The 228,997-nt window shown below is 70.4% G+C and carries 201 protein-coding genes, 4 tRNA genes and 2 pseudogenes (2 of these 207 only partly in view); 136 read left to right on the top strand and 71 right to left on the bottom strand.

Features of this window, described 5'->3' with window-relative positions:
- From ilvC to ACFQRD_RS05820, 9 genes are all read left to right on the top strand, one after another.
- Nucleotides 1-497, top strand: partial view of a ketol-acid reductoisomerase gene (gene ilvC, locus ACFQRD_RS05860; protein WP_377017254.1) — the end only. 550 nt of this gene lie to the left of the window's left edge; the window shows 497 of its 1,047 coding nt (coding positions 551-1,047); its start codon lies beyond the left edge, outside the window; its stop codon occupies nt 495-497.
- A gap of 161 nt (nt 498-658) precedes the next feature.
- Nucleotides 659-2,266 carry a phosphoglycerate dehydrogenase gene (gene serA, locus ACFQRD_RS05855; RefSeq protein ID WP_377016402.1) on the top strand — a complete coding sequence of 536 codons (1,608 nt, stop codon included), beginning with the start codon at nt 659-661 and terminating at the stop codon, nt 2,264-2,266.
- An 88-nt stretch (nt 2,267-2,354) separates the two neighbouring features.
- Nucleotides 2,355-3,425: a 3-isopropylmalate dehydrogenase gene (locus ACFQRD_RS05850; RefSeq protein ID WP_377016404.1), complete on the top strand. Its 1,071-nt coding sequence runs from the start codon at nt 2,355-2,357 to the stop codon at nt 3,423-3,425.
- A 54-nt stretch (nt 3,426-3,479) separates the two neighbouring features.
- The gene (locus tag ACFQRD_RS05845) at nt 3,480-4,571 is read left to right on the top strand and encodes a branched-chain amino acid aminotransferase (protein ID WP_377016406.1); all 1,092 of its coding nucleotides are present in this window, start codon (nt 3,480-3,482) and stop codon (nt 4,569-4,571) included.
- 5 nt (nt 4,572-4,576) lie between these two features.
- Nucleotides 4,577-6,202 carry a citramalate synthase gene (cimA, locus tag ACFQRD_RS05840; RefSeq protein WP_377016408.1) on the top strand — a complete coding sequence of 542 codons (1,626 nt, stop codon included), beginning with the start codon at nt 4,577-4,579 and terminating at the stop codon, nt 6,200-6,202.
- A gap of 277 nt (nt 6,203-6,479) precedes the next feature.
- A complete protein-coding gene (locus ACFQRD_RS05835; RefSeq protein ID WP_377016410.1) occupies nt 6,480-7,772 on the top strand; it encodes a nitrate/nitrite transporter in 1,293 nt (430 codons plus the stop codon).
- Nucleotides 7,773-7,835: 63 nt separating this feature from the next.
- The gene (locus ACFQRD_RS05830) at nt 7,836-8,381 is read left to right on the top strand and encodes a glycine cleavage system protein R (RefSeq protein ID WP_377016412.1); all 546 of its coding nucleotides are present in this window, start codon (nt 7,836-7,838) and stop codon (nt 8,379-8,381) included.
- Between the two features lie 87 nt (nt 8,382-8,468).
- Nucleotides 8,469-8,636 carry a hypothetical protein gene (locus ACFQRD_RS05825; protein WP_377016414.1) on the top strand — a complete coding sequence of 56 codons (168 nt, stop codon included), beginning with the start codon at nt 8,469-8,471 and terminating at the stop codon, nt 8,634-8,636.
- Between the two features lie 120 nt (nt 8,637-8,756).
- Nucleotides 8,757-9,824, top strand: coding sequence for a trypsin-like serine peptidase (locus ACFQRD_RS05820; RefSeq protein WP_377016416.1), 1,068 nt, complete (start codon nt 8,757-8,759; stop codon nt 9,822-9,824).
- 105 nt (nt 9,825-9,929) lie between these two features.
- On the opposite strand, the gene ACFQRD_RS05815 is transcribed toward ACFQRD_RS05820, so the two are convergent.
- From ACFQRD_RS05815 to ACFQRD_RS05805, 3 genes are read right to left on the bottom strand one after another with little or no spacing between them, the layout of a single operon-like run.
- Nucleotides 9,930-12,488, bottom strand: a complete 2,559-nt coding sequence (locus tag ACFQRD_RS05815) for a DEAD/DEAH box helicase (protein ID WP_377016418.1) — start codon at nt 12,486-12,488, stop codon at nt 9,930-9,932.
- A 48-nt stretch (nt 12,489-12,536) separates the two neighbouring features.
- Nucleotides 12,537-13,073 carry a PH domain-containing protein gene (locus ACFQRD_RS05810; RefSeq protein ID WP_377016420.1) on the bottom strand — a complete coding sequence of 179 codons (537 nt, stop codon included), beginning with the start codon at nt 13,071-13,073 and terminating at the stop codon, nt 12,537-12,539.
- Nucleotides 13,074-13,117: 44 nt separating this feature from the next.
- Nucleotides 13,118-14,110 (bottom strand): 3-methyladenine DNA glycosylase, encoded by a 993-nt coding sequence (locus ACFQRD_RS05805; protein ID WP_377016422.1) that lies wholly within the window; start codon nt 14,108-14,110, stop codon nt 13,118-13,120.
- 120 nt (nt 14,111-14,230) lie between these two features.
- Here ACFQRD_RS05805 and ACFQRD_RS05800 point away from each other — a divergent pair, with 120 nt between their 5' ends.
- From ACFQRD_RS05800 to ACFQRD_RS05775, 6 genes are all read left to right on the top strand, one after another.
- Nucleotides 14,231-15,007 carry a fumarylacetoacetate hydrolase family protein gene (locus ACFQRD_RS05800; RefSeq protein ID WP_377016425.1) on the top strand — a complete coding sequence of 259 codons (777 nt, stop codon included), beginning with the start codon at nt 14,231-14,233 and terminating at the stop codon, nt 15,005-15,007.
- Nucleotides 15,008-15,074: 67 nt separating this feature from the next.
- Complete coding sequence (gene gltX / locus ACFQRD_RS05795) at nt 15,075-16,598, top strand: glutamate--tRNA ligase (protein WP_377016427.1); 1,524 nt, start codon at nt 15,075-15,077, stop codon at nt 16,596-16,598.
- A gap of 199 nt (nt 16,599-16,797) precedes the next feature.
- A tRNA-Gln gene (locus ACFQRD_RS05790) sits at nt 16,798-16,869 on the top strand.
- 33 nt (nt 16,870-16,902) lie between these two features.
- Nucleotides 16,903-16,975 (top strand) — tRNA-Glu (locus tag ACFQRD_RS05785).
- A gap of 52 nt (nt 16,976-17,027) precedes the next feature.
- Nucleotides 17,028-17,100, top strand: a tRNA-Glu gene (locus ACFQRD_RS05780).
- Nucleotides 17,101-17,216: 116 nt separating this feature from the next.
- Nucleotides 17,217-18,035, top strand: coding sequence for a universal stress protein (locus ACFQRD_RS05775; protein ID WP_377016429.1), 819 nt, complete (start codon nt 17,217-17,219; stop codon nt 18,033-18,035).
- A 97-nt stretch (nt 18,036-18,132) separates the two neighbouring features.
- Here ACFQRD_RS05775 and ACFQRD_RS05770 read toward each other — a convergent pair whose 3' ends face one another.
- Entirely contained in the window at nt 18,133-18,867 is a 735-nt protein-coding gene (locus tag ACFQRD_RS05770) for an IclR family transcriptional regulator (protein ID WP_377016432.1), read from the bottom strand.
- Nucleotides 18,868-19,011: 144 nt separating this feature from the next.
- Here ACFQRD_RS05770 and leuC point away from each other — a divergent pair, with 144 nt between their 5' ends.
- From leuC to ACFQRD_RS05735, 7 genes are all read left to right on the top strand, one after another.
- A complete protein-coding gene (gene leuC / locus ACFQRD_RS05765) occupies nt 19,012-20,451 on the top strand; it encodes a 3-isopropylmalate dehydratase large subunit (RefSeq protein ID WP_377016434.1) in 1,440 nt (479 codons plus the stop codon).
- Between the two features lie 11 nt (nt 20,452-20,462).
- On the top strand, nt 20,463-21,077 hold the full coding sequence (gene leuD / locus ACFQRD_RS05760; RefSeq protein WP_377016436.1) for a 3-isopropylmalate dehydratase small subunit: 615 nt from the start codon (nt 20,463-20,465) through the stop codon (nt 21,075-21,077).
- Between the two features lie 238 nt (nt 21,078-21,315).
- Nucleotides 21,316-22,677 carry a UDP-N-acetylglucosamine 1-carboxyvinyltransferase gene (gene murA / locus ACFQRD_RS05755; protein ID WP_377803568.1) on the top strand — a complete coding sequence of 454 codons (1,362 nt, stop codon included), beginning with the start codon at nt 21,316-21,318 and terminating at the stop codon, nt 22,675-22,677.
- Between the two features lie 79 nt (nt 22,678-22,756).
- A complete protein-coding gene (locus ACFQRD_RS05750; protein ID WP_377016440.1) occupies nt 22,757-23,479 on the top strand; it encodes a hypothetical protein in 723 nt (240 codons plus the stop codon).
- On the top strand, nt 23,479-24,330 hold the full coding sequence (locus ACFQRD_RS05745) for a lysophospholipid acyltransferase family protein (RefSeq protein ID WP_377016442.1): 852 nt from the start codon (nt 23,479-23,481) through the stop codon (nt 24,328-24,330). Before ACFQRD_RS05750 ends, ACFQRD_RS05745 begins: the two co-directional genes overlap by 1 nt.
- A 58-nt stretch (nt 24,331-24,388) precedes the next feature.
- A complete protein-coding gene (locus tag ACFQRD_RS05740; protein ID WP_377016444.1) occupies nt 24,389-25,399 on the top strand; it encodes an NAD(P)H-dependent glycerol-3-phosphate dehydrogenase in 1,011 nt (336 codons plus the stop codon).
- A gap of 13 nt (nt 25,400-25,412) precedes the next feature.
- Complete coding sequence (locus ACFQRD_RS05735) at nt 25,413-26,528, top strand: D-alanine--D-alanine ligase family protein (protein WP_377016446.1); 1,116 nt, start codon at nt 25,413-25,415, stop codon at nt 26,526-26,528.
- A gap of 84 nt (nt 26,529-26,612) precedes the next feature.
- Here the strand turns inward: ACFQRD_RS05735 and ACFQRD_RS05730 are convergent, their stop codons facing one another.
- Complete coding sequence (locus ACFQRD_RS05730; protein ID WP_377016448.1) at nt 26,613-27,104, bottom strand: DUF3515 family protein; 492 nt, start codon at nt 27,102-27,104, stop codon at nt 26,613-26,615.
- Between the two features lie 89 nt (nt 27,105-27,193).
- Here ACFQRD_RS05730 and ACFQRD_RS05725 point away from each other — a divergent pair, with 89 nt between their 5' ends.
- Together ACFQRD_RS05725 and ACFQRD_RS05720 are read left to right on the top strand one after the other, a co-directional pair.
- Nucleotides 27,194-28,360: a thiamine-monophosphate kinase gene (locus ACFQRD_RS05725; protein WP_377016450.1), complete on the top strand. Its 1,167-nt coding sequence runs from the start codon at nt 27,194-27,196 to the stop codon at nt 28,358-28,360.
- A gap of 101 nt (nt 28,361-28,461) precedes the next feature.
- Entirely contained in the window at nt 28,462-29,544 is a 1,083-nt protein-coding gene (locus ACFQRD_RS05720) for an NAD(P)-dependent alcohol dehydrogenase (RefSeq protein WP_377016452.1), read from the top strand.
- A 181-nt stretch (nt 29,545-29,725) separates the two neighbouring features.
- On the opposite strand, the gene ACFQRD_RS05715 is transcribed toward ACFQRD_RS05720, so the two are convergent.
- Nucleotides 29,726-31,507: a DUF222 domain-containing protein gene (locus ACFQRD_RS05715; protein ID WP_377794109.1), complete on the bottom strand. Its 1,782-nt coding sequence runs from the start codon at nt 31,505-31,507 to the stop codon at nt 29,726-29,728.
- A 513-nt stretch (nt 31,508-32,020) separates the two neighbouring features.
- Nucleotides 32,021-32,215 carry a 50S ribosomal protein L28 gene (rpmB, locus tag ACFQRD_RS05710; protein WP_377016456.1) on the bottom strand — a complete coding sequence of 65 codons (195 nt, stop codon included), beginning with the start codon at nt 32,213-32,215 and terminating at the stop codon, nt 32,021-32,023.
- Nucleotides 32,216-32,567: 352 nt separating this feature from the next.
- Between rpmB and ACFQRD_RS05705 the strand changes: the two genes are divergently transcribed.
- A complete protein-coding gene (locus ACFQRD_RS05705) occupies nt 32,568-34,775 on the top strand; it encodes an ATP-dependent DNA helicase RecG (RefSeq protein WP_377803567.1) in 2,208 nt (735 codons plus the stop codon).
- 1 nt (nt 34,776) lies between these two features.
- Nucleotides 34,777-35,358, top strand: coding sequence for a 16S rRNA (guanine(966)-N(2))-methyltransferase RsmD (gene rsmD / locus ACFQRD_RS05700; RefSeq protein ID WP_377803566.1), 582 nt, complete (start codon nt 34,777-34,779; stop codon nt 35,356-35,358).
- Here the strand turns inward: rsmD and ACFQRD_RS05695 are convergent.
- Nucleotides 35,298-36,182, bottom strand: coding sequence for a helix-turn-helix transcriptional regulator (locus ACFQRD_RS05695; protein WP_377803571.1), 885 nt, complete (start codon nt 36,180-36,182; stop codon nt 35,298-35,300). The genes rsmD and ACFQRD_RS05695 overlap by 61 nt on opposite strands.
- 162 nt (nt 36,183-36,344) lie before the next feature.
- Here ACFQRD_RS05695 and ACFQRD_RS05690 point away from each other — a divergent pair.
- Nucleotides 36,345-37,108: pseudogene (locus tag ACFQRD_RS05690) on the top strand (SDR family oxidoreductase).
- A gap of 78 nt (nt 37,109-37,186) precedes the next feature.
- Nucleotides 37,187-37,780: a GNAT family N-acetyltransferase gene (locus ACFQRD_RS05685; RefSeq protein ID WP_377016491.1), complete on the top strand. Its 594-nt coding sequence runs from the start codon at nt 37,187-37,189 to the stop codon at nt 37,778-37,780.
- On the opposite strand, the gene ACFQRD_RS05680 is transcribed toward ACFQRD_RS05685, so the two are convergent.
- Complete coding sequence (locus ACFQRD_RS05680) at nt 37,755-38,153, bottom strand: VOC family protein (protein ID WP_377016494.1); 399 nt, start codon at nt 38,151-38,153, stop codon at nt 37,755-37,757. The genes ACFQRD_RS05685 and ACFQRD_RS05680 overlap by 26 nt on opposite strands.
- A gap of 18 nt (nt 38,154-38,171) precedes the next feature.
- Here ACFQRD_RS05680 and ACFQRD_RS05675 point away from each other — a divergent pair, with 18 nt between their 5' ends.
- From ACFQRD_RS05675 to ACFQRD_RS05645, 7 genes are all read left to right on the top strand, one after another.
- Entirely contained in the window at nt 38,172-39,014 is an 843-nt protein-coding gene (locus ACFQRD_RS05675) for a DUF6597 domain-containing transcriptional factor (RefSeq protein WP_377803565.1), read from the top strand.
- 32 nt (nt 39,015-39,046) lie between these two features.
- Nucleotides 39,047-39,427 (top strand): DUF3224 domain-containing protein, encoded by a 381-nt coding sequence (locus tag ACFQRD_RS05670; RefSeq protein WP_377016496.1) that lies wholly within the window; start codon nt 39,047-39,049, stop codon nt 39,425-39,427.
- Between the two features lie 82 nt (nt 39,428-39,509).
- On the top strand, nt 39,510-40,001 hold the full coding sequence (coaD, locus tag ACFQRD_RS05665) for a pantetheine-phosphate adenylyltransferase (RefSeq protein ID WP_377803564.1): 492 nt from the start codon (nt 39,510-39,512) through the stop codon (nt 39,999-40,001).
- A gap of 53 nt (nt 40,002-40,054) precedes the next feature.
- Nucleotides 40,055-40,729 carry a YceD family protein gene (locus ACFQRD_RS05660; protein ID WP_377803563.1) on the top strand — a complete coding sequence of 225 codons (675 nt, stop codon included), beginning with the start codon at nt 40,055-40,057 and terminating at the stop codon, nt 40,727-40,729.
- The gene (gene rnc, locus ACFQRD_RS05655) at nt 40,729-41,481 is read left to right on the top strand and encodes a ribonuclease III (protein ID WP_377803562.1); all 753 of its coding nucleotides are present in this window, start codon (nt 40,729-40,731) and stop codon (nt 41,479-41,481) included. The genes ACFQRD_RS05660 and rnc overlap by 1 nt, the downstream gene beginning before the upstream one ends.
- A gap of 51 nt (nt 41,482-41,532) precedes the next feature.
- Nucleotides 41,533-42,498, top strand: coding sequence for a bifunctional DNA-formamidopyrimidine glycosylase/DNA-(apurinic or apyrimidinic site) lyase (gene mutM, locus ACFQRD_RS05650; protein ID WP_377803561.1), 966 nt, complete (start codon nt 41,533-41,535; stop codon nt 42,496-42,498).
- Nucleotides 42,499-42,566: 68 nt separating this feature from the next.
- Complete coding sequence (locus ACFQRD_RS05645; protein WP_377017260.1) at nt 42,567-43,157, top strand: response regulator; 591 nt, start codon at nt 42,567-42,569, stop codon at nt 43,155-43,157.
- Nucleotides 43,158-43,275: 118 nt separating this feature from the next.
- On the opposite strand, the gene ACFQRD_RS05640 is transcribed toward ACFQRD_RS05645, so the two are convergent.
- The 6 genes from ACFQRD_RS05640 to ACFQRD_RS05615 all read right to left on the bottom strand — a co-directional run bounded on the left by ACFQRD_RS05640 (nt 43,276) and on the right by ACFQRD_RS05615 (nt 51,425).
- Nucleotides 43,276-44,430 (bottom strand): sensor histidine kinase, encoded by a 1,155-nt coding sequence (locus tag ACFQRD_RS05640; protein ID WP_377803560.1) that lies wholly within the window; start codon nt 44,428-44,430, stop codon nt 43,276-43,278.
- Nucleotides 44,427-46,271, bottom strand: a complete 1,845-nt coding sequence (locus ACFQRD_RS05635; RefSeq protein ID WP_377803559.1) for an amino acid ABC transporter ATP-binding/permease protein — start codon at nt 46,269-46,271, stop codon at nt 44,427-44,429. Before ACFQRD_RS05635 ends, ACFQRD_RS05640 begins: the two co-directional genes overlap by 4 nt.
- Nucleotides 46,268-48,049, bottom strand: a complete 1,782-nt coding sequence (gene cydD, locus ACFQRD_RS05630; RefSeq protein ID WP_377803558.1) for a thiol reductant ABC exporter subunit CydD — start codon at nt 48,047-48,049, stop codon at nt 46,268-46,270. Before cydD ends, ACFQRD_RS05635 begins: the two co-directional genes overlap by 4 nt.
- A 16-nt stretch (nt 48,050-48,065) precedes the next feature.
- Nucleotides 48,066-49,154 (bottom strand): cytochrome d ubiquinol oxidase subunit II, encoded by a 1,089-nt coding sequence (gene cydB / locus ACFQRD_RS05625; RefSeq protein ID WP_377803556.1) that lies wholly within the window; start codon nt 49,152-49,154, stop codon nt 48,066-48,068.
- An 18-nt stretch (nt 49,155-49,172) separates the two neighbouring features.
- Nucleotides 49,173-50,729 carry a cytochrome ubiquinol oxidase subunit I gene (locus tag ACFQRD_RS05620; protein WP_377016516.1) on the bottom strand — a complete coding sequence of 519 codons (1,557 nt, stop codon included), beginning with the start codon at nt 50,727-50,729 and terminating at the stop codon, nt 49,173-49,175.
- Nucleotides 50,730-50,846: 117 nt separating this feature from the next.
- Entirely contained in the window at nt 50,847-51,425 is a 579-nt protein-coding gene (locus ACFQRD_RS05615; protein ID WP_377016518.1) for a TetR/AcrR family transcriptional regulator, read from the bottom strand.
- Nucleotides 51,426-51,583: 158 nt separating this feature from the next.
- On the opposite strand from ACFQRD_RS05615, the gene ACFQRD_RS05610 reads away from it, so the two are divergent.
- The 6 genes from ACFQRD_RS05610 to proB all read left to right on the top strand — a co-directional run bounded on the left by ACFQRD_RS05610 (nt 51,584) and on the right by proB (nt 60,276).
- A complete protein-coding gene (locus ACFQRD_RS05610; RefSeq protein ID WP_377016520.1) occupies nt 51,584-52,870 on the top strand; it encodes an MFS transporter in 1,287 nt (428 codons plus the stop codon).
- Nucleotides 52,871-53,111: 241 nt separating this feature from the next.
- Nucleotides 53,112-56,450: an Rne/Rng family ribonuclease gene (locus ACFQRD_RS05605; RefSeq protein ID WP_377016522.1), complete on the top strand. Its 3,339-nt coding sequence runs from the start codon at nt 53,112-53,114 to the stop codon at nt 56,448-56,450.
- A gap of 285 nt (nt 56,451-56,735) precedes the next feature.
- Nucleotides 56,736-57,044 (top strand): 50S ribosomal protein L21, encoded by a 309-nt coding sequence (gene rplU, locus ACFQRD_RS05600; protein ID WP_377016524.1) that lies wholly within the window; start codon nt 56,736-56,738, stop codon nt 57,042-57,044.
- A 37-nt stretch (nt 57,045-57,081) separates the two neighbouring features.
- The gene (gene rpmA, locus ACFQRD_RS05595; RefSeq protein WP_377016526.1) at nt 57,082-57,336 is read left to right on the top strand and encodes a 50S ribosomal protein L27; all 255 of its coding nucleotides are present in this window, start codon (nt 57,082-57,084) and stop codon (nt 57,334-57,336) included.
- 202 nt (nt 57,337-57,538) lie between these two features.
- On the top strand, nt 57,539-59,110 hold the full coding sequence (obgE, locus tag ACFQRD_RS05590) for a GTPase ObgE (RefSeq protein ID WP_377016528.1): 1,572 nt from the start codon (nt 57,539-57,541) through the stop codon (nt 59,108-59,110).
- Between the two features lie 2 nt (nt 59,111-59,112).
- Entirely contained in the window at nt 59,113-60,276 is a 1,164-nt protein-coding gene (gene proB / locus ACFQRD_RS05585; RefSeq protein ID WP_377016530.1) for a glutamate 5-kinase, read from the top strand.
- Nucleotides 60,277-60,324: 48 nt separating this feature from the next.
- Here the strand turns inward: proB and ACFQRD_RS05580 are convergent, their stop codons facing one another.
- On the bottom strand, nt 60,325-61,104 hold the full coding sequence (locus tag ACFQRD_RS05580) for a DedA family protein (protein WP_377016532.1): 780 nt from the start codon (nt 61,102-61,104) through the stop codon (nt 60,325-60,327).
- Between the two features lie 205 nt (nt 61,105-61,309).
- Here ACFQRD_RS05580 and ACFQRD_RS05575 point away from each other — a divergent pair, with 205 nt between their 5' ends.
- The 7 genes from ACFQRD_RS05575 to ACFQRD_RS05545 all read left to right on the top strand — a co-directional run bounded on the left by ACFQRD_RS05575 (nt 61,310) and on the right by ACFQRD_RS05545 (nt 65,568).
- Nucleotides 61,310-62,605: a glutamate-5-semialdehyde dehydrogenase gene (locus ACFQRD_RS05575; RefSeq protein ID WP_377016534.1), complete on the top strand. Its 1,296-nt coding sequence runs from the start codon at nt 61,310-61,312 to the stop codon at nt 62,603-62,605.
- An 88-nt stretch (nt 62,606-62,693) separates the two neighbouring features.
- Nucleotides 62,694-62,873 carry a hypothetical protein gene (locus ACFQRD_RS05570; RefSeq protein ID WP_377016536.1) on the top strand — a complete coding sequence of 60 codons (180 nt, stop codon included), beginning with the start codon at nt 62,694-62,696 and terminating at the stop codon, nt 62,871-62,873.
- Nucleotides 62,874-62,878: 5 nt separating this feature from the next.
- A complete protein-coding gene (gene nadD, locus ACFQRD_RS05565) occupies nt 62,879-63,487 on the top strand; it encodes a nicotinate-nucleotide adenylyltransferase (protein WP_377016538.1) in 609 nt (202 codons plus the stop codon).
- Nucleotides 63,480-64,418, top strand: a complete 939-nt coding sequence (locus ACFQRD_RS05560; protein ID WP_377016540.1) for a hypothetical protein — start codon at nt 63,480-63,482, stop codon at nt 64,416-64,418. Before nadD ends, ACFQRD_RS05560 begins: the two co-directional genes overlap by 8 nt.
- Nucleotides 64,415-64,792, top strand: coding sequence for a ribosome silencing factor (gene rsfS, locus ACFQRD_RS05555; RefSeq protein ID WP_377016542.1), 378 nt, complete (start codon nt 64,415-64,417; stop codon nt 64,790-64,792). The genes ACFQRD_RS05560 and rsfS overlap by 4 nt, the downstream gene beginning before the upstream one ends.
- Nucleotides 64,789-65,442, top strand: a complete 654-nt coding sequence (locus ACFQRD_RS05550; protein WP_377016544.1) for a histidine phosphatase family protein — start codon at nt 64,789-64,791, stop codon at nt 65,440-65,442. The genes rsfS and ACFQRD_RS05550 overlap by 4 nt, the downstream gene beginning before the upstream one ends.
- Nucleotides 65,443-65,495: 53 nt before the next feature.
- Nucleotides 65,496-65,568, top strand: a tRNA-Ala gene (locus ACFQRD_RS05545).
- Nucleotides 65,569-65,838: 270 nt separating this feature from the next.
- Here ACFQRD_RS05545 and ACFQRD_RS05540 read toward each other — a convergent pair.
- The 3 genes from ACFQRD_RS05540 to ACFQRD_RS05530 are packed head-to-tail and all read right to left on the bottom strand — an operon-like array spanning nt 65,839 to nt 67,803.
- Entirely contained in the window at nt 65,839-66,552 is a 714-nt protein-coding gene (locus ACFQRD_RS05540; RefSeq protein WP_377016546.1) for an ABC transporter permease, read from the bottom strand.
- The gene (locus ACFQRD_RS05535; RefSeq protein ID WP_377016548.1) at nt 66,549-67,262 is read right to left on the bottom strand and encodes an ABC transporter ATP-binding protein; all 714 of its coding nucleotides are present in this window, start codon (nt 67,260-67,262) and stop codon (nt 66,549-66,551) included. Before ACFQRD_RS05535 ends, ACFQRD_RS05540 begins: the two co-directional genes overlap by 4 nt.
- Nucleotides 67,255-67,803, bottom strand: a complete 549-nt coding sequence (locus tag ACFQRD_RS05530) for a helix-turn-helix domain-containing protein (RefSeq protein ID WP_377016550.1) — start codon at nt 67,801-67,803, stop codon at nt 67,255-67,257. Before ACFQRD_RS05530 ends, ACFQRD_RS05535 begins: the two co-directional genes overlap by 8 nt.
- A gap of 193 nt (nt 67,804-67,996) precedes the next feature.
- On the opposite strand from ACFQRD_RS05530, the gene ACFQRD_RS05525 reads away from it, so the two are divergent.
- Entirely contained in the window at nt 67,997-68,713 is a 717-nt protein-coding gene (locus ACFQRD_RS05525) for an ABC transporter ATP-binding protein (RefSeq protein ID WP_377016552.1), read from the top strand.
- Entirely contained in the window at nt 68,710-70,320 is a 1,611-nt protein-coding gene (locus ACFQRD_RS05520) for a hypothetical protein (RefSeq protein ID WP_377016554.1), read from the top strand. Before ACFQRD_RS05525 ends, ACFQRD_RS05520 begins: the two co-directional genes overlap by 4 nt.
- Nucleotides 70,321-70,326: 6 nt before the next feature.
- On the opposite strand, the gene ACFQRD_RS05515 is transcribed toward ACFQRD_RS05520, so the two are convergent.
- Both ACFQRD_RS05515 and ACFQRD_RS05510 read right to left on the bottom strand, forming a co-directional pair.
- Nucleotides 70,327-70,524 (bottom strand): hypothetical protein, encoded by a 198-nt coding sequence (locus ACFQRD_RS05515; protein ID WP_377016556.1) that lies wholly within the window; start codon nt 70,522-70,524, stop codon nt 70,327-70,329.
- A gap of 94 nt (nt 70,525-70,618) precedes the next feature.
- The gene (locus ACFQRD_RS05510; RefSeq protein WP_377803555.1) at nt 70,619-70,858 is read right to left on the bottom strand and encodes a hypothetical protein; all 240 of its coding nucleotides are present in this window, start codon (nt 70,856-70,858) and stop codon (nt 70,619-70,621) included.
- Between the two features lie 307 nt (nt 70,859-71,165).
- Here ACFQRD_RS05510 and ACFQRD_RS05505 point away from each other — a divergent pair, with 307 nt between their 5' ends.
- Nucleotides 71,166-72,062 (top strand): alpha/beta fold hydrolase, encoded by an 897-nt coding sequence (locus ACFQRD_RS05505; protein WP_377016560.1) that lies wholly within the window; start codon nt 71,166-71,168, stop codon nt 72,060-72,062.
- On the opposite strand, the gene map is transcribed toward ACFQRD_RS05505, so the two are convergent.
- Entirely contained in the window at nt 72,010-72,816 is an 807-nt protein-coding gene (map, locus tag ACFQRD_RS05500; protein ID WP_377016562.1) for a type I methionyl aminopeptidase, read from the bottom strand. The two genes, ACFQRD_RS05505 and map, sit on opposite strands and share 53 nt — an antisense overlap.
- A 61-nt stretch (nt 72,817-72,877) precedes the next feature.
- Here map and ACFQRD_RS05495 point away from each other — a divergent pair, with 61 nt between their 5' ends.
- Nucleotides 72,878-73,183: a helix-turn-helix domain-containing protein gene (locus tag ACFQRD_RS05495; protein WP_377016565.1), complete on the top strand. Its 306-nt coding sequence runs from the start codon at nt 72,878-72,880 to the stop codon at nt 73,181-73,183.
- On the opposite strand, the gene ACFQRD_RS05490 is transcribed toward ACFQRD_RS05495, so the two are convergent.
- From ACFQRD_RS05490 to ACFQRD_RS05460, 7 genes are read right to left on the bottom strand one after another with little or no spacing between them, the layout of a single operon-like run.
- Nucleotides 73,180-73,851, bottom strand: a complete 672-nt coding sequence (locus ACFQRD_RS05490) for an endonuclease III domain-containing protein (protein WP_377016567.1) — start codon at nt 73,849-73,851, stop codon at nt 73,180-73,182. The genes ACFQRD_RS05495 and ACFQRD_RS05490 overlap by 4 nt on opposite strands.
- A complete protein-coding gene (locus ACFQRD_RS05485) occupies nt 73,848-74,993 on the bottom strand; it encodes a cation diffusion facilitator family transporter (protein WP_377016569.1) in 1,146 nt (381 codons plus the stop codon). Before ACFQRD_RS05485 ends, ACFQRD_RS05490 begins: the two co-directional genes overlap by 4 nt.
- On the bottom strand, nt 74,990-76,060 hold the full coding sequence (locus ACFQRD_RS05480) for a sulfate/molybdate ABC transporter ATP-binding protein (RefSeq protein WP_377016571.1): 1,071 nt from the start codon (nt 76,058-76,060) through the stop codon (nt 74,990-74,992). The genes ACFQRD_RS05485 and ACFQRD_RS05480 overlap by 4 nt, the downstream gene beginning before the upstream one ends.
- Nucleotides 76,057-76,890, bottom strand: coding sequence for an ABC transporter permease (locus ACFQRD_RS05475; protein WP_377794080.1), 834 nt, complete (start codon nt 76,888-76,890; stop codon nt 76,057-76,059). Before ACFQRD_RS05475 ends, ACFQRD_RS05480 begins: the two co-directional genes overlap by 4 nt.
- 6 nt (nt 76,891-76,896) lie before the next feature.
- Nucleotides 76,897-77,661 carry a molybdate ABC transporter substrate-binding protein gene (gene modA, locus ACFQRD_RS05470; RefSeq protein WP_377803554.1) on the bottom strand — a complete coding sequence of 255 codons (765 nt, stop codon included), beginning with the start codon at nt 77,659-77,661 and terminating at the stop codon, nt 76,897-76,899.
- Nucleotides 77,658-78,068: a molybdopterin-binding protein gene (locus ACFQRD_RS05465; RefSeq protein ID WP_377016577.1), complete on the bottom strand. Its 411-nt coding sequence runs from the start codon at nt 78,066-78,068 to the stop codon at nt 77,658-77,660. The genes modA and ACFQRD_RS05465 overlap by 4 nt, the downstream gene beginning before the upstream one ends.
- Nucleotides 78,069-78,123: 55 nt before the next feature.
- A complete protein-coding gene (locus ACFQRD_RS05460; RefSeq protein WP_377016579.1) occupies nt 78,124-79,221 on the bottom strand; it encodes a YeiH family protein in 1,098 nt (365 codons plus the stop codon).
- A gap of 70 nt (nt 79,222-79,291) precedes the next feature.
- On the opposite strand from ACFQRD_RS05460, the gene ACFQRD_RS05455 reads away from it, so the two are divergent.
- On the top strand, nt 79,292-80,230 hold the full coding sequence (locus ACFQRD_RS05455) for a LysR substrate-binding domain-containing protein (protein WP_377016581.1): 939 nt from the start codon (nt 79,292-79,294) through the stop codon (nt 80,228-80,230).
- Nucleotides 80,227-80,703, top strand: coding sequence for a GNAT family N-acetyltransferase (locus ACFQRD_RS05450; protein WP_377016583.1), 477 nt, complete (start codon nt 80,227-80,229; stop codon nt 80,701-80,703). The genes ACFQRD_RS05455 and ACFQRD_RS05450 overlap by 4 nt, the downstream gene beginning before the upstream one ends.
- Here the strand turns inward: ACFQRD_RS05450 and ACFQRD_RS05445 are convergent.
- Nucleotides 80,700-81,767 (bottom strand): glycoside hydrolase family 76 protein, encoded by a 1,068-nt coding sequence (locus ACFQRD_RS05445; protein ID WP_377016585.1) that lies wholly within the window; start codon nt 81,765-81,767, stop codon nt 80,700-80,702. The genes ACFQRD_RS05450 and ACFQRD_RS05445 overlap by 4 nt on opposite strands.
- A 161-nt stretch (nt 81,768-81,928) precedes the next feature.
- Here ACFQRD_RS05445 and ACFQRD_RS05440 point away from each other — a divergent pair, with 161 nt between their 5' ends.
- Entirely contained in the window at nt 81,929-82,351 is a 423-nt protein-coding gene (locus ACFQRD_RS05440) for a VOC family protein (RefSeq protein WP_377803553.1), read from the top strand.
- 6 nt (nt 82,352-82,357) lie between these two features.
- Here the strand turns inward: ACFQRD_RS05440 and ACFQRD_RS05435 are convergent, their stop codons facing one another.
- From ACFQRD_RS05435 to ACFQRD_RS05425, 3 genes are all read right to left on the bottom strand, one after another.
- The gene (locus tag ACFQRD_RS05435; protein ID WP_377016589.1) at nt 82,358-82,693 is read right to left on the bottom strand and encodes a hypothetical protein; all 336 of its coding nucleotides are present in this window, start codon (nt 82,691-82,693) and stop codon (nt 82,358-82,360) included.
- 60 nt (nt 82,694-82,753) lie between these two features.
- Nucleotides 82,754-83,224: a hemerythrin domain-containing protein gene (locus ACFQRD_RS05430; protein ID WP_377016591.1), complete on the bottom strand. Its 471-nt coding sequence runs from the start codon at nt 83,222-83,224 to the stop codon at nt 82,754-82,756.
- 185 nt (nt 83,225-83,409) lie between these two features.
- Nucleotides 83,410-83,814, bottom strand: coding sequence for a RidA family protein (locus ACFQRD_RS05425; protein WP_377016593.1), 405 nt, complete (start codon nt 83,812-83,814; stop codon nt 83,410-83,412).
- A gap of 208 nt (nt 83,815-84,022) precedes the next feature.
- On the opposite strand from ACFQRD_RS05425, the gene ACFQRD_RS05420 reads away from it, so the two are divergent.
- From ACFQRD_RS05420 to ACFQRD_RS05380, 9 genes are all read left to right on the top strand, one after another.
- Nucleotides 84,023-85,315, top strand: coding sequence for an alanine racemase (locus ACFQRD_RS05420; RefSeq protein ID WP_377016595.1), 1,293 nt, complete (start codon nt 84,023-84,025; stop codon nt 85,313-85,315).
- Nucleotides 85,312-86,952, top strand: a complete 1,641-nt coding sequence (locus ACFQRD_RS05415) for an amidohydrolase family protein (RefSeq protein WP_377803552.1) — start codon at nt 85,312-85,314, stop codon at nt 86,950-86,952. The genes ACFQRD_RS05420 and ACFQRD_RS05415 overlap by 4 nt, the downstream gene beginning before the upstream one ends.
- A 49-nt stretch (nt 86,953-87,001) precedes the next feature.
- On the top strand, nt 87,002-88,003 hold the full coding sequence (locus ACFQRD_RS05410; RefSeq protein ID WP_377016599.1) for an NYN domain-containing protein: 1,002 nt from the start codon (nt 87,002-87,004) through the stop codon (nt 88,001-88,003).
- 247 nt (nt 88,004-88,250) lie between these two features.
- A complete protein-coding gene (locus ACFQRD_RS05405) occupies nt 88,251-89,126 on the top strand; it encodes a formate/nitrite transporter family protein (protein ID WP_377016601.1) in 876 nt (291 codons plus the stop codon).
- The gene (gene nirB, locus ACFQRD_RS05400; RefSeq protein ID WP_377016603.1) at nt 89,123-91,684 is read left to right on the top strand and encodes a nitrite reductase large subunit NirB; all 2,562 of its coding nucleotides are present in this window, start codon (nt 89,123-89,125) and stop codon (nt 91,682-91,684) included. The genes ACFQRD_RS05405 and nirB overlap by 4 nt, the downstream gene beginning before the upstream one ends.
- A complete protein-coding gene (gene nirD / locus ACFQRD_RS05395; RefSeq protein ID WP_377794068.1) occupies nt 91,681-92,148 on the top strand; it encodes a nitrite reductase small subunit NirD in 468 nt (155 codons plus the stop codon). The genes nirB and nirD overlap by 4 nt, the downstream gene beginning before the upstream one ends.
- Nucleotides 92,145-92,930, top strand: coding sequence for a uroporphyrinogen-III C-methyltransferase (cobA, locus tag ACFQRD_RS05390; protein ID WP_377794067.1), 786 nt, complete (start codon nt 92,145-92,147; stop codon nt 92,928-92,930). The genes nirD and cobA overlap by 4 nt, the downstream gene beginning before the upstream one ends.
- Nucleotides 92,927-93,787 carry a uroporphyrinogen-III synthase gene (locus ACFQRD_RS05385; protein WP_377794066.1) on the top strand — a complete coding sequence of 287 codons (861 nt, stop codon included), beginning with the start codon at nt 92,927-92,929 and terminating at the stop codon, nt 93,785-93,787. The genes cobA and ACFQRD_RS05385 overlap by 4 nt, the downstream gene beginning before the upstream one ends.
- Entirely contained in the window at nt 93,784-94,515 is a 732-nt protein-coding gene (locus ACFQRD_RS05380; protein ID WP_377803551.1) for a sirohydrochlorin chelatase, read from the top strand. The genes ACFQRD_RS05385 and ACFQRD_RS05380 overlap by 4 nt, the downstream gene beginning before the upstream one ends.
- Nucleotides 94,516-94,651: 136 nt before the next feature.
- Here ACFQRD_RS05380 and ACFQRD_RS05375 read toward each other — a convergent pair whose 3' ends face one another.
- Complete coding sequence (locus ACFQRD_RS05375; protein ID WP_377016613.1) at nt 94,652-95,491, bottom strand: aldo/keto reductase; 840 nt, start codon at nt 95,489-95,491, stop codon at nt 94,652-94,654.
- A 75-nt stretch (nt 95,492-95,566) separates the two neighbouring features.
- Between ACFQRD_RS05375 and ACFQRD_RS05370 the strand changes: the two genes are divergently transcribed.
- From ACFQRD_RS05370 to ACFQRD_RS05355, 4 genes are all read left to right on the top strand, one after another.
- On the top strand, nt 95,567-96,550 hold the full coding sequence (locus ACFQRD_RS05370) for a LysR family transcriptional regulator (RefSeq protein WP_377016615.1): 984 nt from the start codon (nt 95,567-95,569) through the stop codon (nt 96,548-96,550).
- Nucleotides 96,551-96,654: 104 nt separating this feature from the next.
- The gene (locus ACFQRD_RS05365; RefSeq protein WP_377016617.1) at nt 96,655-97,029 is read left to right on the top strand and encodes a DoxX family protein; all 375 of its coding nucleotides are present in this window, start codon (nt 96,655-96,657) and stop codon (nt 97,027-97,029) included.
- Nucleotides 97,030-97,215: 186 nt separating this feature from the next.
- The gene (locus ACFQRD_RS05360) at nt 97,216-97,791 is read left to right on the top strand and encodes a DUF664 domain-containing protein (RefSeq protein ID WP_377016619.1); all 576 of its coding nucleotides are present in this window, start codon (nt 97,216-97,218) and stop codon (nt 97,789-97,791) included.
- Between the two features lie 79 nt (nt 97,792-97,870).
- Nucleotides 97,871-98,830: a squalene cyclase gene (locus ACFQRD_RS05355; protein ID WP_377016621.1), complete on the top strand. Its 960-nt coding sequence runs from the start codon at nt 97,871-97,873 to the stop codon at nt 98,828-98,830.
- Here the strand turns inward: ACFQRD_RS05355 and ACFQRD_RS05350 are convergent.
- Nucleotides 98,808-99,779, bottom strand: a complete 972-nt coding sequence (locus tag ACFQRD_RS05350; protein WP_377016623.1) for an SMP-30/gluconolactonase/LRE family protein — start codon at nt 99,777-99,779, stop codon at nt 98,808-98,810. The two genes, ACFQRD_RS05355 and ACFQRD_RS05350, sit on opposite strands and share 23 nt — an antisense overlap.
- Nucleotides 99,780-100,161: 382 nt before the next feature.
- Between ACFQRD_RS05350 and ACFQRD_RS05345 the strand changes: the two genes are divergently transcribed.
- From ACFQRD_RS05345 to ACFQRD_RS05310, 8 genes are all read left to right on the top strand, one after another.
- Nucleotides 100,162-101,799 (top strand): ABC transporter substrate-binding protein, encoded by a 1,638-nt coding sequence (locus ACFQRD_RS05345; protein ID WP_377016625.1) that lies wholly within the window; start codon nt 100,162-100,164, stop codon nt 101,797-101,799.
- Between the two features lie 92 nt (nt 101,800-101,891).
- Nucleotides 101,892-102,905: an ABC transporter permease gene (locus ACFQRD_RS05340; protein WP_377017262.1), complete on the top strand. Its 1,014-nt coding sequence runs from the start codon at nt 101,892-101,894 to the stop codon at nt 102,903-102,905.
- 1 nt (nt 102,906) lies between these two features.
- Nucleotides 102,907-103,959 (top strand): ABC transporter permease, encoded by a 1,053-nt coding sequence (locus ACFQRD_RS05335; protein WP_377016627.1) that lies wholly within the window; start codon nt 102,907-102,909, stop codon nt 103,957-103,959.
- The gene (locus ACFQRD_RS05330) at nt 103,956-105,674 is read left to right on the top strand and encodes an ABC transporter ATP-binding protein (protein ID WP_377016629.1); all 1,719 of its coding nucleotides are present in this window, start codon (nt 103,956-103,958) and stop codon (nt 105,672-105,674) included. The genes ACFQRD_RS05335 and ACFQRD_RS05330 overlap by 4 nt, the downstream gene beginning before the upstream one ends.
- 196 nt (nt 105,675-105,870) lie before the next feature.
- A complete protein-coding gene (locus ACFQRD_RS05325; RefSeq protein ID WP_377016631.1) occupies nt 105,871-107,118 on the top strand; it encodes a metallophosphoesterase family protein in 1,248 nt (415 codons plus the stop codon).
- A gap of 241 nt (nt 107,119-107,359) precedes the next feature.
- A complete protein-coding gene (locus ACFQRD_RS05320) occupies nt 107,360-108,313 on the top strand; it encodes a TIGR03557 family F420-dependent LLM class oxidoreductase (protein WP_377016633.1) in 954 nt (317 codons plus the stop codon).
- On the top strand, nt 108,310-109,956 hold the full coding sequence (locus ACFQRD_RS05315; protein ID WP_377016635.1) for an alpha-amylase family glycosyl hydrolase: 1,647 nt from the start codon (nt 108,310-108,312) through the stop codon (nt 109,954-109,956). Before ACFQRD_RS05320 ends, ACFQRD_RS05315 begins: the two co-directional genes overlap by 4 nt.
- 81 nt (nt 109,957-110,037) lie before the next feature.
- Nucleotides 110,038-111,315 carry a hypothetical protein gene (locus ACFQRD_RS05310; protein ID WP_377016637.1) on the top strand — a complete coding sequence of 426 codons (1,278 nt, stop codon included), beginning with the start codon at nt 110,038-110,040 and terminating at the stop codon, nt 111,313-111,315.
- Nucleotides 111,316-111,347: 32 nt separating this feature from the next.
- On the opposite strand, the gene recQ is transcribed toward ACFQRD_RS05310, so the two are convergent.
- Nucleotides 111,348-113,276, bottom strand: coding sequence for a DNA helicase RecQ (gene recQ / locus ACFQRD_RS05305; protein ID WP_377016639.1), 1,929 nt, complete (start codon nt 113,274-113,276; stop codon nt 111,348-111,350).
- A 55-nt stretch (nt 113,277-113,331) separates the two neighbouring features.
- On the bottom strand, nt 113,332-113,727 hold the full coding sequence (locus tag ACFQRD_RS05300; protein ID WP_377016641.1) for a hypothetical protein: 396 nt from the start codon (nt 113,725-113,727) through the stop codon (nt 113,332-113,334).
- A 6-nt stretch (nt 113,728-113,733) separates the two neighbouring features.
- Between ACFQRD_RS05300 and ACFQRD_RS05295 the strand changes: the two genes are divergently transcribed.
- Complete coding sequence (locus tag ACFQRD_RS05295; RefSeq protein ID WP_377016643.1) at nt 113,734-114,450, top strand: DUF998 domain-containing protein; 717 nt, start codon at nt 113,734-113,736, stop codon at nt 114,448-114,450.
- Between the two features lie 81 nt (nt 114,451-114,531).
- Here ACFQRD_RS05295 and ACFQRD_RS05290 read toward each other — a convergent pair whose 3' ends face one another.
- On the bottom strand, nt 114,532-114,918 hold the full coding sequence (locus tag ACFQRD_RS05290) for a hypothetical protein (protein ID WP_377016645.1): 387 nt from the start codon (nt 114,916-114,918) through the stop codon (nt 114,532-114,534).
- A 119-nt stretch (nt 114,919-115,037) separates the two neighbouring features.
- Nucleotides 115,038-115,547, bottom strand: coding sequence for a dipeptidase (locus ACFQRD_RS05285; RefSeq protein WP_377016647.1), 510 nt, complete (start codon nt 115,545-115,547; stop codon nt 115,038-115,040).
- Nucleotides 115,548-116,026: 479 nt separating this feature from the next.
- Between ACFQRD_RS05285 and ACFQRD_RS05280 the strand changes: the two genes are divergently transcribed.
- From ACFQRD_RS05280 to ACFQRD_RS05245, 8 genes are all read left to right on the top strand, one after another.
- Nucleotides 116,027-116,785, top strand: a complete 759-nt coding sequence (locus ACFQRD_RS05280) for an Ltp family lipoprotein (protein ID WP_377016649.1) — start codon at nt 116,027-116,029, stop codon at nt 116,783-116,785.
- 724 nt (nt 116,786-117,509) lie between these two features.
- On the top strand, nt 117,510-118,925 hold the full coding sequence (gene purB, locus ACFQRD_RS05275; RefSeq protein WP_377016651.1) for an adenylosuccinate lyase: 1,416 nt from the start codon (nt 117,510-117,512) through the stop codon (nt 118,923-118,925).
- A complete protein-coding gene (locus ACFQRD_RS05270; protein ID WP_377016653.1) occupies nt 118,922-119,515 on the top strand; it encodes a GNAT family N-acetyltransferase in 594 nt (197 codons plus the stop codon). The genes purB and ACFQRD_RS05270 overlap by 4 nt, the downstream gene beginning before the upstream one ends.
- On the top strand, nt 119,512-120,294 hold the full coding sequence (locus ACFQRD_RS05265) for a transporter substrate-binding domain-containing protein (protein WP_377016655.1): 783 nt from the start codon (nt 119,512-119,514) through the stop codon (nt 120,292-120,294). The genes ACFQRD_RS05270 and ACFQRD_RS05265 overlap by 4 nt, the downstream gene beginning before the upstream one ends.
- A 3-nt stretch (nt 120,295-120,297) precedes the next feature.
- On the top strand, nt 120,298-120,969 hold the full coding sequence (locus ACFQRD_RS05260; protein ID WP_377016657.1) for an amino acid ABC transporter permease: 672 nt from the start codon (nt 120,298-120,300) through the stop codon (nt 120,967-120,969).
- Nucleotides 120,970-120,976: 7 nt separating this feature from the next.
- Complete coding sequence (locus tag ACFQRD_RS05255) at nt 120,977-121,825, top strand: amino acid ABC transporter ATP-binding protein (RefSeq protein ID WP_377803550.1); 849 nt, start codon at nt 120,977-120,979, stop codon at nt 121,823-121,825.
- Nucleotides 121,822-123,504, top strand: a complete 1,683-nt coding sequence (locus ACFQRD_RS05250) for an MmgE/PrpD family protein (protein ID WP_377016661.1) — start codon at nt 121,822-121,824, stop codon at nt 123,502-123,504. The genes ACFQRD_RS05255 and ACFQRD_RS05250 overlap by 4 nt, the downstream gene beginning before the upstream one ends.
- On the top strand, nt 123,479-124,837 hold the full coding sequence (locus tag ACFQRD_RS05245) for a M20/M25/M40 family metallo-hydrolase (RefSeq protein ID WP_377016663.1): 1,359 nt from the start codon (nt 123,479-123,481) through the stop codon (nt 124,835-124,837). The genes ACFQRD_RS05250 and ACFQRD_RS05245 overlap by 26 nt, the downstream gene beginning before the upstream one ends.
- A gap of 104 nt (nt 124,838-124,941) precedes the next feature.
- Here ACFQRD_RS05245 and ACFQRD_RS05240 read toward each other — a convergent pair whose 3' ends face one another.
- The 8 genes from ACFQRD_RS05240 to ACFQRD_RS05205 all read right to left on the bottom strand — a co-directional run bounded on the left by ACFQRD_RS05240 (nt 124,942) and on the right by ACFQRD_RS05205 (nt 132,700).
- A complete protein-coding gene (locus ACFQRD_RS05240) occupies nt 124,942-125,184 on the bottom strand; it encodes a hypothetical protein (RefSeq protein ID WP_377016665.1) in 243 nt (80 codons plus the stop codon).
- A gap of 79 nt (nt 125,185-125,263) precedes the next feature.
- Nucleotides 125,264-126,148 (bottom strand): SDR family oxidoreductase, encoded by an 885-nt coding sequence (locus ACFQRD_RS05235; RefSeq protein ID WP_377016667.1) that lies wholly within the window; start codon nt 126,146-126,148, stop codon nt 125,264-125,266.
- 258 nt (nt 126,149-126,406) lie between these two features.
- Nucleotides 126,407-127,276 carry an aldo/keto reductase gene (locus ACFQRD_RS05230; RefSeq protein ID WP_377016669.1) on the bottom strand — a complete coding sequence of 290 codons (870 nt, stop codon included), beginning with the start codon at nt 127,274-127,276 and terminating at the stop codon, nt 126,407-126,409.
- 95 nt (nt 127,277-127,371) lie between these two features.
- Complete coding sequence (locus ACFQRD_RS05225) at nt 127,372-128,133, bottom strand: VOC family protein (RefSeq protein ID WP_377016671.1); 762 nt, start codon at nt 128,131-128,133, stop codon at nt 127,372-127,374.
- Between the two features lie 32 nt (nt 128,134-128,165).
- On the bottom strand, nt 128,166-129,059 hold the full coding sequence (locus ACFQRD_RS05220) for a carbohydrate ABC transporter permease (RefSeq protein WP_377016673.1): 894 nt from the start codon (nt 129,057-129,059) through the stop codon (nt 128,166-128,168).
- Entirely contained in the window at nt 129,056-130,027 is a 972-nt protein-coding gene (locus ACFQRD_RS05215; RefSeq protein ID WP_377016675.1) for a carbohydrate ABC transporter permease, read from the bottom strand. The genes ACFQRD_RS05220 and ACFQRD_RS05215 overlap by 4 nt, the downstream gene beginning before the upstream one ends.
- Nucleotides 130,024-131,190 carry an ABC transporter substrate-binding protein gene (locus ACFQRD_RS05210; protein ID WP_377803549.1) on the bottom strand — a complete coding sequence of 389 codons (1,167 nt, stop codon included), beginning with the start codon at nt 131,188-131,190 and terminating at the stop codon, nt 130,024-130,026. The genes ACFQRD_RS05215 and ACFQRD_RS05210 overlap by 4 nt, the downstream gene beginning before the upstream one ends.
- Before the next feature lie 313 nt (nt 131,191-131,503).
- Entirely contained in the window at nt 131,504-132,700 is a 1,197-nt protein-coding gene (locus ACFQRD_RS05205; RefSeq protein ID WP_377016680.1) for an ROK family protein, read from the bottom strand.
- Between the two features lie 115 nt (nt 132,701-132,815).
- Between ACFQRD_RS05205 and ACFQRD_RS05200 the strand changes: the two genes are divergently transcribed.
- The 12 genes from ACFQRD_RS05200 to ACFQRD_RS05145 all read left to right on the top strand — a co-directional run bounded on the left by ACFQRD_RS05200 (nt 132,816) and on the right by ACFQRD_RS05145 (nt 146,927).
- On the top strand, nt 132,816-133,613 hold the full coding sequence (locus tag ACFQRD_RS05200) for a sugar phosphate isomerase/epimerase family protein (protein ID WP_377016682.1): 798 nt from the start codon (nt 132,816-132,818) through the stop codon (nt 133,611-133,613).
- Nucleotides 133,614-133,767: 154 nt separating this feature from the next.
- On the top strand, nt 133,768-134,727 hold the full coding sequence (locus ACFQRD_RS05195; protein ID WP_377016684.1) for an endonuclease/exonuclease/phosphatase family protein: 960 nt from the start codon (nt 133,768-133,770) through the stop codon (nt 134,725-134,727).
- 411 nt (nt 134,728-135,138) lie between these two features.
- Nucleotides 135,139-136,446, top strand: a complete 1,308-nt coding sequence (locus ACFQRD_RS05190; RefSeq protein ID WP_377016686.1) for an extracellular solute-binding protein — start codon at nt 135,139-135,141, stop codon at nt 136,444-136,446.
- Between the two features lie 8 nt (nt 136,447-136,454).
- Nucleotides 136,455-137,423, top strand: a complete 969-nt coding sequence (locus tag ACFQRD_RS05185) for a carbohydrate ABC transporter permease (protein ID WP_377016688.1) — start codon at nt 136,455-136,457, stop codon at nt 137,421-137,423.
- 5 nt (nt 137,424-137,428) lie between these two features.
- A complete protein-coding gene (locus ACFQRD_RS05180) occupies nt 137,429-138,310 on the top strand; it encodes a carbohydrate ABC transporter permease (protein WP_377016690.1) in 882 nt (293 codons plus the stop codon).
- Between the two features lie 39 nt (nt 138,311-138,349).
- Nucleotides 138,350-139,177 carry a ThuA domain-containing protein gene (locus ACFQRD_RS05175; RefSeq protein ID WP_377016692.1) on the top strand — a complete coding sequence of 276 codons (828 nt, stop codon included), beginning with the start codon at nt 138,350-138,352 and terminating at the stop codon, nt 139,175-139,177.
- The gene (locus ACFQRD_RS05170) at nt 139,174-140,358 is read left to right on the top strand and encodes a Gfo/Idh/MocA family protein (protein ID WP_377016694.1); all 1,185 of its coding nucleotides are present in this window, start codon (nt 139,174-139,176) and stop codon (nt 140,356-140,358) included. The genes ACFQRD_RS05175 and ACFQRD_RS05170 overlap by 4 nt, the downstream gene beginning before the upstream one ends.
- Before the next feature lie 44 nt (nt 140,359-140,402).
- On the top strand, nt 140,403-141,383 hold the full coding sequence (locus tag ACFQRD_RS05165) for a LacI family DNA-binding transcriptional regulator (RefSeq protein ID WP_377016696.1): 981 nt from the start codon (nt 140,403-140,405) through the stop codon (nt 141,381-141,383).
- Nucleotides 141,384-141,468: 85 nt separating this feature from the next.
- Entirely contained in the window at nt 141,469-142,359 is an 891-nt protein-coding gene (locus tag ACFQRD_RS05160; RefSeq protein WP_377016698.1) for a protein NO VEIN domain-containing protein, read from the top strand.
- A gap of 104 nt (nt 142,360-142,463) precedes the next feature.
- Nucleotides 142,464-143,030, top strand: coding sequence for a hypothetical protein (locus tag ACFQRD_RS05155; protein WP_377016700.1), 567 nt, complete (start codon nt 142,464-142,466; stop codon nt 143,028-143,030).
- A 43-nt stretch (nt 143,031-143,073) separates the two neighbouring features.
- Nucleotides 143,074-143,553, top strand: a complete 480-nt coding sequence (locus ACFQRD_RS05150) for an NUDIX domain-containing protein (RefSeq protein WP_377016702.1) — start codon at nt 143,074-143,076, stop codon at nt 143,551-143,553.
- Nucleotides 143,554-143,726: 173 nt separating this feature from the next.
- The gene (locus tag ACFQRD_RS05145; RefSeq protein WP_377016704.1) at nt 143,727-146,927 is read left to right on the top strand and encodes a DEAD/DEAH box helicase; all 3,201 of its coding nucleotides are present in this window, start codon (nt 143,727-143,729) and stop codon (nt 146,925-146,927) included.
- Between the two features lie 118 nt (nt 146,928-147,045).
- On the opposite strand, the gene ACFQRD_RS05140 is transcribed toward ACFQRD_RS05145, so the two are convergent.
- Nucleotides 147,046-148,581 (bottom strand): UDP-N-acetylglucosamine 1-carboxyvinyltransferase, encoded by a 1,536-nt coding sequence (locus ACFQRD_RS05140; RefSeq protein ID WP_377016706.1) that lies wholly within the window; start codon nt 148,579-148,581, stop codon nt 147,046-147,048.
- A gap of 151 nt (nt 148,582-148,732) precedes the next feature.
- On the opposite strand from ACFQRD_RS05140, the gene ACFQRD_RS05135 reads away from it, so the two are divergent.
- Complete coding sequence (locus ACFQRD_RS05135; protein WP_377016708.1) at nt 148,733-149,023, top strand: YrhK family protein; 291 nt, start codon at nt 148,733-148,735, stop codon at nt 149,021-149,023.
- A gap of 27 nt (nt 149,024-149,050) precedes the next feature.
- Here the strand turns inward: ACFQRD_RS05135 and ACFQRD_RS05130 are convergent, their stop codons facing one another.
- Nucleotides 149,051-149,581 carry an HNH endonuclease gene (locus ACFQRD_RS05130; RefSeq protein ID WP_377016710.1) on the bottom strand — a complete coding sequence of 177 codons (531 nt, stop codon included), beginning with the start codon at nt 149,579-149,581 and terminating at the stop codon, nt 149,051-149,053.
- A 383-nt stretch (nt 149,582-149,964) separates the two neighbouring features.
- On the opposite strand from ACFQRD_RS05130, the gene ACFQRD_RS05125 reads away from it, so the two are divergent.
- Together ACFQRD_RS05125 and nagE are read left to right on the top strand one after the other, a co-directional pair.
- Nucleotides 149,965-151,668 (top strand): cation:proton antiporter, encoded by a 1,704-nt coding sequence (locus tag ACFQRD_RS05125; protein WP_377016712.1) that lies wholly within the window; start codon nt 149,965-149,967, stop codon nt 151,666-151,668.
- A 183-nt stretch (nt 151,669-151,851) separates the two neighbouring features.
- A complete protein-coding gene (nagE, locus tag ACFQRD_RS05120) occupies nt 151,852-153,819 on the top strand; it encodes an N-acetylglucosamine-specific PTS transporter subunit IIBC (RefSeq protein WP_377016714.1) in 1,968 nt (655 codons plus the stop codon).
- A 127-nt stretch (nt 153,820-153,946) separates the two neighbouring features.
- Here the strand turns inward: nagE and ACFQRD_RS05115 are convergent, their stop codons facing one another.
- Nucleotides 153,947-157,594 carry a phosphodiester glycosidase family protein gene (locus tag ACFQRD_RS05115; protein ID WP_377016716.1) on the bottom strand — a complete coding sequence of 1,216 codons (3,648 nt, stop codon included), beginning with the start codon at nt 157,592-157,594 and terminating at the stop codon, nt 153,947-153,949.
- 149 nt (nt 157,595-157,743) lie between these two features.
- Between ACFQRD_RS05115 and ACFQRD_RS05110 the strand changes: the two genes are divergently transcribed.
- The gene (locus ACFQRD_RS05110) at nt 157,744-159,141 is read left to right on the top strand and encodes a hypothetical protein (RefSeq protein ID WP_377016718.1); all 1,398 of its coding nucleotides are present in this window, start codon (nt 157,744-157,746) and stop codon (nt 159,139-159,141) included.
- 17 nt (nt 159,142-159,158) lie between these two features.
- On the opposite strand, the gene ACFQRD_RS05105 is transcribed toward ACFQRD_RS05110, so the two are convergent.
- The 7 genes and pseudogenes from ACFQRD_RS05105 to ACFQRD_RS05075 all read right to left on the bottom strand — a co-directional run bounded on the left by ACFQRD_RS05105 (nt 159,159) and on the right by ACFQRD_RS05075 (nt 167,446).
- Nucleotides 159,159-160,880: an aryl-sulfate sulfotransferase gene (locus ACFQRD_RS05105; protein WP_377016720.1), complete on the bottom strand. Its 1,722-nt coding sequence runs from the start codon at nt 160,878-160,880 to the stop codon at nt 159,159-159,161.
- Nucleotides 160,881-160,912: 32 nt separating this feature from the next.
- Nucleotides 160,913-161,530: a response regulator gene (locus ACFQRD_RS05100; protein ID WP_377016722.1), complete on the bottom strand. Its 618-nt coding sequence runs from the start codon at nt 161,528-161,530 to the stop codon at nt 160,913-160,915.
- The gene (locus tag ACFQRD_RS05095) at nt 161,527-162,747 is read right to left on the bottom strand and encodes a sensor histidine kinase (RefSeq protein ID WP_377803548.1); all 1,221 of its coding nucleotides are present in this window, start codon (nt 162,745-162,747) and stop codon (nt 161,527-161,529) included. Before ACFQRD_RS05095 ends, ACFQRD_RS05100 begins: the two co-directional genes overlap by 4 nt.
- Before the next feature lie 199 nt (nt 162,748-162,946).
- Nucleotides 162,947-163,366 (bottom strand): annotated as a pseudogene (locus ACFQRD_RS05090) (DUF6069 family protein); the annotation flags it as partial.
- 183 nt (nt 163,367-163,549) lie between these two features.
- Entirely contained in the window at nt 163,550-165,103 is a 1,554-nt protein-coding gene (locus ACFQRD_RS05085; protein WP_377016726.1) for a peptide MFS transporter, read from the bottom strand.
- Between the two features lie 186 nt (nt 165,104-165,289).
- A complete protein-coding gene (locus ACFQRD_RS05080; RefSeq protein WP_377016728.1) occupies nt 165,290-165,757 on the bottom strand; it encodes a DoxX family protein in 468 nt (155 codons plus the stop codon).
- A gap of 177 nt (nt 165,758-165,934) precedes the next feature.
- Nucleotides 165,935-167,446, bottom strand: coding sequence for a phytoene desaturase family protein (locus tag ACFQRD_RS05075; protein ID WP_377016730.1), 1,512 nt, complete (start codon nt 167,444-167,446; stop codon nt 165,935-165,937).
- Between the two features lie 183 nt (nt 167,447-167,629).
- Here ACFQRD_RS05075 and ACFQRD_RS05070 point away from each other — a divergent pair, with 183 nt between their 5' ends.
- The 4 genes from ACFQRD_RS05070 to ACFQRD_RS05055 all read left to right on the top strand — a co-directional run bounded on the left by ACFQRD_RS05070 (nt 167,630) and on the right by ACFQRD_RS05055 (nt 172,010).
- The gene (locus ACFQRD_RS05070) at nt 167,630-168,487 is read left to right on the top strand and encodes a siderophore-interacting protein (protein WP_377016732.1); all 858 of its coding nucleotides are present in this window, start codon (nt 167,630-167,632) and stop codon (nt 168,485-168,487) included.
- Nucleotides 168,480-169,181: a DNA-3-methyladenine glycosylase I gene (locus tag ACFQRD_RS05065; RefSeq protein WP_377016734.1), complete on the top strand. Its 702-nt coding sequence runs from the start codon at nt 168,480-168,482 to the stop codon at nt 169,179-169,181. The genes ACFQRD_RS05070 and ACFQRD_RS05065 overlap by 8 nt, the downstream gene beginning before the upstream one ends.
- A 145-nt stretch (nt 169,182-169,326) precedes the next feature.
- Nucleotides 169,327-170,760 carry an O-acetylhomoserine aminocarboxypropyltransferase/cysteine synthase family protein gene (locus ACFQRD_RS05060; protein WP_377016736.1) on the top strand — a complete coding sequence of 478 codons (1,434 nt, stop codon included), beginning with the start codon at nt 169,327-169,329 and terminating at the stop codon, nt 170,758-170,760.
- Nucleotides 170,761-170,822: 62 nt separating this feature from the next.
- Nucleotides 170,823-172,010, top strand: coding sequence for an FAD-dependent oxidoreductase (locus ACFQRD_RS05055; RefSeq protein ID WP_377016738.1), 1,188 nt, complete (start codon nt 170,823-170,825; stop codon nt 172,008-172,010).
- 19 nt (nt 172,011-172,029) lie between these two features.
- Here the strand turns inward: ACFQRD_RS05055 and ACFQRD_RS05050 are convergent, their stop codons facing one another.
- Nucleotides 172,030-173,007 (bottom strand): SDR family oxidoreductase, encoded by a 978-nt coding sequence (locus ACFQRD_RS05050; RefSeq protein ID WP_377016740.1) that lies wholly within the window; start codon nt 173,005-173,007, stop codon nt 172,030-172,032.
- An 88-nt stretch (nt 173,008-173,095) separates the two neighbouring features.
- On the opposite strand from ACFQRD_RS05050, the gene ACFQRD_RS05045 reads away from it, so the two are divergent.
- Entirely contained in the window at nt 173,096-173,881 is a 786-nt protein-coding gene (locus ACFQRD_RS05045; RefSeq protein ID WP_377016742.1) for a PIG-L deacetylase family protein, read from the top strand.
- 141 nt (nt 173,882-174,022) lie between these two features.
- Nucleotides 174,023-175,891 carry a transketolase gene (locus ACFQRD_RS05040; protein WP_377016744.1) on the top strand — a complete coding sequence of 623 codons (1,869 nt, stop codon included), beginning with the start codon at nt 174,023-174,025 and terminating at the stop codon, nt 175,889-175,891.
- Nucleotides 175,892-176,052: 161 nt separating this feature from the next.
- On the opposite strand, the gene ACFQRD_RS05035 is transcribed toward ACFQRD_RS05040, so the two are convergent.
- Nucleotides 176,053-177,525 (bottom strand): sugar porter family MFS transporter, encoded by a 1,473-nt coding sequence (locus ACFQRD_RS05035; protein WP_377016746.1) that lies wholly within the window; start codon nt 177,523-177,525, stop codon nt 176,053-176,055.
- Between the two features lie 353 nt (nt 177,526-177,878).
- On the opposite strand from ACFQRD_RS05035, the gene ACFQRD_RS05030 reads away from it, so the two are divergent.
- On the top strand, nt 177,879-179,378 hold the full coding sequence (locus tag ACFQRD_RS05030) for an MDR family MFS transporter (protein ID WP_377016748.1): 1,500 nt from the start codon (nt 177,879-177,881) through the stop codon (nt 179,376-179,378).
- Between the two features lie 55 nt (nt 179,379-179,433).
- On the opposite strand, the gene ACFQRD_RS05025 is transcribed toward ACFQRD_RS05030, so the two are convergent.
- Complete coding sequence (locus ACFQRD_RS05025) at nt 179,434-180,711, bottom strand: Fic family protein (RefSeq protein ID WP_377016750.1); 1,278 nt, start codon at nt 180,709-180,711, stop codon at nt 179,434-179,436.
- A gap of 86 nt (nt 180,712-180,797) precedes the next feature.
- Nucleotides 180,798-182,597 carry a methionine--tRNA ligase gene (gene metG, locus ACFQRD_RS05020; protein ID WP_377016752.1) on the bottom strand — a complete coding sequence of 600 codons (1,800 nt, stop codon included), beginning with the start codon at nt 182,595-182,597 and terminating at the stop codon, nt 180,798-180,800.
- Nucleotides 182,598-182,778: 181 nt separating this feature from the next.
- Between metG and ACFQRD_RS05015 the strand changes: the two genes are divergently transcribed.
- Entirely contained in the window at nt 182,779-183,270 is a 492-nt protein-coding gene (locus ACFQRD_RS05015; RefSeq protein WP_377016754.1) for a hypothetical protein, read from the top strand.
- A 97-nt stretch (nt 183,271-183,367) separates the two neighbouring features.
- Complete coding sequence (locus ACFQRD_RS05010) at nt 183,368-184,756, top strand: UTP--glucose-1-phosphate uridylyltransferase (protein WP_377016756.1); 1,389 nt, start codon at nt 183,368-183,370, stop codon at nt 184,754-184,756.
- Between the two features lie 69 nt (nt 184,757-184,825).
- On the opposite strand, the gene ACFQRD_RS05005 is transcribed toward ACFQRD_RS05010, so the two are convergent.
- Complete coding sequence (locus ACFQRD_RS05005) at nt 184,826-186,160, bottom strand: glycoside hydrolase family 76 protein (protein ID WP_377016758.1); 1,335 nt, start codon at nt 186,158-186,160, stop codon at nt 184,826-184,828.
- A 141-nt stretch (nt 186,161-186,301) separates the two neighbouring features.
- Complete coding sequence (locus tag ACFQRD_RS05000) at nt 186,302-189,775, bottom strand: bifunctional proline dehydrogenase/L-glutamate gamma-semialdehyde dehydrogenase (protein WP_377016761.1); 3,474 nt, start codon at nt 189,773-189,775, stop codon at nt 186,302-186,304.
- Between the two features lie 275 nt (nt 189,776-190,050).
- On the opposite strand from ACFQRD_RS05000, the gene ACFQRD_RS04995 reads away from it, so the two are divergent.
- Nucleotides 190,051-190,479 carry a hypothetical protein gene (locus ACFQRD_RS04995; RefSeq protein ID WP_377016763.1) on the top strand — a complete coding sequence of 143 codons (429 nt, stop codon included), beginning with the start codon at nt 190,051-190,053 and terminating at the stop codon, nt 190,477-190,479.
- A gap of 87 nt (nt 190,480-190,566) precedes the next feature.
- Here ACFQRD_RS04995 and ACFQRD_RS04990 read toward each other — a convergent pair whose 3' ends face one another.
- Both ACFQRD_RS04990 and eis read right to left on the bottom strand, forming a co-directional pair.
- Complete coding sequence (locus tag ACFQRD_RS04990; protein ID WP_377016765.1) at nt 190,567-191,187, bottom strand: thymidine kinase; 621 nt, start codon at nt 191,185-191,187, stop codon at nt 190,567-190,569.
- Between the two features lie 174 nt (nt 191,188-191,361).
- Entirely contained in the window at nt 191,362-192,615 is a 1,254-nt protein-coding gene (gene eis / locus ACFQRD_RS04985; RefSeq protein ID WP_377016767.1) for an enhanced intracellular survival protein Eis, read from the bottom strand.
- A gap of 71 nt (nt 192,616-192,686) precedes the next feature.
- On the opposite strand from eis, the gene ACFQRD_RS04980 reads away from it, so the two are divergent.
- The 9 genes from ACFQRD_RS04980 (at nt 192,687) to ACFQRD_RS04940 (ending at nt 204,523) form a co-directional block, all read left to right on the top strand.
- A complete protein-coding gene (locus tag ACFQRD_RS04980) occupies nt 192,687-193,682 on the top strand; it encodes a sugar phosphate isomerase/epimerase family protein (RefSeq protein WP_377016769.1) in 996 nt (331 codons plus the stop codon).
- 150 nt (nt 193,683-193,832) lie between these two features.
- Nucleotides 193,833-194,864 carry a 3-oxoacyl-ACP synthase III gene (locus ACFQRD_RS04975; RefSeq protein ID WP_377016771.1) on the top strand — a complete coding sequence of 344 codons (1,032 nt, stop codon included), beginning with the start codon at nt 193,833-193,835 and terminating at the stop codon, nt 194,862-194,864.
- Nucleotides 194,861-197,563: an alpha/beta fold hydrolase gene (locus ACFQRD_RS04970; RefSeq protein ID WP_377016773.1), complete on the top strand. Its 2,703-nt coding sequence runs from the start codon at nt 194,861-194,863 to the stop codon at nt 197,561-197,563. Before ACFQRD_RS04975 ends, ACFQRD_RS04970 begins: the two co-directional genes overlap by 4 nt.
- Nucleotides 197,560-198,555 carry an NAD-dependent epimerase/dehydratase family protein gene (locus ACFQRD_RS04965; protein WP_377016775.1) on the top strand — a complete coding sequence of 332 codons (996 nt, stop codon included), beginning with the start codon at nt 197,560-197,562 and terminating at the stop codon, nt 198,553-198,555. Before ACFQRD_RS04970 ends, ACFQRD_RS04965 begins: the two co-directional genes overlap by 4 nt.
- A 35-nt stretch (nt 198,556-198,590) precedes the next feature.
- Complete coding sequence (locus tag ACFQRD_RS04960) at nt 198,591-199,301, top strand: vitamin K epoxide reductase family protein (protein WP_377803547.1); 711 nt, start codon at nt 198,591-198,593, stop codon at nt 199,299-199,301.
- 81 nt (nt 199,302-199,382) lie between these two features.
- A complete protein-coding gene (locus ACFQRD_RS04955) occupies nt 199,383-200,333 on the top strand; it encodes a helix-hairpin-helix domain-containing protein (RefSeq protein WP_377016779.1) in 951 nt (316 codons plus the stop codon).
- 30 nt (nt 200,334-200,363) lie between these two features.
- Nucleotides 200,364-202,724 carry a ComEC/Rec2 family competence protein gene (locus ACFQRD_RS04950; RefSeq protein ID WP_377803546.1) on the top strand — a complete coding sequence of 787 codons (2,361 nt, stop codon included), beginning with the start codon at nt 200,364-200,366 and terminating at the stop codon, nt 202,722-202,724.
- A 34-nt stretch (nt 202,725-202,758) separates the two neighbouring features.
- Nucleotides 202,759-203,745, top strand: a complete 987-nt coding sequence (gene holA / locus ACFQRD_RS04945; protein WP_377016783.1) for a DNA polymerase III subunit delta — start codon at nt 202,759-202,761, stop codon at nt 203,743-203,745.
- On the top strand, nt 203,726-204,523 hold the full coding sequence (locus ACFQRD_RS04940) for a GNAT family N-acetyltransferase (RefSeq protein WP_377016785.1): 798 nt from the start codon (nt 203,726-203,728) through the stop codon (nt 204,521-204,523). Before holA ends, ACFQRD_RS04940 begins: the two co-directional genes overlap by 20 nt.
- Nucleotides 204,524-204,611: 88 nt before the next feature.
- Here the strand turns inward: ACFQRD_RS04940 and rpsT are convergent, their stop codons facing one another.
- Both rpsT and ACFQRD_RS04930 read right to left on the bottom strand, forming a co-directional pair.
- On the bottom strand, nt 204,612-204,878 hold the full coding sequence (gene rpsT / locus ACFQRD_RS04935; protein ID WP_377016787.1) for a 30S ribosomal protein S20: 267 nt from the start codon (nt 204,876-204,878) through the stop codon (nt 204,612-204,614).
- Nucleotides 204,879-205,256: 378 nt separating this feature from the next.
- Nucleotides 205,257-205,910 (bottom strand): type II toxin-antitoxin system PemK/MazF family toxin, encoded by a 654-nt coding sequence (locus ACFQRD_RS04930; protein WP_377016789.1) that lies wholly within the window; start codon nt 205,908-205,910, stop codon nt 205,257-205,259.
- Nucleotides 205,911-205,973: 63 nt separating this feature from the next.
- Here ACFQRD_RS04930 and ACFQRD_RS04925 point away from each other — a divergent pair, with 63 nt between their 5' ends.
- From ACFQRD_RS04925 to hemW, 6 genes are all read left to right on the top strand, one after another.
- On the top strand, nt 205,974-207,842 hold the full coding sequence (locus tag ACFQRD_RS04925; protein WP_377803545.1) for a circularly permuted type 2 ATP-grasp protein: 1,869 nt from the start codon (nt 205,974-205,976) through the stop codon (nt 207,840-207,842).
- Entirely contained in the window at nt 207,823-208,737 is a 915-nt protein-coding gene (locus ACFQRD_RS04920) for an alpha-E domain-containing protein (RefSeq protein WP_377016793.1), read from the top strand. The genes ACFQRD_RS04925 and ACFQRD_RS04920 overlap by 20 nt, the downstream gene beginning before the upstream one ends.
- A gap of 10 nt (nt 208,738-208,747) precedes the next feature.
- Nucleotides 208,748-209,398, top strand: coding sequence for a M23 family metallopeptidase (locus ACFQRD_RS04915; protein WP_377016795.1), 651 nt, complete (start codon nt 208,748-208,750; stop codon nt 209,396-209,398).
- Between the two features lie 142 nt (nt 209,399-209,540).
- Complete coding sequence (gene lepA / locus ACFQRD_RS04910) at nt 209,541-211,427, top strand: translation elongation factor 4 (protein ID WP_377016797.1); 1,887 nt, start codon at nt 209,541-209,543, stop codon at nt 211,425-211,427.
- Entirely contained in the window at nt 211,424-212,149 is a 726-nt protein-coding gene (locus tag ACFQRD_RS04905; RefSeq protein WP_377016799.1) for an MOSC domain-containing protein, read from the top strand. The genes lepA and ACFQRD_RS04905 overlap by 4 nt, the downstream gene beginning before the upstream one ends.
- A complete protein-coding gene (gene hemW, locus ACFQRD_RS04900) occupies nt 212,146-213,375 on the top strand; it encodes a radical SAM family heme chaperone HemW (protein WP_377016801.1) in 1,230 nt (409 codons plus the stop codon). Before ACFQRD_RS04905 ends, hemW begins: the two co-directional genes overlap by 4 nt.
- A 237-nt stretch (nt 213,376-213,612) precedes the next feature.
- Here the strand turns inward: hemW and ACFQRD_RS04895 are convergent, their stop codons facing one another.
- Nucleotides 213,613-214,686, bottom strand: a complete 1,074-nt coding sequence (locus ACFQRD_RS04895; RefSeq protein WP_377016803.1) for a DUF4870 domain-containing protein — start codon at nt 214,684-214,686, stop codon at nt 213,613-213,615.
- A gap of 128 nt (nt 214,687-214,814) precedes the next feature.
- Nucleotides 214,815-215,711 carry a DUF3097 domain-containing protein gene (locus ACFQRD_RS04890; RefSeq protein ID WP_377016805.1) on the bottom strand — a complete coding sequence of 299 codons (897 nt, stop codon included), beginning with the start codon at nt 215,709-215,711 and terminating at the stop codon, nt 214,815-214,817.
- Nucleotides 215,712-215,900: 189 nt separating this feature from the next.
- Here ACFQRD_RS04890 and hrcA point away from each other — a divergent pair, with 189 nt between their 5' ends.
- From hrcA to ACFQRD_RS04875, 3 genes are all read left to right on the top strand, one after another.
- Nucleotides 215,901-216,911 carry a heat-inducible transcriptional repressor HrcA gene (gene hrcA / locus ACFQRD_RS04885; RefSeq protein ID WP_377016807.1) on the top strand — a complete coding sequence of 337 codons (1,011 nt, stop codon included), beginning with the start codon at nt 215,901-215,903 and terminating at the stop codon, nt 216,909-216,911.
- 120 nt (nt 216,912-217,031) lie between these two features.
- Nucleotides 217,032-218,156, top strand: coding sequence for a molecular chaperone DnaJ (gene dnaJ, locus ACFQRD_RS04880; protein WP_377016809.1), 1,125 nt, complete (start codon nt 217,032-217,034; stop codon nt 218,154-218,156).
- Between the two features lie 29 nt (nt 218,157-218,185).
- Nucleotides 218,186-218,974, top strand: a complete 789-nt coding sequence (locus ACFQRD_RS04875; protein WP_377016811.1) for a 16S rRNA (uracil(1498)-N(3))-methyltransferase — start codon at nt 218,186-218,188, stop codon at nt 218,972-218,974.
- Between the two features lie 57 nt (nt 218,975-219,031).
- Here the strand turns inward: ACFQRD_RS04875 and ACFQRD_RS04870 are convergent, their stop codons facing one another.
- Nucleotides 219,032-219,574 carry an NADPH-dependent FMN reductase gene (locus tag ACFQRD_RS04870; protein ID WP_377016813.1) on the bottom strand — a complete coding sequence of 181 codons (543 nt, stop codon included), beginning with the start codon at nt 219,572-219,574 and terminating at the stop codon, nt 219,032-219,034.
- A 104-nt stretch (nt 219,575-219,678) separates the two neighbouring features.
- Here ACFQRD_RS04870 and ACFQRD_RS04865 point away from each other — a divergent pair, with 104 nt between their 5' ends.
- The 6 genes from ACFQRD_RS04865 to leuA all read left to right on the top strand — a co-directional run bounded on the left by ACFQRD_RS04865 (nt 219,679) and on the right by leuA (nt 225,945).
- The gene (locus ACFQRD_RS04865) at nt 219,679-220,041 is read left to right on the top strand and encodes a histidine triad nucleotide-binding protein (RefSeq protein WP_377016815.1); all 363 of its coding nucleotides are present in this window, start codon (nt 219,679-219,681) and stop codon (nt 220,039-220,041) included.
- Nucleotides 220,042-220,047: 6 nt separating this feature from the next.
- On the top strand, nt 220,048-221,100 hold the full coding sequence (locus tag ACFQRD_RS04860) for a PhoH family protein (protein ID WP_377016817.1): 1,053 nt from the start codon (nt 220,048-220,050) through the stop codon (nt 221,098-221,100).
- Nucleotides 221,097-221,558 carry an rRNA maturation RNase YbeY gene (ybeY, locus tag ACFQRD_RS04855; RefSeq protein ID WP_377016820.1) on the top strand — a complete coding sequence of 154 codons (462 nt, stop codon included), beginning with the start codon at nt 221,097-221,099 and terminating at the stop codon, nt 221,556-221,558. Before ACFQRD_RS04860 ends, ybeY begins: the two co-directional genes overlap by 4 nt.
- Before the next feature lie 46 nt (nt 221,559-221,604).
- Nucleotides 221,605-222,939 carry a hemolysin family protein gene (locus ACFQRD_RS04850; protein WP_377016822.1) on the top strand — a complete coding sequence of 445 codons (1,335 nt, stop codon included), beginning with the start codon at nt 221,605-221,607 and terminating at the stop codon, nt 222,937-222,939.
- 34 nt (nt 222,940-222,973) lie between these two features.
- Complete coding sequence (era, locus tag ACFQRD_RS04845) at nt 222,974-223,927, top strand: GTPase Era (protein ID WP_377017264.1); 954 nt, start codon at nt 222,974-222,976, stop codon at nt 223,925-223,927.
- Between the two features lie 308 nt (nt 223,928-224,235).
- A complete protein-coding gene (gene leuA / locus ACFQRD_RS04840) occupies nt 224,236-225,945 on the top strand; it encodes a 2-isopropylmalate synthase (RefSeq protein ID WP_377803570.1) in 1,710 nt (569 codons plus the stop codon).
- A 31-nt stretch (nt 225,946-225,976) separates the two neighbouring features.
- Here the strand turns inward: leuA and ACFQRD_RS04835 are convergent, their stop codons facing one another.
- Nucleotides 225,977-227,182, bottom strand: a complete 1,206-nt coding sequence (locus ACFQRD_RS04835) for a DMT family transporter (RefSeq protein ID WP_377803544.1) — start codon at nt 227,180-227,182, stop codon at nt 225,977-225,979.
- Between the two features lie 111 nt (nt 227,183-227,293).
- Here ACFQRD_RS04835 and ACFQRD_RS04830 point away from each other — a divergent pair, with 111 nt between their 5' ends.
- Nucleotides 227,294-228,997 carry the 5' portion of a M28 family peptidase gene (locus ACFQRD_RS04830; protein WP_377803543.1) on the top strand. The gene runs 648 nt beyond the window's last position, so only the first 1,704 of its 2,352 coding nucleotides appear in the window; the start codon lies at nt 227,294-227,296; its stop codon lies beyond the right edge, outside the window.

Genomic DNA, 228,997 nt, shown 5'->3' with positions numbered 1-228,997 from the left:
GCGTCATCAAGACCACCTTCACCGAGGAGACCGAGACCGACCTGTTCGGTGAGCAGGCCGTGCTGTGCGGCGGCGTGAGCCACCTGATCCAGGCCGGGTTCGAGACCCTCACCGAGGCCGGGTACCAGCCGCAGATCGCCTACTTCGAGGTCCTCCACGAGCTGAAGCTGATCGTCGACCTCATCAACGAGGGCGGCATCACCAAGCAGCGCTGGTCCTGCTCGGACACCGCGGAGTTCGGCGACTACGTCTCCGGCCCGCGCCTGGTGACCGACGAGACCAAGGCCACCATGAAGGACATCCTCTCCGACATCCAGGACGGCTCCTTCGCCCAGCGCTTCATCGATGATCAGGACGCCGGCGCCCCGGAGTTCACCAAGCTCCGCGAGCAGGAGGCGGCTCACCCGATCGAGGCGGTCGGCAAGGATCTGCGCAAGATGTTCTCGTGGAACAAGGAGAGCGTGGACGGATACACCGAGGGCAGCGCCGCGCGCTGATCACCGCCCGCTGAGAGCGGCGGGCGCGCCCTCACGGTGCGCCCGCCGCCGGCATCTCGCATGATGACTTGCGTGATCGCATGGCGGACACCGACGTATTCTTTTCCTGGCCCCGGAGACGGCATCCCCGGGTGCTGCCACCCGACCCGGAGGTACATCCCGTGACGCGTCCCGTCGTGCTCCTCGCCGAAGAACTCTCGCCCGCCACCATCGAGGTCTTCGGCAACGACGCCGATGTCCGCCACGTCGACGGCACCGACCGTCCCGCCCTGCTCGAGGCCGTCGCCGAGGCCGACGCCCTGCTCGTGCGCTCGGCCACCGCCGTGGACGCCGAACTGTTCGCCGCCGCCCCCGGCCTGAAGGTCGTCGCCCGCGCGGGCGTGGGCCTGGACAACGTCGACGTCAAGGCCGCCACCACCGCAGGCGTCATGGTCATCAACGCCCCCACCTCCAACATCGTCTCCGCCGCGGAGCTCGCGGTCTCCCTCGTGCTCGCGTCGCTGCGCAACCTCGCTCGCGCCGACGCGTCGGTCAAGGCGGGACGCTGGGAGCGCAAGCAGCTCAGCGGCGTCGAGCTTCTCGGCAAGACGGTCGGCATCGTCGGCTTCGGCCGCATCGGTCAGCTGGTCGCCGAGCGGCTGACGCCCTTCGGCGTGGACCTGCTCGCCTATGACCCCTACGTCAACCACACCCGCGCCGCCGAGCTCGGCGCCCGCGTGGTCGAGCTGGACGAGCTGATGAGCGCCGCGGACATCGTCACGGTGCACATGCCCAAGACGCCCGAGACCACGGGCCTGATCGGTGCCGAGCAGTTCGCCCTGGCGAAGCCGAACCTGCACATCGTCAACGCCGCCCGCGGCGGGCTGATCGACGAGGAGGCCCTCTACGAGGCGCTGTCGGCCGGGCGGATCGCCGGTGCGGCACTGGACGTGTACACCTCCGAGCCCCCGTCCACCTCCGAGACCGCGGCGCGGCTGCTCGAGCTCGACAGCGTCACGCTCACTCCGCACCTGGGCGCCTCCACCGCCGAGGCGCAGGAGAAGGCCGGCGTGGCCGTCGCCAAGTCCGTGCGGCTGGCACTTGCCGGTGAGCTGGTGCCCGACGCGGTCAACGTCGCCGGCGGTGCCCTGGATGACGAGGTGCGCCCCGGTGTGGCCCTCGCCGACCGCCTCGGCCAGCTGTTCACGGCTCTGGCCGCCGAGGCGCCGGACCTGCTGGACATCGAGGTCCACGGCGAGATCGCCTCGCGCGACGTCACCGCCCTGAAGCTCTCCGCGCTGCGCGGCATCTTCCGCAGCGTGGTCACCGAGCAGGTCAGCTACGTCAACGCCCCGGTGATGGCGGAGGAGCGCGGCATCACGGTCCAGCTCGTGACCGACGAGACCTCGGAGCGGTTCCGCAACGTCATCACCATCCGCGGCACGCTCCGTGACGGCCAGGTGGTCTCGGTCTCGGGCACCCTCAGCGGCGTCGAGCAGGCCCACAAGCTAATCGAGGTCGGCGGCCACGAGCTCGACGTGCCGCTGAGCGATCATCTGCTGATGATCCGCTACGACGACGGCCCCGGCCTGATCGGCCAGTACGGCGCCCATCTGGGCGAAGCAGGCGTGAACATCGCCGGCATGCAGGTCTCCCGCGCCGGGAACGGCCCCGGCGCCGAGGCCCTGGTGGTCCTCGACCTGGACGTCTCCGTGGATCGCGAGCTCGCCGAATCGATCGGCGCGTCGATCGGCGCCCATTCCATCCACGCCGTCGACCTCGTCTACTGACCCCGTTCCCTGACCGATCCGGTCACCTGACCGAGCCGGCCCCTGACTGATCCCACCTCCTGACGCATCCCGCAGAACCGGAGTCCCCATGAGCACCGCCAGCCCGAGCAGCACCCTCCGCCTCGCCGTCATCGAGGGGGACGGCATCGGCCACGAGGTCGTCCCGCAGGGTGTGCGGGCCCTTCGGGCGGCCCTCGAACCGGCCGGGGTCAGCGTCGAGACCACGGACTTCGACCTCGGCGCGGGGCGCTGGCACCGCACGGGCGAGACCCTGACCGATGAGGACATGGCGCGCCTGGCCGAGCACGACGCGATCCTGCTCGGCGCCGTCGGCGACCCCGACGTCCCCTCGGGCGTCCTCGAGCGCGGGCTGCTGCTGACGCTCCGCTTCGGCTTCGACCAGTACGTGAATCTGCGTCCGACACGGCTGTTCCCCGGCGTGGACTCGCCCCTGGCAGATCCCAGCGAGGTGGACTTCCTGGTGGTGCGTGAGGGCACCGAGGGGCCGTACGTCGGCAACGGCGGCTCGATGCGCACCGGGACGCCGCTCGAGGTCGCCACCGAGGTCTCCCTCAATACCGCCGTCGGCGTCGAGCGCGTGGTGCGCTACGCGTTCGAGCAGGCCGAGAAGCGCCGGGGGAAGCTGACCCTGGTGCACAAGCACAACGTGCTGGTCCACGCCGGTCACCTGTGGCGCCGCATCGTCGAGGAGGTCGGCGCGGAGCACCCGGGCGTCGAGGTCGACTACGCCCACGTCGACGCCACCATGATCTACCTGGTCACCGACCCCTCCCGCTTCGACGTGATCGTCACCGACAACCTCTTCGGCGACATCGTCACCGACCTCGCCGCGGCCGTCGGCGGCGGCATCGGCCTGGCCGCGAGCGCCAACATCAACCCCACCGGCGCCTTCCCCTCCATGTTCGAACCGGTCCACGGCTCCGCCCCCGACATCGCCGGGAAGGGCCTCGCCGACCCCACCGCGACGGTGCTCTCGGTCGCCCTGCTGCTGGACCACCTCGGTCACGGCGGACCGGCCGCCACGGTCCGCGCCGCCGTCGAGCAGGACCTCTCCGCCCGCGCCCAGCCCAGTGGTCCGGGCGACCGCGGGACCACCGCGATCGGGGACGCCCTGGTCGCCGCGATCTCCGGACGCTGACCCGCGACCCTGCAAGACTTGTGCCCTGACCGCCACCGACCCGAGGAGACTCCCGTGAGCGCGCTCGCCTTCCCCCACACCGAACAGGCCCGTCGCATCGGCGACGACGAGCGCGCCCGCATCCTCGCCGACCCGGGCTTCGGCACCTACTTCACCGACTTCATGGCCCATGCGACGTGGACCGCCGACGCCGGCTGGGACGAGGGCGAGGTGGTCCCGTACGGCCCGATCCAGCTCTCGCCCGCCTCCGCCGTGCTGCACTACGCCCAGGAGATCTTCGAGGGGCTGAAGGCGTTCCGCCATGCCGATGGGTCCGTGTGGACCTTCCGCCCCGAGCGCAATGCCGAGCGGATGCAGGCCTCCGCCCGCCGGCTCGCCCTGCCGGAGCTGGCGACCGACGCCTTCCTCACCTCCCTCACGGCGCTCGTCGCTGCCGACGAGCCCTGGGTGCCCGCACCCACCACCGAGGAGTCGCTGTACCTGCGCCCCTTCATGTTCGCCAGCGAGGAGTTCCTCGGGGTCCGGGCCTCCCGCCGCGTGGAGTACTACGTCATCGCCTCCCCGGCCGGCGCCTATTTCCCCCGGGGCGTGCAGCCGCTGGTGGTGTGGATCAGCGACGAGTACTCCCGCGCGGGCGCCGGCGGCACCGGCGCCGCCAAGTGCGGCGGCAACTACGCCTCCTCCCTGCTGGGCAAGGCCGAGGCCCTCGAGCACGGGGCCGACGAGGTGCTGTTCCTGGATTCCGAGACGCGCACGAACATCGACGAGCTCTCCGGGATGAACGTCTTCGCGATCACCGCCGACGGCCGTCTGCTCACCCCGAGCATCACCGGATCGATCCTCGAGGGCATCACCCGCGAATCCGTGCTGGCCCTGGCCGCTGACCGCGGGCTCGAGCGCGTCGAGCAGCGCCTGGCGATGAGCGACGTGCTCGAGCAGGTCAGCTCCGGCGAGATCACCGAGATGTTCGCCTGCGGCACCGCCGCGGTCATCAACCCGATCGGCGAGTTCCGCGCGCTCGGTGGGTCCTGGACCGTCGGCGACGGGGGCTCGGGGAAGACGACTCTGGCCCTGCGCCAGGAGATCACCGACATCCAGTACGGCCGGATCCCCGACCGGCACGGCTGGATGACGAGGCTGGTGTGAGTGCCATGACCCCCGTCGCACCGATCCCCGGCTTCCATCTCTACGACACCACTCTGCGTGACGGCTCGCAGCAGGAGGGGCTGAGCCTGTCGGTCGCCGACAAGCTCGCCGTCGCCCGCCACCTCGACGAGCTCGGGGTGACCTACATCGAGGGCGGGTGGCCCGGGGCCGTGCCCCGGGACACGGAGTTCTTCGCCCGCGCCGCCGGCGAGCTGGAGCTGCACACCGCCCGGCTCGCCGCATTCGGCTCCACCCGCAAGGCCGGCGTGGACGTCGCCGAGGACGCCCAGGTCCGGGCGCTGGTCGACTCCGCCGCTCCCACCATCACCCTGGTCGCGAAATCCGACCTGCGCCACGTCACCGGGGCGCTGCGGACCAGCGGCGAGGAGAACCTCGCGATGGTGCGCGAGACCGTGGCGCACCTGGTGGGCCTCGGCCGCGAGGTCTTCGTCGACGCCGAGCACTTCTTCGACGGCTTCGTCGACGATCCCGCCTACACCACCTCGGTGGTCCTCGCCGCCGTCGAGGCGGGCGCCGGGGTGGTCGTCCTGTGCGACACCAACGGCGGAATGCTCCCGCACCAGGTCGCCGAGATCATCGCGGATCTGCGCTCGCGTCTGGGGGCGGCGGGCTCGCCGCAGGCGCGCCTGGGGATCCACACCCACAACGACTCCGGCTGCGCGGTCGCCAACGCCCTCACCGCGGTGCGAGCCGGCATCGACCACATCCAGGGCTGTGTCAACGGCTACGGCGAGCGCACCGGCAACGCGGACCTCGTCACCATGCTCGCGGACCTGCAGCTGAAGATGGGCCTGGAGCTGGTGCCCGAGGAGACGCTGGCCGAGACCACCCGGGTCGCCCACGCCATCGGCGAGATCGTGAACATGCCGGTGACCACCCGGGCGCCGTACGTCGGGGCCAGCGCTTTCGCGCACAAGGCCGGGCTCCACGCCAGTGCGATCCGCGTGGACCCCGACCTCTATCAGCACACCGATCCGCGTGCCGTCGGCAACGACATGCGCATGATCATCTCCGACATGGCCGGGCGCGCATCGATCGAGCTCAAGGGCCGCGAGCTCGGCTTCGATCTGACCGACGAGCCCGATCTCCTGACCCGTCTGGCCACCACGGTCAAACAGCGCGAGGCGACCGGCTACTCCTACGAGGCCGCTGACGCGTCCTTCGAGCTGCTGCTCCTGGACGAGATGGGCCGGGTGCCGCGCTTCTTCGAGGTGGAGTCCTGGCGGGCGACCTCGTACCAGGCGCGCGACGGCTCCCTGGAATCCGAGGCGACCGTGAAGCTCGGGGACGACGGCCGCGGCACCCGCGTCGTCGAGATCGCCGAGGGCAACGGGCCCGTCAATGCCCTGGACACCGCACTGCGACAGGCCCTGCGCTCGCGGTTCCCGCTGATCGAGCGGCTCGAGCTGCAGGACTTCAAGGTGCGCATCCTCGATGCCCACCACGGCACGGACGCCACCACCCGCGTGCTGGTGAGCACCGCCGGGGCAGGACTGGAGTTCCAGACCGTCGGCGTCGGCGCGAACATCATCGAGGCCTCCTGGGAGGCGATCGTGGACGCGTACACGTACGGGCTGCACAAGTCGGGACTGCACACCTCGGGCGTGTAACTCTCGCTGCGGACCTGCGGACCTGCGGACCTGCGGGCCTGCGGACCTGCGTGTCTGCGGAGTCGTCGGGCCGCCGTGCATAGCGTCCGCGCCGGCGCAGGACCCGCCCCGCGCGGGCGCGTGACCGGATCGTTACCCGAGGTCTTGCCGACGGCGGCTCACCACAGGCCCCCGGGGCCTCCGCGTGCATGCTGACCGGGACCACATCGCATCGTGCTGCGCGCGGGCCCCTGCAGGTCCCGATCGTGCCGGCGCACTCCTCGGAGCGGAGCGTCCCATGTCCGCAGAACCTCTCGTCGCCCGTCCCCATCCCGGCCCCGCATCCCCGTCCGACTCCGGCAACGACCCGCGATCGGCCCGGAACCCCGGGAGCACGGTCCCACCCGGCGCGACCCGGGCGCTGGTGCTGGCGACCTTGGGCTTCGCCCTCGCCTGCTGGGCCTGGACGCTGCTGAGCCCGCTCGGGCCGATCTATGTCGAGCGCGGGCTGGCCCCGGAGGCCTCGCTGCTGGTGGCCATTCCCGTTCTGGTCGGGTCCCTGGGCAGGATCCCCGTCGGCGCCCTCACCGACCGCTTCGGCGGGCGGGTCATGTTCCCGGCCATCACGCTGGCCACCGTGGTCCCCGTGCTCTTCATCGGCTTCATCGGCCAATACACCTATCCCGCCCTCCTGGTGGGCGGGTTCTTCCTGGGCATCGCCGGCACCGCGTTCGCGATCGGCATCCCGTACGTGAACTCCTGGTTCCCGGCGGGCAAGCGAGGCCTGGCCACGGGCCTCTTCGGCGCCAGCATGGGAGGCACCTCCCTCAGCGCCTTCACCACCGTGCCTCTGCTCAGCGCGAGCGGGGACAAGGCACCGTTCGTGGTCACTGCCGTGGTGCTGATGGCCTACTCGCTGCTGGCCTGGCGGTTCATGCCCACCTCGCCCACCTGGTCCCCGTCCCGTCGCAACATCATCACGCAGACGGCCTCGGTGCTCCGTCTGCGGATCACCTGGCAGGCCTGCTACCTCTACGCGCTGTCCTTCGGCGGCTATGTCGCCTTCACGGTCTTCCTCCCGACCCTGCTGAGCACCTGGTACGGGCTCTCCAGTGCGGTCGCCGCCTACGGCATGGCCGGCTTCGTCGTGGCCGCTGTGCTCCTGCGGCCCCTCGGCGGGGTGCTGTCGGACCGGATCGGCGCGGGCCGAACGCTCCTGCTGTCCTATCTCGCCGTGCTCCTCGGGGCGCTCGTGGTGGCAGCGCATCCGCCGCTGATGCCGGTGGGCTCGTTCGCCTTCCTCGTCGTCGCGGCCGGTCTCGGGCTGGGCACCGGAGCCGTGTTCGCCCTCGTCGCCCAGGTGACCGAACCCTCCGTGGTCGGCTCGGTGACCGGCGTGGTCGGTGCGGCCGGCGGCCTGGGAGGCTTCTTCCCGCCCCTGGTGATGGCGGCGGTGCTGGCGCGGACGGGAACCTACTCACCGGCCATCCTGCTGCTGGCGGTGGCCACGCTGGGGGCGCTCGCGGTCACGTGGTCCATCGCCCGGGCCGGCGGGCGCTCCGAGCCGGAACCGGCGCCGGCACGCGCCTGACCGGGGCGTCCACCCCTGGTGCACGGTGCGGTGCGTCCGCGGGCAGGGCGCTAGTGTGGGCGTATGACGACGCCGACGCAGACGACGACCTATGTGCTCACCGCCATCGGCGATGACCGCCCCGGTCTGGTGGCCGCTCTCGCGGCCGCCGTCGATGAGCACGGAGGGAACTGGGTCGACAGCCAGCTGGCCCTGCTCGCCGGGAAGTTCGCCGGCATCGTGCAGGTCGAGCTCCCCGACCGCAGCGTCGAGGCCTTCCTCGCCCAGCTGCCGGCACTGGCCGCCGAGGTCGGCCTGGAGGTGGAGGCGACCGCCGCCGTCCCGGGGGCGAGCGGAGCTGCGACCGGGGACGTGCTGCGCCTGCATCTGCTGGGGCAGGATCGCACCGGCATGGTCCGTGAGGTCACCACGGCCCTCCACTCCCAAGGGGCCACGATCGACGGGCTGCGCAGCTGGACCCGGGAGGCACCGCAGGGCGGGGGACTGCTCTTCGAGGCCGAGGCCGAGGTGCGTCTGGCCGCCGGCACCGACGAGTCGCACATCCGCGAGGCGCTCGAGCAGATCGCCGCGGAGCTGATGGTCGATCTCGACCTCGACGCGGCCGGCTGATACGTCCGGGAGCGCACCATGACCGCCCGGCGATCCGAGGATCCTCGGCGTCGATCCCTGTCACGAGCAGGGGACGCCGAGAGGGGCATGGAGGGCGAGCACGCTGCGGAGTACTGGACGCCGCAGCGCCGGCGAGATGCGCGCCCCTTCCCGCTCGACCGGGAGCTGCCGCTGACGGACCAGGACGAGGATCGTGACGACCAGACCACTCAGGGCGGCGATGCGGGCGACGCAGCGGGGGAGCCGGAGCGCTGAGCATCGTCATCTGTCCGCGTGTCACGCTGCGGACATGGTTGGTGCGATGGGTCACACGACGTAGCGTGTCGGGGCGGCGCCCTCACGCCGCTCCCGATCCCCTGCGAAAGGACCCCTCCTGTGACTGTCGACCCCACGCAGCACTGGACCAGCACATCTGCCGAGCCGTTCCCTCCTCAGCGGGGACGACGTCTCCGAGCGGCCAGGGTGGTGGTCCTCGCCGCGGCCCTGACCCTCGGCGGCGCCGGCCTCGCCACGGCCGAGCCATCCGGCGACGAGCCCGAGACCACCACGCTGAGCGAGAGCGCGCAGGACAGCGCCCAGGAGTACTGGAGCGCCGAGCGCATGGAAGCCGCGACCCCCGCCGGAGAACTGGTGGAGGACCTTGCCGCGACGGCGACGGAGGTGGTCGAGACCGCGGCCCCGGTGGAGGTGCCCTCGGTCGCCGGAGGGACCCAGCCGCAGACGGGCACCTCGCCCCAGGAGGCGAGCGAGGCCGCCCAGCCCCAGGCCGCGCCCGGTGATGCGGCCCCGGCCGCGGTCGCCTCGAACACGGACCACATCGGCAAGGTGTTCTTCACCCAGGGCGGCGTCGACTACGTCTGCTCCGGCAACGCCGTGGCCTCCGGGAACCAGGCGACCGTCGCCACCGCCGGGCACTGCGTCCACGAGGCAGGCAGCTGGGCCACCAACTGGGTCTTCGCGCCCGGCTACCACGAGGGCGAGACCCCGTACGGCCTGTGGAGCGGTGCGGAACTGTTCTCCACCGATCAGTGGGTCAGCTCGGAGGACATCAACTACGACGTCGCCTTCGCCGTGGTCGAGCCCGAGAGCGGGGACGCCACCCTGTCCGAGACCGTCGGCGCCTCCGGCATCGCCTTCAACCAGGAGCGCGGCGGCCTGTACACCTCGTACGGATACCCGGCGGCCGCACCGTTCGATGGCCAGACGCTGGAATCCTGCCAGGGGTACGGCATGGACGACACCCTGGGCGGCACCGACGACCAGGGCATCGAGTGTGACATGACCGGCGGATCCTCCGGCGGGCCCTGGTTCTCCGGGGACGGACCGGACGGATACCAGACGTCGGTCAACAGCTTCGGCTACAGCGCCCAGCCGGGCGTGATGTACGGGCCCTACTTCGGGGACGCGGCCCAGGAGGTCTATGCGGAGGCCGGGGCCTCCTGAGGGCCTGACCGCTGGAACCCCCGGCACGGGGCCGGTGCCCGCACGGGCATCGGCCCCTTCCGCTGCGTGCTGTCGTGTGCAGGCTGCAGCCTGTTTCCTGAACCGTCAGCGGTCGGCGATGTCGCCGACGTGAGTGATCTCCAGGACCGGCTCCCCGGCCTCGTCGGTCGCCTCCAGGTCGAGCTCGGCCTCGATGCCCCAGTCGTGGTTGTGGTCGGGATCGTCGAGCACCTGGCGGATCCGCCACACCTTTGACTCCTCGGTGATCTGCAGCAGCTGTGGGGAGCGGGCCGGCCCGTCGATGCCGACGTGGTCGTAGGTGTCGTAGTACTCGTCCATGGCCTCCGCCCACCGCGGGCGATCCCAGCCCGAGGCGCCGTCCAGCTCACCGAGCCGCTGCTCGCGCTCGAAGGCGAAGTGCTCGACGCGCTGCCACATCGCGGCGCGCACCATGGTGCGCAGCACCTTGGTCTGGGCGGAGAGTCCGCGCGGCGTGGTGGGGCGGATCTCGGTCGCGCCGTCGGGGTCGGCGTCCTCCGGATGGGACAGGGCCTCCCATTCGTCCAGCAGCGAGGAGTCGATGCCGCGCACCAGCACCCCGAGCCACTCGATGAGGTCCTCGAGCTCCTCGGTGCGCAGGTCTTGCGGGAGGGTGCGGCGCATCGCCTGGTAGGCGTCCGAGAGGTAGCGCAGCACGATGCCCTCAGAGCGCTGCAGGCCGTAGCGCTGGACGAACTCGCTGAAGGTCTGCCCGGTTTCGTACATCTCGCGCACGATCGACTTGGGGGAGAGATCCTCGACGCGCACCCATGGCCGGGTCTTCGCGTAGATCTCCAGGGCGGATTCGAGGTCCTCCTCCAGCGGCTTGGGCCACGTGACCTCGTCCAGCCTCGCCATGCGCTCGGTGTACTCGACGCCCTCGGCCTTGAGCTCGGCGAGCAGCTCGCCCTTGGCGGCGTTCTGCTGGGCCATCAGGATCTGGCGAGGATCCTCGAGGATCGCCTCGATGATCGAGACGGTGTCCAGGGTGAGGGTCTCGGACTCCTCGTCGAGGGAGTCGATCATGGCGATCGCGAACGGTGCCAGCGGCTGGTTCATCGTGAAGTCCAGCTGCAGGTCCTCGACCAGGACGATGCGCCGGCCCAGGTGGTCCGGTTCGTCGAGCACCTCGATGATCTCCGCCTCCTTGAGGTTGCGGAAGATCTCGACGGCCTCGCGCACCAGCTTCAGTTTCTGGATCCGGGTCTGGTGGCTGGTCATGATCAGGTGACGACCGGCGGCGATCGCGTCACCGGGCCGGGAGATCAGGGCCAGGACCATGCCCGGGGTGATGCGCAGGTGCGGGCGCAGCGGCTCGGGCCCGTTCTCGACCAGTTTGGTCATGTTCTGCTCGGACCAGGAGACGGCGCCCTCGGGGATCCGGGGCTTGGGCTCCTTCTTGCGCTTCTTCGCGTTGTTGGGCGCGTTGCCGGCCTCCTCCCGAGCCCGCTGCTTGGCTCGCTCGCGCTCGAAGTCGATCGTCCACTGCGGCGCCTGCACCACGACGTGCCCGACGGTGTCGTATCCGGCGCGGCCTGCGCGCCCGGCGATCTGGTGGAACTCGCGGGCGTTGAGCAGACGCATCCGCTTGCCGTCGAACTTCGCCAGTCCTGTCAGCAGCACGGTGCGGATCGGGACGTTGATGCCCACGCCCAGGGTGTCGGTGCCGCAGATGACCTTGAGCAGCCCGGACTGGGCCAGCTTCTCCACGAGCCGGCGGTACTTGGGGAGCATGCCGGCGTGATGGACGCCGATGCCCTCGCGCACCAGCTTCGACAGCGACTGGCCGAAGCCCCTGGAGAACCGGAAGTCGCCGATGATCTCGCGGATCCGCTCCTTCTCGTCGGCCGCGAGGATCTTCTGGTTCAGCAGCGCCTGCGCCTGCTCGAGGGCGTCCTTCTGGGTGAAGTGGACGATGTAGACCGGGGCGTCCCGGTCCTGGAGGATCGTCGCGATCGTGTCCGGCAGCGGCTCCAGGGACCAGCGGAAGTCCAGCGGCACCGGGCGCGGCGCGTCGTCGATGGTGGTCACGTCGCGGCCGGTGCGCTCTTCGAGGTCATCCTCGAAGCTCGACACGTCGCCGAGGGTGGCGCTCATCAGCACGAACTGGCAGTCGGGGAGCTCGATCAGCGGCACCTGCCAGGCCCAGCCGCGCTGCGGATCGCCGTAGAAGTGGAACTCGTCCATCACCGCGAGGCCGACGTCGCTGCCGGGGCCGTCGCGCAGGGCGTGGTTGGCGAAGATCTCCGCGGTGCACACGATGATCGGGGCGTCGTGATTCACGGCGGAGTCCCCGGTCATCATCCCGACGTTCTCGGCGCCGAACTGTGCGACGAGGTCGAAGAACTTCTCGCTGACCAGCGCCTTGATGGGGGCGGTGTAGTAGGAGCGCTGCCCGCGGGCCATGGCGGCGAAGATCGCGGCGTAGGCGATCGTGGTCTTGCCGGAGCCGGTGGGCGTGGCCGCGATGACATGGTCACCCGCGGCGACCGCCAGCAGCGCCTCCTCCTGATGCGGGTACAGGACCCGGCCGACGGATTCCTGGGCCGCGACGAACCCGTCGACGATGCCGTCCTGACCGGCGGAGGATGAGCTCTCGGGCAGGAACGGCGTCAGGATCGGCATGGGTCCAGTCTGCCAGGCGGTGCCGGCCGCCACTGCCGCGGAGACTGCTCAGGGCGACGGCGCGAACTCGCCCCGCAACCAGCGTCGGTGCGCCGCGGCGGCCTGCCGTGTGGGCACCATGGGGACGTGCCGGTCGCGAGCGGCCCGGTCCCACGGCTCGCCGCGCAGCCTGAGGCTGAGGTAGTTCGTGACCAGCGGGGCGATGCGGGTGCCGTCGGTGAGGACGATGCAGGTCAAGCGGCGGTGATACCAGTGCGGCGCCTCGTCGATGAGGTGCACCTGCTCCCAGGGGACCCGGCGGGTGCGCAGCAGCTCGCGGACGGTGATTCCCTCGGTGGTCACGATCATGGCCAGCCGCGCCACGCGGAACACATAGACGATCAGTGCAGACCAGGGAACGAGCACTGCTGCCGCCACAGCGATGGCAACGGGGCGCTGGCCACCCTCGAAGGCGAGCACCGAGAGGACCGCGACGGCCGCCGCGGCGCCGGCGGCCAACACGGTCAGCACGGCGAATCCCACCCACTGCATGATTCGCCAGGCCGGCGCCAGCTGCGCAACATACAGCGTGTTCCCGCTGTCCACGGGGCCACTCCCTGTTGATGCTGTGGAGCGGGGCATGGGCGTTCTCACAGCGTCCTGAGGCTGTCGAGTCCCTCGAGCCCGGCAAGAATCCGACCCCGCAGCTCATCCGCGCGCTCGGCGAGGGCCCGCTGCCGCCGCACGTACTCGGCCTTGCCCTGCGAGGTCTCGATCGGCACCACGCCGTAGCCCAGCGGCCGCACGTCGTAGGGGCTCGCCTCCATGTCCAGCACCCTCGTCTCCCGGGCGTGCTCGAAGCAGTCCAGCACCACGTCCGAGGGCACCAGCGGGGTGAGCTTCATGGCCCACTTGTACAGGTCCATCCCCACGTGCAGGCAGGCGGGATTGTCGAGGTCGCCCTGGGTGGCACGGGTGGGCTCGAGCTCATTGCGCGGGGCGGCCGACGGGGTGAAGAACCGGAAGGCATCGATGTGGGAGCACACCAGGTTCTCGCGTTCGACGACCGCGTCGGTCTCGTCCTGGGTCAGCCGCAGAGGCAGGTCCTCGTGACGCTGCTGACCCGGCCGCAGCCGGTGGACCATCGCCCATTCGTGCAGTCCGAAGCAGCCGAACTGCGGGCGCCGGGCGGCCAGTGACGACGAGGACAGCAGCCTGGTCATGAAGGCGAGGGCGTCGGCGCGCTCGCAGAGGTAGCGGGCCACGTCGGCACGACGCCACGACGTTCCCGCGGGAACGTCGCCCGGCCCGTCACCTGCTCGACCGTCGGCGTCGACGTCGACGTACCAGGAGCGATGTCCCGCGTCGTCGACGTCGGGGATCAGGGTCTTCCCGTGCTCGTCGCGATCGGCGGCGGCGTCGTAGGAGACCTCCCACCCCGGATGCCACCGGCGCAGCCGGGCGGGGGAGAAGGGGTAATAGGTGAACAGGAAGTCCTCGACGGGGTGCTTCTCGCCCCGCCGTCTGCGCTCGCGGTGGCCTGCAGTGAGCGCATCGGCGCGCGCTTCGTGGGTGCGGCGCGCGGCAACGGCGTCCTCGGTGCTCAGAAGCCGGGTAGGGGCGGGGACGGTGGGCGCGGTCACCTGGTGCTCCTTCCACGGCGGGTTCCTCGGGCCGGCCCATCGTACGAGCCCGGGCCGGTACGAGCCTCGACGCCGAGGAGCGGCGGTCCGTCGGTGCGGTGACGGCCTAGACTGGCGCCCATGCGTATCGCCCGATTCACCACCGGCGAAGATCCCATGTACGGCATCGTCCAGGAGAAGGACGGCCAGGACATGGTCTACGGGATCACCGGTGACCCCCTGTACACCGAGATCCGACCCACCGGCACCATCGTGCCGCTCGAGGACGTCCGGCTGCTCGCGCCGGTCATCCCGCGCTCCAAGGTGGTGTGCGTCGGCCGCAACTATGCCGCGCACGCCGCGGAGTTCGGCGAGGAGGTCCCCGAGCAGGCCCTGTTCTTCCTCAAGCCCAACACGGCCGTCGTCGGCCCCGGGGATCCCGTGACGATCCCCGAGTACAGCCAGGAGCTCAGTCTGGAGGCCGAGCTCGCCGTGGTCATGAAGCGCATGACCCGGAACGTCGCCCCCGCGGACGTGACCGATTCGATCCTCGGCTACACCTGCGCCAATGACCTCACCGCGCGCGACACCCAGCGCGAGGAGCAGCAGTGGTTCCGTGCCAAGGCCTTCGACACCTCCTGCCCGATCGGCCCCTGGGTGGAGACCGATCTCGATCCGTCGGCGCTCGCCATCGGTTCCCGCGTGGACGGGGAGAGGGCTCAGGACGGCACCACCGCCGACATGGTCCGCTCCGTCGCCGACCTGATCGCCGAGATCTCCACCGTGGTCACGCTCCTGCCCGGCGATGTGATCCTCACGGGGACCCCGGCCGGGGTGCGCACCGTCGAGGCCGGCTCGAGCATCGACATCACGATCCAGGGCATCGGCACGCTGACCAACCCCGTCGTCCGCCGCTGACCCGAGCCGCCCGCCGCGTCCCCTCCGGCCCACCATTCCTCATCGCCCGACCCCAGGAGCATCTCGCGTGACCACGTCCCCGGACCAGACCCCCGCCTCGACCACCGACGAGGTCAGGGTGCGCTTCTGTCCCAGCCCGACCGGTACGCCGCATGTGGGACTGGTGCGCACCGCGTTGTTCAACTGGGCCCACGCCCGTCATCACGGCGGCAAGCTCATCTTCCGGATCGAGGACACCGACGCCGCCCGTGACAGCGAGGAGTCCTACCAGCAGCTGCTGGAGGCGATGCGCTGGCTGGGGATCGACTGGGACGAGGGCGTCGAGGTGGGCGGGCCACACGGCCCCTACCGCCAGTCCGAGCGCGGTGAGATCTACCAGGACGTGATCGCCAGGCTCAAGGACGCCGGGCACATCTACGAGGCCTACTCGACCGCCGAGGAGATCGTCGAGCGCCACCGCGCCGCCGGCCGGGATCCGCAGCTGGGCTACGACGGGTACGACCGCGACCTCACCGAGGAGCAGAAGGCGGCCTACCGCGCCGAGGGTCGCGAGCCCACCTGGCGCCTGCGCATGCCCGAGGAGGACCTGTCCTTCACCGACCTGGTCCGCGGAGAGATCACCTTCAAGGCCGGCTCCACGCCGGACTTCGTCGTGGTCCGCGCCAACGGCAAGCCGCTGTACACGCTGGTCAACCCGATCGACGACGCGCTGATGCGCATCACCCACGTGCTGCGCGGGGAGGACATCCTCTCCTCGACGCCTCGCCAGATCGCGCTGTACCGCGCACTGGTGGACATCGGCGTCGCCGAGCGTGTGCCCGAGTTCGGCCACCTGCCCTACGTGATGGGGGAGGGGAACAAGAAGCTCTCCAAGCGTGACCCGCAGTCGAACCTGTTCCTCTACCGCGACCAGGGCTTCCTGCCCGAGGGCATGGTCAACTACCTCGCCCTGCTCGGATGGGGCTACAGCGCCGACGAGGACATCTTCGGCCGCGAGCAGCTCATCGAGCGCTTCACGGTTGAGAACGTCAATCCCAATCCCGCGCGCGTGGACCTCAAGAAGGCCACCGCCATCAACGCCGACCACATCCGCCTGCTGCCCGAGGCGGAGCTGACCGAGCGGATGATCCCCTACCTCCAGGCCGCCGGCGTGCTGGGGGAGATCATCACGGCCGAGCAGCGCGCCCTGCTGGTCGCGGCAACGCCGCTGGTCCAGACCCGTATGAACCTGCTCACCGAGGCCCCCGACCTGCTGCGCTTCCTGTTCGTGGCCGACGAGGACCTCGTGATCGAGGACGACGCGCTGAAGAAGCTGGGCGAGGATCCCGTCGGCGTGCTCGAGCGGGCCATCACCGAGGTGGAGGCGGTGCCCGGGGACTCCTTCACCGCCGCGCTGCTGGAGGCAGCCCTGCGCGAGGCCATCGTCGAGGAGATGGGCATCAAGCCGCGACTGGCGTTCGGACCCCTGCGCAGCGCCCTCTCCGGCCGCCGCATCTCGCCGCCGCTGTTCGAGTCGATGGAGCTGCTCGGCAAGCCCTCGACCCTGGTCCGTCTGCGGGCGCTGCGCGATCGGCTCGCCGAGGGCCAATGAGGGCGCACGGCCGCGCCTGAGAACGCGCGCCGGGGAGCGGGTGCTCAGCCTCACAGCCTGAAGAGGCCTTCTGGCTTTGTCTTGTCCGCGCCGACCCGCTAGAGTTTTACTCCGGCACGCCACGGCGGCTCGGCCCGGAAAGCCCTCGGAATCCACCGGGGATCTTCGCCGGGAAGAGCGCAAAAACGTGTTCTCACCATGGGGTATGGTGTAATTGGCAACACAGCGGTTTCTGGTACCGTCGTTCTAGGTTCGAGTCCTGGTACCCCAGCGCTACACGGCTTCATGAAGTCGTGCAGTCCGCGCCCCGTTCGTCTAGCGGCCTAGGACGTCGCCCTCTCACGGCGGTAACACCGGTTCAAATCCGGTACGGGGTACGACGCGAGATCCACGGATCACGCGGTTCCGGGTTCCTCGGATCCCGGGCAGGCCCCGTTCGTCTAGCGGCCTAGGACGTCGCCCTCTCACGGCGGTAACACCGGTTCAAATCCGGTACGGGGTACGGACAGGAGTCGATGCCAGCAGGCATCGGCTCCTTCGTCGTTCGCGGGCCGGCCCTGCCTCGGGCCCGGCACGCCCGCTCTGGGCTTCGGCCCTCGCAGCGAGTATCGTTGTGACATGAAGCACGCCACGAAGCCACGTATCACGGTCGGGGTCTACGACGCCGACGAATCCGATCGTGCCGTTCGCTGGGCCGCGCGGCACGCCGACCATGTCGGCGGCACGCTCCACCTGCTGCACGCGTTCGTGTGGACCGAGCTGGACGTCAACACCGATCCGATCCCGGGCATGACCGGGTCCGGAATCCGCAATGCGGCCCACAGCCTGCTCAAGGACGCCGTGGCCGTCGCCCGCGAAGGGCACCCCGACCTTCCGATCACCTCCGAGATCGTGGACGGCAGCGCCGTGCCGGTCCTGGTCGAGGCGAGCGGCGAGTCCGATCTCATCGTCGTCGGCGGCCGGGGCATGGGGCGCGTGCTGACGCTGATCGTGGGATCGAAGAGCCTGGCTCTGGCCGCTCGGTCGCACTGCCCCGTGGTGGTCGTGCGGGGCCAGATCGACAGCGACGGGCCGATCGGGCTGGTCCATCACGACAGCGCGAGCGAGGCTCTCATCCGCGCCGCTGATCTGGCGATGGCCTATGGGCGGGACATCCACCTCATCGTGCGCGCCGAGACCAGTCCCGAGCAGGCGCAGGAGATCCTGGCACGCACCAGCGAGCGCATCGCCATCTCCCATCCTCACGTCTTCGTGCGCGACGTGAGCATCGCCGCCTCGGACAGCGCCAAGGAGCTGGTCCACGCCAGCGAGGGCGCGAGCATGATCGTGGTCGCGGGGGAGCGGGCCAAGGGGCCGGACAAACCCGTCTCCGCACCCCGTCAGCTGGTCACCGTGCTGCGCTTCGCCAACACCCCGGTGTGGATCGAACGAGAGTGAGCCCGCCCGGTGGGCGCCGGACGCTCGGAGTCCGGACCGGCGCGACTCCGCCCGGGTGCCCGAGCGGACCGACCGTGCTCAGGCGCCCGCGCGACGCTCAGGCGCCCGCGCGACGCAGCAGTTCGGTGAGGTGGTTCGCCGAGCTCATCACCGAGGCGGCGTGCAGCCGTCCCGGCTGGCGGGTGATCCGCTCGATCGGTCCGGAGATGCTCAGCGCCGCGACCACGCGACCGTTCGGGCCGCGGACCGGCGCGGAGACCGAGCCCACGCCCGGTTCGCGTTCCCCGATGGACTGCGCCCAGCCGCGACGACGCACGGCGGAGAGCTGGGTGGCGGTGAAGCGCGCACCGAGCAGGCCGCGGTGGAGCCGGTCGGGCTCCTCCCAGGCCAGGAGGATCTGGGCGGCGGAGCCCGCCTTCATCGTCAGCGCCGAGCCCAGCGGGACGGAGTCGCGCAGCCCGATGGGACGCTCGGCAGCGGCGACGCAGATGCGATGGTCGCCCTGGCGGCGGTAGAGCTGAGCGGACTCGCTGGTGTGGTCGCGCAGGGCGGCCAGCACCGGGCCGGCCGCCGCCAGCAGCCGGTCCTCGCCCGCGGCGGCGGCCAGCTCGCCCAGGCGCGGGCCCAGGATGAACCGGCCCTGCATGTCGCGCGTGACCAGATGGTGATACTCGAGCGCCACTGCCAGGCGGTGGGCCGTGGGCCGTGCCAGTCCGGTGGACTGGACGAGCTGAGCCAGGGTGGCCGGGCCCGCCTCGAGCGCACCCAGCACGATGGCCGCCTTGTCGAGCACGCCGACGCCGCTGCCGTTCTCCTCCGAGATCTTGTCCATGCTCCGATACTGCCGTCTTAATTTGTGAGACGCAAGTGCGTCGGATGATGGACCGGCCGACGATGGAGCAGTGCTCAACACCCCTGAGCGCGCATCGGCATGGAAGAACACGCGCCCGCATCCCGGACGCAGGGAAGGATCGACATGGCGGGGACCCTCGCGGAGAAGGTCTGGTCGGATCACGTGGTCCGGCTCGGAGAGAACGGCGAACCGGACCTGCTCTACATCGACCTCCAGCTTCTGCACGAGGTGACCAGCCCACAGGCATTCGACGGCCTGCGCCAGGAGGGCCGGACCCCGCGCCGGATCGACCAGACCCTGGCTACCGAGGACCACAACACCCCGACGATCGACATCGACAAGCCGATCGCGGACATCACCTCGCGCACGCAGATCGACACGCTGCGCCGCAACGCCGAGGAGTTCGGGATCCGCATCCACTCCCTCGGGGACGCGGACCAGGGGATCGTCCACGTCGTCGGCCCCCAGCTGGGCCTGACGATGCCGGGCATCACGGTCGTCTGCGGTGACTCCCACACCTCCACCCACGGGGCCTTCGGCGCCCTCGCCTTCGGCATCGGCACCAGCGAGGTGGAGCACGTCCTCGCCACCCAGACCCTGCCGCTGAATCCCTTCAAGACCATGGCGATCACGATCAACGGCGATCTGAAGCCCGGCGTCACCGCGAAGGACATCATCCTCGCGGTGATCGCGAAGATCGGGACCGGCGGCGGTGCCGGCTATGTGCTCGAGTACCGCGGTGAGGCCATCCGCCAGCTCTCCATGGAGGGCCGGATGACGATCTGCAACATGTCCATCGAGGCCGGTGCCCGGGCCGGCATGATCGCGCCGGACGAGACCACCTTCGAGTACGTCAAGGGCCGCCCCCACGCACCCACCGGAGCGGACTGGGACGAGGCCGTCGAGTACTGGAAGACGCTGCGCAGCCACGACGACGCCAGCTTCGACGCCGAGGTGGTCATCGAGGCCGATGAGCTCGAGCCCTTCGTCACCTGGGGAACCAACCCCGGTCAGGGCCTGCCGCTGTCGGCGTCCGTGCCTGCTCCGGATGATTTCACCGACGACACCGCCAAGGTCGCTGCCGAACGGGCGCTGGAGTACATGGACCTCGTCCCCGGCACCCCGCTGAAGGAGATCCCGGTCGACACCGTCTTCATGGGCTCGTGCACCAACGGTCGCATCGAGGACCTGCGCGCCTTCGCCGAGGTGCTGCGGGGCCGCACCAAGCATCCCGACGTGCGCGTCCTGGTGGTTCCCGGCTCGGCGCGGGTCCGGCTGCAGGCGGAGCAGGAGGGCCTGGATCAGGTCGTGCTCGACTTCGGCGCCGAGTGGCGTCAGGCCGGCTGCTCCATGTGCCTGGGCATGAACCCCGACCAGCTGCAGCCCGGGGAGCGCGCCGCCTCCACCTCGAACCGCAACTTCGAGGGCCGCCAGGGCAAGGGCGGCCGCACCCACCTGGTCTCGCCGGTCGTGGCCGCCGCCACGGCCGTGCGCGGAACCCTGTCCTCCCCGTCGGACCTCGGCGCGCCGGTGGCGCCCTCCGATCTCCAGCCCGTCGCCTGAGGAGCACTGACATGGAAGCCTTCACCACCCACACCGGCATCGGCGTGCCGCTGCGCCGCAGCAACGTCGACACCGACCAGATCATCCCCGCCGTCTACCTCAAGCGCGTCACCAAGACGGGCTTCGACGACGGGCTGTTCCACGCCTGGCGCACGAACGACCCCGATTTCGTGCTGAACCGGCCCGCGTATCAGCACGGCTCCGTCCTCGTCGCCGGACCCGACTTCGGCACCGGCTCCTCCCGCGAGCACGCCGTGTGGGCGCTGCGCGACTACGGCTTCAAGGCCGTGCTCTCGAACCGGTTCGCGGACATCTTCCGCGGCAACGCCGGCAAGCAGGGGCTGGTCGCCGGCACCCTCGCCCAGGACGACATCGAGCAGCTGTGGAAGCTTCTCGAGGAGACCCCCGGCACCGAGGTCACCATCGACCTCGAAGCCCGCCAGGTCCATGCGGCCGACGCCACCTTCCGGTTCGACGTCGACGACTACACCCGCTGGCGCCTGATGGAGGGGCTGGACGACGTGGGCCTGACGCTGCGTCACGAGGCCGAGATCACGGCCTTCGAGGCGAAGCGCCCCGCCTGGCTGCCCAAGACGCTGCCCGCGCGCACCGCCGAGAGCGCCTGAGCGGACCGGGTGGTCCGTCCCCGCCCCGGAGCGCACCCGGATCGCCTGACCAGGAGGTTCCACGGGCGCCATCCACGGGGAGCCACCGCGCACGATGGTGGTCTCGCGCGATGATAAGGACTCGTGAGCGGCTTCCGGGGTGAGACGAGCGTCGCGGCGTCGGCGCAGTGTGCTCCGGTATGGTGTGCCGGTCAGACACCGGGCGTCCCCGACGCCTGTCCCGAACAGCTAGGACGCTATGAGCTCGACATTCCACGTACGTGGAGGACGCCCCCTCGATGGTGAGATCACCGTCCGCGGAGCGAAGAACCTGGTCTCCAAGGCGATGGTGGCCGCTCTGCTGGGCAACGGACCGAGCATTCTGCGCTCGGTCCCGGACATCCGGGATGTCCAGATCGTCTCGCGACTGCTGTCGATCCACGGCGTCAAGATCGAGCGCGACATCGACTCGGGAACCATCCACCTGGACCCGTCGAACGTCGAGAAGGCGCACGTGGCCGACATCGACGCCCACGCCGGCAGCTCGCGCATCCCGATCCTGTTCTGCGGCCCGCTGCTGCACCGCCTGGGCGAGGCGATCATCCCCGACCTCGGCGGCTGCCGCGTCGGGGACCGCCCCATCAACTACCACCTCGACGTGCTGCGCCAGTTCGGCGCCGTCGTGGACAAGCGCGAGTTCGGCATCTACATCACGGCGCCGAACGGGCTGCAGGGGACCAAGATCCACCTGGAGTACCCCAGCGTGGGAACCACCGAACAGGTGCTGCTGACCGCCGTGCGCGCCAAGGGCGTCACCGAGCTGACCAACGCCGCTGTCGAACCCGAGATCGAGGACCTGATCTCGGTGCTGCAGAAGATGGGCGCGATCATCTCCCTGCAGACCGACCGCACCATCACCATCGAGGGCGTCGACGAGCTGGGCGGGTACGAGCACGTCGCCCTGCCGGACCGCATCGAGGCCGCCTCGTGGGCCTGCGCCGCTCTGGTCACTAAGGGGTCCGTGTTCGTGCGCGGGGCCCAGCAGAAGCCCATGGCCACCTTCCTGAACACGTTCCGCAAGGTCGGCGGCGGCATGGACATCACCGAGGCCGGCATCCGCTTCTACCACCCCGGCACCCCGCTGCGGGCCATCGCGGTCGAGACCGACGTCCACCCCGGCCTGATGACCGACTGGCAGCAGCCTCTGGTCGTGGCGCTGACCCAGGCCGACGGGATCTCCATCGTCCACGAGACGGTGTACGAGAACCGGCTCGGATTCACGTGCGCCCTGAACGACATGGGCGCCCACATCCAGGTCTACCGCGAATGCCTGGGCGGCTCCAGCTGCCGCTTCGGCCGCAGCAACTACAACCACTCCGCGGTGATCTCCGGGCCCAAGACGCTGCAGGGCAGTGACATCACCGTCCCCGACCTGCGCGGCGGCTTCTCCTACCTGATCGCCGCTCTCGGGGCCGAGGGAGTCTCCACCATCCGCGGGATCGACCTCATCGACCGTGGCTACGAGTCCTTCCGGGAGAAGCTCACCGCGCTGGGTGCCGACTTCTGGGAGAACGGGCGCCAGGAGCACGATCTCGCCGCCCAGGGGGCCGCGGCGCGCTGACCCCGCCCGCTCGCCTCTGCATCCCGCGCCGTCCCGGCTCCGCGCACACCACCGACCACGATCCGAGGGAGCACAGCTGATGACGAGTGATGACGTCCGTGCCCACGCCGATCCCGGCGAGGGCGGTGACCCCCGCAGCGGCAGCGATCCCCGGAGCGGACACGCCATGACGGCGGGCAGCTCGCTGGCGCTGCGCGACATCCCGATCCCGGACTACTGCGATGTGGTCATCGTTCCCACCGGCGGGATCGACGAGCCCGATCCGAGGGTGTGGGCCGAGGCGATCTTCTCGCACGAGAACACCCCGCTGTCCTCACGCGGGATGCGGGCGCTGCGGGACGAGGCGATCCGGTTGCTGGACATGGTCCCGCCACCGGAGAAGGAGTTCGTGGCCGACGAGGTCGTGGGCTCGGAAGCCCTGATCAAGGACGACGACGAGAAGCTGCGGGTGCGCATCGGCGTGGCTCTGCTGCCGGGCGGCGAGCTGCTGCAGGTCACCACGGCCGTGAAGTACCGCTCCGTGCGCGGCCGGCTCGCCTTCGCCCCGCGCCGGCTGATGCACGCCGCCGCGGTCAACACGCTCGCTCGCCGGGCACCGACCACCCTGCGCCGCCGCAGCCTGTCCGGCGGCTCACGGATGCGCAGCATCACCGGGCAGGCCACGCGCAAGGCGCTGGGCCGCGCGCCTTCCTCGGGCCGTACCTCGTCCTCGGGCCGTACCTCGTCCGCGGGCCGTACCTCGTCCTCGGGCCGCGCATCCTCGTCGGGCCGCACCCCGCCCTCGACGTCCTCGCCGCGCTGATGGCTCCGGCCCCGGCTCCGGCCCGCACCCCGGCTCCGGCCTCGCGGCGCCGCGTCGCCTGGTCGCGCAGCTGGGACGTCGGGTCCGCTCGGGCTCCGTCGCGGCGGGCCGGCATCGTGATCGGCATCGCCCAGATCGCGGTGCGTCCCCTGGCGACGCTGCTGTCCAGGCCGGTCTGGATCGGAGTGGAGAACCTCCCGGCCGACGGCGCCGTGATCGCGTGCGGGAACCATCTCAGCCCCTTCGACCCGTTCGGCTACGGCCACCTGCTGCAGGCGAACGGGATCGCTCCACGGTTCATGGCCAAGGACGCGATGTTCCGAGTCCCTGTGCTCGGCGCGCTGCTGCGAGGGGCGCGGCAGATCCCCGTCAGCCGCGGCACCTCCCGCAGCAGCGATGCGCTCTCGGCCGCCCGTGAGGCGCTGGGGCGCGGGGAGCTGCTGATGGTCTTCCCCGAGGGCACCTACACCCGAGATCCGCAGCTGTGGCCGATGCGAGCCCGCCTCGGACCGGCCCGGCTCGCCCTGGAGACCGGGGCACCGTTGCTGCCGATCGCGAGCTGGGGAGCTCGTGCCCTGTGGCCCGTCGGCTCCCCGATCCCGCATCCGGGCCCGGGCCGCCGGGTCGTCATGCGCGTCGGCGAGCCGTACACGGTCTCCCGGGCCGAGGGGGAGACCACCCACGCGGCCGCGGTACGGATCACCGAGGACCTCATGGCCAGGATCACCGCACTGCTCGCCGAGATCCGGGACGAGGACCCGCCGCCCGTCGTGCACGATGGGCGTCTGGACGCCCATCGTCCCGAAGCGGGCAGGCCCCAGCGCGGCTACCGGGCCGTGAGGCAGTCATGAGGGCGATCGAGGCCGTCCGCGCCGGCGGCCAGGTCACCGTGGAGGCGGTGAGGCAGCCGTGACCCGTCTGGCAGTCCTCGGTGCCGGGAGCTGGGGCACCACATTCGCGCAGGTCCTCGCCGACGGCGGCGCCGAGGTGACGCTCTGGGCGCGCCGCGAGGAAGTCGCCCGCGAGATCCGCGAGGAGCACCGCAACAGCACCTACCTCGGTGACCGGGAGCTCCCGCAGGCCCTCTCCGCCACCTCATCCGTCACCGCCGCGCTCGAGGGCGCCGACGGGATCGTGGTGGCTGTGCCCGCACAGTCGATGCGGGCGACGCTCGCGGGGTGGCGCGAGGAGGCCGGGCTGTCCGCCGGCCTGCCTCCCGTGCCGGTTCTGTCCCTGACCAAGGGCATCGAGCGCGGGACCGACGCCCGCATCAGCGAGATCCTCGTCGGCGCCGGAGGTGTCGACCCGGAGCGGGTCGGCGTGCTGTCGGGCCCGAACCTGTCGGGGGAGATCGCCGAGCGCCGTCCCTGCGCGAGCGTCGTGGCCGCCCCGTCCGAGGAGCTCGCGGGGGTTCTGGCGGGCTGGTGCGAGGCGCCCTACCTGCGCGCCTATACCTCGACCGACGTGACCGGGGTGGAGATCGCGGGCGCCGTCAAGAACGTGGTGGCGATCGCGGTCGGGGCCGCGGCGGGACTGGGGCACGGGCACAACACGACCGCGAGCCTGATCACCCGCGGGCTCGCGGAGATCACCCGCCTCGGCGTGGCGCTCGGCGGGCGCCGGGAGACCTTCGCGGGACTGGCCGGGATGGGAGACCTCGTGGCCACCTGCTCCTCGCCGCTCAGCCGCAATCATCGCCTCGGACTGGCTCTCGGTCGCGGACTCGACGTGCACGCGGCCGTCGCCGAGGTGGGTCAGACCGCCGAGGGCGTCGCCACCGCCCGCGCTGTGGCGGACCTCGCGACGCGCCTGGACGTGGATATGCCGATCGCTGCGGCGGTCGTGGATGTCGTCGATCACGGAGCCCGGATAGACCAGGTCACCACGGCCCTGCTGTCGCGATCCGTCCGGCCGGAATGACTACCCTGCGCATATGAGAACCACCGTCGCCCTCCTGTTCGGCGGCCGCAGCGGCGAGCACGGCATCTCGTGCGTCACCGCGGGCGGCATCATGTCCGCGATCGATCGCGATCGCTACGACGTGGTGGCCGTCGGCATCACCCGTGAGGGTCACTGGGTGCGCGCCTCCGACGACCCTGCCCACTGGACCATGGTCGACGGGCGTGCGCCCGAGGTCGACCCCGACGGGCCGCAGGTACTGCTTCCCGCCGCACGGCACCGCCCGGGCGAGCGCAGCCTGCTGCGGCAGGTCGACGGCGACGTGGTGACGCCGCTGGCGGAGATCGACGTGGTCCTGCCGCTGCTGCACGGGCTGTACGGGGAGGACGGGACGGTCCAGGGCATGCTCGAGCTGCTGGACATCCCCTACGTGGGAAGCGGCGTGCTCGCCTCGGCCACGTGCATGGACAAGGCCGCCACCAAGACCGTGCTGCGTTCGGCGGGCATCGCCTGCGCCCCGGGGCTCGTCCTCCACGAGGACCGCTGGGCGGCGGACCCGGACGGCGTGCTCGCCCAGCTGCAGCGCGAGCACCCGCTGCCGTGGTTCGTGAAGCCCTCCCGCGCCGGCTCCAGCCTCGGGGTGACGCGCGTCGGAGAGGTCGCCGAACTGGAGGTGGCGCTGAAGACGGCGTTCGCCGAGGACCCCAAGGTGCTCATCGAGGAGACCCTCGTCGGCCGGGAGGTCGAGTGCGGCGTGCTGCAGGCGGCCGACGGTCGCCGGCCGCGCACCACCGTGCCCGGCGAGGTGCGGATCGGCGAGGATCTGGAGTTCTACGACTACGAGTCGAAGTACTTCGGCAAGGGCACGGTGGACATCGATGTGCCCGCCGCGCTGCCGGAGAGGACGCTCGAGGAGGTCCGCGACGTCGCGGCACGGGCATTCACCGTGCTGGGGCTGGAGGGTCTCGCCCGGGTCGACGTGTTCGTCACCGAGGAGGGTGGCGTGATCGTCAATGAGGTCAACACGATGCCCGGCTTCACGCCGTACTCGATGTTCCCTGTGCTGTGGGAGAACATGGGGCTCAGCTACACGGATCTGATCGCGGACCTCATCGAGCAGGCGCGCACCCGGCGGCTGGGACCGCGCTGACGCGACCGGGACTGCGCTGACGCGACCCGGACTGCGCTGACGCGACCGGGACTGCGCTGACGCGACCCGGTCAGCGCTGCTCGCTCACGCCTCCTCGCCGGGGCCGACGCAGTAGTCGGTGGCTTCGATGTTGCGGCTGATGACCTGTGCCAGGTCAAGCGCCGCGGCAGAGGGCTGGTCCCCGGCCGCCGAGCGCGGCACCGAGATGTCGATCGCGGGTTCGCGCCCGTAGGTCGTGTACAGGAACATGTCGCCCTCGAGTTCGCGGACGATCCAGTCGATCTGCACGCCGGATCCGTCCTCGAGGGTGGTGCAGATATCGGTGGTGGGGCCGGGCGGGGTGACGCCGCAGCGCATCACCACGGTGTCCTCGCCGCTGCCCCAGGCCGCGGTGCCCTGACTCGAGGTCTCGGTGCGGTCCATGCCCAGAACCTGCGGGGGTGCGCCGACGATGATGTCTGCGCAGACCGGGTCCGTGGCGGCAGGCCCCGGGGGTACCTGCACGGTGCCGCAGGACGCGGCGCCCAGCGTCAGCAGACCCGCAGCGGCAAGGGCGGGCAGTCGGGTTCGAAGCACCCCACGAGGGTACCTTCGTCGTCTGCGGACGAGTCGTGCGGGGCCCGTCGGCAGCAGGGTCACTCCCGGTTCTCGGGCAGACTGGGCACATGAGCGGCGACAACGGCGATGACACCACCCTGGGCGAGGCCGGGCTGCTGGCGCGGATGCTTCCGCATCTCTCCGCCGACCCCCGCGCCGAGGTGGGCCCGGGCGACGATGCCGCCGTGGTGCGCCTGCCATCGCCACGCCTGGTCGTGACCACCGACACCCTGGTGGAGGGTCATGACTTCCTCTCGAGGACGACCACGCCGCGCTGGATCGGCCACAAGGCCGCTGTCCAGAACCTCGCCGACATCGCCGCCATGGGCGCCCAGCCCGTCTCGGTCGTGGTCGCGATCTCCGCTCCCGGTGATACGCCCGCCCGCGTCTTCGAGCAGATCACCATGGGTCTCGCCCAGCGGGCCGAGGCAGATGGCGTCTCCGTCGTCGGCGGAGACCTCGGGCGCGCGGACCGGTTGACCGTGACCGTGACCGCCCTCGGCGCGCTCGAGGAGAACGAGCCTCCGGTGCTGCGCTCCGGCGCGCGACCCGGCGACGAGATCGCCGTGGGCTCCCCGCGCCTGGGACGCTCCGCTGCCGGTCTGGCCCTGGTTCTCTCCGGACGCATCCGGGTCGAGGACGAGGACGAGGACGAGGGCGAGGAGGGAGACGGGAGGGCGAAGGCGACGATCCACGGCGGCGGCGAGGACGCGGGGGAGACGCCCGGAGGTTCTGCCACCGACCGGCCGACGGCCGGGTGGCGCCTCGACGATGCCTCCCGTGACCTGGTCAGGTGGCACGACGCACCTGACCCCGATCTGTCCCTGGGGTGGACCGTCGGGCGCAGGGCGAGCGCGATGATGGACCTCTCCGACGGACTGGTCCAGGACGGTACCCGGATCGCGCTCGCCTCGGGCGTGGTGCTCGACCTGGACCCCGAGGCCCTCGCCCCCGATGTGGCCCTGCTCGAGGACCTGGCGCGCGATCTGGACACCGATCCCTGGCAGTGGGTGCTGCACGGGGGAGAGGAGCATGCCATGCTCGCGACCTTCCCGGCCGGATCGGTCCCGGACGGCTTCCGTCCCATCGGGACGGTCCGCGCCGCGGAGGGCGATGTGTCCGCGCAGGCGGGCAGTGCCGGCGGCGGCGCGGGCGCCGGCGGCGCGGATCGTGTGCTGCTGGCCGGGGCCGCGATCACCGGGACCGGCTTCGACCACTTCGACGGTCACACCTGAGGGAGACTCGCCATAAGCAGCGGTTCGGTCGGTCCTTCGATTCGGCATAGGCTGGAGGGCGCCCTTACCAACGGGCGACCCCCAGCATCGAAGGAGACCCCATGTCGATCACGGTCAAGGCTCTGCAGAAGACCGGCCCCGACCAGCCGTTCCGCGTCGCCACCATCGAACGTCGCAACCCGCGACCGGACGACGTGGTCATCGACATCAAGTCCGCCGGGATCTGCCACTCCGACATCCACACGATCCGCAACGAGTGGGGCGAGGCACACTTCCCGCTCACCGTCGGCCACGAGATCGCAGGCGTCGTCGAATCGGTCGGCGAGAACGTGACGGACTGGACGGTCGGCGACCGCGTGGGCGTGGGATGCATGGTCGATTCCTGTGGCCAGTGCGAGGAGTGCCGGGCCGGCGAGGAGCAGAACTGCCTGCAGGGCGCGGTCGGCACCTACAACGCGACCGACGTCGACGGGACCGTCACCCAGGGCGGCTACTCGGAGAAGGTCGTGGTCGACCAGCGATTCGTATGCCGCATCCCCGACGGACTCGAGTTCGACGTCGCGGCGCCGCTGCTGTGCGCCGGCATCACCTCGTACTCGCCGCTGGCCCGCTGGGGCGCGGCCGAGACGAAGGACGGAGCTGCCAAGAAGGTCGCCGTGCTGGGTCTCGGTGGACTGGGGCACATGGGCGTCCAGATTGCTGCGGCCATGGGCGCCGACGTCACCGTGCTGTCGCGTTCGCGCAAGAAGGAGCAGCTGGCGATCGATCTCGGGGCGAGCCAGATGCTGGCCACCTCCGAGGACGGCTTCTTCGAGGATCACCGCGGCGAGTTCGACCTCATCCTGAATACGATCAGTGCGGACATTCCGGTCGATGCGTACCTCGGCCTGCTGAAGCCGCGCGGTGTGATGGCTGTGGTCGGACTTCCCCCGAATCGCCAGTCGCTGAGCTTCGGCTCGGTGATCGGTGGCCGGAAGACCCTGGCCGGTTCCAATATCGGTGGCATCGCCGAGACCCAGGAGATGCTCGACTTCTGCGCCGAGCACGGCATTGCCGCGCAGATCGAGACCGTCGGCGTCGAGGAGGTCGATGCGACCTACGAGCGCGTCGTCGCCGGTGAGGTGTACTTCCGGGCGGTCATCGATACCGCGACCTTCGCGGACGTCGAGCCCGCCGCGGTCTGAGCACTGTCTGAGTCGCGCGGGGCCCGGAGCCCGGGCCCCGCGCTGTCGGCGGTGACACGAGCAGGCTCTCGCTGGCGCTGGCAGTTGCTCTCGCTGGCTGCTGCTCTCGCTGGCTCTGGCTGCGCCGCCTCTCGCTGGCACCGGGACCTGCTCGAGTTGGCCCCTCGCTGACCGGTTTCCGCTAGTCGACCGCTTCAGGCTCATCGCCCGGTTTCCGCACGTCGGCCGATTGCGCCGTGTCGGCCGGACCGGGTGCGCCTCGAGACTCCAAGAGACCGGCAAGTGCTTCCGAGCTCACGGTGGCCGCGGGGTCGAGAATGTAGTTCGTGTGGGCTCGGAAATGCCAGTGTCGGCAGTGCGGCTGCGTGAAGAGTTGCGAGCGGGGGTTCCTGGTCGACAGAGCGTGTCTCGCGGCACGGTCGAGGCTGCGGTGGAAGATCCCGTGCAGTTCCGGCTCCTCGTCCTCGCCGGTCTGGTCGGCCGGCGGGGGAGACCGTCGCCGTCGGTGAGCAGCGGTGCCCACCGGGTCGAGATTCGTCGCACCGCGACGCGCCTTCTGGCCGTAGCGAGTCGTCCATTCGACCGTTCTCCGGCTGCCGTCGGAGTCGGTGATCACGCGGACGGTCTCCCCGGCCTTCTCCTTCTGGTTGTCCCCGGCGCAGAGCCCGTTGGCGTTCGCCAGTGACGTCGGCCCACCCTCCGCGTGCGGAATGATGTGGTCGTTCTGACGGATATCGGCATTGCAGTGCGGAGCACGGCACGTCTGGTGGCTCCACCTGATGAAGCGCGAGAGCGCCGGTGGGAAGGCCCGGGACCGGGACTCGACGGCGACGAGCTCACCGGAGTCGGGATCGGTATAGAGCCGGCGCAGCGTCAGTGCAAGCTCGGCGTCGTCCTCGCCGGTCATGGCATTTCGCATCTCGTCCCGGATGTGCTCGAACGGCACGGGCCCATAGCCCTCGATGGTGGCGGCATCGGCGTGTCCGGGTGCGAAGAGCGAGCGGTCGGTGATGATGACGCCGATATCGAGCGTGGTGGGATCGACGCCGTCGCCCCGCCCCAGGAGCGTATCGGCCATCAGATCGGCCATGATCTGCTGGTGTCCGCGCCGGTCACCCTCGGCCCGGGCCTTCTCCGCGGCGAGGGAGAGGCCCTTGCGTATGCGGGCGCCCTCGAGCGCGGGCAGCTTGGCGCTCAGGCGGCACATCCCGTCATCGTCATTGCGCACGGTGAGGCTGCGATTCTTCGATGCGCGGATGTGGCGCTTCTCGGCGCCGTCCGGGTCGAGCGTATGCATCACGCGCTGGGTCTCCTCGGCCCATTCCCGCTGCCCACAATCCTCGAGGTTGCCCACGTGCTCGGTCAGGACGGCGTCCACCTGGGTGCGCAGCTCCGGTTCCGCCGTGGCGGTGGCCTTGCTGACCCGGTGTGCGACCTCCGCATTGACCCTGCCCTGTGAGAGCGACGTGAGGATGCCCGGCATGGATCTGACCAGCCGGCGGCATGTCGCCATCGTCTGGCCTGCCGTCGAGGGCGCTCTCCTCAGGGCGCGGGATGCCTCGCTGCGAGCGATGCGTGCCGCCTTCGCCGGTGATTCCTCGCGAGCTGTGCAGTCGTCCTTGATGGCTGATTCCAGGTGCACCACGGTGCGGGCCTGGACTGCGGCCAGTGCACTCGAGAGGTTCTGGATTCCGAGCAGCAGGCTGATCGTGTCCGGAGCGGACAGAGCATCGAGAGCGACTGAACCGTGGGTACCGATCTCGGTGAGCGCGCGGTTCACGGAGAGCAGGTCGATGTCACCGATCTGGAGCTGCTCCTCGCCGGCCGTGAGGGGAAGAGAGCTGCGTGCGTCCGGAGCGGGCTGCGCCGGCGAGTCGGCACTGGGCGCACTGGAGCAGTCGTCCGGACCTCCAGGACCTGCACCTCCAGGATCTGCGGCCACGCCATCTCGCTCATCTGTCATGGTCCAAGTATCGCAGGCTTGTGCGATAAAAGACAGGTCATTTCCAAAATTACCGCAAGGTAGCGAGGCAATGTGGACGAATGGCCCCTGTGGAGGAACGGTCGATATCTCACTGCTCGACTACTCGTGCTGGTCAGGCAGTGTTGGAGCAGAGGTTCGGGTGGGATGTGAACGGCGGCATCTGGAAATGTGTGCAGTACTGGCGAGAAGCGCAATAATCCGCTAGGTTGCCCGGCCGCTGAGGTGCGTCTCATGGATTGGGGGGCATTTCACGTGCGGTGCGAAATTGTGGACGAGCGGCCGTTGTGGAGGAATAGAGCTCGTCGCGAAGGCGCCAGCCAGTGGGCACTCCTGCTGCGGTCGGAGGTCGTGAGAAAGTGTGCTGGCGTCACAAGGGCCGGGGCCGGCACCGCCGCAGGTGGGCGCTGCCCCACAGGAGCGCCGCCCCCAGACGCACGTGAGCCCCTCCCCGAATCGGGGAGGGGCTCACGGGTGAGTCCGAGTCGGTCTCGCTCAGGCGCCGAGCGTGCTGACCTTGCCTGCCTTGAGGCAGGAGGTGCACACGTTCACGCGCTTGCTGGTGCCGTTGATCACAGTGCGCACGGACTGGATGTTCGGGTTCCAGCGACGCGAGGTGCGGCGATGCGAGTGAGACACGTTCTTGCCGAAGCTCGGGCCCTTGGCGCAGATGTCACACGTGGAAGCCACTGTCGTCTCCTGAAAAGTCGAATTCTGATCGGGTGCCCGCCCATCCCTGCGACTGCTCACCGGCCACGAGGGCGGGAACCTTCTCAGGAGTTGGTGACCAGGGATCGCGCAGGGGCGCTGGCCCCCGGAGGTCAGGGCAACCACGGAAGCATACCCCAGGCGGCGCCTTCTCCAGAAGGGTGCGGGCGAGTCGACCCGCTGTGGATTCCGACACAGCGTCGTACCGCAGTGGCACGATGGTCCCCGCGTGCGCACGATCATCGTCGCACGTCGCAGAGCCGGACTACTGCGCCCACGGGACGCTGACCCGTACCGGCGAGCGCGCACGAGGACCATCACGAGGAGGCACCGCATGGCGAGGAGACGGGAGTCCGCTCGCGGGTCCATGCCGCTGTCCGAGCTGCTCGAGAGCAAGGAGTCCCGCGCCATGGCCTCCTTCGGTGTCAGAGACCTCGACACGATGATGCGGTTCGCTCCCCGCCGCTACACGACCCCGGCCCCGCTGCGCTCCCTCCACGAGGTCCAGGAGGGGGAGGAGGTCAGCGCGATCGTCTCGGTCGTCGACGTCAAGGAGCGGCGCATGCGCAGCCGGCAGGGTTCGATTCTCGAGGTGGTCGTCTCCGACGGCATCGAGAGTCTCACCCTCACGTTCTTCCTCGCCAAGCAGCACCTCGTCCAGTGGCACCGCAATCAGCTGCCGGTCGGCAAGCACATCGTGGTGCGGGGGACCGTCGGCCTCCACAAACAGACGCACGAACCCCAGATCACCCATCCGCTGTACGAGGACTACGAGGACACGCCGGAGGGGCGCATGCGGGCGCAGCGGCCCCTTCCGGTCTATCCGCTGAAGAAGACCATCGCCCAGCGCACCATGCGCTCGGCCACGGAGAAGGGCGTCGAATTCGGGGACCGGCTCAGTCGGCCGGTCCCGGCGGAGGTGGTCGCCCGGCGCGGACTGCTGCCGCTGGCCGAGGCGGTCCGCAAGGTGCATGTCCCGTGGACCCTGGCGGAGACCCGCGCGGGCCTCGCCCACCTGGTGTTCGAAGAGGCGTTCGTGCTGCAGGCGATCTTCGCCCAGCGCCGCGCCCAGGATGCGCGGACCCCAGCCCCGGCGCTGCGGGCCGATGGGCCGCTCCAGCCGGCCTTCGACGAGCGCCTCCCCTTCGAGCTGACAGCCGGGCAGCGGGAGGTCGGCGGGCAGATCATCGACCGCATCCGCCAGGACCATCCCACCAGTGTGCTGCTGCAGGGCGACGTCGGCTCCGGCAAGACCGTCATCGCACTGCGCGCCATGCTCCGGGCCGTCGACTCGGGCCACCAGGCGGCGCTGCTGGCCCCCACCGAGGTGCTGGCCGAGCAGCACTACCGGACGCTGACTGCCCTGCTCGGCGATCTGGCGCGGGCCGGGCAGCTGGACGGCCACCCCGACGCCACCCGGGTGCGGCTGCTGACCGGGTCGCAGCGGACCGCGGCCCGCCGCGAGACGCTGCTGGATGTCACGTCCGGGCAGGCCGGGATCGTGGTCGGAACCCACGCCCTGCTCACCGAGAGCGTCGAGTTCGCTTCGCTCGCGCTCGTGGTCATCGACGAGCAGCACCGCTTCGGCGTGGACCACCGGCGCCGGCTGCGCACCAAGGGCCCGGCGGGGACGAGTCCCCACGTGGTGGTGATGACCGCGACCCCGATCCCGCGCACCGCGGCCCTCGCCACCGTGGGCGACCTCGACGTGCTCACCCTGCACGAGAGCCCGGGGATGCGCGCGGGCGTCGAGGCGTTCGTGGTCCACGAGTCCAACCCGAAGTGGGAACAGCGGATGTGGCAGCGCGCCGGTGAGGAGATCGCCGCCGGACGCCAGGTCTTCGTCGTCTGCGCGCGGATCGACGAGGCGGGCGACGACGCTCCGGCGCCGCCCCCGATGGACCCCGAGAGCGGTGCCACGCCCCTGCCCGTCGCCCGCGGCGTCACCGAGACCGCCGAACTCCTCGCGAGTCGTCCCGAACTGGCCGGGGCTCGCATCGGGATACTGCACGGGCGGCTGAGCACCGAGGAGAAGCAGCAGGTCATGGACCGCGTCGTGGACGGCGAGATCGACGTGCTGGTCGCGACCACGGTCATCGAGGTCGGCGTCGACGTTCCCAACGCCTCGGTGATGATCGTGCTGGATGCGGAGCGTTTCGGCGTCTCCCAGCTGCACCAGCTGCGAGGCCGGGTGGGCCGTGGCCGGCACGCCGGCATCGCCTTCCTCGACACCCGGGCCGTCGAGGGCTCCGAGACCTCCCAGCATCTGCAGCGGGTCGCTTCCGCGGCCGACGGATTCGCGCTGGCCGAGCTCGACCTGCGGCGACGCGGCGCTGGAGATCTGGTGGGGGAGGAGCAGTCAGGCCTGCAGCGCACCCTGAAGCATCTCGACGTCATCCGTGATGCCGAGGTCATCGAACAGGCACGCGAGGACGCCTTCGCCGTCGTCGAGGCCGACCCGGCCCTGAGCTCGCATCCTGACCTCGCCGGGTCGATCGAGGACCGCCTGCGCGACGCCGACCCCGACGTGGAGAGGAGCTGACGTGCCGCGGATCATCGCCGGCAGTCTCGGAGGCCGCACGATCCCCGGGCCGCCCGGGAAGGGCACCCGGCCGACGTCCGACCGCGTGCGCGAGGCGCTGTTCTCGCGTCTGGACGGGTGGGACGCGATCGAGGGAGCCCGCGTACTGGATCTGTACGCCGGCACCGGTGCTCTGGCGTTCGAGGCCCTCTCCCGCGGCGCCCGGGCCGCCCTGCTGGTCGAATCCCACGCCCCGACCGCCCGGCAGCTGCGCCGCACCGCCGCCGAGCTGGGCCTCGAGGGCCGTTGCGAGGTGCGACCCGGGAAGGCGGAGAGCATCGCCGCCTACCTGGAACCGTCCGGTGCCGGGTACTCGCTGATCTTCCTCGACCCGCCCTACGCAGTCACCACCGAGACCCTCGAGGCGCTGCTGGTCACGCTGCGTCCCGCGCTCAGCGACGACGCGCTCGTGGTCGTCGAACGCTCCCGCCGCTCACGAGAGCTGGCCTGGCCGGACGGCTGGGCGGACGACGGCACCAAGGCCTACGGCGAGACCGTGCTCCAGTTCGGCGGGCCGTCGTCGGAGCCGGGCGAGACCTCCTGAGTGCCGAGCACGGCGAGCAGGTCGAGCTTGCCGGCGGCCTCGCTGTGCGGGGGAGCGGTCAGCACCAGCAGCACCTGTGACCGGTCCTCCGTGAACAGGGCCTGGCAGTCCACCTCGATCTCGCCGAGCTGCGGGTGCAGCAGCACCTTGTGGTCCGCGAAACGCTGCGCCACGATCTGTTCCTCCCACAACCGGGCGAACTCATCGCTGCGCTCGCGCAGCAGCGCGGCCAGCTCGGCGGCCCGGGACCGTGGACCCCATGCCCCGTAGGCGGCACGGAGCGAGGCGACCTGCGCCCGGCTCTGACGCTCGTGATCGGACGCCGGGTACATCGCCCGTCCGTGCGAGGGGTCGGCGAACCACCGGTAGATCGCGCTGCGCTCCCAGCCCGTGAGGTGACCGGTGCTGCCGAACAGGGCGGTGGCCGGGCCGTTCTGGACCAGTGCCTCCTCGAGTGCGGACAGGATCAGCGCCGGCGTGTCCTGCAGGCGGTCCAGAACCCGCATCAGCTGCGGGGCGACGTAGTCCTCCTGCGGCATCCGCTCCGGGGCGGGGTGCCCGGCCACCCGGTAGAGATAGTCCCGCTCATCGGCGCTGAGCCGCAGCGCCCGGGCGAGGGAGGAGAGCATCTGAGTGCTCGGCTGCGGACCGCGACGCTGCTCGAGGCGCGTGTAGTAGTCGGTGGACATCATCGCCAGCTGCGCGACCTCCTCGCGGCGCAGACCGGGGATCCGACGCCGCGCGCCCGGGCCGAGCCCGACATCTGCGGGGAGCAGGGAGGCGCGTCGGCGCGAGAGGAACTCGGCGAGGGCGGCTCGGTCCACACCAGCCCTGTCCATCGCAGTTTCCTCCATCGCAGCCTCTTCCGTCGGCGTCCTGCCTGTCTCCGCAGTATCGCCCCCTCGAGCCCGCCGCAACCAGGGATCGCTGATCCCCCGATGAGCGCGGCCTGGTGCGGGCCGGCACGACCGCACAGACTCGAGACCATGAACATCACCGGACACACCATCTTCATCCCCGGCGCGACCAGCGGCATCGGCCTCGCCCTCGCCGTGCGACTGCACGCGAAGGGCAACCGCGTCATCGTCGGCGGGCGGCGCACCGAGCTGCTCGAGTCGATCGCCGCCGAGCATCCCGGGATCGACACGGTCGAGATCGACACGTCCGATTCAGCCAGCATCAGCGCTGCGGCGCACAGGTCCTCGCCACGCATCCGGACCTCGACATGCTGGTGGCGATGGCCGGGATCATGCGGGTGGAGGACTGGCAGGACCCGTCGGACGTCCTCCCTACGGCGGAAGCGACGGTCACCACGAACATTCTCGGCCCCATCCGGCTGATCGCCGCGTTCATGGAGCATCTGCGAGCCCAGGAATCGGCGACGATCATGACCGTCTCCTCCGGTCTGGCCTTCGTGCCCCTGCGTGCCACCCCCACGTACAACGCCAGCAAGGCCGCGATCCACATGCTCTCGGAGTCGCTGCGGCTCCAGCTCGCCGGCACCGGCATCGACGTGCTCGAGCTGCAGCCGCCGGCCGTGCGCACCGCCCTGATGCCCGGCCACGAGGACAACGAGGCCGCGATGGGACTGGACGAGTTCGCCGACGAGGTCATGGAGATCCTCGAGACCCAGCCGGAGGCGACGGAGATCCAGGTCGAGACGGTGAAGTTCCTGCGCTATGGCGAGGCGCGCGGTGACTATCCCCAGGTGGTCGCGGCCGTGAACGCCACCGACCCGCACAACCACTGACCGGCACCAGCCGCCACAAGCGACGACCCCCGCTGAGCGCGGGACCGCCCGGAACCCATCGGTCGCTACCCTCTGAGCGTGACCACGACTCTCCACGACCTCGACTGGCCCGTCCGCACCGACCGCCTCGAGCTCCGACCGGCCCGACCCGAGGACGCGGACGAGATCTGGCCCTGGTACCGGCGGCCCGAGGTCCAGGAGTGGACGACCACGCTGAGCACCACGCTCGAGGACCACCGGCAGCGGTGGGAGAGCCGTCTGGACATCAGCCTCGTGGGCCGGCGCGACGGTGGCATCGTCGCCGTCGGCAAGATCGACCGTCAGGACCCGTGGTCCCAGACCGACATGGTCGAGCAGGCCCGCGGCCGGCAGGCCGAGGTCGGCTGGGTGCTCGACCCCGCCATCCAGGGACAGGGCCTCGGGACGGAGTTCGCCGCGGCCCTGCTGGACCTCGCTTTCGAAGGGCTCGGCCTCCGCCGGGTCGAGGCCGGCTGCTTCGCCGCCAACCTCGCCTCGCGCCGCGTCATGGAGAAGATCGGCATGCGCTGCGAGGGCGTGTTCATCGAGGAGTCCCTGCACCGCAGCGGACGCTGGCTGGACGGGATGAGCTGGGCGATGCTCTCGCGCGAGCACCACGCGCGAGGAGTCAGCCCCAGGCAGCCGCGTCGGTGAGACAGAAGGCGTGGCCAGCGGGGTCACGCAGCACGATCCACGTCTCGCCCGGCTGCTGGGAGGGACGCTCCGCACCGAGTTCCACGCAGCGCGCCGCCGCGGCGTCGAGGTCCTCGACGGCGAGATCGAGATGGAACTGCTTGCGGCCGTCGTCCGGCCACGAGGGCCGTTGATAGTCGGGGATCGCGCCGATGCCGAGGGCGTGGCTCGGCCCGGTGAGCATCGCGTACTGCTCGCTCAGGTGCACGATCGGCCAGCCGAGGACGGCGGACCAGAACTGCGCGATCGGCTGGGTCTCGGCGGCGTCGAGCGTGATCATCGCCAGGGAGGCGACGGGCGCGGCGGCCGTGGAGGGCGTGTCAGTCGTCGTCATAGCTGCCACACTGCCGCCATGGAGCATGCAGGCGATTGCATGAACGCGACACCGCCGCACATGGTGGGCCATGTCCTGCGACCGGAGGAGTTCCTCGCCCGTGCCTCGTACGACAGTGCCGCGCCCGACGAACGGCTGAGCCGGTGGGTCGAGCGGTACTGGTCTGTCACGTGGTCGCTCGAGGACGGCGCATCCCATCACGTGGCGACGCTCGACGAACCGGCGGTCAATCTGACCGTCGAACGTGGCGGAGTCCAGCGCAGCGGCATGGACGGTGACGGCGCATGGATCACCGGCCCGGTCGCCGCGGGACGGTTCGATGTGACGCTGACCGGTACGGGCAGTGTCATCGGTGTCAAATTCCGACTGGGAGGCACCACCGCCTTTCGCGCCGCTGATCTGGCGGCCCTGCGTGACCGCACCGTTCCCGCTGCGGAGTGGTTCGACGTCGATCCCGCCGCCGTGGTCCTCGAGCCCACGGCGACCGAGGCCGCGGAGGTGCTTGATGACTACCTCCTCGCCCGGGAGCCGCGTGAGGACCCCGGGTTCGACGGGTTTCTCGCCGTTCTCGAGATGCTCGCCGACCCGGAGGTCACCGGCACCGGAGAGCTGGAGCGACGAGCGGGGATGGGAACGCGGTCGTTGCAGCGGCTGTTCGAGCGGTTCGTCGGTCTCGGCCCCAAACGCATGCTGGTGCGTGCGCGAGTGATGGACGCCGTGGCAGCGTTCGACAGCGGTGACCCGCGGGACGTCGTCGATCTCGCCCATGATCTCGGCTGGTTCGACCAGCCACACTTCATTCGCGACTTCCGCGCCATCACAGGCGAGACGCCGGCCCGTTACGCGCGCCGAAGGGGGTGACCGCGAGGGGAGCGCTGCGCGATACTGCGAGCATGACGACGCTCAGCGCGACCTTCACGATCGATCTGCGCCCCGGCGAGCCGATCCCGACCGCCGCCGGCCGCTTCGAGTTCACCAAGACCTGGAGCGGCGCACTCGAGGGCACCAGCCACGGCACCATGCTCACCGCCGGCGATCCGGGCACAGGCAACGCCGGCTACGTCGCCATCGAGATCTTCGAGGGCACCCTCGACGGCGTGCCGGGCGGCGTGACCCTCCAGCAGCTCGGGACGATGGCCGGCGGCGACCCCGTCCTCGAGTACGTCATCGCCCCCGGCTCGGGCACCGGCGAGCTCGCCGAGACCTACGGGAGACTGACCATCGACGCGATCGACGACGACGGTGTCCACCGGGTGAGTCTCGAGCAGGCCTGAACCGCCTCGGCGTCCCGAGCCGCACCGGGCCCGGCCGCACCGGAGCCGGCCGCACCGGAGCCGGCCGCACTAGAGTGGCGCCATGAGCACCGTCGTCCTGCCCGGCTCGTTCGATCCCTTCACGCTGGGACATCTCGACCTCACGCGTCGGGCAGTCGCCCTCGGCCACCGTGTGGTCATCGCCGTCTCCCACAATCCCAGCAAGGCCGGGACCCTCGGTCTCGAGGCGCGGAAGACCGCGATCGCCGAGACGGTGGAGGCCGACGGGATGAGCGGCAGCGTCGAGATCCGCACCCTGCCCAAAGGGCTCCTGGTCGACTTCTGCCGGGAGCTGGGGGCCGATGCGGTGGTGCGCGGCCTGCGCTCCCAGCTGGATCTGGCGTACGAGGAGCCGATGGCGCGGATGAACCACCACCTCGCCGGTGTCGACACCGTCTTCCTGCTGACCGACTCGGCCTACTCCCACATCTCCTCGTCCCTGGTGCGGGAGGTCAACGCCCTCGGGGGTGACGTCTCCGACATGCTCCCGGGACCGTCCCTGGACGCGCTGCGAGCCGCCGCGGACGTATCCTGAGTGGTCCTCCCGGCCACGCTCATCTTCGTCGACACGAACAGGACTGCCACGCCATGTCTTCCGACACCGTCCCCGTCTCGCCGCTCGATGAGGATCTGCGCTTCGACGCGGTCGACCTCATCGGCCGCCCCGGCGCGCACCGCCGTATCGAGCGCACCATCGCCGCCCCCGCCCGCGAGGCCGGCGGCGCCGCGATGCAGGTCCCCGAGGGCAACGCCCTCGCTGTCGAGGCCGAGCTCGAATCCGTCGTCGAGGGCATCTACGCCCACGGCTCCGTCCGCGCCCACCTCGAGGGCGAGTGCTCACGCTGTCTCGACCCCGTCGACCAGGACGTCGAGGCGCGTCTGGACGAGATGTTCATGTACCCCGAGAAGGTCAAGGCCGACGAGCTCGAGGACTCGGTCCTGCTCGAAGGCGACAAGGTCAACCTCGGCCCGCTGGTGCGCGACGCGCTCGCCATGGAGGCCGACGAGCGCCCGCTGTGCCGCGAGGACTGCCCCGGTCTGTGCCCCCAGTGCGGTTTCCGCATGGAGGACGACCCGGAGCACGGCCACGAGATCATCGATGACCGGTGGGCCGCGCTGAAGACCCTCCTCGATGAGGACTCCGACGGCTCCGACGGTTCGGCTCGCTCCGACAGCTCCGACAGCTCCGACAGCTCCGACAGCTCCGACAGCTCCGACAGCTCCGACGCCACTGGCGGCACGGCCGGCAGCGAGGGCCGCTGATGGCGCGGAGGCGCCGGGCCACCGAGCACGCCGACGCCGATCGGCTGCTCGACGCCCTACCGCTGGACGCCGCTCAAGCTGCTGAGCTGCGCGAATCGGGACTGTTCGAGCTGGCCCTGACCCATCGCTCCTATTCCTATGAGCACGACGGGCTCCCGCACAACGAGCGACTCGAGTTCCTCGGCGACGCCGTGCTGCAGCTCGCGGTGACGGAGCAGCTGTACGCGACCCATCCGACGCTGCCCGAGGGTGACCTCGCCCGCCGCCGCGCCGCCACCGTCAGTGCCCGGGCGCTCGCGGTGATCGCCTCGAAGCTCGACCTCGGCGCCTACGTGAGGCTGGGTCGAGGGGAGGATCTCACCGGCGGGCGCGCGAAGATCTCCATCCTCGCCGACACCACGGAGGCCGCGATCGGTGCGGTCCACCTGGTGCTGGGCCAGAACGTCTCCCGCCGGTTCGTCCTGGAGCTCATGCAGCCTCTGCTGGAGTCCGACGAGTTCCTCGAGACCAGCTACGACTTCAAGTCCCGGCTGCAGGAGATCGCCGCCGCCACCGGCGTGACCCCGTCCTACCGGATCACCGAGACGGGCCTGGAGCACGAGAAGGTGTTCACGGCCACGGTCAGCGTGGAGGGCATCGTCTCCGCGAGCGGGGAGGGCGCGTCCAAGAAGGACGCCGAGCTGGCCGCGGCTCAGAACGCGGTGCGCGCGGTCCTCGCCGAGCGCGGCGAGTCGCTGATACCTCGCGGCTGACCCGCCCCCGCGGCTGACCCCATTCCCAGCGGCTGAGAGGAGCTGAGCGGCGTGCCGGAACTTCCCGAGGTCGAAGTGGTGCGTCGCGGCCTCGAACCCCGCACCGTCGGCCGCGTCGTCGACGAGGTCGAGGTGGTCGATCCGCGGATCATCCGCCGTCAGAGCGGGGGAGCGGACCGCCTGGCCGCGGCCCTGGTGGGCTCTCGCCTGACCGCCGTGGTGCGTCGCGGGAAGTTCCTGTGGTGGCGCCTGGCCGACCCGGACGGCCAGGACACCGGGGAGGCGCTCATGGGCCACCTCGGCATGAGCGGCCAGCTGCGTGTGCGCACCCCCGACCCGGCACCGACCGCCCTCCTGCCGCCGTCCGAGGGCCCCGCCCCCGACCCGCTCCGCCACCGCCGGGCGAGCCTGCATCTGGATGACGGCACCGTGATCGACATGGTCGACCAGCGCATCTTCGGCGGCCTGTGGACCAGCCCTCTGCAGCCGACTGCCGATGGTGCCGTCGCCGGCCTCGGCAGCCCCGACGAGCTGCTCCCCGACGACGCGGCCGGCATCGCCCGCGACCTCCTGGACCCGGCGGCGGACCTGCCCGCCATCGCCCGCACGCTGCGCTCCCGGCGAGCCCCCGTGAAATCCCTGCTGCTGGCGCAGGACGTCGTCAGCGGCATCGGGAATATCTACGCCGACGAGGCCCTGTGGGCCGCCCGCACACGCTACGACACCCCCGGCAACGCCCTGACGCAGCGTCGCGCGCTGTCGATCCTGCGGGAAGCCGGCGCCGTCATGGAACGGGCACTGGGTGCCGGTGGGACCAGCTTCGACGCGCTCTACGTCAACGTCGACGGTCGCAGCGGGTACTTCGCGAGGTCGCTCGCCGCGTACGGCAAGGATGGGGAGCCCTGCCCGCGATGCGGGACGCTCATCCGTCGCGACGTCCATCAGGCCCGCAGCAGCTTCTACTGCCCCCGCTGCCAGCGTCCCCTGCCCCGGGCGAGGAAGGACCAGGTCAGATGACATCGGACGACGAGAGTGCCGGCGGTGAGCACCTGGAGGACGAGCCGCCGGAGGGCATCATCCGGGTGATGCTGGTCGACGATCACGAGGTCGTCCGCCGCGGCATCGCCACCGTCATCGACGCCGGTCACGGCCTCGGCGTGGTCGGTGAGGCCGCCTCCGTGGCGGAGGCGGCCCGTCGGCTGCCCGCGATCCGGCCCGATGTGCTGGTGGTGGACCTCCAGCTTCCTGACGGCACCGGCATCGACGTCATGCGCGCTGCGCGCCGGGCCGACCCCGCCCAGCGCATGCTCGTGCTGACCAGCTTCGACGACGACGCCGCGGTGCGCGAGTCCCGCGCGGTCGGTGCCGACGGGCTGATCCTGAAGTCCGCCCGATCCCACGAGATCATCGAGGCGATCCGCACCATCTGTTCGGGGAAGCCGGCCTGGCCGGCCGATCGCGCCGAGGAGACGCCGCAGCTGTCCGACTCCGACCGCCGGATCGTCGACCTCATCGGCGACGGTCACTCCAACCGAGAGATCGCTGACGAACTGGGCATCGCCGAGAAGACGGTCAAGAACCGCATCACGGTCATCCTCGCGACCTTGGGCATGCAGCGCCGCACGCAGGTCGCGGCGATGGTCGCCGCCCGTCGGCGCGCCGGTTGGAAGCAGTGACGGTTGGAAGCAGTGACGGCTGCTGGCGACGGAATCACACCGCTGGCGACGTCGCCGCACCGGCTGGAGACATGGTCGCCGCACCCGTTGGAGACATGGTCGCGGCTGCTGGGACCGATCACGCCGGCGGCAGCGTCACCCGCCAGGAGATCATCGTGCCGGGCTCGAGGTTGATGGCGTCCACCCATCCGGAGTGCCGACGCGCGCGGCTGGACATGTTCGCCAGCCCGCTGCGCCGCTGCACCGAGGGGTCGATCCCGCGCCCGTTGTCCGAGATGTTGACCTGGACGACCCGGTCCACACCCTCGGAGGTGAGGCTGACCGAGACCGCCACGGCGCTGGCATGCGCGTGGCGGGCGGCATTGGCGAGGCCCTCGCGGACCACCGCGACCACGTCCTCGGCGATCTCAGCGGGCAGCTCGGCCTCCATCTCGGCCGGGTGCGGTGGCAGGCGCAGCGCGGGGACGAAGCCGAGACCGGCGGTGGCCAGGCCCACCTCGTGGCGCAGCTGTTCGGTCAGCGTCGCCTCCGGGCGCTCGCGGCGCAGCGACTGCACGATCTGTCGGATCTGAGCGACCGCGTTCTCGACCCCGTGCACCGAGGCGGCGACCGAGGAACGGATCCGCGTGTTCGAGGGCGGCTCCCCGGGAGCGGCCAGGGCGTCGGTCAGGCTCTCCAGTTCCATCCCCACGGCGAACAGTTCCTGGATTGCGAGATCATGCAGATCGCGGGCGATCCGGCTGCGCTCGTCGTCGATCTCCACCGTGGAGCGCAGTGAGGGCCAGCGCAGCGTCAGGGCGAGCAGGCCGGCCAGGGCGTCCAGCCGTTCCCGGTCGGCGAGGGTGAACTCGTCCGGCACGTCCTGCGAGGCCGCGGAAGGGGCCCCGCGGAGTACGGCGAGGTAGCCCATGCCGTGCTCGGCGGCATCGACGGCGGCCAGCAGCGCGGGGCGCTCCTGGTCACCGATGCGCAGCGTGGCGATGCTCTCGAGCGCCTCGACGTCCGCACTCTCGAGGCCGCGCTGTTCCGGGGAGTCGGGCGCCAGCGGCCGGCCGAGCAGCTCCGCGCCATCCGGGCCGTCGACGATCTCGTAGGCCCACGCTCCCGGTTGCCACGGGAGGGCCAGCGCGGCACTGCGCGCGCCGAGGTCGGTACGGGCGGTATGGACGAGCAGATCCAGCAGATCCTCGGTGTCGCCGCCGGCGAGCACGGCCTCCGCCAAAGCCTGCATACGGGGCCGGTCGGGCCGGGATGGCGGGGTCGGCGATGTCATCGGTGCTCCTCGAAGCAGGCCCGGGCGTGGTCACCGATCCGGAGCACCGGCGTGGCGGCGGGGACCGCCTCGATCCGGTGGGTGACCACGACGACGGTACTGCTTGCCGGGACGAGGGTCTCGTCGGCCGGGTCGAGGAGGGCGCGCAGCAGTGCGTCGCCGCGGGCGGTCTCGAGGTGCTCGGTCGGTTCGTCCAGGAGCAGCACCGGGCCGCGGCGGACCACCGCGCGGGCGAGCAGCAGCCGGCGCCGCTCGCCGCCGGAGACGGTGGTCCCGTCCGGCCCGATGGGAGTGTCCAGGCCGCGGGGGAGGGTCGCGAGCCAGTCGTCGAGGCCGACGGCGTCCAGTGCGGCCAGAGCCGTCCCGTCGTCCAGGCCGCCGCGCACCACGCGGAGGTTCTCCCGCACCGTGGTGGCGAAGACGTGCGCGTCCTCGGCGAACATGGTGACCGCGGAGCGCACCTCGGGGGCGGGCAGCGCCGCGAGGTCGCGGCCGTCGAGTTCGACGCGGCCCGCCAGCGGATCGAGCAGACCGGCGAGAGTCGCCAGCAGGGTCGACTTGCCGCTGCCGGAGGCGCCGACCACCGCCAGACGAGACCCCGGCGGCAGATCCAGGTCGAGATCAGCGACTCTGGGAGCGTCAGCGGTCCATCCGGCAGTGAGGCCGACAGCCCGCAGGTGTCCGGACCCACCGGGAGGCGCGGCCTGTAGGGACGGCGCAGACGAGGTGGCCTGTGCGGACGGTGCAGACAAGGCGGACTGTGCGGAGGCAGCGGACTGCGCGGACCGCGCAGGCGCGGCGGCGGGCGCTCGCCCGCCGTCGGAGTCGGAATCGGAGCCGGACCCGCGGCGGTCGTCGCGGGGCGGCGTCCCTGCAGGCGTCGCCGGGCCGTCGGTCAGTTCGGCGAGTCGCGCCGCGGCGGCCCGCGAGCGGGCGTACTGCGAGGCTGCGGCCGGCAGGGCGGTGGCCGCCTCGAAGGAGGACAGCGGCAGCAGCAGGAGCACGCCGACCTGACCGGCGGAGGCTCCGCCGTCGGTCCACGCGGCTCCGGCGGCGAGCAGCGAGCCCGTCACCGCGAGGATCATGGCCAGCGGTACCGCGGCCGAGGCGACGGCCGAGGGCAGAGCGGCCCGGTCGATCGCAGCATCGTGCTCCTCCTGCCGGGACCGCAGCTCCTCGAGAGCGGCCCCGAGGCGACCGTCCAGGCGGAGCGAGGTGGCATCGTCGAGGATCTCCACCGCACCGGCGGTGACACCGGAGCGAGTGGTGACAACGGCCTGCTCGGTCAGCAGCGCGGCCCGATAGGCCATCAGCGGTGCCAGCACGCTGGCCAGTGCCAGGGCCAGCAGCATCGCGATCCCCGCGAGAGGGGACAGCGGCGTGATCGTCGCCAGCACCACGACGGCCATGATCGCCGCCACCAGAGAGGGCACGATCGCGGTGATGACGTGATCGCCGAGCTCCTGGGTGTCGTCCCCCAGGCGTGCGAGCAGGTCCCCGCGGCGGAGGCGGGTGAGTGCGTCGTCGGTGCGGGCGGCGAGCGCGGTGAACAGGTTCGTGCGCAGGGAGACGACGCCTCGCAGGGCGACGTCGTGGGTGAGCATGCGCTCCAGCCAGCGGAACACACCGCGCGCCACCCCGAGCGCTCTGACCATCACCACGGCGACGGTCAGATCGAGCACCGGCGGCATGGTCCACGCCCGCGTGATCAGATAGGCGGAGACGGCGGCGAGGGCGAAGGCCGACCCCAGGGTGGCGCAGGCGGCGGCAAGTGCTGCCAGCAGGCGGCCGGTGGGGATCTCGAGCATGCGCTCGGCGCGGCGGAGGGGCGTGGCGCTCATCGGGCTGCCTCCCCGCCAGGGTCTACTGCTCCGACGGTGTCCACGGGGAGAGGCTCCGTCCGCCGGGCCGACACACTGACCACATCGTCCGCGAGCTCGACGAGACGTGAACGATGAGCGATCACGACGACGGTGCGGCCCTGCTCGCGCAGGGCGCGGATCAGATCGAGGACCACGTGCTCGGTGGCGCCGTCGAGGTGGGCCGTCGGCTCATCCAGGATCACCAGCGGGGCGGGGGAGAGCATCGCCCGGGCCAGAGCGAGCCGCTGGCGCTCGCCGAGGGAGATCCCCCGGCCCGCGCGGCCCAGGTCCGCCTCCCAGCCGCGCTCGGCGGCCACGGCGTCCAGGCCGGTGGCCGTGGCCGCCCGGTCCAGGTCATCATCGGCCGCGTCCGGCCGGGCAGAGGCCAGCACCGAGCGGAGCGTCCCGGCCGGCAGCACAGGACGCTGGGGGAGGAGAGCCACCTGGTCCCAGAGGCTCCGCCGGTCCAGGTCCGCCACGTCGGTGGCCGTCCCGTCGGCAGCGATCACCACGGCCCGGCCCTCATCGGGAGCCAGCAGCCCCAGCAGGACGTGGACGGCCGTGGTCTTGCCCGACCCCGAGCCGCCCGTGATCGCGAGGACCCGCCCGGGAGGCACCTCGACGTCGGCGCGGTGCGGGGCGTACCCGTCGCGCGATCGCACCGAGACCCCGCGCAGCGCGAGCGTCGCGGTGCGCAGATCCGGGGCCGGGACGTCCCCGGCGGGCGGAGACTGCTCGTCGAGGACCTCGAAGGCGGCGGAGACCGCGGCGAGCCCGTCGGTGGAGGCGTGGTACTGGGCGCCGACGTTGCGCAGCGGCAGGTAGATCTCCGGGGCGAGGACCAGCACCGCCAGGGCCGGGGCGAGGTCCATGTCGCCGGCGACCAGCCTCATGCCGATGCTCACTGCGATCAGGGCGACGCACAGGGTGGCCAGCAGCTCGAGCACCATCGAGGACAGGAACGCGTATCGCAGCGCCCCCATCGCCGAGGCGCGGTGGCGCTCGCCCAGTTCACGGACCACTTTCTCCGGGCCGCGCTCCCGGCCGAGCGCCCGCAGGGTGGGCAGCCCGTCGACGAGATCGAGCAGCTGGCTCCACAGCGAGCGCATGTCCGCCAGCAGCTTCTCGGACCGGCCGACGGTGAGCTTGCCGACCAGGATCATGAAGATCGGCACCAGGGGCAGCGTCACCGCGGCGATGACGGCGCTGAGCGGATCGAGCACGGCCACCGTGACCAGGCACAGCGGCGTGACGGTCGCCGTGAGCATCAGCTGCGGCACGTATCCGACGAGGTAGGGGCGCAGCTTCTCGACGCCGGTGGTGGCCAGCGCTGTGACGTCGGCGCCGCGGCCGGCCACGCCCCGAGGGCCCAGGCGCGCGGCGTGGGCGAGGATCCGGCCGCGCAGCTCGCTGATCGCGCCGGTGGCGGCCCGGTGGGCGGTGCGCTGCTGGGCGAGCACGGCCCCGGCGCGTATCGCCAGCGCCGCCACCAGAACGCAGAGCAGGTCCGGCGCCTGCTGGGGGACTCTGCCCTCGCTCAGCAGCTGCGCGCCCAGCCGGGCGATCACCAGCGCCGTGACGATGACGCAGGCGGACTGGACCAGGCCCAGCGCCACCGTGCGGACCACATGGCGGCGCGCCGAGGCGACCTCTCGCAGCAGTCGCGGGTCCAGGGGAGCGCGCGAGCGGAGGCGAGGCCGAGCCGGTGCGGGCCCCGCCGGCGCCGACTCGCTCGACGTCGCTTCCGTCGCAGTCATGTCTGCCCTCGCCGTCTCAGCCGGCATCCTGGTCGAAGGCTTCCCGGTAGCGCCTGGCGGCCTTCTCGAGCAGCTCCGTGCCGGGCGCGGGACCGTCCTCATCGCTGAGGCGATGACGGAAGACCCGATAGGTCCAGATCGTGTAGGCGATGACGACGGGCAGGAGCACCGCCAGCGCCACCAGCATCACGGTGAGGCTGTGGGCGGAGGAGGAGGCGTTCGCCACGGTCAGGGCGTTGGCCGGGTCCCCGGTGGAGGGCAGGACATACGGGAACAGGCCCGCGAACAGGGAGATCGTGGCCAGCGCGATAGCGGTGGTCGTGGCGGCGAAGGCCAGACGCTCCCGGCGAGCACGATTCAGGGGGACCACCGCGAGCAGGGCCGCGGCCGCGAGCGCCAGCGAGATCCAGGTGACCGCGGTGTTCGAGTGGGCCAGCTGGAACCACAGCAGGAACACCGCCGCGGCGAGGATCGTCGGCCACACCAGGAGCCCGGCGAGGCGGTTGGCATCCTCCCGCAGCCGGCCTTCGACCTTCAGGGCGAGGTACAGGGTCCCGTGCAACCAGAACAGGAGCACGAACACCAGCCCGCCGAGCAGGGCGAAGGGGTTCAGCAGGCCCAGCAGGCTGGTGGTCGTCCACGAGTTCGCGTCGATCGCGACGCCTGCGACGATGTTGCCGAAGGCGATGCCCCACAGCAGCGCGGGCGCGAAACCGCCGATGACGTGGACGAGGTCCCACGAACGCTTCCACGCGGCACCGTCGGCCTTATCGCGCCATTTGAAAGCGCACACGCGGGCGATGAGCACCAGCAGCAGGGCCAGCAGCGCCAGGTAGAAGCCGGAGAACAGGGTGGCGTACCACTCGGGGAAGGCGGCGAAGATCAGCGCGCCGCCGGTGATCAGCCAGACCTCGTTGCCGTCCCACACGGGGCCGACGGTCTTCAGGATCGTGCCCCGGGTTCCGGCACCGCGCCGCCAGAACGTGGCGACGTTCATCTGGACCCCGAAGTCGAAGCCCTCCAGCACGAAGTACCCGAGGAAGAAGAAGGCGATCAGGCAGAACCAGAGGGTCTGCAGAGCTGTGGGCGCGAGCGTGACGTCCATGAGTGATCTCGTCCCTTCTCAGTAGTCGAAGGAGAGGGCGGGGGTGTCGAGCTCGTCGGTCTCGGCGTCACGCTGGGGCAGGGCCGCGCCCTTGAGGGCGACCTTGCGCATCAGCTGGAACCAGACCACGGCGAGCACGCCGTAGATGAGGGTGAAGGCGACCAGCGAGGTGAGCACCATCCACGAGGGATGGCTGGAGACACCCTGCATGGTCATCAGCCGCACCGTCGGATCATCGGGGTTGGGGTGGACCACCCACGGCTGGCGGCCCATCTCGGTGAACACCCAGCCCGCCGCGTTGGCGAAGAAGGGCATCGGGATCGACAGCACGCCGAACCACTGGAACAGCCGCGAGCCGGAGGTGCGGGCCGTCGCGCCCCGACCCCGCGTGATCCACAGCGCCCACAGCGCCATCACCGCGCTGAACACGGCCAGGCCGATCATCAGGCGGAAGGACCAGTAGGTCACGAACAGGTTCGGTCGGTAGTCGGCCTGCTGCACGTTGCCCTGGATGTCGGTGACGGATTCGCCGAACTCCTCCTGGTACTGGGCGTTGAGGTCGTCCACGCCCTGCAGCTCGGCGTCGAAGGTGTGGGTGGCCAGGAAGGAGGTGAGGTAGGGGATCTCGATCAGGTGGGTGACGCTGGAGCAGTCCTGGTCGAAGGCGTCGGGGCCGCCGATGGTGAGGATGGAGAAGGGCGCGCCCTCCTGGGTCTCGCACAGCGCCTCGGCGGAGGCCATCTTCATCGGCTGCTGCTTGAACATGATCTGCGCCTGCAGATCGCCGGTGATCGCGAGCGCCACCCCGGCGATCACCATCGCCACCACGCCCAGGCGCAGGGTCGGCCGGTAGAGGTCTCGGGCCACCGTGTCGTGGTCGCGGCCCTCGACGGTCTCCAGGCCGGCCTCGCGGGCCGCGCGGTGGTGACGGACCATGTGCCAGGAGGCCACACCGGTCACGAACGCGGCCGCGACCAGCCATGCGCCGGCGATGACGTGGGGGAACGCGGCCAGCGTGGTGATGTTTGTCAGCACCGCGAAGATCGAGCCCTGGGACGGGTCGAGCTCGGCGCGTCCGGTCTCGGGGTTCACCGCGGCTCCCACCGGGTGCTGCATGAACGAGTTCGCGGCGATGATGAAGTAGGCCGAGGCCATGGAGCCCATGGCCACCGCCCAGATCGTCAGCAGGTGGATCTTCTCGGGCAGCTTGCCCCAGCCGAAGATCCACAGGCCCAGGAACACCGACTCCAGGAAGAAGGCCGCGAGCCCCTCGAGGGCGAGCGGCGCCCCGAATACGTCCCCGACGTAGCGCGCGTACTCCGACCAGTTCATGCCGAACTGGAACTCCTGGACGATGCCCGTGGCGATGCCGATGCCGAAGTTCACGATCAGCATCGAGCCGAAGAACTTCGTCATGCGGGTCCAGGCATCGGTGCGCACCGGGTCCTTCGCGCGCATCGCCAGCGTCTGCATGATGGCGACCAGGAGCGAGAGGCCGATCGACAGCGGCACGAAGATGAAGTGGTACACGGTGGTGATGCCGAACTGCCACCGCGCAAGATCGAGGGCTTCCATGAATCCTCCCGGGAGTCCGGCACGCCATGGAGGTGGCGCGCTGGCTCGAATCTACGGCCGCGCGAGGCCCTGATCCGGGGACCATGGTCCCCTCGGGGGACCGACGCCGGAGCCGGGTCAGGCGCGGTGCGCCGAGATCGCGGCGCGGGCCAGCCGACGCCCCACGTCGATCGCCGAGGCGGGCCGTCCCCGGAGGAAGGCGGCCAGCGTGCCGTCGTAGGCGAGAGCCACCTCATCGGCGAGCTCCTGCGCATGGTCGCCGGCGAGCGGACGGGACAGATGCAGCAGGCGCCGGTCGAGCAGCTCGCTGTCCGCGGCGAGGACCTCACCGACCGGGCCGTCCGGGTCCGGGAACTCGGTCGCGGTGGTCAGGAAGGCGCACCAGCGCGCCGGGGGATGCGTGCCGACACGGTAGGCCTCCAGCGCGTCGAACAGGGCGAGCAGCCGCGCGGTGTCGTCTCCGGCCTCGACCACGTGGCGGTCCCAGATCGTCTGCCAGCCCGCCAGGCGGCGGCGGAGGGCTTCGGCCAGGAGCCCGTCCTTGCTCCCGAACTGCGCGTACAGGGTGGCAGCGGAGACGTCCGCCTCCCGCAGCAGATCGTCGACCGGCGTGGCGCGGATGCCGCGGGAGAACAGCACGCTCTCGGCCGCCCGGAGCAACCGGTCGCGTGCGGAGGGGCGCTGGGAGGGGGCCATCACTCCACTGTAACGACCGTTTCAGTGAACCACTATTCTAGTGTACTGTAACGAGCGTTCTAGTTGCGGCCGTGCCCGAGCCCGGGTGGACGAGCCCGGGCGTCCCAGCCCGACGGCCGGTTCGGCCGCCCAGCCCGTCGGAAAGAAGGAGAGCGCCGATGCGAGATCTGGTCCTCAGCGGGATGGCACTGATCGCGGCGACCTACGGCCTCGCCCGGTTCGGGTACGGGCTGTTCCTGCCACAGTTCACCGAGGAGTTCGCGATGGTCCCGGCCGTCTCGGGTGCGATCCAGGCCGGCAGCTTCCTGTCCTACTGCCTCGCAGCGGCGATCGCGGCGCGCGTCGACGCCGGCCCGCGAGCATTCGTGGCGCTGGCAGGAGGCACGGCCGCGGCGGGCTCGCTCGGCGTGGCGCTCGCGCCCCATGCCGCGGTCCTCGCCCCGGGCGTCGTCCTCGCCGGGGCCGGCGCCGGGTTCGCGACGCCTGGCCTGGTCACCCTCATCGAGCGCCACCTCGTCGGCGCCCGACGTGAGAGCGCGCAGACGGTCGTCAACTCCGGCACCGGCGCCGGCCTGGTCGCCGCGGCGGCGCTGAGCCTGCTCGCCATCGGGCACTGGCGGATCGCCTGGGCGGTGATCGCGGTGACAGCGGCAGTGGCCGCGCTGGCCACCTTGAGGGCCGATGCCGTCGCCGCCGGTGCCGGCTCGTCCGCCGGCGGCGGATCGCTCATCAGGTCCGGGCCGCCCGCCAGCTCCGGATCGCCTGTCAGCTCCGGACCGCCCGCCGGTCCAGGGGCTGCCTCGGGGCCTGGGCGGTCCGCGGGCGACGCCGCGCCGAGCAGTCGCGCAGGGCTCCGTGCCCTCATGGCGCCGCTGGTCATCCCCGTGGTGGCCGCTCTGCTGGCCGGCGCGTCGAGCGCCGCCATCTGGACCTTCGGGCGTTCGGTGATGGCCGATGCCCGCCCGGATCAGCCGCTCTACTCGCTGCTGGCCTGGATGGTGCTGGGTGTGCTCGGCATGGTCGGTGCGATCGCCGCCAAGCTCGTCCAGGCCTGGAGCCTGCGGACCGCCTGGACCCTCACCGCTGCTGCCATGGCCGGCGCCACCGTTCTGCTGGGCGTCGCTCCCGGAGCGTCGTGGGCCGCTCACCTGTCCATGTGCCTGTTCGGCGCGGGCTATACGGCGCTGAGCGGCGTCCTCATCGTCTGGGCCGGGAGGGCCCGTCCGGAATGCGCCGCGGAGGGAACGGTCGTGCTCTTCATCGCGCTCGCCCTGGGCCAGGCGGCAGGCTCCCTGCTGCTGGGGGCTCTGCTCGGAGTCACGTCGGAGATGACGACGTTCCTGGTCGCCGGAGGGCTCGGCCTGGCGGCCATCGTGCCCACGCTGCACCGCCGGATCCGGCATGACGACGGGGTGAGCACGAGCATGTCGGGATCGGTCGCGTGAAAGGCCTGTGCCATACTGACGCAGGCACTCTCCTGCTCCGCACCGGGTGGGGGAACCTCCCGGCGTCGTCACGTCGGAGCACCGGTTACGCGTTGTACCGCGACCGCCGTGCTCCCGCGATCGGCATCGCAGCGCTTCCATCGGGAAGCTGCGCGACGGCGAGGGCTAGAGACTTCCGTCCTCAGGGACGATGACCACGGGGAGCCAGGGTGCGCTGGTTCCTTCAGAAGGAGACGGCCGTATGGCTGACAGCACCCATAATCCAGAATCCGACTCGTCGGAGGAGACGACCACGCCTCCCACGTCGCGGCGTCGCCGCCGGGCCGGAGCCCCCGCGGGTGCTCCCGAGCCCGTCTCGGGACCGGAGGTCTCCGAGGAGACGGGGCCTGCCGCGCCGCGCACGGTCGTCGCACAGCAGAGCGAGTCCCCGATCGAGACCGCCCCGGCCCCCACGAAGCGCCCCCGCCGCCGAGCGGGCGCCCCTGCCGGCGCCCCCGTGATCCCGCCCGCCCCGGAGCCCGTCGTCGAGGAGCTGGTGGGGGAGGAGCCCCTCGTCGAGCCCGAGACCGAGGACATCGTCACGGAGGACGTCGAGACCGAGGACGTGACGGGCTCGAACAGCACGGCCGAGCCTGGCTCGACCGCAGCACCGGCCGCTGCCGGCTCCAGCGACGCGGGGTCCCACGACAGGGACGGCGGGTCCGGCGACGAGGACGACAACCCTGTCGTCGATGACCTGCGAGCCCTCGCCGACGCTCGCGGCGGCTCCGGCGACGAGACCGAGGACGCCGGCGACGACCGGTCCCGCCGGCGCGAACAGGTCCAGATGGACTTCGCCTCGCTCCTGTTCCAGGCGCCGACGCCGCCGCGCACGACGGTCGGCCCGCACGACGCCCCCGTCGGCGGTGCGGACGTCTCCTTCGACGCCGGAGCGGACGAGGACGAGAGCGACGAGACGGAGGGGACGGACGAGACCCGCCGCCGCGACGAACGGCCCGCGACCTCCGACGACGAGCAGGGCGGGCGCTCGCGCTCGCGCCGCGGCCGGTCGCGCCGCTCCTCCCGCCGCGACAGCGGATCCGACGACTCCGCCGCCGCCGAGGACAGCACCGAGGACACGGCCTCCGAGGACGACTCCGATGAGGACTCCGAGCGCAGCACCGGCGGCTCGAACGGCTCCCGTCGCCGTCGCCGCCGCGGCGGTCGTGGCCGGCGGGGCCGTGGCCGCGGGGACGAGGAGAACGGCTCGGACGAGCAGGACGACCGGGACGACCAGGACGACGACTCCTCGCAGAACGAGCGCGGCGAGCCGTCCGAGGGCAAGGACGCCAAGAGCGACGAGAGCGCCGAGGGCGGTTCCTCGGGATCCTCCAGCTCGCGCCGCCGGCGTCGTCGTCGCCGCTCGGGAAGCAACGGGGACGAGTCCACGTCGACCGATGATCCGCCCAACACGGTCGTCAAGGTCCGCGAGGCCCGCGACGAGGTCAAGGCCGTCAAGGGCTCGACCCGGCTCGAGGCCAAGCGCCAGCGGCGCCGCGAGGGCCGCGACAACGGCCGCAAGCGCAACGTCATCACCGAAGCCGAGTTCCTCGCACGCCGTGAGTCCGTCAAGCGGTCCATGGTCGTGCGCGAGCGCGGCGGACGCACGCAGATCGCCGTCCTCGAGGATGACGTCCTCGTCGAGCACTACGTCGCCCAGAAGGCACAGACCTCGATGGTCGGCAACGTGTACCTGGGCAAGGTCCAGAACGTGCTGCCCTCGATGGAGGCCGCCTTCGTCGACATCGGCAAGGGCCGCAACGCCGTGCTGTACGCCGGCGAGGTCAACTGGGACGCCGTCGGCCTCGAGGGCCAACCGCGCCGGATCGAGCTCGCCCTCAAGAGCGGCGACCCCGTGCTGGTCCAGGTCACCAAAGACCCCATCGGGCACAAGGGTGCTCGCCTGACCAGCCAGATCTCGCTGCCCGGCCGCTACCTCGTGTTCGTGCCCGGCGGGTCGATGACCGGCATCTCCCGCAAGCTGCCCGACACCGAGCGCTCGCGACTGAAGAAGCTCATGCGCCAGCTCATCCCCGAGGACGCGGGCGTCATCGTGCGCACCGCCGCCGAGGGCGCGAGCGAGGAGGAGCTGACCAACGACGTCGCGCGGCTGCGTGCCCAGTGGGAGAAGATCCAGAAGGCGCAGAATTCGAAGTCCGCGCCGGTGGCCCTCTCGCAGGAGCCCGATATCGCCATCAAGGTGGTCCGCGACGTCTTCAACGAGGACTTCACCTCGCTGATCGTCGAGGGCGGCAAGGTCTACGACGAGGTCCACCAGTACGTCTCGGACGTCGCTCCGGATCTGCTCGAGCGCCTGACCAAGCACGTCGGCGACAAGGACGTCTTCGCCAAGCACCGGATCGACGAGCAGCTGCTGAAGGCCATGGACCGCAAGGTCTACCTGCCCTCCGGCGGCTCGCTGGTCATCGACCGCACCGAGGCGATGACGGTGGTCGACGTGAACACCGGCAAGTTCACCGGTTCCGGCGGCACCCTCGAGGAGACCGTCACCAAGAACAACCTGGAGGCGGCCGAGGAGATCGTGCGCCAGCTGCGGCTGCGCGACATCGGCGGCATCATCGTCATCGACTTCATCGACATGGTGCTCGAGTCCAACCGCGACCTGGTGCTGCGCCGCCTCGTGGAATGCCTCGGCCGGGACCGGACCAAGCACCAGGTCGCCGAGGTCACCTCGCTGGGCCTGGTCCAGATGACGCGCAAGCGGGTGGGCCAGGGACTGGTCGAGACCTTCTCCGCGACCTGCGAGCACTGCAACGGCCGCGGCATCGTCGTCGACCTCGACGGTCAGCCTCACCAGCACGCCGGCAACGGCAACGGGAACGGCGGCAACGGGAACGGCAAGAACGGCAACGGCGGCTCCGGCGGGGACGAGTCCTCGAAGTCCGCCAAGCGCCGCAGCCGTCGCTCGCGAGGCGGCGGCAAGGACGACTCCGCCGCCGAGGAGGCGCCCGCGGAGGAGCCGCAGCCCGACGTCCACCGGCTCGAGGACGACGCGGACAGCCGCGCCCTCGCCCGCGCCACGATCGCCTCGATCGCCGCGGCCTCCGGTGCCCACTCGCACCCGGAGGTCACCGTCGACGGTCAGGTCATCGCGGTGGACGACACCCGGGATCCGCAGGCCGCGGAACCGGCGACCCTCCCGGAGCTGCGGCACGCGGACGCCCAGGCGGACCCATCGGCCGGCGACGCCGCGGCACAGCCGTCGGCCGGCGAGCCGGCGGACCCGTCGGCCGAGGAATCGACGGAGCAGCCTGCAGAGCAGACACCTGAGCGGTCGGCGGAGCCTGAGGCTCATGAGCCGGCCGCACACGACGCGGGCCCGGCGGCCGAACAGCCGGCGGGCGAGCAGTCCGCTGACGAGCAGCCGGCGGGCGAGCAGTCCGCTGACGAGCAGCCGGTGGCCGAGCAGCCCGCTGACGAGCAGCCGGTGGCCGAGCAGCCCGCGGTCGATCAGCAGTCGGAAGCTGCAGCCGGGGAGACCGGCGACGCGTGGGAGCAGGACGCCCCGCCGCAGTCCTGAACCGGAGAGGGCGGGCGCGACCGGCGTGACGAGTTGCACACGGTGTGACGGCGTTCTCGCAGGTCGGACCGCCTCCGATGGTTGACCCGGGGTTCCGGGGATCGTAAGCTGTTCTTCGGCGCAAAACGCGTCCAGTCGTTTTCCCGGTGGACACCGCGCGACCGCATCTCCCGCCTGCACCTCTCCCCAGGGCGTGCAGGGCCGGTTGACGGTCGCAGGTCCGCGGCCCCGCCGAGCAGGAGCACGACCCGTAGACATATCCGAATCACAAGATGGAGCAGTGACGTGGTGTACGCAATCGTCCGCGCAGGCGGTCGTCAGGAGAAGGTGTCGGTCGGTGACACCATCGTGATCAACCGCGTGGCAGGCGAGGCGGGCGACAACGTCGATCTCGCCCCCGTGCTGCTGGTCGACGGTGACAAGGTGACCTCCGCCCAGGCCGAGCTGGCCGACGTGAAGGTCTCCGCCGAGAAGGTCGAGGACCTCCGTGGTCCGAAGATCCGCATCCTCCGCTACAAGAACAAGACCGGGTACAAGAAGCGCCAGGGCCACCGCCAGGAGCTGACCCGGCTGAAGATCACGGGCATCGCCTGAGCGATCCCTTCGAACACGGAAGAAGGATTGATTCCAGATGGCATCAAAGAAGGGCGTCAGCTCCTCCAAGAACGGGCGCGACTCCAACGCCCAGCGCCTCGGCGTCAAGCGCTTCGGCGGCCAGGTCGTCGGCGCGGGTGAGATCCTCGTGCGTCAGCGCGGCACCCGCATCCACCCCGGTGACGGCGTGGGCCGCGGCAACGACGACACGCTGTTCGCGCTGAACGCGGGCACCGTCGAGTTCGGCCGCAAGCGTGATCGCCGCGTGGTCAACGTCGTCGAGACGGTCTGATCTGCCGCCCCGGAATCCGGGGCACACAACTGCCTTCGAGGGGCGGAGCCGACTGCTCCGCCCCTCGACGCGTATCTGCACCCAGCTGCTCGGGACGCTCCCGCCACCGACCGCTCGGGGCTCGTCGGCACCGACCCGCCGACGCGCCCCAGCGACCTGCTCACTCCACCCCCTCCATCCGCTCCACCATCGGAGGTCACCCATGGCCACGTTCGTCGACCGCGTCAGGCTGCAGGTCGCCGGAGGGTCAGGCGGCCACGGCGCCGCCTCCATCCGCCGCGAGAAGTTCAAGCCGCTGGCCGGGCCCGACGGCGCCAACGGCGGCCGCGGCGGTGACGTGATCCTCGAGGTCGACGCCTCGACGACCACGTTGCTCGCCTACCACCACAAGCCCCACCAGAGCGCCACCAACGGTGGCTTCGGCAAGGGCGACCTGCGCCATGGCGCGCGCGGTGAGGACCTCGTCCTGCCTGTGCCCGACGGCACGGTCGTCGCCACCGAGGACGGCACCGTTCTGGCCGACATGATCGGCATCGGCACCCGATTCGTCGCCGCCCGCGGCGGCTCCGGCGGACTCGGCAACGCGGCCCTGGCCACGACCAAGCGCAAGGCCCCGGGCTTCGCGCTGCTCGGCGAGCCCGGCCAGGAGCGCAGCCTCATCTTGGAGCTGAAGTCCGTGGCCGACGTGGCCCTGGTCGGCTTCCCCAGCGCCGGGAAGTCCTCGCTGATCGCGTCGATGAGCGCTGCGCGGCCCAAGATCGCCGACTACCCGTTCACCACCCTGGTGCCCAATCTCGGGGTCGTCGAGGCCGGCCAGTTCCGCTACACGATCGCCGACGTGCCGGGTCTGATCCCCGGCGCCAGCCAGGGCAAGGGCCTGGGCCTGGACTTCCTGCGCCACATCGAGCGCTGCCACGTGATCGTCCACGTCCTCGACGCCGCGGCCCTCGAATCGGAGCGCGACCCCGTCACTGATCTCGAGACGATCGAGAACGAGCTGGCCACCTATGCCAGCAGTCTGGATGAGCAGGCGGAGACCCGTGTGCCGCTGATGGAGCGGCCCACCGTGATCGTGCTGAACAAGACTGATCTGCCCGACGGGGCCGATATGGCGGACATGGTCCGGGAACGCCTCGGAGAGCGGGACGTGCCGATCCTCGACGTCTCCGCCCTGAACCGCAAGGGCCTGCGCGAGCTGTCCTTCGTCCTCGGCGAGCTGGTCGAGCAGGCACGCGCCGCGCTGCCCGCCCCGGAGGCCGCTCCCATCGTGATCACTCCCAGGGCAGTGGACGCGGAGGAGTTCCGCGTGGTCACCGAGCAGTACGACGGCGGCACCGCCTACCGCGTCGTCGGCGACAAGCCCGAGCGGTGGGTGCGCCAGACCGACTTCACCAATGACGAGGCCGTCGGATACCTCGCCGATCGCCTCGCCCGTCTGGGCGTGGAGGACAAGCTGTTCTCCGCCGGCGCCGTCGCCGGGTCCACCGTGCTGATCGGACCCGGGGACGACGCCGTCGTCTTCGACTGGGAGCCGACCATGGTCGGGGGCGCCGAGCTGCTCGGCGTGCGCGGGTCCGATCGGCGGCTCGAGGACCATCACCGCCCCACCCGTGACGAGAAGCGCGAGGAGCAGCGCGCCCGCACCCAGGCCCGCATGAACCGCATCGCCGCGATGGACGAGGAGCGCCGTGCCGGGCACTGGGCCGAGCCGTCCGCCGCGTCCGAGCCACCAGCGCCATCAGCGCCTGAGGAGTCCGACGAGCAGGAGCGCTGAGGATGGCGGGGACGGCGAACGGCACCGGTGCGCGCCTGCGCCAGCCGGCCCGGCTCACCGAGCGCGGGATGCTGGGCGAGGCCGCACGCATCGTGGTCAAGATCGGTTCTTCGAGCCTGACCGATGACCGTGGTCGGCTCGATCAGGACCGGGTCGATGCGATCGCGACCACCGCCGCGGCGCTGGCCGAGCGAGGCACCGAGGTCGTCATCGTCTCCTCGGGCGCGATCGCGGCGGCTCTGGGTCCGCTGGGCCTGCCCGAGCGGCCCGGCTCCGTCGAGCTCCAGCAGGCCGCGGCGAGCGTGGGCCAGGCACTGCTGGCCACCTCGTGGTCGAGCGCCTTCGGCGGGCACGGACGGATCACCGGACAGGTGCTGCTGACCGAATCCGACGTGATCCGCCCGCAGACCTACCGCAACGTGCGCAGCGCGCTGGAGTCCCTGCTCGAGCTGAATGTGGTCCCGGTGGTCAACGAGAACGACACCACCGCCACCCACGAGATCCGCTTCGGTGACAACGACCGGCTCGCCGCCCTCGTGGCGCAGCTGCTCGGGGCCGACGCGCTGTTCCTGCTGACCGATGTCGACGCGCTGTACACCGCGCCGCCGCGCGAGCCCGGCGCCCAGCGCATCGCCGTGGTCGAGGACGCCGCCCGGCTGAGCGATGTGAGCATCGGCAGCGTCGGCTCGAAGATCGGCACCGGCGGCATGGTCACCAAGCTCTCCGCCGCTCAGCTCGCCTCCACGACCGGCACTGCTGCCGTGCTGACCTCGGCGCCGCGGTTCGCTGCGGCCGCTGCCGGGGAAGATGTCGGTACCTTCTTCCCCGGTCACCACGGCCGGCGCCGGTCGCGGCTGGTGTGGCTGCGCTTCGCGACCCGGGGCGCAGGCACCCTCACGCTCGACGAAGGAGCCGCGCAGGCCGTGCGGACCCGGCGGCGATCCTTGCTCGCCGTGGGCGTCACGGGCGTGGAGGGAACCTTCCCCTCGGGCGTACCGGTGGACATCGCCGGGCCCGACGGGGAGATCTTCGCCCGCGGGCTGACGTCCTTCAGCAGCGACGAGCTGCGCGCCATGAGCGGGCGTGGCTCCGGGGAGCTGCACGAAGAGCTGGGGGAGCGGTATCGCCGCCCCGCTGTCCACCGCGACCAGCTGGTGGTGCTCTGAGACCGCTCAGCCCGGGGCCCGTGCCGCCGGCCGGCGACATGGACGGTCTCAGTCGCCGGCGTAGATCCGCTCCTGCTCGGCGGTGTCATCGGGCTCGCGCGGCTCGGTGCCCTGCGCTCGACGCCCGGCGACCTCGTCGTGCTCGGACTGCGTGCGCGCAGCCGGCGTGGGTGCACCGTCCGCGGACGCAGCGGCCCCCGGCGCAGCCGCTGCGGCCGTGCCGGAGGCACGGCCCTGTCGTCGTTCCCGGGCGATCCGCACGCGCTCGATGATCAGACCTACCACGAGGGCCAGCCCCACGCCGATGGCGACACCCAGCAGCGGCTGCTCGCGGAAGGCGAAGCCTCCCAGCATGCCGATCGCGACGTTGTACGTGGCCCACGCTGTTCCGGCGAGGAGCGAGTAACCGATGAACCGCGGGCGCGGATAGCCGATCATGCCCGAGGCGATGGAGGTGGCGGTGCGTCCGCCGGGAATGAAGCGCGCGGCGATGATGATCATGCCGCCGCGAGTCATCAGTCCGTTCTCGGCCCAGCCGAACAGCTTCTCGCCCACCCGATTGCGCCGCAGACGGCGGGTGAGGGGACCGGCGCCGCGTCCGACATGGTGGGAGGTGATGTCCCCGGCGACCGCTCCGGCGATGGCCACCAGCAGCAGCCACTGGGCCTCGGGAGAGGACTGGACCACGGCGTAGGCACCGGCGGTGATGACGACGGTCTCCCCGGGAACCACCGGGAGCACCGAATCGATCGCGACGACGAGGAACACCACGAGGTAGAGCCAGGGTGAGGCCATGACCGTCTCGACCAACTGCATCACGGAATCCATCGGCGGTCGCGTCTCCTCGGGGGCCGGGTCGTTCGGGGGTGAAGAAGCACAGTCTTCCGGCACCGGTCTCGTGATGCTATGGGGATAACCGCAAGGTTCCCTGGGCGGAACCGCCGAAGCCCGGGACCGCGCCGGGGCGCACGGCCGCTGTCCCGACGCCTGGGCTCGAGCGGAATCGGGCGGCATCGGCGGCTAAGCTCGTTCCATGACTGCTGCACCCGAGGTCACCGACGTCGAGCAGGCGGTGCGCGAGGCCGCCCGAGCCGCCAAGGACGCCCAGCCCGCCCTGGCCCGCCTGCACCGCGAGACCAAGGACGCCGTGCTGTACGCAATGGCAGACGCCCTCGTCGCTCGCGCCGATGAGATCGTCTCGGCCAATGCCCGCGACCTCGAGGCGGCCGATGCCGCCGGCATGGCACCGGGGCTGCGCGACCGGCTGGCCCTGGACCCTCAGCGCGTCGAGAAGATCGCCCACCAGCTTCGCGACGCGGCGGCGCTGCCGGACCCCGTCGGCGAGGTCATCCGCGGTTCCGTGCTGCCCAACGGCCTCGAGCTGCGTGAGCTCCGCGTGCCCCTCGGCGTGATCGGCATGGTCTACGAGGCCCGGCCCAACGTCACGGTCGATGCCGCCGGCCTCGCCCTGAAGTCGGGCAACGCGGTCGTCCTGCGTGGAGGCTCCGCGGCCCTGCACTCCAACACCGCTCTCATCGCCGTGCTCCGCTCCGTGCTGGCCGAGCACGATCTGCCCGAGGATCTCGTGGTGGGCATCGACGAGCACGGACGCGACGGTGCCGACGTCCTGATGCGCGCCCGCGGCCTGATCGACGTGCTGATCCCGCGCGGCGGCGCCGGGCTGATCCGGCGCGTCGTCGAGAACTCGCTGGTCCCGGTCATCGAGACCGGCACCGGCAACACCCACATCCTCATCGACGCCAGCGCGGACCTCGATCAGGCCGCCGCAATCGTCACCAACGCCAAGACCCAGCGCATCGGGGTGTGCAATGCGCTGGAGACCCTGCTGGTCCACCGCGACATCGCCGGCGCCGCCCTTCCCCGCCTGGCCGGGCCGCTCGCCGAGGCAGGGGTGCGCCTGCACGCCCACGAGACGGCCGCCGGCATCCTCGCCGAAGCGGACACGGACATCGAGGTCCTCCCGGCGACCGCGGAGGACTGGGACACCGAGTACCTCGCCCTGGACCTGGCGGTGAAGGTGGTCGAGGATCTCGACGAGGCGCTCACGCACATCCGTGAGCATTCCACCGGCCACACCGAATCGATCCTGACCCGGGACCTGCTCAGCCAGCAGCGGTTCCTGGCCGAGGTCGATTCCGCCGTGGTGATGGCCAACGCCTCCACCCGGTTCTCCGACGGCGGCGAATTCGGATTCGGTGCGGAGATCGGCATCTCCACCCAGAAGCTCCACGCGCGCGGCCCGATGGGCCTGAGGGAGATGACCACCGGCAAGTGGCTCGTGATCGGGCAGGGGCACGTGCGCCCGTGACGCCACTCCCATCACGCGCGTCGAGGCCTGAGCGTGCGCGCCCCTGTGGGATGATGGGCCGGTCACCCGTGGAAAGGCCCTGAAGAACATGATCGACCAGCTCATGATCCTCGCCGAGTCCGGCGAACACGCGACCGGCGGGGTGCCGGCTCCCATGGTGGGCATCGGCGTCTTCGTCATCATGATGATCCTGCTCGGAGTCACCTACCTCACCGGAGGGGCGAACCAGCGAAAGCGGCGCAAGTCCGACAAGCCCGGCGACCACTGATCGGGATGGAGCAGCAGCGACGACGGATCGGCGTGATGGGTGGGACGTTCGATCCCATCCACCACGGCCACCTCGTCGCCGCCAGCGAGGTCCAGAGCGTCTTCGGGCTGGACGAGGTCGTCTTCGTCCCGACCGGCCGGCCCTGGCAGAAGGGCGACCGCAGCATCTCGGACCCGGAGCACCGGTACCTGATGACCGTGGTCGCCACCGCCGCGAACCCGGTGTTCACCGTCTCCCGAGTCGACATCGACCGCCCGGGGGCCACATACACCATCGATACCCTGCGCGACCTGCGGACGATCCACCCCGACGCGGATCTGTTCTTCATCACCGGCGCCGACGCCCTGCAGTCCATCCTGACGTGGAAGGACTCGGAGGAGATCTTCTCCCTCGCCCACTTCGTCGGCGTCACCCGGCCGGGTCATGAGCTGGACACCTCCGGTCTCCCGGCCGATGGAGTCTCCCTGATCGAGGTGCCGGCGATGTCGATAAGCTCCACGGACTGTCGCACCCGAGTCGCCGCCGGCGGTCCCGTCTGGTACCTCGTGCCCGACGGGGTCGTCCAATACATCAACAAGTACGCCCTCTACACAGGAGGTGACGGCGATGACTGAGTCCGATACGAGCCCGCGTCGCGGGCGCCGCGCTCGCGCGCTGAGCCCCGAGGAGAGCGCCGCTCTGGAGACTCGCACCGCAGCTGCCATCACCGGCGAGCAGCCACCGGTCCCCAGCGTGCGCGGCCCCGTCGCGCCGCCGTCGGCCGACGCCCCCGTTCCGACGCTGCGCAAGTTCGGCCGACGGGCGCGGATCATCGAGCTCAGCGACGCCCCCGAAGCAGAGGTCGCGGGGACCGTCGAGTCCTCGGAGCCCGCCGAGGCCCCCGATTTCTCTGCTGCCGACGTCACGACCTCGTCGCCGGCGTCCGGTGCGGAGGGTGCCGAGGCTGCCACGGAGGGTCAGGACGTTTCTGCCTCCGAGGACACCGCAGGCACGTCGGCGTCCGAGCAGGCGCCCGGGGCCGAGGCGACGTCCGGGGTCGCCCGCGGGGGTGAACCCGGGGACGAGCCGAGCACGGGGGGCGACCCGGACGCCGTGGACGCCGCGGGCGCGGCGATGTCCCGGCAGACCGGACAGTCCACGGACACTCCGGACGCGAGCCACCAGGCCGGCCAGGGCCGGCAGTCCGCCGCGTCCGCGCCGCTGCCCGGCGCCGCAGCGCAGGTCGCCCGACGGTCCCAGCCGGCGCGCCGCACGGCCGTGATCGACCGCGACCGTGACGGTGTGGAGCTGGGGGAGCTGTCGATCACCGACGCCCCTGATCCCCGACCCGCCCCGCGCTTCGACGGCAAGGTGCTGCACCGCCCCGAGCGCTCCGGGGGCCGCCCGCTGCTGTGGCTGGTGTGGGCCCTGATCGCGCTCGCACTGATCGTGCTGGTCGCACTGCTGCTGAGCGGAGTGATCGGCCCCGGTGAGGCGTCCGCCCTGGACCTCACCGTGCACGACCTGTTCAACGACCATCCCCATGTGGAGGAATCGACCGCGTGAGCGCCCCCGAAGAATCCCTCGACCTCGCCCGGGTGGCCGGCCAGGCCGCCTCCGACAAGCTCGCCGAAGAGGTGATCGGCCTCGACGTCTCCGAGCAGGTCGTGATCACCGACCTGTTCCTCGTGTGCAGCGGCGACTCGGAGCGCCAGGTCTCCGCCATCGTCGACGGCGTGGAGGAGGCCCTGCTCAAGGAGCGGCGCCGCAAGCCCCTGCGCCGGGAGGGCCAGCGCGACGCCCGCTGGGTGCTCCTGGACTACGGGGACATCGTCGTGCATGTCCAGCACGCCGAGGACCGGGCGTTCTACGCGCTCGAGCGCCTGTGGCGCGACGCCCCGCTGGTGGATCTGCAGATCGACGAGGGCCGCCCGGCGTGAGCTCCTCGCTGTCCATGGGTGGTCTCGCGAGCACCCGCCTCGTCCTCGTGCGCCACGGCCAGACCGACTACAACCGCGATGGTCGCCTCCAGGGACAGGTCGACATCCCGCTGAACGCCGCCGGAGCCAAGCAGGCCGCGCTGCTGGCGGCCGCGGTCGCGGAGAACCCGCCGGATCTCATCGTCTCCTCCCCGCTGCAGCGCGCGCACGAGACGGCGCGCGCGATCGGCCAGGCGTGCGGTCTCGAGGTCTCCACGGACGAGGCCTTCCTCGAGCGTGGCTTCGGGCAGTGGGAAGGCCTGACCGGTGACGAGATCCGTCGGCGCTGGCCCACGGAGCACGCCGCCTGGCGGGACCACCGTGAGGTGACGGGGCTGGACGTCGAGGACCGGCCCGCCGTCGGCTCCCGCGTGGCGGCGGCCTGCCGGCAGCTGGTCGCCGATAACCGCGGAGGCACCGTCATGGTCGTCACCCACGGCGCGGCGATCACGCTCGCGATCACCGCTCTGCTGGGACTGGACGCGAACGAGTTCCGTGGTCTGGCGGGGCTGGAGAACTGCCATCGCTCGGTGCTGGAACCGCTGCGATCGGACCCGGAAGGGCGGCTCATGAGGTTGCTGTCACACAACGTCGGTCCCGATTTCATCTGAGGTCAGCAGCGATGTACCATCGATGAGTCGCCTTCCGGGGCGGCACCCGATACGGGGCTATGGCGCAGTTGGTAGCGCGCTTCCATGGCATGGAAGAGGTCAGGGGTTCGAATCCCCTTAGCTCCACTCGAGAAACCGTGAGACAGTGACTCGTCAGAAGGGCCCCACCTGATGGTGGGGCCCTTCTGCTGTGTGTCGCGCGTATCTCCCGAGCTGCAGCTCGAGCTCCTCCCAGCGACGGCATCGGCCATACGCTGCAGAGCACCGGCGACCTCACGATGTTCACCTCCGCCCTCCGGGTCCGACCGCCGCCTGGCGAGGATCTCCCAGCATGATCGTGCCGAGCTCGAACGCCTCCTGCTCGCGCTGCTGGGCCCTGCGGACAGCTGATCCTGCTCACCGATCCAGTTGCAGTCTGCTCCATGCACGGCACGTCAGCGCGGCGAACACGAGCGGAACTCCGACGGCCGCGAACGGGGCTGCGGCACCGGCGGCGCCCGGTGCGGCGATCGCCGTGACCTGGACCGCGATGAGCACGCCGAGTACCACGGCGATGCCCGCCAGCTGACCCCGCCACACCGTCGCGGCCCAGGCCGCCGGGAGCCCGAGCAGTCCGACGCCGAACGTGAGAGCGGCCTGCTCCGCCAGCTGGCGCAGTACCTCGCCGTCGACCGGCCCGAGGCGGAGCAGCAGACCGGTCGCCAGGAGCAGCAGCGACAGGACCAGGGCGATGCCGCCGACCCACGCCAGATGCACGATGAGTTTCGCCAGCGCGATCACGGCGCGGGGGGCCGGGATGGCGAACAGGCCCGTGATCGTGCCCTCGGCGAACTCCCGACCGAAGGTCCAGCTCAGCACGACGCCGAAGGCGAGAAGACCGCCTGCTGCGGTGATCTGGGCGGTCACGCCGGTCAGGAGCTCCCAGCCCTCGGCGTCGGCCAGCGGGCCGAGCTGCGCGAGGATCTGCTGGTTGCCGGCACGGGCCGCGGCGACCAGGGCGCCCACCAGCACCGCGATGCCGCCCACGACCAGCAGCGTCGCGGTGCGCACGACCCGCGACGACCAGGCCTTGTACCCCTCGACCCGGATCGCCGTGGCGAGTGCGCTCATGATCTCCGGCTTTCATCATCGGCCCGGACCAGCTCGAAGAAGGCCCTTTCGAGTTCTTGCCCTGCGGGGTCCAGGCTCCCCACGATTCGCCCCCGGTTGAGCACGGAGATCCGGTCGGCGATCCGCGCGACCTCGTCGAGGTGGTGGCTGGAGACAAGGATGCCGGCACCACCGTTGGCCCGGCGCTGCAGCACGCGGCGCAGCAGGAGTACCCCGGCGGGATCGAGGGCGTTGGTCGGCTCGTCCAGGATGATCAGCTCGGGCTCGTGCTGCAGCGCGACGGCCAGGCCCAGGCGCTGCCGATTGCCCTGCGAGAGCTTGCGTGCCGGGACCGCGGCGTAGCGCTCGAGGTCGAGTTCCGCCAGCACTGCCTCAGAGCAGTCGAGGTCGCTGCCGCGGAGTCGGGCGGCGAGCTGGACGTTTGTGCGGGTGCCGAGCTCCGGGTACGCGAAAGGTTGTTCCACGAGGTGGCCGACGCGGCGCCAGGCGGTGGCCGGGAGCTGCTCGAGGCGCCGGCCGTCGATGCAGACCTCACCGCTGTCGAGCCGGAGCATGCCCAGGGCCGCCCGCATCAGGGTCGTCTTGCCGGCGCCGTTCAGCCCGACCAGAGCGTGGATCTCTCCGGCGGCGACGTGCAGGTCGAGGCCGAGCAGACCGGCCTGTGGCCCGAACGTTCGCCTCGCACCCCGCAGGCTCAGCCGCTCAGACAAGGCGGCCTTCAAGGGTGCACAGGGACGCCTCGACGGCGTCGGCCATGGGGAGGGAGTCATCGTGCGCCCATTCGAACAGCGCTGCCGTCAGTGCCGCCATCACGGCGGCCGCGGCCGCACGTGCGGCCAGGCGTGAGCAGGCGGCGGCAAGCTGCTCGGCGATGGCTTTCTCCGTGGCAGAGGTGGCGGCCGCCATGTCGGCACGGAGTGCATCAGAACCGGCGATGATCCGAACTCGCCGACGGACCGTGTCCAGCTCGCGCTCGTCCAGTGCGGTGAGGGCATTCCGAAGACCGCGCGTCGCTCGCAGCAGGGGAGGCAGTTCCGGTGCCTGCGCACCGACCGCGGCGGCGATCGCCGGGTCGTAGGGGTCGACGGTGACCACGGCGGCCTTGCTCGGAAAGTGGCGGAAGAACGTCATCTGGGTGACTCCGGCCGCGTCGGCGATCTGGGCCACCGTCGTCCGCTCGAAGCCCTGGGTCTCGAAGAGCTTCAGCGCGGTCTCGATGAGCCGGGTATGGGTGTGCTCGTGACGGGCCATACCGAGATGTTAGTGACTAACATTCCGCGGTGTCCACAGTCAGTGCGGGATCGACATGACACCTGGGTTGTCGCCGTGTGGGAACTGTGACAGGTTTGATGTCATGGATCGACGCACTGCGGGGCCGGATGAACCAGAGGCGCAGGGTCCCGACCCGGGCCGCGCACCCGCGCCCGCGGTCCGGTTGTCGGGGTTGACCAAACGCTTCGGTGACCATGTCGCGGTCGACGCGATCGATCTGACCGTGCCGCGCGGCATGTTCTATGGGATCGTCGGACCCAATGGCGCCGGCAAGTCCACCACTCTGTCGATGATCGCCGGACTGCTCGCCCCGGATTCCGGAACCGTCGAGGTGGCCGGATTCGATGCGGCGCGGCAGCGGGAGCAGGTCCTCGACGCGCTGGGCATCATGATGGAAGGGCTCTCCTTGCCGGAGCGGCTCACCGGTGCGGAGCTCCTCGAATACACGGCCCGGCTGCGGGGAGTGGGACCGCAGTGGCGCGAGCGCGCCCACGACCTGCTCGAGGTCCTCGAGCTCGACCGTGCGCCGACGACCCTGATCGTCGACTACTCCACCGGCATGCGCAAGAAGATCGGCCTGGCCGTGGCCCTGATGCACCGTCCCCGGGTGCTCGTTCTCGATGAGCCCTTCGAAGCCATCGACCCGGTCTCGGCCCGCGCCATCGAGGGTCTGCTCGGCCAGTACGTCGCCGGGGGCGGGACGGTGCTGCTGTCCAGCCACATGATGGAGGTCGTCGAGCGCACCTGCGAGCGTGTCGCCCTGATCCAGGGCGGGCGGATCCTCACCGAGGGCACGCTCGCCGAGGTCAGGGGCGAGGGAACGCTCAACCAGAGATTCCTGGACCTCGTCGGCACCGCCCCGCAGCGAGACATCGCATGGCTGGGATGAGCACGACCGTCACCTTCGCCGCCATGCGATGGCGGATCATCCGCACGGGCCCGAACGACGAACGTGCCTTCGGGCTGGTCGCCGGGCTCCTCGCCGCGGTCGCCGTGATCGTCCTGGCCGTCCTGGCCCAGGGCGGGGACGTGCATCCCAGTTGGGTGACCGCCGCGATCTCGCTGGTCGGGCTGACCTGGCTGATCGGTCCGGTCCTGCTGCCGGGGTCCGCCCCGGTGCTCGATCCGCAGTGGTTCCGCACCCTGCCCCGACGGCCCGTGCAGATCGCCCGCGAGATGGCGCCGAGCGAAGCGATCAGCGTCGGCACCGTGATCACTGCCGTGACTCTGGTCAGCATGGTGATCCTCGTGGCGCCGCTCGGCCCTCTCACCATGCTCCACGCAGCCGTGGCCGCGATGGCACAGCTGTTCTTCCTGCTCTGGCTGGGTCGATGCGCCGCGGCGCTGGTCTCACGCCTGCTGCGCTCGAGGGTCGGCATGTGGGTGGCGGCGGTCCAGATGTCGGTGCTGCTGGCGATCTCCTTCGCCGGGTGGGTTCCGGTGGTCGCCCTCTTCCTCCCCCGGCTGGGGGAGGGGGACTCGGAGATCGTGACTCCGGCGGCGCCCGGGGCGATGCCCGCACCGCTCGAGAATACGCTGCTGGCCCTGCCGACCGGGTGGGGGCTGGCTGCGGTCCGGGCCGTGACCTCGGGCGACGGGACGGTCCCGGTCCTCGGTGCCGTACTCCCGCTGATCGGCCTCGTCATCATCGGCCTGGTCCTGTGTCGCACATGGATCGCCCTGACGGCGTACACCATCTCCCGTCCTCCGGCGCGGATCCAGAATGCGGTGCGAGCACCGGATTCGGCAGCGCGGACCGGCCTTCGTGCCGGTGGGCCCGTCCGGGGCGTGGCCGATCGGGAACTGGCGACCTGGTTCCGCGATCCCCACCGCAAGCTCGGGCTCGGGCACGCCTGGATCACTCCCGTGTTGATGATCGCGCTGGTGGCACCCACCAGCTGGTCCTGGGCGCTGCCGTTCATCGGGGTGATGGCGGCGGTCTTCGGCGCGATGGTCGCGGTGAACACCTACGCTCTGGACGGCACCGCGCTGTGGCAGCTGCTGACCACGCCTGGGGCCGTGCGGGCCGACGTGCTCGGCCGCCAGGCGGTCTGGATGATCCTGTTCGGGCTGCCGATCGTGGTCCTGACGATCGTGCTCTGCCTGATCAGCCAGTCGCCGCTGTGGGCGCCCGCGCTGGGGATGACGCTCGCGGCCACCGGAGCTGCCTGCGCGGGCGCGCCCCTGTTCGCCGCCCTGATGCTGGCAGTCGGCGCCGACGCACGGGACCGGGTCTCGACCTCCGACGACTCCGGCAATGCCGCCGGGGGTGAGTGGACCGTCTTCGTCGCCGTGGTCGCAGCGGCGATCATCCCAGTGGTCATCGGGGGCCTCGCCGGCGCGGGATGGCTGGTCCATCTGCTGCTCGGCGCGGGGGTGGGAGCGGCTGCGGTCGCGGGGCTGACGCGCATCACCCGGGCCCTGCTGGACCGTTCCGGCCCGGCCATGCTGTCGGCCTTCTCCTCGGGCGACGCGACGCGGTTGAGGAAGTCGTGACGAGGATCAGGGTGCCGTGAGGCGGCCACCGAACTCGTCGGACCCGTCGGACCCGTCGGAACTGACGGACCCGTCGGACCCGTCGGAACCGTCGGACCCGTCGGAACCGTCGGAACCGTCGGGCTGGCGCAGGATAGTGCGCAGCCGCTCGGGGGCGGTGCGGCGCGGATCGCCCAGGTAGATCTCGTGATGCCGGTCCCGCATGCTCAGGCCTGCGCGGGGATCACCTCGCGGTGCCTCTGCTGGAGCACGGGCCCTTCCGTGTCGCATGCCGCGCCCGGCGTGCTCGGTGGCATGGTCATCCCTCGTTCTCGATCTCGGCAAGCGCGGCGTCCATGTGGTGCAGCACGCGCAGCGTCGCATCGAGCTCGGCCGCCGTCAGATCGCCGCCGACCCGGCCCATCAGCTCGTGCTCGCGCCGGCTGACGGAGTCGATAGCTGCTCGGCCCGCGGCGGTGAGCCGCACCAGGGCCGAGCGGCGGTGGGCCGGATTCTCGGCCAGCTCCACGTATCCGGCCGCGCGGGCATCGTGGACCATGCGTTGAACGAACTGGCGACTGAGATCCTGCGCGCGCCATCTGGGGAACCGTGAGTTCACCCTCGCGGTGCAGCTGGTCCAGCACGTTCCGGACTCCGACGGACATGCCGTTGATCGGCTCGTGACGCTCGACGATCCGTGATGCCCGGCGGTACACGGGCCCGAGCGCGACGTACACCTCGGCCAGGCGGGTCGCGAGCGTGTCGCGGTCGAGGGGTTCGTGCGGTGCTGGGTGGCGGGGTGCGGACATGCCCCGAGTATGGCACCCGGGTTGTCAACACGGCGGGCGTATGACACCTTGGTTGTCATGACGCACGAGACGCAGTTCCTCGATCTTCCGGACCAGCGCATCGCCTACTACGACCTCATCCCTCGGCCCGTTGAGACGGCCCCGCCATCCGGTGGTTCCGCGGGACATGCGTCCGAGGCCGTCCCACTCGTCCTGCTCCACGGCGGGGTCGTCGACAAGCGCATGTGGCACCCGCAGCTGAAGGCCTTCCCGGACCGCCGCGTCATCGTCCCCGACGCGCGGGGGCACGGGGAGTCCTCGGATGCCGAGGCCCCGTACCGTCTGGCCGACGACGTCGTGGCTCTGCTCGACGCGCTCGAGATCGACCGCGCGGTACTGATCGGGCTGTCCATGGGCGGCAGCACCGCCGTCGACGTCGCTCTCGAGCACCCGGGTCGCGCGGCTGCGCTCGTCGCCAGCGGCACCGGCACCAGCGAGCCCGAGTTCACCGATCCCTGGACCCTGCAGGTTCTCGCCGACTGGCAGCGGGCGCAGGAGGCGGGAGATCTCGAGGAGTGGCTCGGGGTCACGGAGCGCTTCGTCGCCGGGCCGGCGCGGTCGATCGACGAGGTCGACCCGGCGGTTCGTGAGCTCTGCGCGAGGATGGCCCGCGAGACGGTCACCGATCACCTGCGCGTGGGGGAGGACGGCGTTCCGATCCCTCCGCAGCCGCCGACGCCCGTGACCAGGACCTGGGAGCGACTCGAGCAGGTCACGGTCCCGGTCCTCGCGCTGTGCGGAGCGCTGGACAGTGAGGATCATCGGGCGCTCGGGCGGAGGCTGGCCGAGACGGTCGCCGACGGGAGCTACCGCGAGGTGGCCGGGGCCGCCCACTACCCGAATCTCGAGAACCCCGAGGACTTCAACGACGCGCTGCAGCGGTTCCTTCACGGGGAGGATCGCTCGGCAGGGTGAGGACCTCTGCGCCCTGCCCGGTGATCGCGATCGTGTGCTCGCTATGCGCCGCACGGGCGCCCGTGGCACTGCGCAGCGTCCATCCGTCCGCGCCGGTGATCAGCTCCGCCGTATCAGCCATGACCCAGGGCTCCAGGGCGAGCATCAGGCCCGGGCGCAGCCGGAACCCGCGACCGGGCCGGCCCGTATTGGGCACGTGCGGATCCTGGTGCATCGTCGAACCGATGCCGTGCCCGCCGAACTCGGTATTGATGGCGTAGCCCGCCTCGTGCAGCACCGTGCCGATGGCATGGGAGACATCGCCGAGCCGGGCCCCGGGGACGGCAGCGGCGATCCCGGCATCCAGTGCGCGCCGGGTCGCCTCGATCATCGCCACACTCTCCGGGGGAGCGGAGGTGCCTACGACAACACTGAGGGCGGCATCCGCGGCGATCCCGTCCCGGACGACCGCGAGATCGAGCGAGAGCAGGTCCCCATCGGCGAGCGCCTGGTCCCGGGGCATGCCGTGGAGCACCGCATCGTTGACGGCCGTGCACACGTAGTGCCCGAACGGTCCGCGCCCGAACGACGGCTCGTAGTCGACGTAGCAGGAGGTGGCTCCGGCCTCCTCGATCAGCTCCTGCGCCCACTGATCGATCTCGAGCAGATTGGTGCCGACGGTAGTTCTCTCCCGGAGCGTGTCCAGGACGTGGCCGACGAGGGCGCCCGTCGCGCGAGCGCGGACCAGTTCGTCGGGAGTGAGGATCTCGATCATGGGGCCTCCCAGGGAGCCGATAAGTATCCCGGTAAGACTATCCCGGTATTAGTATCGGGACATGGTCAGACTTCCCCTCACCCCCGCAGAGGTCGCCCGTGGAGAGCGCCTGGGGTCGCTCCTGCGCCGTGCGCGCGGCAATCGGCCGCTCCTCGAGACGGCACTGGAAGCCGGTCTCTCCCCGGAGACCCTGCGGAAGATCGAGTCGGGACGTGTCGCCACGCCGGCCTTCTCGACGATCGCCTCCATCGCGCATGTCCTGAGTCTGTCTCTCGATGAGATCTGGGCAGAGATCAGCGCATCCGATCAGGAGACTGCGGACGATGGGAGCGCGCGGGCCGACTCTGATCACCGGATGGCCTCCTAGGCGGACGCGCCTGCCTGCACTCCGCGCCGGGCGGGAGAGGCCTTGCCCTCCTCGACGATGAGCCCGTGCAGCTCGGCGAGCTCGGGAACGCTGAATCGCGCGCGGTCGAGAGCCGGGGCGAGCCGGCGGCGGAAGGCCCGGTACGAGCCGGGCACCGCATGGCCGCGCAGAGTGAGGAGCCGTCTGGCGTACTCATCGCAGATGAACGCCGGCCGGCTGAAGCAGTACAGGGCGATCGCGTCGGCCGTCTCCTCGCCGATGCCCTCGACCGCGAGCAGCTCGGTGCGCAGGTCGCCATCGCTGAGCTCGGACGCCGTGGGGCCTCGCTCGAGCGTCCACCGCGCGAGCGCCAGCAGCCGCCCCGGTTTGGTGCTGGCGAACCCCGAGCCGCGCACGAGGTCCCGGATACGATCCTCGTCGGCCGCGGCGAGCTGGCCGGGCTCCAGCAGGCCGGCACCGCGCAGGTTCGCGATCGACGCGGCCGCCTGCTCCCATCGGCTGCGTTGGACCAGGACCGCGCCGACGGCGATCTCGAAGGGCTCCTCTCCCGGCCACCATGCTCCGAGCGGCCCGTGCGCCTCCAGCAGGTCGCGCTGGAGCGCCCGCAGATCCGCCTCGGCCAGCGGGAGCAGCGCTCCGGGCGAGGCGGCGGCCGGCGCGCGGCTCACCGCGCCGTGTACCAGTCCGGCAGAGGTTCGGGGGCCAGCCGCTGCGTGTCACCGGGCCGGGTGAGGGTGAGCACGGCCCGCATCACCACCGGATGACTCTCCAGCTCTTCCTCGATCGCCTGGATCCGTCGCTGCAGCTCCGATTCGCGCACGTCGCCGACGACGTCGACCGAGGCGACGACGAAGAGCTTGTTCGCCCCCACCCACTCGGTGTGCAGGAAGCTGACGGACTGGATGTCGCGGTGGTGGACGAGATGGTCGAGCACCTCGTGGCGGGCCAGCGGTGAGCCGCCCTCGCCGGAGAGGAAGTCGCTGTTGCGCATGATCAGCAGGACCGCCACGACGCCCAGCAGCAGGCCCACCAGGATCGACCCGATCGCATCCCACACCGCCTGCCCGGTGATCTGGTGCAGGGCGATGCCCGCAGCGGCGATCACCAGCCCCAGCAGCGCGCACGAGTCCTCCGAGAACACGGCTCGCAGCATCGGGTCCGAGGTGGTGCGGATGTAGCGCAGCGGCTTGATGCCGCGCTCCCTGGCCCCGCGGACGGCCTGGCGCGTCGCCTGGAGGAACGAGACCCCCTCGAAGACGAACGAGACCGCGAGCACGACGTAGGCCCACGTGTACGTGGCCTCCTCGCTCGGGGCGCCGAGCTCCTGGATGCCGTGCCATACGGACACGCCGGCACCGACCGCGAACAGCCCGATCGCCGCGAACATCGACCACACGTATCCGGCGCGGCCGTAGCCCAGCGGATGCGAGCGGTCGGGGGCGCGGCGGGAGCGGCGCTCGCCGATCATGAGGAACACCTGGTTGCCGGTGTCCGCCCACGAGTGCGCCGCCTCGGCGAGCATCGAGGCGGAGCCGGTGAGGATCGAGACCACCGTCTTGGCGATCGCGATGAGGAAGTTCGCGCAGAACGCGATCAGAACGGTCAGGCCGCTCTCGCCGCCGCCACCGGACGGCTCGGCCGGGCTGCCGTCGCCGGCGGCTTCGATCCCGCCACCGTTGCCGGTGCTCCGGTCAGTCCGACCCTGTGCGTCGTCCCGCTCCTGTGCGTCGTCCCGACCCGGCGAGCTGCCGGGGCGCTGTCCGGAGCCGGTTCCCGTGGTGCCCGTCGCCGTCGTGTTCTCGTCGCTCACGGCCCCATTGTGCGCCGCGCGGGGTAGATGGTCACATCCTCGGGCGCGACCCGCGGGTGGACCCGACTGCCCGGGCGGATTGCCGATTCGGCCACGACCTGCGGTGACAGGTCCGCGGCGAGGTCCTCGGTGCGCACTCGCACGAGATCGCCGTGCGGTTCGAGGGCGACGACCGAGCGTTCGGCCATGGCCGCCGCGCCCGCGCTCGCGGGGGCCGAGCCGAGCTCGACCGCACTGGGGCGGAAGACGGCGTGGACCGCGTCGCCCGGCCTCGCCCCACCGCGCAGACCGCCGGCGAGCCTGTCGTGCCCCGGCAGTGCCACGGCCGTGCCGTCCCAGGTGCCGTGCAGCAGATTGAGCCCGGCGAAGCGGGCCGCGAAGGCGCTGCGCGGCAGCGTGAGGACCTCCATCGTCGGCCCCTGCTCGCGGACATGGCCGTCCACGATGACGGCGGTGGTATCGGCCAGAGTCATCGCGTCGAGCGCGTCATGGCTGACCACGAGCGCGCTGCGATCGGCGAGAAATCTGCGCAGCAGTTCGCGCAGGCCGGGGGAGACATCCACGTCGAGGGCGGAGAGCGGCTCGTCCAGCAGCAGCAGACGCGGCCGCGCGGCCAGCGCCCGGGCGATCGCCGCGCGCTGCGCCTGCCCGCCGGAGAGCTGGTGGGGCCGCCGCTGCGCGAGCTCCTGAAGACCCACGTCCTCCAGCCGACGCCGAGTCTCGGCCCGCGCTGCCGCGCGGGGCACACCGAGGCTGCGGAGGGCGAACAGGATGTTCCCGGCCACGGTGAGATGCGGGAACAGGACCGGATCCTGCGTGAGGGTCGTGACGTGGCGGGAGTGCGGAGGCACCCAGGCGCGTGCGCGCCCGTCGGTCACATCGGCGAGCACGCGGCCGTCGAGCTCGACCCGTCCGGTGCGGGGTCGCAGCGTCCCGGCGATCACGCCCAGCACACTGGACTTGCCGGCACCGTTGGGACCGACCAGCGCGGAGGTCTCCCCGGCCGGCAGCTCCAGGGCGAGATCGAGCCCGCGCTCGGGCATGGTCACCCGTACCGACAGACTCATGCGGCGGCCCGCCGCCGGGCGATGGCGATGACCATCACGGCGACGATCATCAGCACGAAGGACAGCGCCACAGCGGCATCCGGATCGCTCTCGCGCTGGAGGTAGATCTCCAGCGGCAGCGTGCGCGTGGTGCCCTGCAGGCTGCCGGCGACGGTGATCGTGGCGCCGAACTCGCCGAGCGCCCGCGCGAAGGACAGCACCGTGCCCGAGGCCAGGCTCGGCAGCATCAGCGGCAGCGTCACCCGCAGCAGCACTCTGCTGGGCCGGGCGCCGAGCGAGGCGGCGGCCGCCTCGTACCGCGTACCTGCGGTGCGCAGCGCCCCCTCGAGGCTGATGACGAGGAAGGGCAGCGCGACGAAGGTCTGCGCGAGCACCACGGCGGCGGTGGAGAAGGCGACCTGGATGCCCAGGACCTCGAGGTGCCGCCCGATCAGTCCCTGGCGACCGACGGTGTACAGCAGGGCGATGCCGCTGACCACCGGCGGCAGGACCAGGGGGATCAGCACGAGGGAGCGCAGCAGCGAGATGCCGGGAGCACGGGCACGGGCGAGAAGCAGAGCCATCGGCACCCCGAGCACCACGCACGCGGCGGCGCTGGTGGCCGCGGTCTGCAGGCTGAGGCGCAGCGCAGCCAGGGAGGACTCGCTGGTGATCAGCGCCCAGAAGCTGGACCACTCGACCCGGGTCGACATCGCGACCAGGGGCAGCAGCACGAACAGGGCACCGATCAGAGCAGGGACCAGCACCCAACGGGGCAGTGCGGAGCCGGGAGCGGGCGTGGCCGAGACCGTGCCGGTCCTAGGGCGTGAGGGCGCGGGGCGTGAGGACATCGCAGCTCACGCACCGGCGAAGCCATAGCTGCTCAGGACCGTCCGGCCGTCCTCGCCGAGCACCAGATCGATGAACTCCTCGCCGAGATCGGGATGGGCCGTACCGGGGACAGCCGTGATCGGATATGTGTTCACCGCGCTCGCCGCCTCGGGGAAGGTGATCCCCTCCACGGCGTCTCCTGCCTTCTGCACGTCGGTGACATAGACCAGGCCGGCGCCGGCCTCGCCGCTGGTGACCTTGCCCAGCACGTCGGTGACGCTCTGCTCCTCGCTGACCGGGGAGAAGTCCAGACCCGCCGCGTCCTGGACCTTCTCGGCCGCGGCGCCGCAGGGTACTTCCGGCGCGCACACGACCAGGCGCACCCCGTCGCCGGTGAGTGAGGAGAGGTCCGTGATCCCCGCGGGATTGCCGGGCGGGACGGCGATCATCAGCGTGTTCGTCGCGAAATCGGTGGGTTCGGCGTCCTCGAGCTTGTCCATGTTCGCGGTGTCGGCCGAGGCGAACACGTCGGCAGGGGCGCCTTCGCGGATCTGGGCGGCCAGCGTGGAGGATCCGGCGACGCTGAGCGCGACGTCGACGTCCTCATGGGCGGCTTCGAACTGTGCTGCGAGCTCCTCGAACGGCTCCTGGAGCGAGGCGGCCGCATACACGGTGAGGGTGGTGGGGTCCTCGGAGCTCGCGCAGCCCGTCGCACCGAGGCCCAGAGCCAGGCCGGCGATGGCGGCGAGCAGACCTCGCCGCGCCGGAGCACTGATCGCGGGCGAGATCATGCCGACGTGCCCGCGTCGGTCGTCTCGATGATCACCTGCGTGGCCTTCACCGACGCGGTGGCGACCTTTCCCGGTTCCAGCCCGAGATCACGGGCGGCCTCGCTGCTCATCAGCGAGACCACGCGGAAGGGGCCGCACTGCAGTTCGACCTGTGCCATGACGGTGTCCATGACGACGTCGGTCACGAGGCCGACGAATCGGTTGCGCGCCGAGGAGCGCACGCCGTCGTCCATCTCGGGACCGACCGCGAGCTCGCGCGCCAGGCGAGCGACGTCCACGCCCTCGAGCACCTTGCGCCCGGCAGCGTCCGTGGTCGCGGTGAGGGTGCCCCGCTCGATCCGGCGCCGGACGGTGTCCTCGCTGACTCCCAGGAACATGGCAGCCTCTCGAACCCGCATCTGCGTCATGAACGCCAGTATAGGGGCGCAGATGCGGCCCTTGCTGGCAGGCCGGTTCCGGAGGTCAGGCCACGATCAGGACTCCGGCCAGCGCGATCGACGCGACGACGAGGGTGGACAGCGCCGCCAGTGCGAACGGGCGCAGGCCGACCCGGACGAGCCGACGCACCGACACCCCGCACCCGAGGGCGAACATCGCCGCGGCCAGCAGGATCGTCTGCAGCACGGACCCTGCCTCGAGAACGACCACCGGAAGGGGCACGAACGAGCCCAGCAGCACCATCGCCAGGAATCCGAGCACGAACACCGGCACCAGCGGCGGGCGCTTCGCAGTGGGCGGGACACCTCCGGGGCCGGCTGCGGGGCCGCCTCCGGGATCCGCGGCGTCGCGTGCATCGAGCCCGGCGGTCGCTCGGGCGGCCGCGCCGACGCGCCGCCGCTGCCGCATACCGAGCACCGCCATCACCGGTGCGAGCATCAGGACGCGGGCCAGCTTGACCACGACGGCGACCGCGAGCGCGCCTCCGCCGAGCACTCCGCCGGCCGCCACCACCTGAGCGATCTCATGGATCGAGCCGCCGGCCCACAGGCCGGAGGTCATGGGCCCGAGCCCCAGCACCGCCGAGGCCGCAGGGACCAGGCCGATCATCAGCGTGCCGAACAGCACCACCAGGGCGATCGCGGTGACCGTGCGTTCCTCGTGCTCGTCCTCCGGATCGGTGACACCCGCCGCGGCAGCGACCGCGGCGGCCCCGCAGATCGAGAAACCGCAGGCGATCAGGAGAGTCAGACCCGGCTCGACCTTCAGCAGCCGTCCCAGTGCCAGCGTCCCGAGCATGCCGCCGCCCACGACGGACATCACCACGAGCAGCATCGGGGCGCCCAGGGCGAGGATGTCCCCGAGCACGAGCTGCAGGCCGAGCAGCACGATCCCCGCCCGGAGCAGCACCTTCGCGGAGAAGTCCAGACCCGGCTTGACGCTGGCGGGCAGGTTCGTCGTATTGGCGACGACGATCCCGGCGAGGATCGCCAGGATCAGGGCGCTCACGCCGGGCAGAGAAGCGGCCGCCACCGCGGCGGCGACCGCGACGAGCAGGCACAGCGCCACCCCCGGCATCAGCCCGCGAGGCACCGCGGCAACGGTGAGGGCAGGCGCGGACATGCCAGGACTCTTCCACGGTGCCGGCACGCTCGGTAGAGGGCGCATGACCAGCAGGGCATATCATGGAGATATGTCCGAGCCTCTGCCCAACCTGCAGGCCCTGGCTCTGTTCGTCGCCGTCGTCGACGAGGGCGGGCTCGGCGCGGGCGCCCGGAAGCTGGGCATGTACCAGTCCAATGCGAGCCGGACCATCGTGACCCTGGAGAGACAGGCCGGCACAGCGCTGCTGGACCGGAATCCCCGCGGCTCCCGCCCGACCTCCGCCGGGCTGCTCTATGCCGCTCACGCTCGCGACCTCCTGGAGTCGGCCGAGGCGTTCAGCGCCTGGCTGCGCCACAGCCGGGACGAGAACACGCTCGACCTCCACGTCGGGGCGAGCATGACGATCGCGGAGAACCTGATGCCGGCCTGGCTGACCGACCTGCGCCGCTCCAGCCCTCGCGTCCGCGCGGAGCTGGAGGTTCTCAATTCCGCCCAGGTGCTCGAGGAGATCCGCGACGGCCGGCTGCAGCTGGGCTTCATCGAGACCCCGCACGTTCCCCGCTCGGTCCACGCCCTCGCCCTGCGGGAGGACGAGCTCGTCGTCGTGGTCGCTCCCGACCACCCATGGGCCCGCAGGGATGAGCCGCTGGGGCTCGATGAGCTCGCCGCGACCCCGCTCGTCGTGCGCGAAGGCGGCTCCGGCACCCGGGACGCCTTCGAGGAGCTGGTCCCGTCGGCCGCCGGCACACCACCCGTTCAGGAGCTCGGCAGCAATGCCGCCGTGCGGATCGCGGTGGCCTCGGGCGCTGGACCGGCGGTGATCAGCATGCTGGCCGTCCGCTCGCAGCTCGAGGCGGGGCAGCTGGCGCGGGTTCCGGTGCGGGGACAGAGCCTGCGGCGGCCGTTGACGGCGGTGTGGACGGGTCCGCGCCGGCTCAGCGGCCCGGCGGCGGAACTCGTCGCCGTGGCATCCCGCGAGGTGCGCGCGGGGGCAGGTCGCGCTGAGTCGGGGAGCGCGGACTCATGACGCCGACGATCGTGGACGCGGACCTCTCCGATCCGCGTCTGGTCCGCTTCCTCCAGCAGCACCTCGAGGACATGGCCGACACCGCCCCGGACGAGAGCCGGCACGCACTTAATCTCTCTGCCCTGACCGCGCCGACGGTGCGGCTGTGGGTCGCCGAGGTCGGGTCGGCGCCGGCCGGGACGGTCGCGCTGTCCCGACTCGAGCCCGACCATGTGGAGCTCAAGAGCATGCGTACCGACCCGGCCCTGCGCGGACGAGGCATCGCGACGGCACTGCTGGAGCACGTGATGGTCGAGGCCCGGCGATGGGGCGCGGCCCGTATCTCGCTGGAGACCGGTTCGGCGGAGTTCTTCGCCCCGGCCCGGGCGCTGTATGCCCGTCACGGGTTCCGCGAATGCCCGCCGTTCGGTGCCTATGTCGCCGATCCCCACAGCGTGTTCATGACCCGCGATCTTCCCGGACCGCGGAACTAGGCGACGCGCGCCTCGATCCGCCACCGCTGCTCGAGGGCCTTCATCGCACTGAGCTGCGTGGAGTAGTGGATGGGGCCGTCCTCGCGCAGGGTCCAGTCGTTGCCGGCTCGCAGCAGCTCGTCCTCGCGCCGAGCCGAGGCGACCAGCGCATCGGTGCCGCGGCGCACGAAGTCCTCGAAGGCGCGCCGATCGTCGTCCGCCTCGGGCAGCGCCTCGATGAGCAGCCCCAGGTACCGGTAGAAGATTCCCTTGAACAGGCCCTCGTCGCCGCCATTGCCCTCGGCGCGGAACACGGAGCCGTCGCTGAGCTCAGCGATGGCCGTACGGGCCGTGCGCCGGGCCCGCACCAGGTAGTCGCCCTCGCCGGTGCGGCGGAACCACTCCACGCAGGCGCCGAGGTAGAGGCCCTGGTTGTAGGTGAAGCGCCACTGCACGTCGATCCGTCCGTCGCCCGCACGGTTGATGCCGTCCTCGACGAAGCCGTCCTCCGCCACCAGGGTGCGCTCCCACCAGTCCATGGCAGTCCCCGCGTAGGCGGCCAGCTGGGCATCCCGGGCGGGGATCCGTGCGGCGAGCCGGAGCGCCAGGATGATCAGCGGGCCGTTGGCGGGGGAGTTCTTGTAGTCCAGCTGCTGCTTGCGCCAGGCCAGGCTCTCCCCGAGGGTGTCGTTCCAGCCGTGCTCGATCACGTGGTCGACGAGGAACTCGGCGTCGGTCAGATCCTGCTGGTTCCCGGTGGCGTCGAACAACCGCACCAGTGCGAGCGCGAACCACAGCATGTCGTCGAAGTAGTCGTTGACCAGCGATCCCCCGTTGCGGGCGACGATCTCGTCGCGCACGTCTCGGGCCGCCTCGGTCCAGCGGTGGTCCCCGGTGCGCTCGTACGCGTCCAGACGGCAGTCCATGACGTGGGCCAGCCACCAGTAGTTGAAGGTGTCCCCGCCGATGCTGCCGGCGGGATGAGCATTCTCGAGGTGGCCGGGACGATCAGTGCCGAAGAGCCGGTCGAGGCTGCTCTGCGCGAGCTGGGCGTGGTCGTTCCAGACTGCAGTGTCCGTGATCATGGGCCACGATCGTAGAGACATTCCGGCCCCCGCGCGCTGACGTTCCGCGAACGCGTCCCCGCGGGAACGCCCGATGGGGTCAGGGCCGTGGTGCTCGCCGGCAGGAGCCGCGTGCCGGCCGACCTCTTGAGCGTCCCGTGGCCGCTTCCTACGCTGTGGCGATGAGCAGCTTCGTCTCGCACACCTCCGTCGACTGCGCCGACGCCTATGCCCTCTCCGGATTCTGGAAGCAGGTCCTCGGCTACGAGGACGATCCCGAGGATCCCCGTGAGCCCGGAGACGAGGGGTGCGTGATCCGCGATCCCGAGTCCGGGCACACGGTGCTGTTCCTCGAGGTGCCGGAGTCCAAGACCGTCAAGTACAGAATGCACTTCGATCTGCGTCCACGGGAGGGGACCCGTGACGCGGAGCTCGAGCGCCTGCGCGGGATCGGAGCTGTCGAGATCGCCGACCACCGCGGGAAGTACGGACCGGGCAGCGGGTGGGTCGTTCTCGCGGACCCCGAGGGCAATGAGTTCTGCATCCTGCGATCCGAGGCGGAGGTCGCCGCGATGCAGGGCTCATCCTCGAACGGCGACGGGTGAGCGCCCCTACTCGCCTTCCTGCGGCGCCTCGTCGCTGAGCGGATGCAGCGGCGGCAGGGTGGGGATCGCGGGTTCGACGGGGCAGGCGTCATGGGATGCCGTCGCGGACGGCGGCCGGAAGTCGGCCTGCCCTTCCTCGTCACGCTGTTGCTCGCTCATGTCGTACGGACTCTTCTCCGTGGCGTGCTCCATTGCTCTATCCTCCCCGGAAATCCTGGAAACGCAATCAACGCGGCCGATGCGGGCGTGGCGAAGCGCCGCGCCGCGCCGCGCCCGGGCGTCATGGCGCGCCCGGGCGCCCCGCCGCGCCCGGGCGTCATCGAGCCGCAGGAGCCACACCATGCCGATCCTCCTCAACACGGGCGACCTCACCGTCCACCGTCGCCGGCAGGGGCTGCGGATTCACAGCGGCCCCAGCACCGTTGAGCGTTCCGCATCGAGCTCCAGTGCGGAGAGCACGGAGAGCAGCTGACGCTCCTCGTAGCGGAAGTGGCTCTCCATGATCGCCGCGATCCCTTCGAGATGCCGGTCCAGCTCGGGGGCGGGCGCCCCGCGGCCGACGGCGTCCTGGAGGCCGACGACCAGGTGCGCGATCATCGAGTGGTCCTGCTGCAGGTAGCGCAGGGTCTCGCCGAGCTCCGGATGTGCCTCCGCGATGGCGGGGAACAGCCGGCGGTCCTCACCCTCGTGATGCGCGGTCAGCGCCGTGCAGAATCCGTGGCAGAACAGCAGCAGATCGCGTGTGGCCGGCTCGGCGTCGGCCCCGTCGGCCAGAGCGTCCCGGGTGAGGCTCAGCGCCTCCCGCAGACGCGCATGCACGCGGCGCAGTTCATGGTTCCAGGCGATGAGCCTGGCGTTCTCGCCCTCAGTCACAGAAGGACGAAGGGTGCGACGTCATCATCGTCGAACTCCTTCGTGATCCGGCGCCTCCATGCCTGACACGGTCTGCCACCGGCACGCGACGCTCGCCCCAGCCTATCGGCGAACCCCGCAGGGCGGAACCGGGTCCGCAGATGCGAGGGACCGACCCCGCGACGTGGCGTCGGCCGCCGAAGGCATCACGCCGTGACGGCGAACGCGTCGATCTCGACCAGCATCTCCTCGCGCGGCAGACCGGTGAACACCGTGGTGCGCGCGGGCAGGACGCCCGAGGCGCAGCGGTTGCCGACGAACTCGCCGTAGGCCTCGTTCATCGCCGCGAAGTCCTCGCGCCGGGTGAGGTAGACGCGCAGCATCATGACGTCGTCGAACCCCGCGCCGCCGGCGGCCAGGATCGCCTCGATGTTGCTCAGAGTGCGAGTGGTCTGGGCGGCGACGTCCCCGGCATGGATGTAGTCACCGGTGGCCGGATCGACCGGGCCCTGACCGGAGACCTGCAGGAACGGGCCGCGCTGTACGCCCTGCGAGAAGGTGTGCGCGGGAGCGGGGGCGTCCGCGGTGGCGACGGCGCGACGGTCGGTCATGGAAGTCCTTCGGTCGGTTGGCGTGGTCGCCTCGAGCGTAGCGTCACGGACGGATCTGCTCCGGCGCGGCCGCCCCGCGATACTGGAGCAGCACGCGACGGCGCGAGAGACCGGATGCGCAGCGCAGCACTGATGCGCACGCGCACGACCGGCGAGCAGCCCACGACTGACGAGCAGCTCAGGAACGATGAGCACGGAGGAGCACGGTATGGACGAGCTGAAAGCCGCACCGCTGGGGATGGACGCCGCCGGATTCGACCGGCTCCTGGCCGAGCACCCGACCCTGGAGGCGCTCCCCACCCCGCTGGTCACCCTCAGCGAGTCCGCGATCGAGCACAACCTCGCGACCATGGCCGAATGGTGCTCCGCGGCCGGCGTCGACCTGGCACCGCACGGCAAGACCACCATGAGCCGCACCCTGTGGCAGCGCCAGCTGGAGGCCGGGGCCTGGGGGATCACCGTCGCCACGCCCTGGCAGGCCGCCGTCGCCCTGGAGTGGGACATCCCCCGCGTGCTGCTGGCCAACGCACTGGTCCAGCCCGGGGCCCTGCGTGCCCTCGCCCCGCACGCCGCCCGCCTGAGCGTCTGGAGCGACTCGCGGCGCGGGATCGAGATCATGGACGAGGCGCTCACGACAGCGGGTGCGGCCGCGCCGCTGTCCGTCCTCATCGAACTCGGTGGCACCGGCGGCCGCACCGGCGTGCGCACCGTGGAGGAGGGCCTCGACCTCGCTCGCGCCGTGGCCGCTTCGCCGGTGCTGCGGCTGGCCGGAGTCGGCGGCTACGAAGGGGCGTTCGCGCACGCCGCGGACGATGCCTCGCTGCACCGGGTCCGGGAGTACCTCGAGGATCTCGGTCGTCTGCACGACCGCATCGCCGAGGACGGCCTCTATCCGACCGACGGCGATCTCCTGCTGACCGCCGGGGGCAGCGCCTACTTCGACGACGTCGCCCGGGTGCTCGGCCCCCGCCACGACCCGCAGGGCTCCCGCGGCCCGGCGACCCGGGTGCTGCTGCGCTCGGGCGCCTACGTGATCCACGATGACGGCTTCTACCGCGGCATCAGTCCCCTCGCACGCGGCGGGGAGCTACTCGACGCCGCCGAGGCGACGAGCACGACGATGCGTCGGCCGGACCGGTTCCGCTCGGCCATGCACGGCTGGGCGAGCGTCGTCTCCCTCCCGGAGCCGGGCCTGGCCCTGGTCGACGCCGGCAAGCGGGACTTCTCCTTCGACGAGGGGCTGCCCGAGCCTCAGGCCGTTCGCCGTCTCGGGCGGGCCGACGTCGAGCGGCTCGAGGGCGCCCGGTGCACCGCGATGAACGACCAGCACACGTTCGTCGACCTGCCGGACGGCCACGACGTGCGGGTCGGCGACGTGATCCGGTTCGGCCTCTCCCATCCGTGCACCGTCCTGGACAAGTGGCGGGGACTGGTCCTCATCGATGACGACGGTGCCGAGGCGCCCCGGGCGACCGGACTGCTGGAGACCACCTTCGGATGACACCCCACGCCGCTCCCGAGATCCTCCTCCGCGGTGCCCTGATCCTCGACGGCAGCGGCGCCGCCCCGGGGACCGCCGACGTGCTGCTGCGCGACGGCGTGATCGCAGCCGTCAGCGGCTGCCTCGAGACGCCGGGCGCTCGCCGACTGGATTCCCCCGGGGCCCGTCGGATCGAGGCCGACGGTCTCGCTCTCGCGCCGGGCTTCATCGACATGCACGCCCACTCCGATCTCGCGGTGCTGGCCGACGGGGACCATCTCGCCAAGACCCTCCAAGGGGTGACCACCGAGGTCATCGGCCAGGACGGGCTCTCCTACGCGCCGGTGACCGACGAGACGATGACGATCATCCGCCAGCAGATCGCCGGTTGGAACGGGGAGCCGGCCGAGCTCGACTTCGCCTGGCGCAGCGTGGGCGAGTACCTCGAGGAGATCGACTCTCGCGGCGCCGCGACCCACGTCGCCTACCTGCTGCCCCAGGGAACCATCCGCATGAACGTGGTCGGCACCGAGAACCGTGCCGCCACCGCGGACGAACTCGCGCAGATGCGCGAGCAGGTCGCCCGCGGCATGGCCGAGGGCGCATTCGGCCTCTCCTCGGGGCTGACCTACGTGCCCGGCATGTTCGCCTCCACCGATGAGCTGGTGGCCCTGTGCGAGGTGGTCGCCGGCCACGGCGGGTACTACAGCCCTCATCAGCGCTCCTACGGTGCGGGAGCGCTGGCCGCCTACCAGGAGATGGTCGAGATCGGGGCCCGATCCGGATGCCCTGTGCATCTGACCCACGCCACCATGAACTTCCCGGAGAACCGCGGCCGGGCCGGGGAGCTGCTGAGCCTGGTCGACCAGGCCATCGCCCGCGGCGTCGACATCACCCTGGACTCGTATCCCTACCTGCCCGGATCGACGACGCTGTCGGCGCTGCTGCCCAGCCGCGCCGCCACGGGAGGGGTCGAGGCCACCCTGGAGCGGCTCACGGACCCGGACGAACGCGACCTGATCGCCCACCAGGTCGAAGTGCTCGGCAGCGACGGGTGCCACGGCGTCCCGGTCGACTGGACCGGCATCGAGATCGCCGGAGTGCGCCACGATCACCTCCGCGACCGCGTGGGCCGGACGATCGCCGACCTCGCCGCCACGGAGCACCGGCCCCCGGCGGACGTCTTCTTTGATCTGCTGATCCAGGACCGGCTGGGCACCAGCATCCTCCAGCACGTGGGCGACGAGGAGAATGTGCGCACCGTGATGCGCCACGCCCGTCACATGGGCGGCAGCGACGGCATCCTCGTCGGCGACAAACCCCATCCTCGGGGAGCCGGCACCTTCGCCCGGTACCTCGGCCACTACGTGCGTGAGCAGGGCGTGCTCTCGCTCGCCGAGGCCGTCGTCCACCTGTGTGCACGCCCCGCGCAGCGGCTCGGGCTGCGCGACCGCGGCACGATCGCCGAGGGAAAGGTCGCCGACCTGGTGCTGTTCGACCCCGCGACCATCGCCGACCGCGCCACCTTCGACCAGCCCCGGCTCGCCCCGACCGGGATCCACGAGGTCCTCAGCGAAGGGATCCCGGTGGTCACCGAGGGCGTGCGCACCGATGCCCGTCCCGGCCGCGCGCTGCGCGGGCCGGCGTGGCGTCGCTGAGCTGGCTCGGGTGGCGTCGCTGAGCGGACCGACCAGGCAGACTGGGGGCATGGCAGAACCACAAGAGCCCCGCGTCGCCGTCTACCTCGACTTCGACAACATCGTCATGTCCTGGTACGACCGTGTCCACGGTCGCAATGCGTACAGCCGGGACCGCCAGCGGCTCGCCGAGGACCCCAGCGAGCCCGAGCTCGCCGAACGGCTGGGCAAGGCCACCGTCGACGTGGGCGCGATCATCGACTACGCCGCCTCGTTCGGCACCCTCATGCTCACCCGCGCCTATGCCGACTGGTCCGCCCCCGTCAACGCCGAGTACCGCTCCCAGCTGGTCTCCCGGGCCGTGGACCTCGTCCAGCTCTTCCCGGCCGCGGCGTACGCGAAGAACGGGGCCGACATCCGCCTGGCCGTCGACACCGTCGAGGACATGTTCCGCATCCCGGACCTCACCCACGTGGTCATCGTCGCCGGGGACTCGGACTACGTCCCCCTGGCCCAGCGCTGCCGTCGGCTGGGCCGGTACGTCATCGGGATGGGGGTGGCCGGATCGACCGCCAAGTCTCTCGCCGCGGCCTGCGACGAGTTCGAGTCCTACGACAACCTCCCCGGCATCGAGCGCCCGGAGCCGGCGCCCGCGTCCCGGTCGCGCCGCGGACAGGGAAGCGGCAAGGGCAAGGGCAGGTCCGGGGCCAGCTCCGGAGCGTCCACGGATCGTGACGCCGCGGCAGCCTCCGGTCAGGCACCGGCCCCGGCCGCCGAGGCGCCGGCGGCCGCATCCGGCACCGCCGATGCGGAGGACGAGGTCGTCGAACTTACCGAGGATCCACAGGAGGCGGCGACCCGCCTGCTCCAGCGCGCCCTGCAGCTGGGGGACCGCGGGGACAGCGAGTGGCTGCACAGCTCCGCGGTCAAGACGCACATGCGTCGCATGGACCCCTCCTTCAGCGAGAAAGCACTCGGCTTCCGCTCCTTCTCCGACTTCCTCAAGGCCAACTCGGACATCGCCGTGCTGGAGGAGACAGGCCACGAACGCCTGGTCCGGGCCAAGGACTGAGCGGGAGGAGCTCGATACCGCGACAGTTGTCGGAACGGGCGCTGGATGAGGTCACGTCCGGCGGTATCGACCGCGGGAGGTCTCATCGTGGCTCGCTCGGCGGGGCCGGACGGGAATGAGACCGGGGGTCACGGAAACGTAACGGGCGCTGACGGCTGCATGGGCTGACGCGCCCCCGTCTTACGTTGGCCGCATCGCCGGGCGCTGCTCGGCGGGCCCCAGCCCACTGCGCCCCTTGGAGGCAGCCATGGACTACGTCAAGCCGTCCGACCTGGTCACACGCCTGGTCGATGCCGGAGCCAGCAAGATCGGGATGTCTGCCCGGGAAACCCTCGTGCGCGCCGTCATGGGCGGTGCGATCCTCGGGCTCGCCGCGGCCTTCGCCGTGACCGTCTCGACCCAGACCGGCCAGCCCCTGCTCGGGGCGATCCTCTTCCCGGTCGGGTTCATCATGCTCTATCTGATGGGCTTCGACCTGCTGACGGGTGTGTTCACCCTGACCCCGCTGGCGCTGCTGGACCGCCGCCCCGGCGTCACCGTCGGCGGCGTGATGCGCACCTGGGGGCTGGTCTTCGTCGGCAACTTCATCGGTGCATTCGCCGTCGCCGTCCTGATGGCCATCTACTTCACGTACGGCTTCTCCTCCGCACCCAACGAGGTGGGGCTCGCCATCGGCGAGATCGGCCACGGCCGCACCGTCGGCTATGCCGATCACGGCGCCGCCGGCATGCTGACCCTGTTCGTGCGCGGCGTGCTGTGCAACTGGATGGTCTCCACGGGCGTCGTCGCAGCCTTCATGTCCGACAGCATGATCGCCAAGATCGCCGGCATGTGGATGCCCGTGATGCTCTTCTTCTACATGGGCTTCGAGCACTCCATCGTGAACATGTTCCTGTTCCCCTCGGGCCTGCTGCTGGGCGCGGACTTCACGCTCATGGACTACCTGCTGTGGAACGAGATCCCGACGGTCGTGGGCAACCTGGTCGGGGGCCTGGCCTTCGTCGGCCTCCCGCTGTACCTGGCCCACCGGCGCAAGGCCGCCGCCGCGGAACCGGTGATCCCCGTGACCGCGGGCGAGACCGAGGGGACGACCGAGCCCGAGCTGGTCGGTGCGACCCGATGACCGCCCGCATCCTCGTCATCGGCGCGGGCATGGTGGCCCACCGCCTCGCGGACAGCCTCAGCGCCCGGGCCGACGCCGCGTACACCCTGACCATCCTCGGCGACGAAGGCCGCCACCCCTACGACCGTGTGGGCCTGACCCGCTTCTTCGACGGGGAGGACGCCGACGCTCTCTCCCTGGAACGCACCGTGCTCGAGGATCCTCGGATCACGCTGGTCGCGGGCGATCCGGCCGAGCACATCGATCGTGACCGGCGCAGCGTGGGCACCCGCTCCGGCGAGGAGTTCGGGTACGACCACCTGGTCCTGGCGACCGGCTCCTATGCCGCCCGCCCTCCGGTCGACGGCGCCGAGCAGCCCGGCTGCTTCGTCTACCGCACGCTCGACGACGTCGAGCAGCTGCGCGACCACGTCCGGCGCCGGGCCCGTGAACTCGGTCGTCCGGTGCGAGGCACCGTCATCGGCGGCGGCCTGCTCGGCCTCGAAGCCGCCGGAGCCCTGCAGGGGATGGACGCCGAGCCCACGGTGATCCAGTCCAGCGACCGGCTGATGTCCGCCCAGCTCGATCTGCCCGCCGGGGCCTCCCTGCGCCGGCTCATCGAGAAGCGCGGCATCGGCGTGCGCACCGGGGCTCGCACCACCCGGGTCCTGGCCGGGGACGACGGCGAGGTGCGCGGCGTGGAGTTCAAGGACGGCACCGCGATGGAGGCCGACGTCGTCATCTTCACCGTCGGCGTCCGCCCGCGCGACGAACTGGCCCGGTCCGCCGGCCTGACCTGCGCCGAGCGCGGCGGCGTCGAGATCGACGCCGCCTGCCGCACCAGCGATCCCGCCATCATGGCGATCGGTGAGGTCGCCTCCTACCAGGGCATGTGCGTGGGCCTGGTCGCCCCCGGGTATGCGATGGCCGAGGTCGCCGCCGACCGGATCCTGGGCGGGGACGCCACCTTCGGCGGGTACGACCTCTCGACCAAGCTCAAGCTCTCCGGCGTGGATGTCGCGAGCTTCGGTGACGCCTTCGCCACCACTCCCGGAGCACTCGATGTGGTCTATGCGGACCCGGTCAGCGGCGTTCACAAGAAGCTCGTCCTCTCCGACGACGCCAAGACGCTGCTGGGCGGCATGCTCGTCGGCGACGCCTCTGCCTACGGCTCGCTGCGGCCCCTGGTCGGCGGAGCCCTCGGCGGTGATCCCGCCGCCTACCTGATGCCCGAGGGCGGGGTCCCCACTCCCAAGGGCGAGATGCCCGATGAGGCCGTGGTCTGCTCCTGTGCGAATGTCAGCGCCGGCCGCATCCGGGAGGCCGTGCACGAGGAGGGCTGCACCGACGTGGCCGGCATCAAGGGCTGCACCCGTGCCGGTGCCACCTGCGGCTCCTGCGTGGTCATGATCAAGGGCCTCGTCGGCGGCGAGCTGACGAAGATGGGCAAGGCCGTCTCGAACGCCATGTGCGAGCACTTCGAGATGTCGCGTCGGCAGCTCTTCGACGCGGTGCACGTCTCGGGCCTGGACACCTTCAGCGCGATCATCGAGCGCTTCGGCACCGGGCGCGGCTGCGACACCTGCAAGCCGGCCATCGCCAGCATCCTCTCGGTCCTCACCGGCAAGCACGTCCTGGACGGAGAGAATGCCACCCTGCAGGACACCAACGACCACGTGATGGCGAACATGCAGAAGGACGGGAGCTACTCGGTCGTCCCGCGCATGCCCGGCGGCGAGGTCACCCCCGAGGGGCTCATCGTCATCGGGGAGATCGCCAAGGACTTCGGGCTGTACACGAAGCTCACCGGCGGACAGCGGATCGACATGTTCGGCGCCCGCCTCGACGAGCTGCCGCTGATCTGGCAGCGACTGGTCGACGCCGGGTTCGAATCCGGTCACGCCTACGGCAAGTCCCTGCGCACGGTGAAGTCCTGCGTCGGCTCGACGTGGTGCCGCTACGGCGTGCTCGACTCCGTCGGGATGGCCGTCCAGCTCGAGCTGCGCTATCGCGGGCTGCGCTCCCCGCACAAGCTGAAGGTGGGCGTCTCCGGGTGCGCCCGCGAGTGCGCGGAGGCGCGCGGGAAGGATGTCGGCGTCATCGCCACCGAGACCGGGTGGAACGTCTACGTCGGCGGCAACGGCGGGTTCACCCCGCGGCACGCGGAGCTGCTGGCGGAGGGCCTGGACGACGAGTCCCTGCTGCGCATCATCGACCGGTTCTTCATGTACTACATCCGCACGGCCGACAAGCTCCAGCGCACCGCGCGCTGGATCGAGGACCTCGACGGCGGCATCGAGGGCCTCAAGGAGGTCCTGCTCGAGGACAGCCTGGGCATCTGCGCCGATCTGGACGCGGCGATGGACAAGCACGTGGACGATTACGAGGACGAATGGGCGGCGACCCTGGCCGACCCGGACAAGCTGCGCCGGTTCGGCTCGTTCGTGAACGCGCCCACGACCCCGGACCCGTCCCTCGCCTACACTGCCGAGCGCGGCCAGGCCCGGCCCGCCAGCAGCGAGGAACGCGCATCGGGCGAGGTCCTGATCGCAGGAACACGACTGGAGGTACGGCGATGACCGCACAGACCCTGGACCCCGCGACGACGCCCGGGCAGCCCGGGACGGCCGAGACGCCGGGAACCACCGGTACGCGCGGTGCCTCGGCACACTCCGCGCCGGCACCCGCCGCGCCGGGGGAGTCGGGGTGGCTGCGCATCTGCGCCGTTAGCGACCTCGAGGTGGAGCGGGGCCGCGCGGCGCTCCTGGGGACCACCCAGGTGGCACTGTTCCTGCTGTCGGACGGCACCGTCCGTGCCGTCTGCAACCGCGATCCGTACAGCAGCGCCTACGTGATGTCCCGTGGCATCGTCGGCTCCCGCGGGCAGACGCCCACCGTCGCCTCCCCGATGTTCAAGCAGGTCTTCGACCTGGACACGGGTGCCTGCCTCGACACGCAGGGCAAGGACCCTGCCGAGCTGCGCACCTGGCCCGCCGAGGTGCGCGACGGCGACGTCTACCTGCTCTGGGAACAGTCCTCATGAGCCCCGGGCACGTCTGGCTGGTGGGCGGCGGGCCGGGACCGGTCGATCTGATGACGGTCCGGGCCCACCGCCTGCTGCAGGAGTCGGACGTCGTCATCGCCGACCGACTCGGCCCCGATATCGGGGCCATCGCCGAGATCAGCTGGTGCGCCGACATCATCGACGTCGGCAAGCAGCCGGGCGCTCATCCCGTCCCGCAGGACGAGATCAACGCCCTGCTGATCGAGCACGCCCGCGAGGGCCGACGGGTGGTGCGACTCAAGGGCGGCGACCCGTTCGTCTTCGGCCGGGGCGGCGAGGAGTACGCCGCCTGTTCCGCCGCCGGTGTCCCGGTCGACATCGTCCCCGGCATCAGCAGCGCGATCGCGGTCCCTCAGGCCGCCGGCATCCCCGCGACCCACCGTGGGACGGCCGCCACGGTCCACGTGGTCACCGGCCACGGCCCGCCCAGCGCCTCCACGCTGGCGGCGCTGGCCGACGACACGGTGACCACGATGGTCCTGATGGGCGTGGCGGGCCTGCCCCGCCTGGTCGGGGCCGCGCTGGAGCACGGAGTGCCCGCCGCCCGCCCCGTCGCCATCGTGGAGAACGGCCACTGCGCGCGGCAGCGCACCACCCGCTCCACCCTCGGTGAGATCGTGGCGCTGGCCCGCAGCGTGGACGTGCAGAGCCCCGCGGTCATCGTGATCGGAGAGGTGGCGCGGGACGGCCTGCTGGATTCGCTGATCGACGAGAAGGGAAAGTCCGCAGTGACTTCCGCACCTGCGCAGGCGGTTCGATGAGCACCGCCCCTCTGCTCTCCCACGCCCTGACGGGGCGCCGGATCGTGATCGCTGTGGATCGCCGTTCGGAGGAGCTCGCCGCCGCCCTGGAGCGCCACGGCGCCTCGGTCGATGTCGCCCCGGCGATGTCGACCATTCCGCACATCGACGACGCCTCGCTGCTGGAGCGCACCCGCGAACTGATCGCCCGCCCGCCCCAGGTAGCCGTCGCCCTGACCGGCGTCGGCTTCCGCGGCTGGATCGAAGCCGCAGACGCCGCCGGTCTCGGGGAGGACCTGCGCACTGCGATGAGCGACTCTCTGATCCTGGCCCGCGGTCCGAAGGCACGCGGAGCGGTGCAGCAGGCGGGCCTGACGACCGGCTGGGCCGCCACCTCCGAGGTCAGCGCGGAGGTCGGGGAACGCCTGCTCGAGGAGGACCTCCACGGGAAGCGCGTCGCCGTCCAGCACCACGGCTCGGGCTCCGACGGACTGGACGAGCTGCTGGATCGGCACGGAGCGGACGTGGTGAGCCTGACGGTGTACCGCTGGGGGCCCTCGCGGGACCCGGAGGCCGTGGTCCGCTCCGTGATCGCCGCGAGCGCGGGCGAGGTCGACGCCGTGGTCTTCACCGCCGCCCCCGGGGCCTCCCGCTGGCTCGAGGAGGCCGAGCGCGCCGGCGCCCTGGCGGGCATCGCGGAGCAGGCCGCGGCGGGACATCTGACCTTCGCCGCCGTCGGCCCGGTCACCGCGGGGCCGCTCAGAGAACGGGGCCTGCCGGTGCTGATGGCGGAGCGCGGGCGCATGGGCTCTCTCGTGCGCGGCGTGGTCCAGCACTTCGACACCGGATCCGGGACCGCCGGGGAGGGGGACCGATGACCGCGCTGATCGCCTGCTCGCACGGCACCCGCTTCGCCGAGGGTCGCGCCACCGTCTCCGAGATCCTGGACCTGCTCTCGCTGGCCCTTCCCGGGGTGCGGATCGAACCAGCCTTCGTCGACGTGGAACAGCCCGAGGTCGACGACGTCGTGGCGCGCGTCGCCGCCGACGGCCCCGCCGTGGTCGTCCCGCTGCTGCTGTCCACCGGCCACCACACCAAGGTCGACATCGGCCGCGCCGTCGCCCCGTACCCCCATGTCGTCTCCGCCGGCACGATGGGGCCGCACGAGCTGCTGGCCCAGGCCCTGCTCCGCCGCCTGGGAGAGCTCCCGGGTGGCGACGCGGGCCGGCGTCCCGGCGACCACATCGTCCTCGCCGCAGCGGGGTCGAGCGATCCCGAGGCGGTGCTGGACGTCGAGCACATGCGCGACCTGCTGGCCGACGAGTTGCCCGCTCCGGTGAGCATCGGCTACGGCGCCGGGGCGAAGCCCCGCATCCCCCGCGCGGTCGCCGCCGCCCGCGAGGGCGGGGCGGACCGCGTCATCGCCGCCAGCTACGTGCTGGCCCCGGGCCACTTCGCGAACCTCGTACTCGCAGCCGGGGCCGACCAGGTCAGCGCGCCCCTGGGCACCGATCCCGCGGTGATCTCCGTGATCGCGCAGCGGTACCGCGCCGCGGCCGCAGCCCTCCGCCACCCGGAGCCGGCGACCTCGGCCGTCGGCGCCTGAGAGACGTGTGCGGTGGCCGGCAGTATCTGTCCGGACGGCCGCAGGCCCGGCCCGCTGAGCGGACCGGGCCTGCGAGGCGATCAGGGAGCACCGCGGCGCGGAACCGCAGCAGTGCTCCCGCGCACCGGATCGGGGATCAGTTGAGCTCGAGCGGGTGGGCGCCCACGCGGCCCGAGCCGTCACCGGCGTCGAGGGCGTCGATCGCGGCGATCTCGTCGGCCGTCAGCTCGAAGCCGAACACGTCGAAGTTCTGCTCCATGCGCTCACGGTGCGTGGACTTCGGGAACACGATGAAGCCGCGATCGAGATGCCAGCGGATGACGGCCTGCGCCGGGGTGACGCCGTGCGCCTCGGCGGCGGCGACCACGGCGGGGTTCTCGAACAGCGGGTACTTGCCCTGGCCGAGCGGGCCCCAGGACTCGATGTGCATCCCGTTGGCCGCGCCCCACTCGAGCACGTCACGCTGCTGGAGGGCGGGGTGGAGCTCGATCTGGTCGACCGCGGGGACCTCGCCGGTGTCCTTGACGAGGCGATCGAGGTGCTCGGGCAGATGATTGGACACGCCGATCGAACGGGCCAGGCCCGCGTCGCGGATCTCGATGAGCTTCTGCCACGCGTTGGAGTAGGTGTCCTTCTCCGGGGTGGGCCAGTGGGTGAGGTAGAGATCGACGTAGTCGAGTCCGAGCTTCTCGAGGCTCTCGCGGATCGCGTCGTGCGGGGCCTCGCCGGCCTGACGGTCGTTCCACAGCTTGGTGGTCACGAACAGCTCGTCGCGCGGGATGCCGCTCTTGGCGATCGCGGCGCCGACGCCTTCCTCATTGCCGTAGATGGCGGCGGTGTCGATGTGGCGGTATCCGACCTCGAGAGCAGTGCTCACGGCCTCCTCGGCCTCGGCCGGCGGGACCAGGAAGACACCGAAGCCCAGCTGGGGGATGGCGTGACCGGAGTTCAGGGTGATGGTGGGAACAGTAGTCATGAGGCTCAGCGTAAGAACCCGTAATCTACGCGTCCAACAGCTTGCGCAGATGGTATTGAGAAGCAGGAGCGGTCAATGGAGTTTCGTCAGATGGAGTACGTGCTCGCCCTCGCCGAGGAGCGGCACTTCACCCGCGCCGCGGATCTGGCGGGCATCTCCCAATCCGGGCTGTCCTCGGCGATCCGCAGCCTCGAGGACGAGCTCGGCACGTCCCTGTTCCGACGCACCACGCGTCGGGTCGAACCCACCGCCGCCGGGCTGGCACTGCTGCCGCATGCCCGGGCGATGCTCGATGAGGCGGCGCAGGCCCGCGACGCCGTGGTGCGGGTCAGCCGCACGGTGACCGGGTCGCTGCGCGTCGGCGCAGAGCAATGCCTCGGGCTGGTCGATGTCGCCGGGCTGCTGGAGCGATTCCACCGCCGCTACCCGCTCGTGGAGACCGAGTTCGTTCAGTCCGGTTCGCATGAGCTGGTCGAATCCGTCCGCGCCGGCGGGCTCGACGTCGCCTTCGTGGCCACCACCCGGCATCTGGCCTCAGTGCGCCATGTGCCCCTGGGCCACGAGCCCGTCGTGCTGCTGACCTCGCCCGGGCATCCGCTGGCGCATACGGATCCCACCTGGGAACAGCTGGAGGGCCAGGACTTCGTCGACTTCGGCTCCTCCTGGGGAGTGCGCACCCTGAACGACGAGGCGTTCGCGGCCCACGGCGTCACTCGCCGCGTGCGCTGCAGCGTCAATGACGTGCACACCCTGCTCGATCTGGTGCGCCGCGGTCTGGGCATCGCCATCGTGCCGCAGCATGTGGCGGCGAAGCCGCAGGCAGCCGAGCTGATCCGGCACTCGCTGCACGGTGCCTCGGTCGCGGACTGGACCGTCAGCGCCATCAGCCCGCGCCAGGACCGGGCGGACCTGCCTGCCGGGATGCTGCTGGAGCTGCTGGGCGAGTCCCATGCGACTGCCGAGAGCGCGGTCACCGCCGGCTCGACCGGCGTGCAGGAACCGGCGACCGCGCCGGAGCCCAGCCCGGTTCCGGCACGGGCCGGCGACCTCGCTCAGTAGGAACGAGAATGCGGAATCGGTGACAGAGGAGGCCAGGAGGCGGATAATCGTCCACCCGGCATCGGTGCCATCGGTGCCGGACCGACGTCACGAGGAGACGCACCATGAACGTGTTCCTGTGGATACTGTCCTTCGTCCTGGCCGCCGTCTTCATCGGTTCCGGTGCCGCGAAGCTCCTCACCTCTCGCGAACAGCAGATCGAGCGCACGCCCTATGCCGAGGATTTCCCCCACTCCGTGGTCCTGGGGATCGGCGTGCTCGAGATCCTCGGTGCGATCGGCCTGATCGTGCCCGGGCTGACCGGTATCGCCACGGTGCTCGTCCCCTTCGCCGCCGCCGGGCTCGCGATCACCATGGTCTTCGCCGCCCTCGTGCACACCCGGCGCGGCGACGGCGTGATGGCCACGCTGCCCTCGGTGGTGCTGGCGATCCTGTCGGTCGTCGTGGCGTGGTCCCGTTTCGGCCCGTACCAGCTCTGAGAGGCACCCGGGTCACGGCGTCATCGCGTCCCGTCGGACCGAAGCGGCGTCGCCGCAGAGGGAAGCGGCGCGTCTGCGGAGGGAACCGCCGCTTCTGCGGACAGTTTCTGTCCGCACGCTCCGCGACAGTGGACCCTGAGCGGCCGGACGGCCGTCTCGCCCCGCCTCAGCCCCCAGGAGCCTCGGATGCCTTTCCTCACCGCCGATATCACCACGGAGCACGACGGCCTGGCCACCTTCGCCCTCCAGCAGTACCGCCAGCTCGCCACGGCCCTGCACGGGCTGAACAGGGACCAGCTGGCCGCCACACCGAGCGCGTCGGCGATGAGCCTGGGAGCTCTCGCCCGGCACGCGATCCTCATGGTCGAGAACGTCACCGCCGGAATCCTCGCCGCTCCGGGAAATGCCTCCGAACCCGAGCGCGAGCCCGCGCAGGCTTATGCCGAGGGCACCATTGATCCGTCGGCCGTGCGGGAAGGTGACACCGCCGAATCGCTCAGCGCCGAGCTCGATGCCGTGGCGAGCCGGCTCGCCGAGGCGATCCGCGCCGCGGATCTCGAGACGTCCGTACCGGTCCCGGATCGTCCGTGGTTCGTGGGCTGCGAGAACTGGACGGTGCGCTGGTGCGCCCTGCACGCGATCGAGGAAGGCGCGCGCCATGCCGGCCACGCGGACATCCTGCGCGAATCGATCGACGGCAAGGGAGCGTACGAGCTGAACGCCCTGGCCGAAGGGCAGCCCTGGCCGCCCCCGGGCTGGTGACCGCCGGCGATGACCCGGGGTCGCGGTGTACGACGTCGCGGTCAGCGACAGCGCGGGCCCGCAGTGGCAGAGTGGGTCCATGTCACCCACCGACGTGATCGCCTGGCTGCTGGACTCCGACCCCGCGCTGCGCTGGCAGGTCGAGCGCGACCTGCTCGATCTCCCGGCCGAGCAGTGGGAAGCCACCCGCGCCCGCATCCCGCGAGAGGGCTTCGGCGCCGCGCTGTTGGACCGCCAGGATCCTGACGGGCAATGGGCCGGTGGTGCCTTCTTCCCGGCGGGGTTCTTCGACGATCCGGCCAACCGGAATCTGCCCGGCCAGCCCTGGACGGCGACCACCTGGACGCTGACCACCTTGCGCGAATGGGGCATGGACCCCGCCCCGCTCATCGATCGCGGCACACCTGAGCTCCTGGCCCGGAACTCCCACTGGGAGTACGACCGGACGCTCCCGTACTGGGGCGGTGAGGTCGATTGCTGCATCAACGCGATGACGCTGGCCAACGGGCTCTGGCTCGGAGTCGACGTCGAGCACCTCGCGACCTGGTTCGTCGAGCACCGCCTGCCCGACGGGGGCTGGAACTGCGAATGGGCCAACGGGTCGGTGCGCTCCAGCTTCCACTCGACCCTGAACGCCGTGCGGGCGCTGCTGGTCCACGAGCAGGCCACCGGCGGGACCGAGGCCACTCGCGCGGCCCGGGCATCGGGGCAGGAGTACCTGCTCGCCCGCACTCTCACGCGGCGACTGAGCACCGGCGAGCTCGTCGGCCCGTGGGTCGATACGTTCTTCTACCCCACGCGGCACATCTACACCGCTCTCGGCGCGCTGGAGCACTTCCGCCGCGCCGGCGTGCGCGACCCGCGGATGGCCGAGGCGGTCTCCATGGTCCGCGAGGCCCAGCAGCCCGACGGCACCTGGCTGCAGCAGATGGTGCTGCCGGGCCACGTGTGGTTCGAGATCGATGTGCCTGACGGCGAGCCGTCTCCATGGGTGACGCTGCAGGCTCTGCGGGTCCTCAGGTGGTGGGGGGAAGGCTGACGTCCGATCGGCGCCCGCGGGCTGCCCGGGCGGCATCCACCGTGGAGGTGCGTACCCGGTAGAGGCTGGTGGTGGCGACGATGTACAGGGTCCGCCCGTCGTCCCCGCCGAAGCACAGGTTGGCGACCTTCTCCGGCACGGGCAGATCCAGCAGGCGCTCACCCGCCGGCGTGAACACCTGCACGCCGGACCCGCTCGAGCTCCAGATCCGGCCCTCGACATCCACCCGGATGCCGTCGGGCAGGCCGGGGGAGACCTCGGTGAGGATCCGACCGTTCTTGGCGTGCCGGCCCTCGACGACGTCATAGACGTGGATCGCGTGCCCGCGGGGCCGCCGCGGGTTCGGATTCTCCTGATCGGCGGGGGAGCGGGAGGAGTCCGCGACGTACAGCAGGCTCTCGTCGGGGGAGAAGGCGAGACCGTTGGGGGCCTCCACGTCGATCACCACGGGTGTGAGGGCTCCGGTGCCGGGGTCGAGCCGGAACACGTACCGGTCGCCGTACTCCTCCTCGCCGGGATGCCCCTCGACCTCTCGCTTGATGCCGTAGGAGGGATCGGTGAACCAGATCGCGCCGTCGGAGCTGACGACCACGTCGTTCGGGGAGTTCAGGCGGACCTCCCCGAAGCGGTCGGCGACGGTGACCGGCCGGTGCTCGTCGCCGGGGCCGACGGCGGTGTCGCGCTGGACGGCACGGCGACCGTGGGAGCATTCGATGACGTATCCCTCGAGGTCCAGAGTGCGGCCGTTGGTGAACTCGACGCCCTCGGCGAAGACGCTCAGCTCGCCGGTGGTCTCCGAGTACTCCAGGATCCGGTTGTTCGGGATGTCGCTGAAGCGCAGGGCGCGGCGCAGCGGGACCCAGACGGGCCCTTCCGCCCAGATCGCCCCGGTGGCGACCTTCTCGAGCTGGGCGCCGTCGGCCAGGAGCGGCGGAGGTTCGGTGGTCATGTGGATCTCCTCGGTGATGGGGGCTCCTCGGCACCATCGGAGAACGCCCGCATCCGCGCGAGGCGTCAAGGTGCCGGGACGTCGACTCCGACTGGTGGGCACAGATCCTATGGTCACGACGCCTCCTCGGCCGAGAGAACGGCGCGGAGCCGGGAGAGATCGTTGCCCGCGCTCACGGTATTTCGCCCTCCTCACGCCAGAATCCGGGCCATTCCAATAACGGTTCGGCAAACGTGGACGCCGATCCGTGCCTGCGGGCGGGCCGGAGCATTTGGCAGTGCTAGGTTCCAGGGCACACCATGGGTGCGCCATGCCACACGAGGCCGCTGCGTGCACCACAGTGCCGTGACCACGCGGCCTGCTTCATTCCCTGGAGGAACCCATGTTCGATGCCGCTTTCACCCCCAAGCGACGGACGGTGCTGCTGACCGCGGCCGGAGCCCCGCTGCTGCTCTCGGCCTGCGCCCAGACCTCCGAGGACGGGGGCAGCGGGGGAGGCGGCGGCGAGGGCGCTCTGACCGTCGGCACCACCGACAAGGTCACCGCCCTGGACCCCGCCGCGGCCTACGACAACGGCTCATCGACCGTGTGGGCCCAGGTCTACGGGTACCTGCTGAACACCAGCATCGGCTCCGAGGACGGCGCGCCCGAGCCCGACCTGGCCGAGACGGCTGAGTTCACCAGCGAGAACGTCTTCACCGTGACGCTCCAGGAGGGCCTCACCTTCGCGAACGGCAATGAGCTCACCAGTGAGGACGTCAAGCACAGCTTCGATCGCCAGCTCGCGATCGCCGACCCCAACGGACCCTCGAGCCTGCTGGCGAACCTCGACAGCGTGGAAGCCGTCGACGACCTGACCGTCGAGTTCCACCTCAAGGAGCCGAATGATCAGACGTTCCCGTACGTGCTGACCAGCCCCGCCGGTCCCATCGTCGACGCCGACGTGTTCCCCGCCGACGAGGTGCTGCCCGACAACGACATCGTCTCCGAGAAGGCCTTCTGCGGCCCGTACCAGATCACCAGCTGGAAGCTCAACGAGCTGGTCTCCTATGAGGCCTTCGAGGACTACAAGGGTCTGTTCGGCAAGCCCTCGAGCTCGAGCGTGTCGATGACGTACTACGCGGATCAGAACAACATGAAGCTGGACATCCAGCAGGGCAACATCGACTGCGTGTGGCGTTCGCTCTCGGCCACCGACATCGAGGACCTCGAGGGGGACGACGCCGTCGCCGTGCACGAGGGCCCCGGCGGCGAGATCCGCTATATCGTCTTCAACTTCAACACGATGCCGTACGGGGCGGAGACCGAGGACGCCGACCCGGCCAAGGCCAAGGCCGTCCGTCAGGCCGCGGCGGACCTCATCGACCGCCAGGCGATCGCCACCGAGGTCTACAAGGACACCTACACGCCGCTGTACTCGTACATCCCCGAGGGGCTGCCCGGCAACGGCACCCAGTTCCAGGACCTCTACGGCGACGGCAGCGGCGGCCCCGACCCCGCCAAGGCCCGCCAGCGGCTGGAGGACGCCGGGGTGGAGATCCCGGTGAACCTGAGCCTGCAGTACAACCCGGATCACTACGGCAACTCCTCCGGAGACGAGTACGCGGCGGTCAAGGCGCAGCTGGAGGCCGACGAGCTGTTCGTGGTGGATCTGCAGTCCACCGAGTGGGTGCAGTACTCGGAGGACCGCACCGCCGATGTGTACCCGGCGTACCAGCTGGGCTGGTTCCCGGACTACTCCGATGCCGACAACTACCTCTCGCCGTTCTTCCCCGAGGACAACTTCCTGGTCAACCATTACTCGAACCCCGAGGTGGACAAGCTCATCGCTCAGCAGCGCGGCACCCAGGACGAGGCCGAGCGCGAGGAGCTGTTCGTCCAGATCCAGGACATCGTGGCCGACGAGATCTCCACCCTGCCGCTGCTGCAGGGCGCCCAGATCGCCGTGTCCACGGCGGACCTCCAGGGCGTCACGCTCGATTCGTCCTTCAAGTTCCGCCTCGCTCCGCTCGCCAAGTGACGGCAGAGCTCGACAGCCCGGCAGCCCCCGGTGCCGCAGGACCCGGCACCGGGGGCTCCGGCCGTCCGGGGCGCGCACGTTCCTCGGGCGGGCTGGGCCGCTACATCCTCATCCGGTTCCTGCTCATCATCCCGACCGTGCTGATCCTCATGACCATGGTCTTCTTCCTCATGAGGATCACCGGGGACCCGATCACGGCCGCTCTCGGCGGCCGACTCACCCCGGACCAGCTCGCCGAGCGCCGCGCCGAGGCCGGCTACGACCGGCCACTGATCGTGCAGTACTTCGACTATCTCGGCGGGGTGCTGCGCGGGGACTTCGGCACCGCCTACACCGACAACACCCCGGTCACGCAGATCCTCACCACCTACGGCGGGGCGACCTTCGAACTGGTCGCCTACGCCGTGGTGGTCGCGCTGGTCGCCGGGGTTCCGCTGGGCATGATCGCAGCCCGCACCCGCGACCGCTGGCCCGACGCGGTGCTGCGGATCGTCGCGATCCTCGGCTACGCGACGCCGGTGTTCTTCGTCGGCCTGCTGCTCAAGCTCGTCTTCTCCGTGGGCCTGGGCTGGCTGCCGGTGGCCGGGCGCATCTCGACGCGGGGTGAGCTGACGATGGGCTCGATCCTGAACCCGACGCCGTTCTATCTGCTGGACGCGATCCGGCTGGGACGCCTGGACGTGCTGGCCGACGTGCTCAGCCACGCCCTGCTGCCGGCGATCGCCCTCGGCGTGCTGACCGGCGGCATCTTCCTGCGCCTGGTGCGCACCAACATGATCGGCACCCTGGAGATGCAGTACATCGACTCGGCCCGCTCCCGCGGCGTCGCCGAGTCCCGCCTGACCACCCGGCACGCGCTGCGGCCGGCGCTGATCCCCATCGTGACGGTGATGGGCATGCAGATCGCGATGATGCTCGGCGGCGCCGTGCTGACCGAGACCACGTTCGAATGGAACGGACTGGGCTACATGCTCGCCGAGTACATGAAGGCCCGCGACTACGTGGCCGTCCAGGGCATCGTGATGACCCTCGCCGTCATCGTCGCCGTCTCCAACTTCATCGTCGACGTCGTCGCCGCTCTGATCGACCCGCGAGTGAGGTACTGAGATGACGCTGTCGAACCCCGTGCCCCCGGGCGAGGGCGATCCCGCCGAGGCCGATCTCTCGACCGAGTCGACGATCGTGGCGGGCTCCGCCCGTGCCCCCTGGTATCTGCGCCTGCCTGTGGTCAGCCACTATCGCCGCAGCGTCGGCCTCCAGCGCGGCATGCTGGTGACGGGTCTGGTGCTCGTCGCGATCCTGCTGCTGACGGCGCTGGCGGCGCCGTTGATCGCCCCCTACGGCTTCGCGCAGACCGCGGCCGACGGCACGAACTTCGGCGGTCAGCAGCCCCCGTCGGCCGCCCATCCGCTCGGCACCACCGTGACCGGCTTCGACGTGCTCTCCCGCGTGATCTGGGGAACCCGCACCGCGGTCGCCGTGATGGCGTGCGCGGTGGTGGCCTCCCTGTTCCTCGGCGTGGCTCTCGGCCTGCTCTCCGGGTACGTCGGCGGCCTGCTGGACCGGGTGCTGGTGATGCTGGCCGATGCGATCTATGCCTTCCCCTCCCTGCTGCTGGCGATCGTCATGTCGATCGTGATCTCCGGCGGGCAGTCCAACGCGTGGGGCGGCATCCTCGCCGCAGCCATCTCGATCACGGTCGTCTTCGTGCCGCAGTACTTCCGCGTGATCCGTGCGGAGGTCGTGCGGTTGAAGGCGGAACCGTTCGTGGAGGCCGCGAAAGTGGTCGGCACCGGGCACCGCCGCATCATGGGAACCCACCTGCTGCGAAACTCCACCCGCACGCTGCCGCTGATCTTCACCCTGAACTCCTCCGAGGCCATCCTGACCCTCGCCGCGCTGGGCTTCCTGGGCTTCGGGATCGAACCCACCAGCGCCTCCGAATGGGGCTACGACCTCAACCGCGCGATGGCCGATGCCACCAGCGGCATCTGGTGGACGGGCCTGTTCCCCGGCCTGGCCATCGTGCTGGCAGTGCTCGGGGTGACCCTCGTCGGCGAATCCATCAACGACCTCAACGACCCACGGCTGCGGACCCGCAAGAAGCGATCCCGCAAGACCGTGACGGCCGCGACCACAGAGAAGCAGGCGAGCGCATGAGCGACACCGGCACCGCCACCGAGCCCGCGACGGACCGCACGGCGCGGCTCGAGATCCGCGATCTCGACGTCCACTTCGCGACCGACGCCGGCGACGTCCACGCCGTCGACGGCGTCAGCCTCGAGGTCGCGCCCGGCGAGATCCTCGCGATCGTGGGCGAATCCGGCTCCGGCAAGTCCGTCACCGCCCGCTCCATCCTGGGGCTGCTGCCCGAAACCGCCGAGGAGACCGGAGGCATCCTCATCTCCGGCACCGACGTCGTGGGCCTGACCGGGCCGCGGCTGCGCGCCCTGCGCGGCGAGGACGTCTCGATGATCTTCCAGGAGCCCTCCAGTGCGCTGAATCCGGTCTACCCGATCTGGTGGCAGATCGGCGAGGGTCTGCGTGCGCACCGGCCGAAGCTGACGCGCAAGGAGATCCGCGCCGAAGCCATCAAGGCGCTCGAGTCGGTCGGTATCCCTGATCCGGCCGAGCGCATCGACCGCTACCCCCACGAGTTCTCCGGCGGCCAGAAGCAGCGCGTGATGATCGCGATGGCGCTGGCCCTGGGGGCGGAGCTGATCGTCGCCGACGAGCCCACCACTGCCTTGGACGTCACGGTGCAGGCCGAGATCCTGGAGCTGCTGCGCGATGTCCGCGACCGCTTCGGGACCTCCGTCATCGTCATCACCCACAACATGGGTGTGGTGGCCGACCTCGCCGATTCCGTGGCCGTGATGTTCCGCGGGAAGGTGATCGAGCGCGCCGGCGTCCAGGAGCTGTTCGCCGAGCCCCGCGAGCAATACACGCAGAAGCTGCTCGCGGCCGTGCCGCACCTGGGGCGCCGCTCCGCATGGACGGAGCTGAGCACCGAGCAGCGCCAGGTGATCGAGGACGCCGACCCCGTGGTCGAGGCGAAGGACCTGGTCATCGAGTACCCGGGCCGGCTGGGGCGGCCCCCGTTCCGGGCCGTCAAGGGCGTGGATTTCACGATCCGCGCCGGAGAGGTCTACGGCCTGGTCGGCGAGTCCGGCTCCGGCAAGACCACGATCGGCCGTGCCATGGTGGGGCTGGAGCGCACCACCGGCGGCAGCCTGCGCGTGCTCGGCCACGAGATGAACGGCGTCAGGGAACGAGCGTTCAAACCCGTGCGCCGCCGTATCGGGTTCGTCTTCCAGGATCCGGCGACCTCGTTCAACCCGCACCTGACGATCGAGCAGTGCATCGCCGAGCCGCTGATCGTGCACGAGCCCTCGCTCAGCGCGGCCGAGCGCACCCAGCGGGTCCGAGACCTGCTGGAGGCCGTGGAGCTGCCCGGCGCCTACTCCGGCCGGTACCCCCACGAGCTCTCGGGCGGGCAGCGCCAGCGCGTCTCCCTGGCGCGGGCACTGGTGCTCGGTCCCGAGCTGCTGATCGCCGATGAACCGACCAGCGCGCTGGATGTGTCGGTCCAGGCCACCGTGCTGGACCTGTTCCGGGAGCTGCAGTCCCGGCTGGGCTTCGCAGCCCTGTTCATCAGCCACGACCTCGCTGTGGTGGACACCCTCGCCCATCGGATCGGGGTGCTGTACCGCGGGGAGCTGGTCGAGGACGGCCACGGCCCCGAGGTGCTGCAACGGCCCCGCCACGACTACACGCGCAAACTGATCGCCTCCCTGCCCGTGCCGGACCCCATCGAGCAGGCGAAGCGGCGCGAGGCCTTCATCCAGCAATGGGGGAGCGGGGCGGCGAGCTAGCCGATACGCCGAGATCTCTCGGCCGCCTCGGCGCGGACGAGGAGATCCAGCGCGACCGGGCACGGTCACCGTCCGCGGTTCACCGGGAATTCCGCGGGCCGACGGGCGATGCTCACGGTCGCGTCGTCGGCTGGTATGGACCCGTGGCTACGGTTCGGGAGTTCCTCACTCCTCAAGAACCAGGCACGGTGACACCATGGTCGACTCTCCGCAGAATCCCGCCCAGAACCCGTCGGCCCCGCATGCTCGGGCAGCCCGCACCCGTCGCGACGTGCTGCGCTTCTCGACCGCGGCCGCGACCGGCCTCGCCGCCGCAGGCACGATGGGAGCGGCCGCGGCGGCGCCGGTGGCGGGCACGGGCGGCGGAGCCCAGCCCAAGGACGGCGTCGTGCGCGGCGAGCTGAGCTTCCGTGAGGACGGCACGTTCACCGTCGTCCAGTTCAATGACACCCAGGACACGCACCAGACCGACGTGCGCACGATTCAGCTGCAGGAAGCGGTGCTCGACGACGTCCGTCCCGACTTCGCGCTGATCAACGGGGACGTCTTCAACGGCGGTCCCTCCACGGCGCTCGAGGCCAAGCAGGCCATCAACAACGTGGTCCGCCCGATGGAGGACCGCGGGATCGCGTGGGCCCTGACCTTCGGCAACCACGACGAGGACTCCACCGAGAAGACCGGCCTCGACGAGAACGACTACATCGACTTCGTGCGCCAGTACCGCCACAACGTGAACACCGCCGGGGCGCGCGGCATCACCGGCACCGGCAACCAGGTGCTCACGGTGACCTCCGCAGCCGGGAAGGGCGACGCCTTCGCGCTGTGGCTGCTGGACTCCGGCCGTTACGCCCCCGAGGAGATCGCCGGGCAGGACTTCGAGGGATACCCGGACTGGGACTGGCTGCGCCCGGATCAGATCCAGTGGTATCTCGAGGCCTCCCAGGAGCTGGAGAAGAAGAACAAGGCGCTCGTGCCGGGGCTCGTGTTCCAGCACATCGCCCTCTGGGAGCACCGGTTCATGTGGTTCGCCAGCGTCGACTCCCGCACCGAGGCCGACCACGCCCGGGCACTCGAGAAGCACGGGATCACCGGCGAGCGCAACGAGGACGAGTGCCCGGGCCCCTTCAACTCGGGCATGTTCTCCGCGATGCTGCAGCGCGGCGACGTCAAGGGCCTGTTCGTCGGCCACGACCACATCAACACCTACGTCGGCGACTACTACGGCATCAAGCTCGGCTATGCGCCCGGCACCGGATTCGGCACCTACGGGCTGGGCGGCGACGAGGACCACCGCCTGCGGGGCGCGCGCGTGTTCCACCTCGATGAAGGCACCGAGGACGTCCTCGCCGGCACCGAGCTGCGCTTCGCGGCTGACTACGGCATCGACCTCAGCGCGGGGGCTCAGCCCGGGGAGCCGGCGGACTTCCCCGAGGGGATCAGCTGACCGCGCCGGCCCCGAGTCGGGATCCTCTCGGTCCGAGCCAGCCAGCCGGCCTCGACGAGACGGGCGGCAGCTGGACGAAGCAACCGAGTGGTCTTCTCGGTGCTGGAGTACACGCTCCGGTGCGCATATCGTCGATGAGCACCGGTGCGCAGGACGTCGGTCGAGAACGTCGGGCGGGCCGGAGCAGAGGACGCCTTCTGTGCCGAGGACGAGACCGGCAGCGCATGATCCAGGAGTGAGCATGACGATCATCGGGTATCACGCATCCCACGAGCAGATCGCCCCCAGCACCCTGCTCGCCGACGTCCAGCGCGCCGAGGCGGTCGGGTTCGACGCCGCCCTGTGCTCGGACCACCTCGCACCCTGGGGAACGGCGCAGGGGGAGGCCGGCTTCGCGTGGAGCTGGCTCGGCGCCGCGATGGCGAGCACGACGCTGCCCTTCGGTGTCGTCACAGCGCCCGGTCAGCGGTACCACCCCGTGGTCATCGCACAGGCCGTGGCCACTCTGGCCGAGATGTTCCCGGACCGGTTCTGGGCGGCCTACGGCAGCGGCGAGGCCGTCAACGAGCACGTCACCGCAGACCCCTGGCCCGACAAGGACACCCGGCGCCGGCGCGTGACGGCGTCGGTCGAGGCGATCCGTCGTCTGCTGAAGGGCGAGCAGGTCGACCTCGACGACGTCGTGCGGATCCACCAGGCACGGATCTGGAGCCGTCCGGCCACCCAGCCGCCCGCGATCGCCGCCTCCGCCAGCCCCGACAGCGCCCGCTGGGCAGCGAGGTGGGCCGACGGAATGATCACCGTCGGCATCGACCCGCAGAGCACCTCGCAGGTGCTCAGCGCCTACCGCGACGCCGGCGGCACGGGAGAGACCATGCTGCAGGCCCATGTCAGCCTGGCCCCGAGCGAGGACGAGGCACTGGCCATCGCCACCGACCAGTGGAAGCACGCCACCGCCTCGGCGACGATGTGGGACGTCGAGCAGCCCGAGGACTTCGACGCCCTCGCGGAGCCGACTCCCGAGGCGATGCGGTCCTCCGTGGCGATCGCCGGCTCGGTCGAGCAGCTCGCTGGGCAGCTGACCGCGGCGGGCCGAGGCTTCGACCACCTCTACATCCATCACGTCGGCCAGGACCAGAGCTACTTCCTGGATCGGGCCGACGACCTGATCAGCGTCCTGAAGGAGACCCTATGAGGCCGGCCGACCGCAGCGACCTGTGGTGGCGATCCGCCGTCATCTACTGCCTGGACATCAAGAAGTACCAGGACTCCGATGGTGACGGGCTCGGCGACATCGACGGCCTTCTCGACCGCATCGAGTATCTCGCCGATCTCGGCGTGACCTGCCTGTGGCTGATGCCGTTCCAACCCACGCCGGATCGGGACGACGGCTACGACGTCACCGACTACTTCGGCGTCGACAGCCGCCTGGGCGATCTCGGCCGGTTCGTCGAACTGATCCGCGTCGCCCACGACCGCGGCATCCGCGTGATCATCGACCTCGTCATCAACCACACCTCCGATCAGCACCCGTGGTTCGTCAATGCCCGCAGCAGCCGCGACGCCCGGCTCCGCGACTTCTACGTCTGGCAGGATGAGCCCACCGACGATGCCGGCAGCAACGTCTTCCCGACCGAGGAGGACGGTGTCTGGCAGTACGACGAACAGACAGGGCAGTACTACCTCCACCACTTCCATCACCACCAGCCGGACCTCAACCACTCCAATCCCGAGGTGCGTTCGGAGATCTCGCGCATTCTCGGATTCTGGCTCGAGCTCGGGGCCGACGGCTTCCGGATCGACGCGGTGCCGTTCCTGATCCACCCGCCCGGAGCGGGGAACCAGAGCGACCCCCACGCCTTCCTGCGCGAGCTGCGGCGGTTCGTCGCCCGGCGCTACGGCGGCGCGGCGCTGCTGGGCGAGGTGGGCCTGGACCACCAGGACCAGCTGGACTACTTCGGCAACCCGGGTGTGGAGCTGGACCTGCAGTTCGACTTCGAGACCGCCGAAGCCGCCTTCCTCTCCTTCGTCCGCCACGATCCCGCGCCGCTGGCGACGGTGCTGCGGGAGCTGCCTGCGGTCGACGTCAGTCAGGGCTGGGCCAGTTTCCTGCGCACCCATGACGAACTCAATCTCGAACTGCTCGGCGATGCCAAGGAGGAGGTCTTCGAGGCGCTCTCACCGGACCCGCGCCAGCGGGTGTACGGGCGGGGCATCGTGCGGCGACTGGCCCCGATGCTCGGCGGGGACCAGCGCAGGCTCCGCCTGGCCTACAGCCTCCTGTTCTCCCTGCCCGGGGCACCGGTGCTCTACTACGGCGAGGAGATCGGGATGGGGGAGCCGGCCGGCACCGAGGATCGCTCCGGCGTGCGGACCCCGATGCAGTGGCACTCCGGGCGCAATGGCGGGTTCTCCACCGCGCGCCGCGACGACCTCGTGGAGCAGCTGCCCGAGGGCGACTACGGCCCCGAGCGTGTCAACGTCTACGACCAGCTGCACGATCCCGACTCCCTGCTGTCCTTCCTCAAGACGCTGATCGGTGAATACCGTGCGACCCCGGAGATCGCCTTCGGTGACCTCGCGGTCCTGGAGACAGGAGAGGGGAGCGCCCTCGCCCATGCCGCGGTCTCCGATGGGGCCGTCTTCGTCGCCCTGCACAACTTCGCCGACCACGACTGCACGGCCACGGTCGATGTCGGTTCCCTGTCAGTGCAGATCGCATCGGCCGATTTCCATGACCTCCTGCAGCCGGAGAGCGTGACCCGCCCGGAGAACGGTCAGCTCGAGGTCGAGCTGGGGGCGTACGGATTCCGCTGGCTGCGAGCGACCCGAGTATGATGCGACCGGCCGGGCACGCCGGGATGGCGGCCCGGCGGGCGGAGAACCCGGTTCCTCGACGCTCGGAGGAGCACCATGGCGATGAGCCAGGCGAGCGCCATGGCGCTCTTGAGCATCCCGCCGGTGCGGGGACTCGTCTCGGTGGTGGCACTCCTGTTCACTGTCACGTTGCCGTTCCAGCCGGACCTGGGGATCGCCAGCCGGATCGGGTTGGCGCTGGTCCTCCTCCTGCTCAGCGCGGTGCCCTGGGCTGTCACTCTCAGAGGGTTCCTTCAGGACGTGCAGGAGCCGCGGCGTGTCGGTGGTGCCGTCATGATCGCCCAGCGGCCTCGTCGGCTCGCGATCGTGGTGTCCTGGATCGCCCTGGCGGTGCTGGTCGTCGCCATCGTGGTCCTCGGCGTTCTGGTCGGCGTCGGCACTGAAGGTCCCTCCGCGGGCCTCATGGCGGCCGGATCCGTGCTCGCCGCCGTCTTCGGACTCGCGGTGTCCTCGCTGCTGCCCCGGCTCAGCCGGTGGTACGCCGACGGAGCCGGGATCGTGGCCGTGTCCCCTGAGGGCCTGGCCGTCGTCCCGGACCACGGCGGGGATGCCACCACATTTCCCTGGGATCGTGTCGGGCTGGTGCTGGGAGAGTCGCGGGCCGTCTCATCGCTGCCGCCCGATGTCGGCGCCGGGCTCGGGAAGCGCGTCCGCTGGCGGCCCGGGGCGCACACGGCGGTACGGCGCTGGACGCAGGAGGGTTTCGCTCCCACCGCCGCGGAGGTCCGTGGTCTCGGGTTGGATCCCGAGTGGTCTCAAGATCCGGAATCCGGGGTGGCGCCCCGCGCTGGGCAGTGGGTTCACATCGCGCTCATGAGTTGGGCAACCGCGGTCTGCGGGCTACTGGGCGGGGCGATGATCGTGGCGGTCCTCCTGGGAAACGCGCCGTGGTGGGTCCTGGTTCTCCTCGCCTGGGCGCCCGTACTGGGCTTCGTGATCCTCGTCCCGAGACTGTGGCGCCTGCTGCGCACCGTCGGGCGCCGAAGCGCCCGCGTGACGAGCGAGGGCTGGATCGATGTTCTGCACGGCCAGGGACTGGTGCCGTGGAAGCACATCGAGAGAATCGAGGTGGGCGGGCGCCACACCCTGGTGGTCGCTCGGATCGACGCACCGAAGTTCCGCGACAGGGACCTGGGGAATCGTCTGAACCATCGCGTGACCCGGGCCATGGAGAACTGGCCCATCAGGATCCCGAGCGCCGGGCCGCTGTTTCGTGAGACCGATCCACGATATCTCCCGTACCCGCCGGAGACGCGTGCCTTCACCCTGGTCGACGACGCCGAGCGAGTCGGGGGAGTGAACGTCCGCCGGCGGCCGTGAGCGGCGACGGGGCGGGACTGAGAGCGACCCGGTCAGGACGATGTCGTCGCGAGCACCTCGAGCACGCTGTCGCCGTACTCGGCGAGCTTCTTCGCGCCGACCCCGCTGACCCCGCCGAGGGCGGCCACCGAACCGGGGCGGGCTTCGATGATCCCCACCAGCGTGGCGTCGGAGAAGACCATGTACGGGGCGATCTGCTTCTCTTTGGCCACGGAGGTGCGCCACGTGCGCAGCGCCTCGAAGACCTCGCGCTGAGCGGGCTCGAGACCGTCGGCCGCTCGAGACGTCGCCCCGCCGCCCCCGGAGGAACCGCGGGAGGAGCTGCGCGAGCGCGATGGCTTCGTGGGCGTGCGGTCCACCGCGAGTTCGACGGTGACCTCGCTGCGCAGGACAGCCGGTGATTCAGGCCCCGGCACGAGCACGCCGTAGTCGCCGACGGCCTCGACGATGCGGCGGGCGAGCAGTTGGCGCAGCACCGTGCGCCACTCCTTCTCACTGAGTTCCGTGCCGATGCCCCAGACGCTGAGCTCATCGTGTCGGGACTGGCGGGAGCGCTCGTTCTCGCGGCCCAGCAGCACGTCGATCACCTGCCCGGAGCCGAACTTCTGATCGCGCTCGCGGTCGAGGCGGATGATTGCCGAGAGCAGCTTCTGGGCGGCGACGGTGGCGTCCCAGGTCTGCGGCGGGCTCAGGCAGGTGTCGCAGTTCCCGCACGGTTCGGAGTCCTGCCCGAAGTAGCGCAGCAGCTGCACGCGGCGGCAGGAGACGGTCTCGCACAGGGCGAGCATCGCGTCGAGGTGGGCGCGGGCGTTGCGCTTGAACTGCTCGTCGCCGTCCCCGGAGTCGATGAACCTGCGGAGGTTGACCAGGTCGCCCAGGCCGTAGGCCATCCATGCCGTCGACGGCAGCCCGTCACGGCCGGCCCTGCCCGTCTCCTGGTAGTAGCCCTCGATGGACTTGGGCAGATCCAGGTGGGCGACGAACCGGACGTCCGGCTTGTCGATGCCCATGCCGAAGGCGATCGTCGCCACGACGATCAGCCCCTCGGCCCGCAGGAACCGTTCCTGGTGATCCTGGCGCACCGCCGCGTCGAGCCCCGCGTGGTACGGCAGCGCCGGGATCCCGCGATCGGAGAGCCACTGGGCGGTGGCTTCGACGCTCTTGCGCGAGAGGCAGTAGACGATGCCCGACTCGCCCTCGTGCTCGGTCGTGATCAGGCGCAGCAGCTGCTCGCGCGGGGAGGCCTTGGGATCGATGCGGTACTGGATGTTGGGGCGGTCGAAGCTGGAGACGAAGTGGCGGGCGCCCTCCATCCGCAGCCGGTCGGTGATCTCTGCGTGGGTGGCCTCGGTGGCGGTGGCCGTCAGCGCGATCCGGGGCACGCCGGGGAATGCATCGGCCAGCACGGCCAGTCCCAGGTAGTCCGGCCGGAAATCGTGGCCCCACTGGGAGACGCAATGGGCTTCGTCGATCGCGATCAGGGAGAGCTCGGCGCGGCGCAGCAGATCGAGGGTGCGGGGGAGGACGAGACGCTCGGGCGCCATGTAGAGCAGATCGAGCTCGCCGGCCAGAAGCTGCTGTTCGACGGCCTGTGCCTCGTGCGGCTCGAGCGTGGAATTGAGGAAGGCGGCCCGGATCCCGACGGCTTCGAGCGCGGCGACCTGATCGGCCATCAGCGCGATGAGCGGGGAGACGACGATACCGGTGCCCTCGCGCAGCATGGCCGGGATCTGGTAGCACAGCGACTTGCCGCCGCCGGTGGGCATGAGCACGACCGCGTCGCCGCCGGAGGCGACGTGCTCGATGATGGCTGCCTGCTCGCCGCGGAAGGAGTCGTAGCCGAAGACGGTCGAGAGGATGCGCAGCGCCGGGTCGGTGGGGGAGCCGTTCGCCGGGGCGGAGTCGACGGCGACATGCCCGTCGGAAGTCAGGATCGGGTCGGCGGGGTGGGGCTCGTCCATGCTCACCACTGTATGGGGCACGGGCCGGCGTGGCGGACCGCGGTGGACCGGGCCATCATCCATCGTCCTCGTCGCTGGTGTCGTGTTCGCTGTCGTCCTCATCCTCCTCCTCGAAGTCCTCGTCATACGGTCCCCACCACTGGTGCTGACACGATGAGCACGTGCGGTCGGGGCCGATCATCGTGCAGCCGCCGAAGACCATCCACGCCGGTGCGGCCTCCACGTACAGCACGTCCGGCAGCCCTCGGACATGGTGGACGATCTCTCCCGAACCGCAGCTCGGGCACGTTCCACGCTCGGGGAACTCAAGCGGTCGGCCGACGCTGTCGCTCGGCTCGGGTGGAAGGATCATGGGAGCAGTCTGGCGCGAGGGTGTGACAACCGACTCGCCCACGCTCGACCCGACATCGTCCGTTCGGACGAAGACGTCGCGACGCTGCCATCGCACCATGGCGACATGGAGTCACCCGCCCGGTCCACACCGGTTCTGTCCGCATCGGCCCGTGCCGGGATCGTCCTGTGGGCAGTGCAGGTGCTGTACGTCCCGATCGAGCTGGCCGCCGCGGCGTGGAGCACCGCGCCCTACAGCCTGGCGCACAACACGATCAGCGATCTGGGCGCGGTCACCTGCACGTCGATTCCCTACCACTCGCAGCACGTCCCGGTCTGCTCCCCGGCTCACGTGGCCGTCAACGGTGCCTTCATCCTGTTCGGAGCGGCGATGGCGGTGGGCGCCGTGCTGCTGCGCCCGCAGCTGCCGACGGGAGCGATGATGACGGCGGCGGTGGCACTGTGGGTGATGACGGGCCTGTCGTCGATCGGTACCGGATTGACGCCGCTGGATCAGCTGCTGACTCTGCACGTGATCGTCTCGCTCCCGGGCATCGTGCTCAGCGGCGTCGCCATGGCGCTGACCGGGGCCGTGCTGGCACGATCGTGGGATCCACGATGGTGGCGGCTCGTCGCGATCGGAGCGCTCAGCCTCGTGTCGGGTGTTGTCCTGCTGGTCAGGCTCGAGGTGCAGTGGGGCGGTCTGATCGAGCGCTTCGCACTGTGGCCGTCCTTCGCCGCATGCACGGTCGTGGCGCTGGCCGCGCTGCGCCGAGCTGGCGAGCGTGGGCGACCGGGACCGCGACAACGCGGCGCGGCGCGGAGGCGTGACATCGCGTCATGAGACCCCGGGCGTCCGTGCTGGGCAACTGCCTCGTCCTGCAGCGGACACTGCGCTCGATGGCCGGGCCCTGATCGGTGGGTCTCAGCCGCAGGTGTCGCAGACCCCGGTGTAGGGCATGGCGTAGAAGCAGGACGGGCAGATGGTCAGGACCTCTTCCCCCTTGGCGGGCGTCTTCTCGCGGGGCTGCGCGGTGGAGAGGTCGAACCCTTCGACCTGCTGATCCGGGCGGTCCGTCGGGGCGAGGCCCTTGCGGAACTGGACATACCCGGGATGGATGTACATCAGGGAGCGCCCGTTCTCGTCCTGCGCGGTGATGCTGCCGTTGGACTGGGTGCGGTAGAACGTCCGCGCCCCGATGCGATCGAAGTTCTCCCCGATCAGGCGGATGTCGGCGAGGGACCAGTTCGAGTTCCACGCGAGCGCCTCGTCACGGGTCATCCGGCGGCGGGTGGCAGAGAGAGTGTTCATCACCTAAGTAGAGCACGGCGTGTAAAGGCCGCCCGGCGAACCCGACGTGCTCTCTTGACGTATCAGTGTCGGTGTGCCGACTCATCGACGCTGGTCAGCGCGGAGGCTCGGCCGCGTGATCAGCGAGGCGAGTAGATCGCGCTCTCGGCCCCCGTCACGGCGGCCCAGTACCGGTCTCCGAACGACCAGTGCCACCACTCAGGTCGGTAGTTCACGAGGCCGGCACGGGTGAGGGCTGTTCCCAGCGTGTCGCGCCACCATCGCGCCTTCGCCGTGATGTTCCCGGAATCTGTGAAGCAGGCGCCGTCGCTCGCCTCGACATGAACCGTCTGAGCGGACCAGTGGGGATGTTGCCCGGCGAGATCCTGGCAGCGTTCGTCGAAATATCGATGCTGCAGCGTGACGGGACGGTGGCCTTCGACCACCAGGATCCGGATCCCGTCCGGCAGGGCGCGCTGGGCGACCACGAGCCGATCGAGCACGCCGCGTCTGAGCGTGGCCCAGGCCCCTTCCGGATCCTCCTTGCGCCGGTCCAGCAGCAGGTCCGGAGCGGTCCGGATGTCGACCAGGTCGTCACCGCACTCGGTGACGGGTATATCGAGGAGCGTCGGATCCGAAAGCAGCAGCACACGGGCATCGTAGAACTCCCGGAACCCCGCACAGGTGCGGCGATAGGGACAAGGACTGGTCGGGGCGTATCGGTGAATTCTCGGCACGACCACTCCGCGGCCACGCCCGATTCGAGGCGTCGGCTGTCTGACCCCATTCGTACCTTTTCTCCTGAAGGCCCCAACCGGTAGGTGTTCCCCTCCGACATCGCGTCGGACGCCGATGCTCGTCGCAGATCCTGACCCTCGTCGAGCTCACGTATCCGCAGCAGGCCTCTTTTCTCAGCAGTAGCCCTGGCACGCCCGTGCCCAGGGTCCTCACCATGTACACAGAATGGAGTGCAGCTGTGAACAGCAATGCGCCCACGCCCGACGATCCGTCGGCCTCGAATCTGCCGCCCGCCCCGAATGTCGGCGCCGGTGCTCCCGGACCGCACCGCGATGACTCGGCTGCCGTCCCACCCAATGCCCCTGCGCCGTCGCGGAAGAAGAGAAGAGGATTGTTCGCTGCCGGCTGCGGGTGCATCGCTCTGTTCGTGGTGCTCGTCGGCGGCTGCTCCGCCATCGCCCTCTCAGGAAGTGGAGATCCTCAGCCGAGCGAAACGGAGACTGCGGTCGCCGAACCCGCCGACGTCGAGAACGTCGAGGAGCCTGCGGAGGCCGAGGCACCGGTCGACGACGCCCCGGCCGATGAGGACCCTGCGGAGGAGGCGGCAGCTGAGGGGGACGACGCGCCCACTGAGGAAGCCCCCGCCGAGGAGAAGGCGCCGGCCGAGGAGGAGGCGCCAGCTGAGGATGATGTCCCGGCGGAATACACCTCTGCGCTGAACAGCGCCCAGAGCTACTCCGATCTGCTGCACATGTCCAAGCAGGGGCTGTTCGACCAGCTCACCTCGGAGTACGCCGACCAGTTCTCCGATGAGGCGGCGCAGTACGCCGTGGACAACGTGGAGGCGGACTGGAACGCGAATGCGCTGGCCTCGGCCGAGAGCTACTCGGAGACCATGCACATGTCCAAGCAGGGAATCTACGACCAGCTCACCTCGGAGCACGGCGAGCAGTTCCTCCCCGAGGAGGCGCAGTACGCCATCGACACCATCGAGGCGGACTGGAACGAGAATGCGCTGGAGAGCGCCCGCTCGTATCGGGACACCATGGACATGTCGCCCGAAGCCATCCGCGACCAGTTGACGTCGGAGTACGGAGGCCAGTTCACGCAGGAACAGGCCGACTACGCGATCGAGCACCTGGACGACTGATCGCTTGCGCTCCCTGCCCGGCCGTCGAGGCGGGCAGGGAGCGGCGCTCCGTGTCGCCCTTCGGCGCGCGCCGTGCGCGACGCCGGGAAAGCTCTCGCGCCCCCACCGACCACCGCGAGAGTCATCACTGATCGCCCGGCACGCCGTACGACGGGGCCGACGTCGGATCGACCGCACGTGTGAGGTAGTCCTGCTTCTGCGGTAGCCACAGCTGGAGCAGAGGCGTCAGGTCGGCGAGCGGGTCACCGCTGTCGTCGACCCGCAGGTCCGTGGTTCGCCACGCGACGTCTTCGACGACGGCGAGCCTCCGCAGCCGTCACGAAGTACGTCAGCTGGGTCAGGGAGAGGTCGCGTCTGTGCGCGGGTATCCGGTCGCCTCCTGGTCGAACGGGGATGCTCCAGCATGAGGCGTCGCCCGCGGCCGGGTCGGCGGGACGCGCGACAGGACCGATCCGGCAGGGCGCGGCGGTGGTCGGAGTGGCCTTCCGCACGCCCACCGTTACCTGGGGCTCACATTCGGCTCACAATGCGACGCAAAGCGTCACATTAGCCCCTGCATCACGTAGCGTTATGGACGACCGACCCGATGCATCGGGCCACTCCATGCGCCTGCAGGCCTCCGCGAGACCTGTCGCCCCCGACGCCTTCGCCAGGGCACGGAGCGCAGCCCGGGCATCCGGGTGCCCCCATGCATCCACCGACCCACCTTCACGGAAGGACCCCCGTGGCTTCCCACGTCGTCGACATGCTGACCATCGGCAACAGCTTCAGCACCCCAGAGATGCGGGAGATCTGGAGCGAGGAGAATCGCCTGCGCTGTCAGCTGGACGTCGAGGCGGCCCTCGCCGCGGCCGAGGGTGCACTGGGTGTGATCCCGCGCGAGGCGGCCGACGCGATCGAGCGCGCGGCCCACGGCGACTTCGATCTCTCGGCAATCGCTGCCGAGGGTGCCAAGGCGATGCACTCGCTCAACGCCACGGTCACCGCTCTCCAGCACGCCTCGGGTGAGTACGGGGAATGGGTCCACTACGGCGTGACGACGCAGGACATCGTCGACACCGGCACCATCCTGCAGATCAAGGCCGCGATCGTCCCGCTGCGGCGGGACCTGACCGCTGTCGCCGTCGCACTGCGCGACCTCACTGCGGCGCACCGGGACACCCCGATGGCCGCGCGGACGCACTACGTGCAGGCATTGCCCACGACATTCGGATTCAAGACCGCCATCTGGCTGGACGAGGCCCTGCGCCACCTCGAAAGGTTCGACGGCGTCACCCCGGATGTGCTGACCGGCAACGTCTCAGGGGCCGTGGGCACCTACGCGTCCTTCCAGGGGCGCGGTCGCGAGATCGAGCGGGAGACGCTGCAGCGCCTGGAGCTGGCCACGCCGCGGATCGCCTGGCAGGCCGCCCGGGACCGCATCGCGGAGTACGCCACCGTGCTCGGACTGATCTCCACCACGCTCGGCAAGATCGCCACCGAGCTGTCCACCCTCATGCACAGCGAGATCGGCGAGGTCGAGGAGCCCTTCACTGCCGGCAAGATCGGGTCGACCACCATGCCGCACAAGCGCAATCCCGCACTGCTGGAGGGTGCCGCGGCGCTGACCGCGCCCATCAAGCACGCCATGGCGCTGGTCCTGGACGGCTCTGCGACCGTCCACGAGCGCGATGCGATCAGCTGGAGGGCGGAATGGATCGCCCTTCCCGAGATCCATCTCTACCTCTCGGCGCAGCTGAAGACGCTCGGCGGAATCCTGTCCGGGCTCGTCGTGCACGAGGACGCCATGGCGCGCAACCTTGAGCTGCAGGGCGGACTGATCCTCAGCGAGAAGGCCATGTTCGAGATCGGTCGCGAGCTGGGCAAGCAGACTGCCCACCAGATCGTGTACGACGCGTCGATGGCCGCGGTCGAGACCGGCCGGCACCTCGCCGACGTCCTCGCCGAGGACGAGCGTGTCGCCTCCCGCTTCGAGCCGACGATGATCCGTTCCTGGCTGGAGGCGGGCGCCTATCTCGGGGAGACCGGTGCGGCCATCGATGATGTCCTCGCCGCGGCCGACGCCGCCGGGCTGCCCGCCGGTGAGTCCACGAGGCCCGGCCCGGCCGGATCGGCACCGTCCGACGGATCCGCCTCGTGACCGGCTCCGAGACGGGACAGAGCGCGACCAGCCGGCCGGGGTTGGCTCGGCTCGAACAGATCCAGCCCGAGCGCGCCGATGAGTACCGTGATCTGCTGCAGGCCGCCTATTCAGCGAACGTCGAGCTCGGAGTGCATTTCGGTGCCTCGCAGGCCTCTCGAGACGATGTGCTGACGCATCTGCGCCAGAACATCGCCTACGGCACGTGCGACGAGAACGGCGCCCTCATCGCGACCGTCTCCCTGCGCATGCCGTGGGGACCGAACCCGGGGTATCTGGGGCTGCCGCACATCGGCTGGCTCGCCACCCGCCCGAGCCACGCCGGGCAGGGCCTGGCGCGTTCGCTCCTCAGCCAGCTGGAGCAGCAGGTTCTGATCGGTCAGCTCCATGCCCCGGCGGTCTCGCTGGGCACCGCCCAGGATCATCCCTGGCTGGGCGCGTACTACCGCCGGCTCGGCTTCGAGCCTGTCGGCAGCCGGGACCTCGGCCTCGGCCACATCACCGACTTCTACATCCGCCCCCTCGACGACGTCGCCTACGCCGGCTGGCAGGCACGTCACACCGAGCTCTTGAAAGGACTCTCCTCATGAAGCGACGCACCTTCACCCTCTCTGCGCTGGCCCTCCCGGCGCTGCTGGCGGCGTGCAGCGGTGGTGACTCCGGCGCCATCCGCGCCGGGTCCACCGGCCAGTCCTTCCCCAACAGCTACCAGCAGGACGGCACGCTCGTCGGATTCGACGTCGAGGCGATCGAGACCATCGCGGAGAACCTGGGCCGCAGCGTGGACTGGACCAATGCCGACTTCTCCGGCCTGATGGGACAGCTGGAGGCCCGCAAACTCGACACGATCGCCAACAACGTTGCCGTGACCGAGGAGCGCGCCGCGCAGTACGACTTCACCGATCCGTACGCCTACATGGGCGCCACGATCGTCACCACCGGCGACAACGACGAGCTCAACGAGCTCGAAGACATCGCCGGGCACACGATCGCCGGCGTGCTGGGATCGAACAACACCACTCATCTGGAGAACTGGATCTCCGAACACGGCGTGGACGTCGAGATCCGCACCTATGAGACACGCGATGGCGCCATGCAGGATCTGCTCTCCGGCCGCGTGGACGGGTACATCAACTCCACCGGCATCTTTCTCGCCGAGATGGCCGAGAACGGCACGGACCTGAAGTTCGTCGGAGACCCGATTGCCTGGGAGTCGGTGGCTTTCCCCTTCGAGAAGGGTTCCGAGCTGGTCGCTCAGTTCAACGAGCAGATCGCCGCGCTGCATGAGGACGGCACCCTGGTCGAGCTGTCCCAGAAGTACTACGGCGATGACGTGACCACGGAGCCAGAGGGTTACGAAGGGAGCTGATCGATGGATCTCGATCCGGCATACATGCTGGAGGTACTGCCCCAGCTGCTGAAGTTCCTGCCGATCACACTGTTGATCGCCGTCGCCTCGATGGTGTTCGCCATCCTGATCGGTCTGCTCGTCGCGCTGATCCGTTTCCTGCAGATCCCCGTGCTGGATCAGCTGGCCCAGCTGTACGTCTCTCTGTTCCGTGGGATCCCCACTCTGGTTCAGCTGTTCCTCATCTACTACGGGCTGCCGCAGCTGATCCCCTCGCTGTCGACCATGGACGCGCTGACCGCCGCGATCGTCGGGTTCTCCCTCAAGGAGTCCTCGTATCTCGCGGAGATCTTCCGCGCCGCCCTGACCAGCGTCGACAGCGGACAACTGGAAGCCGGTCTGGCGACGGGGATGACCGCGCCGCAGGTCTACCGGCGCTACATCATCCCTCAGGCCGCCTACAACGCCCTGCCGGCTACCGGCAACATCTTCATCTCCCTGCTCAAGGAGACCTCGGTGGCCTTCACTCTGGGCCTTACCGAGTTGTTCGCCGAGGCCAAGATCGTCGCCTCCGCATCCTTCCGGTTCTTCGAGACCTTCCTGGTTGTGGGGCTGGTGTACTGGCTCCTGGTGATCGCCTACTCCTGGCTGCAGGGCCGACTCGAGAAGCGCCTCAGCCGCGCCTACGTGAGGTGAACCCCGCATGATCGACGTCAAAGACCTCAGCAAGACTTTTCACGGCAGGTCCGGAGAGAACACCGTCCTGGACGGCGTGGATCTCCAGGTCGGGACCGGCGAGGTGGTCGCGATCATCGGGCCCTCCGGCTCGGGGAAGTCCACCCTGCTGCGCTGCCTGAACCTGCTGGATGCCCCCGACACGGGGACCATCGGCATCGACGACGTCAGCGTCGTCGCGCCCCGCATCACGGGCCCTCAGAAGCGAGCGCTGCGCTCGAAGACAGCCATGGTGTTCCAGAGCTACAACCTCTTCCGCAATCGCACGGCGCTGCAGAATGTCATGGACCCGATGACCGCCGGCGGGACCTCGAAGGCGGACGCCGCCTCGCGGGCGCGCGAGCTCCTCGAGCGCGTGGGCATCGCCGAGACGACCATGCAGCAGTTCCCGGTGACGCTGTCCGGCGGGCAGCAGCAGCGTGTCTCGATCGCCCGTGCCCTGGGTGCGCAGCCCTCGGCGATCCTGCTGGACGAACCCACCAGCGCCTTGGACCCCGAACTGGTCGGGGAGGTGCTCGCCGTGATCCAGGACCTCGCAGAGCAGAACATCACCCTGGTCATCGTCACCCACGAGATGGCCTTCGCCGCCGACGTCGCCGATCGCGTGGTCTTCATCGATGGAGGCCGCATCGTCGAGGAGGGACCGGCTCGCGAGGTCATCTCGACCCCGCGCGAGGAGCGCACACAGCGGTTCCTGCGTGAGACCAGCGGTCCACGGCCGCCCGCGCCGGCGGCCGGACAGAGCGCCGAGGAGCCGGGGGAGGAGGCCCCGGGCCTGGGCCGCTCTCCACTGGATACGAGGGGTCCGCTGGGGTGAGCGTGAACGCTCCGGAGAGCGCCGACGAGTCCGTCCGGGACGCTCTCGCCCGGGCCGTGCACGAGGCCGACCCGTTCTCGGACCCCTCCTGCGCAGACTGGCTGCGGGACGCGGCCGGCACGGCGGTGGCCGATGTCATCGCCGCATCCTTCGCCGTCGACGCCGACCCGTCCGCCCGTGCAGATCGCGACGGGCTCCTGGACTGGGCCCTGGCCGAAGGCACCCCGGCAGACCCGCGGGCTGTGATCGGCAGCGGGCACGCCTTGTCACCATCGCGCGCAGCCCTGGTCGGCGGATTCCAGGCTCACCTGCTCGATCTCGACGACACCCATGAACTGGTTCGGGGCCACCCCTCCGCGGTGCTCGTGCCCGCCCTCCTCGCCCTGGCCGGCCCGGACGACCCGATCGACCGGCTGCTGGCCGCCTACACCGTCGGGCTGGAGGTGATGGCCCGACTCGGCGAGTCTCTCGGGCCGATGCACTACCAGGCGGGATGGCATCCCACCGGAACCGCCGGTGCGGTCGCGGCGGCGGCCGCCGGAGCGCACCTGCGCTCCCTGCCCGTCTCCCAGGTCGCCACAGCACTTTCCGTCGCCGCCTCGAGGGCCGGGGGTGTGCGTGCGCAGTTCGGCACCTCGGGTAAGCCGCTGCACGCCGGTCTCGCATCCCAGAGCGGCGTCGACGCCGTCGGCTGGGCCCAGGCGGGCCTCCGCACGGCCGAGGACGCCGTGCTCGGCCCCGCCGGGCTGCTCGCCGCTCACGGCGTCCCCGAGGAGGGACGGCGTGCGGTGGTGGCCGGTCTCGGGACGCCACGGATGGCCCGGGACGCCGTGGGCAGCGGCTCCGGTGCTCGGATCGACGGTTCCACCGGCCCGGCCCCCGGCACCGCCTGGGCGCTGCTGGACCCCGGTCTCTGGTTCAAGCGCTACCCCTTCTGCTCAGCAGCGATGGCCGCGTCCGATGCCGCCTTCGCCCTCGCGGCCGGGCTCGAGGGATCCGCCTCTGAGCGCGCACGAGAGATCGCCTCGGTGACCGTGCGGATGCGCCCGGGCGCTGATGCGGCACTGATCCATACGGCTCCGCGGACCGCAGAGGAAGCCCGCTTCAGCGTCGAGGCCGTCGTCGCCCTGATCCTCCTGGGTCACAAGCCTTCCCTCGAGCATCTCGCCGGAGGCAGCCTGGACCCGCTGGTCGCAGAGGTCGGCGCCCGGATCCGCCGGGAACACGTTCCCGCGCCCGCCGGAGCCCCTGGGCTCCGGAGCCAGGCGGGCCCCGCCGCGCCCGAGGATCCTCCCGTGTCAGGTGGTCCCGCCGGGTCGAGCAGCCCTGCCCGGGCTGGCGCCGGCCGTCGAGACTTCTGGACGGAGGTCGTGCTGCGCACCACCGATGGCCGCACCCTGACGGCGCATGCCGATCGGCCACTCGGGGCACCGGAGAACCCGCTGCCCGCGCCCGCCCTGCGCGACAAGCTGGTCGCAGCCACCGGTGATGCCGCCCGGGCTGACCGGATCCGCTCACTGCTCGGGGTCGACCACCGCGCAGGCGCGGACGTCGCCGTCCCCGGGACGCCCCCGGGCACGGACCGCCCCACTATCGTGCAGCTGGCCCCGCTGCTGCAGGACCCACCGCAGTACCCCGACGGAAGGAACCCCGGTGACCATCACCGCCGCCACCGATGAGCAGCTCGCCCTCGTTCAGGACGAGGCCGTGCGCATCACGCGCGATCTGATCCGCATCGACACCAGCAACTACGGCGGCCACGATCCGGCCACGTGGGGACCGGGGGAGCGCACGGCCGCTGACTACGTCGTCGCCCAGCTCGAAGAGGTCGGCCTGGCACCGGAGATCATCGAATCCCGGCCCGGCCGCGCGAACGTCGTCGTGCGGGTCCCGGGATCGGATCGCGAGCGCGGCGGTCTGGTCATCCACGGTCACCTCGATGTGGTGCCGGCTCACGCCGAGGACTGGTCAGTGGATCCTTTTGCCGCCGAGATCGTCGACGACGTCCTCTACGGCCGCGGCGCGGTGGACATGAAGGACATGGACGGCATGATCCTCGCCGTCGTCCGTCACCTCGCCCGAACCGGCCAGAAGCCGCCGCGCGACCTGGTGATCATCATGTTCGCCGACGAAGAGGCGGGCGGGACCTACGGATCGCGCTGGATGATCGCCAATCGCCCCGACGTGTTCGAGGGATGCACGGAGGCGATCAGCGAGGTGGGCGGTTACTCGATCACCCTTCCGGACCGGGCGACTGGGCAGGATGTGCGCGCCTACCTGCTCCAGACCGCGGAGAAGGGGTACGCGTGGATGCGGCTGCGAGCCACCGGCCGCGCCGGCCACGGCTCCGTACCCAACGACGAGAACGCGATCGTGCGTCTCTCGCGGGCCGTCGCGGCGATCGACGACCACGTCTTCCCGCGCGAGTACGTGGCGAGCGTCCGCACGCTGTTCGACCGGGTCACCTCGATCACCGGCACCCCATGGGACGAACAGGACGTCGAGTCCTTCCTGCCGCTGCTGGGTGGGGCCCGCCAGTTCGTCACCGGCACCCTCGCCGACAGCGCGAACGTGACCACCTTCCACGCCGGGTACAAGGGCAATGTCATCCCGCAGACGGCCGAGGCGGAGTTGGACTGCCGCTTCCTGCCCGGGCACCAGGACGACCTGTTGGCGCTGATCGACGAGCTCTCCGGCGAGCATGTCGAGGTGATCGTCGACAAGATCGGCATCTCGCTGGACGCGCCGCACGAGACGCCCTTCGTCGATGCGATGCACCGCTCCATCCTCGCCGAGGATCCGGGCGCCGAACTCGTGCCCTACTGCCTCAGCGCCGGCACCGACAACAAGCAGCTCGCGCAGATCGGCATCGACGGGTACGGCTTCGCTCCGCTGCAGCTGCCCGCCGACCTCGACTTCGCTCCGCTGTTCCACGGCATCGACGAGCGTGTCCCGGTCGACGCGATCCGGTTCGGTGCCCGCGTCCTGCTTCGGCTCGTCGCGGACTGCTGAATCCTGCACCACTGCGGACCGTGAGGGAGGCTCCCCGGCAAGGGAACGCTCCCGTCCGAGATCACGTGACGTCGAACGGGAGCGTCTGTGTGGGTCGTGCCCGGTCAGGCGTCTGATGCGCCTGGGTTCTCGCTGTCCTCTTCCCAGACGAGCTCGGCGTCGACCTCGTTGCCGGTCATACCGGCTGCATCCTCGACCTCGTCGGCGTCGGTGTCGTCCGGCATCGGCTCGGTCTGGCGGAACTCCTCGACGTGGTCGGGCTGGGTGCCGTCGACCATGCCGCTGGTCTCGTGCTTGAGCTCGTCGTCGAGGTTCGGTCCGTTCTTGTCGCTTCCGCGCTGAATCATGGTGCTCTCCTTCTGCAGTGGAGCGCCGCTGTGGGTGGCGGCCTGCTTCGAGATCGGTGGCGGGAGGGCAACTCTTCGCTCAGACCCCCTTGCCGCCGGTGACCGGCAGCACCGCGCCCGAGACGTACGAGGACTGCTCCGAAGCCAGGTAGACGTAGGCCCCCGCCAGTTCGGCCGGCTGCCCGGCCCGCCCCAGCGGCGTGCTCTGACCGAACTCGGGCAGGGACTCGGGCCACCCGGTCGCCGGGATCAGCGGCGTCCAGATCGGGCCCGGAGCCACGGCGTTCACGCGGATGCCCTTGGGACCCAGCTCCTGAGCGAGTGCCTGGGTGAAGGCGACCTGCGCGGCCTTCGTCATCGCGTAGTCGATGAGCGTGGGGCTCGGCTGATACGCCTGGACGGAGGAGGTGGTGATGATCGAGTTGCCCTCCTGCAAGTGCGGCACGGCTGCTCGTGCCGTCCAGATCAGACCGTAGAGGTTCGTCTTGAAGACTCGATCGAACTCCTCGGTGGGCAGCTTGTCGAAGCCCTCGCGGTCCTTCTGATAGCCGGCGTTGAGCACGACGAGATCCAGGCGGCCCAGCTCGCTGACCGTGCGCTCGACGGCCTCTGTGCAGAACTGCTCCTCACGGACGTCACCGGGGAGGCTCAGGCACTTCCGGCCCGCCTTCTCGACCCAGCTCTTGGTCTCGTCGGCATCGGCCTGCTCCTCGGGCAGATGCACGATCGCGACGTCGGCCCCTTCGCGGGCATAGGCGATGGCGACGGCGCGCCCGATCCCGGAGTCGCCGCCTGTGATCAGAGCGACCTTGCCGGTGAGCTGATCGGTCCCGACATAGCTCTCCTCGCCGTGGTCGGGCTGGGCGGACATGTCACCGGTCAGCCCGGGCTGGGCCATGTCCTGCTTCTCGAAACCCTCCTCGCGGTGCTTACTGGTGGGGTCCTGGTTCGACGGATCGCTCATCGCGGTGCCTCTCCTAGCCGAGTTCGCCGGTGCGCCAGCTCACATGTTCATCGGTGAGCGCGATCCTATGAGCGCCGCCGAAGAGGTCTCAACCGCGCGGCGTCCGGCTGTGCAAGGAAGAGTTGGTACTGGGACGAGGTGACCGGGCGTCCGAGATCGAACCTTGATTTGACCAGCGCGAACGCTCAGTAATCGCGGATGGCACCGGCGTGACCGTCTTGACCGGGTGGTCGGTCCGGGTGCGCTGGGCGGCGGCCCTCAATGCAACCAGAACTCCTGCGCGGGCACGAGCTCCTCGATCTCGTCCCAGACCTCCGGTGCGACCTCCGTCGCGAGGGCGTCAAGAGTCTGAGCGATGCGGGACGCCTTGCTGAATCCGACGGCGGTGGATGAGATTCGCGGATCTCGCACGGAGAATTGTAGGGCCAGCGTCGAAAGGGCTACTCCCGCGGAATCTGCGACGGCCTCCATCCGTCGCGCGGCGTGCAGGACCTCATCCCTGATGGGAAGATACCCGTAGAGCGTATGAGGCTCTTGAGGGCGGGCGAGGACTCCAGCGCCGAGCACGGCAGCATTGATAATGCCGACCCCGTCGGCTGCGGCTCGGTCGTACAGCGCGTCGGCGCTGCGATCGATCAGTGTGTACCGGGAGTGCATGAGCAGCACGTCGAAGGCCCCCGTATCGAGGAATCGGTGAGCCAGCTCGATGCTTCCCGTGGCGATCCCGAGATGCTCTGCCACCCCGTCCCGTCGCGCTGCGAGCAGAGCATCGACGGCACCGCCGGGCGCGAAGAAGTCAACGTCCGGATAGTACTCGGGATCGTGCAGATGCAGCAGGGGGAATGCGTCGATACCGAGTCTTCGCTGAGATTCCGAGATAGACGCTTGCACCCGCTCGGCGGAGTACTCGCCGTCACGCCCATCGACCTTCGTGGCGATCACCATATCCGCGGGCACGCCGCCATATTTGCGCACAGCGTCGCCGATGCGCTTCTCACTCTCACCTCCGGAGTACCCGTTGGAGGTGTCTATAAACGTGATCGGCGAATCGAAGAGTGCGGCCAGAAGTTCGGAGGCGTCGTCCCGGCTGACCTCGTAACCGAAGATCTGGGGAACGGATCCCAGCACGCCGCCACCTGCACAGAGCGCGGAGACCCGCAGTTGGGTACGGCCGAGCGGGCGGGTCCATGCTGAGGCCCCTGGCCGGGGGAGGCCGGCTGAGCTCATGCGCCGGCCCGGCGCAGGGGGAGACCGTCCGGATCGAGGGCCGCATCGGACACCGGCGTGGAACCGGCCGGCGGCCATCCCCCGCCGTCGCGGAGCACGACGGCGTCGAAGCCGGGAGCGCCGGGACGATGCTGCGGCGAGACCGTCTCGGCGTCGTAGGTGAAGATCTCGAGCACGCTGTCGGACTCTTTGAGGAACCGGATGCGGAAGCCTCGCGGATCGTGCGCTTGCTCGATGGTCCCGTGGTGCCGAAAGCCGAGCGGGGCGTAGAAGGATTCCGTCTGTTCGAAGCTCTCGACGGTCTCGGCAACGTGGTCGAAGCGGGGGCGCTGCGGGACCCCGAGCGCATGCTCCGCTTCCACTAGCTGTTCATCCACGACCTCGTGATACTTCAGATCGCCCTGCACCAGTTCGAGGAGAGTTCCGTCCGGATCGTAGAAGAAGGCGATGCGCACACCACCGGTGGCATCGATCGGTGCGAGGTGGATCGCAGCTCCGTCGGATTCGATCTGGGCGAAGAGTCGATCCGTGTCGGAGACCTTGAAGCCGATATGACGGAAGCCGCGGTGCAGATCGTCGGTCGACCACGCCGACTCAAGACTGCCGTCGACGCGCTGGAGACGGATCGTCGCGGTGACCACGTCCAGCAGAGCGTGATCGGTGCTCTCCTCCAGCACCTCGGCCTGAAGATGCTTCTCGTAGAAGGTCCGGGACGTGGTGACGTCGCGAACATTCACGATGATCGATTCGATGCTCATATGGTGTCTCGATTCTCTTGGGTTGGTGATTGTCAGCTCTTGACTGCGCCTAGCGTCATCCCGGCGACGAACTGTCGTTGGAGGAAGACATAGACGAGGACGACGGGAATTGCCGAGAGGGTTAAGCCGGCACTGAGTGTCGTCCAGTCCGTGGAGTATTCCCCTTGAAGGGAGAACAAAATGGGCTGCAGTGGTAGCTTCTCGGGGCTCTGTAGGATCGTGTTGGCCATGAGAAACTCGTTCCACGTCGTGAGGAATTGGAAGATCAGTACCGTGGCGATGCCTGGCCGGGCCAGAGGGAGAACCACGCGCAGGAACACGATCAGCTCTCCCGCTCCATCCACACGCGCAGCGTGGACGAGCTCATCGGGCAACGATTCGAAGAAGGCTCGCATGAGGAACATGGAGAACGGTGCGGCCCCGGACGCGTAGACGATGATGAGGCCGAGCTGCGTGTCCAGTAGACCGAAGGTGCGCAGTTGCAGATACACGGGAATGATGAGCGCCGTGCCCGGCATCATCAGCGTCGACAAGAGCGCGATGTATATCGTGTTCTTGAACGGAAAACGTAGCTTCGCGAACGAATAGCCGCACAGTGTGGCGAGCACGAGGACGATGCTGCAGGTCGCGACGGTCATCCAGATGGAGTTCCAGTAGTGGCCGATGAAGCCGGTGAACTCGAGGACTCTGGCATACGCATCGAAGGTGATCCGCTCTGGCAGGAAGGAGCCACCGAAGACCGAATTGGACTCCCGGATCGAGGTGAGGATCATCCAGACGAAGGGGTAGACGGTCGCGATGCTGATGATGAGCAGGATGGTGCTGTTCAGCCACCGTCCCGCTCGGGCCTGTGTGCGCATCGACGTGTTCGATCCGCGTGAGGTGCTCGATGTGCTTGTGGTGCTGGATGCGCTCAATGTGCTCATCGGGAGGCCCTCCTGCTCAGCCGCATCTGGAACAGCACGGCGACGGTGCACAGAGCCATGACGATCACCGACAGACCAGAGGCGTAGCCCAGCTGTGGGACCGAGCCCGAGGTCGAGCCGAAGGCGAGGTCGTAGAGATAGGTGCCCAACACCTGAGTGCTGTTGTTCGGGCCGCCGCCGGTCATGACATAGATCAGATCGAAGACTTTGAACCCATTCATGAGGTTCAGGGCAATGACGATCGCGGTGACGTATCGGAGGCTGGGCAACGTCACGTGCCGGAATCGCTGGAGCGTGCCCGCGCCATCGACCATCGCAGCCTCTTGCAGGCCTGGATCGATCCCTTGGATGCCGGCAAAGAGAATGAGCATGCTCATTCCGAGCCCCTGCCACACTGCCACTACCATGAGCGCCGGGATCGCCGAGTTCGCAGATCCGAGCCAGGGATGGTTGAAGCTCTCAAACCCGAGATTCTGGATGGCGGCGTTAAGGGTCCCGAAGTTCGGGTCATAGATCAGTCTCCACAGGACGCCGGAGACCACGAAGGAGACGATTCCCGGCATGAAGAGAGCGGTGCGGACGAGCACCGAGATCGGGCCAGGGACCGACGCGACCATGGCTGCGATCACCAGGGGAATGGCGGTCTGGAGGGCAGTGGTGACCAGTGCCCACGCCACGGTGAGAAGGAATGCGCGGCGCGTCACGGGGTCGGAGGCGGCCCGCGCGTAGTTCTCCAATCCGATGAACGACGCTTCGCCGAACCCGCTCCATTCAGTCGTGCTGAGGTACACGGTGCGGAGGATCGGATAGCCGACGAAGAGAACGAACAGCACGACAGTGGGTACGACGAACCCATAACCGGCAAGCATCTCCTTGCGGCGGATCGGGGGCACTCCTCGTCGACGACGAACGTTGTTGCCGGGTACGGCAGGGGGCGATGATGACTCACGCGTCGCCGTGGAGGTCATGATGCGGATCCGCGGGCGTTCATCACGGCATCCTGCATCTCCTGCGCGACCTGCTCAGGAGTGCCGGAGCCATCGAGGATCTTGGCGAGCGGACCGCCTACCTCGGAGGACCCGGGGCCGAACGGGATGTGGGGGCAACCGTCGCCGTCGACCAGCCAGGAGGTCATCTGCTCCATCACCGGATTCTCGATGTCCTCCGCAGCTGCCTTGGTCGCGGGCATCGAGTTGGATTCGTTCATGAGCCTCGAGTACTGCTCCTCGGAGTAGAGATACCGGAGGAACTCCAAGGTGGCGTCGCGGTTCTTCTCTTCCGAGCTGACAGCCCAGCCTGCTCCTGCCTGGTTCGCTGTCCAGTGCTGCGCCCCACTGCTGATCGCAGGATTCTTCATGACTTTGTAGGACTCCACGAACTCCGGGTCGGCATCCTGCACGAGACCCTGGGGAGTCCATGAACCGCTGAAGAGCATCGCTGCCCTGCCGGTATAGAACAGTTGTGTGGCCTCGGGGCCCTGGGTCGCTCCGGCGCCCTCCTGGAACACGTCGCCCTGGACGATCTTCTCGAACAACTCGAGTGCCTCGATCACCTCCGGTGAGGTGTACTCGAAGCCTTCTTCACCCTTGTCGAGTTTGAGGTACCACGTCGGATCATCGGTGACCTGGGTGATGAGAGGGAGGAAGAAGTCCAGGCCGCTCGTTCCGGGGTTGAACGACGCAGCCAAGGGCGCGATACCGTTGTCTCGCAGCTCAGCAGAGGCAGTGATCAGGTCGTCCCAGGTCTCCGGCTCCCCGTCGATCCCGGCGTCCTCGAATTGTGCGGGATCGTAGAAGATGCCGAAGGTCTGGGCCATCCATCCGATGGCGTACTGCGCTCCATCCTCGGTGTATTGGTTATTCGCGGACTCGAAGAACTGATCGGTGAACTCGGATCCGAGCTCTGCCTTGATGTCCAGACTGATTCCGTTCCTGCCGTACTCCAGTGCGCGGGTGTGCGGCGCGAAAATCTCCGGCAGATCGCCGCCGGACACGGCGGCCTGCAGTGCTGGGAGGTACTGATCGGGGCTGCCGAAGATGCGGTTGGTGACGGTGATCGAGGGATGGTCGGCCTCGAAGGCCTCAATCACCTTCGGCAGAACCTCCTGCTGCTCGCTGTACCACGACCACATCCGGACTTCCGTCTTCCCGCCTCCGGCCCCGCCGCTTCCGCATGCGGCGAGAGCGGGCGCAGAGAGGGCGGCCGCGGAGGATGCGGCGCCGGCTTTGAGTGCACTGCGGCGAGAGATGTGCGGTGACTGTGACGTTCCCATGGTGAAGCTCCTCGTTGAACTCGCTGTATGACGCGGCGATGGGCTGGGTTACCTTTCTAAACCTGAGTAAGTAGACGTGTCAAGGGGTCGGCGACGCTTGCGGGAGCAGGCGAGGGGCCGCCGGCCAGGTCAGCGGATCCGGAACGCCCCAAGGATCAGGCGGTAAGGGTGGTCAGACCGCCGCGGCCTCGTTGCGGAGCACGGCGATCGCCGCACCGAGGGCCGCGCCATCGAGCCCCAGGCCGGAGAGGCGAACCGACACGCTGTGCACCGGCCGCATGAACGACAGGTGATCCAATGCCTCCTGGATCGTGGCGGCGAAGATGTCGCCGACGAACTCCAGAGCGGGGCCGGCGAGTACCACCTCACCGGCGTCGAGGGTATTGACCAGACCCAGCACCGCTTGTGCCAATCGTTCGGCGGCGCCGGAGATGAGTTCGAGCGCTCCGTCGTCCCCACGTGCGGCGCCGCGAGCGAGCTTCTCGAAATCCGACCGGATGGTGTCGCGGGCACCGTCGAGCCCGAGCCGCTGCGCAAGCTCAGGCCGCGCCATCGCGGCCCGGACCAGGTACTGGGGCGCCGCGATCCGTTCTAGGCATCCTCGATTGCCGCAGTTGCACTCCGGACCGTCCGGGTCCAGAGGCAGGTGGCCGATCTCGCCCGCATTCGACGAAAGTCCGCCATAGAGCTCGCCGTCGATGACGATCCCGGCGCCGATGCCGTTGGCGACGTAGACGGTCACGAAATCGGAGGGGGTATCGCGCGCCACCCAGTGCTCCGCGAGGGCGGCACAGCCGTAGTCCTTCTCGAGGGTGGCGGGGATGGAGGTGAGTTCGGTGAACTGTTCCTGCACGTCGAAGTGCTCCCACTCGGCAGCGACGCTGGAGAGGCGCAGCTTCTTCTTCTCCGCGTCGAATCGCCCGGGGCTCGCCAGACAGGCCCCGGCGACGTCGGAGCTGTCGATCCCGGCGGCGCTGAGCATCTCGAGCACGGCCGCGGCCACACGCTCGGTCACATCATGCGGAAGCTCTCCGCGCGTTCCCGTCAGCTCTCTCGCTGCGAGGATCGCGCCACTGAAGTCGGTCAGTACGCAATTGATCCTGGTGTCGTCCAGGACGACACCGAGGGCATACATGGCGGTCGACGCAAGTTTCAGCATGGTGCGCGATTTGCCGCGCCCCGTCGAGTCCCGTCCGGCCTCCTCGACCAGGCCGGCCTCGAGGAGGCGGCGTACGGTCTTGGAGATCGACGTCTCCGTAAGGCCTGTCGCATGAGACAGTTCGACACGGGAGATCGGGGACTCGCGGCGAACGAGATCCAGGATCGCCATCGCCGTCTCGGCGGCCGTGCGACTACGAAGTGGGTTCACGGACTACTCCTCGGGATAGCTGACGCCGTTCAGCGAATTCTTCCTTGCCTCGACGGTTCCCGGCCACCATACTTACTGAACGACAGTAAGGAAGCGGTTGTCGAGGAGGACAAGCATGGCACGCAGGGGACTGGCACTGTACGCGGTCCGCGATGCACTGGCCGAGGATGCGGAGCGCACTCTGGAGCGGGTGGCGGAGATCGGGTTCGAAGGAGTGGAGCCGTTCGGGCTCGGGAACCCGTCGCTGTCCCGTGGGGACCGCCTCACCCGCGCGAAGATGCTCCGGCGCTGTATCGATCGGGCCGGGCTGGATGTCAGCTCCGTGCACACGCGTTTCCCGGCTCCCTCGGAAATGGATTGGCTGCTGGAAGAACTGGCCATCGTCGGCACCTCCGTCGCGTTGGCAAGCGTGCCGGAACACGTCCTGGGCTTCGGCCGCGACATCCTGGCCCGGAGGGACGGTGTGCAGCGTTTCGCCGAGGCCTTCGGCCGGCTCGCGGACAAGGCCGGGCAGCATGGAGTGCGCGTGGGCTATCACAATCACTGGTGGGACTGGCCCGAGCTCGAGGACGGCTCGCGAGGATACGACCGATTCTTCGAGGAACTGGATGGCTCGGTGGTTGCTGAAGTCGATCTCTATTGGGCGCACACCGCCGGACGCTCCCTGCCGGAACTGGTGCAAAGTCTGGGTGAGCGGGTCCGCCTCGTTCACTTCAAGGACGGGCCCGGGCTCAGCGATGATCCCCTTGCGGACCAAGTGCCCCTAGGGTGCGGGAGCGCCGACCTCGCCGGGGCGGCCTCAGCACTGCCCTCGCAGGTCGAGTGGAACCTGGTCGAGCTCGATCGCACCGCGATGGATCCCTTCGAAGTCGTCTCTCACGGCTACCACTGGCTCGACGATCAGGGTCTGTGATCCACGAGGCCGGCGCGGCAGCGGGGCCGACGTCAGGTCGACGATGACGCCCAGGTGCCGAGGTCGTGAACTGTCGAGGGCTCGGGGCCCGCGACGCCGGTGCCGTTCCTAGGCTGGCTCGCGCCCCTGTTCCCCTCCACCTCAGGAGATCCTCATGGCCCGCCCGATCGACCGTCGCACGCTCATCTCCGGCTTAGGCACCGCCGCCGCCGGGGCCACGGCCGCCGCTGCCTTCGCCGCACCCGCGGCCGCTGCTCCCGCCGCGCCAGGCAAGGGCGGCCCGAACCGGCCCCTGATCGGCAGGGCGACGCGTGGGCGTCTCCACGTGATGACGTTCAACATCCGCCTGGACCGCTCCACCGAGACGCAGCCGGGCGATCCCGACCACTGGCCGGACCGTCGGCCGATCCTGATCGACCTCCTCGAGCGCGAGCAGCCTTGTCTTCTCGGGGTCCAGGAAGCCAAGTATGCCCAGCTCAGCGCAGTGGAGGAAGCGCTGCCGCGTCATCGCATGGTGGGGTACGGCCGCCAGGGTGGGAGCAACGACGAGTACTCCGCCATCTTCTACGACGCCCGGCGGTTCGACGTGCTCGCTTGGAACCAGTTCTGGCTCTCGGACACACCGGACGTGATCGGCTCGGCCACCTGGGGCAACAACGTCACTCGCATCGTCGTGTGGGCGCGACTCAAGGACCTGGCCAGCGGCGAGGAGTTCGCCATGATCAACACCCACTTCGATCATGAGTCGGAGCCAGCCCGGATCACGAGCGGCGAGGCCATGATCGAGCTGTTCGAGGGTGGTGAGCTCGATGAGCTGCCCACCATCGTCACCGGCGACTTCAATTCCATCGCCCATGACTCGGGGGCCTACACGACCCTGGTCACCGACGGCCCGACCGTCGACACCTGGGACAGCGCCGAACAGCAGGTCACCCCGGCGTGGGGCACGTTCCCCGGGTACGAGGACCCGGTCGAGGACGGTGAGCGCATCGACTGGGTGCTGACCACCGAGGACATCACCACCCACGAGGCCGCCATCAACGTCTCGCGGGACCGCGACGGTTCCTACCCCTCCGACCACGCTCCGGTCCAGGCGCTGATCTCTCTGCCCTGATTCCCACGGACGCTCGGCCCGGTGCCGGTGCCGGTGCCGGTGCCGGTGCCGGGCGCCGGTTGTGACGGAGCGGAGGAGCGACGCCCTCGCCCTGCGCAGTGATACGAATCGATGGCGCGTCACGGTCGACCGCGGACCGCTGCTGCTGCCCAGAGCTTGCGCGAACGGCAAGGCTTGGCACGCGGAGCTCCGCGGGCGCCCCCGTTCTCCGACTCTCCGAGCCTTGCGTCCACGCAGAAGCTGCGCCATGATGGCGGTCGTCGCAGCGAGCCCACCCGGTGTCGGGACGCGGGCATCGCTGCGCCAGATACAGCCAACCCATTCGCCATCGTCGACGACTGTCCCCGTTATCGATACGAATCGATACGCGTCGCGCACCACCCGACGTGAGACAGAGGAAGCAGGACGAAGATGTCTTCGAACTCCCGGCCACGACGCCCCCATCCGCCCGCCCGGGCCCGTCCGGCACGCCTCGAGGCGACCGCGCCGCCTCGCTCGGGCCTGACCCGTCGGGCTCTCGGCCTCGGTGCCGTGGCGGCCCCAGGGCTGCTGGGCCTGGCCGGGTGCGGATCCGGCGGCGGGACAGGAGATCCGGACTCCATCCGGATCGTGGACTACTACAACACCCCGGCCGATGACGTCGCCATCAACGGCACCTTCACCACCTGCGCCGAGGAGCTCGGTCTCAGCTTCTCCCGGGAGCGCGTGCCCGGGGACCAGCTCATCGCCAAGGTCCTGCAGATGGGGTCCTCGCGCACCCTGCCGGACCTGCTGATGCTCGACAACCCCAACGTCCAGCAGGTCGCCGATTCCGGGGCTCTGGCACCGCTGGCGGATTACGGGATCACCACGGACGGGCTCACCGCGCCGGTCGCCGACCTGGGGATGTACGACGGGACCCTGTACGGCATCGCCCCGACCGTGAACACCATCGCCCTGTTCTACAACGTCCAGCTGCTCGAGGACGCGGGCGTCGAACCTCCCACGACCTGGGACGAGCTGCGCGCCGCCGCGGAGGCGCTGACCACCGAGGACCGCTACGGCTTCGCGTTCTCCGCGATCGCCAGCTACGAGGGCACGTTCCAGTTCATGCCGTTCATGTGGTCCAACGACGGCGATGAGACGGATCTGGACGGGGAGGGAGTGCTCGGTGCCTCCCGCTTCTGGTCCGACATGGTTCGCGATGGGCTCGCCTCGCGCTCGGTCGTGAACTGGGGCCAGGGCGATGTGATCGACCAGTTCAAGGCCGGCAACGCCGCGATGTGCATCAACGGGCCGTGGAACATCGCCGGCTTGACCGCGGACACCCCGGACCTGGAGTGGGACGTGGTCACCATCCCCGTGCCCACCGCCGAGCACGACTCCGTCGCACCCCTGGGCGGCGAGGTGTGGACCGTTCCGATCACGGGGAACGAGGAGAAGCAGCGCAAGGCCGCCGAGCTGCTGAAGGCTTTCGTCGCTCCGGAGAACCAGCTGTACATGGCGGGGGAGCGCAACACGATCCCCGGTGACGCCGACGCTGCGGAGCGGTTCGCCGAGGAGAACCCCGACCTGAGGACCTTCGTCGACCAGGTCTCCACCGCCCGCTCCCGCACGGCGCAGCTCGGCCCCGACTGGCCCCGCACCGCCAAGGCGATCTACACCGCCAACCAGCGGGTTCTGGTTGATGACACCGACCCGGCGGACGCGTTCGACGAAGCCGCCAAGACCGTCAGCTGAGGAGATCGATGATGACCACCACCCAGCCCACCGCCGCGAGGTCGGGGCTCGCGGAGTCCGGCGGAGCGCCACGGACGCCCAGGCGGCGCCGCCATCGCGGGGACCTCATGGTGCGCTACGCGTTCATCGCCCCGGCCGCGCTCTACATGGTCCTGTTCTTCGGATACCCGATCATCAAGAACGTCGTGATGAGCTTCCAGAACTACGACTTCGCGACGTTCTTCAACGGCCAGGCCCCGTTCGTCGGCCTCGACAACTACGCCGCCACGTTCTCCGATCCGATCTTCCTGCGGGCCCTGGGCAACACCGGACTGTTCACGGTCGGCTCCATCATCGGGCAGTTCGTGCTCGGCATGTGCCTGGCACTGTATTTCCGCAAGAAGTTCCCCCTGTCCGGGTTCCTGCGCTCGTTGCTGCTGCTGCCGTGGCTGCTGCCGATGATCGTCTCGGCAGCGGTGTGGCGATGGATCCTGGAGCAGGACAACGGGGCACTGAACGAGTTCCTCACCGGGATCGGACTGATCTCCGACCCGATCCCCTGGCTGAACAGCTCCGATACAGCGCTGATCGCCGTGATCATCGTGAACATCTGGCTCGGCATCCCGTTCAACGTGGTGCTGCTCTACAGCGGCCTGCAATCCATTCCCGATGAGCTCTACGAGGCCGGCCAGCTCGATGGCGCCACGGGCTGGACGTCGTTCTGGAACATCACCCTGCCGATGCTGCGGCCGGTCGTCAGCGTGGTGCTGCTGCTCGGGGTGATCTACACGATCAAGGTCCTCGACCTGATCATCGGACTGACCGGCGGCGGCCCGGCCAACGCCACCCAGACCCTCGCCACCCGCAGCTACGAGATGTCCTTCGTCGAGTTCGACTTCGGTCAGGGCGCCGCGCTCAGCAACATCCTGATCCTCATCGCCCTGGCCTTCAGCCTCGTCTACCTGCGCGCCAACGCCGGCGCCGAGAAGAACGGATGACCCCGATGAGCACCGCCGCTCCCGCCTCGCCCGCCGGCCACTCCGCAGGGCCCGCCCTCTCCGGCGCCCCGCGCCGCACCCGACCGGGCCGCTCCTACCTCCACACCGTGATCGGCATCGTCCTGGTCGCGATCATGCTGTTCCCGGTCTACTGGATGGTCAACGCCTCCCTGGCCCCGGCCGGCAACAGCCTGAACATCCAATGGCTCCCGCTGAACCCGGACTTCTCGGGCTACTCCCGCGCGATCGCCGATCAGGGCCCGAACCTCATCACCTCGCTGATCGTCGCGATCGGCGCGTGCGCCCTGTCCGTCGTGATCGCGGCCCCGTGCGCCTATGCGCTCGCCCAGTTCCGCATCCGGGGCACTGCGGCGCTGCTGTTCTTCGTGCTGATCAGCCAGATGATTCCCGGCATCGTTATCGCCAACGCGCTGTACACCGTCTACACGCCGCTGGGGATGGTGAACTCGATCCCGGGCCTGATCCTGGCCGACGCCTCGCAGGGCATCCCGTTCGCGATCCTCATCATGCGCGCCTACCTCGAGACGTTCCCGGCCTCCATCGTCGAAGCCGCTCGCGTCGACGGCTGCGGTCACGTGAGAGCGTTCTGGTCGATCGTGATGCCGGTCAGCCGCAACTCGCTGATCACCGCTGGCATCTTCTCGTTCCTGTTCGCCTGGAGCGACTTCCTGATGGCCCTGACCCTGACCACCGGCGAATCGATCCGGCCCGTGACGCTGGGCCTGTACACCTACATCGGCACCAACGACACCGACTGGAGCGCCGTGATGTCCACGGCGGTGCTGTCCTCGCTGCCCGCGGTGATCCTCATGATCGTCGCCCAGAAGTACGTGGCCGCCGGTGCCACGGGCGGCGCCGTGAAATAGGCCCGACCCTCTCCACCATCCCCCTCGAAAGGACAACCCATGTCGACCCCTGCTGCATCGTCCTCCGCCTCCGCCACCGCACCGCCTCTGCGCGTGACCGTGTGGGGCGAGAACCGCCACGAGAAGCGCGACCAGCGCGTCCGGGACATCTACCCCGACGGAATGCACACCGCCATCCGTGACGGCATCGTCGAGCACCACGGCCAGGACGTCACCACGCGCATCGCACTGCTCGATGACCCCGAGCACGGTCTGAGCGAGGAGGTGCTGGCCGAGACCGATGTGCTGACCTGGTGGGGCCATATGGCTCACGACGAGGTCTCCGACGAGGTCGCCGAGCGCGTGCAGAAGCACGTGCTGGCCGGCATGGGGCTGGTCGTGCTGCACTCCGGGCACTGGTCCAAGCCCTTCACCCGCCTCATGGGCACCACCTGCACCCTGCGCTGGCGCAACGAGGCCGACCGCGAGCTGGTCTGGACCGTCAACCCCAGCCACCCCATCGCCGAAGGCATCCCGCACCCGATCATCATTCCCGAGCAGGAGATGTACGGGGAGCACTTCGACATCCCCGTGCCCGACGAGCTCGTGTTCGTCTCCTCCTTCAGCGGCGGCGAGGTATTCCGCTCCGGGTGCACGTTCCGCCGGGGCAAGGGCAAGATCTTCTACTTCAGCCCCGGCGACCAGGACTACCCCGTCTACCAGCAGCCCGAGGTACGCCGTGTGATCGCCAACGGAGTCGGGTGGGCCCGGCCGGCCGTCGCGGACCGCCAGGTGCCGGTGCTGGACCGCTTCGAGACGGAATGGTTCGTCAAGGGGACCGCGGGCCAGGGTGTGGGTGACGCCGCGGCCGCCGGGAAGGGCGCATGAGCGCCGCCGACAGGTCTGCACATGAGGGTTCCCGTCCCGATGCCGGGACGACCGCGGCCACCGGCGACGAGCACTCGCCCGTGAGAGTCGTCGTCGTCGGCGCCGGCGGGATGGGCCGGGCATGGATCCGTACCGTGCTCGCCTCCGAGGCCGCGCAGCTCGTCGGCGTCGCCGACGTGATCGACGGGACCGCCGAGAACGCCGTCACCGAAGTGGTCCCCGAGCACGAACGCCCGGGGATCCTCGCCGGCACGGACCCGCTGGCCATTGCTCGCCAAGCGGGCGCCGACGCGCTCATCGACGTGACGATCCCGGCCGCGCACCACCCGGTCACCGCCGACGCCCTCCACGCCGGCTACCCGGTGCTGGGGGAGAAGCCCTGCGCGGCCACCCTCGCCGAGGCCGTCTCGCTGGCCGGTCACGCCGAGACCACGGGGAAGCTGTTCATGGTCTCCCAGTCCCGCCGCAACAACCCGCATCTGCACGAGGCCCGGCGCCTCGCCGACGAGCTCGGCGGCGCCGGGATCCTCGACACGCAGTTCTACCGGGCGCCGCGCTTCGGCGGTTTCCGCGAGGAGATGGCCCATCCGCTGATCATCGACATGGCGATCCACGCCTTCGACGCCGGGCGCGTCCTCGTGGACGGCAACCCCGTCTCGGTCACCGCGAACTCATCGAACCCGCCATGGAGCTGGTACGCGGGCGACGCCGCCGCCACCGTGGTGATCACCTACGACAGCGGCGCGGTGCATACGTACAGCGGCTCCTGGTGCGCGCCGGGCCGGGAGACGAGCTGGAACGGTGAATGGACGATCAGCTGCCCGCGAGGATCCGTCGCCTGGGACGGTGAGCGGCCACCGTCGGCCCAGAGCGAAGGTGAGGACCCGGTGAGCGGCCGCGAACCGTCGGCCGGAGCCCGCTGGGAGCTGGACGCATCCCTCGCCGAGTTCTGCGAGGCGCTGCGCACCGGGGCGAGGCCGGCGAGCGAGGTCCACGGCAACATATGGACCCAGGCGATCGTCGAGGCGGCCGTGCGCGCGGCGGACGAGGGTCGCAGCGTCCAGCTTGCCGAGGTGCTGGATGAGGCGCTCGAGTCCGCCCGCGTCCTGGATGCGGCCGACGGGCGCAGCACGGCGCTGGCCACGTGGAAGACTGGCACCTCCGGTCTCAGCATGCACTAGCTCGCCGGGCGCAGCATCGCGACGATGGAGGAGGAGCCGCACCCGTGAGGAAGAAGCCGCCGACGAGCCAGGACGTCGCCCGTCTGGCCGGTGTCTCCCAATCGACGGTGAGCTACGTGCTCACCGGCTCCCGCCCCATCTCCGAGGCCACCCGCCGGCGGGTCGAGAACGCGATCGACAAGCTCGGCTACCACCCCAACTCCGGTGCCCGCACCCTGCGCTCCCAGCGCAGCGGCGTGATCGGACTGATGGTCCCTGAGGCCGACGCGGACGATGGCGTGCTGATGATGTTCATCGGCGCCATCGCCCGTGAGGCCCAGCGCTACGGCTACGACATCCTGCTGGTGACCGCGCAGGAGGGCGCGCGCGGCATCGATCGCGTGGTCCGCACCGGCGTGTGCGAGGCGCTGATCCTCATGGAGCTGGGCCGGCACGACGAGCGTGTGAACGCTGTGATCGATTCCGGTCTGCCGTTCGTGACCATCGGCAAGCCGGACGAGTTCCCCCACGGATCCGTCGTCGATCTGGACTTCGAGCTGCTGGGTCGAATGATCGTCGATCGCGCGGTCGAGGAGGGGTGCGCCCGCCTGCTGCTGTTCGGTGCCCCGGGAAGAAAGCGCGAGCGCAATGATGTCGCCCGCTTCCTCGCCGGCATCGAGGACTACGCCGACGAGACCGACCTCGACGTGGTTCTCGACGCCGGGCCCCTGGCGAAGATCCCCCACCGGGCTCTGCGGCTGACGCGGCCCGGTGAGCGCACGGCCCTGTTCGGGATCACCGGGGTGCGCCAGGCGCTGTTCGCCATGGCCGCCGATGGCGCGCTGGTCGATGACACCCGCATGCTGATCGCGCTGAGCGGAGAGGACCTCCGGGACGTCAGCCCGCTGCTGGCCGCCGTGCCCCAGATCGACCCGCGGCGGGTGGAGATCAGCGAGCTCGCGGTCCAGGAGCTCGTGCGCCTGCTGCGCGTGGACGGAGCCGGGCCCCGCACCACGCTGGTCGAGCCGAGGTGGCTGGAGGGGTGAGCGGCCCGGATCGGTATCGCGCGGCAGGTGTGCCTGACATGATCAGCACATGAGCCCCGCACCGCGCAGTACGCGTCTGACTTCGATGACGAACAGACAGGTCGAGGACGCCGCGGTCGAATTCGTGACCGCGTACGAAGCAGCCGCAGGCCGGACGGCACGCGACACCCGCCATGTGCCCGGCAGCCCCGCCGACATGGTCAGCACCGACGACGGGACGGGCGAAGAGCGGCTGATCGAGGTCAAGGCCTACGGAAAATCCGCTCGCGGCGATGACCTCTGGCTCGAGGAGCCCCAGGTGGAGGCCGGGCGGACCCAACGCAACTTCCATCTCTACGTGGTCGACAACGTCCGCTCCGGTGATCCGCTGCGGATGCGGCTGCTCGACCTCTCGGGTGACATGCTGAGCGAGCGGCTCGCGGCGGCGAAGAAGCGGACCTACTACACGGTGCCGTTCCCCGTCTCCGTCTACGACTCCCTGGCAGGGCGAGCCGTGACCTGCGCGATCGTCTGGCGGATCATGGACGCGGTGGCGGTGCTCCACGAGCGCGGCTACCACCGGATCAGATTCCTCCCCGCCCTGTCCCCGTCGGGCATGCACCTGCGGGTGCACGTCGGGCGGGACGCTGAGGTGGGCGACTCCCTCGACCAGCTGCGGGACGTCACGAAGGTGGCTCGCGGCTCGTTCGGCGGAGCACTCCGCGATGAGTGGAGCTTCGCAGAGTCGACACTGGTCACCCGGACCAGCGCCGAGACGATCGCAGAGCGGATCCTCGCCGTGATCCCGCCGGTCGAGGCCACCAGTGATGATCCGGGGTACGTCGCCTGGTTCGCGGGCCTGCTGCGTCGCAGCCGTGCGCTCGGCGAACTCCCGGTCGCCTCGCAGGGCCGCGACCTCGTCGCCGGAGGCGCCGGCACGGACATGTGGTTCATCGGCGACGTGCAGCACACCGGCCCGCCGGCACGCCTGGCCTGATCTCACAGCGACTGTGCCGGTCGAACATCGAGGTCCGGGCGATGTGCTCGGGGTCACGTGTCCGGACCTTATAGTGCAGCTTCTGGCGGGCATAAGGTGACTCTATGAGCCGAATCAATTCCGCCCTGGAAGCCGATCAGATTCTCGATGCCATTCTTCGTGACTCGCCCGACGAGCAGGGCTCGCTCGCTGACCTGACGCCTGAGGTTCTGGCCGGGACGCGCGAGGCATATGACGCGCTGTACCGGCGCGAACAGCCGGTGCCTCTGCCCGTGCTGCATGCCCTCGCGGCCGTGGTCGCCGATTGGCAGGGGAGCGGTCCTCTGGCGGACTGGCACCGCGCCAAGGGAGCGGATCCACGGATCACCGCGGCCGACCCGATCCGCAGCGAGGTCCATGGCCTCAGCGCCGCCACCGTCCAGGCGCTGCGCGACCACGTCGACGGGTTGTCCCTCTCGCCGGCCCTCACGACGGCTCGTGACCATGAACGTCTCGCCGCGGCAGGCGTCGGCGCGCCGGTGGTGGTGCTGGTCAGTCGACTGGTGGCCTTCGAGACCCATCTCCAGCGCCTCGTGACCGACGTCGCCGCCCGACGCGGGAAGCCCGTCCCGGCCGCCGATGCGCCGACTCGCCCGTCGCTCACGCGGACCCCGATAGACGCTGCGGCGTGAATACCCGGGCCTCTTGTCGATAACGGTCAGGCACACTGGTCGCGTGCCCTCATCACGAACGCAGAGAAGCGCCGGGCTCCTGGTCCACCGCACCGGGAGCAACGGGCTCGAAGTGCTCATCGTCCATCCCGGCGGACCGCTGTGGGCCGCGAAGGATGCCGGCGCCTGGTCCCTGCCCAAAGGGCTGTACGACCCCGACGAGGAGCCCGTGGCTGCGGCGCGGCGCGAGTTCGCCGAGGAGATGGGCAGCTCGCCGCCCGACGGTCCGGTGCTCGACCTTGGCGAGGTGCGGCTGAAGAGCGGCAAGATCGTGACCGGCTACGCGGTCGAGGGCGATGTCGACGTCACGACGGTCCGGAGCAACACGTTCGAGATGGCCTGGCCACCGAGATCCGGGCGCGTCCAGAGCTTCCCGGAGGTCGACCGGGCGATGTGGTGCTCACCGGATGTTGCGCGCGAGAAGCTGAACCCGGCTCAGGTGGCCTTCGTGGAGAGACTGGAGGCGGCGCTCAGCGAACAGTGAGCTGGCTCGCGGGGCCGACGCGGAATGCTCCTCGTACGGGTGGGCATCGCGGAAAGGCCCGTTGCCGGGACCCCAGCGCCCGAGGGCAGGACGAAGCCGCAACTGTTCCTCCCCAACCACTACGCGTCCACAGGCCCCTACGAGCGGGATCGGCGGCTTGCCACACTCGCCGCATGCTCGACGAACACCCGGACCGGCCCGATGCCGACGACGACCTCGCTGCCGCTCGTGAGGGCGGCTCATCCGGGCCCGCCGGTCGCGACCACGGCCTGTGGTCCGGGATCCGCCCTGCGCAGATGGGTCTGCAGCCCTGGCAGTGGGAACGCGCCGGGCAGGAGCTGGAGCACGGGGTGATCCCGGCGTGCGCGACGCCTTCCAAGCACCTGCGCGCTGAGCTGGTCTTTCCCGACGGCACCACGGCACACGTGCAGAATCCGCTGTACGTGGCAGGTTCACCCTCGCAGTGCTCATGCGGCCACGGCCGATGCCAGCACGTGGCCACGGCCCTGCGTGCCCTGGCTGAAGGCCGTACGCGCACGCTCTGGCGTGAGCCCGTGAGCGCCGCGCTGGAGGGTCGCGACCGACGCGCTTCGTCGACCGGGGGCCGCCCGGCGAACTCGCCGGTGGTGACCGGGCTGGTGATCGGAACCATCGACCGTCCCGGTACCTACGCGGACCGCGGCGTGGCGGTGCGGCCGTCCCGTCGGACCCAGAAGGGCACGTGGCACCAGAATCTCGGCTGGGACGAGATCCGCAAGAACCTCGACTCGCTGCCGCCCGAGCAGCAGTCCGTACTGCGCACCCTGATGCGGTTCCGCACGCTCGAAACCCGGGAGGTGCCGCTGGATCACATGGGCCCGGAGATCTGGTCCCTGTTGGAGAGCGCGGTCGACGTCGGACTCGAGGTCGAGGCCGAGGGCGATCTGCACCTGGATCGGGAGCCGGTAATATTCGAGACCAGAGTGGCTGCGGCCGGCGACGGGCTGACGGTGCGAGCCCAGCCGGTGTGGCCCCGGAACCGCGGCATCCGGCGATGGCGACTGCTGGGACGGCCGGTGCATGCCGTGCTGGCCACCGCGACGGCGAACACCGTGGTGGCCCCGGTCGTGGCTGATCCCTCTCTCATCGCGCTCGCCCAGCAGGGCGATCTCTGGGTTCCCCGAGGAGATATCGACGACTTCACCGAAAGGGCATTGCCGACCTTGCGAGACGTGGCACCGGTGCACGTCCAGCGCAGCCCGGACCACTCGACCGGGGAACTCAGCGGTCCTCCTCCGGAGCTTCCCGACCCGATCCGGCTGGTCGCGACGCTCACGTCCCGCGCGACGCAGGGACTCCGTCTCACCTGGGGGTGGACATACGGGGGAGGCGACGGCGACGGAATGCGCCATGTCTTCGAGCTCGCGCCCTCTATCGACGGCGGGCGACGTCCCGGCGACGAACTCGAGACCTTGGCACGACTGAAGCGCGATATCGACGGCCTCGAGCGATGGCTCGACCGTGCCCCGCGCGACCTCGACCTCGTCGAGGCGTGCCGCTTCTCGCTCACCGTCCAGCGTGCTCTGTCCGAGCACGACCTCGCGATCGTGCTGACCACGGAGGACGCGCCCCAATTCGTCGAGGAGGAGCAGCCGACGATCGACTGGGACATCATCCAGACCGACCGGCGGGATTGGCTCGACCTGTCCGGTGCTATCAGGGTCGGCGACGAGCGGGTAGCGGTCAGTACCCTGATCCATGCCCTGCTGAGCGGCGAACCGCTGCTGGTCACACCCGCAGGCCACTACCTCGACCTGTTCACACCGCAGATGGCGGCGCTGCGCCGGCTGCTCGAGAGAGCGGCCGCGCTTCCGGACGAGGGCCGGCTGCGCATCAATCGTCACGACCTCGACCTCCTGGAAGAGCTGCACGATCTTTCGAGGTTGCAGCGCGAGGCGGAGCGGTGGCGCGAGGGGCTCGGCGCCGTCATCCCGGCCGACCTCTCCGAGGAACCGCTCGACGAGGGCGTCCACGCCACCCTGCGCCCCTATCAACTGGAGGGCTACCAGTGGCTGTCTGCCAGATGGGACGTCGGGCTCGGCGGGATCCTGGCGGACGATATGGGGCTGGGCAAGACCCTCCAGCTGCTGGCGGCGATCCGTCGACACCGGCGCCGCGACGAGCGACCCGTGCTGGTGGCGGCACCGCGCTCCGTGCTGTCCACGTGGGCGCAGCAGAGCGAGTTGTTCACTCCCGACCTGCGGGTACGGGTGATCACCCAGCGCCTGCCCGGGGCGGTGGCCGACGAGGAACCGGCCGACGTCTACGTCGTCTCCCACCACCTGCTGCGCCTGGATGAGGACGTCTACAGCGGTGTCGACTGGGCAGCTGTGGTGCTCGACGAGGCCCAGGCGGCGAAGAATCCGCTCTCGCGCTTGCACCGCTCCGTGAGGCACCTGAGGCGCGAGGTCACCTTCGCGATCACCGGCACTCCGGTCGAGAACTCGCTGCAGGACGTGTGGGCGCTGCTGGCCCTGACGGCCCCGGGATTGCTGCCCTCGCTGGCGGAGTTCAACGCCACCTGGCGCAAGCCGATCGAGAAGGCCGGCGACGCCCAGCTCCTGGAGGAGCTGCGCACGCGCATCGCTCCATCGATGCTGCGACGCACCAAGGAGCTGGTCGCGACGGATCTTCCCGAGAAGTCCGAGGACGTGCTGACACAGCCTCTGCATCCGCAGGCCGCCGACCATTATTCCCGCGTCCTGAACCGGGAGCGCCTGCGGATCATGGGCCTGCTCGCCGATCCTGACCGGAATCGCGTCGAGATCCTCGCCTGCCTGACCCGACTGCGGCTGCTCGCCACGGATCCCGGCACCGTCGAGGAGCCCTCCGCCAAGACCGCCGAACTCGTCGAACGGCTGCGCGAGACCTCGGCCACAGGGCACCGCGCTCTGGTGTTCAGCCAGTTCACCGGCCACCTCAAGATCGTCCAGGCGATCCTCGAGGGTGCCGGGATCACCACCAGTTACCTCGATGGCACCACAAGGGACCGAGAACGCGTGCTCGAGGAGTTCCGCCACGGGGACCAGGACGCCTTCCTCATCAGCCTCAAGGCCGGCGGGTCCGGCATCACCCTGACCGAGGCCGACTACGTCTTCCTGCTGGACCCGTGGTGGAACCCCGCGGTGGAGGAACAGGCCGTGGACCGCACCCACCGGATCGGCCAGACCTCACCGGTCAGCGTCTACCGGTTCGTCGCCTCCGGCACGATCGAGGAGAAGGTCCTGACCCTGCAGGACGAGAAGCGGCGGTTGGCCCGGTCGGTGCTGCAGGCAGACGGCACGGCCCCGGCGCTGCTCGATCCCGCACGGATCCGCGAACTTCTGGAGCCGTGAGCCGGCCGCGCAGCTGCGTGTCACGACGGGGACGACGCGAGCAGTGAACGGGGACGACGCGAGCAGTGAACGGGGACGACCGTCGCGAGCAGTGAACGCGGAGGGCTGTCGCCCGGGCTCAGATGTCGCGGAAGGTCTCGATCCGAGCGCCCAAAGCGTTCAGCCGCTCGGCAAGGTCCTCGTAACCGCGATTGATGACGTAGACGCTGCGCAGCACCGAGGTGCCCTTCGCGGCGAGCATCGCGAGCAGGATCACCACGGCGGGCCGGAGGGCCGGCGGGCACACGATCTCCGTGCCGCTCCAATGCGTCGGGCCCTCGATCAGCACCCGGTGCGGATCCATGAGCTTGATGTTGGCCCCGAGCTTGGTCAGCTCGGTGAGGTAGATCGCCCGGTTCTCGTAGACCCAGTCGTGCAGCAGCGTCTGCCCCTCCGCCGTTGCGGCGATCACGGCGAAGAAGGGAAGGTTGTCGATGTTCAAGCCGGGGAACGGCATCGGGTGGATCTTGTCGATGGGCGCTTTGAGATCCGAGGGCTGGGTGGTGATGTCCACCAGTCGCGTCTGCCCGTTGCGGGCCACGTACTCTGCGGAGCGGTCGTAGCGGAAGCCCATCTCCTCGAGGATCGCCAGCTCGATCTCCATGAACTCGATCGGAACGCGCTGCACCGTGATGCTCGAGCGGGTCACGATCGCGGCGGTGATCAGGCTCATGGCCTCGATCGGGTCCTCGCTGGGGGCGTACTCGACATCGGTGCGGATGTCGGAGGCACCGTGGATCGTCAGCGTGGTGGTGCCGATGCCCTCGATCCGCACGCCGAGCTTCTCGAGGAAGAAGCACAGGTCCTGGACCATGTAGTTGGGGCTGGCGTTGCGGATGACCGTCTCGCCCTCGTACGTGGCTGCTGCCAGCAGCGCGTTCTCGGTCACCGTGTCACCGCGTTCGGTGAGCACGATGGGACGGCGCGGACCGACACCCGGCGTCGCCGTGGCCTGGTAATGACCCTCGGTGGCCACGACGTCCAGGCCGAAGGGCCGCAGGGCGGTCATGTGCGGTTCGACGGTGCGGGTACCGAGGTCGCAGCCGCCGGCGTAGGGAAGCTGGAACTTCTCGGCGCGGTGCATGAGCGGGCCCAGGAACATGATGATGCTGCGCGTGCGGCGGGCAGCGTCGGCATCGATGGACGCGAGATCGAGCTGCTCGGGAACCTGCAGCTCGAGATCGTTCTCGGCATTGAGCCAGCGCGCCTTCACGCCGATGGAGGTGAGCACCTCGAGCAGGCGATTGACCTCCTCGATCCGGGCCACTCGGCGCAGGACGGTCGTGCCGGTGTTCAGCAGCGAGGCGCACAGCAGGGCCACGCCGGCGTTCTTGCTGGTCTTGACCTCGATCGAGCCGCTGAGGGTCGTCTGCCCCTGCACGCGCAGGTGGCTGGGGCCGGCGGTGCCGAGCCCGACCAGCTCCGAGTCCAGGGCGGAACCGATCCTCGAGACGGTCTCCAAAGTCAAGTTCTGCTGGCCTTTCTCGATGCGGTTCACGGCGCTCTGGCTGGTCTTCAGCTGAGCGGCGAGTTCGGCCTGCGTGAGGCCGGAGTGCTGACGGGCGTCGCGGATAAGAGTGCCGATGCGGGCGAGATACGTCTCGTTGACGGTCATGGTCCACACCGTATCTCTTCTATGAGATAAACGGGTGGAGGTGTGACGGTTTGCGCATCGCGGTACGGTCCCGCGGCAGGCGAGGGCGAGCGAGCGGCCGGTGAGAGGATGTCACCCGGGCACGCGTGGAGCCGGTTTCGAGGGAGCGGACATGGGGCATCAGCAGGACCAGGGCGACGCGGCGCTGGAGCTGCGCATCGGTCGCCACGAGCTCGAGCTGAGCAACAGGTACGAGGCCGCGAGCATCGCCAACGATGTGCTGATCGGGCTCTGGTTCATCATCGGCTCGATCTGCTTCTTCTCCGAGCAGCTGATGTCTCTGGGGACCTGGCTGTTCCTCATCGGGAGCATCCAGATGACCATTCGACCCGCCATTCGACTGGCTCGCCGCGTCCACCTGCGCCGCATCGGCGCAGGCTCCGCCCATTCCATGGATTTCTGAGCTGACTGAGCCCAGGAGGCGGCGATCCTATGAGGCGACGGCCAGGACGGGCAGCGCTTCGACATGCCCGCCGACGCGGTACGCCCGCGCCGGGTCGTACGGTTCGAAGCGCAGGTCCATGCCTGCTTCCTGCGGCGTGCGATCGGCTTTGCGGTTGTTGCACTCCTTGCACGCCGAGACCAGGTTGAGCCAAGAGGACGGGCCGCCGCGCGAGATCGGCATGATGTGGTCCACGGTGGCCAGCAGCGCCTCCGTGGCGGGAGTCTTCGACACGCTGCGACCGCAATAGGCGCACGTCCAGTGGTCGCGCTCGTGGATGGCGCGGAACGAGAAGCCGATCGAACGCCGTCCGCCGCCCTCGACCCATGCGCCGCTGAGCTCGCGGGTCAGTTCGAGCGCCGTGGGCACGATCCGGTCCATCACCATCGTCAGCTCGACGGGGTTGGCCACCTCGCGGCGGATCATGCCGAAGGCGTGGCGGACGGTGGTGGTGTGCAGCAGCTCGCCGATCCCCGTCTCGGGGTCGTAGCCGAGGTTGTAGACCCGGACCTGCGACATCGCCGCCACCTCCTTCCGACGGACGCGAGTGTCGATCCACTCGGCCCTATGGTGGAACCCTCGGAGCGGACCGAGCATCTGCAGTGTGGCGTGCCTGTGCACCTAGTTTCCACTGATTTGCCGCCGGAATGTGGGACGTCGAGGTGTCCTGTGCTTGGACATTGCGAGAACTTGCGGTGACCTGGGCAGGGGGCGAGGACGTGCCTGGCCGTCTCCGGGTGGCGGAGTGCGGCAGCCGAGCGTGCAGCGACCGACGGGCACGGAGAAGGTGACCAGCGGGCACGCCTAGGATCGGGTGACGAGAACGTCGGATTCGGGGGACCGCGGCACTCACCGGCCCAGGCCCCGCACGTACATCCGCCCCCCGAGCGTGAGGAACCGTTGTGGAGCTCGAGCAGTTCGAGATGGTCGCGGTGGTGGCCGTGCTGATCATCGTCGCGGCGTCTTACTTCGCGAAGAAGCTGGGCCTGGCCACCCCGATCCTGCTCGTCCTCGTCGGCCTCGGACTCAGCCTCGTGCCGGGCATGCCACCGATCGCGCCTGAGCCGGGCCTGATCCTCGCCGTCGTGCTGCCGCCGCTGCTGTACTCGGCGGCAGTGAACATGCCGGTGATGGATTTCCGACGGGACCTGCGCACGATCGGCGCTCTATCGGTGGTCCTGGTGCTGGTCTCCGCCTTCGCGATCGGCGGTGTGCTGTGGTGGATCTTCCCCGACCTGAACTTCGCGGCGGCGGTAGCCGTGGGGGCCGTCGTCAGCCCGCCCGACGCTGTCGCCGCCACCTCGATCGGCAAGCGCCTCGGCCTGCCGCCGCGTCTGCTGACGATCCTCGAGGGTGAGGGTCTGGTCAACGACGCCACCGCGCTGGTTCTCCTGCGCACCGCGGTCGCCGCCACGGCCGGCGCGTTCTCCTTCCGGGAGGCCGCCGGGGACTTCGTCTACGCCGTGGTGGTCGCAGTCCTCGTCGGAGTGGCGGTCGGATTCCTGGCGGTACGCATCCGCTCCAAGATCGACCAGCCGGCGCTGACCACGGCGATCTCCTTCGTCGTCCCCTTCATCGCTTTCCTTCCCGCCGAGCTCGCCGATGCCTCCGGAGTGCTCGCTGTGGTCGCTGCCGGGCTGGTCACCGGAGCGATGGGCGTGCGGCGCCTCAGCGTGCAGGACCGCAACGCCGAACGCACGAACTGGCTGACCGTGCAGCTGCTGCTGGAGAACGGGGTGTTCCTGCTGATGGGCCTGCAGCTGGTCACCCTGGTCGACGACGTCGAGAATGTCGGCCTGTCCGTCTGGAACGCGGTGTGGATCGGGTTGGCGCTGACCGTTGTGCTCGGGATCGTCCGCGCCGGATTCGTGATCCCGCTGGTGCTGACCGCCCGTGCGCGTCGCTCCGACCACGAGGAGCGCGCCCGCCGCTTCGGCGAGATCCTCGAGCACGTCTCCGAGGACGAGCGCTTCCAGCAGCACCCCCGCGGGCCGCGCATCCGGCGCTGGCTGCAGCGTCACCATGCGGACGCCCGCTTCTATGCCGGCAACGGCCTCGGCTGGCGCGGCGGGGCCGTGCTGGCGTGGTCCGGCATGCGCGGCGTGGTCACCCTTGCCGCGGCCCAGTCGCTGCCCACCGACTTCCCCTATCGCACGCAGCTGATCCTGGTCGCCTTCGTCGTGGCGCTGGTGACCCTGGTGGGCCAGGGCAGCACGCTGCCGCTGCTGATCCGTGTGCTCGGGGTCCGCGGTACCGACGAGGAGCAGGCCCAGCGCGAGCTGTCCCTGCTGCTCACCGAGCTGGGAGAGGCGGCCGTCGGTCAGGTGCTCGAGAACCCGGATCTCCGGCGCAGGGACGGCACCCCCTTCGACCCCACGGTGATCGAGCGGGCCCAGACGATGTACGCGAAGCTGACGGATCGGGGCGGCAGCGAGAGCGAGGACGATCCGGTGCGCGCTCAGTACCCCGAACTGATGGAGCTGCTGTTCGACGCCCAGCAGGACACCCTGAATCACGCCCGCTCCACCGGGACCTATGACTCACACACGATCGCCCGTGCGCAGAAGCGCCTCGACGAGGGCAACGTGCGGCTCAAGTCGCTGTAGCGGGGACGGCGGCGCACCGGCGGGCATGACTCCTATGGCGTAGGTCATCTCGATCGGTCCAGAGGGGCGCCGGCGGGGCCCGGAACACAACAGGTGTGCACAATAGGTGCTTGATCCCTTGAGCGCACCGCGCGGCGACGCCGCCGGGTACTTTCGGTGCGCTCACAACCCTGAGAGGTTTCGATGAAGTTCTTCCAGCGACTCGGCAGATCCCTGATGCTGCCAGTGGCCGTTCTCCCCGTCGCCGCCATCCTCAATGGCCTCGGCTACTGGATCCTCACCGCCACCGGCGACGAGAACAATCTTGCCGGTGTCTTCCTCACCACCGCCGGCGGTGCGCTACTGGGGAATCTCGCGCTGCTGTTCGCCATCGGTGTCTCCATCGGCATGGCCACGAAGCCCGACGGCACCTCCGCATTGGCCGGTCTGGTCTCGTGGCTGACGGTGACCACGCTGCTGAGTCCGGAGAGCGTGGCGCTGTTCCGGAGCATCGAGGAAGGCGCCGTCGATCCGGCCTACGGCCAGGTCGAGAATGTCTTCGTCGGCATTCTGTGTGGGCTCATCGGCGCCTACACCTATGACAAGTTCAAGGACACGAAGCTGCCCGACGCACTGGCCTTCTTCTCCGGCCGCCGCTCCGTCGCGATCATCACCGCCGGGATCTCGCTGGTTCTGGCACTGGCGCTGTTCTTCCTGTGGCCTCTCGTCTATGGCGGCCTGGTCGACTTCGGTGAGTTCATTCTGACCCTCGGCCCGCTGGGTGTGGGCATCTACGGATTCCTGAACCGTCTTCTGATCCCGCTGGGCCTGCACCACGCGCTGAACTCCGTGTTCTGGTACGACGTGGCCGGGATCAACGACCTCAACAACTTCCTGGACGGCTCCGGCACCTACGGGGTCACCGGCCAGTACATGACCGGATTCTTCCCGGTGATGATGCTGGGGCTGCCCGGCGCGGCGCTGGCGATGTATGTGACCGCGAAGTCCTCGCGCCGCAAGATCGCCGCCGGCGTGCTGCTCTCCAGCGCGATCGCGTCCTTCTTCGTGGGTGTCACCGAACCTCTCGAGTTCTCCTTCATGTTCCTCGCCCCGGGTCTGTACGTCGTCCACGCCCTGTTCACCGGCATCTCCATGGCGGTCAGCGCCATGCTCCCGGTACGCATGGGCTTCGGCTTCTCCGGCGGCTTCATCGACCTGGTGCTCGGCTGGGTCAATCCCATGGCTCAGAACCCGTGGCTGATCCCCGTGATGGGCGTGTTCTGGTTCGTCGTCTACTTCGTGGTGTTCTACGCGATCATCAAGCGTTTCGATCTGAAGACGCCCGGCCGTGAGGACGAGGACCTCGTCGGCGCCCCGGCCGGCGGAGACGCCGCCACCGGCGACGAGAAGTATCTCGCCACGGCGACCTCGTTCCTCGGTGCCCTGGGCGGCAAGGACAACATCCTCGACCTCGAGCACTGCGCGACCCGTCTGCGGATGCAGGTCGCCGATCCCTCGGTGATCGACGACGCGGCGCTCAAGCGCGCCGGGGCCGCGGGCACGATGAAGCCCGGTGGTGGCTCGGTCCAGGTCATCTACGGACTGAACGTCCAGTTCGTCAAGGACGCGATGGACCGGATCATGAGCGGGCAGGCCGCCCCCGTCGCTGATCCCGCCGCGGTCGCCGAGCCGGAGCGCGGCGGGGACGAGGGCTCCGCCGCGGCCGATGCGCCGGCCGGCGGCCTCGCCACCATGACGCGGGCCGGTCACCTGGTGCGTCTGCGCCGCCCGCTCCAGGGCGCCGAGGTTGCACTGGCCGACGTGCCGGACCCGACGTTCGCGCAAGGGATCATGGGTCCCGGCATCGCCATCGAGCCGATCGACGGCGAGGTCGTCGCCCCCGCCGCCGGCACCGTCAAGCATGTGTTCGAGACCGGGCACGCCGTCGCGCTGCTGCTGGACGACGGCACCGAGCTGCTGATCCACGTGGGCCTGGACACCGTGCAGATGAAGGGCGAGGGCTTCACCCCGCTCGTCGAGGTCGACCAGCGCGTCAGCGCGGGGACGCCCCTGCTGCGGGTCGACCTGGGAGCGATCCGCAACGCCGGGCATCCGACCATCACTCCTGTCATCGTGCTCAACGACAAGGACGCCACGATCGAACTGGTCTGATGTGAGCTGTCCCTGAGGGGACTCTCCAGAGCCTGCGCCGATGTGCGCCGGCAGTGGAAGCGGACAAGGACGCGGCCGCCCGGATCTCTCCGGGCGGCCGCGTCCGCATCAGGGGAAGGGCCGCGGGTTACTCCTCATCCTGCGGGTCCGCGGGCGCGGGGCTCCGGCCGGAGCCCTTGCCGTTCCCCTTCCCGTTGCCGTTGCCATGACCATTGCCGTTGCCATTGCCGTGACCGTTGCCGCTGCCATGACCATTGCCGGGCTTGTCCGGGCCCGGTCCGGGCTCGCCACCGACCACGGTCACGGTGCTCTCGGCGCTCCGGCCGTTCACCGTGACCTGCACCGTCGCGGTACCTGGGCGCAGCCCGGTGATCTCGCCGGTCACCGGGTTCACCCGGACCACGGCGCCGGCGTCGGCCTGCTCCGGCGCGTCACCGGAGGCCACGGTCGCAATCTCTGCCCCGTCGGCCGGAGAGGTCGGTGAGCCACCGTCGACCTGCACGCCCTCACCGCCCCACTGCGCGGTGACCGGCCAGGCCACCGGCACGGTGCGGCCGTCCTGCGTGAACGACGCCGCGGCGGAGCCGACGCCACCGACGGGCAGCCCCGAGCTCGCCTCCAGGGAGATCTCATCGACCCACGGATGGGTCTCGGCGGCGAGCCAGTTCACCCGGTCGGCCGTGGTGGGGTCCTGTCCCACCACACCGGCGCCGGGACTGATCCCCAGCATCGTCCACCCGGTGAAACCGCCGGTCTCCGGGGTGCCGGCAGGCGACTTCCCGGAGTTGCCGTTGATCAGGGTGGTCACGCCCTCGACCGCCGAGCCGTGGAAGACGCCCACATGGGAGTTGATCAGCGCCGCCGACTTCCCGGAGGAACGGCGGAACTCCGCCAGCGCGTCCTCCACCGCCCGCGCCTCGCGCTGGTCGGCGAGCTGGCTGGCCTTGCTCGGCAGCGGATCCGTCGGCGGATGGTGGAAGAAGACCGTCACGCCCGTGAGCGTGTCCGAGGCGGCGACCTCGCTCAGAGTCTCCTCGAGCTGGGCGATCTGGTCGATCCCGCCGCCGGCGAGGGTGCCGGAGGCGGTGTTGAGCGTGACGACCTTGGTGCGCCCCAGGTTCCGCTCGGTGGTGATCGGCCCGAAGGCGTCCTCGAAGTTCGCGATGTCCCCGCCCATGATCTCGTGGTTGCCGGGCACGTAGACGTAGTGGATGTCCTCGCCCCACTCCTCATCGAGGATCTGCTGGGCCAGGGCGAAATCCTCCGGCGAGCCTTCGTCGACGAGGTCACCGTTGATCACCAGCAGGTCCGGCTGGGCAGCCTTGATCTCCTGCAGAGTGCGCCGGGCGCCCTCGACGGCACCGCTGTCCGGGTTCGCGGCGATGAACTGGGCATCGCTCATCACGGCGATCTGCTGGGGGCGATCGGCCACGCTCCCGTGGCTGAGCAGGGCGGCATCGTGGACGCGCGGCTCCTCGGGAGTGTCCGCGACGGGAGTGGTCACCGTCTGCAGGTTCGCCACCGCGATGTCCCCCTGATACTGCGCTTCGGGGCGCGTCTCCATCATCCGCAGGCGCTCGACGGTCAGTGGCTGGGCGAGGCCCTCGGGCACGGTGAACCGCACCTGCTGCCAGCCGTCGAAGGTGATGTTCTCCGCGTCGAGGTTGGTGACGGTGCCCTCCGCATCGCGCACCTGGAGCCGGGGCCACACCCCGCTGGAATCCCCTCGCACATCGAGGGTGAAGGCGAGCGCCGTGCCCTCGACCTGCTTCGGCTCGTTCGCCACCAGGTAGAAGCCACGAGTGGCGGTCGAGGCGGTGAAGTCGTAGGTCATGCCGATCGCGGAAGTGGCAGCGCCGTCCTCGCCGACCGGACCGTCGGCGGCGGCGATCTCACCGCTGGCGCGGGCGGTGGCGGTGCTGAACGCCGCCGGATCGGTGAGGTCGAAGACCGGCTGGGTCTCGGTGCCCTGGGTCAGGGCGACCGTGGTGGACAGGCCGCCTGCTGTGAACGTCACGGCGCCGGAGCCGGAGTCGCCGGTCGCGCGGACCGACCAGCTGCCCACACCGTCGGCGGCGACCTCGAAGTCTCCCTCGACGTCGATCTCGGCGTCCCCGGTCTCGATGCGGGCACGCTGGCCGTCGCTGTCCAGGCCGGACAGCGTCAGCTGCGCGGAATCCTCGGCGTCGGCGAGGTTCACGGCGCGCCGATCGGCCTGCAGGACGACGGGATCGCCGAGCACGCGCAGCTGCTGACGGGCCTCGTGACCCTCCGCGGCGTAGGTCACCGTCGCCTCACCCTGCTCGGTGCCGCGCACGACGGCGCCCTCGGCGTCGGAGGTCTCGACCCGGGCGGGACCGTCGGCGGTGAAGGAGCCGTCGGCCATCAGCGGTTCGAGGTTGGCGCCCAGGCCGGTGGCCTCGTAGGTGCGCCGCATGCCGGGGAAGACGGCGTCGGCCTCGTCGATCGCCGGGGTCGCCTGCACGTCGCTGAGCTCTTCGGCGGGGGCGTCGGAGTAGAACACGAGCGCGTTGGGGACCTGTCGCACCTCGCCGTCCGAGGGACTGTTCCAGATGGCGGAGCTCTCGCTGCCGGCCGTGCGTGCGGCCAGGGCCGAGGAGCCGCCGCCGTCGAGGTTCAGCGCGTTGTAGGCGCCCATGTCCTGAAGGATCTTGCCCGCCTCGGGCAGCGTCATGCCGCGCGAGGAGGACGAGCGGCCGTCGATGACCATGACGAACAGCTCGGAGCCGTCCTTGCTGACGCCCACGGCGGTGCGCGGGTGCTCCCCGGTCACCAGCGAGCCCGAGCCCATGTCCGGCACTGTGCCGTCCTCGAGGATCTGATGGGAACCGGCGATGCCGAGATCGACGTCCTCGCTGGGGCCGACCTCGATCTCGACGCTCTGACCCACCTCGAGAGCGGCGACCGCGTCGGCCCCCGCCTCACGGCCCAGCAGCACCTGCTCGCCATCGGCGATGTCGGGATCCCCGGCGGTCTCCTGGATTCCGCTGACCTCGGTGACCACACCGTCGACGACGCTCGCGCGTGCCACCTTCCCGGCCGGGGCATCGGGGGCGCCGACGGGCCGATCCAGCGTGTAGTCGCCCCAGGCGGCGGTGTACAGGCCGATGCCGTCCTCGGAGATCGAGGGGTTGTTGACTCCGGCGAGCTCCTGGCTGCTGCCGTCGTCCAGGGTCAGGGTGCCGGTGGCCGAGAGTGCCTGCACGGCGGCCTGGCCGTCGGCGACGGTGAAGGCCGGGCGGGGCGTGGGCGAGCCCATCCGGACCCCGTCACGGGAGACGGAGGTGTAGATCGGGGCGTCGGAGTGGTTGATGTCGAAGAAGGTGCCGTTGACGGCGGCGACCGCCTGGTCGCCCTGCGGACCAGAGGTCATCACGTCCTGCAGCGGGGCGCGACCGGAGACCGACCCTCCGTCGGCGACGTCCATCGAGAGGCTGGATTCGCGCAGGTCCGCCGTCAGCACGCTGCCCTCGTTCCACCCGCCCGACTCCAGGCGGGAGAAGTTGGTCAGCTCGAGCCCGGGGGCGACCCGGTAGTTGCGGGTCTCCGGCAGGACGCCGCCCTCGGCGAGCTGCTCGTCGGTGACCTCGGCGGATGCCGACGGGGCCTGCAGCGCCTGCAGGGCGAGCAGCGAGGGCGTCAGCAGCGCGAAAGCTGCGACCAGGGAGAGCAGCCTGGTCAGGGATGAGCCCGATGACGTGGCCGGGCCACCGGCGGGGAGGAGAGGGGCGGGAGAGGAGGAGGATGCAGACATGAGGAGGTTCCCAGGGGGATCGAGGACTGGAAGCGCTCCCAACCTAAGGACCGGACGCGACCTCTGTGAGGTCACTCGATGAACGCTGGATGAATCCCGATGTCCCGGCCATGGTGGCCGGATGGCCGTCAGGGCGTCATGCTGGAGGGATGTCGGACAAGAAGCGCCACGGGCACCCGCAGGACGAGCACGACTCGGCCTCACGGCAGCAGTGGCAACGGGAAAGAGAGCAGGTGCTGGCCGAGTACGGAACATGGCGCAGCAGCGATGACGAGCGTGCCGATGTCGCCACCGAGGTGCAGACCCTCGAGACCCTGCTGCGGCTGAAGGCCGAGCAGCAGGGCAGCCCGGAGCCCGGCGTGTGGCGGGAGGAGCAGACCACGGCGCTGCTGACCGAGGTCGTCCCGCGCACAGTCATCCAGCCTCGCGAGCAGGTGATGGATCTGGTTCCCACCCTGAAGCAGTTCTTCGCCTACCTGCGGGCGACCGGCAGGTGGGATCCCGATTCCATGCGTCCCCAGGAGGCCCCCACTTTGCTGGGCAGCCTCGAGTTCGCAACGCTGGAGGCGGCCGACGATCCGTCCCGGCGCTCGTTCTCCACGAACATCCTCGGCTACGGCCTCGCCCAGGGCGTCGACCTCGAGGACGACGCCGAGCTGGCCATCTACATGAACTGGTACAACTCGCTGCCCGACGAGGAGCGCCTCGAGCTCAGCGAGACCGGCCGGCTGGCGAATCCCTCGACGCCGTTCGATCCGGACACCGCGCCGCGCGAGAGCCCCGCCGCCGGCGTATCGACCTCGGCCTGGCCCTGGTTCCTGCCGGCCCCGGACGAGGACATCGGCAATCCGCTGGCCGGTACCGACCCCGGCCAGGAGCGCGAGGCGTTCGCCGCCAACTCCTTCGTCCAGCGGGCGGTGGCTGTCCTGGAGTTCGTCGGCGACGGCCGCCGGGTCACCGGTACCGACGCCCTCGGCCGCGCCGATTCTGCAGCCCTGCTGGAACAGATGGGGATCGAGCGGGGCGTGCGGAGCATGTGGGACCACCCAGAGCTCGCCGGGCCGTGGATCGCACTGCTGGACGGGGGATGGCTGGAGATCGGCGCCGGCTGGGTGCGGCGCGAGACGGGGCCGGTCCGCTTCGTCCCGGCGTCCGAGGATCCCGACGGGTTCGTCGAGTTCGGTCACGCCGTGCTCACCGCGACACTGTTCGGCAAGGACGCTCGCGACGGGGCGGACGGTGGATTCATGGGCATGCCGGATACGATCGCGGCCCTGCTGGTGGCGTGCGGTCCGGGCGGCCTGACCTTGCACGACGCCCTCTCGGAGGAACCCGATGCGCCGGAGGTCCCGCAGGATCCGTCCACCGGAGAGTGGGACCGTGATGAGCTGAGGCGCCTCTTCGCCGTCGCCCACGACCTCTCCGACCTCGCCGCCATGGGCGTGCTCGAACGCGATGGCAACCGCTACAGCGGGTCATCGGCGGTGATGGTGGCTCTGATCGAGCTGATCAAGGAGCACGGCCCGGGGGAGAGCGAGAGCCGCTAGCGGGGATGGACGCCCGTTCACGCCCCGGCGAACCAGAAGTCCTCGAAGCCGTCCTTGTACACCCGGTACGCCATGCTCTGGGAGTCGTAGCGGTACTGCGCCAGCGGGGTGCCGTCGGCCGCGCGCTCGGAGAACTCGTTGTACCGGCCGGAGTTGACCACGAGCGGATCATCCACGGTGCCGCCGCCTAGTCGTTGGACGTTGGAGACCACGGAGGAGTAGGCGACGTCGACCCGCAGGTCCTCGCCGAAGGTGCCCGCGCTTTCGTCGACGAGGTACCGCAGGATGTGACTGGTGCCCTCCATGTCGTCCGTGCTGGATCCCTCCGGCTGCAGGTCCAGCCAGTCCTCCTCGTCGCGGGTGCCGAGGTTCCACCAGTTGTTGTTGTACATCTCGAGGTAGTACTGCCCCTCGGGCAGGGAGTCGTCGTCGATCCGCCGCACCGAGTGCTGACCGGCGATCTCGGTGGGGGAGCCGTCCGGGCTGAGGAACTGGTCCTCGTGCTCGGTGCCCGCGTACAGGCCTTGAGCTCCGATGAGCCAGCGCACCGAGGGGTCGGAATCGGCCTCGAGCGCATCGTCCAGGGCGATGATGGTGGAGGTCTCGCGGCTGGAGAGGTACATGACCCCGCCGGCGACGTGGATGGAGTTGATGTGCGTCCAGTCCTTGCCCTTCGCCGTGGTGCCTCCGGCCTCTCCCTCCTGGGTGTGCGCGAGCTTCTCGTACTCCGGGAACACTTTCTGCAGGTCCACGCACTCGGCGGACTCGCCGGAGGTGAGGTCGATGCGCATCACCCGGTCCTCGACCCGATCGGTGTTCTCGGCCGAGGTCAGCAGGTAGGCGACGTCCCCCACCACATCGAGGTCGTGATGGGCGAGATGACCGTCGATATCGATGATGATTCTCGCGTGTCCCAGCGGGTCGATGACGGAGACCTGTCGCCCACCGGTGGTGGTCACCAGGCGTCCGTCCTCGCTCACGAAGTTGTGCTGACTGTGGTCGCCCGAACGGAACTCTGCGCGCAGCACGCCGCGTTCGTCGAACAGGATCGTGTTGAAGCTGTTCTCCGGTTCCCGGCGGGTCACGCCGGCCAGGGCGAACAGACCAGGGGTCAGAGCCTGCTCATCGTGGATCTCGGTGGAGAGCTGCGTGCTGTAGTCCGACAGAGCGGCGGGGGCTTTGACGTGCACCCGGGAGGTGACCGTCTCGCCCCTCTCGGGCTCCCACGTCAGGGTGAGGTCGTTGTGCGCGCCGGGGACCAAACCGATCACCAGCCCCTCGAAGCCGGACCCGTCGGCCGCATGGTTCGCGGCGGTGCGCGAGTAGTCCTCGGTGCCGAGGACCTCGACGGAGTACGAGAGCCGCCCGGCGGCGGCGACGGTGAAGTACACGTACAGACCCGTGCGCGTGGTTCCGTAGGGGTCGAGCACCAGCAGCGGCTCCTGCGCCGTCCACTCCTGCTCCTCCTTGGCGGCCTGCAGCACGTCGTGGCGGGCCGACTGTCCCTGTTCCGTGTACGTCTCCGGCGCGGCCCCGCCCTCGGGGACGTCGAAGCCGACCTGACGGATCGGATGGTCGCCGTACGCGTCGGCGTACTCGGAGAGCTTCGCGGTGGCCTTGGCCGTGGACCCGTCGGGATCCTCGGTGCACCCCGCCAGGGCGAGCGCGCCGACGCCGGAGACGGCCAGCAGGGCACGACGCGTCAGCGACGCACGCGGTCGGTCGGAGGTCAGAGCCATGGGTGCTTCCTTCTGTTCTCGGTCCGACGAGTCTAGAGCGCCGGATCGACCCAGCCGTGCTCACGCGCCAGGGCCTCGGCCTCGGCGCGATTGCGGGCACCGGTCTTGCCGATCGCCGAGGAGAGATAGTTGCGCACTGTCTGTTCGGAAAGGTGCACCGACGTGGCGATGTCGGCGACGGTCGCGCCCCCGCGGGACCGCACCAGCACCTCCGCCTCCCGAGCCGTGAGCGGATTGGGCGGGGCGCTCAGGGCGGCGGTCGCCAGTCGCGGCTGGACGACCCGCTCCCCGGCGAGCACTCGACGGATCGCTGCGGCCAACTGGTCAGCAGGATCGTCCTTGACCAGGAATCCCCGCGCGCCGTCGGCCATCGCCTGACGCAAGTACGCCGCGCGCGCGAAGGTCGTGACGATGATGGCGGCACACCAGGGTGCTTCATCGGCGAGGCGGGGGAGTGCCTCGAGTCCGCTGCCACCCGGGAGGTCGATGTCCAGGAGTGCGACATCGACCCGGTGCCGCCGGACAGCCGGCAGTATCTCGTCACCTCGTGCCACCTCGGCGACGACCTCGAGGTCGTCTTCGAGCTTCAACAGCGAGGCCAGCGCGGATCGCAGCATCGCCTGGTCCTCGGCCAGCAGTACTCTGGTCACGGCGACGACGACTTCCTTTCATGAGGCGACGCGGCCCAGGCCGCGGATACCGGGAGGGTGGCCTCGAGACGGAAACCGTCGTTCGTCGGCCCGGCCGTGAGCGTTCCACCATGCTCATCGATACGCTCTCGGAGGCCTCGCAGACCCGCTCCGGCACGGAACGGTCGGGAGGTCCCGGGCCCGTCGTCGGCGACGACGAGCTGTGTCGCATTCGCGTCGACTGCCGCGACGATGTGGCAATGCTGCGCCCGCGCGTGGCGGACCACGTTCGTCACGCCCTCGCGGATCACCCAGACCAGGACGGCCTGAGAGTCCTGGTCGAGCCCGGGCGGAGGCGGGTCGATCCTGACGCGGATCCCGGCGGCACGCAGCGCCGCCCCGGCACGGGTCAGCTCGTCCTCGAGTCCGCCGTCACGGTAGCCCGCTACGGCGTCCCGGACCTCCGCGAGCGCGGTGCGCCCCAAGGACTCGATGTCTGCGCCGTGGGCGGTCGCCGATGCCGGATCGGCCTCGGCCAGCCGACGCACCGCTTCGGCTTTCACCACGATCACCGACAGGGTGTGGCCCAGCAGATCATGCAGGTCACGCGAGAACCGCAGCCGCTCGGCCGCCACCGCTGCCTCGGCCAGCTCGCGCCGGGTCCGGTCAAGCTCGGTGACCGTCGCAGCGAGGCGGTGGACGACGTAGGAACCCATTCCGCTGAGCAGAGTGGTGACGGCCAGGCCAGCGACCACGCCCGCGTCGACGCGGGCCAGCATGGCCACGGCAACCGTCACGACCGTGATCAGGGCGATCGCTGCCGGACCGGTGTCGGGCGGGAGCACCACACTGGCGGTGATCGCGACCAGCGGCAGCGTCGCGAAGGCGAGGCCCGGACCGTCGGCTGAGGTGCCGGTCAGGAGAATCGCACCGGCCAGGACGCCCTCGAGGGCGAGGAGCAGGACGGGCGTCAGCCGGCGCCGTCGGGCTCGTGAGGGGCGGAGGACGACGATCATGGCGGCCGCGAAGGACGCGCACAGCGCGAGCATGAGGGCCAGGTCGAGCCAGCGTCGCTCCTGCACGGCCACGACCAGGAACGCCCCCAGCAGCAGGGGAGGCCACGCCAGCACCAGCCACGGGCCGAATCGTCTCCACCGGCCGCCCCTCGGGCCGGGCAGGTCGGGGCAGCGGCCGGCCGCGGGACCCGACGCGGCATCGGCACGGCCATCCGTGTCCATCGTCCTCGTATCCCGCGCAGTCATCGCGCGCAGCGCTCCGTCGTCGGCGTCGTCGGCAGTCTCGTCTCATCACGGTCGAAGGGGCGGGCCCCGGCAGAATCGCGGGCCCCGGCAGAATCGTACGCGCAGCCGCGGCTCCCGGGACCCGGGCCCATGGCGACCGCGGCTGCGGGCCGGCCTGCGCCGTGGGATCGGGCCGTCATCGGGACTCGGCCGGTCGCACCGCGGGCTCGGGACGCCCGGTGACGCCGGTGAATGCTCCCACGACCACGGCGGCCACCACGAGGTGGAGCAGGCTCAGCGTGATCGCGGCGCCGACGTCGCCGGTCATGGTGAGCGGTGAGGCCAAGGAGAGGACGGCGATGGTGACTGCGATGCCTCGCCACAGCCGTGGGCCGCGAGCCGTCCACCTCTCCAGGACTGCGAGGACGATCCAACCGAGCGCTCCGCTGAGCAGGGAGGAACCCACGACGGCAGCGAGCCCCACCGTGCGAGCACCGACGGGTCCGCCGGGGACCTCGGCGACATCGAGTTCGACGCCGAGAACGGGCACCGCGATGGTCCAGACGGCGGCGGCCATGGCGGCGGCCGCGAGCAGTCCCATGAACCGGCGGAGACGGCTGGGCCGCGCGGAGCGGGGTGGGCGTTGGTCAGGTGACTCGTGCGATCCATGTCCGCGACACTATGAGCGGCGGCACCGGTCCCGGCAGTGCGCGTTGTCCCCGGGCCGGCGGTACGAATGTCCTCGTCGAGCGGGCGGCCTCTCCCTGGGAGCGTGCAGTATCGCCCGCAGGCAGGCTGGTCAGAGCACCCCGCGCATGCCCTTGGTCACCGGCTTGGCGATGGCGAGCATGATCAGGCCGATGCCGATGGTCACCGCGCCGAGCACGCCGAAGTAGGCGACCTCGTTCTCGGGCGAGTAGAACTGCGCCAGCGCCCCGGAGAGCGAGGTGCCCAGCGCCACCGAGAGGTTGTACAGCGCCATCATCATCACCGGGAACGCCGAGGGCGCCAGCTTCGTGGCCAGGGACAGACCCACCGGGGACAGGGAGAGCTCACCGAGCGTGGCGACCAGCATGATCATCGCGACCCACAGCACCGGCACGGCGACCACGGAGGCCATGGGCAGGAACAGCACGAAGGCGGAGCCCATCAGCATGATGCCGATCGCGAACTTCACCGGGGTGCCCGGCTGGCGGCGGCCGAGCTTGGTCCACAGCGCTGCGAAGAGCGGGGCCAGGACGATGATGAAGAACGGGTTGAACGACTGCACCCATGGGATGGGCATCTCCCAGGTGGGGATGCCCAGGACGCCGAACAGCTCCCGGTCCAGCCGGCTGTCCGAGTACAGCGTGATCACGGTGAACTGCTGCTGGAACAGCGCGAAGAACGCGGCGGTCCCGATGAACAGCGGGATGAACGCCACCACCCGGGACCGCTCGTCGGCGGTGACCTTCTTCGAGATCAGCAGCATCGCGAAGATGACCACGGCGCCGGCGACGGACAGGCCCGTCATGATGTTCGCCAGATTGCCGGGGTGGATCGCGCCGGCGAGGACCAGGGCGATCACCAGGGCCACGACGCCGACGGCGACCGCCGCCCACACCGCGAACTTCGAGCGCGGCAGGGGATCCGGGACGACCTGGGCGGTGGCCGGCAGGCCACCACGGGTGAGGACGTACTGGGTCAGTCCGATGGCCATGCCGGCCGCGGCGAGGCCGAAGCCGAGGTGGAAGCCCCACTGCTGCTGGGCGAAACCGGTGATCAGCGGGCCGAACAGGCCGCCGATGTTCACACCCATGTAGTAGATCGAGAAGCCCGCGTCACGGCGCGTGTCCCTCACGTCGTACAGCGAACCGACCAGGGTCGCTGCGGTCGCCTTGAGCCCGCCGGAGCCGACGCCCACCAGCAGCAGACCGGCGATCAGACCCGGGACGCCCGGCACCAGCGCGAGTGCGATGTGGCCGAGCATGATCATCACGGCGCTGATGAACAGCGTCTTCTCCGGGCCCAGCAGGCGGTCGGAGACCAGCGCGCCGATGATGCAGAAGATGTAGACGGAGCCGCCGTAGGCGCCGACGATGCTCGCCGCCACCGTCTCGTCGATCCCGAGCCCGCCGCGGGTGACCTCGAAGTACATGTACAGCGCGAGGATGCCCTGCATGCCGTAGAAGCTGAAGCGCTCCCACAGCTCGACGCTGAAGAGGTTCGCCAGCGGGCGCGGCTGTCCGAGGAAGGTCTTGCCCGAAGGATTGTGCAGATCCTTCTCGCCGGTGGCGACGGCGGTCGCGCCACCGTCGCCGCCCGGCTGATCGGGCAGCGGCGCGGTCGGATCGGGGGTGTCGGAAGAATTCACGGTGAGCGATCCTGCGCCAGATACGGCGCGCGCGGCAATGTCACCGGCGCGGATGTGACGAAGCTGTCGGCGTGATGGGGCTCATGAAACGGGCATTCCCGGGCACGCCGGGAGAGCTCATCGCGCGGGCGACCCGGCCACCGGCGGCTGTCTGTCACCGGCAGCAGCCGGGCCGCCCCGGATGGTTCAGGACGCCGAGGCGGAGCGCGCCGAGCTGCGCCGTCCCGTCGAGCCGCCGCCGACGAAGCGGTCCAGGGCGATCGTTCCGGGGCCGACGGCGGCGAGCACGAGTGCGGAGACGCCGAGGACGCCGACGAGCTCCCAGCCACCCTCGGCCACGAACAGCCCGGCGGGAACGTGGACCATGAAGGCGGCCACGGCCATGTCGACGGCGAGGACCACGCCGGCGAGCCCGGTGAACAGGCCCAGGATCAGCAGCGCGCCGCCGATCAGTTCGGCGAAGGCGACGACCGGCGCGGCGATCCCGGGAGCGGGAATGCCCATGCCCTCGAATCCCTGGGTGGTCGCCCCGAGTCCGTTCTGGCCGATCTTCTGCCATCCGTGCGCCATGAAGACGACGCCGACGACGAGCCGAGCGATCAGGAGTGCGGGGTCACGGAGGGCAGGGAAGCGGGATGCGGAGGAAGAGGCCATGTGAGCGTCCTTTCGGGGGACAGAGCGGCACCCGGAGGCTCCGGGTGGCCTCCACGGTAGAAGAAAGATCAATCAGGACTCCACCCCGGGCCGTCGGCAGAACTCACCGCACGGAGTGGGCGCGCTGGATCAGCGGGCCGGCACGCTCAGGTGCGCAGGCGCCTGGTACTCAGCCGCTCAGGCAGTCGGCGGGGCCGAACCGGCGGGGCCCAGATCCGGCAGCTCGTCGATCCCGAACTCGCGCTGCAGCACGCGCTGCGCGGCGTGCCAGCCGCTCATGCCGTGGACCCCCGGGCCGGGCGGGGTGGCCGCCGAGCAGAGGTACCAGCCGGTCTCTGCCAGCCGGTACGGATCCCACCGTGCGGTGGGGCGGGCGATCATGTCGGCCATCGTCACCCGGCCCATGGAGATGTCCCCGCCGACCAGAGCAGGATTGTGCTCGGCCATGTCCGCGGCACAGACCCCACGGGAGGCGACGACCACGTCGCGGAACCCCGGCGCGAAGCGCTCGATCTGGCGGATGACCAGCTCTGTCGGGTCCGTGGTGTCTCCGGCCGGCACGTGCGCGTATGCCCACACGGGGCGGAGACCGTCGTGGATCCGGCCAGGATCGGCGATCGAAGGATCGCTGACCAGGGTCACGGGGCGCGCGGGAACCCGGCCCGCGGCGACGTCGGCCTCGGCGGCAGCCATCTGCTCCCGGGTGCCGCCGAGATGCTGGGTCCCGGCGCGGGCCACGTCGGGATCGCGCCAGGGCACCGGGCCGGAGAGGACGAAGTCGACCTTCGCGGCGGCGTTGCCGTGCGGAAAGCGGCGCAGGGAGCGCTCGAGGGAGCGGGGCAGACGGTTGGCGAGGATGTCCGCCGCCGCCCCGGCAGGCGTGTCGAGCAGGACCGCGCGGGCGGGTGGGACGTCGCGCCAGGTTCGCACGCGGTGGCCGGTGCGGATCTGCCCGCCGTGCTCGCGCAGGTCCGCGGCCAGCGCGTCGATGATCGTCTGGGAGCCGCCGACGGGGATCGGCCAGCCGGTGCCGTGGGCGAGCGTGCCCAGCAAGGACGCCGTCGCACTGAGGCCCAGGGAGGGCATGCGGCCGATGGCGTGCGCGGCGACGCCGCCGAGCAGTGCGCGCGCCCGATCCGTGCGGAAGGGGAGATCCCAGGCCGGCGTCCCCTGGGCCCCGAGCAGCGCACCGAACAGCGGTGCCACCGCAAGGGTGCGCGGGGTCAGGGCCGCTGGTGGCACCGAGCGCTTGTCGCCGAGGGCGAGCTGGACCACCAGCTCCCAGTTCCTCGACAGCGTTCCCAGGGTCGCGCGCCAGGCCGTCCCGTCGGCGCCGAGCCCGTCGGCCGTGCGCTCGACGTCATGCCAGGCGATCGCCGCCGGTTCGTCATCCAGCGGCTGCGCGTAGGAGGCCTCCGGGGCGACCATGGTCACGCCGCGGGAGGCGATGTCGAACGCGCGGAAGAAGGGGCTCGCCAGCGCCATGGGCTGGACCGCCGAGCAGATGTCGTGCACCAGCCCGGGGGCGAGCTCCAGATCGAGGGTCCGGGCTCCGCCTCCGACGGTCTCCTGCGCCTCGAGCACCTCGACCGTGAGCCCGGCCCGGGCCAGGGTGACGGCAGCGGCCAGGCCGTTGGGGCCGGAGCCGACGACGACGGCGTCGACCTCGGGCGAAGGGGATGCGCTCACAACGGTGAGCCTACGCGGAACCGCTCCGGTCGGACAGGTCCGGAACGCACTGTCGCGCGGGGTCCCGATCTGTTCGTCCGCACGGAACTGATCGGAACCGACACGGCGGTCGGGGCCGCAGCGGGGCGCGGGCCGCCCCGGGCAACTATTTACGAAACAGGGTCGTCGCGTAATGTGGGACGCATGGAGAGCACCTCAGCCGGATCCGCGTCCACCGCCACCGCACAGCGCGGACCCACGCGACCGCGGAAGCAGGCCGTGCTGGAGGTGACGGGCAAGACCCGCATCTCGCCCCGACTGCTGCGGGTCACGCTGGGCGGTCAGGAGTACTCGCAGCTGAACCGCAACGATCACACCGACGCCTACGTCAAGCTGCTGATCGCCGATCCGGCCGCCGGGCTGCAGCCTCCCTACGACCTCGACGCGCTGCGAGAGCAGCACCCGGATCTGCTGCCCGCCCGGCGTACCTACACCGTGCGCCACTGGGACGACGAGGCCCGGAGCCTGGATATCGACGTGGTCCTCCACGGCGACGGGGAGGACAGCGGCGTGGCCGCACGCTGGGCCGACGGCGCGCTTCCCGGTGACCGCATCGCCCTGATGGGCGCCGGCGGCGACTACACGCCGGCCGCCTCCACGGAGTCCCACCTGCTGATCGGCGACCACGCCTCCCTGCCCGCCATCGCGGCGTCCCTCGAGGCCATGGACCCCTCCGCCACCGGCGTGGCACTGATCCACCTCGATCACGACGAGGACCAGCTCGACCTGCCCCACCCGGCAGGGATCGAGCTGCGCTGGGTGATCGGGGCCCGCGAGCAGCTGCTGGAGGAGGTCTCCGCGCTCGATCTCTCCGTCCCCGAGCGCTTCGGGGTCTTCTGCCATGCCGAGCGGGGCCTGACCAAGCAGCTGCGCCGGATCCTGGTCAAGGAGGCCGGCATTCCGCGTGAGCAGGTCTCGATCTCCGCCTACTGGGCGCTGGGCCGCATCGAGGACCAGTTCCAGGCCGAGAAGCGCGAGCCGATCGGCGCGATCGATGACTGAACCCGGCCCGAGCTCCCCGGCGGGTCCGGGGGCCGAGGCGCCGGCGCCCGTCCCCGCAGTGGTGGTGGGACCGGACGGGCTCGCCCGGCCCACGTGGGCCTCCGTGCACGACGACCTGCGGGAGTACTACGACACCGAATGGGGCATGCCCGTCCGCGACGAACGCGGAGTCTTCGAGAGACTCGCCCTCGAGGGCTTCCAGTCGGGCCTGAGCTGGGCGACGATCCTGCGTCGGCGCGAGGGCTTCCGCCGGGCCTTCGCCGGGTTCGAGGTCGAGGCGGTCGCAGCTTTCACGGCGCAGGATGTGGAGCGGCTGCTCACCGACACCGGCATCATCCGCCACCGCGGCAAGATCCAGGCCACGATCTCCAACGCGCGCGCAACCATCGACCTGCGCAGCGCCGAGGGGATCGGCGCCCGTGGCGACCTCGGCCCCGGGGCGAGCCTCGCCGACCTCGTGTGGTCCTACCGTCCCGAGCGCACCCCGATGCCCACGACGCCCGCCGATGTTCCCACCACCAGCGCCGAGTCGATCGCCGCCGCCAAGGAGCTGAAGCGTCGTGGGTTCCGCTTCGTCGGCCCGACGACGATGTTCGCGCTGATGGAGGCGCTCGGGATCGTCGACACCCACCTCGTCGGCTCCCATCGCCGCGGCACCTCCGGCGTCTGGGCGGCGGACGGCACCCCGGCCTGAGCCCAGACCCCGCAGCGGCCTCCTGTCCGTCGGCCGTCCGAAACAGTTCGTCACAGTCCTCGTCGCCAGGACGAAGCGTCCTCGATCCTGACAGGACCGCGATCGAACCGAGGTCGCCGATGAACGACGCACCAGGGAGGCCCTTGTGAGCACCGCAGCGATACACGCCGGGTGGCGAGGCGACGACACCCATGGCGCCGTCGTGCCTCCTGTCTACTCCACCAGCGCCTACGCCCACCGCGACCACAGCTCCCTGAAGGACCTGTTCGCCCGGCGCTGCGAGGGCTTCGCCTACTCACGATCGGGGAACCCCACCACAGCCGTGCTCGAGGAGCGGATCACCGCGCTCGAGGGCGGGATCGGAGCGATCGCCGTGGCCAGCGGACAGGCGGCCACCACGATCGCCCTGTGCGCCCTGCTCGAGCCCGGCAGCCACGTGGTCGCCTCCGAGCTGCTGTACGGCGGCACCACCGAGTTCCTCGACGACACCCTGGCCGACCTCGGGGTCACCACCACCACGGTCGACCCCTGGGACCTGAACGCGTGGGAACAGGCCATCACGCCGCAGACCCGCGCGGTCCTGGTCGAGTCCATCGCCAACCCGGGCGCCCAGCTGGTCGACCTCGATGCCATCAGCGCCATCGCCCACGCCCGCGACGTGCCCGTGGTCGTCGACTCCACCCTGGCCAGTCCGGCGCTCTACCGCCCGGGCGAGCACGGGGCGGACATCGTCGTCCACTCCGCCACGAAGTACCTCTGCGGCCACGGCACCACCATCGCCGGGCTGATCGTCGACACCGGCAGCTTCGACCCGCGCCGATGTCCCGAGCGGTGGCAGCGGCTGACCACCCCCAATCGCCGGTTCGGCGTCACCTTCGCCGACGAGTACGACGGCGGCTGCTCCGGCTTCCTCGCCTACGCGCGCGCCAAATACGTCACCGACTTCGGCGCCACCCTTCCCGCGGCCAGCGCCCAGCAGATCCTCGTCGGCATCGAGACCCTCGACCTGCGGATGCGCAAGATCAGCGCCGACGCCGCAGCCCTGGCGGCTCGGCTGCACGGCTCCGCCGGGCTCACGCGGGTCAACCACCCGAGCATCCCGGGCCGGCCCGACGCCGCCGTCGCCGACCGCGACTTCCCTCGCGGGACCTCCGGCGTGTTCTCGCTCGAGCTCGACGGGGGAGAGGCGGCCGCCGCGGCCTTCTGCGATGCGCTGACGCTGTGGACCCTCGCCGTGAACATCGGTGATGCGCGCTCCCTGGTGTGCCACCCCGCCACCACCACCCACTCCCATCTCACCGAGGTCCAGCGCCTCGCCTGCGGCGTCGGCCCGGGCACCGTGCGCCTCAGCGTCGGTCTCGAGGACCTCGAGGATCTCGCCGCCGATCTCGAGCGCGGCCTGGCGGCGGCCCGGGCAGCCGTCCCTGGAACCGTCTCCGCCTCCCGGAGCGCGAGCATCGACGATCCGGATGGTCGGCCGGTCACCTCCTCCACGCCGGCAGAGGCCCCGGGGCCCTCAGAGCTCTCGCAGCCGCCGGTGCCCTCGTCCCAGAACGCCGTACCCGCCCCTCAGAGGTGACACAGCTCGCCTCCCGGAACAGCGCAAGCGGCCGGGAGGTTCGAGGGGGTGTGGAGACCTCCGTGCGCACCGCCGACGTCGTGGTGATCGGGGCCGGGCAGGCCGGCCTGTCCGTCGCCTATCACCTGCTGCGTCGTGGGGTGCGTCCCGCAGCCGGCGCCGACCGGCAGACCGCGGACGCGCTCGGGGAGAACCCGGTTCCGGGCGTGGGGACCTTCGTGGTACTGGATGCCGAGACGGGCCCGGGCGGGGCCTGGCGCCACCGCTGGGAGAGCCTGACCATGGCCACCGTCAACGGCATCCGCGAACTGCCCGGCATGCCCCGGGTGGACGCCGCTGCCGACGTGTCCGCGCGCCGTGCGGTACCCGACTACTTCGCGGACTTCGAGCAGCGCTTCGAGGTCCCCGTCGAACGCCCCGTCCGCGTGACGCTGGTCGAGGAGGACCCGTCCGCCGACGCCGCCACTGATGCCGACGTCGGTCCCCGCCGCGACTCGGGCTCCGGGGCGGGCCGTGCCCCGCTGCTGGTCCACTCCGTCGGCGCCGACGGCACGCCTCGGGCACCGATCCGCACCCGCGCGGTCCTCAACGCCACCGGGACCTGGACCCGGCCGTTCCGGCCCGCCTACCCGGGGGCCGGAGACTTCCGGGGCCGTCAGCTGCACACCGTGGACTATGTGCGCGCCGAGGACTTCGCGGGGCAACGCGTCGCAATCGTCGGCGGCGGTATCAGCGCCCTCGGTCACCTGCAGGAGATCGCCGAGGTCGCGACCACCTTCTGGTACACCCGCCGGGAGCCACGCTTCGAGGACCGGCCCTTCACCGAGGAGTTCGGTCGGGAGGCCGTGGCAGCAGTCAGCGAGCGCGTGGCCCGCGGACTGCCGGTGCGGAGCGTCGTCTCCGCGACCGGATTGGTGTGGACTCCGGCTCTGCGCGAGGCCCAGCGTCGCGGCATCCTCGAACGTCGTCCCATGTTCACCCGCATCACCGAGGACGAGGTTCTCGAGGCCGACGGGAGCGAGACCCCTGTGGACGTGATCCTGTGGGCCACGGGGTTCCGGCACGAGCTGCGACATCTCAGCCCACTTGGGCTGCACAACGAGCACGGCGGGATCTCCCTCGAGGGCACCGCCGTGGCGGGCGATGCCCGTGTCCATCTGCTCGGGTACGGACCGAGCGCCTCGACCATCGGTGCGAACCGGGCAGGTCGCACCGCCGTCCGGGACCTGATGCGCGCTTTCGCCGCGTGAGGACGCGGCGCGCGCCGGTTCAGGCCCCGTAGCGCTCGATCAGCCGGTCCAGCGCGGCATCCAGTTCCGGGTCGGTCTCCTGGCGCAGATCGTCGGTGAGGTACCACTCGACGATCTCGCGCGAACCCTCGGAGAAGGGTGTGGTCGCTTCCCAGCCGGGGACCAGCTGCTTGATGCGGGAGTTGTCGAACAGGACCGAATGGGCCTTGTCGCCGACCAGGCCCGGCCCGATCGACGGGATCTCCCGCGCGATCGCCTCCGACGTCACGTGGACGATGTCGACCTCTCGTCCCAGGGCGCGGCCGAGCTGCCGCGCGATCTGGTCCCAGGTCAGCGACTCATCGCTGGTGATGTGCACAGCCTGGCCGATGGCGTGGGGATTGCCGAACAGGCCCACGAAGGCCCTGGCGAAGTCATGGGAGTGCGTCAGCGTCCACCAGCTGGTGCCATCGCCGTGGATCACGATCGGCCGGCCGTCCAGGATGCGCCGGAGGGTGGCCCACTTGCCCTCCAGGGGGATCAGGGAGGGGCCGTAGGTGTGGCTGGGCCGCACGATCGTCATCGGGAATCCCGTCTCCCGGTAGGCCGCGACCAGCAGGTCCTCGCTGGCGATCTTGTCGCGGGCGTACTTCCAGAACGGGTTGCGCAGCGGGGTGGATTCGACGATCGGCAGCTGCGCGATCGGCTTCTGATACGCGGAGGCGCTGGAGATGTAGAGATACTGCTCGGTGCGGCCCGCGAAGATGCGGATGTCGTCGGCCGCCTGCTGCGGACTGAACGCACGGAAGTTCGCGACCACATCGAAGGTCCGGGAGCCGACAGCCGCCTCGAGCGAGGAGGGATCCCCGGCATCCCCGACGAGCGTCTCCACACCCTCGGGCACGGGGGAGCGCCCACGATTGAGGACCGTGACCTCATGGCCGCGCTCCAGCGCGACCCGGGTGACGTAGGAGCTGATGTTTCCGGTTCCACCGATGAGCAGGATACGCATGCTCATCACGCTACCGTCGGTGCTCCCTGGTGGCTACGGTGAGAGCAGGCCCCGCGCAGTCATGCGCAGCCCTGCACAGTCCTGAGGAGCACAGATGCCCACCGACCCCTCGCCCGGCGGCACCCTGACCACGGAACCGTCCCCGCTGCCGCCGCTGCCCGAGCATGATCTGCGCCGGGTGCTGTGCATCGTGGCCCATCCCGATGACATGGAGTACGGAGCCTCGTCCGCGGTCGCCGCGTGGACGGCAGCCGGCGTCGAGGTGACCTATCTGCTGCTGACCCGCGGCGAGGCCGGGATGGCCGATGCCCCCGAGATCATCGCCCCGCTGCGGGCGACGGAGCAGCGTCGCGCCTGCGACATCGTCGGCGTCGGCGACCTGCGCATCCTCGAGCACCCCGACGGCATGCTCGAGCCGAGCCTCGCCCTGCGCCGCGACGTCGCCCGGACGGTGCGGCAGGTACGCCCGGACCTCGTGCTGACCGCCAACTTCGACCTCGAGGCCTACGGCAGCCTGAACCAGGCCGATCACCGCGCCGCCGGGCTCAGCGCCGCCGACGGCACCCGGGATGCCGCCAATCCCTGGGTCTTCCGCGAACTGCATGAGCACGAGGCACTCGCCCCCTGGCAGGCGCGCGCCCTCCTGGTGGTCGGCCATCCCGAGCCCACGCACGCCAAGACCGTCGACGGCGATCACGTCCGGGCCGCCGTCGCCTCTCTCGGCGCCCACGAGGCCTACCTCGAGCACGTCACCGGCCATCCGGCCCCCGGCGACTTCATCCCCGAGATCCTGCGGGCCGGGGGAGAGGCGGCCGGCGCCGAGTACGCCGTCACGCTGCGAGTCCACGACCTCGGCGGCCTGGAACCGCCGACGGCGTGACGGCTCTGACCGCCTGGTCGCACCGCGGCATTGCCGCACCGGGATCCGGCTCCTAGGGTTATCAGCACACAGGACGACGAGCCACGGACCCGTCGGCGGCGTCCCGATACTCTCCGCCCCGGGGTCCGGGAAGGAGAAGACATGACCACGTCCATCCAGGAGAACTCCGACCTCGACCAGGTCCGCGAGCTCGCCGCGCAGCTGCGCGTCGATTCCGTCCGCGCCTCCACCAGCGCCGGCTCCGGGCACCCCTCCTCGAGCATGTCCGCCGCAGACATCCTGGCGACGCTGACCTCGAGGCACCTCCGCTACGACTGGGATCAGCCCGATGCCCCCGGAAACGACCACCTGGTCTTCTCCAAGGGGCACGCCTCCCCGCTGCTGTACTCGGTGTACAAGGCCGTCGGAGTCGTCTCCGACGATGAACTGATGAACGGCTACCGCCGCTTCGATCATCGGCTCGAAGGCCACCCCACCCCCGCACTGCCCTGGGTCGACGTCGCCACCGGCTCCCTCGGACAGGGCCTGCCCGACGCGGTCGGCATCGCACTGGCCGGCAAGTACCTCGAGAAGGCCCCCTACCGCGTGTGGGTGCTGTGCGGCGACAGCGAGATGGCCGAGGGCTCGATGTGGGAGGCGCTGGCCACGGCGTCCCACTACGAGCTGACGAACATGGTCACCATCGTCGACGTCAACCGGCTGGGCCAGCGCGGTGAGACCGCCCTGGGCTGGGACCTGGAGACCTACGCCGCACGGGTGGAGGCCTTCGGCGCCCGCGCCGTCCAGATCGACGGGCACGACCTCGAGCAGATCGACGAGGCCCTCGCCCTGATCGACGAAGACCCCGAGCGTCCCCTGGTGATCCTCGCCAAGACCGTCAAGGGCAAGGGCTACACGCCGATGGAGGACGCCCTGGACTGGCACGGCAAGCCGTTGCCGGAGGACAAGTCCCGCGAGGCGATCGAGGAGCTCGGCGGCGAGCGGAACCTGCAGGTGCGCGGCCCGAAGCCGCCCGAGGTCCAGCGCCCCGACCTCAGCACCGGCCAGGTCGAGCTGCCCACGTTCGACAAGGGCGAGGAGATCGCCACCCGCAAGGCCTACGGTGCGGGCCTGGCCGCCGTCGCGGCGGCGGACCAGCGCGTGGTGGCGCTGGACGGCGAGGTCTCCAACTCCACCGGTGCCGCCACCTTCGTCGACGAGTACCCGGACCGCTTCTTCGAGATGTTCATCGCCGAACAGCAGATGGTCGCCGCCGCCACCGGCCTGTCCACGCGCGGATACGTCGCCTTCGCCTCGTCGTTCGCGGCGTTCCTCACCCGCGCGGCGGACTTCATCCGCATGGCCCCGGTCTCCCAGGCGGACCTGCGGCTGGTCGGCTCGCATGCCGGCGTCGAGATCGGAGCCGACGGTCCCTCCCAGATGGCGCTGGAGGATCTCGCCCTGTTCACCGCGACGCAGGGATCGACCGTGCTGTACCCCTCCGACGCCACGTCGACGGTCGCGCTGGTCGAGCAGATGGCGGCCACCTCGGGCGTCAGCTACCTCCGCACCACTCGCGGCGGCTACCCCGTCCTGTACGAGGCGGGGGAGACCTTCCCCGTGGGCGGGTCCAAGACGGTGCGCAGCTCCGACAGCGACGACGTCACGATCATCGGCGCCGGCGTGACCGTGCACGAGGCGCTCTCGGCGGCGGAGACCCTCGGTGAGCAGGGCACCCGTGCCCGTGTCATCGACGCGTACTCGATCAAGCCGATCGACGTGGAAGGGATCCGGGCGGCGGTGGAGGCCACCGGTGGTCGCGTGGTGGTGGTCGAGGACCATCACCACGAGGGCGGCCTCGGCGCCGCCGTGCTGGCGGCCCTGGCGACTGCGCCGATCAATGATCTCCACTTCGAGCACCTCGCCGTCGACGGTGTGCCCGGCTCCGGCACCACGGCGGAGCTGCTCGGGTGGGCCGGGATCGACGCCGAGCACATCGCCAGCGCGGCCCGGAGCCTGCTGGAGGCCTGAGAGCCGCCGTCCTCTGCGCCAGCGCCGTCCTGTCGACGACCGGTGAGGCAGTCCCCGGCGCACGGAGCGGGCCGACGAAGACGGACCGGCGCAGACGGACCGACTCAGACGAAGAGCCGCCCCTGATCATGGATCAGGGGCGGCTCTCTGCATGCGGCGGGTCAGGTGCTGCTGGAGCCGCTGCGCTCCCGGCCGAGCTTCAGGTCGTCCATGTCCTCGAGCTCGCGATCCTTGGTCTCCGGCACCCGCAGGAACACGAAGAGGAAACTGACCAGGGCGAACGCCGCGTACAGGCCGTAGGCGAAGGTCAGTCCGATGTTGGAGAGCATCGGGAAGGTGGTCGAGACCGCCCAGTTCGCGGCCCACTGCGCGGCGGCCGCCACGGCCAGCGCGGAGGCACGGATCCGGTTGGGGAAGATCTCTCCCAGCAGCACCCACACCAGCGGGCCCCACGTCGTGCCGAAGAAGATCACGAACGAGTTGGCGCCGATCAGGGCGATGATCGACCAGGGCTGCTCCAGCGTGACGCTCTCGGCGCCGTCGGTGGCGTGGGCGAAGGAGAAGGCCAGCGCCATCACCCCGAGCGAGACGGTCATCCCGGCGGATCCCACGAGCAGCATGATCCGTCGGCCGACCCTGTCCACCAGGATGATCGCGAGGATCGTGGCGAGGATGTTGATGACGGACGTGATGGTGCTGGTCAGCAGCGCCTGGGACTCCTCGAAACCGACCGAGCGCCACAGCGTGGTGGAGTAGTAGAAGATGACGTTGATGCCCACCAGCTGCTGGAACAGGGAGAGCAGGATGCCGATCCACACGATCGGCTTGAGACCGAAGCTGCCCCCGAGCAGATCGCGGAAGCTCTCCTTCTTCTCGCGCTCCAGCGAGTGCTGGATCTGCTGGATCTTCAGGTTCACATCGAGTTCACCGGTGAAGTCGTAGAGCACCTTGGAGGCCTTGTCGCGCTCGCCCTTGCCCACCAGGAAGCGGGGGGACTCGGGCAGGAACAGGGCCATGACGCCGTAGACGGCGGCCGGGATCGCTTCGATCACGAACATCCATCGCCAGGCGCTGACCCCGAACCACAGGGTCTCGGCCGCGCCGCCGGCGACCCCGGCCAGCAGCGCGTTGGACAGCAGCGCGACGAAGATGCCGAGCACGATCGCCAGCTGCTGCAGCGACCCGAGGCGGCCGCGGAATCGGGCCGGTGCGACCTCGGCGATGTACGCCGGGGCGATGACGCTCGCGGCGCCGACCCCCAGCCCGCCGATCATGCGCCAGATGATGAGGTCGACGACCCCGACGGCGAAGCCCGAGCCGAGCGCGGAGACGAAGAAGAGGCTCGCGGCGACCACCATGACGGTGATGCGCCCGTAGCGGTTGGCGAGACTGCCGGCGAACCATGCGCCCACGGCGCACCCGATCAGAGCGGAGGAGACGGCGAAGCCGGTGAGGCCCGCGCCGAGCTCGAAGTCGGCGGAGAGCGCATCGACGGCACCATTGATCACCGAGGTGTCGAAACCGAAGAGGAATCCGCCGACTGCGGCGGCCACGCTGATCACGATCACCTTCGGGTTCAGGTGCGTAGCCTGCGTCTCGCTCGACGAGCCGGTGGGCTGATCTGCTGAGGACATGGGACAGCTGCCTCCCGTGCGGGGACGATGAGCCGGGCCAGGCTACCGGCCCCCGATGCGTGGCGTGGGGATCAAGACCGGACGGTCGAGGCGTCGCGAGGGGGACCACCACCGGGGCGGATCCCCACCGGGTCCCGCCGGATGTGTCCGGGGTCATACCGATATTCCCTCGGCATGGCGGCGCTGGCCGGGAATAGGCTGAGCCCTGACGCGGTTGTCGAAGTGTCGGAGTTCCGGCCCGGCCCGTGGCGGCGGGCCGTCGCTCTGCCATGGCCGCCCGTGCCACCACCTTTCTTTACCCCTCCCGCACGTCGGCGGCCTCCGCCGGGGTGCGCTGACCGTGCAGGAGTCGCATGACTACGACCGACACCGCCACCGCGCCGCCCTCCCAGCCCCAGATCAACCCGCAGGGAATGCGGGTCATCTGGCTGCTGCTGGTCGCGGCGTTCGTCGCCATCCTCAACGAGACCACGATGGGTATCGCGATCCCGCACCTCAATGCGGATCTCGGCCTGCCGCCCGAGTTGGGTCAATGGCTGACCAGCTCCTTCATGCTCACCATGGCCGTGGTCATCCCGACCACCGGCTTCATCCTGCAGCGGTTCACCACGCGCCAGGTGTTCCTGGCCGCGATCACCACGTTCGCCGTGGGCACCCTGGTGTGCATGGTCGCCAGCGGCTTCCCGATGCTGCTGGCCGGCCGCATCATCCAGGCCGGAGGCACCGGCGTGATGATGCCGCTGCTGATGACCACGATCATGGACGTCGTGCCCCCGTCCTCGCGGGGCCGCATGATGGGCCGGGTCGGCATGGTCATCTCGCTCGCACCGGCGATCGGCCCCACGATGTCCGGCATCGTCCTGGACACCCTGGGCTGGCGCTGGCTGTTCGGCATCGTGCTGCCCATCGCCATCGTCGCGCTGCTGCTCGGCGCTCGCTGGATGACGAACCTCGGTGAGTCCACCCGCGCCCCGATCGACATCTTCTCGATCGTCCTGTCGGCCCTGTCCTTCGGCACCATCGTCTACGGGCTCAGTCTGTTCGGCTCCGCCGAAGGCGCGGAGATCTCCGCCGCCACGATTCCCGGCACGTCCGCCATCGGCACCGGCGTCATCCTGCTCGTGTTCGGAGCGGTGGTCCTGGCCGGGTTCGCCTGGCGTCAGATCGTCCTGCAGCGTTCCGGCGCCGCGCTGCTGGACCTGCGCGTGTTCCGTTCGCGCAACTTCACCCTCGCTGTCGTCATCATGGGCATCGTGGCGCTGGCGATGTTCGGCACGCTGAACCTGCTGCCGCTGTACCTGCAGGACGTGGTCGGTCTGAACGCCGTGACCTCCGGCCTGATCCTCATGCCCGGCTCCATCCTGATGGGCCTGCTGGGCCCGGTGATGGGTCGCGTCTACGACGCCCGCGGCCCTCGGACCCTGCTGGTGCCGGGCACGCTGCTGATCGCCGGGGCGCTGCTGTTCTACTCGATGACCGCGCACGGCACCCCGGTGGTGGTGCTGATGATCGTCCAGGCCGGTATGTCGGTGGGCCTTGCGATGTCCTTCACGCCGCTGTTCTCGGCGTCGCTGGGCTCGCTGGTCCCGAAGCTGTACTCGCACGGTTCGGCCGCGCTGAACACGCTGCAGCAGGTCGGCGGGGCCGTCGGTGTGGCCATGCTGATCGGGCTGTACTCCAGCGTCCTGCACGCGGGTCAGGCCGAGGGCCTGGAGACGGCGGCGGCCGGTGCCCCGGGCGCCCGCACTGCGTTCCTGCTGGCGGCGATGATCGTGCTGGTGCCGGTCGTGCTCGCCTGGTTCGTCCGCAAGCCGGAGGAGTTCGACGAGATCCCGGAGCCCGCGGGCCACTGAGCCGTTCGCGGCCCGGGAGCCTGCGGCTCGGGATCCCCGCGGTCCCGGGCGGCGCTCACCCGGGGCGCCGGATCGCCTCGGCGTACTCATCGAGGATGTCCAGGATCCCCGAGTGCTGCCAAACGCGGTTCCGCGAGGCGCCTGTCCGCTCGGTGAGGATCTCAGCGTCGGCGAGCTGCGAGATGGCCCGCTGCGCGGTGGTGTCGGACGTGCCGAGCGCAGAGCGCACATAGGCGGCGTTGAGCACCGGCTGTCCCACCAGCAGCGGCAGCAGCCTCCACCCCGCCGCCTGGGGGCGCAGACCCCCCAGGCGGCGGCGGTCACCATCCAGCTGCGCCGACAACGAGCCGATGAGCTGCCGGCCGGTCGCGGCGGCGTATCGGGCCGCCTGCGCGAAGCGCTCGACCACCGGCCGTGCATCCCCGGCGCGGAACGCCGTGAGCGAGTCGGTGTATCCCTCCAGCTCCCGCAGCAGGCCGGCGGAGATCGGCGGCGCGAGGGTCGAGAGCAGTCCCTTCCCGTGCAGCATGGCGTGCACCAGCGCGCGACCGGTACGACCGTTGCCGTCGGTGAAGGGATGGATCGTCTCGAACTGTGCGTGCGCCAGCGCCGCATGCAGCAGCACAGGCAGGTCCTCACGGCCGACGAACGCCATCAGGTCCTCCATCGCCGCGGGGACGTCCGCGGGCTCCGGGGCGACGAACACGGCGCCGACGGGTGAATGGCCGTTGCGGCCGATCCATACGAGCTGCTCGCGCAGCCCGGCGGCACTCTGTCCGTGCACCGCGTCCTCGCCGAGAAGGGCGTGCTGCATCGTCAGCACCGCGCCGACATCCAGCCGGCGCGACAGGGCGATCGCCGACTCCATGGCACGCACGTTCGCGACCACCACCCGGGCATTGGCGCTGGCCGACTCCTGCAGCTCGGCGAGGGCCAGCTGGCGGGCGCCCACGGTGAGGTCCTCGATCTGCGAGGACGACGCCGACTCCGTGCGCAGCAGGATCGCGCTCATCGGACCGAGGACCGGTCCCCGTGATGGCGACGCGTCGCCGGTCTGTGGGAGCGAGGTCGCGGCGTCGCGGTCCAGGGCCACCAGAGCGGATTCGGCGTCGGCCACGTCGGCCGCGAGATCGGAGGGGACGCGCCAGTCGCTCTCGGCGAGCCGAGCGGGCACGGCGGCGTGGTACCTGCCGGTGCCCGCGGTCCTCGCCCGCCGTGAGTGCAGTCCGGTATCGGGCACGGTCCAGGTACCCGCCCGCTGACCGATCGGCGGCACGGGGAGGCTCGAAGTCATCGGCGAGGCGGCGTCGGCGTGCGAATGATCTGTCCCCATGGTGGCCCCTTACTGACAGTTCTCGAGAAACTGTAAGTAGCAAGCCTACGCTCTGTACCGTTCCGGTGCCCCGGCCCGGCCGGGGATCAGTCCTCCGCCGCCGCCTCGAGGCGCTCGAGCTCCTGCTCCGCGACCGCCGGGTCGAGCTTGACGAAGATCGGGGTGGGCTTGACGACCGTCTGCCCGACCGCGACGGGACGGTGTCCCCACGCCGGCACGTCGGTGTAGTCACCCGTGATGATCGGGTACCCGGGGCCGCCGTCGAGATCCTCGACCTCCTCGATCCGGGGCATCGGCGCCATCTGGCGGTCCCCGCCCAGCGCCTTCTCCACGGCGTTGGCGGACTGCGGCAGGAACGGGGCCATCATCGTGTTGAGGTCGGTGACGGCCTGGGCGAGCACGTGCAGCACCGTCAGCAGCCGCGGCCGCTGCTCCTCGCTCTTGAGCTTGAACGGCTCGGTCTCGGAGACGTAGCGATTGGCCTCGCCGACCAGCCGCATGACCTCGGCGATCGCGGCGCGCTGACGGTGGGCCTCGATCAGCGAGCCGACGGTCGTGAAGCCCTCTCGGATCGCCGCCAGGAGACGCTCGTCGATCTCCTCCAGCTCACCGGCCGCCGGGATCTCCCCGACGTTCTTGGCGATCATCGCGGCGGTGCGGTTGATGAGGTTGCCCCAGCCCGCGACCAGCTCGTTGTTGGTGCGGGAGACGAAGTCGACCCACGTGAAGTCGGCGTCCTGGTTCTCCGGACCGGCGGCCGAGATGAAGTAGCGCAGCGCGTCGGGCTGGTACCGCTCCAGCACGTCGCGCACGTAGATCACCACGCCCTTGGAGGAGGAGAACTTCTTGCCCTCCATGGTGAGGAACTCGCTGGAGACGACTTCGGTGGGCAGGTTCAGCTCCCCGAAGGTCCCGGGCTCGCCGCCCTTGTCGCCCGCGCCGTTCTGCGCGATCAGCTCGGCCGGCCAGATCTGGGAGTGGAAGACGATGTTGTCCTTGCCCATGAAGTAGTAGTTCAGGGCGTCCGGATCGTTCCACCAGCGACGCCAGGCCTCCGGGTCACCGGAACGGCGCGCCCATTCGATCGAGGCGGACAGGTAGCCGACCACGGCGTCGAACCAGACGTACAGGCGCTTGTTCGGCTGGTCCTCCCAGCCCGGCACCGGGATGCCCCAGTCGATGTCGCGCGTCATCGCACGAGGCTTGATGTCCTCGAGGATGTGCTGGCTGAATCGGATCACGTTGGGTCGCCACAGACCCGTCCCCTCGCGCTCGTCCAGCCACCGGCCCAGTTCGCCGGCCAGGGCCGGGAGGTCCAGGAACCAGTGGGAGGTCTCCACGAACTGCGGGGTCTCGCCGTTGATGCGGGAGACGGGGTCGATGAGGTCGGTGGGGTCGAGCTGATTGCCGCAGTTGTCGCACTGATCGCCGCGGGCGCCGCCGGCGCCGCAGATGGGACAGGTGCCCTCGATGTAGCGGTCCGGCAGAGTGCGCCCGGTCGAGGGCGAGATGGCACCGGAGGTGGTCTTCTCGATCATGTACCCGTTGTCACGCACGGTGACGAACATGTCCTGGACCACCTGCTGGTGGTTACGGGTGACGGTGCGGGTGAAGAGGTCATAGGACAGTCCCAGGGCGACGAGGTCCTCGACGATGAGGCGGTTGTTGCGGTCGGCGAGCTTCTGGGCGCTGACGCCCTCGGCGTCGGCGGCGACCAGGATCGGCGTGCCGTGCTCATCGGTGCCGGAGACCATGAGCACGTCGTGACCGGCCATGCGCATGTAGCGCGAGAAGACGTCGGAGGGGACGCCGAAACCGGCGACATGGCCGATATGGCGGGGACCGTTGGCATACGGCCAGGCGACCGCGGACAGGACTGTGCTCATAGCGCACCAGTCTACGAACAAGCTCGCCCCCGCGCGGACGACCTGCTCGGCGCGGTGCACAGAAGCGTCTGCGGGGCGGCGCGGACAGCACGGTGTGGACAGCACGGTGCCGGCGCCCGCCCGGATGGCAGAATCGGCGGCCAGCCCGCTGACGGCCGCCGACGACTCCCGAGGAGCACCCATGCCCCGTGTCCACACCTCGCACGTCTATCTGCCCGGCGGCGACCCGGCCTCGGGGCGCCACGAGTACGACGTGGCAGAGCTGCGGCCGTTCTTCCTGGTGGGTGACGAGGACGATGCGGAGTTCGGCTCCGACGGGTTCGTCACCGCGGCCTCGGCCAAGGATGCCGATGTCCTCAGCACCCTCCCCAAGCGTCCCCACGGCCCGACGCTCTCCTACGAGTACTACCCGGGGCGCGGGTTCTCCTTGGCCTGGAGCCGCGTGGAGGCGGACGGCCGCCTGCAGCCGACGGTGATGAGCGTGGGAAACCGGCAGCTGCTGCACGGGTTCCTGGTGAAGCCGAATCAGGCACAGGTGCCGATGGGGACGTTCATCAGCGGTGAGCTGGCCTTCCGGGTGCTCGAGGACTTCGCCGCCGCGCCGGACCGTCTCAGCGGTGCGATCGACTGGGTCGCCGCGAACGATCTGGACTGGCCCGACCCGGAGGAGTGAGCCGGGACGCGGCATCCGCGAGCACGCACCGGATCGCGTCGATCGGATGGTCGGCGTCGGCGATGCTGCGGCGACGGGAGCCCGATACCCTGTGGCCATGAGCACTGAAGGACTCTCTGCAGCGCAGAAGAAGATGGCCGACGACGGAGTCGCGCAGACCGCGATCGACGTCTTCACCCACTACTACGGTCAGCTCGAGGAGGGCGTGACGGGAACGATCCCCGAGGACACGATCGAGCCCTACCTCGATCCGCCCCGCCTCGAGGACGTCACCATCGATCCGGCGCACGCCAAGCAGGTCTTCGATCAGCTCGCCGTCATCAACCTCAACGGCGGCCTCGGCACCTCGATGGGGCTGGACCAGGCGAAGTCCCTGCTGCCTGTGCGTGAGGGCAAGAGCTTCCTGGACATCATCGTCGAGCAGGTCCTGGCGGCGCGGCAGGGGACCGGATCCCGGCTGCCGCTGATCTTCATGAACTCCTTCCGCACCCGCGAGGACACGCTGGCGGTGCTCGAGAAGTATCCCGACCTGCCCGTCGGCGACCTCCCGCTGGACTTCCTGCAGAACAAGGAACCCAAGCTGCGAGCTGACGATCTCACCCCGGTCCAGTGGCCGCAGGACCCGGCGCTGGAATGGTGCCCGCCCGGCCACGGCGACATCTACACCGCGCTGCAGACCTCGGGCGTTCTCCAGCAGCTGCTGGATGCCGGCTTCAAGTACGCCTCCGTCTCGAACTCCGACAACCTCGGCACCGTGCCCAGTCCCGTCCTGGCGGCCTGGTTCGCCTCCACCGGAGCCCCGTACGCCGCCGAGCTGTGCCCCCGCACCCCGGCGGATCGCAAGGGCGGACATCTCGCCGTGCGGAAGTCCGACGGGCGGCTCATCCTGCGTGACACCGCGCAGACGCCGGAGGAGGAGATGGACTACTTCACCGACGAGCACCGTCATCCGTTCTTCCACACCAACAACCTGTGGTTCGACCTCGAGCAGCTGTCCGCCGTGCTCGAGGAGCGACAGGGCGTGATGGGGCTGCCGCTGATCCGCAACGAGAAGACCGTGGATCCCGCCGACAAGACCAGCCCGAAGGTCTACCAGATCGAATCCGCGATGGGCGCGGCGATCGAGGTGTTCGAGGGGGCGACCGCGATCGTCGTCGGCCGCGATCGGTTCCTGCCGGTGAAGTCCACCAGCGACCTGATGCTGGTCCGCTCCGACGCGTACACCCTGGACGGGCGCGCCGCGCTGGTCCAGCAGGTCGACTCCGCCCCGACGATCACGCTCGCCCCGGAGCCCTACAAGCTGATCCAGGACTTCGAGCTGCGCTTCCCCCAGGGCGTGCCCTCGCTGCGGGAGGCGAAGAGTCTCGATGTCCAGGGGGACTGGACCTTCGGGGCAGACGTCTCCGTGATCGGTGACGCCGTGCTCGGTGAAGAGGGCGGCGAGGTGCCCGAGGGCGCCCGCGTCGGCTCCATCAGCAACGCCTGACCGCGGCGCGGGGTCCTGGCCGCTCAGCGTCGGCCAGGACCCCGCGTGCGTGTCTCGTCGTGCCGCGGGTCAGCTCAGGTGCTGCCAGAGCGGACGGGGCATGACCGCGAGGGCGAGGCTGCGGGCGAAGCCGGCCTGGTCCAGGAGGTGCACTCCGGACTCGCTCTCGCGCGAATCGGTCACCAGACCGGTCTCGGGATCGCGGCGGTTCTCCCACAGTCGCTGTGCGTAGGCCTGGGTAATCGCGCGACCCTGGACCTCGCCACCGAGGATCGACTCGGCCATCAGCAGGTTCGAGAGCATGATGGCGGAGAACTGGATGGGCTGTGCATCGAGCTCGCCGCCCTCCTCGAAGGGCTGGAAGTGAGCGATGATCGCCTCCACCAGGCTCAGAGCGTTGTCCAGATGCTCCCGGTCGCCGGTGATCTGGTACGCCAGAGCCTCGGTGCCCAGCGGCACGCCCTGGTTGTACGCCCAGAAGGTGCGGTCGATCTCCCCGTCGGGCTTGATGTTGTCCCAGTACAGACCTTCGGGAGCCAGAAGGGTCGAGCGTCCCCAGTCCATCCAGCGCAGAGCGTCCTCGAGGGCCTGCTGTTCACCGGTGATCTGGTGGAGGCGCAGGGCGACCTTGGCGGAGGGGAAGGTGGAGACCGTGTTGCGATCCTGGTTCCAGTCACCCTGGGTCCATTCGATGCCACCGGGGGAGGCCAGGCTCGGGTCGGTGGACTCCCCGGAGCGGAACAGGTCCAGCAGCTGGCGGGCACGGTCGAGGTCGCCCTTCTCGCCGCCGCTGAGCAGATGCTGCTCGATCTCGATCAGCGCGATCCAGTCGTTGTCGTCGTAGAAGAAGTCGCCGTGGGCGCCCTGCTCCGAGTCCGTGGCCGCGGTGTACCCGGGCAGCCCGGTGGTCCCGCCCTGCGGGTACCAGTAGTGCTCCTGGGCGCGGATGAGGGAGGCGTCGGCCGCGTCGAGGTCCAGGTCGCCGGTATCGACCTTGGGGCCGCCCTTGGCGAACGCGGCGATCAGCTCGGTCACGGCGGCGCGGGCCTGGGACAGTGGCCAGACATAGCTGAACTCCGGATCGCCCTCCTGGCGCGGGTACTGCTCCAGGAGCATGTCCGGATCGTTCTCGGCGGCGAAGTATGTCAGCAGGGCGTCGGTCGCCGCGACCGCCCGAGCGGCCGCCTCCTTCGGCGGCACCGGCCGGCCGTCCGGGGCCGGCTGCTCGGCCGGCACGGTCACTGCGGGCGGCGTCGGCGCCGCGAGGGCCGACGGGGCCGCGGCGAGGGCGGCGGTGCCCGTGACCGCGCCGGCGGCGAGCATGCCGCGTCGCGAGGGGCCGGAGCTGCCGGGAGCATCTCGGGCCGAGCGACGGTGTGCGGCGGGGAAACCCTGGTCAGTCATGGAGAAGCACCTCTGTGTGCGTTCGGGGGAGGGGGCCGATCCACGCTACAGCCTTCTGTGACGCAGCGCACCAGCTTCCCCGGGAACGTTCCTGAACGCCCGAGATGTCCGGTACCGGGTCCTGCGCCCGGCTCCCGCGGCTCAGCCGGTCGGGGCCGGACCGCGCGACCAGCCCGCACCACCGGTGAGGTCCAGCCGGTGGGGCAGTGGGTTGCCGTAGCGATGATCGGTGGCGCTGATGGCCTGTTCGCGCAGGAACGAGAGCAGCTCGACCCGGCCGCTGGCGACGACCGCTCCGGTGAACAGGGCGATCTCGGTGTGTGCGGCCATCGCGGTGCGGAGCGCCTCGTCGGCGTGCCCGATGAGACGGATGCGCGGCTGCGGGACCGCGGGGATCCGCTCCGCGAAGGCGCCGGAGTCCTCGAGCCGAACCCGGGACTCCGCGACGCCGGCCGCCAGGGCCACCTGCACCAGTTCCCGATCCGCGACGGACACCTCGATCTCGGCGCCGACGGTCGCGGCGGCGTGCAGCACCCGCTGCAGGTCGACGGGACGGGTGCCCGCGGCGGCCCGCACCAGTGTGGGGATCGGCAGGTGGCGCAGCACATTGATCTCGCCGTGCAGATCCTGCACGTCGCGCGGGGCGAACGTGCCGGCCCAGTACTGGCGATCCGAGTGGCGTGCATCCTCCAGCCATGCCGCCTCGTCGCGGGCCGCGACGTCCTCGGGATCGGAGGCGTCCATGAGATGGACGAGGTAGTTGGGGCCGCCGGCCTTCGCGGTCTGCCCGATCGAGGAGCGCTTCCAGCCGCCGAACGGCTGACGCTGGACCACGGCTCCGGTGATACCCCGGTTCACGTACAGGTTGCCCGCCTCGACATGCTGGCTCCACCAGGCGATCTCGTCGGGGTCCAGCGACTGGAGCCCCGCGGTGAGGCCGAAGTCGGTGCCGTTCTGGAGGCGCACCGCGTCCTCGAGGGTGTCGGCATGCATGACACCGAGGATCGGTCCGAAGTACTCGGTGAGATGGAAGGCGGAGCCCTCCTCGACGCCGGTGCGGACACCCGGGGTGAACAGGCGCCCCTCGTCGTCGAGCTGACGTGGCCTGGCGAGCCAGGTCTCCCCGTCCCCGAGCTCGGTCAGCCCGGAGGCGAGCTTCTCGCCGGGCTGCTCGATGACGGGCCCCATCTGCACGGTGCCGTCGTTCGGCTCGCCGACGTGCAGGCTCAGCACCGCGTCGGCGAGCTGGGCGGAGAACCTGCGCGAGTGGGAGACGGAGCCGACGGCGATCACCAGTGAGGCGGCCGAGCACTTCTGCCCGGCGTGACCGAAGGCGCTGGCGGCGACGTCGCTGGCCGCGAGGTCGAGGTCGGCATGCGGGGTCACCACGATTGCGTTCTTGCCGCTGGTCTCGGCGAGGATCCGCAGCCCGGGCCGCCACGAGGCGAACATCGCGGCCGTGTCGGCGGCGCCGGTCAGGATGAGCTGGGAGATCCGGGGATCGGTGACCAGCGCCCGGCCCACCTCGTTCTCGGGCACGTCGACGAGGGTGAACACGCCCTCGGGGACACCGGCCTCGAGCAGGAGCCGGCCGATGAGTGCTCCGCAGCGGCGTGCCTGCGGAGCGGGCTTCATGATCACGGCGCTGCCGGTGACCAGCGCCGCCAGTGTGCCGCCGGTGGGGATCGCGACCGGGAAGTTCCAGGGCGGCGTGACCAGAGTCAGTGCACGCGGTGAGAAGCGCACGTCACTCAGGGCGTCCAGTCGCTCGGCCTGCTCCGCGTAGTACAGGGCGAAGTCGATGGCCTCGCTGACCTCGGGGTCACCCTGGTCGAGCGTCTTGCCGGTCTCCGAGGCCATCACCTCGAGCAGCTCCGCGCGGTGAGCGGCAAGGGTGCCCGCGACGCGACGGAGCACCATCGCACGCTTCTCGACACCGAGTGCCGCCCACCCGTGCTGGGCGTCCAGGGCGCGGCCGATGACCTCGCCGACTCCCTCGACGCTCTCCACGCGCGCCGCGCGCACCTCGTCCTCACCGAGCGTGGAGGCGCGTACGCGATGAGTGATCCGCTCGGCCCACGCCTGATTGGGCGCGGTGGACATGTCGGTGTCCGGAGTGTTGCGGAAAGCCCCGGGGACCGCGGGCAGTGCCGGGGACCCGAGCTGGGCCGGACCGGCGTCGCTCTCGGCGCCCCGGTCCTGGTCGCGATGAGTGGGCACGGACGTCGTCCGCAGAGCCCGGTCCAGGGCGCGCGCGAAGCGAAGCTCCTCGCGGTCGAACAGCTCTGGTGAGGTGTCGAGCTCGAAGGCGGCCGAGAGGAAGTTCTCCGAGGAGGCGTTCTCCTCGAGCCGACGCACCAGGTAGGAGACGGCCACATCGAAGTGACGGGGGTGGACCACGGGCACGTACAGCCGCATGGTGCCGGTCGCCTCACGCACGACGGCCTGCTGGCCGGGTGCCATGCCGGCGAGCATCTCGAACTCGACGCCGCTGCCGGGACCGGCCGGGATGCCCCGTTCGCGCATCAGCAGGTGCGCGAAGGCCACATCGAAGAGGTTGTGGCCGGCCACGCCCAGGTTCACGGCCTCCAGCCGCTGCGGGTCCAGCGCCTCCATCAGCATCCGCTTGTACTGGGCGTCGGTCTGCTCCTTGGTCAGCAGCGGAGCCTGCGTCCACCCGTGGATCGAGGCGTCCACCTTCTCCAGCGCCAGGTTCGCACCCTTGACCAGCCGCACCTTGACGGGCGCGCCGCCGGCCGCGACGCGGCGCTCGGCGAAGGCGCGCACACGGGCCATCGCGCTGGGAGCATCGGGCAGGTACGCCTGCAGCACGATGCCGGCGCGCAGATGCGCCAGCTCGGGACGGTCCAGGAGCTTCTCGAAGACCTGAAGCGTCAGCTCCAGGTCGTGGTACTCCTCCATGTCCATGTTGATGAAGGTCGGCTCGTCCTCGTGGGCGGCGTCCAGGTACAGCGGCAGCAGCGTCTCCACGATGTGGTCGACGGTCTGGGAGGCGGCCCACAGGGGCAGGTGGTCCACGATCGAGGAGACCTTGATGGACACGTAGCCGACGTCGTCTCGAGCGACGAGCTCGCGCACACCCTCGAGCCGGCGCGCCGCTTCCTGCGCCCCGAGCACGGCCTCGCCGAGCAGGTTGATGTTCAGCTTCGTCCCGTCGGCCGTGAGACGGGCGATCGAGCGGGACAGCGGGCCGCTGCGGGCGTCGAGGATCAGGTGGGAGACCATCGCGCGCATCGCGGCCCGCGCGGTCGGCACCACGACCGACGGTGCCACCCGCGAGCCGGTACCTCCCAGGGCCACGACGCGACGCAATGCCGGCGGCAGGAACGCCGGTGGATCCTGGGCCAGACGGCGCAGCTCGACCGCGGCGGCGCGAGGGTCCTCGGTGCGGATCACGCGATCCACGAACGACAGCGTGAAGTCCAGGCCCTGCGGGTCGCGCAGCAGGTCGGACAGCAGCCTGGCGGGGCCCGGGACGGGGCGCTCGCGAGCCGCCTCGAGCCAGGTGCGGACCTGAGCGGCGACGTCCTCGATGGTCAGCGTGGTGGAGCGGCGCTCGGAGCGCGGGGCGTGCGGCGGGGATGACGGGGACAACGTGGTCCTCTCCTCTGTCACCGTGCCAGGAACGGTGGACGTGGGGACGGTGAGATCTCGGCAGAGGGCGCCATCGCCCTCGGACACGATCGTAGGGCTTCCATGTGGGGCGTGCGCACGCGCAGGGGACCGGCGCGGTGGAGGTCCTGTGACCAGGATGGGACGGATCGGGGACGGGGCAGCGCGCGCTGAACCGCTCGGTCAAGGCATGGCGAGCCCCTGGGTGGCCTGTGACACCATGCGGAGCACAACCCCGAGGATCCCTGGAGGCAGTGATGAAGAAGTTCATTTTCCTGGCCGGACTCGCGATCGGGTTCGTGGTGGGCTCCCGCGCGGGGCGCGGCCCCTATGAGTCCCTCGAGCGCACCGCGCGGCAGGTCGCGGAGGATCCGGAAGTCCAGCGCCGGACCGCGCAGGCCAAGGAGACCGCGGAGCGGGTCGCCCATGACACCGCCGAGACGGTCAAGAGCAAGGCCCCCGAGGTCGCCGAGAACGTCAAGGGCAAGGCCCAGGAGACGGCGTCGGCGACGAAGGAGAAGGCGGAGGGGACCGCCACCTCGGCGAAACAGCGCCTGGGCAAGGACTCCGGCTCCCACGCCGCGGACGCCACGGACGCCTCCTCGACGGGCTCGGCGTCCGGTGAGGAGCCCGCGGACGTCGGCGGAGACGGCGAGGTCGGCGAAGGCCGCCCGCTCAGCTCCTGAGTCCGTTCTGGGCGACTCGGTCCGCTGCCCGGCACGCCCGGGCGGCGGACCGATCTCCGGTGCGCCGCGGTCAGTGCGGCCCCGGCGTCAGCCGCCGAGCACGGAGACGCCCGCAGTCTGCTGCTCCTGCATGAAGCACGGCCCGCACAACGACACATAGGTCACCGAGCCGGTCGCGAGATCATCGATCGCCACCTGGTCACCTTCGAAGACGTGCCGGCCATCGACCACACGGCAGTTGAACTCGGCCTGTGAGCCGCAGCGGCACATGGTCGGCAGCTTCTCGACGTTGTCCGCGAGCTCGAACAGGCGCGCCGCGCCGGGGAACATGTGGGTGCGGAAGTCGGTGCGCAGGCCGTAGCAGATCACCGAGATGCCGTCCTGCTTGGCGATGCGGAACAGGTGATCGATCTGGACCGGATCGAGGAACTGCCCCTCATCGACCAGCACGCAGTGCAGCGGCCGCAGTCCCCGCTGATCGGCCACGGCGTGCACACGCTCGCGCAGATCCTGCCCGGGATGCGCCAGCACGTCCACCCGACGCTGGGCGCCGCCTCGGGCCACCACCCAGTCCTCGCCCTTGGTGTCGAGGACCGGCTTGACGGTGATCGTGGCCAGACCGCGCTCGTCGTAGTTGTAGGCGGTCTTGATGAGAGTGTCGGACTTGCCGGAGTTCATCGCTCCGTACTTGAAGTGCAGCTTGGCCATGCGGGAGAGCTCCGAGGTGAGGGCGGGGACAGTGACCGGCGAGGGGCGGGCCGGCGCGGCGGGCGGAGCCGTCAGAGTACGGGCGCGATGCCCTCTGCCGCGACCGGCGCCGGATCGGGCATCTCTGCTCAGAAGGCGCGGATGACGCTGCTCAGAACGCCTGGATGACGCTGCTCAGAAGGCGTCCATGACGCTCGGGCGCGGCCCGGCCAGGAGAGCGTCGAGGAACCGCTCCGCGGGCGCATCGGCGCTGAGACTCAGTCCCAGCCGCCGGGCGTCGGCCACGGTGCGGCCGCCCACGAGCAGCAGCGAGGCGGCATGGATGTCCAGCCGCACCTCACCCAGCACCTCGGAATCCGAGGGCGCGGCGGTCGATCCCGCAGAGTCGGTCGATCCCGCAGAGACGGCCGTGATGTTCCCGTCGGCCGCCGAGACGATCCAGCTCCCCGCAGACCGGCAGGTCCCCGCCGGGACCGTGTCGTCCTCGACCGTGAGGCGCACCGCGCCGCCCAGACCCGCCGGGGCGCGTCGGGACTCGAGAGTCGCTGCGGTGTCGATCACCCGCATCATCACCAGCGGCAGCACTCCGGGATCGGGGCGCAGGCGTCCGCCCGGCAGGGCATCGAGCACCGGGTCCTCGGTGCGCACCCGCAGCCGCGCCAGCTCGGTCACCGTCGACCACGAACCCAGGGAGCGCAGCAGTGCGATGCGGTCCCCCCGAGTACGGCCGAAGATCTCGTGGACGTCGAGACCGACCCCGTCGTGCTCGCCGCCCCTGCGGGTCCAGGAGATGTAGCCGTGGTCGGTGCCCTCGGCGTCCTCGAGCAGCAGCGCGGACCAGCCATCGCCGGGCAGGGTCTCGGGGAACAGCGGCGGCTCCCGCAGCAGCATCGCGTTGTCGCCGGCGCTGAGCTCGCGGTACACGGCGCGCAGACGCGGCATGGTCTCCTCGGTCACGGGCACCAGCCGCCGATCGGGGACGGCAGGCAGCCTCTGGAGGTCCACCAGCGGCACGATCAGCTTCTGCATGGAGGCGACCACCTGGTAGCCGAGCCGGCGGTAGATCGAGGGGTTCGAGGGGTACAGCATCGACAGCGCCATCCCCTCCCCGGCGCATCGGGCGATGACCCCGGTCAACAGCTCCCGGAAGACACCGCCGCCGCGGTGGGCCGGATGGACCGCGAGGCCGCCGATCCCCCCGCAACGGGCGACGCCCCCGCCCAGCGTGATGCGGTCGTGGCGGATGCGGGCGCCGGCGGCCAGCACGCCCTGGACCCCGCCCGGCAGCTCCTCGGAGTCGATGCCGATCGCCGTCTCGCCGGGATCGAACGGCTGCGGTTCGATGTCGGTGAACCGGCCCGAGAAGGCTCCGGCGGTCATGGTCCGATAGGCGACGTAGTCGTCGGCCGTGAGATCTCGAAGGCGCATGGCGACGAGTCTAGGCGGGGCCTGTTGCATACTGTCTGCGGCCGCCGGCCGCCGACCGTTGAGGAGCAACCGTGAGCCCACGCCGTGATCGCCGCGCGAGGAGCGCGCCGCGCAATGGCGCACGCAAACCGTATACGCGGCCCAATCGCGCCGGGCAGGCGAGTCGGGACGCTCTGTACAAGCGGCTGTCCGCCGGCGACCCTCGCAGCGAGCAGGACCCCCAGCGCCGGATCCCGGTGGGGCTGTCGACCTCGTCCGTGTTCCCGGCCGGGGTCGAGGAGTGCTTCCGGCTGGCCGCCGAGATCGGGTACGACGGCATCGAGGTGATGGTCTCCTACCCCAAGGACAGTCAGGATCCCGAGCTCCTGCGGGAGTACTCCGAGCGCTACGGCCTGCCGATCCTGTCCCTGCACGCGCCCACCCTGTTCTTCCTGCAGGGCCTGTGGGGCCGCGACGCCTGGGTCAAGGTCGAGCGCACCGTCCAGATCGCGCAGGAGCTGGGGGTCGACACGGTCGTCGCGCACCCGCCGTTCCGGTGGCAGCGCCGCTACGCCCGCGAGTTCGTCGAGGGTGTCGCCGAGCTGGAGGCGACGTACGGCGTGGACATCGCGGTGGAGAACATGTACCCGTGGCGCCTCGGCGTGCGTGAACTGATGACCTACCTTCCTGACCACGACCCCACCGACGAGGACTACGCCCACGTCACCGTCGACCTCTCCCACGCCGCCACCGCGGGCGACGATGCGCTGGAGATGATCGACCGCCTCGGCGACCGGCTGAGCCATCTGCACCTCGCCGACGGGTCCGGCCGCACCACCAAGGATGAGCACCTGCCGCCGGGGGAGGGGAACCAGCCCTGCGCCGAGGTGCTGCGGCGCCTGGCCAACCGCGGCTGGCACGGCTCCGTGCTGCTCGAGGTCAGCACCAGCGGCAACGCCGACGGCCGCGAGCAGATCCTCCGCCAGTGCCTGGCCTTCGCCCGCCACCACCTGGGCCACCATCTGGACGAGGGGACCAAGGGGGCCGACGGGAGCAACGGGGCCGACGTCGAATCCGACACCCCCTGAGGCAGCCCTCAGCTCCCGGTGGGAGAATGTGCGGTGCATGAGCCCGACCCTGTCGCGGCCGAGCGCCCCGGCGCCGGCCCGTCGGTGCCGGCGTCCGTCCCGCGGCCATGCCACATGATTTGCACGAGACGAACGAGGTAGCGCACGCAGATGGGGAACGGCAACACAGGCTTCGTCCACAGGAACGCGACCCTGCTCTCGGTCGAGATGTCCCTTCCGCAGGTCACCGTCACCTCGGATGAGATCGACGAGATGCTGGCCCCGGCCCGCAAACGACTGCGGCTGCCCAAGGGGGTCCTCCAGCGCGTGGCCGGCGTCTACGAGCGCCGGTGGTGGCGCGATCCCCGCGACGGCTGGAAGCAGGGCGTGGTGCTCGCCGCCGAGCGTGCCATGGCCAAGGCCGGCATCATGCGCGACCAGGTCGGGCTGATGATCAACGCCTCCGTGTCCCGCCAGCACCTGGAACCGGCGGTCTCCACCGGCATCCACCACTCGCTCGGGATGCCGCCGAGCTGCATGAACTTCGACATCACCAATGCGTGCCTGGGGTTCGTCAATGCCATGTCCATGGCGGCGGGGCTGATCGACGCCGGTCAGATCAAGTACGCCCTCATCGTCGGCGCGGAGGATGTCGAGGAGGTCCAGCGCGGCACCATCGACCGCCTGAACTCCAAGACCTCCACCCGGGAGGACTTCAACAACCAGTTCGCGTCCCTGACCCTGGGCTCCGGAGCTGCCGCCGCCGTGATCGGGCCGGCGGACGAGCATCCCGAGGGCCACCCGCTCAAGCTCACCCAGGCCCGCGCCGGCACGGAGCACCACGAGCTGTGCGTGGCGGACATGCAGGACATGCGCACGGACTCCGCCGGCCTGCTGGAGAACGGGATCAGCCTGATCCTGGACACCTGGAAGGGTGCCAACGAGGCCGGCCTGGACTTCAAGAGCATCGAGCACGTGATCCCCCATCAGGTCTCGATGGTCTACACCCGCAACTTCTCCAAGATCACCGGCGTAGGGATGGAACGAATCCCTGTCAGCTTCCCGGACTGGGGCAATATCGCCGCGGAGGCCGTCCCGATGACCCTGGCCGACCATCAGGACAAGATCTCCCGGGGTGAGCGCGTCCTGCTGATGGGCGTCGGCTCCGGCCTGAACACCGCGATGCTGGAGGTGCAGTGGTGAACGCCGCCGCCACGGGTCGTCGCCGGGCCGCGCTCCCCGAAATCCCGCTCGAGCAGAGCTTGCCGGGTGTCGACCCGCGCATCAGCCGCACCCTGGAGGTGCGGGATCACACGGGCGAGCCGCGCCGCTGGCACCTGCTGGACTCCGGCCCGCTGCTGGCCGAGCGCGGCATCGCCCCGCAGGGCACGATCCTCGCCGTCCACGGCAACCCGACCTACTCCTTCCTCTTCCGCTCCCTGGTGCGCGAGGACATCCCGTGGCGCGTCATCGCGGTCGACCAGCTCGAGATGGGCTGGTCCGAGCGCACGGGCATCACCCGCCGCCTGCAGGACCGCATCACCGACCTCTCGCTGCTGACCGACGCGCTCTCGGTCCGCGGGCCGGTGGTCACCGTCGGGCATGACTGGGGCGGCATCGTCTCGGTCGGCTGGGCCCTGGACAACCGCCACGACCTCGCCGGGATGGTGCTGACCAACACCGGGATCCACCAGGAGCTGGGGGAGTCGCTGCCCAAGGCGCTCCAACTGGCGACCGCGCCGGCGTTCCTGCCCGCGTCCACCTCACTGACCGATGCCTTCCTGCGCACCACGCTGTCGCTGTCCAAGCCGCCGCTGCCGCAGGACGTCCAGGACGCCTACCTCGCGCCGTACCGCTCCCGCGCCCGCCGCAAGGGCATCGAGGACTTCGTCGCCGACATCCCGGCCGACGCGCACCACCCGTCCCGGCCGGCCCTCGAGCGGCTCGCCGAGGGGATCCGTCACCTGGAGGTGCCGACCCTGTTCGCCTGGGGCGTCCGGGACATCACCTTCTCCGACCGCTACCTGCGCGACCTCCTCGAGCGGGTTCCTCACGCCGACGTGCACCGCTTCGAGAACGCCTCCCACCTGGTGTGGGAGGACGCCGACGTCGCCGGGACCGTCGCCGACTGGCTCCGCGACCGGGTCGGATCGGGGGCCGGGATCGGGGCCGACGCCCACCCGGTCACGTGGCGGCCCGTCTCCTCCTTCGCGGAGCCCGCGCCGCAGCGGCACATCGGCGAGCCGATCGCCCGCCTGGCCGCCGACCGCACCCACGCCCACCTGCCCGCAGTCGTCGAGATGCCCGGCAAGGGCAGCCCCGGCCGCGAGATCTCCTGGTCGCTGCTGAATCGGCGCATCGACGACATCGCCGCCGGCATGCTGGGCCATGGGATCCGCCCCGGGGACCGCGTCAGCATCCTGATCACCCCGGGCGCCGATCTCACCGCCGTGCTCTACGCCTGCCTGCGCATCGGGGCCGTCGCGGTGATCGCCGACGCCGGGCTCGGCACGGCGGGCCTGACCCGCGCGGTCATCGGCTCCCACCCGGACTGGCTGATCGGCATCAACAAGGCGCTCGTCGGCGCCCGTGCGATGGGCTGGCCGGGCCGGCGCATCAGCGTCGACCAGCTGCCCACGCTGGATCGGGCGGCGCTCGGCGTGGAGACCTCCATCGCCCAGCTGGCCACCTCCGGCTCCATGATGCGCGAGCTCGGAGCTCCCCTGGATGCCGCCTGGCCCGACCAGGACGCCGACGCCGCGATCCTGTTCACCTCCGGCTCGACCGGGCCGGCCAAGGGCGCCGTCTACACCCACCGCCAGCTCAGTGCGATGTTCACGGCGGTCGGCGACACCCTCCAGCTCGACCCCGAGCGGGGCCTGGTCGCCGGCTTCGCCCCCTTCGCGCTGCTGGGACCGGCCCTCGGCGCACCCTCGGTGGTGCCCGACATGGACATCACCCGCCCCGGCGAGCTGACCGCACCCGCCCTCGCCGACGCGATCGCCGCCCTCGGCCGGCCCGCCGTGTTCACAGCACCAGCGGCACTGCGCAACATCCTGGAGACCGCTTCCAACCTCGACGAGCGCGGGCGGGCGGCCTTCGCCGGTGCGGCGAGCTTCTTCTCCGCCGGCGCCCCGATCCCGGCCCACCTGCTGCGCGAGCTGCGCGCACTGATGCCGCGGGCGAAGGCCCTGACCCCGTACGGCATGACGGAATGCCTGGCGGTGGCCGCCATCGACCTCGAGGGCATCGACCGGGCCGGCGAAGGATCCGGCGTCTGCGTCGGCACCCCGGTCCCGCGGGCCGAGATCGCCATCGCCGTCATGGACGCCGAAGGCCGCACCTCCGGCGAGATCACGCAGGAGCCCGGCGCGACCGGTGAGATCCTCGTGCGCGCCCCGCACGTGCGCGACCGGTACCTCATGCTCTGGCGCACCACCCGCACCTCGATGCGCTTCGAGGGGTGGCACGCCACGGGCGACGTCGGCCACCTCGACGAGGCCGGTCGCCTCTGGGTCGAAGGTCGTGCCGACCACGTCCTCGCCACGGCCGAGGGACTGTTCACGCCGGTCCAGGTCGAGGAGGCCGCCGAGAGCGTGCCGACGGTGCGCCGCGCGGGCGCCGCCGCCATCGGACCCCGCGGGACCCAGCAGATCGTCGTCGTCCTCGAGACCGAGCAGGGCTACCGCCCCGGGAAGCCTGCCCGGCCGCGTCCCGCGGAGACCTCCCTCCAGGAAGCCGTGCGCCGCGCCGTCCGCGAGCGCACCGGAGCGGACGTCACGGCGGTGTTCACCACACGCACTCTGCCCACCGACATCCGCCACAACTCCAAGATCGACCGGGCGGCCCTGGCGCGATGGTCCGGTCAGACCCTCCGGGGAGAGAGGCCCGACCCGCTGTGAGCACCTCGACGATCCTGGTCACCGGCGCCTCCGGCATGCTCGGCGGAGCCGTGGCCGCCACGCTGCGCGACCGGGGCGCACGGGTCCGCGCCTTCCAGCGACGGCCCGCCGGCATCCCGGGGGTCGAGGACGTCACCGGCTCACTGACCGACGCCGAGGACGTGCGCCGCGCGGTGGATGGCGCCGACGCGGTCATCCATCTCGCCGCGAAGGTCTCGATCTCCGGTCCCGAGCACGAGTACCGTGCCATCAACATCGGCGGCACCGAGAACATCCTCGCCGCGATGCGGTCCGGCGGCGGCGGAAAGCTTGTGAACGTCTCCTCCCCGTCGGTCGCCCATCTGGGCCGCGCCATCGAGGGCCTGGACGCCACCCCCGCCGACCCCGGCCGCGCGCGCGGTCCCTACTCCCGCACCAAGGCCGCCGCCGAACTGCTGGCGATGGACGCCGACGGCCGCGACGGCATGCTCGTGACCTCCGTGCGCCCCCACATCGTGTGGGGACCCGGGGACACGCAGCTGGTGGGGCGCATCGTCGACCGCGCCCGGCGGGGACGGCTGCCGCTGCTGGACCAGGGAATGGCGCTCATCGACACCACGTACGTCACCAATGCGGCCGACGCGATCGTCGCCGCCCACGACCGCATCGAGGACGTCCATGGTGAGAGCTTCGTGATCACCAACGGTGAACCCCGCACGGTGCGCGACGTCTTCGCCGGCTGGTGCGATGCGGCCGGCGTCCCCCGCCCCAGGATCACGATTCCCGGCAGCGTGGGCCGCCTCGCCGGCCGAGTCGTCGAACGGGTCTGGGAGATCCGTCCCGGCCACGACGAACCGCCGATGACGGAGTTCCTCGCCGAGCAGATGTCGACGGCGCACTGGTTCGACCAGCGCCGCACCCGCACGCGGCTGCAGTGGAGACCTCGCGTCAGCATGGACGAGGGCAACGCACACCTCGCCGCCTGGTTCGCCGAGCATCCGGTGACGGCCTGATGCCCGGGACTCGATCGCACGGAGGAAGCGCCGACATGAGTGAGAACGACTCCGCCGCACGATCTGCAGGCCCCGACCGGACCGCCGGCGCCGAGGCGAGCGATGAGGAGCTGCTGGCCGAGATCGACGCGGAGCTGGCGGCCGAGCGCACCGCCAGGTCCCGCGCGGGTTCCCGGCTGACCGGTGCTGTACTGCTGCTCGGCGGCCTCATCGGCTGGATCGCCGCGCTGATGCTCACCATCGACAAGGAATACCTGCTCGCGAACCCAGGCGCCTCGTTGGCCTGCGACATCAACCCGTTCATCTCCTGCGGCAATGTGATGATGACCTGGCAGGCCTCAGCACTGGGCATCCCCAACCAGGCGATCGGGCTGGCCGGCTTCGCCATCATGGGCGTTGTCGGATCGCTCATGCTCAGCGGCGGCGCCCTGCCCGCGTGGTTCCGCTGGGCTCGCCTGGGAGGCATGACGTTCGCCTTCGGCTACATCCACTTCCTGGCGATCTCGACGATCTTCGTCATCAAGGCGCTGTGCCCGTGGTGCATGGTCATCTGGACCGTCACCGCGCCCATGTTCTTCTCCACTCTCGCGCACACCGTCGAGAGCGGTCAGCTGCGAGTGCCCGGACCCCTGGCGGGCGTGCTGCGCCGCTGGGTGGTGCTGACCATCGCCTGGTACGTGCTGGTCATCCTCGTGATCCTGGCAGCGTTCCACCGTCAGTGGCTGATGATGCTCGGCCTGGGCTGAGGTTCCTCCCCAGAGCATCTGCGTCCCCAATTCAGCACCCTGCGCTGACCGGGGCTCTCCCGCCTCCCTAGGGTCGCGGCCATGGGAGCACACGGACGATCCGGGACGACGGGGCGCGGCCGCGCGGGAAGGCACCGGCGCAGCGGTCAGGCGCTCATCGAACGCCGGGATCACCGCGACGCGCGTCCCGAGCGCCGCTTCTCCCTGCCGTCCCCGGCGCCGTCGGCCCTCGTCGGCATCGCCGTGCTGGTCCTGATCGGGATCGGCGTCATCCACCTCTCCAGCGCCGGCTCCGCCGTGCCGCTGGAGGAGGAGAAGCCGGCGGCCGCCGGTGATCCGAGTCCGGGTGGGGAGGGCAACGGACTCGACGGAGGGGATGACGAGCCCGCCTCCGATGCCGACGGCGGGAGTGAGGGGCCGGGAGAGCCCCCGAGCGGTCCGTCGGACTCCTCCGATGCCGGGGACGCCGGGAACGCTGGCGGCTCGGAGACGACAGAACCCGGGGACCGCAGCACCGGGGCTGACGGCGACCGGAGCAGCGAGGGCACCGACCCGTCCGGCGGCCTGGTCGTCCACGTCGCCGGCGCGGTCGAATCTCCCGGTGTGGTGACCCTCCCGGAGGGCTCGCGGGTCGACGATGCACTCCAGGCCGCCGGAGGAGCGACCTCGGAGGCCGACCTCTCCGCCGTGAACCTCGCCCGCCCGGTCGCCGACGGCGAACAGATCCATGTCCCACGGCCTGGAGAAGATCCCCCTTCCGTACCCGCTCCCTCGGCCGCCGGCTCCGGTTCCGCAGACACCGAGGGATCCGGCGGAAGCGGCTCCGGGTCGGGTTCCACCGCGCCCGTGGATCTGAACACGGCCGACGCCGCTGAACTCGAGCAGCTGCCCGGAGTCGGCCCGGCGATCAGTCAGCGGATCATCGAGCACCGCGACAAGAACGGGCCCTTCGAGTCCGTCGACGAGCTGCTCGAGGTCTCCGGGATCGGGCCCGCCACCCTGGAGAAGATCCGTGAGCACGCGAGCGTATGACCACCTCGGCGCCGACCCGACCGGCACCCCGTGAAGCACGCCGACCTGCGACTGATACCCGCCGCCGCCTGCATCTGGATCCTCGCGGTGCTGGGCGTGATGGTCAGTACCGCGGCAGCTGTCGCCGCGTGCGCGGTGATCGTCGCGCTCGCGCTGAGCGCGATCATGCTCGCCGGCGGCTCCCGTGCCGTCCACGTCCTCTTCGCCCACCTCGGCATTCTCGTCCTGGCCGGGGCACTGCTGTTCCCTGCGCTGCAGCGCCATGGGCAGACGGACCACCTGCTGGCGGAGGCCGCAGAGGACGCTCTGGTGGTGGAGCTGAACGTCGTGGCCGGGGCCGATCCCGCCCCACCGGCTTCCGGCCCCGCCTGGTCACGCAGCGGGATACAGGTGATGACCCGCACCGTCCGGGGCCCCGCGACTCTGGGCCGGCACGACGTCCAGCTGCCCGCGTCCCTCCCCGTACTGCTCCGCGCCGCACCCCGCGCCGCAGACGGACTCTCCCAGGCGCGCGACGGCGACACGATCCGGGTCCGCGGTGTGCTGAGCGGCAGCGGGAACCTGACCGTCCTCACCGCGAGCGAAGCCGTTCCGGTGGCCACCGCCGGAGTCTCCGGGGCCATGCAGGCCGCTCGCCAGCAGCTGCGCCACCAGGCCCGAGCGGCCACCTCTCACCTCCCGGCCGACGAGGCCGCGCTGGTGCGCGGCATGACCAGTGGGGACACCACCGGGATGGGGGAGGCGACCGAGGAGACCATGCGGCGGGCCGGGATCTCGCATCTGGTCGCCGTCTCCGGTGCCAACATCGCCCTCGTACTCGCCGCTGTCCTGGGGGTGCTGCTGCTGTGCGGAGTGAGACGCCGACCGCGTCTGCTGGTCGCCGGCGCCGTCCTGGCCGGATACGTCTGGCTGGTGGGCGACGAACCCAGCGTGCAGCGGGCCGCGACCATGGCGACCCCGCTGCTGGTGGCTCGTTTCGCCGGGGTCCGCGCCTCAGCGGTGGCGTCCCTGGCACTGACCGTGGCCCTGTGGTCGGTGCTCGATCCGGTCACCGCCGCGTCCGTGGGGTTCCTGCTCTCGGCGCTGGCCACCGCAGCGATACTGGTGGCCGCCCCGCCGCTGGCCACGGTGATCACCGATGCCAGCGGCGGCCGCCTCGGCCGTCCCCTCACGCTGGTGGTCGCCGTCCCGCTGGTGGCGCAGCTGATCTGCACACCCCTGCTGGTGCTGCTGACCCCGGAGATCTCACTGTGGGCGGTCCCGGTGAACATCCTCGTGGGTCCGCTCGTCGCCCCCACCACCGTGCTCGGACTGATGGCGCTCGTGATCGGCACGATCTGGCCCGCCGCGGCCGTCGCGCTGAACACGGCGGCGGCAGGCGGCGCCCACCTGGTGCTGCTGATCGCCCGGGCAGCCGATTCCCTGCCCGGGTCACGGATCGCCGTGCCCGAGGGAGCGACGGGGGCTGTGCTCGCTCTCGCGGTGGTGGCCGGGGTGGCGGCGGCGATAGCCGCTCGGCGCTCGCCCGCGGTGCGATGGATCTCGGCCGCGCTGCTCGTCGTCGCCCTCGCCCCGAGCATCGGGCGCATCGCGCCGATCGGATCGTCGCCGCCCTGGCTCGTCGCCGTATGCGCCGTCGGCCAGGGGGACGCCGTCCTGCTGCGCTCGCACACGCCGTCCGGGACCGCCACCGTGCTCATCGACACCGGCCCCGAGCCCGCCCCGCTGCGCCGCTGCCTGGACCGGCTGGAGATCACCCGCATCGATCTGCTCGTCCTGACCCACCCCCATGCGGATCACACGGGGGGCCTCGGCGCCCTCACCGGTGCCCGGGCGCCGGCCGGGCAATGGATATGTCCCATCCCGGAGGCGACCGACGACGTGGTTCCCGATGTGCCCACCGGCGTGGCCACCACCGGGGACACGTGGCAGCAGCACGGGCTCGTCCTCGAGGTGCTGTGGCCCGTCTCCGCCGACGGTGCGATCTCCGCCTCCGCCCGCGAGTCCGGGGCGGGCGAGGGAGACAACGCCAACGACTGCTCGATCGCCCTCTCGGCCACCTGGGCCGGCGGCACCCGCCTGGTGTCCCTCGGCGACCTCGAGCCGGCCGCCCAGCAGGAGCTCGCCGGCCTGGACCCGGGCCCGGCGGACATCGTGAAGGTCGCCCACCACGGCTCGCGCCGTCAGTCCCCGCAGCTGTACGAGCATCTCGACGCGGATCTCGCCCTGATCACCGTGGGTGCCGAGAACACCTTCGGCCACCCCACCCCGACCCTGCTGGATCTGCTGGCGGCCTCCGACACCCGCGTGGTCCGCACGGACGAGGACGGCACCGTCATCCTGCCCACCGAGGACCCGGCCGCGCCGCGGTCCGTCGGCCCGGCCCGTTAGGATCGACCAGGTCCCCGAGCAGTGAGGAGCTCCCGTGAGCGATGTCGAGTGGCACAGTGTCGCCCTCGCACCGGTGGTGCTCGTCCACGGCACCGAGACCCTGATCGCGGACCGCGCCGTGCAGCGCCTGCGCGGCCTGGCCAAGGAGGCCGATCCCTCGGTCGCGGTCCACGACCTCTCCGGAGAGGCCGCCACCGCCGGGGCCCTCACCCAGGTTGCCAGCCCGTCGCTGTTCGGCGAGCCGCGGCTGGTGCTCGTGCCCGATGTGCAGGCGGCCCCTGACGCGCTGGTGGCCGAGATCCTGGACTACGTCAAGAGCCCCGAGCCCGACGTGAACGTGGTGCTGGTCCACCGCGGGGGCAACCGCGGCAAGAAGCTGCTGGACGCTCTCAAGAAGTCGGGGGTGCCCCGGGTCGATGCGAGCCCGGTCAAGCGCTACGGCGACAAACAGGCCTTCGTCGCGGCCGAGTTCGCACGCGCCGAGCGGCGCATCCAGTCCGACGCGATCGGTGCCCTGGTCGACGCCTTCGGCACGGACCTCGCCGAACTCGCCGCGATCAGCCGCCAGCTCGTCGAGGACACCACTCCGGAGGAGGGCGCTCCGGCTCCCGCAGTGAGCGTCCAGGACGTGCACGCGCTGACCGCCGGCAGGGTCGAATCCACCGCGTTCGCCGTCGCGGACGCCGCCATCTCCGGGCGGGAGCAGGAGGCCCTGCAGCTGCTGCAGCAGGCACAGCTCGCCGGCGCCGATCCCGTTCCGATCGTCGCCGCGATCGCCTCGAAGATGCGCTCGCTGGCAAAGGTGACCGCCCCCGGTGCCAACGCCCGCACCCTCGGTATGCCGGATTGGATGCTGCGCAACCTCACCCGTGAGGCACGCTCATGGACGAATCGCTCACTGGCGCGTGCCCTCGAGGCCGTCGCTCGCGCGGATCACGAGGTCAAGGGCGCAGGCCGCGACCCGCGGTGGTCGGTCCAGCGCATGGTGATGGAGATCTGCCGTGCCCGCCGCGCCCGCTGAGCGGACCCATCAGGCGCAGGCAGCGCAGTCTCACCCGTCCGCACCGGTCTCTGCGGGCACCCCGCCGCTCGTTGCGGGCGGCGACTCGCCGCTGCACGGTCTCGAGGACGCGGCCTGGCCGCTGACCGCCGGTGCGCTGCGCATCCGGCCGGCGAGGCTCGAGGACACCGAAGTACTGCATGAGTACTGGCGACTCCCAGTCACCCAGGAGTACACCGACCGCTCCATGGCGACATGGGCCGAGACCCGCGCAGATCTCGCCTCCCGACTGGCGCGGGAGGACGTTCTACTGTGCGTCATCGAGCGCGAGGGCAAGGGCGTCGGTGACATCGGCGGGCGGATCCGACGCCCTCATGCGCTGGGCCGGGAGGCGCCCGTATGGGACATGGAGCTCGGGTACGCCGTCCATCCCGACCACCATGGTGAGGGGATCGCGGCGACTGCCGTCGGCGAGTTCACCCGGTTTCTCCACGAGGACCTGGGCATCCGGCGCATCATCGCGATGGTCTTCGCGGAGAACACCGCGAGCCTCCGGGTGCTGCGCAAGAACGGGTACCGGCTGGAGGGCACCCAGCGGGAAGCGGTGCTCGGCCGTCGGGGCCGGTGGCTGGACGATTGCACACTGGTCCACCGGTACGCGGACGGATCCTCAGTGGACCCGAATCTGACGGCTCTACTCGAGGCGGGCGCCGATCCAGACTCCGTCGAGCAGCCGGCCGGCGGCTTGTCACCAGAGCGTCAGTTGTCGGCAGGCACTTCCTGGACGACGAGGTCGTAGACAAAGACCCATCGACAAAGACCCATCGACACAGAAGAGCCCCACATGCCAGGCATGTGGGGCTCTTCGATCAGCTGATCGCGGGGCGTCAGCTCTGGACGTCGGCGACCAGCTTGGCGAGACCGGACTTGCGGTTCGCGGCCTGGTTGCGGTGGATGACGCCCTTGGAAACGGCCTTGTCGAGCTTGCGGGAGGCCGTCTTGAGGGCCTCGCCGGCGGCATCCGCGTCACCGGTGGAGACGGCGTTCTTCACCTTGCGGGTGTACGTCTTCAGCTCGGACTTCACGGCCCGATTGCGCAGACGCGCCTTCTCGTTGGTCTTGTTCCGCTTGATCTGGGACTTGATGTTTGCCACGAAGACTCTTCTCTTGTGCTGCTCTTGTGCTGGATCATCCGGGGCGGCCGAGGAACGGGACCGGCGGGGACGGCGGTGGGGATTCGCCTGGAGACGCCGGTACCGGGTCGCTGCCCCGGGTACTCGCCCGGGTCGCACGAACCGCCGAACTCCGACACGGAGAAGACGACGGCGTGCGCACACCGAACGGTATGTCACACATACGGGTCACGACCTTACCAGAGCCGCCCCTTTGCACGAATCGGGTGTGCGCCGTGTCTCCTGCGTGTCGCTCCAGGTCATGCCGTCGAACACGCGGTGACGGCGCTGGCACCGGTGATGCTCACCGTCCCCGGTGATGCTCACCGTCCCCGGTGATGCTCACTCCAGCCTGCGGGCTCATCCGCGCCAGCCGTGGACCTCCCGCACCACGGCGGCGACCCGTTCGAAGCGGGAGCGATCCAGGCGCCCGCCGTCGCGGCGCACGGAATCCGGGTCCAGGCGCAACAGCCGATCGGCCCGTACCTCCGAATCGCGATCCTGGCTGTCCCAGTCCCCGGAGCCGATGTCCACCCAGGTCGAGCCGTACTCGTCGGTGCTCACACCACCGGAGGCGGCGCGATCGCGAGAGGTGAGCATCAGCGCGATCAGCACCTCACCCGATCCGTCACGTCCTCCCGCGGATGCCTCTTCCCGGGCGAGGACCAGCACCGGACGATCCTTGCCCTGACTGCTGTCCTCCTCGAACGGCACCCATGCCCAGACGATCTCCCCGGGATCCGGGCGATCATCGGGGCGCGGCGCATACGAGAAGGACATCGGCTGGGAGGCGTCCCGGTCGGCGAGAGCGAGCGAGCTCTCACCGCCGGGCGCGGAGGCGGGCGAGCCGCCCGCGGACGCAGGGGCTCTCGAGGCCGACGGACCGGCGGAGCCTCCGCGGCGATCCTGGACCGCGCGCATCGCAGAACGCCCCAGGTTGCGTGCGCCGCGGCGGACGGCGGGGGAGCGGGCGGCGATGCGCAGCACCGAGGACAAGCGGGAGGCCAAAGACATGGTTCTCGATTCCCGGGCGAGGGGTGCCCGCGTCGGAAGAGGTGACGGTGTTAGATGGTAGGCATGTCGGCCACCTCTCTGTTCCAGCATGTCGAGACCAGTTCGGGCGGGGACGAGATGTTCGCGTCCGACGGCTCGGTGCGCCCTACGTACAGCGCGCTGCACTCGGCTCTGGCCGGGCTGGGCCTGGAGGAGTTCCGCGCGCGCTCGGAGTCGCTGGCCCGCAGCTACCTCGACCAGGGCATCACCTTCGACTACGCCGGGGAGGAGAGACCCTTCCCGATCGACGCGATCCCGCGGGTCATCGCCGCCGAGGAATGGGCCCGTGTCTCTCGCGGCATCGCGCAGCGCGTGCGTGCCCTCGAGCGTTTCCTGGACGACCTGTACACGGATCGACGGGCGATCAGCGACGGGGTGATCCCCGAGAAGCTGGTGTCCTCCTCGACGTACATCGCCGAGCCGATGCGGGGCTATCGCCCGCCCAACGGCGTGCGCATTCACATTTCGGGCATCGATCTGGTCCGCGACGGCGACGGAGAGTTCCGCGTGCTGGAGGACAACGTGCGCACTCCCAGCGGCGTCAGCTACGTCCTGTCCAACCGTCGGGCCATGGCCCAGACCTTCCCGGAACTCTTCGCCCACCGTCCCGTGCGCCGGGTGGGCGAGTACCCGGGCCGCCTGCTCGGCGCGCTGCAGGCGGCGGCGCCGGATACGGCGGGGGAGGAGCCCACCGTCGTCGTCCTCACCCCGGGCCGCTACAACAGCGCCTACTTCGAGCACTCGCTGCTGGCGCGCACGATGGGGGTGGACCTCGTCGAGGCCGACGATCTCGTCGAGCGCAACGACCGGGTCTACATGCGCACCACCGCCGGCCTGCGCCGGGTGGATGTGATCTACAAGCGCACGGACGACGACTTCCTGGATCCCGAGGTGTTCCGTCCCGATTCCGTGCTTGGCGTGCCGGGACTGGTCCGCTCGATCCTCGCCGGCAACGTCGTCGTCGCCAACGCGATCGGCAACGGCATCGGCGACGACAAGCTCACCTACACCTATGTTCCGGCGCTGATCCGCTACTACCTGGGCGAGGAGCCGATCATCCCCAACGTCGACACCTGGCGCCTCGAGGAGCCTGACTCCCGCGCCGAGGTTCTCGACCGTCTGGACGAACTGGTCCTCAAACCTGTCGACGGCTCGGGCGGCAAGGGCATCGTGATCGGTCCCGCCGCGTCCCGGACGGAACTGGACACCTTGCGCAAACGGCTCCAGACCGATCCGCGCGGCTGGATCGCCCAGCCCGTGGTCCAGCTGTCCACCATCCCCACGCTGGTGGACGAGGGACCCGCTTCGCGCCACGTCGACCTGCGACCCTTCGCCCTGAACAACGGCGGGGACGACGTGTGGGTCCTGCCCGGAGGACTGACCCGCGTGGCTCTTCCGCGCGGGGAGATGATCGTGAACTCCTCGCGCGGCGGCGGCTCGAAGGACACCTGGGTGCTCGCCGCCGAGCGGCCCGTGCCCTCCCCGGCCGCCCCGGAGGCCCGCGCCCTGGCGAGAGAGGAGGAGCCCATCGAGGATCCGCTGGATGAGAACTACGAGGAGTTCGACGACCCGCCCCGGGAGGAAGCCTCCGAGGAGCAGCGGCGCGAACCGGACCCCGTCACGTCGGCCATCCCCATCATCGATGCGGAGGACGCCCCGGAGTCGGAGCTCGCCGGAGCGGACGGAGTCCAGGGGCAGAGCATTGCTGCCGAGGATCTTCCGGGCATCGTCACCACCGAGCCCGCGGGAGACGGCTCGCAGCCGGCGGGCCCCGGCGAGGCGGACGGGCTGCAGCCGCCCGGTGGCAGTGATCCTGACGGGGCGAAGCCGTCCGCCGCCACCGACCAGCGCCAGAGCGAGAAGGGGGCCGACGATGCTCAGCAGGATCGCTGACTCGATGTTCTGGATCGGCCGCTACGTCGAGCGCGCCGATCAGACGGCCCGGATCCTCGACGTGAAGCTGCAGTCGATCACCGAGGACGCGACCCACGAGGCCCCCCTCGCCTGCGACCGTGTCTACGAGATCTTCGGGGTCCAGGACATCGAGCAGAGCGATCTCACGGTCCAGCGCGTGCTCGACCGTCTGGTGACCGACCGGCAGAATCCCTCGTCGGTCGCCGGGGCCCTCCAGACCGCGCGCGAGAACGCCCGGGGCGCCCGCGAAGTGCTCTCGACAGAGGTGTGGGAATCGCTGAACACGACCTCGCTGGGGATGCCCCGCGGGGTCCGGCCCTCCCGCATGCACGGCGCCTTCCAGTTCGCCAAGGACCGCTGCGCGGTGGTCAACGGCCTGGTGGATGCCTCGATGACCCGTGACGAGGCCTGGCTGTTCCTGCGCATCGGCCAGCTCCTGGAGCGCGTGGACATGTCGGCGCGCATCCTTCAAGCCCATGACCTGGAGGATTCCTCCGATGCCGCGACGGTGATGCTGCTGCGCAGCTGCAGCGCCCATGAGGCCTACATCCGCTCTTACCGCGGGCGCGTGCGAGCCTCCCATGCCATCGAGTTCCTGCTGCTGGATTCGATCTTCCCGCGCTCGGCGGCTCATTGCCTGCTGGAGGTGGACGAAGCCCTCGAGACCCTGGCCAAGCTGCACGGGAACTCCTTCGACCGCATGGGCACGTCCGAACCGGGCCGCCGCATCGTCGGCCGCGCAGCGGCGAGCCTGCGCTTCCGGTCGCTGGATGACATCGTGGCGGATTTCGAGGACGAGATGGAGCAGCTGCAGATGGTCACCGGTGCCGTCACCCGCGCGCTGGGGACGACCTACTTCCATCCGGCCAACTGAGCGAGTCGTCGTGACGCCACCGTCGGCACGGCTCGTGCTCTCCCTGCCCGTCCGAGGGCGCTGGCTCACGCAGAACAGCCCGGCGAACCGGGTGCCCAGTCACGGCACCGAGCTGTTCGCCCTCGCGCACTCGATCGACCTGGTCCCGGTCGGTGCTCGCGACCGGACCGCTCCCCTGACGGTCATGTCCTTGCTCCGGCCCCAGGCGCCGGCGGAGTTCCCCGGCTTCGGCAGGCCGGTGCTGGCACCGCTGGCAGGGACCGTCCACGCGATCCATGACGCCGCGGAGGACCATGCGGCACACCGCGGCATCCCCTCGATCGGATACGCCCTGAGCCAGGCGCGTCGAGCAGCAGAGGGATGGCCCGCACTGGCCGGGAACCACGTGATCCTGCAGGCAGAGCGTCCCGGCCCCGCGGTGTTCGTGGCGCTGTGCCATCTGCGGCGCGGCAGCGTCACCGTGCGCCCCGGGCAGACCGTGGGGGCCGGTGAACAGATCGGACGGTGCGGAAACTCCGGCAACAGCACCGAACCGCACCTGCATCTCCAGGCGATGGACGCCGCCGACCCGTCGGCCGCCGGTCCCGTTCCCTTCAGCTTCCCGCCGGCCGTCTGCCCCGCGGGGCTGCCCCGGAACGGCGAGGTCGTCGACGCCGGATGACGGGCCGCCCGGGCGCTGCCCGGGCATGTGACGTCCACCTGTGACCGGGGATGGGGCGGGAAGGCCGCGGCCCTTCATGAGACGATGAACCGATGCCCCGTGACTGTGCGGGGGACCACGAACGAGGAGAGGACGTAAGCCGGTGACCCCGAGGATCGCGGCCGACGAGGCCCGGGACATCCTTCCCGCGTCGACACCCCAGGAGCGCCTGCGCAACTTCTGCATCATCGCGCACATCGACCACGGGAAGTCGACGCTGGCCGACCGCATGCTGCAGATGACCGGCGTGGTCGAGGAGCGCGCCATGCGCGCCCAGTACCTCGACCGGATGGACATCGAGCGCGAGCGCGGCATCACCGTGAAGAGCCAGGCCGTGCGCATGCCGTGGCAGGTCGACGGCGTCAACTATGCGCTGAACATGATCGACACCCCCGGCCACGTCGACTTCACCTACGAGGTCTCCCGGTCGCTGGCCGCCTGCGAGGGCGCGATCCTGCTGGTGGACGCGGCCCAGGGCATCGAGGCCCAGACGCTGGCGAACCTGTACCTCGCCATGGAGCACGACCTCACCATCATCCCCGTGCTGAACAAGGTCGACCTTCCCTCCGCGGACCCCGAGCGGTACGCGGCCGAGATCGGCCAGCTCGTCGGCGTCGATCCCGCGGACGTCCTGCGCGTCTCCGGCAAGACCGGGCTCGGGGTCGAGGACCTCCTGGATCATCTCGTCAAGACGCTTCCGCCGCCGACGGGGGACGCGGACGGCCCCTGCCGCGCGATGATCTTCGACTCCGTCTATGACACCTATCGCGGCGTGGTGACCTACATCCGCGTCTTCGACGGGTCCCTGACGTCCCGCCAGCGCATCACCATGATGTCGACCCGGGCGCAGCACGAACTGCTGGAGATCGGCGTCAGCTCCCCGGAGCCCCAGCCCACGCAGGGCATCGGCCCGGGAGAGGTCGGGTACCTGATCACCGGGGTGAAGGACGTGCGCCAGTCCAAGGTCGGTGACACCGTCACCAGCTCCGTGCGCGGCGCGACCGACCCCCTGGCCGGCTACTCCGAGCCCAAGCCGATGGTCTACTCCGGGCTGTTCCCGATCGACGGCTCGGACTACCCCGTGCTGCGGGATGCCCTGGACAAGCTGAAGCTGAACGACGCCGCCCTGAACTACGAACCCGAGACGTCCACGGCGCTGGGCTTCGGCTTCCGCGTCGGCTTCCTGGGACTGCTGCACCTGGAGATCATCCGGGAGCGCTTGGAGCGGGAGTTCGACCTCGACCTCATCTCCACCGCCCCGTCGGTCGTGTACCAGGTGGTGATGGAGGACGGCACCGAGGTCGAGGTCATGAACCCCTCGGACTTCCCCAGCGGCAAGATCCGCGAGATCAGCGAACCGATCACCAAGGCCACCATCCTCGTGCCCAGCGAATTCATCGGGGCCGTGATGGAGCTGTGCCAGTCCAAGCGCGGCAACCTCGGCGGCATGGACTACCTCAGCGAGGATCGCGTCGAGCTGCGCTACACCCTGCCTCTGGCGGAGATCGTCTTCGACTTCTTCGACCAGCTGAAGTCGCGCACCCGCGGCTACGCCTCCCTCGATTACGACGTGGCCGGTTCCCAGACCGCCGACCTCGTCAAGGTCGACATGCTCCTCCAGGGCGAACCCGTGGACGCGTTCAGCGCCATCGTGCACCGGGACCAGGCCTACGGCTACGGCGTCGAGATGGCAGGAAAGCTGAAGAACCTCATCCCGCGCCAGCAGTTCGAGGTGCCCATCCAGGCGGCCGTCGGCGCCCGGATCATCGCCCGCGAGAACATCCGCGCGATGCGCAAGGACGTGCTGTCCAAATGCTACGGCGGTGACATCTCCCGCAAGCGCAAGCTCCTGGAGAAGCAGAAGGAGGGCAAGAAGCGCATGAAGAACATCGGATCCGTCGAGGTTCCGCAGGAAGCCTTCATCGCGGCCCTGTCCTCCGACGGCGCCAGCGGCGGCGATGGCAAGGCCAAGGACGGCAAGAAGAAGTGACCCTTCCCGATACCTCCCTCGCCACCACCTCCCTCGTCACCGATATCGCGGGGTCCCCGACTCTGCCGGCCGGTTCCGCCGGGACCATCGAGGCCGTGTGCGTCGTCTCCCAGCTACGGCCCGATTCGGGCAGCGTGGGCACCACGGGCATCGACAAGCGCCCCGTCGACGGGCCGGTGCCGGTCGCCGAGCTGGGCATATACGGCGACGTCCAGGCCGATCGCAAGCACCACGGTGGCGCCGACCAGGCCGTCTACGCTCTCGACGCCGCGGAATCCGCGCACTGGGCCGAGGTGCTGGGCCGCGAGGTCCCTGCCGGTTCCCTCGGCGAGAACCTGCACGTCGGCGGCCTTGCCGTGGATGATCTCGAGCTCGGGGCGCGGGTCCGGGTCGGGACCGCTCTGCTGGAGGTGACCGCGCCGCGCACCCCGTGCGCGACGTTCGCCCGGTGGATCGGCCGAGAGGATTTCCGCGCCATGTACCATGAGCGGGGCCGTACGGGCGTGTATTTTCGGGTGCTCAGGCCGGGCGCCATCACGGCCGGCGACGCGATGGTCGTCGACGAGACCCCGGGCCACGGCATCACGGTCGCCGGCATCTACCGCGGAGCGCGGGACCGGGACCAGGCCCGTCGCCTGGCGGACTGGTCACGCAGCTCCGGCATCGCCCTGCACCGCGAGCTGCAGCGGCGGGTGGAACGTCTGGCACCGGCCCCGGCATGACAGTCCTGGACACCGGCGCCGCCACGGCCGGGGCCCGCACCGCCCCGGCGCGCACTGCCACCTCCTCACCGCGCCCCGGGCGCGAGCTGTCGGTCTACATCCATGTGCCGTTCTGCGCCGTCCGCTGCGGCTACTGCGACTTCAACACGTACACGGCGACCGAGCTGGGCGGCGGCGGCTCGCAGGCGGAGTACCCCGCCAATGCCATGGCCGAGATGGATCTGACCCTCGCCGAGGACGCGGCCGCCGGGTACACCTACGACAGGGTCTCCACGGTGTTCTTCGGCGGCGGCACGCCGACACTGCTGCCGGCCGACGATCTCGTCGCGATGCTCGATCACCTCCGCGGCCTCATCCCGCTGGCCGAGGACGCCGAGGTGACCACCGAGGCCAACCCCGACTCCGTGACCCGGGAGTCCCTAGCCCGACTCGCCGAGGGCGGCATCACCCGCGTCTCCTTCGGGATGCAGTCCGCCGTGCGCTCGGTGCTGGCCACCCTGAACCGCACGCATGACCCCGAGCGCGTCCCGCAGGCGGTGGCCTGGGCCCGCGAAGCCGGGCTCGACGTCAGCCTGGATCTGATCTACGGCACACCGGGGGAGACCCTCGCCGACGTCGAGACATCCGTGAAGGCCGCCCTGGCCTGCGACATCGACCATCTCTCCGCGTACTCGCTGATCATCGAGGGCAATACGGCGATGGCCCGTCAACTGCGCCGCGGCGAGCTCCAGGCCCCGGATCCCGACGACATGGCCGACAAGTACGAGCTGGTCGACGACCTCGCCGTCGCGGCGGGGCTCGACTGGTACGAGGTCTCGAACTGGGCGCGCACCCCCGAGCAGCGCTCGCGGCACAACCTCGCCTATTGGCGGGGCGGGGACTGGTGGGGGATCGGCCCCGGTGCGCACCGTCATCGCGACGGGCTGCGCTCCTGGAACCTCAAGCATCCCAGCCGGTACGCGGCCACCCTGGCCGAGGGCTCCCTCCCGGTCGCCGACTCGGAGCAGGTGCCCGACGAGGACCGCGCCGTGGAGCGGATCATGCTCGAACTGCGGATCGCCGACGGGCTGGCCGTGGAGGCCGTTCCGGAGCAGACCAGGGCGATGCTCGCCGTCCACCGCGACCGGGGCCATCTCGAGCCCGAAGCGCTGACCGAGGGACGTGCCGTGCTGACTCGTCAGGGTCGTCTGCTCGCCGACGCGGTGATCCGCGACCTCGTGTCCTGAGCCGACGGTTGCAGCGCGCCGGCGCCGGGAACGACGCGATGCCGCTTTCGCGAGCACCGTGATGCCAGCGCCTGGAGTGACGTCATGCTGCTCGTTCTGCTGTGTGCGCCGCGTTCGTCGTAGCTGGTGACCACCGACGGGACGTGAATCGAGGGTGCCCGGTGTATAGGGCGGCAGATGCGATCCACGTCCCGCTGACGGTCACGGCCGGCCCGGTCCGCGGACCGGGCCGGGACGTCACTTCACCAGACGCAGGTTCACCGGGTAGTTCCACCATTCGCCCTGGTACGCCTTCACCGCGCCGATGATGGCGAAGATCGCCTGGACCACCTGGGGGATGAACAGCAGACCGAACAGGAACGACCCGATCCCCAGGGTGATGACCGTGATGATCGCGAAGGCGATCCCCAGGACGAAGGACGTGATCATGGCGGCGATCGTGCCGTTCAGCGCCTCGGCGCCGTTGTAGCGCACGAACCGGTTCCGATCCTTGAAGATCACGAACAGGACGATCTGCGCGACAAGGCCACCGAAGAACGGGATCGCGAACTGCAGCAGGGCGGCGAGGTGGACCACGAGAGCCCACGTCCTGGCATCAGAATCCTGCATCGGCTGACCGCTCAGCGGGCCGTCGTGCACGCCCTTGATTCCCGGGGGCGGCGTGTTGAGGTCGGCCGCTCCGGGCGCTCCGCCCTGAGCGCCGTGGCTCTGCTGCCCGTACTGACCCTGGGCACCGTACTGGTGCTGACCGCCGGGCTGACCCTGCGCGCCGTACGGGTTCTGCGGGCCGCTGCGGCCGGGGGCACCGCCGGGGTAGCCACCCTGTCCGGCACCGGCGCCGGCACCGGAAGCCGGCGCGGCGTAGTGGGGCTGGCCATCAGCCGACGGCGGGACCTCGTACGGATCCTGGGCAGCGGGTGAAGCGGGCACCCCGTACGGATCCTGTGCGCCTGCCGGTCCGGAGGCCGAAGGGTCCTGGGCGGGCGGCACCGAGGCGGTTCCGCCGGGCGAGGTGGCCGCGGACTGGGAGCCGGCGTCGTACGCGTACGGGTCGTGCGGGTGCAGGGCCGGATCCGAGGTGGGGCTGCCCACCTCGTCGTCGCCGGCGGGACCGCGAGGCGACGCCTCGGTCTGCCCGGCGCCGGGCTCGTCAGCGGCCGCGGACTGCGAGGCCTCGGCAGGGCCCGCGCCGGGCACGGACTGACCGGTCTCCTCGTGCGAGCTGCTGTCGGCCGGAGCGGGATCGGAGCCGGGTGCCGGAGTGGCGGGCTCGGTGCCGAACGGATCGTGTGGATGCGGAGTCTGGCTCATGATTCCCTCTTCGAGGACGGGCCGGCCCCTCGGGCCGGCGTCGGGCTGACACGACCAGCCTAACGAGCGCAGTGGCCCAGGTCTCCAGGGCGAACCGCCGGGTCCGGTGGGGGATTTCCCCCGCTAAATCAGCTGGGGTCGACCGTCACGAAGTCGATGAGCTCCTCGATGCGTCCGGACAGGGAGGGCTCGACATCTGCATACGAGCGCACGGTCGCCAGGATCCGCTGCCAGCCCTGGCCGACGTCTGCCTTGTCCGCGTGGGGCCAGCCGAGCGCGGCGAGCGTGCCGACCTTGATGTCGGTGCCCTTGGGGATGTGGGGCCACGTCGTCAGGCCCACCCGAGCAGGTCGCACCGCCTGCCACACATCGACGTAGGGATGCCCGAGCACGGAGACGTTGCCCCGCGCACCGGGAAGCCTCATCACCTCGGCGGCGATCCGCGATTCCTTGGAGCCGGGCACCAGATGGTCCACGAGGATCCCGAGCCTGCGGCCGGCAGACGGCCCGAAGTCCTGGACCCGCTCGACGAGGTTGTCGGCGCCTTCGAGCTGCTCCACGACGATGCCCTCGATGCGCAGGTCATGGCCCCACACCTTCTGGATCAGCTCGGCGTCGTGGGTGCCCTCGACCCAGATCCGCGACGCACGCGCGGTGCGGGCCTTCGCCCCCTCGACATAGACCGAGCCGCTCGCGGAGCGCTTGCGCACCGGGGCCTGGCTGCGCGGCGCGGGACGGGTGAGCACGACCGGCTTGCCGTCGATCATGAAGCCGGGGCCCAGCGGGAAGGTGCGGCGCTTGCCGCGGCCGTCCTCCAGCTCGACGATCAGCTCACCGGCGATCTTCTCGACGCGGGTGATGGCCCCGGTGAAGCCCGTCGAGGCCTCCTCGACGACGAGGTCGCGCTGCGCGGCGACCTCACGGGCCACGGGGCGGCGGCGATGATGAGCGGGCGGACCGGAGGAGAGCACGTCGGAGCCGTACCGGTCAGGGAAGCGATCGGATGCTGCAGGCACGCGCGACACCGTACACCGGTGGCGAACACCTCCCTGCGAGCCCCGCCGGGGACGCGTAGGATTGGCACTCGGCAACGGTAGGTGCCAGCCTCGTTCCCGGTGATCCGTCGGCGTCCAGGAGCCCGTCGGCCCGCGAGCGGCTCGAGCACCGGCCGGAAGCCGACATCGAGATCGAGATGTCCGTACGCAGAGCAGGAGGTGAGGGACACGGACGCCCGGAAGCTGCAGATCCTCGGCGCGATCGTCGAGGACTACGTCTCCACGCGTGAGCCCGTGGGCTCCAAGTCCCTCCTGGAGCGGCACGAGCTCGAGGTCTCCGCCGCCACCGTGCGCAACGACATGTCGGTGCTGGAGGAGGAGGGGCTGATCCATCAGCCCCACACCTCGGCCGGCCGGGTTCCCACGGACAAGGGCTACCGCGCCTTCGTCGACCACGTGGCGACGGTCAAACCGCTCTCGGCCCCTGAGCGCCGGGCCATCCAGACCCTGCTCGAGGACGCCGGTGACGTCGAGGAGCTGCTCGGTCGCACGGTGCGGCTGATGGCTCAGCTCACCCAGCAGGTGGCGATGGTCCAGTACCCGGCGCGCCGCCAGGCCCGGATCCGTCATGTCGAGCTGGTCAAGGTCGCCGAGTCCCTGCTGCTGATCGTGCTGATCACCGAGTCCGGCCGCGTCGATCAGCGCACCGTCCCGGTGCTGGCCGCCCGGCCTGCCGAGTTCTACGTGGATCTGCGCGACCAGCTGAACCGCTACATCGCCGGCCGCGAGGTCACCGACCTCGAGCGGCCCGTGGCAGACCTGCTGGAGGTCACCCCGCACGCGGACAAGGCCTCCGTCGCGGAGGTGACCGAGGCGCTGTCGGCCCTCGCCGCCACCCGCGCCGAGGACCGCATCATGCTCGCCGGGACCGCCAACATCGCCCGCTCCGCCGAGGACTTCGCGCGGGATGTGGAGCCGTTGCTGGACGTGCTCGAGGAGCAGCTGGTGCTGCTGCGGCTGTTCACCGAGATGCACGCCTCGCCGGGGTCCGTCGAGGTGCGCATCGGCTCGGAGCTGGAGGACCAGGTCCTCCAGCAGGCGGCCGTGGTGGGCGCCGGGTACGGTGCCGGCTCGCACCTGGCGATCCTCGGCCCCAGTCGTATGGACTACGTCAGCGGCATCTCCACCGTCCAGGCCATCGCCCGGTACGTCTCCCGCTATCTCGAATGACCCGCGCGTGCGCGCACGCCTCGCACCGCGTTCCCGACCGCAAGCAACCACCGCCCCGCGCCCGCTCGCCGCACGCCGCGACCCCCGGACGCCCCGACTCCCCGGTAAGGATCCTTCACCGTGAACGATGACTACTACGAGCTCCTCGGCGTCTCCCGCGACGCCTCCACCGAGGAGATCAAGAAGGCGTACCGGAAGCTCGCCCGCACCCTCCACCCGGACGTGAACCCCGATCCCGAGGCCTCCGAGCGGTTCAAGAAGGTCTCCCAGGCCTACGAGACGCTCTCGAACCCCGACAAGCGCCGCCAGTACGACATGGGCGGCGGCCCGGGTATGGGCGGCGGGTTCCCCGGCGGCGGTGGCGCCGGATTCGACTTCAACGACATCTTCGACATGTTCGCCGGCGCCGCCGGCATGCGCGGCCGCGGCCAGGGTCCGGTGCCCCGTCAGCGCCGCGGAGGCGATGTCCTGCGCCGGGTCAAGATCGACCTGCGCGACGTCGTCTTCGGCACCGAGGAGGAGGTCACCTTCCGCACCGCAGTGCGCTGTGAGCGCTGCGACGGCTCCTGCTGCGAGCCCGGCACCAGCCCCACCCGCTGCACCGCCTGCAACGGCAGCGGCCACGTCCAGCGCGTCGCCCAGTCGCTGCTGGGCCAGATGGTGACCATGGCACCGTGCCCGACCTGCGAGGGCCACGGCGACGTCATCGAATCCCCCTGCACCGCCTGCTCGGGCCACGGACGCACGCCCGCTGAGCGCAGCGTGACCGTGCGCATCCCCTCCGGCGTCGAGAACGGCACCCGCATCCAGCTGCGCGGCGAGGGCGAGACCGGTGAGGCCGGCGGTCCTGCCGGCGACCTGTTCGTCGAGCTCGCGGTCAACGAGCACGAGATGTTCGAGCGCGACGGCGACGATCTCGTGGTGACCATGTCCGTGCCCATGACCTCTGCCGCCCTGGGCGCGACGATCCCGCTGGAGACCTTCGACGGCACCGAGGAGATCGACGTCAAGCCCGGCTCCCAGCCCGGCGAGGAGATCACCCTCAAGGGCCTCGGGGTGACTCCGCTGCGCCGTGAGCGCCGCGGCGACATCCGCGTCGTCCTGGACGTCTCCGTGCCGACCTCGCTGAGCGACGAGGAGCGGGAGCTGCTCGAGCAGTTCGCCGCGATGCGGGGAGACGAGAGCACCCGCCGCCGCGGCCACGGCCCCTTCGCCAAGCTCCGCGACCGCCTGCGCGAGTTCTGAGCCGGCGCCGACGGGAGAGGTGAGCGCCCATGCCGACGACCCCGCCCGGCTTCCTGGTCCTCGATGATGCCCTTGCCGCCGCCCGCGCGGGTGAGGCGCTCACGCTCGACGGCGACGAGGGCCGGCACGCGGCAAAGGTGGCCCGCATCGGCGTGGGCGAGCAGGTGCTGCTCACCGACGCCCCCGGCCGGCAGGTCCTCGCCGAGGTGACCGTCGCGCACAAGGACGCCCTGGAGCTGGAGCTGCTGGCCGATCCGACGCCGGCCGTGCAGCGGCTGCCCCTGCTCAGCCTCGTCCAGGCACTGGCCACCGGTGGCCGCGATGAGCAGGCGATCGAGTCCGCGACCGAGCTGGGCGCGGATCGGATCGTGCCGTGGATCGCGCAGCGCTCCGTCTCCGTCTGGCGCGGGGAGAAGCTGCGCAAAGGCAGGCAGCGCTGGGCCGGGACCGTGCGAGCGGCCGTGAAGCAGTGCCGCCGTGCGGGGATCCCCGCGGTCGACGAGCCGGTGACGACCAAGGAGCTCGTCGCCGACGTCAGGTCGCGCACCGAGGGCGGCTCGCTGGTGCTGGTCCTGCATGAGCAGGAATCGGTGGGCCTGATGGACCTCGCCGATCAGCTGCGCCGGGCGAGCGAGGACGGCACCGAGGAGATCATGGTGGTGGTCGGGCCCGAGGGCGGCATCTCCCCGGAGGAGCTGGACGCCCTGCATGCGGCGGGCGCCCGCTCCGTCCTGCTCGGTCCCGAGGTGCTGCGCTCCTCGACCGCCGGTCCCGCGGCACTCGCGGTTCTCAGCAGCCTGGTGGGGCGCTGGGGCTGAGCCTGCGGCGGGAGTCGACCAGCCAGGGTGCGCGAGAACCTCGCGCGGGAGCCTCGATCAGCCCGCGTGCGCGGGAACCTCGGCGGCCAGGGCCTCGGCGGCCTCGTGCAGCTGAGCGACCTTCTCCTCGCGGACCGACAGCTCGCCCTCGGCCGAGAGGTCCTCGCCGAAGCCCAGCCCGATGGTGTCCACCACGTCTGCGCCGACGCGCGTCATCAGCGCCTCCAGCACCGGCAGCACCTCGTTCGCATCCCGCCAGCCGTAACCGATCAGCAGGGTGGGCAGGTCGTTCCACTCGGCGTAGAGGAAGTCGATCGCGTTCTTCAGGGCGCCGGGGTAGGAGCCGTTGTACTGCGGGGTGAGGATGACGGTGGCATCCAGCGCGGCGATGCGCTGCGCCCAGCTGCGGCCGTGAGCGGTCGTCTTGTCCCCACCGGCCCGAGGGGCGACGGGCTCGTCGAAGGCGGGGAGTGCGACCTCGCGCAGGTCGATGAGGTCCACGTCGAAGCGGTCGCCGACGGTCTCGGCGACCCACTGGGCGACGTGCTCCCCGACACGGTTGGGGCGGGCACTGGCGATGATGATTCCGAGCGTAGTCATGATGATTGAACGTTCTCATACATCGGCCGGGGTATGGCCAGCTGGTACGCGCCGCGTGTGCGATGACTCGCTCCCGGCCGGTACCGCTCCCGTAGACTTCGGGCATGGGAAACACCGCCGCCGACGACCGCGACCCCGACTGCATCTTCTGCAAGATCGTGGCCGAGGAGATCCCCTCGGACCGCGTGTACGAGGACGATCAGGTGATCGCCTTCCGGGATCTGCATCCGAAGGCGCCCCTGCACGTTCTCGTGGTCCCGCGCCGGCACCGGCGCGACGTTCGGGAGCTGGCCGAGCAGCCCGAACTGCTCGCCCGCACCGCCTCCGTCGCCTCGAAGGTCGCCTCGGACCTGGGCGATGGCGATTTCCGTCTGATCTTCAACACCGGCGCCAGCGCCGGGCAGACCGTATTCCATGTGCACGCGCACGTCCTCGCGGGCGGATCGCTCGCAGAAGAAGAGATGTGACCGACTTTGACTGATGCTGTGAACCCGCCCCCGGGCCGCACCCCCGAGGTGCATGAACGGAGGCTGGCGATCCCCGATCACCTCAGCCCGTTCCAGGTGCTCGGCGAGAACGATCAGGCCCTGGCCGCCCTCGAGGACGCCGTCCCCGACACCGATGTCCACGTGCGCGGCCACCAGGTCACCCTGCGCGGCACCGAGGACGCCCTGCGCCGCAGCGAGCACATCATGCGCAGTCTCATCGGACTCGCCGGCAGCGGTCAGGCCGTCACCGCCGAGGCCGTCCAGCGCGCGGCGAACCTGTACGGCGACGAGCGTGCCCAGGGCGAGCAGCTCGAACAGGTGCTCTCACGCACGATCCTCTCCTCCCGCGGGCGCAGCATCCGCCCCAAGACCCTCGGACAGCAGAAGTACATCGAGGCGATCGAAACCTCGACCATCACCTTCGGCATCGGCCCCGCCGGCACCGGCAAGACCTACCTCGCCGTCGCCATGGCGGTTCAGCAGCTGCTGAACAAGGAGGTCAACCGGATCATCCTCACGCGGCCCGCGGTGGAGGCGGGGGAGCGGCTGGGTTTCCTCCCGGGCTCGCTGAACGAGAAGATCGATCCCTACCTGCGGCCGCTCTACGACGCGCTGCACGACATGCTCGATCCCGAGTCGATTCCGCGGCTGATGGCCGCCGGGACCATCGAGGTCGCACCGCTGGCCTACATGCGCGGGCGCACCCTGAACGACGCCTTCGTCATCCTCGACGAAGCGCAGAACACCACGCCCGAGCAGATGAAGATGTTCCTGACCCGCCTCGGCTTCAACTCCACCATGGTCGTCACCGGCGACGTCACCCAGGTCGACCTGCCCGGCTCCCAGAAGAGCGGACTGCGAGTGGTCGAGCAGGTCCTCTCCGGCGTCGGCGACATCTCGTTCTGCCGGCTGTCCCCGCGCGACGTGGTCCGCCATCGGCTCGTCACCGACATCGTCGAGGCCTACGGACGCTGGGAGGTCGGCCCCGGCGGCAACCGCGAATCCCGACGCCGCGCCACGAAGGGCAATGGATCATGACCATCGAGATCCGCAACGAGACCACCACCAGCATCGACGAGCGCGAGTTCGTCGAACTCGCCCGCTTCGTGTTCGAGACGATGCACCTGAATCCGGCCACCGAGATGTCGATCCTCTTCGTCGACGAGGAGGCGATGGAGAAGCTCCACGTGCAGTGGATGGACGAGCCCGGGCCCACCGATGTGCTGAGCTTCCCCATGGACGAGCTGACTCCGGGCACTCCCGAGCATCCGGCGCCGGAGGGTCTGCTCGGCGACGTCGTCCTGTGCCCCAGCGTCGCGGCGAAGCAGGCCGCCACGGCCGGCCACAGCGCCGTCGAGGAGATGATGCTGCTGACCTGTCACTCCATCCTCCACCTGCTGGGATACGACCACATGGAGGAGGACGAGCGCCGCGTCATGTTCGACCTCCAGCGCAAGCTGCTGCTGACGTTCCTCGCGTCCCGGCGCGAGAGGTGACCGCCGACCCCGCGCCGCGTCCCATCCCGCGGGACGGACCACGCACATGCTGACCGGTGCCCTCCTCATCCTGACCCCGCTGGCGCTGGCGGCACTCGTGATCGCTGCCCTGCTCGGCGCCGTCGACTCCGCGCATCTGGTCGTCTCCCGCGGGACCCTGGAGAAGGCCGTCGGGGACCGGCCGGCCCCGGTCCGGCACCGTGTCCTGGCCCAGCACGCCGATGCCGCACGCACCCTCGCCTCGGTCGCGCTCGGTCGCGTGCTGGCAGAGACCCTCGCCGTCGTCTCGGTCGCGGGCATCGCCTACACCGCCCTGGACGTCCCCGGCGCAGCGGGATGGGCACTGCCCGCCCTGGTCACCGTGGTGATCGCCGGGACGCTGCTGCTGACGGTCCTCGCGATCTCCCCGCGAGCCATCGGCCGCCGCCGACCCGAGTCGGTCCTCATCGCCAACCGCCTGCTGGTGGCCGCGGCCCGCGGGTTGCTGTGGCTGCCCGCCGGCGCGCTGGCACGGGTCGGGCAGAACCGCGCAGCGTGGTCCGGTGGGCAGGAAGGCGGCGAGGACGGTGCCGAGAACGCCCGTCGCACCGTCGACCGCGCCCTGGAGGACGAGCACGTCGCCGACGGCGAGCGGGACATGATCCAGGGAGTCTTCGACCTGCGCGGCACCATGGTGCGGGAGCTGATGGTCCCCCGGACCGACATGGTGGCGATCGCCGAGGACGCCCCGGCGCAGGAGGCTGTCCGCCTGTTCGTGCGCTCGGGCTTCTCCCGCATCCCGGTGATCGGCGAGAGCGCCGACGATCTGCGCGGCATGCTCTACGTCAAAGACGTGCTCAAGGCGATCCATTCACCGTGGGATCCGAGCCCGGACCGTCCTGTCGCGGAGATCATGCGTCCCGCCCGGTTCGTGCCCGAGTTCGTCGTTGCCGACGAGGTGCTGCGGCAGATGCAGACCAGCCACGTCCACATCACCGTGGTGGTCGACGAGTACGGCGGCGTCTCCGGCATCGTCACCATCGAGGACATCCTCGAGGAGATCGTGGGCGAGATCGCCGACGAGCACGACCCTGCCGAACCCGAGATCGAGGACCTCGGGGACGGCCGCTACCGTGTGCCCGCACGGGCCGGGCTCTCGGAGGTCGGCGAGCTCTTCGACCTCGAGATCGAGGACGACGACATCGACAGCGTCGGCGGGCTGCTGGGCAAGGTGACCGGCCACGTGCCCATCGTCGGGTCCCGCGCCGAGGCCTACGGACTCGCCCTGGAAGCGGAGCAGACCGCAGGGCGACGCCGCCGACTCTCCACCGTGATCGTCTCGCGGGCGCAGCCGCCCGAGGACCCAGCGGCGGAGACCGACCAGGAGGACGAAGATGACTGATCACCAGGACAGCAATGACGAACAGAGCCCGAGCATGAACACCGAGCAGGAATCGCCCGTCCATCGCGCGGGCTTCGTCGCCCTGGTGGGCCGGCCCAACGTCGGCAAGTCCACCCTGACCAACGCTCTGGTGGGGGAGAAGGTCGCGATCACCTCCACCAAGCCCCAGACCACCCGGCGTGCGATCCGCGGCATCGTCACCGGGCCCGAGTCCCAGATCATCCTGGTCGACACCCCCGGTATGCACCGGCCCCGCACGCTGCTGGGGGAGCGTCTGAACGACCTGGTGCGCGAGACCCTCAGCGAGGTCGATGTGGTGGGCTTCTGTCTGCCCGCGGACCAGAAGATCGGTCCCGGTGACCGCTTCATCGCCCAGGATCTCGCCGAGATGCGCAGCGGCCGGCGCGGCCCCCGCCTGATCGCGATCGTGACCAAGACGGATCTTGTGGCCCGCGACCGGCTGGCCGAGCACCTCATGGCCGTGGACCAGCTCATCGACTTCGACGAGATCGTGCCGATCTCCGCCGTCACCGGCGAGCAGGTCGACGTGCTCCTGGACGTGGTCGCCACGCACCTGCCCGAGAGCCCGCAGCTCTACCCCGACGACCAGCTCACCGAGGAGACCCGCGATGACCGCATCTCCGAACTGATCCGGGAGGCGGCGCTCGAGGGCGTGCGCGACGAGCTCCCGCACTCGATCGCCGTGGTGGTCGAAGAGGTCGTCGAGACAGACCCCGACGGGGACCCCTTCGCAGAGGTCGCACCGGGCGCGGGACGCCTGGTGGTGCGTGCGACGCTGTTCGTCGAGCGCGACAGCCAGAAGGGCATCATCATCGGCAGGGGCGGGTCCCGGCTCAAGGACGTCGGCTCCCGTGCCCGCACGGAGATCAACGAGCTGCTGGGGCGCAAGGTGCACCTAGACCTGCGGGTGAAGATCGCCAAGGACTGGCAGCGCGATCCCAAGCAGCTCGGTCGCCTGGGCTTCTGACGTGCGCTGTCTCGGATCGCGAGCGTCGATCGACGTCCGCTCGCGCGGTGCTACCGTGACCAGCGTGAGTGGATCGCTTCTGCTGCTTAGCCGCCGCGTCGGGACCTGAACGCCGGGACCCCGCCGCGGCTGACGTGCTGTCCGGCGACCGGTACCCCAGCGAGAAGGATTCCCTCATGAACGAGACCACCACCTCGTCCGCCGCCACCTCGTCCGCTGCGCCGTCCGCGCCGGAGATCGCCGCCGTCGGCGATCCGTCGGCTCCCGTCCTCGGCTCCACGGGCGATACACCGCAGCAGCCCTCGGGCATGCCCACCCACCGGTATCTGCCCTTCCACGAGCAGATCCGCGTCGAGCTGCCGGACCGCACCTGGCCGACCCGGCGCGTCACCCGCGCCCCCCGCTGGTGCGCCGTCGACCTGCGCGACGGGAACCAGGCCCTCATCGACCCCATGAACTCCGAGCGCAAGCTGCGCATGTTCGAGCTCCTGGTCGCGATGGGATACAAGGAGATCGAGGTCGGGTTCCCGGCCGCCTCCCGCACCGACTTCGACTTCGTGCGCACCCTCATCGAGGAGGACCGGATCCCCGAGGATGTGTCCATCCAGGTCCTCACCCAGTGCCGCGAGCACCTCATCGAACGCACGTACCAGGCGATCGCGGGCGCGAAGCGGGCGGTCGTGCACCTGTACAACTCGACCTCCGTCGTCCAGCGCGACGTCGTCTTCCGGGCCGACGAGGACGCGGTCCTGGACATCGCCGTCCAGGGCGCGCTGCTGTGCACCAAGTACGCCGAGACGATCCCGGAGACGGCGATCACCTATCAGTACTCCCCGGAGTCCTACACGGGCACCGAGCTCGAGTACGCCCTGCGCGTGTGCAATGCGGTGATCGACGTCGTGAAGCCGACGCCGAGCGACAAGATGATCATCAACCTGCCGGCGACCGTGGAGATGGCCACCCCGAACGTCTACGCCGATTCGATCGAGTGGATGCACCGCCACCTCGACCGCCGGGATTCCCTCGTGCTGTCCCTGCACCCCCACAACGACCGCGGCACCGGGGTCGCCGCCGCCGAGCTGGGCTACCTCGCCGGGGCCGACCGCATCGAGGGCTGCCTGTTCGGCAACGGCGAGCGCACCGGCAACGTCGATCTGGTGACCCTCGGCCTGAACCTGTTCACCCAGGGGATCGACCCGCAGATCGACTTCTCCGATCTCGACGAGGTGCGCCGCACGGTCGAGCACTGCAACCAGATGCCGGTGCCCGAGCGCAGCCCCTACGGCGGCGACCTCGTCTTCACGGCGTTCTCCGGCTCCCACCAGGACGCCATCAAGAAGGGCCTGGAGCGGATGCAGAGCGACGCCGAGGCTGCCGGGAAGGACGTCGCCGACGCCGTCTGGCGGGTCCCGTATCTGCCGGTCGACCCCAAGGACCTGGGACGCTCCTACGAAGCGGTCATCCGCGTGAACTCGCAGTCCGGCAAGGGCGGGATGGCCTACCTCCTGCGCACCGAGCACGGCCTCGACCTCCCGCGACGCCTGCAGATCGAGTTCTCCGGCATCGTCCAGGACAAGACCGACTCGGACGGCGGTGAGGTCTCCGCCGAGCAGCTCTGGGACGCGTTCACCGACGAGTACCTGCCCTCCCACGAGGAGGCCCGCCGGTGGGGACGCTTCAGCGTGCGCAGCATGACCCAGGAATCCACCGGCGAGGGCGCCGACCGCATCACCGTCCAGCTCGTCATCGACGGGCAGGAGCACGAGATCACCGGGATCGGCAACGGTCCGCTCGATGCCTTCGTCAAGGCCCTCGCCGAGCGCAAGATCGACGTGCGGATCCTCGACTACGCCGAGCACGCCCTGACCGAGGGCGACGACTCCCTGGCGGCGTCGTACATCGAGTGCGAGATCGGGGACCGGATCTTCTGGGGCGTCGGCATCGACGGATCCATCACCCGGGCATCCCTCGAGGCGATCATCTCCGCCCTGAACCGCGAGCACCGCGCGCGGCTCTGAACGCCTTCCGGGCCCTGAGCGCGCCGCAGGCTCAGAGCGTCTCGGAGCCGGAGCGGCCGTCCTCGCCCGGCGCTCGGGTCGCCGTCGGCGTGTCGTCGACCCGGGCGTCCGGATCAGGAATCACGGGCATCTCGCCGGTGAGGGTGGACTGGGTGGGCGCTGGCAGCTCCCAGTCCGCCGCTGGATCGCCGTCAGCCGCGCCCGGCGCCTCGGACTCGGAGCCACTGCGTGCCTGGTGCGCCGCCCGGTGGCTGGTCACGGTGACGCCGATGCTCGCTCCGACGACGAAGACCGCCGCGGCGACCCGCAGCAAGGTGGCCTCCTGCCCGATCATCACCACGCCCGCGATCAGCGCGACCACCGGTCCGAGGCTGAGCAGGATCCCGAACACGTGGCGGGGAAGGCGCCGGAGAGCAGCGAGTTCGAGGCTGTAGGGCAGCACGGACCCCAGCACGGCGGTGCCGGCGGCCAGAGCGAGGAGCTGCGGGTCCATGAGTCCGATCAGCGCTCCCGGGGCGCCGAGGGGCAGCACCACCAGCGCCCCGATCGCCATGGCGACCGCGAGCCCACCCTGGCCGGGCACCAGCTTGCCCACCCTGGCGCTGGCGAGCACGTACAGGCCCCAGCAGGCGGCCGCGAACAGAGCGAACAGCACCCCGATCCCGTCCAGGGCCCCCGCGCCGGTGAAGGATTCGAGACCGAACAGGCTGACTCCGGCGAGGGCGAGCGCCACCCACAGCAGATCGGTGCGACGTGTCGAGAGCACCGCCGAGACCGTCAGCGGTCCGAGGAACTCGATCGCGACCGCCGTGCCCAGGGGGATGCGGTCGATCGCGCTGTAGAAGCTGCCGTTCATGGCGCCGACGATGACTCCGAAGGCCGCCACCGCGATCCACTGCTGCCGGGTGAAGCGGTGGAACTTCGGGCGGACGATGGCCATCAGCAGCACGGCCGCCAGGCCCAGGCGCAGCGCCGTGGTCCCCCAGGAGCCGAGCGCGGGGAAGAGATGGGTCGCCAGGGCCGCCCCGAACTGGACCGAGAAGCACGAGCCCAGGATGAACAGGATGGGCACCACCGGCGGGCCCGCAACGACCGTGCCGTCCGCCGCAGTGCCGGCGGTGCCCGCCGGGGCCGGACCGGCCTGCGCCCGGCCACTCGATGTGCCGTCGGCCGGAGCGGGTCCGGACGGTGCAGGGCCGGACGGTGCGGGGCCGGCGGAGTAACCAGGTGTCTTCACGACTCCACTGTGCCCGGCCGGGCCCGGCCGGTCCACTTCGCGGGCGCGCAGGTCACATCTCGTTCGGGAGAACGACAGACAGGGCCGTGGGGGTCCGGGTACACAGGTGCCATGACGACGCACTCGGAGGACGAGGCCCCGCTTCCGCACAGTACGAGCTCCGCACCCGAGCCCGGCGCTCACACCGACCCTCAGCATGGCGACACTCAGGCCGGAGCACCGGGCCATGCGCACGGCGAGGGAGGCGGCACGCTGCTCGGCCGATGGCAGGGCTTGGCACTGCTCGTGGTGCTCCTGGCCGCCGCCACGATCGGATTCTCCTCCCGGGGCGTGTGCACCCCGGTCGGCGCCGATGCGAGTTCGGACGTCTTCAGCGCTGCGCGGGCGAGCGAGGCCGCCGCGCCCGCGGTCGCGGAGCCTCGGCCCGTCGGCTCCGATGCCGATGCCGAGGCCCACGCCCTGCTCTCGGACCGTCTGGCCGAGCTCGGCTTCGAGACCACCACGCAGGAGTCGATCGGCACCCGGACAGTCTCCGGTGTCGATACCGACACGGGGGCCGGCTTCGGCTCGGCGGGCTACACCCGCAACCTGGTCGCGACCCGACCCGGCACCGACCCCACGGGCACCATCGTGCTGGGAACGCACATCGATTCGGTGCCCAATGCGCCGGGGGCGGCCGATGCCGGGGTCGGGCTCGCCGTGATCCTCGAGACCGTCCGCGCCCTGGGACCCGAGGCGCAGCGCAACGACCTCGTGATCCTCCTGGTCGACGGCGAGGAGCCCGGCCTGCTCGGCTCGCAGGCCTTCGTCGACGCGCACGCCGGTGACCTCACCGAACCTGTCGTGGTCCTGAACCACGAAGCCCGCGGCGTCTCCGGTCGCCCCACGGTGACGCGATCGAACGGGCCCATGCACCCGGTGTACGGCGCCATGCCGCATCCCGAGTTCGAGTCCCTCACCGGCGCCCTGTTCGAGTTCATCCCCAACGACACCGACTTCACCGTGTACCGCGAGGCGGGCTGGTGGGGCATGGACATGGCGATCACGGACGACTCGTGGGCGTATCACAGCCCCCAGGACGACGCCGCCCATCTGGACCGGGGCACCCTCCAGCACTACGGCGACATGACCCTGGCGCTGACCCGGGACCTGGCGCAGCGGGATCTCGGCGCGCTCGAGGAACGGGCCGGGGAGCAACCGGTCCAGACCACCGCTCCGTGGGGGATCATCGCGCTGCCACCGGCCGCGGTGGGCGTGATCAGCGTGCTCGCCCCCATGGCGCTGCTGGCGGCCGTGCTGGTGCGGCGCCGGCGCGGCGAGCTCACCCTTCCCGGCGTCCTGGGCGGCGTGCTCGCGGGCCTGGGTGCGGTGATGTTCGGCGCCGGAGCCGGGGCGCTGCTGTGGGAGGCGGCCGCCGCAGCGAGCCCCGAGATGCTCTCGCAGACGACGGGCGAGCCCGTCCGCGCCGAGCTGTTCTTCGTCGCCGAGCTGATGGCCGCTGCGGCCGTGGTGGCGGGCGCGTGGGTGCTGGCACGGATCCTGATCACGCGCCAGGCTCTCCTCCATGGCGCGGCGATCACGATGCTGCTTCTGCTGACCTCTCTCGGCCTGCTCCTTCCCGGTCTCGGGATGGCCATGATCCTGCCGGCCGCAGTCGCCGCGATCGGGGCGCTGGCCGCGGTGCTCCTCCCGCCCGCTGTGGGACTGGTGGTGCGGGCGGTGGCGCTGGTGGTCGTCGGCTGGACGCTCGGCGCGCAGATCTCGGCGCTGATGGAGTTCGGCATCGCCTCCTCGGCCGGTGGGCTGGCCGGGACC

Source organism: Brachybacterium sp. GCM10030268 (genome assembly GCF_042666305.1).
Taxonomy (GTDB): Bacteria; Actinomycetota; Actinomycetes; order Actinomycetales; family Dermabacteraceae; genus Brachybacterium.
This window is presented reverse-complemented; position numbering and strand designations above follow the sequence as displayed.

Bases quoted from the DNA above. Each gene is read 5' to 3' on its own strand.
- ACFQRD_RS05850 (WP_377016404.1), top strand. From the start codon at position 2,355: ATGAGCACCGCCAGCCCGAGCAGCACCCTCCGCCTCGCCGTCATCGAG.
- cimA (WP_377016408.1), top strand. From the start codon at position 4,577: ATGACCCCCGTCGCACCGATCCCCGGCTTCCATCTCTACGACACCACT.
- ACFQRD_RS05835 (WP_377016410.1), top strand. From the start codon at position 6,480: ATGTCCGCAGAACCTCTCGTCGCCCGTCCCCATCCCGGCCCCGCATCC.
- ACFQRD_RS05830 (WP_377016412.1), top strand. From the start codon at position 7,836: ATGACGACGCCGACGCAGACGACGACCTATGTGCTCACCGCCATCGGC.
- ACFQRD_RS05825 (WP_377016414.1), top strand. From the start codon at position 8,469: ATGGAGGGCGAGCACGCTGCGGAGTACTGGACGCCGCAGCGCCGGCGA.
- ACFQRD_RS05815 (WP_377016418.1), bottom strand. From the start codon at position 12,488: ATGCCGATCCTGACGCCGTTCCTGCCCGAGAGCTCATCCTCCGCCGGT.
- ACFQRD_RS05800 (WP_377016425.1), top strand. From the start codon at position 14,231: ATGCGTATCGCCCGATTCACCACCGGCGAAGATCCCATGTACGGCATC.
- ACFQRD_RS05775 (WP_377016429.1), top strand. From the start codon at position 17,217: ATGAAGCACGCCACGAAGCCACGTATCACGGTCGGGGTCTACGACGCC.
- ACFQRD_RS05770 (WP_377016432.1), bottom strand. From the start codon at position 18,867: ATGGACAAGATCTCGGAGGAGAACGGCAGCGGCGTCGGCGTGCTCGAC.
- leuC (WP_377016434.1), top strand. From the start codon at position 19,012: ATGGCGGGGACCCTCGCGGAGAAGGTCTGGTCGGATCACGTGGTCCGG.
- leuD (WP_377016436.1), top strand. From the start codon at position 20,463: ATGGAAGCCTTCACCACCCACACCGGCATCGGCGTGCCGCTGCGCCGC.
- murA (WP_377803568.1), top strand. From the start codon at position 21,316: ATGAGCTCGACATTCCACGTACGTGGAGGACGCCCCCTCGATGGTGAG.
- ACFQRD_RS05750 (WP_377016440.1), top strand. From the start codon at position 22,757: ATGACGAGTGATGACGTCCGTGCCCACGCCGATCCCGGCGAGGGCGGT.
- ACFQRD_RS05745 (WP_377016442.1), top strand. From the start codon at position 23,479: ATGGCTCCGGCCCCGGCTCCGGCCCGCACCCCGGCTCCGGCCTCGCGG.
- ACFQRD_RS05735 (WP_377016446.1), top strand. From the start codon at position 25,413: ATGAGAACCACCGTCGCCCTCCTGTTCGGCGGCCGCAGCGGCGAGCAC.
- ACFQRD_RS05725 (WP_377016450.1), top strand. From the start codon at position 27,194: ATGAGCGGCGACAACGGCGATGACACCACCCTGGGCGAGGCCGGGCTG.
- ACFQRD_RS05720 (WP_377016452.1), top strand. From the start codon at position 28,462: ATGTCGATCACGGTCAAGGCTCTGCAGAAGACCGGCCCCGACCAGCCG.
- ACFQRD_RS05715 (WP_377794109.1), bottom strand. From the start codon at position 31,507: ATGACAGATGAGCGAGATGGCGTGGCCGCAGATCCTGGAGGTGCAGGT.
- ACFQRD_RS05705 (WP_377803567.1), top strand. From the start codon at position 32,568: ATGGCGAGGAGACGGGAGTCCGCTCGCGGGTCCATGCCGCTGTCCGAG.
- ACFQRD_RS05680 (WP_377016494.1), bottom strand. From the start codon at position 38,153: ATGACGACGACTGACACGCCCTCCACGGCCGCCGCGCCCGTCGCCTCC.
- ACFQRD_RS05675 (WP_377803565.1), top strand. From the start codon at position 38,172: ATGGAGCATGCAGGCGATTGCATGAACGCGACACCGCCGCACATGGTG.
- ACFQRD_RS05670 (WP_377016496.1), top strand. From the start codon at position 39,047: ATGACGACGCTCAGCGCGACCTTCACGATCGATCTGCGCCCCGGCGAG.
- coaD (WP_377803564.1), top strand. From the start codon at position 39,510: ATGAGCACCGTCGTCCTGCCCGGCTCGTTCGATCCCTTCACGCTGGGA.
- ACFQRD_RS05660 (WP_377803563.1), top strand. From the start codon at position 40,055: ATGTCTTCCGACACCGTCCCCGTCTCGCCGCTCGATGAGGATCTGCGC.
- rnc (WP_377803562.1), top strand. From the start codon at position 40,729: ATGGCGCGGAGGCGCCGGGCCACCGAGCACGCCGACGCCGATCGGCTG.
- ACFQRD_RS05645 (WP_377017260.1), top strand. From the start codon at position 42,567: ATGCTGGTCGACGATCACGAGGTCGTCCGCCGCGGCATCGCCACCGTC.
- ACFQRD_RS05640 (WP_377803560.1), bottom strand. From the start codon at position 44,430: ATGACATCGCCGACCCCGCCATCCCGGCCCGACCGGCCCCGTATGCAG.
- ACFQRD_RS05635 (WP_377803559.1), bottom strand. From the start codon at position 46,271: ATGAGCGCCACGCCCCTCCGCCGCGCCGAGCGCATGCTCGAGATCCCC.
- cydD (WP_377803558.1), bottom strand. From the start codon at position 48,049: ATGACTGCGACGGAAGCGACGTCGAGCGAGTCGGCGCCGGCGGGGCCC.
- cydB (WP_377803556.1), bottom strand. From the start codon at position 49,154: ATGGACGTCACGCTCGCGCCCACAGCTCTGCAGACCCTCTGGTTCTGC.
- ACFQRD_RS05620 (WP_377016516.1), bottom strand. From the start codon at position 50,729: ATGGAAGCCCTCGATCTTGCGCGGTGGCAGTTCGGCATCACCACCGTG.
- ACFQRD_RS05615 (WP_377016518.1), bottom strand. From the start codon at position 51,425: ATGGCCCCCTCCCAGCGCCCCTCCGCACGCGACCGGTTGCTCCGGGCG.
- ACFQRD_RS05610 (WP_377016520.1), top strand. From the start codon at position 51,584: ATGCGAGATCTGGTCCTCAGCGGGATGGCACTGATCGCGGCGACCTAC.
- ACFQRD_RS05605 (WP_377016522.1), top strand. From the start codon at position 53,112: ATGGCTGACAGCACCCATAATCCAGAATCCGACTCGTCGGAGGAGACG.
- rpmA (WP_377016526.1), top strand. From the start codon at position 57,082: ATGGCATCAAAGAAGGGCGTCAGCTCCTCCAAGAACGGGCGCGACTCC.
- obgE (WP_377016528.1), top strand. From the start codon at position 57,539: ATGGCCACGTTCGTCGACCGCGTCAGGCTGCAGGTCGCCGGAGGGTCA.
- proB (WP_377016530.1), top strand. From the start codon at position 59,113: ATGGCGGGGACGGCGAACGGCACCGGTGCGCGCCTGCGCCAGCCGGCC.
- ACFQRD_RS05580 (WP_377016532.1), bottom strand. From the start codon at position 61,104: ATGGATTCCGTGATGCAGTTGGTCGAGACGGTCATGGCCTCACCCTGG.
- ACFQRD_RS05575 (WP_377016534.1), top strand. From the start codon at position 61,310: ATGACTGCTGCACCCGAGGTCACCGACGTCGAGCAGGCGGTGCGCGAG.
- ACFQRD_RS05570 (WP_377016536.1), top strand. From the start codon at position 62,694: ATGATCGACCAGCTCATGATCCTCGCCGAGTCCGGCGAACACGCGACC.
- nadD (WP_377016538.1), top strand. From the start codon at position 62,879: ATGGAGCAGCAGCGACGACGGATCGGCGTGATGGGTGGGACGTTCGAT.
- ACFQRD_RS05560 (WP_377016540.1), top strand. From the start codon at position 63,480: ATGACTGAGTCCGATACGAGCCCGCGTCGCGGGCGCCGCGCTCGCGCG.
- ACFQRD_RS05540 (WP_377016546.1), bottom strand. From the start codon at position 66,552: ATGAGCGCACTCGCCACGGCGATCCGGGTCGAGGGGTACAAGGCCTGG.
- ACFQRD_RS05530 (WP_377016550.1), bottom strand. From the start codon at position 67,803: ATGGCCCGTCACGAGCACACCCATACCCGGCTCATCGAGACCGCGCTG.
- ACFQRD_RS05520 (WP_377016554.1), top strand. From the start codon at position 68,710: ATGAGCACGACCGTCACCTTCGCCGCCATGCGATGGCGGATCATCCGC.
- ACFQRD_RS05515 (WP_377016556.1), bottom strand. From the start codon at position 70,524: ATGCGGGACCGGCATCACGAGATCTACCTGGGCGATCCGCGCCGCACC.
- ACFQRD_RS05510 (WP_377803555.1), bottom strand. From the start codon at position 70,858: ATGGTCCACGATGCCCGCGCGGCCGGATACGTGGAGCTGGCCGAGAAT.
- ACFQRD_RS05505 (WP_377016560.1), top strand. From the start codon at position 71,166: ATGACGCACGAGACGCAGTTCCTCGATCTTCCGGACCAGCGCATCGCC.
- map (WP_377016562.1), bottom strand. From the start codon at position 72,816: ATGATCGAGATCCTCACTCCCGACGAACTGGTCCGCGCTCGCGCGACG.
- ACFQRD_RS05495 (WP_377016565.1), top strand. From the start codon at position 72,878: ATGGTCAGACTTCCCCTCACCCCCGCAGAGGTCGCCCGTGGAGAGCGC.
- ACFQRD_RS05480 (WP_377016571.1), bottom strand. From the start codon at position 76,060: ATGAGTCTGTCGGTACGGGTGACCATGCCCGAGCGCGGGCTCGATCTC.
- ACFQRD_RS05475 (WP_377794080.1), bottom strand. From the start codon at position 76,890: ATGTCCTCACGCCCCGCGCCCTCACGCCCTAGGACCGGCACGGTCTCG.
- modA (WP_377803554.1), bottom strand. From the start codon at position 77,661: ATGATCTCGCCCGCGATCAGTGCTCCGGCGCGGCGAGGTCTGCTCGCC.
- ACFQRD_RS05465 (WP_377016577.1), bottom strand. From the start codon at position 78,068: ATGACGCAGATGCGGGTTCGAGAGGCTGCCATGTTCCTGGGAGTCAGC.
- ACFQRD_RS05460 (WP_377016579.1), bottom strand. From the start codon at position 79,221: ATGTCCGCGCCTGCCCTCACCGTTGCCGCGGTGCCTCGCGGGCTGATG.
- ACFQRD_RS05455 (WP_377016581.1), top strand. From the start codon at position 79,292: ATGTCCGAGCCTCTGCCCAACCTGCAGGCCCTGGCTCTGTTCGTCGCC.
- ACFQRD_RS05450 (WP_377016583.1), top strand. From the start codon at position 80,227: ATGACGCCGACGATCGTGGACGCGGACCTCTCCGATCCGCGTCTGGTC.
- ACFQRD_RS05445 (WP_377016585.1), bottom strand. From the start codon at position 81,767: ATGATCACGGACACTGCAGTCTGGAACGACCACGCCCAGCTCGCGCAG.
- ACFQRD_RS05440 (WP_377803553.1), top strand. From the start codon at position 81,929: ATGAGCAGCTTCGTCTCGCACACCTCCGTCGACTGCGCCGACGCCTAT.
- ACFQRD_RS05435 (WP_377016589.1), bottom strand. From the start codon at position 82,693: ATGGTGTGGCTCCTGCGGCTCGATGACGCCCGGGCGCGGCGGGGCGCC.
- ACFQRD_RS05425 (WP_377016593.1), bottom strand. From the start codon at position 83,814: ATGACCGACCGTCGCGCCGTCGCCACCGCGGACGCCCCCGCTCCCGCG.
- ACFQRD_RS05420 (WP_377016595.1), top strand. From the start codon at position 84,023: ATGGACGAGCTGAAAGCCGCACCGCTGGGGATGGACGCCGCCGGATTC.
- ACFQRD_RS05415 (WP_377803552.1), top strand. From the start codon at position 85,312: ATGACACCCCACGCCGCTCCCGAGATCCTCCTCCGCGGTGCCCTGATC.
- ACFQRD_RS05410 (WP_377016599.1), top strand. From the start codon at position 87,002: ATGGCAGAACCACAAGAGCCCCGCGTCGCCGTCTACCTCGACTTCGAC.
- ACFQRD_RS05405 (WP_377016601.1), top strand. From the start codon at position 88,251: ATGGACTACGTCAAGCCGTCCGACCTGGTCACACGCCTGGTCGATGCC.
- nirB (WP_377016603.1), top strand. From the start codon at position 89,123: ATGACCGCCCGCATCCTCGTCATCGGCGCGGGCATGGTGGCCCACCGC.
- nirD (WP_377794068.1), top strand. From the start codon at position 91,681: ATGACCGCACAGACCCTGGACCCCGCGACGACGCCCGGGCAGCCCGGG.
- cobA (WP_377794067.1), top strand. From the start codon at position 92,145: ATGAGCCCCGGGCACGTCTGGCTGGTGGGCGGCGGGCCGGGACCGGTC.
- ACFQRD_RS05385 (WP_377794066.1), top strand. From the start codon at position 92,927: ATGAGCACCGCCCCTCTGCTCTCCCACGCCCTGACGGGGCGCCGGATC.
- ACFQRD_RS05380 (WP_377803551.1), top strand. From the start codon at position 93,784: ATGACCGCGCTGATCGCCTGCTCGCACGGCACCCGCTTCGCCGAGGGT.
- ACFQRD_RS05375 (WP_377016613.1), bottom strand. From the start codon at position 95,491: ATGACTACTGTTCCCACCATCACCCTGAACTCCGGTCACGCCATCCCC.
- ACFQRD_RS05370 (WP_377016615.1), top strand. From the start codon at position 95,567: ATGGAGTTTCGTCAGATGGAGTACGTGCTCGCCCTCGCCGAGGAGCGG.
- ACFQRD_RS05365 (WP_377016617.1), top strand. From the start codon at position 96,655: ATGAACGTGTTCCTGTGGATACTGTCCTTCGTCCTGGCCGCCGTCTTC.
- ACFQRD_RS05360 (WP_377016619.1), top strand. From the start codon at position 97,216: ATGCCTTTCCTCACCGCCGATATCACCACGGAGCACGACGGCCTGGCC.
- ACFQRD_RS05355 (WP_377016621.1), top strand. From the start codon at position 97,871: ATGTCACCCACCGACGTGATCGCCTGGCTGCTGGACTCCGACCCCGCG.
- ACFQRD_RS05350 (WP_377016623.1), bottom strand. From the start codon at position 99,779: ATGACCACCGAACCTCCGCCGCTCCTGGCCGACGGCGCCCAGCTCGAG.
- ACFQRD_RS05345 (WP_377016625.1), top strand. From the start codon at position 100,162: ATGTTCGATGCCGCTTTCACCCCCAAGCGACGGACGGTGCTGCTGACC.
- ACFQRD_RS05335 (WP_377016627.1), top strand. From the start codon at position 102,907: ATGACGCTGTCGAACCCCGTGCCCCCGGGCGAGGGCGATCCCGCCGAG.
- ACFQRD_RS05330 (WP_377016629.1), top strand. From the start codon at position 103,956: ATGAGCGACACCGGCACCGCCACCGAGCCCGCGACGGACCGCACGGCG.
- ACFQRD_RS05325 (WP_377016631.1), top strand. From the start codon at position 105,871: ATGGTCGACTCTCCGCAGAATCCCGCCCAGAACCCGTCGGCCCCGCAT.
- ACFQRD_RS05320 (WP_377016633.1), top strand. From the start codon at position 107,360: ATGACGATCATCGGGTATCACGCATCCCACGAGCAGATCGCCCCCAGC.
- ACFQRD_RS05315 (WP_377016635.1), top strand. From the start codon at position 108,310: ATGAGGCCGGCCGACCGCAGCGACCTGTGGTGGCGATCCGCCGTCATC.
- ACFQRD_RS05310 (WP_377016637.1), top strand. From the start codon at position 110,038: ATGAGCCAGGCGAGCGCCATGGCGCTCTTGAGCATCCCGCCGGTGCGG.
- recQ (WP_377016639.1), bottom strand. From the start codon at position 113,276: ATGGACGAGCCCCACCCCGCCGACCCGATCCTGACTTCCGACGGGCAT.
- ACFQRD_RS05300 (WP_377016641.1), bottom strand. From the start codon at position 113,727: ATGGTGCGATGGCAGCGTCGCGACGTCTTCGTCCGAACGGACGATGTC.
- ACFQRD_RS05295 (WP_377016643.1), top strand. From the start codon at position 113,734: ATGGAGTCACCCGCCCGGTCCACACCGGTTCTGTCCGCATCGGCCCGT.
- ACFQRD_RS05290 (WP_377016645.1), bottom strand. From the start codon at position 114,918: ATGAACACTCTCTCTGCCACCCGCCGCCGGATGACCCGTGACGAGGCG.
- ACFQRD_RS05265 (WP_377016655.1), top strand. From the start codon at position 119,512: ATGAAGCGACGCACCTTCACCCTCTCTGCGCTGGCCCTCCCGGCGCTG.
- ACFQRD_RS05260 (WP_377016657.1), top strand. From the start codon at position 120,298: ATGGATCTCGATCCGGCATACATGCTGGAGGTACTGCCCCAGCTGCTG.
- ACFQRD_RS05255 (WP_377803550.1), top strand. From the start codon at position 120,977: ATGATCGACGTCAAAGACCTCAGCAAGACTTTTCACGGCAGGTCCGGA.
- ACFQRD_RS05240 (WP_377016665.1), bottom strand. From the start codon at position 125,184: ATGATTCAGCGCGGAAGCGACAAGAACGGACCGAACCTCGACGACGAG.
- ACFQRD_RS05235 (WP_377016667.1), bottom strand. From the start codon at position 126,148: ATGAGCGATCCGTCGAACCAGGACCCCACCAGTAAGCACCGCGAGGAG.
- ACFQRD_RS05225 (WP_377016671.1), bottom strand. From the start codon at position 128,133: ATGAGCATCGAATCGATCATCGTGAATGTTCGCGACGTCACCACGTCC.
- ACFQRD_RS05220 (WP_377016673.1), bottom strand. From the start codon at position 129,059: ATGAGCACATTGAGCGCATCCAGCACCACAAGCACATCGAGCACCTCA.
- ACFQRD_RS05215 (WP_377016675.1), bottom strand. From the start codon at position 130,027: ATGACCTCCACGGCGACGCGTGAGTCATCATCGCCCCCTGCCGTACCC.
- ACFQRD_RS05210 (WP_377803549.1), bottom strand. From the start codon at position 131,190: ATGTGGTCGTGGTACAGCGAGCAGCAGGAGGTTCTGCCGAAGGTGATT.
- ACFQRD_RS05200 (WP_377016682.1), top strand. From the start codon at position 132,816: ATGGCACGCAGGGGACTGGCACTGTACGCGGTCCGCGATGCACTGGCC.
- ACFQRD_RS05195 (WP_377016684.1), top strand. From the start codon at position 133,768: ATGGCCCGCCCGATCGACCGTCGCACGCTCATCTCCGGCTTAGGCACC.
- ACFQRD_RS05190 (WP_377016686.1), top strand. From the start codon at position 135,139: ATGTCTTCGAACTCCCGGCCACGACGCCCCCATCCGCCCGCCCGGGCC.
- ACFQRD_RS05185 (WP_377016688.1), top strand. From the start codon at position 136,455: ATGATGACCACCACCCAGCCCACCGCCGCGAGGTCGGGGCTCGCGGAG.
- ACFQRD_RS05180 (WP_377016690.1), top strand. From the start codon at position 137,429: ATGAGCACCGCCGCTCCCGCCTCGCCCGCCGGCCACTCCGCAGGGCCC.
- ACFQRD_RS05175 (WP_377016692.1), top strand. From the start codon at position 138,350: ATGTCGACCCCTGCTGCATCGTCCTCCGCCTCCGCCACCGCACCGCCT.
- ACFQRD_RS05170 (WP_377016694.1), top strand. From the start codon at position 139,174: ATGAGCGCCGCCGACAGGTCTGCACATGAGGGTTCCCGTCCCGATGCC.
- ACFQRD_RS05160 (WP_377016698.1), top strand. From the start codon at position 141,469: ATGACGAACAGACAGGTCGAGGACGCCGCGGTCGAATTCGTGACCGCG.
- ACFQRD_RS05155 (WP_377016700.1), top strand. From the start codon at position 142,464: ATGAGCCGAATCAATTCCGCCCTGGAAGCCGATCAGATTCTCGATGCC.
- ACFQRD_RS05145 (WP_377016704.1), top strand. From the start codon at position 143,727: ATGCTCGACGAACACCCGGACCGGCCCGATGCCGACGACGACCTCGCT.
- ACFQRD_RS05140 (WP_377016706.1), bottom strand. From the start codon at position 148,581: ATGACCGTCAACGAGACGTATCTCGCCCGCATCGGCACTCTTATCCGC.
- ACFQRD_RS05135 (WP_377016708.1), top strand. From the start codon at position 148,733: ATGGGGCATCAGCAGGACCAGGGCGACGCGGCGCTGGAGCTGCGCATC.
- ACFQRD_RS05130 (WP_377016710.1), bottom strand. From the start codon at position 149,581: ATGTCGCAGGTCCGGGTCTACAACCTCGGCTACGACCCCGAGACGGGG.
- nagE (WP_377016714.1), top strand. From the start codon at position 151,852: ATGAAGTTCTTCCAGCGACTCGGCAGATCCCTGATGCTGCCAGTGGCC.
- ACFQRD_RS05115 (WP_377016716.1), bottom strand. From the start codon at position 157,594: ATGTCTGCATCCTCCTCCTCTCCCGCCCCTCTCCTCCCCGCCGGTGGC.
- ACFQRD_RS05110 (WP_377016718.1), top strand. From the start codon at position 157,744: ATGTCGGACAAGAAGCGCCACGGGCACCCGCAGGACGAGCACGACTCG.
- ACFQRD_RS05105 (WP_377016720.1), bottom strand. From the start codon at position 160,880: ATGGCTCTGACCTCCGACCGACCGCGTGCGTCGCTGACGCGTCGTGCC.
- ACFQRD_RS05095 (WP_377803548.1), bottom strand. From the start codon at position 162,747: ATGGACACGGATGGCCGTGCCGATGCCGCGTCGGGTCCCGCGGCCGGC.
- ACFQRD_RS05080 (WP_377016728.1), bottom strand. From the start codon at position 165,757: ATGGCCTCTTCCTCCGCATCCCGCTTCCCTGCCCTCCGTGACCCCGCA.
- ACFQRD_RS05070 (WP_377016732.1), top strand. From the start codon at position 167,630: ATGGAGAGCACCTCAGCCGGATCCGCGTCCACCGCCACCGCACAGCGC.
- ACFQRD_RS05065 (WP_377016734.1), top strand. From the start codon at position 168,480: ATGACTGAACCCGGCCCGAGCTCCCCGGCGGGTCCGGGGGCCGAGGCG.
- ACFQRD_RS05050 (WP_377016740.1), bottom strand. From the start codon at position 173,007: ATGAGCATGCGTATCCTGCTCATCGGTGGAACCGGAAACATCAGCTCC.
- ACFQRD_RS05045 (WP_377016742.1), top strand. From the start codon at position 173,096: ATGCCCACCGACCCCTCGCCCGGCGGCACCCTGACCACGGAACCGTCC.
- ACFQRD_RS05040 (WP_377016744.1), top strand. From the start codon at position 174,023: ATGACCACGTCCATCCAGGAGAACTCCGACCTCGACCAGGTCCGCGAG.
- ACFQRD_RS05035 (WP_377016746.1), bottom strand. From the start codon at position 177,525: ATGTCCTCAGCAGATCAGCCCACCGGCTCGTCGAGCGAGACGCAGGCT.
- ACFQRD_RS05030 (WP_377016748.1), top strand. From the start codon at position 177,879: ATGACTACGACCGACACCGCCACCGCGCCGCCCTCCCAGCCCCAGATC.
- ACFQRD_RS05025 (WP_377016750.1), bottom strand. From the start codon at position 180,711: ATGGGGACAGATCATTCGCACGCCGACGCCGCCTCGCCGATGACTTCG.
- metG (WP_377016752.1), bottom strand. From the start codon at position 182,597: ATGAGCACAGTCCTGTCCGCGGTCGCCTGGCCGTATGCCAACGGTCCC.
- ACFQRD_RS05015 (WP_377016754.1), top strand. From the start codon at position 182,779: ATGCCCCGTGTCCACACCTCGCACGTCTATCTGCCCGGCGGCGACCCG.
- ACFQRD_RS05010 (WP_377016756.1), top strand. From the start codon at position 183,368: ATGAGCACTGAAGGACTCTCTGCAGCGCAGAAGAAGATGGCCGACGAC.
- ACFQRD_RS05005 (WP_377016758.1), bottom strand. From the start codon at position 186,160: ATGACTGACCAGGGTTTCCCCGCCGCACACCGTCGCTCGGCCCGAGAT.
- ACFQRD_RS04995 (WP_377016763.1), top strand. From the start codon at position 190,051: ATGAAGAAGTTCATTTTCCTGGCCGGACTCGCGATCGGGTTCGTGGTG.
- ACFQRD_RS04990 (WP_377016765.1), bottom strand. From the start codon at position 191,187: ATGGCCAAGCTGCACTTCAAGTACGGAGCGATGAACTCCGGCAAGTCC.
- eis (WP_377016767.1), bottom strand. From the start codon at position 192,615: ATGCGCCTTCGAGATCTCACGGCCGACGACTACGTCGCCTATCGGACC.
- ACFQRD_RS04975 (WP_377016771.1), top strand. From the start codon at position 193,833: ATGGGGAACGGCAACACAGGCTTCGTCCACAGGAACGCGACCCTGCTC.
- ACFQRD_RS04960 (WP_377803547.1), top strand. From the start codon at position 198,591: ATGAGTGAGAACGACTCCGCCGCACGATCTGCAGGCCCCGACCGGACC.
- ACFQRD_RS04955 (WP_377016779.1), top strand. From the start codon at position 199,383: ATGGGAGCACACGGACGATCCGGGACGACGGGGCGCGGCCGCGCGGGA.
- ACFQRD_RS04930 (WP_377016789.1), bottom strand. From the start codon at position 205,910: ATGTCTTTGGCCTCCCGCTTGTCCTCGGTGCTGCGCATCGCCGCCCGC.
- ACFQRD_RS04925 (WP_377803545.1), top strand. From the start codon at position 205,974: ATGTCGGCCACCTCTCTGTTCCAGCATGTCGAGACCAGTTCGGGCGGG.
- ACFQRD_RS04920 (WP_377016793.1), top strand. From the start codon at position 207,823: ATGCTCAGCAGGATCGCTGACTCGATGTTCTGGATCGGCCGCTACGTC.
- hemW (WP_377016801.1), top strand. From the start codon at position 212,146: ATGACAGTCCTGGACACCGGCGCCGCCACGGCCGGGGCCCGCACCGCC.
- ACFQRD_RS04895 (WP_377016803.1), bottom strand. From the start codon at position 214,686: ATGAGCCAGACTCCGCATCCACACGATCCGTTCGGCACCGAGCCCGCC.
- ACFQRD_RS04875 (WP_377016811.1), top strand. From the start codon at position 218,186: ATGCCGACGACCCCGCCCGGCTTCCTGGTCCTCGATGATGCCCTTGCC.
- ACFQRD_RS04870 (WP_377016813.1), bottom strand. From the start codon at position 219,574: ATGACTACGCTCGGAATCATCATCGCCAGTGCCCGCCCCAACCGTGTC.
- ACFQRD_RS04865 (WP_377016815.1), top strand. From the start codon at position 219,679: ATGGGAAACACCGCCGCCGACGACCGCGACCCCGACTGCATCTTCTGC.
- ybeY (WP_377016820.1), top strand. From the start codon at position 221,097: ATGACCATCGAGATCCGCAACGAGACCACCACCAGCATCGACGAGCGC.
- ACFQRD_RS04850 (WP_377016822.1), top strand. From the start codon at position 221,605: ATGCTGACCGGTGCCCTCCTCATCCTGACCCCGCTGGCGCTGGCGGCA.
- era (WP_377017264.1), top strand. From the start codon at position 222,974: ATGAACACCGAGCAGGAATCGCCCGTCCATCGCGCGGGCTTCGTCGCC.
- leuA (WP_377803570.1), top strand. From the start codon at position 224,236: ATGCCCACCCACCGGTATCTGCCCTTCCACGAGCAGATCCGCGTCGAG.